Origin of the sequence: Undibacterium sp. Ji83W, from assembly GCF_049340385.1 — a bacterium.
Lineage (GTDB): Bacteria > Pseudomonadota > Gammaproteobacteria > Burkholderiales > Burkholderiaceae_D > Undibacterium.
The window spans coordinates 230,685-461,370 of record NZ_JBMPOZ010000002.1; the positions used below are offsets into that span (position 1 = coordinate 230,685).

The 230,686-nt window shown below is 50.0% G+C and carries 193 protein-coding genes and 1 pseudogene (2 of these 194 only partly in view); 87 read left to right on the top strand and 107 right to left on the bottom strand.

What is annotated here, in order from left to right; translation table 11 throughout:
* From ACO0LD_RS05230 to ACO0LD_RS05240, 3 genes are all read left to right on the top strand, one after another.
* Positions 1–1,011 carry the 3' portion of a phospholipase gene (locus ACO0LD_RS05230; RefSeq protein WP_423004441.1) on the top strand. Its footprint begins 12 nt before the window's first position, so 1,011 of the gene's 1,023 nt are visible here — the last part of the coding sequence; its start codon lies off the left edge, out of view; its stop codon occupies positions 1,009–1,011.
* 89 nt (positions 1,012–1,100) lie between these two features.
* Positions 1,101–2,408: a peptidylprolyl isomerase gene (locus ACO0LD_RS05235; RefSeq protein ID WP_423004443.1), complete on the top strand. Its 1,308-nt coding sequence runs from the start codon at positions 1,101–1,103 to the stop codon at positions 2,406–2,408.
* 37 nt (positions 2,409–2,445) lie between these two features.
* Positions 2,446–3,036 (top strand): hypothetical protein, encoded by a 591-nt coding sequence (locus ACO0LD_RS05240; protein WP_423004445.1) that lies wholly within the window; start codon positions 2,446–2,448, stop codon positions 3,034–3,036.
* A 650-nt stretch (positions 3,037–3,686) separates the two neighbouring features.
* Here the strand turns inward: ACO0LD_RS05240 and ACO0LD_RS05245 are convergent.
* From ACO0LD_RS05245 to ACO0LD_RS05255, 3 genes are all read right to left on the bottom strand, one after another.
* Entirely contained in the window at positions 3,687–4,133 is a 447-nt protein-coding gene (locus ACO0LD_RS05245) for a hypothetical protein (RefSeq protein ID WP_423004447.1), read from the bottom strand.
* 81 nt (positions 4,134–4,214) lie between these two features.
* Positions 4,215–4,487 carry a type II toxin-antitoxin system RelE/ParE family toxin gene (locus tag ACO0LD_RS05250; RefSeq protein WP_423004449.1) on the bottom strand — a complete coding sequence of 91 codons (273 nt, stop codon included), beginning with the start codon at positions 4,485–4,487 and terminating at the stop codon, positions 4,215–4,217.
* On the bottom strand, positions 4,477–4,659 hold the full coding sequence (locus ACO0LD_RS05255; protein WP_423004451.1) for an antitoxin: 183 nt from the start codon (positions 4,657–4,659) through the stop codon (positions 4,477–4,479). Before ACO0LD_RS05255 ends, ACO0LD_RS05250 begins: the two co-directional genes overlap by 11 nt.
* 172 nt (positions 4,660–4,831) lie before the next feature.
* Here ACO0LD_RS05255 and ACO0LD_RS05260 point away from each other — a divergent pair, with 172 nt between their 5' ends.
* Entirely contained in the window at positions 4,832–5,182 is a 351-nt protein-coding gene (locus tag ACO0LD_RS05260) for a hypothetical protein (RefSeq protein WP_423004453.1), read from the top strand.
* Between the two features lie 81 nt (positions 5,183–5,263).
* On the opposite strand, the gene ACO0LD_RS05265 is transcribed toward ACO0LD_RS05260, so the two are convergent.
* The 11 genes from ACO0LD_RS05265 to ACO0LD_RS05315 form a co-directional block, all read right to left on the bottom strand.
* The gene (locus ACO0LD_RS05265) at positions 5,264–6,505 is read right to left on the bottom strand and encodes a type II secretion system protein GspD (protein ID WP_423004455.1); all 1,242 of its coding nucleotides are present in this window, start codon (positions 6,503–6,505) and stop codon (positions 5,264–5,266) included.
* Positions 6,502–7,590, bottom strand: coding sequence for a zonular occludens toxin domain-containing protein (locus ACO0LD_RS05270; protein WP_423004457.1), 1,089 nt, complete (start codon positions 7,588–7,590; stop codon positions 6,502–6,504). The genes ACO0LD_RS05265 and ACO0LD_RS05270 overlap by 4 nt, the downstream gene beginning before the upstream one ends.
* Positions 7,591–7,593: 3 nt before the next feature.
* On the bottom strand, positions 7,594–7,890 hold the full coding sequence (locus ACO0LD_RS05275) for a DUF2523 family protein (RefSeq protein ID WP_423004459.1): 297 nt from the start codon (positions 7,888–7,890) through the stop codon (positions 7,594–7,596).
* 10 nt (positions 7,891–7,900) lie between these two features.
* Positions 7,901–9,253, bottom strand: coding sequence for a hypothetical protein (locus ACO0LD_RS05280; protein ID WP_423004461.1), 1,353 nt, complete (start codon positions 9,251–9,253; stop codon positions 7,901–7,903).
* Positions 9,254–9,332: 79 nt separating this feature from the next.
* Positions 9,333–9,614, bottom strand: a complete 282-nt coding sequence (locus ACO0LD_RS05285) for a hypothetical protein (protein ID WP_423004463.1) — start codon at positions 9,612–9,614, stop codon at positions 9,333–9,335.
* Between the two features lie 77 nt (positions 9,615–9,691).
* A complete protein-coding gene (locus ACO0LD_RS05290) occupies positions 9,692–9,922 on the bottom strand; it encodes a hypothetical protein (protein ID WP_423004465.1) in 231 nt (76 codons plus the stop codon).
* Positions 9,923–9,972: 50 nt separating this feature from the next.
* Positions 9,973–10,170, bottom strand: a complete 198-nt coding sequence (locus tag ACO0LD_RS05295; RefSeq protein ID WP_423004467.1) for a hypothetical protein — start codon at positions 10,168–10,170, stop codon at positions 9,973–9,975.
* A gap of 492 nt (positions 10,171–10,662) precedes the next feature.
* On the bottom strand, positions 10,663–10,959 hold the full coding sequence (locus tag ACO0LD_RS05300; protein ID WP_423004469.1) for a hypothetical protein: 297 nt from the start codon (positions 10,957–10,959) through the stop codon (positions 10,663–10,665).
* On the bottom strand, positions 10,956–12,224 hold the full coding sequence (locus ACO0LD_RS05305; protein ID WP_423004471.1) for a replication initiation factor domain-containing protein: 1,269 nt from the start codon (positions 12,222–12,224) through the stop codon (positions 10,956–10,958). Before ACO0LD_RS05305 ends, ACO0LD_RS05300 begins: the two co-directional genes overlap by 4 nt.
* A gap of 4 nt (positions 12,225–12,228) precedes the next feature.
* Positions 12,229–12,459: a hypothetical protein gene (locus tag ACO0LD_RS05310; RefSeq protein ID WP_423004473.1), complete on the bottom strand. Its 231-nt coding sequence runs from the start codon at positions 12,457–12,459 to the stop codon at positions 12,229–12,231.
* Between the two features lie 93 nt (positions 12,460–12,552).
* Positions 12,553–12,720, bottom strand: a complete 168-nt coding sequence (locus tag ACO0LD_RS05315; protein WP_423004475.1) for a hypothetical protein — start codon at positions 12,718–12,720, stop codon at positions 12,553–12,555.
* A gap of 121 nt (positions 12,721–12,841) precedes the next feature.
* Here ACO0LD_RS05315 and ACO0LD_RS05320 point away from each other — a divergent pair, with 121 nt between their 5' ends.
* Positions 12,842–13,228, top strand: coding sequence for a Cro/Cl family transcriptional regulator (locus tag ACO0LD_RS05320; RefSeq protein ID WP_423004477.1), 387 nt, complete (start codon positions 12,842–12,844; stop codon positions 13,226–13,228).
* Positions 13,229–13,500: 272 nt separating this feature from the next.
* Here ACO0LD_RS05320 and ACO0LD_RS05325 read toward each other — a convergent pair whose 3' ends face one another.
* Both ACO0LD_RS05325 and ACO0LD_RS05330 read right to left on the bottom strand, forming a co-directional pair.
* Entirely contained in the window at positions 13,501–13,908 is a 408-nt protein-coding gene (locus ACO0LD_RS05325; protein WP_423004479.1) for a hypothetical protein, read from the bottom strand.
* A gap of 684 nt (positions 13,909–14,592) precedes the next feature.
* A complete protein-coding gene (locus ACO0LD_RS05330) occupies positions 14,593–14,889 on the bottom strand; it encodes a triple tyrosine motif-containing protein (RefSeq protein WP_423004481.1) in 297 nt (98 codons plus the stop codon).
* A gap of 290 nt (positions 14,890–15,179) precedes the next feature.
* Here ACO0LD_RS05330 and ACO0LD_RS05335 point away from each other — a divergent pair, with 290 nt between their 5' ends.
* The gene (locus ACO0LD_RS05335; RefSeq protein WP_423004483.1) at positions 15,180–16,109 is read left to right on the top strand and encodes a hypothetical protein; all 930 of its coding nucleotides are present in this window, start codon (positions 15,180–15,182) and stop codon (positions 16,107–16,109) included.
* 64 nt (positions 16,110–16,173) lie between these two features.
* Here ACO0LD_RS05335 and ACO0LD_RS05340 read toward each other — a convergent pair whose 3' ends face one another.
* A complete protein-coding gene (locus ACO0LD_RS05340) occupies positions 16,174–16,680 on the bottom strand; it encodes a hypothetical protein (RefSeq protein WP_423004485.1) in 507 nt (168 codons plus the stop codon).
* Between the two features lie 610 nt (positions 16,681–17,290).
* A complete protein-coding gene (locus tag ACO0LD_RS05345) occupies positions 17,291–18,457 on the bottom strand; it encodes a 4-hydroxybenzoate 3-monooxygenase (RefSeq protein WP_423004487.1) in 1,167 nt (388 codons plus the stop codon).
* 126 nt (positions 18,458–18,583) lie between these two features.
* Here ACO0LD_RS05345 and ACO0LD_RS05350 point away from each other — a divergent pair, with 126 nt between their 5' ends.
* Positions 18,584–19,474, top strand: coding sequence for a helix-turn-helix domain-containing protein (locus ACO0LD_RS05350; RefSeq protein ID WP_423004489.1), 891 nt, complete (start codon positions 18,584–18,586; stop codon positions 19,472–19,474).
* Between the two features lie 45 nt (positions 19,475–19,519).
* On the opposite strand, the gene ACO0LD_RS05355 is transcribed toward ACO0LD_RS05350, so the two are convergent.
* Positions 19,520–20,293, bottom strand: a complete 774-nt coding sequence (locus tag ACO0LD_RS05355; protein ID WP_423004491.1) for an IclR family transcriptional regulator domain-containing protein — start codon at positions 20,291–20,293, stop codon at positions 19,520–19,522.
* 151 nt (positions 20,294–20,444) lie between these two features.
* On the opposite strand from ACO0LD_RS05355, the gene pcaH reads away from it, so the two are divergent.
* Genes pcaH through ACO0LD_RS05375 form a run of 4 tightly spaced genes read left to right on the top strand, consistent with a single transcriptional unit; the run spans position 20,445 to position 24,360 of the window.
* Complete coding sequence (gene pcaH, locus ACO0LD_RS05360) at positions 20,445–21,137, top strand: protocatechuate 3,4-dioxygenase subunit beta (RefSeq protein WP_423005029.1); 693 nt, start codon at positions 20,445–20,447, stop codon at positions 21,135–21,137.
* A gap of 11 nt (positions 21,138–21,148) precedes the next feature.
* Complete coding sequence (locus ACO0LD_RS05365; RefSeq protein WP_423004493.1) at positions 21,149–21,679, top strand: protocatechuate 3,4-dioxygenase; 531 nt, start codon at positions 21,149–21,151, stop codon at positions 21,677–21,679.
* 18 nt (positions 21,680–21,697) lie between these two features.
* Positions 21,698–23,101, top strand: a complete 1,404-nt coding sequence (locus ACO0LD_RS05370; protein ID WP_423004495.1) for a lyase family protein — start codon at positions 21,698–21,700, stop codon at positions 23,099–23,101.
* Positions 23,098–24,360 (top strand): alpha/beta fold hydrolase, encoded by a 1,263-nt coding sequence (locus ACO0LD_RS05375; RefSeq protein WP_423004497.1) that lies wholly within the window; start codon positions 23,098–23,100, stop codon positions 24,358–24,360. Before ACO0LD_RS05370 ends, ACO0LD_RS05375 begins: the two co-directional genes overlap by 4 nt.
* A 108-nt stretch (positions 24,361–24,468) precedes the next feature.
* Here ACO0LD_RS05375 and ACO0LD_RS05380 read toward each other — a convergent pair whose 3' ends face one another.
* Positions 24,469–25,221, bottom strand: a complete 753-nt coding sequence (locus ACO0LD_RS05380) for an SDR family oxidoreductase (RefSeq protein ID WP_423004499.1) — start codon at positions 25,219–25,221, stop codon at positions 24,469–24,471.
* 144 nt (positions 25,222–25,365) lie between these two features.
* On the opposite strand from ACO0LD_RS05380, the gene ACO0LD_RS05385 reads away from it, so the two are divergent.
* Positions 25,366–26,271, top strand: a complete 906-nt coding sequence (locus ACO0LD_RS05385; protein WP_423004501.1) for a LysR family transcriptional regulator — start codon at positions 25,366–25,368, stop codon at positions 26,269–26,271.
* Positions 26,272–26,498: 227 nt separating this feature from the next.
* Here the strand turns inward: ACO0LD_RS05385 and ACO0LD_RS05390 are convergent, their stop codons facing one another.
* From ACO0LD_RS05390 to ACO0LD_RS05400, 3 genes are all read right to left on the bottom strand, one after another.
* Complete coding sequence (locus ACO0LD_RS05390) at positions 26,499–26,696, bottom strand: hypothetical protein (protein WP_423004503.1); 198 nt, start codon at positions 26,694–26,696, stop codon at positions 26,499–26,501.
* On the bottom strand, positions 26,693–27,106 hold the full coding sequence (locus tag ACO0LD_RS05395; RefSeq protein ID WP_423004505.1) for an MmcQ/YjbR family DNA-binding protein: 414 nt from the start codon (positions 27,104–27,106) through the stop codon (positions 26,693–26,695). The genes ACO0LD_RS05390 and ACO0LD_RS05395 overlap by 4 nt, the downstream gene beginning before the upstream one ends.
* Positions 27,107–27,233: 127 nt before the next feature.
* Complete coding sequence (locus tag ACO0LD_RS05400) at positions 27,234–27,665, bottom strand: YybH family protein (protein ID WP_423004507.1); 432 nt, start codon at positions 27,663–27,665, stop codon at positions 27,234–27,236.
* A gap of 144 nt (positions 27,666–27,809) precedes the next feature.
* On the opposite strand from ACO0LD_RS05400, the gene ACO0LD_RS05405 reads away from it, so the two are divergent.
* Positions 27,810–28,775 (top strand): helix-turn-helix transcriptional regulator, encoded by a 966-nt coding sequence (locus tag ACO0LD_RS05405; protein WP_423004509.1) that lies wholly within the window; start codon positions 27,810–27,812, stop codon positions 28,773–28,775.
* Positions 28,776–29,309: 534 nt separating this feature from the next.
* Here the strand turns inward: ACO0LD_RS05405 and ACO0LD_RS05410 are convergent.
* Positions 29,310–30,275, bottom strand: coding sequence for a PDR/VanB family oxidoreductase (locus ACO0LD_RS05410; protein ID WP_423004511.1), 966 nt, complete (start codon positions 30,273–30,275; stop codon positions 29,310–29,312).
* Positions 30,272–31,303 (bottom strand): Rieske 2Fe-2S domain-containing protein, encoded by a 1,032-nt coding sequence (locus ACO0LD_RS05415; protein WP_423004513.1) that lies wholly within the window; start codon positions 31,301–31,303, stop codon positions 30,272–30,274. Before ACO0LD_RS05415 ends, ACO0LD_RS05410 begins: the two co-directional genes overlap by 4 nt.
* 132 nt (positions 31,304–31,435) lie before the next feature.
* Here ACO0LD_RS05415 and ACO0LD_RS05420 point away from each other — a divergent pair, with 132 nt between their 5' ends.
* The gene (locus tag ACO0LD_RS05420; protein WP_423004515.1) at positions 31,436–31,930 is read left to right on the top strand and encodes a MarR family winged helix-turn-helix transcriptional regulator; all 495 of its coding nucleotides are present in this window, start codon (positions 31,436–31,438) and stop codon (positions 31,928–31,930) included.
* 36 nt (positions 31,931–31,966) lie between these two features.
* Positions 31,967–32,212 (top strand): hypothetical protein, encoded by a 246-nt coding sequence (locus ACO0LD_RS05425; RefSeq protein WP_423004517.1) that lies wholly within the window; start codon positions 31,967–31,969, stop codon positions 32,210–32,212.
* Here the strand turns inward: ACO0LD_RS05425 and ACO0LD_RS05430 are convergent.
* The 7 genes from ACO0LD_RS05430 to ACO0LD_RS05460 all read right to left on the bottom strand — a co-directional run bounded on the left by ACO0LD_RS05430 (position 32,168) and on the right by ACO0LD_RS05460 (position 38,163).
* The gene (locus ACO0LD_RS05430; RefSeq protein WP_423004519.1) at positions 32,168–32,869 is read right to left on the bottom strand and encodes an ABC transporter ATP-binding protein; all 702 of its coding nucleotides are present in this window, start codon (positions 32,867–32,869) and stop codon (positions 32,168–32,170) included. The two genes, ACO0LD_RS05425 and ACO0LD_RS05430, sit on opposite strands and share 45 nt — an antisense overlap.
* Entirely contained in the window at positions 32,862–33,638 is a 777-nt protein-coding gene (locus tag ACO0LD_RS05435; protein WP_423004520.1) for an ABC transporter ATP-binding protein, read from the bottom strand. Before ACO0LD_RS05435 ends, ACO0LD_RS05430 begins: the two co-directional genes overlap by 8 nt.
* The gene (locus tag ACO0LD_RS05440) at positions 33,635–34,690 is read right to left on the bottom strand and encodes a branched-chain amino acid ABC transporter permease (RefSeq protein WP_423004522.1); all 1,056 of its coding nucleotides are present in this window, start codon (positions 34,688–34,690) and stop codon (positions 33,635–33,637) included. Before ACO0LD_RS05440 ends, ACO0LD_RS05435 begins: the two co-directional genes overlap by 4 nt.
* On the bottom strand, positions 34,687–35,553 hold the full coding sequence (locus ACO0LD_RS05445; RefSeq protein WP_423004524.1) for a branched-chain amino acid ABC transporter permease: 867 nt from the start codon (positions 35,551–35,553) through the stop codon (positions 34,687–34,689). Before ACO0LD_RS05445 ends, ACO0LD_RS05440 begins: the two co-directional genes overlap by 4 nt.
* Before the next feature lie 89 nt (positions 35,554–35,642).
* Positions 35,643–36,845, bottom strand: a complete 1,203-nt coding sequence (pcaF, locus tag ACO0LD_RS05450; protein ID WP_423004526.1) for a 3-oxoadipyl-CoA thiolase — start codon at positions 36,843–36,845, stop codon at positions 35,643–35,645.
* 11 nt (positions 36,846–36,856) lie between these two features.
* The gene (locus ACO0LD_RS05455) at positions 36,857–37,498 is read right to left on the bottom strand and encodes a CoA transferase subunit B (protein ID WP_423005031.1); all 642 of its coding nucleotides are present in this window, start codon (positions 37,496–37,498) and stop codon (positions 36,857–36,859) included.
* Positions 37,498–38,163 (bottom strand): 3-oxoacid CoA-transferase subunit A, encoded by a 666-nt coding sequence (locus ACO0LD_RS05460; protein ID WP_423004528.1) that lies wholly within the window; start codon positions 38,161–38,163, stop codon positions 37,498–37,500. Before ACO0LD_RS05460 ends, ACO0LD_RS05455 begins: the two co-directional genes overlap by 1 nt.
* 146 nt (positions 38,164–38,309) lie before the next feature.
* On the opposite strand from ACO0LD_RS05460, the gene ACO0LD_RS05465 reads away from it, so the two are divergent.
* Both ACO0LD_RS05465 and ACO0LD_RS05470 read left to right on the top strand, forming a co-directional pair.
* A complete protein-coding gene (locus ACO0LD_RS05465; protein WP_423004530.1) occupies positions 38,310–39,158 on the top strand; it encodes an IclR family transcriptional regulator domain-containing protein in 849 nt (282 codons plus the stop codon).
* Positions 39,159–39,448: 290 nt separating this feature from the next.
* Positions 39,449–40,590: pseudogene (locus ACO0LD_RS05470) on the top strand (ABC transporter substrate-binding protein).
* A gap of 91 nt (positions 40,591–40,681) precedes the next feature.
* Here ACO0LD_RS05470 and ACO0LD_RS05475 read toward each other — a convergent pair.
* On the bottom strand, positions 40,682–42,502 hold the full coding sequence (locus ACO0LD_RS05475; RefSeq protein WP_423004532.1) for a sigma 54-interacting transcriptional regulator: 1,821 nt from the start codon (positions 42,500–42,502) through the stop codon (positions 40,682–40,684).
* 291 nt (positions 42,503–42,793) lie between these two features.
* Between ACO0LD_RS05475 and ACO0LD_RS05480 the strand changes: the two genes are divergently transcribed.
* Genes ACO0LD_RS05480 through ACO0LD_RS05515 form a run of 8 tightly spaced genes read left to right on the top strand, consistent with a single transcriptional unit; the run spans position 42,794 to position 54,853 of the window.
* Complete coding sequence (locus tag ACO0LD_RS05480) at positions 42,794–44,263, top strand: benzaldehyde dehydrogenase (RefSeq protein ID WP_423004534.1); 1,470 nt, start codon at positions 42,794–42,796, stop codon at positions 44,261–44,263.
* Between the two features lie 31 nt (positions 44,264–44,294).
* A complete protein-coding gene (locus ACO0LD_RS05485) occupies positions 44,295–45,062 on the top strand; it encodes a coniferyl-alcohol dehydrogenase (RefSeq protein ID WP_423004536.1) in 768 nt (255 codons plus the stop codon).
* Positions 45,063–45,107: 45 nt separating this feature from the next.
* The gene (locus ACO0LD_RS05490; protein WP_423004538.1) at positions 45,108–46,832 is read left to right on the top strand and encodes a DUF1302 domain-containing protein; all 1,725 of its coding nucleotides are present in this window, start codon (positions 45,108–45,110) and stop codon (positions 46,830–46,832) included.
* Positions 46,833–46,845: 13 nt separating this feature from the next.
* Positions 46,846–48,204, top strand: a complete 1,359-nt coding sequence (locus ACO0LD_RS05495; RefSeq protein ID WP_423004540.1) for a DUF1329 domain-containing protein — start codon at positions 46,846–46,848, stop codon at positions 48,202–48,204.
* A 15-nt stretch (positions 48,205–48,219) separates the two neighbouring features.
* Entirely contained in the window at positions 48,220–49,323 is a 1,104-nt protein-coding gene (locus ACO0LD_RS05500; RefSeq protein ID WP_423004542.1) for a WD40/YVTN/BNR-like repeat-containing protein, read from the top strand.
* 40 nt (positions 49,324–49,363) lie between these two features.
* The gene (locus tag ACO0LD_RS05505; RefSeq protein ID WP_423004544.1) at positions 49,364–51,805 is read left to right on the top strand and encodes an efflux RND transporter permease subunit; all 2,442 of its coding nucleotides are present in this window, start codon (positions 49,364–49,366) and stop codon (positions 51,803–51,805) included.
* Positions 51,802–52,920 (top strand): ABC transporter substrate-binding protein, encoded by a 1,119-nt coding sequence (locus ACO0LD_RS05510; protein WP_423004546.1) that lies wholly within the window; start codon positions 51,802–51,804, stop codon positions 52,918–52,920. Before ACO0LD_RS05505 ends, ACO0LD_RS05510 begins: the two co-directional genes overlap by 4 nt.
* 52 nt (positions 52,921–52,972) lie before the next feature.
* The gene (locus ACO0LD_RS05515; protein ID WP_423004548.1) at positions 52,973–54,853 is read left to right on the top strand and encodes a carboxylesterase/lipase family protein; all 1,881 of its coding nucleotides are present in this window, start codon (positions 52,973–52,975) and stop codon (positions 54,851–54,853) included.
* A gap of 48 nt (positions 54,854–54,901) precedes the next feature.
* Here ACO0LD_RS05515 and ACO0LD_RS05520 read toward each other — a convergent pair whose 3' ends face one another.
* Entirely contained in the window at positions 54,902–55,360 is a 459-nt protein-coding gene (locus ACO0LD_RS05520) for a MarR family winged helix-turn-helix transcriptional regulator (RefSeq protein WP_423004550.1), read from the bottom strand.
* Positions 55,361–55,476: 116 nt separating this feature from the next.
* Here ACO0LD_RS05520 and ACO0LD_RS05525 point away from each other — a divergent pair, with 116 nt between their 5' ends.
* From ACO0LD_RS05525 to ACO0LD_RS05535, 3 genes are read left to right on the top strand one after another with little or no spacing between them, the layout of a single operon-like run.
* A complete protein-coding gene (locus tag ACO0LD_RS05525; protein ID WP_423004552.1) occupies positions 55,477–56,310 on the top strand; it encodes a p-hydroxycinnamoyl CoA hydratase/lyase in 834 nt (277 codons plus the stop codon).
* 37 nt (positions 56,311–56,347) lie between these two features.
* Positions 56,348–57,802, top strand: coding sequence for an aldehyde dehydrogenase (locus ACO0LD_RS05530; protein ID WP_423004554.1), 1,455 nt, complete (start codon positions 56,348–56,350; stop codon positions 57,800–57,802).
* Between the two features lie 13 nt (positions 57,803–57,815).
* Entirely contained in the window at positions 57,816–59,687 is a 1,872-nt protein-coding gene (locus tag ACO0LD_RS05535; RefSeq protein WP_423004556.1) for a feruloyl-CoA synthase, read from the top strand.
* 316 nt (positions 59,688–60,003) lie between these two features.
* On the opposite strand, the gene ACO0LD_RS05540 is transcribed toward ACO0LD_RS05535, so the two are convergent.
* Together ACO0LD_RS05540 and ACO0LD_RS05545 are read right to left on the bottom strand one after the other, a co-directional pair.
* Positions 60,004–60,336 carry a hypothetical protein gene (locus ACO0LD_RS05540; protein WP_423004558.1) on the bottom strand — a complete coding sequence of 111 codons (333 nt, stop codon included), beginning with the start codon at positions 60,334–60,336 and terminating at the stop codon, positions 60,004–60,006.
* 195 nt (positions 60,337–60,531) lie between these two features.
* Complete coding sequence (locus tag ACO0LD_RS05545) at positions 60,532–60,828, bottom strand: hypothetical protein (protein WP_423004560.1); 297 nt, start codon at positions 60,826–60,828, stop codon at positions 60,532–60,534.
* 570 nt (positions 60,829–61,398) lie between these two features.
* Here ACO0LD_RS05545 and ACO0LD_RS05550 point away from each other — a divergent pair.
* The 7 genes from ACO0LD_RS05550 to ACO0LD_RS05580 all read left to right on the top strand — a co-directional run bounded on the left by ACO0LD_RS05550 (position 61,399) and on the right by ACO0LD_RS05580 (position 76,504).
* Complete coding sequence (locus tag ACO0LD_RS05550) at positions 61,399–61,995, top strand: hypothetical protein (protein ID WP_423004562.1); 597 nt, start codon at positions 61,399–61,401, stop codon at positions 61,993–61,995.
* A gap of 102 nt (positions 61,996–62,097) precedes the next feature.
* Positions 62,098–66,048, top strand: coding sequence for a DUF6603 domain-containing protein (locus ACO0LD_RS05555; protein WP_423004564.1), 3,951 nt, complete (start codon positions 62,098–62,100; stop codon positions 66,046–66,048).
* Entirely contained in the window at positions 66,045–68,756 is a 2,712-nt protein-coding gene (locus ACO0LD_RS05560; protein WP_423004566.1) for a hypothetical protein, read from the top strand. Before ACO0LD_RS05555 ends, ACO0LD_RS05560 begins: the two co-directional genes overlap by 4 nt.
* Before the next feature lie 12 nt (positions 68,757–68,768).
* A complete protein-coding gene (locus ACO0LD_RS05565) occupies positions 68,769–72,572 on the top strand; it encodes a hypothetical protein (protein ID WP_423004568.1) in 3,804 nt (1,267 codons plus the stop codon).
* A gap of 18 nt (positions 72,573–72,590) precedes the next feature.
* Positions 72,591–74,756, top strand: coding sequence for a YncE family protein (locus ACO0LD_RS05570; RefSeq protein ID WP_423004570.1), 2,166 nt, complete (start codon positions 72,591–72,593; stop codon positions 74,754–74,756).
* 381 nt (positions 74,757–75,137) lie between these two features.
* A complete protein-coding gene (locus tag ACO0LD_RS05575) occupies positions 75,138–75,509 on the top strand; it encodes a transposase (RefSeq protein ID WP_423004572.1) in 372 nt (123 codons plus the stop codon).
* A 443-nt stretch (positions 75,510–75,952) separates the two neighbouring features.
* A complete protein-coding gene (locus ACO0LD_RS05580; protein ID WP_423004574.1) occupies positions 75,953–76,504 on the top strand; it encodes an exonuclease in 552 nt (183 codons plus the stop codon).
* 345 nt (positions 76,505–76,849) lie between these two features.
* On the opposite strand, the gene ACO0LD_RS05585 is transcribed toward ACO0LD_RS05580, so the two are convergent.
* The 7 genes from ACO0LD_RS05585 to ACO0LD_RS05615 form a co-directional block, all read right to left on the bottom strand.
* Positions 76,850–77,608, bottom strand: coding sequence for a DUF4304 domain-containing protein (locus ACO0LD_RS05585; protein WP_423004576.1), 759 nt, complete (start codon positions 77,606–77,608; stop codon positions 76,850–76,852).
* Positions 77,609–77,868: 260 nt separating this feature from the next.
* The gene (locus ACO0LD_RS05590; RefSeq protein ID WP_423004577.1) at positions 77,869–78,240 is read right to left on the bottom strand and encodes a hypothetical protein; all 372 of its coding nucleotides are present in this window, start codon (positions 78,238–78,240) and stop codon (positions 77,869–77,871) included.
* Between the two features lie 494 nt (positions 78,241–78,734).
* The gene (locus ACO0LD_RS05595; RefSeq protein ID WP_423004579.1) at positions 78,735–79,130 is read right to left on the bottom strand and encodes a hypothetical protein; all 396 of its coding nucleotides are present in this window, start codon (positions 79,128–79,130) and stop codon (positions 78,735–78,737) included.
* Between the two features lie 519 nt (positions 79,131–79,649).
* Positions 79,650–79,853, bottom strand: coding sequence for a hypothetical protein (locus ACO0LD_RS05600; RefSeq protein ID WP_423004581.1), 204 nt, complete (start codon positions 79,851–79,853; stop codon positions 79,650–79,652).
* A 119-nt stretch (positions 79,854–79,972) separates the two neighbouring features.
* Entirely contained in the window at positions 79,973–80,512 is a 540-nt protein-coding gene (locus tag ACO0LD_RS05605) for a hypothetical protein (RefSeq protein WP_423004583.1), read from the bottom strand.
* A 278-nt stretch (positions 80,513–80,790) separates the two neighbouring features.
* On the bottom strand, positions 80,791–82,311 hold the full coding sequence (locus tag ACO0LD_RS05610) for a tryptophan halogenase family protein (RefSeq protein WP_423004585.1): 1,521 nt from the start codon (positions 82,309–82,311) through the stop codon (positions 80,791–80,793).
* 114 nt (positions 82,312–82,425) lie between these two features.
* The gene (locus ACO0LD_RS05615; protein WP_423004587.1) at positions 82,426–85,548 is read right to left on the bottom strand and encodes a TonB-dependent receptor; all 3,123 of its coding nucleotides are present in this window, start codon (positions 85,546–85,548) and stop codon (positions 82,426–82,428) included.
* 903 nt (positions 85,549–86,451) lie between these two features.
* Here ACO0LD_RS05615 and ACO0LD_RS05620 point away from each other — a divergent pair.
* Together ACO0LD_RS05620 and ACO0LD_RS05625 are read left to right on the top strand one after the other, a co-directional pair.
* Complete coding sequence (locus ACO0LD_RS05620) at positions 86,452–88,356, top strand: beta-N-acetylhexosaminidase (protein WP_423004589.1); 1,905 nt, start codon at positions 86,452–86,454, stop codon at positions 88,354–88,356.
* A 73-nt stretch (positions 88,357–88,429) separates the two neighbouring features.
* Positions 88,430–91,102: a beta-mannosidase gene (locus ACO0LD_RS05625; RefSeq protein ID WP_423004591.1), complete on the top strand. Its 2,673-nt coding sequence runs from the start codon at positions 88,430–88,432 to the stop codon at positions 91,100–91,102.
* Between the two features lie 313 nt (positions 91,103–91,415).
* Here ACO0LD_RS05625 and ACO0LD_RS05630 read toward each other — a convergent pair whose 3' ends face one another.
* The 7 genes from ACO0LD_RS05630 to ACO0LD_RS05660 form a co-directional block, all read right to left on the bottom strand.
* Positions 91,416–93,866, bottom strand: coding sequence for a GH92 family glycosyl hydrolase (locus ACO0LD_RS05630; RefSeq protein WP_423004593.1), 2,451 nt, complete (start codon positions 93,864–93,866; stop codon positions 91,416–91,418).
* A 59-nt stretch (positions 93,867–93,925) separates the two neighbouring features.
* A complete protein-coding gene (locus ACO0LD_RS05635; RefSeq protein ID WP_423004595.1) occupies positions 93,926–95,302 on the bottom strand; it encodes a glycoside hydrolase family 47 protein in 1,377 nt (458 codons plus the stop codon).
* Between the two features lie 48 nt (positions 95,303–95,350).
* Positions 95,351–96,265, bottom strand: a complete 915-nt coding sequence (locus ACO0LD_RS05640) for a carbohydrate kinase family protein (protein ID WP_423004597.1) — start codon at positions 96,263–96,265, stop codon at positions 95,351–95,353.
* Complete coding sequence (locus ACO0LD_RS05645) at positions 96,255–97,484, bottom strand: AGE family epimerase/isomerase (protein WP_423004599.1); 1,230 nt, start codon at positions 97,482–97,484, stop codon at positions 96,255–96,257. Before ACO0LD_RS05645 ends, ACO0LD_RS05640 begins: the two co-directional genes overlap by 11 nt.
* Positions 97,485–97,553: 69 nt before the next feature.
* The gene (locus ACO0LD_RS05650; protein ID WP_423004601.1) at positions 97,554–98,537 is read right to left on the bottom strand and encodes a LacI family DNA-binding transcriptional regulator; all 984 of its coding nucleotides are present in this window, start codon (positions 98,535–98,537) and stop codon (positions 97,554–97,556) included.
* A 465-nt stretch (positions 98,538–99,002) separates the two neighbouring features.
* Entirely contained in the window at positions 99,003–100,439 is a 1,437-nt protein-coding gene (locus ACO0LD_RS05655; RefSeq protein ID WP_423004603.1) for an MFS transporter, read from the bottom strand.
* A 293-nt stretch (positions 100,440–100,732) separates the two neighbouring features.
* The gene (locus tag ACO0LD_RS05660) at positions 100,733–100,981 is read right to left on the bottom strand and encodes a hypothetical protein (protein WP_423005033.1); all 249 of its coding nucleotides are present in this window, start codon (positions 100,979–100,981) and stop codon (positions 100,733–100,735) included.
* A 200-nt stretch (positions 100,982–101,181) separates the two neighbouring features.
* Between ACO0LD_RS05660 and ACO0LD_RS05665 the strand changes: the two genes are divergently transcribed.
* On the top strand, positions 101,182–101,391 hold the full coding sequence (locus ACO0LD_RS05665; RefSeq protein ID WP_423004605.1) for a hypothetical protein: 210 nt from the start codon (positions 101,182–101,184) through the stop codon (positions 101,389–101,391).
* 384 nt (positions 101,392–101,775) lie between these two features.
* Complete coding sequence (locus tag ACO0LD_RS05670; RefSeq protein WP_423004607.1) at positions 101,776–102,834, top strand: DNA topoisomerase IB; 1,059 nt, start codon at positions 101,776–101,778, stop codon at positions 102,832–102,834.
* Between the two features lie 27 nt (positions 102,835–102,861).
* Here ACO0LD_RS05670 and ACO0LD_RS05675 read toward each other — a convergent pair whose 3' ends face one another.
* Positions 102,862–103,689, bottom strand: a complete 828-nt coding sequence (locus tag ACO0LD_RS05675; RefSeq protein ID WP_423004609.1) for a CheR family methyltransferase — start codon at positions 103,687–103,689, stop codon at positions 102,862–102,864.
* A 15-nt stretch (positions 103,690–103,704) separates the two neighbouring features.
* Positions 103,705–109,986, bottom strand: a complete 6,282-nt coding sequence (locus ACO0LD_RS05680) for a HAMP domain-containing protein (RefSeq protein ID WP_423004611.1) — start codon at positions 109,984–109,986, stop codon at positions 103,705–103,707.
* A 320-nt stretch (positions 109,987–110,306) separates the two neighbouring features.
* On the opposite strand from ACO0LD_RS05680, the gene ACO0LD_RS05685 reads away from it, so the two are divergent.
* Entirely contained in the window at positions 110,307–111,914 is a 1,608-nt protein-coding gene (locus ACO0LD_RS05685) for a response regulator (RefSeq protein ID WP_423004613.1), read from the top strand.
* A 169-nt stretch (positions 111,915–112,083) separates the two neighbouring features.
* Here ACO0LD_RS05685 and ACO0LD_RS05690 read toward each other — a convergent pair whose 3' ends face one another.
* The 4 genes from ACO0LD_RS05690 to ACO0LD_RS05705 all read right to left on the bottom strand — a co-directional run bounded on the left by ACO0LD_RS05690 (position 112,084) and on the right by ACO0LD_RS05705 (position 116,520).
* Positions 112,084–112,503: a response regulator gene (locus ACO0LD_RS05690; RefSeq protein ID WP_423004615.1), complete on the bottom strand. Its 420-nt coding sequence runs from the start codon at positions 112,501–112,503 to the stop codon at positions 112,084–112,086.
* Between the two features lie 359 nt (positions 112,504–112,862).
* Complete coding sequence (locus ACO0LD_RS05695; RefSeq protein ID WP_423004617.1) at positions 112,863–115,229, bottom strand: ATP-binding protein; 2,367 nt, start codon at positions 115,227–115,229, stop codon at positions 112,863–112,865.
* Positions 115,230–115,513: 284 nt separating this feature from the next.
* On the bottom strand, positions 115,514–116,032 hold the full coding sequence (locus ACO0LD_RS05700) for a hypothetical protein (protein WP_423004619.1): 519 nt from the start codon (positions 116,030–116,032) through the stop codon (positions 115,514–115,516).
* 71 nt (positions 116,033–116,103) lie between these two features.
* Positions 116,104–116,520, bottom strand: coding sequence for a BON domain-containing protein (locus ACO0LD_RS05705; RefSeq protein WP_423004621.1), 417 nt, complete (start codon positions 116,518–116,520; stop codon positions 116,104–116,106).
* Positions 116,521–116,975: 455 nt separating this feature from the next.
* Here ACO0LD_RS05705 and ACO0LD_RS05710 point away from each other — a divergent pair, with 455 nt between their 5' ends.
* The 3 genes from ACO0LD_RS05710 to ACO0LD_RS05720 all read left to right on the top strand — a co-directional run bounded on the left by ACO0LD_RS05710 (position 116,976) and on the right by ACO0LD_RS05720 (position 118,970).
* Positions 116,976–117,176, top strand: a complete 201-nt coding sequence (locus tag ACO0LD_RS05710; RefSeq protein WP_423004623.1) for a hypothetical protein — start codon at positions 116,976–116,978, stop codon at positions 117,174–117,176.
* A 173-nt stretch (positions 117,177–117,349) separates the two neighbouring features.
* Positions 117,350–117,529, top strand: a complete 180-nt coding sequence (locus ACO0LD_RS05715; RefSeq protein ID WP_423004625.1) for a hypothetical protein — start codon at positions 117,350–117,352, stop codon at positions 117,527–117,529.
* 277 nt (positions 117,530–117,806) lie between these two features.
* Positions 117,807–118,970, top strand: coding sequence for a sensor histidine kinase (locus tag ACO0LD_RS05720; protein ID WP_423004627.1), 1,164 nt, complete (start codon positions 117,807–117,809; stop codon positions 118,968–118,970).
* Positions 118,971–119,029: 59 nt separating this feature from the next.
* On the opposite strand, the gene ACO0LD_RS05725 is transcribed toward ACO0LD_RS05720, so the two are convergent.
* On the bottom strand, positions 119,030–121,000 hold the full coding sequence (locus tag ACO0LD_RS05725; protein ID WP_423004629.1) for a PAS domain S-box protein: 1,971 nt from the start codon (positions 120,998–121,000) through the stop codon (positions 119,030–119,032).
* Positions 121,001–121,412: 412 nt separating this feature from the next.
* Between ACO0LD_RS05725 and ACO0LD_RS05730 the strand changes: the two genes are divergently transcribed.
* Positions 121,413–121,874, top strand: coding sequence for a cache domain-containing protein (locus ACO0LD_RS05730; RefSeq protein ID WP_423004631.1), 462 nt, complete (start codon positions 121,413–121,415; stop codon positions 121,872–121,874).
* Between the two features lie 222 nt (positions 121,875–122,096).
* Here the strand turns inward: ACO0LD_RS05730 and ACO0LD_RS05735 are convergent, their stop codons facing one another.
* Complete coding sequence (locus tag ACO0LD_RS05735; protein WP_423004633.1) at positions 122,097–123,143, bottom strand: DNA-binding protein; 1,047 nt, start codon at positions 123,141–123,143, stop codon at positions 122,097–122,099.
* A 170-nt stretch (positions 123,144–123,313) separates the two neighbouring features.
* The gene (locus ACO0LD_RS05740; RefSeq protein ID WP_423004635.1) at positions 123,314–123,493 is read right to left on the bottom strand and encodes a hypothetical protein; all 180 of its coding nucleotides are present in this window, start codon (positions 123,491–123,493) and stop codon (positions 123,314–123,316) included.
* A 15-nt stretch (positions 123,494–123,508) separates the two neighbouring features.
* Here ACO0LD_RS05740 and ACO0LD_RS05745 point away from each other — a divergent pair, with 15 nt between their 5' ends.
* From ACO0LD_RS05745 to ACO0LD_RS05760, 4 genes are all read left to right on the top strand, one after another.
* Positions 123,509–124,315: a site-specific integrase gene (locus tag ACO0LD_RS05745; protein ID WP_423004637.1), complete on the top strand. Its 807-nt coding sequence runs from the start codon at positions 123,509–123,511 to the stop codon at positions 124,313–124,315.
* A gap of 242 nt (positions 124,316–124,557) precedes the next feature.
* The gene (locus ACO0LD_RS05750) at positions 124,558–127,293 is read left to right on the top strand and encodes a hypothetical protein (RefSeq protein ID WP_423004639.1); all 2,736 of its coding nucleotides are present in this window, start codon (positions 124,558–124,560) and stop codon (positions 127,291–127,293) included.
* On the top strand, positions 127,286–128,080 hold the full coding sequence (locus ACO0LD_RS05755; protein WP_423004641.1) for a hypothetical protein: 795 nt from the start codon (positions 127,286–127,288) through the stop codon (positions 128,078–128,080). Before ACO0LD_RS05750 ends, ACO0LD_RS05755 begins: the two co-directional genes overlap by 8 nt.
* Before the next feature lie 30 nt (positions 128,081–128,110).
* Positions 128,111–128,701 (top strand): DUF2726 domain-containing protein, encoded by a 591-nt coding sequence (locus ACO0LD_RS05760; RefSeq protein WP_423004643.1) that lies wholly within the window; start codon positions 128,111–128,113, stop codon positions 128,699–128,701.
* A 28-nt stretch (positions 128,702–128,729) separates the two neighbouring features.
* Here the strand turns inward: ACO0LD_RS05760 and ACO0LD_RS05765 are convergent, their stop codons facing one another.
* Together ACO0LD_RS05765 and ACO0LD_RS05770 are read right to left on the bottom strand one after the other, a co-directional pair.
* Complete coding sequence (locus tag ACO0LD_RS05765) at positions 128,730–129,212, bottom strand: Fur family transcriptional regulator (RefSeq protein WP_423004645.1); 483 nt, start codon at positions 129,210–129,212, stop codon at positions 128,730–128,732.
* A gap of 253 nt (positions 129,213–129,465) precedes the next feature.
* Entirely contained in the window at positions 129,466–130,416 is a 951-nt protein-coding gene (locus ACO0LD_RS05770; RefSeq protein WP_423004647.1) for an AraC family transcriptional regulator, read from the bottom strand.
* Positions 130,417–130,507: 91 nt separating this feature from the next.
* Between ACO0LD_RS05770 and ACO0LD_RS05775 the strand changes: the two genes are divergently transcribed.
* Together ACO0LD_RS05775 and ACO0LD_RS05780 are read left to right on the top strand one after the other, a co-directional pair.
* Entirely contained in the window at positions 130,508–130,951 is a 444-nt protein-coding gene (locus ACO0LD_RS05775) for a YybH family protein (RefSeq protein ID WP_423004649.1), read from the top strand.
* Positions 130,952–130,960: 9 nt separating this feature from the next.
* Positions 130,961–131,434 carry a nuclear transport factor 2 family protein gene (locus ACO0LD_RS05780; protein WP_423004651.1) on the top strand — a complete coding sequence of 158 codons (474 nt, stop codon included), beginning with the start codon at positions 130,961–130,963 and terminating at the stop codon, positions 131,432–131,434.
* 104 nt (positions 131,435–131,538) lie between these two features.
* Here the strand turns inward: ACO0LD_RS05780 and ACO0LD_RS05785 are convergent, their stop codons facing one another.
* The 5 genes from ACO0LD_RS05785 to gspK form a co-directional block, all read right to left on the bottom strand.
* The gene (locus ACO0LD_RS05785) at positions 131,539–133,869 is read right to left on the bottom strand and encodes a GH92 family glycosyl hydrolase (protein ID WP_423004653.1); all 2,331 of its coding nucleotides are present in this window, start codon (positions 133,867–133,869) and stop codon (positions 131,539–131,541) included.
* Positions 133,870–133,928: 59 nt separating this feature from the next.
* Positions 133,929–136,286 (bottom strand): GH92 family glycosyl hydrolase, encoded by a 2,358-nt coding sequence (locus tag ACO0LD_RS05790; RefSeq protein WP_423004655.1) that lies wholly within the window; start codon positions 136,284–136,286, stop codon positions 133,929–133,931.
* A gap of 54 nt (positions 136,287–136,340) precedes the next feature.
* Entirely contained in the window at positions 136,341–137,327 is a 987-nt protein-coding gene (locus ACO0LD_RS05795; RefSeq protein WP_423004657.1) for a LacI family DNA-binding transcriptional regulator, read from the bottom strand.
* A gap of 321 nt (positions 137,328–137,648) precedes the next feature.
* The gene (locus tag ACO0LD_RS05800) at positions 137,649–138,623 is read right to left on the bottom strand and encodes a hypothetical protein (RefSeq protein WP_423004659.1); all 975 of its coding nucleotides are present in this window, start codon (positions 138,621–138,623) and stop codon (positions 137,649–137,651) included.
* 9 nt (positions 138,624–138,632) lie between these two features.
* A complete protein-coding gene (gene gspK, locus ACO0LD_RS05805; protein WP_423004661.1) occupies positions 138,633–139,661 on the bottom strand; it encodes a type II secretion system minor pseudopilin GspK in 1,029 nt (342 codons plus the stop codon).
* Between the two features lie 510 nt (positions 139,662–140,171).
* On the opposite strand from gspK, the gene ACO0LD_RS05810 reads away from it, so the two are divergent.
* From ACO0LD_RS05810 to ACO0LD_RS05840, 7 genes are all read left to right on the top strand, one after another.
* Positions 140,172–141,212, top strand: coding sequence for a hypothetical protein (locus tag ACO0LD_RS05810; protein ID WP_423004663.1), 1,041 nt, complete (start codon positions 140,172–140,174; stop codon positions 141,210–141,212).
* Between the two features lie 338 nt (positions 141,213–141,550).
* The gene (locus tag ACO0LD_RS05815; RefSeq protein ID WP_423004665.1) at positions 141,551–142,714 is read left to right on the top strand and encodes a hypothetical protein; all 1,164 of its coding nucleotides are present in this window, start codon (positions 141,551–141,553) and stop codon (positions 142,712–142,714) included.
* A gap of 110 nt (positions 142,715–142,824) precedes the next feature.
* Complete coding sequence (locus ACO0LD_RS05820) at positions 142,825–144,882, top strand: AAA family ATPase (RefSeq protein WP_423004667.1); 2,058 nt, start codon at positions 142,825–142,827, stop codon at positions 144,880–144,882.
* Between the two features lie 67 nt (positions 144,883–144,949).
* The gene (locus ACO0LD_RS05825) at positions 144,950–145,339 is read left to right on the top strand and encodes a nuclear transport factor 2 family protein (protein ID WP_423004669.1); all 390 of its coding nucleotides are present in this window, start codon (positions 144,950–144,952) and stop codon (positions 145,337–145,339) included.
* 671 nt (positions 145,340–146,010) lie between these two features.
* Complete coding sequence (locus ACO0LD_RS05830; RefSeq protein WP_423004671.1) at positions 146,011–146,160, top strand: hypothetical protein; 150 nt, start codon at positions 146,011–146,013, stop codon at positions 146,158–146,160.
* 11 nt (positions 146,161–146,171) lie between these two features.
* Positions 146,172–146,807, top strand: a complete 636-nt coding sequence (locus ACO0LD_RS05835) for a DsbA family protein (RefSeq protein ID WP_423004673.1) — start codon at positions 146,172–146,174, stop codon at positions 146,805–146,807.
* Positions 146,808–146,985: 178 nt separating this feature from the next.
* On the top strand, positions 146,986–147,237 hold the full coding sequence (locus ACO0LD_RS05840; protein WP_423004675.1) for a hypothetical protein: 252 nt from the start codon (positions 146,986–146,988) through the stop codon (positions 147,235–147,237).
* 383 nt (positions 147,238–147,620) lie between these two features.
* Here ACO0LD_RS05840 and ACO0LD_RS05845 read toward each other — a convergent pair whose 3' ends face one another.
* The 12 genes from ACO0LD_RS05845 to ACO0LD_RS05900 form a co-directional block, all read right to left on the bottom strand.
* Entirely contained in the window at positions 147,621–149,783 is a 2,163-nt protein-coding gene (locus ACO0LD_RS05845) for a S46 family peptidase (RefSeq protein WP_423004678.1), read from the bottom strand.
* 343 nt (positions 149,784–150,126) lie between these two features.
* The gene (locus ACO0LD_RS05850) at positions 150,127–152,649 is read right to left on the bottom strand and encodes a response regulator (RefSeq protein ID WP_423004680.1); all 2,523 of its coding nucleotides are present in this window, start codon (positions 152,647–152,649) and stop codon (positions 150,127–150,129) included.
* 9 nt (positions 152,650–152,658) lie between these two features.
* Positions 152,659–153,699 (bottom strand): ABC transporter substrate-binding protein, encoded by a 1,041-nt coding sequence (locus ACO0LD_RS05855; RefSeq protein ID WP_423004682.1) that lies wholly within the window; start codon positions 153,697–153,699, stop codon positions 152,659–152,661.
* A 156-nt stretch (positions 153,700–153,855) separates the two neighbouring features.
* Positions 153,856–154,671 (bottom strand): arginase family protein, encoded by an 816-nt coding sequence (locus ACO0LD_RS05860; protein ID WP_423004684.1) that lies wholly within the window; start codon positions 154,669–154,671, stop codon positions 153,856–153,858.
* A complete protein-coding gene (locus tag ACO0LD_RS05865; protein ID WP_423004686.1) occupies positions 154,668–155,903 on the bottom strand; it encodes a sulfotransferase in 1,236 nt (411 codons plus the stop codon). The genes ACO0LD_RS05860 and ACO0LD_RS05865 overlap by 4 nt, the downstream gene beginning before the upstream one ends.
* 2 nt (positions 155,904–155,905) lie before the next feature.
* Positions 155,906–156,601 (bottom strand): 50S ribosomal protein L11 methyltransferase, encoded by a 696-nt coding sequence (locus tag ACO0LD_RS05870; RefSeq protein ID WP_423004688.1) that lies wholly within the window; start codon positions 156,599–156,601, stop codon positions 155,906–155,908.
* A gap of 65 nt (positions 156,602–156,666) precedes the next feature.
* Positions 156,667–158,304, bottom strand: coding sequence for a response regulator (locus ACO0LD_RS05875; RefSeq protein WP_423004690.1), 1,638 nt, complete (start codon positions 158,302–158,304; stop codon positions 156,667–156,669).
* Positions 158,305–158,562: 258 nt separating this feature from the next.
* Complete coding sequence (locus tag ACO0LD_RS05880) at positions 158,563–159,030, bottom strand: Rrf2 family transcriptional regulator (RefSeq protein ID WP_423004692.1); 468 nt, start codon at positions 159,028–159,030, stop codon at positions 158,563–158,565.
* Between the two features lie 118 nt (positions 159,031–159,148).
* Positions 159,149–160,366: an NO-inducible flavohemoprotein gene (hmpA, locus tag ACO0LD_RS05885; RefSeq protein ID WP_423004694.1), complete on the bottom strand. Its 1,218-nt coding sequence runs from the start codon at positions 160,364–160,366 to the stop codon at positions 159,149–159,151.
* Positions 160,367–160,620: 254 nt separating this feature from the next.
* The gene (locus ACO0LD_RS05890; RefSeq protein WP_423004696.1) at positions 160,621–161,181 is read right to left on the bottom strand and encodes an HNH endonuclease; all 561 of its coding nucleotides are present in this window, start codon (positions 161,179–161,181) and stop codon (positions 160,621–160,623) included.
* A gap of 180 nt (positions 161,182–161,361) precedes the next feature.
* Positions 161,362–161,589, bottom strand: coding sequence for a hypothetical protein (locus tag ACO0LD_RS05895; RefSeq protein WP_423004698.1), 228 nt, complete (start codon positions 161,587–161,589; stop codon positions 161,362–161,364).
* Between the two features lie 830 nt (positions 161,590–162,419).
* Positions 162,420–163,385, bottom strand: a complete 966-nt coding sequence (locus ACO0LD_RS05900) for a helix-turn-helix transcriptional regulator (protein WP_423004700.1) — start codon at positions 163,383–163,385, stop codon at positions 162,420–162,422.
* A gap of 99 nt (positions 163,386–163,484) precedes the next feature.
* Between ACO0LD_RS05900 and ACO0LD_RS05905 the strand changes: the two genes are divergently transcribed.
* Entirely contained in the window at positions 163,485–163,982 is a 498-nt protein-coding gene (locus ACO0LD_RS05905; RefSeq protein ID WP_423004702.1) for a DUF1579 domain-containing protein, read from the top strand.
* A 48-nt stretch (positions 163,983–164,030) separates the two neighbouring features.
* On the opposite strand, the gene ACO0LD_RS05910 is transcribed toward ACO0LD_RS05905, so the two are convergent.
* Positions 164,031–164,996 carry a bifunctional helix-turn-helix transcriptional regulator/GNAT family N-acetyltransferase gene (locus tag ACO0LD_RS05910; protein WP_423004704.1) on the bottom strand — a complete coding sequence of 322 codons (966 nt, stop codon included), beginning with the start codon at positions 164,994–164,996 and terminating at the stop codon, positions 164,031–164,033.
* 275 nt (positions 164,997–165,271) lie between these two features.
* On the opposite strand from ACO0LD_RS05910, the gene ACO0LD_RS05915 reads away from it, so the two are divergent.
* From ACO0LD_RS05915 to ACO0LD_RS05930, 4 genes are all read left to right on the top strand, one after another.
* Complete coding sequence (locus tag ACO0LD_RS05915; RefSeq protein WP_423004706.1) at positions 165,272–165,583, top strand: FeoA family protein; 312 nt, start codon at positions 165,272–165,274, stop codon at positions 165,581–165,583.
* Positions 165,583–167,472: a ferrous iron transporter B gene (feoB, locus tag ACO0LD_RS05920; RefSeq protein WP_423004708.1), complete on the top strand. Its 1,890-nt coding sequence runs from the start codon at positions 165,583–165,585 to the stop codon at positions 167,470–167,472. The genes ACO0LD_RS05915 and feoB overlap by 1 nt, the downstream gene beginning before the upstream one ends.
* A gap of 3 nt (positions 167,473–167,475) precedes the next feature.
* Positions 167,476–167,745, top strand: a complete 270-nt coding sequence (locus tag ACO0LD_RS05925; protein ID WP_423004710.1) for a hypothetical protein — start codon at positions 167,476–167,478, stop codon at positions 167,743–167,745.
* Positions 167,746–167,854: 109 nt separating this feature from the next.
* Positions 167,855–168,403: a hypothetical protein gene (locus ACO0LD_RS05930; RefSeq protein ID WP_423004712.1), complete on the top strand. Its 549-nt coding sequence runs from the start codon at positions 167,855–167,857 to the stop codon at positions 168,401–168,403.
* Positions 168,404–168,510: 107 nt separating this feature from the next.
* Here ACO0LD_RS05930 and ACO0LD_RS05935 read toward each other — a convergent pair whose 3' ends face one another.
* Positions 168,511–170,112: an ABC-F family ATPase gene (locus tag ACO0LD_RS05935; protein ID WP_423004714.1), complete on the bottom strand. Its 1,602-nt coding sequence runs from the start codon at positions 170,110–170,112 to the stop codon at positions 168,511–168,513.
* A 233-nt stretch (positions 170,113–170,345) separates the two neighbouring features.
* Complete coding sequence (locus ACO0LD_RS05940; protein ID WP_423004716.1) at positions 170,346–172,424, bottom strand: 3-hydroxyacyl-CoA dehydrogenase NAD-binding domain-containing protein; 2,079 nt, start codon at positions 172,422–172,424, stop codon at positions 170,346–170,348.
* 342 nt (positions 172,425–172,766) lie between these two features.
* Here ACO0LD_RS05940 and ACO0LD_RS05945 point away from each other — a divergent pair, with 342 nt between their 5' ends.
* A complete protein-coding gene (locus tag ACO0LD_RS05945) occupies positions 172,767–174,197 on the top strand; it encodes a diguanylate cyclase (protein WP_423004718.1) in 1,431 nt (476 codons plus the stop codon).
* A 118-nt stretch (positions 174,198–174,315) separates the two neighbouring features.
* Here the strand turns inward: ACO0LD_RS05945 and ACO0LD_RS05950 are convergent, their stop codons facing one another.
* From ACO0LD_RS05950 to mltG, 12 genes are all read right to left on the bottom strand, one after another.
* A complete protein-coding gene (locus ACO0LD_RS05950; RefSeq protein ID WP_423004720.1) occupies positions 174,316–175,026 on the bottom strand; it encodes an ABC transporter ATP-binding protein in 711 nt (236 codons plus the stop codon).
* Positions 175,023–175,787 (bottom strand): ABC transporter ATP-binding protein, encoded by a 765-nt coding sequence (locus ACO0LD_RS05955; protein ID WP_423004722.1) that lies wholly within the window; start codon positions 175,785–175,787, stop codon positions 175,023–175,025. The genes ACO0LD_RS05950 and ACO0LD_RS05955 overlap by 4 nt, the downstream gene beginning before the upstream one ends.
* Positions 175,784–177,070, bottom strand: a complete 1,287-nt coding sequence (locus tag ACO0LD_RS05960) for a branched-chain amino acid ABC transporter permease (protein WP_423004724.1) — start codon at positions 177,068–177,070, stop codon at positions 175,784–175,786. The genes ACO0LD_RS05955 and ACO0LD_RS05960 overlap by 4 nt, the downstream gene beginning before the upstream one ends.
* A 3-nt stretch (positions 177,071–177,073) precedes the next feature.
* On the bottom strand, positions 177,074–178,021 hold the full coding sequence (locus ACO0LD_RS05965; protein WP_423004726.1) for a branched-chain amino acid ABC transporter permease: 948 nt from the start codon (positions 178,019–178,021) through the stop codon (positions 177,074–177,076).
* Between the two features lie 94 nt (positions 178,022–178,115).
* Complete coding sequence (locus ACO0LD_RS05970; protein WP_423004728.1) at positions 178,116–179,351, bottom strand: branched-chain amino acid ABC transporter substrate-binding protein; 1,236 nt, start codon at positions 179,349–179,351, stop codon at positions 178,116–178,118.
* 104 nt (positions 179,352–179,455) lie between these two features.
* Positions 179,456–181,108, bottom strand: coding sequence for a 3-(methylthio)propionyl-CoA ligase (locus tag ACO0LD_RS05975; RefSeq protein WP_423004730.1), 1,653 nt, complete (start codon positions 181,106–181,108; stop codon positions 179,456–179,458).
* A gap of 265 nt (positions 181,109–181,373) precedes the next feature.
* Positions 181,374–182,279 carry a 23S rRNA (adenine(2030)-N(6))-methyltransferase RlmJ gene (locus ACO0LD_RS05980; RefSeq protein WP_423004732.1) on the bottom strand — a complete coding sequence of 302 codons (906 nt, stop codon included), beginning with the start codon at positions 182,277–182,279 and terminating at the stop codon, positions 181,374–181,376.
* Between the two features lie 95 nt (positions 182,280–182,374).
* On the bottom strand, positions 182,375–182,878 hold the full coding sequence (locus tag ACO0LD_RS05985; RefSeq protein WP_423005035.1) for a GNAT family N-acetyltransferase: 504 nt from the start codon (positions 182,876–182,878) through the stop codon (positions 182,375–182,377).
* A gap of 5 nt (positions 182,879–182,883) precedes the next feature.
* Positions 182,884–183,273 carry a PilZ domain-containing protein gene (locus ACO0LD_RS05990; protein WP_423004734.1) on the bottom strand — a complete coding sequence of 130 codons (390 nt, stop codon included), beginning with the start codon at positions 183,271–183,273 and terminating at the stop codon, positions 182,884–182,886.
* 24 nt (positions 183,274–183,297) lie between these two features.
* A complete protein-coding gene (gene holB, locus ACO0LD_RS05995; RefSeq protein ID WP_423004736.1) occupies positions 183,298–184,338 on the bottom strand; it encodes a DNA polymerase III subunit delta' in 1,041 nt (346 codons plus the stop codon).
* A complete protein-coding gene (gene tmk / locus ACO0LD_RS06000) occupies positions 184,335–184,982 on the bottom strand; it encodes a dTMP kinase (RefSeq protein WP_423004738.1) in 648 nt (215 codons plus the stop codon). The genes holB and tmk overlap by 4 nt, the downstream gene beginning before the upstream one ends.
* Before the next feature lie 33 nt (positions 184,983–185,015).
* A complete protein-coding gene (gene mltG / locus ACO0LD_RS06005) occupies positions 185,016–186,002 on the bottom strand; it encodes an endolytic transglycosylase MltG (protein WP_423004740.1) in 987 nt (328 codons plus the stop codon).
* A gap of 140 nt (positions 186,003–186,142) precedes the next feature.
* Here mltG and ACO0LD_RS06010 point away from each other — a divergent pair, with 140 nt between their 5' ends.
* Genes ACO0LD_RS06010 through ACO0LD_RS06020 form a run of 3 tightly spaced genes read left to right on the top strand, consistent with a single transcriptional unit; the run spans position 186,143 to position 188,237 of the window.
* Positions 186,143–187,183 (top strand): YgfZ/GcvT domain-containing protein, encoded by a 1,041-nt coding sequence (locus ACO0LD_RS06010; protein WP_423004742.1) that lies wholly within the window; start codon positions 186,143–186,145, stop codon positions 187,181–187,183.
* A 29-nt stretch (positions 187,184–187,212) separates the two neighbouring features.
* Entirely contained in the window at positions 187,213–187,500 is a 288-nt protein-coding gene (locus tag ACO0LD_RS06015; RefSeq protein ID WP_423004744.1) for a DUF4936 family protein, read from the top strand.
* The gene (locus tag ACO0LD_RS06020) at positions 187,491–188,237 is read left to right on the top strand and encodes an NRDE family protein (protein ID WP_423004746.1); all 747 of its coding nucleotides are present in this window, start codon (positions 187,491–187,493) and stop codon (positions 188,235–188,237) included. The genes ACO0LD_RS06015 and ACO0LD_RS06020 overlap by 10 nt, the downstream gene beginning before the upstream one ends.
* A gap of 47 nt (positions 188,238–188,284) precedes the next feature.
* Here the strand turns inward: ACO0LD_RS06020 and ACO0LD_RS06025 are convergent, their stop codons facing one another.
* From ACO0LD_RS06025 to ACO0LD_RS06035, 3 genes are all read right to left on the bottom strand, one after another.
* Positions 188,285–189,526: an MFS transporter gene (locus ACO0LD_RS06025; protein ID WP_423004748.1), complete on the bottom strand. Its 1,242-nt coding sequence runs from the start codon at positions 189,524–189,526 to the stop codon at positions 188,285–188,287.
* 84 nt (positions 189,527–189,610) lie between these two features.
* Entirely contained in the window at positions 189,611–190,921 is a 1,311-nt protein-coding gene (locus ACO0LD_RS06030) for a homoserine dehydrogenase (protein ID WP_423004750.1), read from the bottom strand.
* A gap of 135 nt (positions 190,922–191,056) precedes the next feature.
* The gene (locus ACO0LD_RS06035; protein WP_423005037.1) at positions 191,057–192,286 is read right to left on the bottom strand and encodes a pyridoxal phosphate-dependent aminotransferase; all 1,230 of its coding nucleotides are present in this window, start codon (positions 192,284–192,286) and stop codon (positions 191,057–191,059) included.
* 373 nt (positions 192,287–192,659) lie between these two features.
* Between ACO0LD_RS06035 and bla the strand changes: the two genes are divergently transcribed.
* From bla to ACO0LD_RS06090, 11 genes are all read left to right on the top strand, one after another.
* Positions 192,660–193,571 (top strand): class A beta-lactamase, encoded by a 912-nt coding sequence (gene bla / locus ACO0LD_RS06040; RefSeq protein ID WP_423004752.1) that lies wholly within the window; start codon positions 192,660–192,662, stop codon positions 193,569–193,571.
* 85 nt (positions 193,572–193,656) lie between these two features.
* Positions 193,657–194,034, top strand: a complete 378-nt coding sequence (locus ACO0LD_RS06045; RefSeq protein ID WP_423004754.1) for an Mth938-like domain-containing protein — start codon at positions 193,657–193,659, stop codon at positions 194,032–194,034.
* Entirely contained in the window at positions 194,031–195,722 is a 1,692-nt protein-coding gene (locus ACO0LD_RS06050) for a glycosyltransferase family 39 protein (protein WP_423004756.1), read from the top strand. Before ACO0LD_RS06045 ends, ACO0LD_RS06050 begins: the two co-directional genes overlap by 4 nt.
* Before the next feature lie 6 nt (positions 195,723–195,728).
* Complete coding sequence (locus ACO0LD_RS06055) at positions 195,729–196,100, top strand: EamA family transporter (RefSeq protein ID WP_423004758.1); 372 nt, start codon at positions 195,729–195,731, stop codon at positions 196,098–196,100.
* Positions 196,101–196,164: 64 nt separating this feature from the next.
* The gene (locus tag ACO0LD_RS06060) at positions 196,165–197,292 is read left to right on the top strand and encodes a DegT/DnrJ/EryC1/StrS family aminotransferase (RefSeq protein ID WP_423004760.1); all 1,128 of its coding nucleotides are present in this window, start codon (positions 196,165–196,167) and stop codon (positions 197,290–197,292) included.
* Between the two features lie 19 nt (positions 197,293–197,311).
* On the top strand, positions 197,312–198,277 hold the full coding sequence (locus ACO0LD_RS06065; RefSeq protein ID WP_423004762.1) for a glycosyltransferase: 966 nt from the start codon (positions 197,312–197,314) through the stop codon (positions 198,275–198,277).
* 10 nt (positions 198,278–198,287) lie between these two features.
* Positions 198,288–199,214 carry a formyltransferase gene (locus ACO0LD_RS06070; RefSeq protein ID WP_423004764.1) on the top strand — a complete coding sequence of 309 codons (927 nt, stop codon included), beginning with the start codon at positions 198,288–198,290 and terminating at the stop codon, positions 199,212–199,214.
* A 57-nt stretch (positions 199,215–199,271) separates the two neighbouring features.
* On the top strand, positions 199,272–200,312 hold the full coding sequence (locus ACO0LD_RS06075; RefSeq protein WP_423004765.1) for a bifunctional UDP-4-keto-pentose/UDP-xylose synthase: 1,041 nt from the start codon (positions 199,272–199,274) through the stop codon (positions 200,310–200,312).
* Positions 200,313–200,331: 19 nt separating this feature from the next.
* On the top strand, positions 200,332–201,267 hold the full coding sequence (locus ACO0LD_RS06080; RefSeq protein WP_423004767.1) for a polysaccharide deacetylase family protein: 936 nt from the start codon (positions 200,332–200,334) through the stop codon (positions 201,265–201,267).
* Positions 201,268–201,303: 36 nt separating this feature from the next.
* Complete coding sequence (locus tag ACO0LD_RS06085; protein WP_423004769.1) at positions 201,304–201,786, top strand: peroxiredoxin; 483 nt, start codon at positions 201,304–201,306, stop codon at positions 201,784–201,786.
* A 116-nt stretch (positions 201,787–201,902) separates the two neighbouring features.
* Positions 201,903–203,618 (top strand): PhoH family protein, encoded by a 1,716-nt coding sequence (locus ACO0LD_RS06090; RefSeq protein ID WP_423004771.1) that lies wholly within the window; start codon positions 201,903–201,905, stop codon positions 203,616–203,618.
* A 127-nt stretch (positions 203,619–203,745) separates the two neighbouring features.
* Here ACO0LD_RS06090 and ACO0LD_RS06095 read toward each other — a convergent pair whose 3' ends face one another.
* The 5 genes from ACO0LD_RS06095 to ACO0LD_RS06115 all read right to left on the bottom strand — a co-directional run bounded on the left by ACO0LD_RS06095 (position 203,746) and on the right by ACO0LD_RS06115 (position 209,823).
* A complete protein-coding gene (locus tag ACO0LD_RS06095) occupies positions 203,746–205,632 on the bottom strand; it encodes an MFS transporter (RefSeq protein WP_423004773.1) in 1,887 nt (628 codons plus the stop codon).
* Positions 205,633–205,721: 89 nt separating this feature from the next.
* Positions 205,722–206,453 carry a polysaccharide deacetylase family protein gene (locus ACO0LD_RS06100; protein ID WP_423004775.1) on the bottom strand — a complete coding sequence of 244 codons (732 nt, stop codon included), beginning with the start codon at positions 206,451–206,453 and terminating at the stop codon, positions 205,722–205,724.
* A 2-nt stretch (positions 206,454–206,455) separates the two neighbouring features.
* Positions 206,456–207,853 (bottom strand): hypothetical protein, encoded by a 1,398-nt coding sequence (locus tag ACO0LD_RS06105; protein ID WP_423004777.1) that lies wholly within the window; start codon positions 207,851–207,853, stop codon positions 206,456–206,458.
* 7 nt (positions 207,854–207,860) lie between these two features.
* Positions 207,861–208,574 carry a lipoprotein-releasing ABC transporter ATP-binding protein LolD gene (lolD, locus tag ACO0LD_RS06110; RefSeq protein ID WP_423004779.1) on the bottom strand — a complete coding sequence of 238 codons (714 nt, stop codon included), beginning with the start codon at positions 208,572–208,574 and terminating at the stop codon, positions 207,861–207,863.
* A complete protein-coding gene (locus ACO0LD_RS06115) occupies positions 208,567–209,823 on the bottom strand; it encodes a lipoprotein-releasing ABC transporter permease subunit (protein WP_423004781.1) in 1,257 nt (418 codons plus the stop codon). The genes lolD and ACO0LD_RS06115 overlap by 8 nt, the downstream gene beginning before the upstream one ends.
* A 65-nt stretch (positions 209,824–209,888) precedes the next feature.
* Here ACO0LD_RS06115 and ACO0LD_RS06120 point away from each other — a divergent pair, with 65 nt between their 5' ends.
* Positions 209,889–210,884: a hypothetical protein gene (locus tag ACO0LD_RS06120; RefSeq protein ID WP_423004783.1), complete on the top strand. Its 996-nt coding sequence runs from the start codon at positions 209,889–209,891 to the stop codon at positions 210,882–210,884.
* The gene (recJ, locus tag ACO0LD_RS06125; protein WP_423004785.1) at positions 210,881–212,569 is read left to right on the top strand and encodes a single-stranded-DNA-specific exonuclease RecJ; all 1,689 of its coding nucleotides are present in this window, start codon (positions 210,881–210,883) and stop codon (positions 212,567–212,569) included. The genes ACO0LD_RS06120 and recJ overlap by 4 nt, the downstream gene beginning before the upstream one ends.
* Positions 212,570–212,591: 22 nt before the next feature.
* Here the strand turns inward: recJ and ACO0LD_RS06130 are convergent, their stop codons facing one another.
* A complete protein-coding gene (locus ACO0LD_RS06130) occupies positions 212,592–213,305 on the bottom strand; it encodes a dienelactone hydrolase family protein (RefSeq protein WP_423004787.1) in 714 nt (237 codons plus the stop codon).
* Between the two features lie 348 nt (positions 213,306–213,653).
* Here ACO0LD_RS06130 and ACO0LD_RS06135 point away from each other — a divergent pair, with 348 nt between their 5' ends.
* The 7 genes from ACO0LD_RS06135 (at position 213,654) to ACO0LD_RS06165 (ending at position 224,017) form a co-directional block, all read left to right on the top strand.
* Positions 213,654–215,273, top strand: a complete 1,620-nt coding sequence (locus tag ACO0LD_RS06135) for an ABC transporter substrate-binding protein (RefSeq protein WP_423004789.1) — start codon at positions 213,654–213,656, stop codon at positions 215,271–215,273.
* Between the two features lie 132 nt (positions 215,274–215,405).
* Entirely contained in the window at positions 215,406–216,410 is a 1,005-nt protein-coding gene (locus ACO0LD_RS06140) for an ABC transporter permease subunit (protein ID WP_423004791.1), read from the top strand.
* Positions 216,411–216,466: 56 nt separating this feature from the next.
* Positions 216,467–217,402, top strand: a complete 936-nt coding sequence (locus tag ACO0LD_RS06145) for an ABC transporter permease subunit (RefSeq protein WP_423004793.1) — start codon at positions 216,467–216,469, stop codon at positions 217,400–217,402.
* Positions 217,403–217,415: 13 nt separating this feature from the next.
* Entirely contained in the window at positions 217,416–218,432 is a 1,017-nt protein-coding gene (gene dppD, locus ACO0LD_RS06150; RefSeq protein ID WP_423004795.1) for a dipeptide ABC transporter ATP-binding protein, read from the top strand.
* Positions 218,432–219,418, top strand: coding sequence for a peptide ABC transporter ATP-binding protein (locus ACO0LD_RS06155; protein ID WP_423005039.1), 987 nt, complete (start codon positions 218,432–218,434; stop codon positions 219,416–219,418). The genes dppD and ACO0LD_RS06155 overlap by 1 nt, the downstream gene beginning before the upstream one ends.
* A gap of 191 nt (positions 219,419–219,609) precedes the next feature.
* On the top strand, positions 219,610–221,640 hold the full coding sequence (locus ACO0LD_RS06160; protein WP_423005041.1) for a M13 family metallopeptidase: 2,031 nt from the start codon (positions 219,610–219,612) through the stop codon (positions 221,638–221,640).
* Positions 221,641–221,965: 325 nt separating this feature from the next.
* Positions 221,966–224,017, top strand: coding sequence for a M13 family metallopeptidase (locus ACO0LD_RS06165; RefSeq protein WP_423004797.1), 2,052 nt, complete (start codon positions 221,966–221,968; stop codon positions 224,015–224,017).
* Positions 224,018–224,104: 87 nt separating this feature from the next.
* On the opposite strand, the gene ACO0LD_RS06170 is transcribed toward ACO0LD_RS06165, so the two are convergent.
* Entirely contained in the window at positions 224,105–226,099 is a 1,995-nt protein-coding gene (locus ACO0LD_RS06170; RefSeq protein WP_423005043.1) for an ATP-dependent DNA helicase, read from the bottom strand.
* Positions 226,100–226,143: 44 nt separating this feature from the next.
* Positions 226,144–226,344 (bottom strand): YdcH family protein, encoded by a 201-nt coding sequence (locus ACO0LD_RS06175; protein ID WP_162041241.1) that lies wholly within the window; start codon positions 226,342–226,344, stop codon positions 226,144–226,146.
* 84 nt (positions 226,345–226,428) lie between these two features.
* Between ACO0LD_RS06175 and ACO0LD_RS06180 the strand changes: the two genes are divergently transcribed.
* Entirely contained in the window at positions 226,429–227,229 is an 801-nt protein-coding gene (locus ACO0LD_RS06180) for a PP2C family protein-serine/threonine phosphatase (RefSeq protein ID WP_423004799.1), read from the top strand.
* A 52-nt stretch (positions 227,230–227,281) separates the two neighbouring features.
* Here ACO0LD_RS06180 and ACO0LD_RS06185 read toward each other — a convergent pair whose 3' ends face one another.
* The 3 genes from ACO0LD_RS06185 to ACO0LD_RS06195 form a co-directional block, all read right to left on the bottom strand.
* Positions 227,282–227,929: a glutathione S-transferase gene (locus ACO0LD_RS06185; RefSeq protein ID WP_423004801.1), complete on the bottom strand. Its 648-nt coding sequence runs from the start codon at positions 227,927–227,929 to the stop codon at positions 227,282–227,284.
* A 92-nt stretch (positions 227,930–228,021) separates the two neighbouring features.
* Positions 228,022–229,806, bottom strand: a complete 1,785-nt coding sequence (locus ACO0LD_RS06190) for a type IV pilus assembly protein FimV (protein ID WP_423004803.1) — start codon at positions 229,804–229,806, stop codon at positions 228,022–228,024.
* A 534-nt stretch (positions 229,807–230,340) separates the two neighbouring features.
* A protein-coding gene (locus ACO0LD_RS06195) for an RNA methyltransferase (protein ID WP_423004805.1) crosses the window boundary here: on the bottom strand, positions 230,341–230,686 show its final stretch. It continues 413 nt past the right edge of the window; only the last 346 of its 759 coding nucleotides appear in the window; its start codon lies off the right edge, out of view; the stop codon is at positions 230,341–230,343.

The following is a 230,686-nucleotide window of genomic DNA, read 5'->3' on the forward strand; positions in this document are numbered from 1 at the left end:
CTCAAACTGGTGGCAGCAGCCACTTTGCTCTGTAGCTTTGCCCCTGCACATGCGTTCCTGCAAGAGACTCATCGCCGTATTGCCATCGATGCGGTTACTTTCATGAAAAACAACCCTGACAAGACCAATTACAAGGCACTCGCAAGCGGCCTGGCGAGGGCTGGGATTACCGTGGTCCAGTTCGCCACGGCCATGGGCCAGGGTGCCTACGATGTCGACGATTTTGCCGACACCTATATCTGCGGTGCAGTTACCGGTGACTGCCAGTTGGCACCAATCTGGGGTGCCGCACAAAGCATCGTCAAATACACTTCTTACTGGCATTTTCAAAACCATACCGCTGGCCCCGATGTACATGGCAACCCTTTTGGCGGCTATAACTATGCCAAGCTGACTGTGGCTGGCGATGTAGACAATCTGGCGGCGTCCTGGCTGGTCGGCGATTATCTTGATGACGGCCCTGGTGGTATGAAGGGCTGGTTTGGCGACGGTAGCAAGTACAACACCTATGGGGTGACTGAAGCGCATTACCGTCTGGGCGGCTATTCTACGCCCAGTCAATATGCAGATTTTGAAAAAATCCCCTTTCAGCCCATCGACAATCTGGCGCAGTACTGGTTCCAGCAGTTTCTGAGCAGCCCAAGCTTGCAAAGCCTGGGCTTTGTCATGCACTCCACGGATTTGCTGCAACCTCACCATACCTGGACCACATCGGCACGCAATCACTCAGGTTGGGAACAATGGGTCAACAGTTATTATGATAGTCAGAAGCTGAACGATCCAGCGCTGGTGGCAGCCGCGATGGCAGACTTTACGCCACTGGCACCCAATGCCACTGACATACGTCAATTGCTGACGCAGGGTGGTACCTATTCTTATCAAAATGGCGGTATCGTGCTCTCATCGACTGACCAGAATGATCGGGTCCGCACTGGTCGTCTGGTGGTGCCACACGCTATCGCCATGATGGTTCATGTATTGAACCGTGCAGCCAACCGCCTGAATAGCTGAGGTTTATCATGTACAGACCAGGCATCGGCTTGCAATTAAAAACGGGCGTGATTGGCACTATGGGGTGCCTGTCTGTACTGTGTTTTGGAATGTCTACTGCCGCAATGGCAGTGGACATTGCCCCAGCTGCGACGGCGAATCAACTTATACTTCAACCCGAACTCGCGGCGCGCATCAACACGGCTCCCGTCTATAAACTGACACTGGATGTACTAGCCAGTATGGCGCAGCTCGAGAAGCCTAAAACAGGACGGGCCGATATTCTTGACAGCATTGTCAGCAATCGCTTGCTTGCGGGTGACGTACGTGGCCGGTTTGCCGATGAAGAATTGCAGCAATCCCGGCGGGTAGCGTTTGAACCCGACGTGGTGCTTGATAATCAGTTGAGCGGCTATTTGAGAACCGTCTATCGCAAGGATCTGGAAACGGCCATCAGCAAGCTTCCTGGTGCCAGACTGGATACGCTGATTCAGGAGCAAGGTAAACTGGAAGAAGACGAACTGAACAACGTTTTCGGCCCGAAAAACAAAATCATGCTGGATTACACACTGAACCCGGCGCAGCAAGCTGCCGCTGCCCATGTACAGGTCTTTCGTTGTAACTTTGCATCTGCCACCAGCATCAGTCTGTATGACGTGTTTCGTCGCCAGAATGTGCAGGGAAGGGTGGAGTTCTTCAACCGTAACCGTGACTTCATTCGCCAGCAGGCTCAACTCTATCTGGCTAACCTGTATGTGCTTGACTGGGGACGCCAGCGTTTTGGCCAGTCGGCACTCAAGGATCTGAGGCAGGCTTTGGAAGAAAAAAATACTGTGCAGGCCGTCATGAGCCTCCATGGAATAGGTGCTGACACAGATTCGGAGAGCAAGCTCTTGAACAAACTAGCGGCTGAGATAAAGCCAAAAGAAGTGCGGGACTACTATCGTACTCATAAGGACGAGTTCAAGCGAATCGCTTCTGTGAAAGCGCGGCATATCCGTCTCGATAATGAAACGCAGGCCAGGCAAGTCGCCGATCTTGCGCGCAAGGGTGCCAATTTCGTCAACCTGGCACAACAATACTCCACCGCGCTTGATGCACAGCAGGGCGGTGATCTCGGTATCATAGCCCATAGAGGGCAATTGTCCTGGCTTGAGCAATTAGCTTACATGCAAGAACCCGGCAAGGCATCCCCACCTATCCGCGCTGCTGTCGCCCCGAATGAAAAAGCCTATTGGGAAATCGTGCTGGTCGAAAAACGCATTGAAGACTACCAAGACCCAGCATCAGAAACCGTGCGCTATCAAGCCAGTCAGGCGCTAGCGCAGGAAAAAGCCATTCGCCAGTTATCGACTTTACAGACGCAACTGCGCAAGAGCGCAAAAATTGAAATCAACCAGGCGGCATTGCTGAACTAATGAGTTGAAAGTTAACAACTAGTGAGCAAAGGCAATTATGAAAAGCATTTTCATCGCAGCAGCAATCACTGTAACGGCAGGGTTGATAGTCTGGCAATGCTGGCCGCAGCCAGAGGACGCCAAGACCCAGCAGCAAGCAATAGCTAATCCATCCGGCGCCATAGCATCTGGAAAACCTGAACGTGAGCGCACAGCCTCATGGCCGCCACCTTTTCCTGAGTCGACCGAAGAAAGAAAATTTGTACCATTGCTGCCAACAGGACCACAGCTTTCTGCCGCCCAAAGCCTGGTAGCCACCCGCGATGGCGATCCTCGAACGCCACCCATAGAGCATAACCAGACCACTCAGGAACTGCCCAGTGCAGCCGAACTGGCTGACCCCAAAGCCTACCAGCAATACGAAGCCCGACAAAGCACACGCCTGTATGCCGCCTATGTACAGGCCGCAGATGAAGAGCTCCCGCGCTTGCGCGAAGCAATCGCCCGCGCACGCGACATGGGCATCGCACCGGCAGATATTGCCAAAGGTGAAGAAAAATTGCGACGTATCACTGCCATGCAGGAACAGCTACTCAAAGATCATCCAGAATTGCAAACCGGTGGTGGGACGAGAACAGGCTTGAAATAATTTATTGACATGCAGTTCGGATATCAACCGCGAAAGCAGGACGTCGGCATAGAGCCCGATAAAATAGAAACCATTTGTTGCGGGTGCTGTTTTTATATTTTTCATAACCATCTACAATATCTATAATTTCGCATAATTTATATTATGTAAAATTGCTCATAGGATTCTGAAAGCAATTTCTCGCAAAATTGCGTCAATATTCAGCAGCACAGTAAATGCAGTTTCTACCCTTTTTGCACTTCAGCCGACAACAAGCTAAGTAATCCAAAATCTCCCTTTTTGAGACGCCTGCTAATCGCAGGCGTTTTTTTTCGGCCTCAATTCTTCGATAAGCTTTACGTCTCGAAGCATCGCCAAAACGCCATGTACGTGTGTTTCTGATGACCCAGTAATGACTTTTAATAATTCCTAAAATGTGTTGTTTTTGAGCTACGGACAAAGGTTCAAATGGGAAAAGCTCTAACTGCATTCGGTTGTATTTGATACATGTAAATTGCACATGATACAAGATATCAACCGTCGAGTTTGGCTTGCATGGCGCACAGTCGGCCATCAGTTGGCATACATCAAACTGCGGATTCGGCTAATTGTGATCGACCAGCCACCACAACATTCATGGGGTCTAAAGCGACCCCATACCCTGCAACTTTTTATGGCATGTACCTGTGAATCGCTCCCGCAGGAAAAAAAGACAAAGCCATTGAAAATAGCACCGGAAAGTACCAAATCGGATAGAAGTCAAAGGTGTGATGAATAATCGTGCGCGCCATCATCAAAGCGATATATATCCATGTGATATAAGCAAGCTTCCGACCGAATTCAATCTCCCTTCCTGGCGTATATGAAGTAGCCGCGAACCCAGAAATAGCACACCAAGCACAATGAACAATCACAGAGAGAATCAAGTAAAGATGATCAGTTGCGACATGTATTTCTATGTTCTTCGAGGAAAAATCCAATCCTTCAGAATATGCAAACAGAACTGCTAAGAGCAGTTGCAGGAAAAAACCAAATATGACAGATAAAACAGTCCCTACGAGAATGGCTTTAGCTGGCTGAACTTTTGGAGCAAGCGGAAAATAATCAGAGTTCTTCATATTGATCAAGTATCAAGATAATTATCTCTTTAACACTATCACAATAACAATAAAGAACCAAATACTTACGATTCAAACGACTTAGGGATATTCCTGACGGGTATGCAACACGCTCAATATCTGGATAGTTTCCAGTGATACGCGGTACACAATCAGGTAATTGGGATGCACCACTATCTCCCTTGTGCCTGCCACTCGGCCACGGCGGTACAGATAGGGATGCTCAGGCAAGCAAGACGTTGCGTGCTCAATTTCGTCAGCAAGCTGCAAGGAGGCGTATAAATTCTTATCCGCTATATAGCTCAAAATCTCAAATAAGGATTCTTGAGCTTCAGGACGCCATTCAACCAGCATTGCGCTTTGACTCTAGCAATTTGCGCATGTCAGCCATTACCTGATCATGCGGAATGCCGGGACGAGGGTCATCAATCGATTTTTGCACCTTGGCACGAAACCAAGCATCATAAGACGCCGCTTCTTCAGCAGTTGCAAATTCAGATTCTATGGGAGATAGGACGGTATTCATGCGCAGACTTTACCATATTTGAGACGAGAATACATCATTATGAAGTATTACATACATCTATGTATGTACATACCAAATCCAGATCTTGAGCGGCGCCGATTGCATGAAATTAGCCTTGAGGGTAAATTAAGACATTATCGGTATCTATCACAACTCAACCTTAGGATTTACCATGAGTGTAATAATTAGAACAAATTATCCAAAGCGGATATTGTCGGCATTTGACAAAGACGTTACGAGTCAGCGTGTAGATACGTGGATTAAAAATAGTAACGGCAGCTTTAGTCCCAAGGATCATCAGCACATGGAATTTGCAGGCTTTTATCCTACCGTTAATGCATATGACCTCACCTTTCAATTCAAACATACGCAACCAAAAGGTATTGGTATTATTGCTGGCGCTTCAGAAGATGAAAACCCTGATTTTACTTATGCCTATTATCATGGTCATTTGACTTCGACTCTTTTGTACCATTACAGCAAGGACATTGAAGGAGTACTTTCTACAGCATTGAAACGTTAATCGCTGCAAAAATTAGCCGTGTATTTATTCAAATTTCAAAATACACAGCTAACGTAAAAAAAGAGGAACCTAATTACTGCTCTAGAATTTTTGCAACTGGAGAACAAGCAGTATTTCGGTCTTGGTGTTCTCACCTGAGCGTGAGTGCAAAAAGGAAGGTAGGAACGACAGACCAGAGTGTGTGCCTGTTTGTTTTTCCTGTGTCAGGCCACCAAGCAAGACGACATCACCATCCTGCATAGACAAGCTTGTTTCAACCTCCCGTTTGTTGAGCGTCGGGCTGTTGTTCACGCCAGTTGTGGTCTGAACGAAATCGCTGATCTGCTGCTTTACCTTGACATCGATAGCGCCATCCATGACCTTAGGTTTGACCTCAAAAGAAACACCGCTGTTTCTGTAATCAACCTGTTGGACTGCCTGACCTGCGCCAGATGGATAAGACACAGCGCCGAGAACCGGCACTTCTTTTCCGCTGTGAAAGGTGCCTGTGTCACCTGACAGAACTCTGATACTTGGTTTGCTAACGACATTGAACCGGTTGTCAGATGACAGCGCAGAGAACACAGCATCAATGCTTCCTGTCTTGATCTTAAATGCTGTGTCCAGGGTAGCGCCTGCATTCAGGAAATTGAAGCGACCACCCAATATGCCCATAGCGAGAGTAAAGGCGGAGCCTTCCTTATCTCCAGTCTCCACTTCATACACAACGCCCCTGATCATTACTTGCCCTTTTGCGTCATCAATCTGTGGCAGCAACTTTTGCAACGTGGCTACTTCCTTGGCCGTGCCTGTGAACAGCAATACATCTGCACTCTGATCTATCATGGCCGAGGCTGAATTTTGCGGTACGTCGTGAGTGACCTTTGCACCTTCAGGCGCAGCAATAGCACGGTTATTTGCAAATGCCCCTTTGAACACAGGTGCAAGCACCCTGCTTATATAGCCTACGTCTCGATGCTTTGGCCGATAAACAAATGTCTCCAGTTCGGGTTGCTCGGTTTTCTCGATGTCCTTTTTCCTGCTAACATAATCAATACCATTGGTGGTGACGACCTTCAGGCCAAGCGAATCCAAAAAGCCAACAATGAAAGGGCGCATGTCACCGTTTTGCGCATCGTATCGGAATGAAACTGCCCGGGCATCTGCCAAGACTTCTGGGTCAATCACATAAGGCTGTTTTAATGCCTCAGCATAGATCAACTGTATAACCTGCCCCACTTGCAACATCTGGAAGTCAAATTTTAAAGGGGGGTTAGGTTGTCTAACTGGAGAGGCTTGCGCGAAACCACAAGCCAAAACCATGGCGATCAATATGCGTTTCATTTTTTGCTTTCGGTGACTGACTGAGCCTGTCTGGTTTCCTGACCTGTCCACACTGTGACCCGTTGATTATCGACGTAGCCCAGAGCTGTGTAATCCTTGTCTGTGAAAACTGAGGGGGATTCAACCCTGATACGCCCTTGCCCATCCACCACAATGGCGCGTAGCTGCCCTTCCCTGTTGGTGTACTGGCCTGCATAGCGCCATTTATCCGAAAATGCAGCAGAAGCCACCGTATTGCCCGCAGGAGCGTTCGAATTGACTTGGCCTGATGCATTTGCAGTCTGTGTGCCTTGCGTGCCCTGTGCCGCTTTTGCGTTGCCTGCTTTAATATGTGTTTCAGGTTTAAAAAACTGGCTGATTAGATAGCTTGAACCCGAAACGAGTACGATCAACAGCACAGCCAAGAACCACAGTGTTTTATTGTTGAGTATGTTCTGACGTGAATCTACTTGCACCTCTTTGCCCTGACCGCCAGAGTAACTGCTATACAACGGAAAAATATCCTTGTCGTAAGTCTTGTTACTCGTAGCAATCTTAGCCCGTTGAGACTGCTTATAGCCTTCCCACATTTCAACCCGGTAGACTTTATTCAGTCCCAAGCTCTTGATTTTAGTAGTACGGAAACTGACTTCTACAACGACTTTCAGAATTCGATGTAAATCATTAATATCCTGCACCATCAAGACCAGATCACAACTGACCTTTGTTTCCTCATTGACGTAGTGCCTATGTTCACGGAAAAAAATCTTATGCTCTGACAGGAGCTTACAGTCAGTCCCCCAGAATCGCCACGCCTCATCGATGACCACCATATCACCAGCCTTACAGAAGGTATCTACAGGCGTGCCATGCGGCAGGAAGTCTGGCTTGTGTACATCTTCATTCTTGCAGTGAACAACGTTACCTAGTGCCTGCAAATCGCGTCCCATGGTCTCTACACAGTAAGCGCGGATAGCATCTCCATCGATGCCATCAACATTGGTCACAACTGTACGGCCAGCAGCAATGGCAGGAATGATGACGGAGACGACGGATTCATACGACTTGCCAGAACCCATTAAACCTGTGTATGCATTGATAGGCATGTCTTATCCAATCAAAGGAATACGACGAATGATGAATCTGGTGAAGTAAGCAGAGACGATCATCGATATCCCCTGCGATACTGAGAACAAATCCATGAAATAAGCGACGCCGGGAGGGATACCCGATAGAACACCATTCAACGAGGATGCAGAGGGAAACAGGCCAGCAGCTTGCATCACCTGCAGGAATCCAGTCACTATGAAATACAGAGCAAAAAATGCCGCAAATTTCACCAATACCGATCTAAGAAGAAATGCCAGCACTGCATTGAAGGCTGACACCAAAATTCCGAACATCATAGCAATCCCCTTAAGCGCGCAGCACTATAAACAAGCTTGCAAGTGTAAAAGCCAACAGCATTGATATGCGTATTACTCCCTTATTCTGTTCCAAAATATCGCACTGTTTATCAATGGTGTAGGTGTTCTCAAATAGTTGAAATTGAGGCTTAGGACATTCACCACTAATCGCAGGTGCCGTGTAATTCTTTAGGTCGGGCATAAGGTTAAGAATAGGTCTCAAAATCATCTCAGCCGTTGGTGTATCTTCCAAATTTGGCGTACCAATGCCAGGGTCAGCACCAAGGTTTATTTGAGCCTGACTTGCAGCAGAGTTTGTACCTGTGTTGACCTGTGTATTGTCAACAGTCCCAACGGCAGTAGTAGTCAGAGGCAATTCAAAAGGATTTGTCCCAGTCAATGTGCGGGTAAAACTGTCGATAGTAGGAGCAAAGTTAGTGTTCTCGTCAGTCCATTTATTGACGTCTGTAACAGTGATTGGCCTAGTGTAATCGTAAGGTATCCCGTCATAGCCCGGCCTGCTCGCTGCATCAATCCACGCTTTGTTTGCTAATCCCGCTGTAATCGCAGGGTTTAAAGGCTGAGTCATATCCAAGCCTGGAATACCTGTTACGGCGTCAGCAACGGTGATAGGTAAGCCGTTCGAGCCTGTTTGAACAGGTGTCAATGCAACACACTTTCCATCTTTATCGACATAGCGTTGAGCGCCGCATGAGGTAGGAGCGCCAGTTACCGCGCCATTAACAGAGAATGAGGACTGTGTACCCCAGCGATTATTAACGGAATCCCATTGATAACCAGTGCACTGGTACGTAGTCGGACCACCTGAACAAGGTTCACGCATTCGATAACCTGGCCCCATCAAACTGACGAACTGTTGCGCGGTAGCCTGAGGGTCTGTAGAAGCAACCAAGACCTTACCGTTAGCGGATGCTGTGTATTGACCGCCACCCTGCACCATAGGCGGCGTATCAACAACGCTGGCCGGGGTAGAAACAGTGACCATTTTAGGATTGTTGTAATTCCACAGCCAAGTGGCGGCAGCTTCACCAGCATTTTTACCCAGATGCACCACACCTATACCAGCGCCAATGGCAGCACCAACACCCAACACGAATGCAGCAGATACAAACCCAACATAAGCGCCCTGAAGACCCCAGCGAGCCAACGTCAAACTGACAGCCCTGACAGTTGCATATACTCTAGGGTCAGTCGCAGCAAAACCACGACCGAGCATGTTACCTGTCAAGGAACCTGTCATAGCATTAGCAAAATTGTTCACTGGCACAGTAGTAGCGTATGCACACTGACAGTTAAGCGCTAAAAACCATGCGCAGAAAAATGATATAAATAATTTCTTCATGATATGCCCTTGATTAATGCCCACGCGCACACGATGCCGAAGGCAAACACGAACAGATACCAAAGCTGTGTGACCACGATTAGTACCCCTTAGATTTTTTCCACTGCTTATAGTCGCTGTGATGTTTTTCACGTTGATAACGCTTTGAAAAAATCTCATCCTGTGACGGCTCAGGCATGTTGTAACCACCAAAAAAACGGGTTCTCCCTTTTTGGTAATCACCTCGAATGATGTCAATGACGATCGTTGCAGACAGCATCACTATGAAAATCGTCAGCAATACGCCTGTTACCGCCAGCACTGCAATAATGATGTACGTACCATTGAAATTATTGACTATGCTCATCAGGTCTACTTGCATAAAAACCTCCTTTAATTTTGTCGAAAAAAAAGGGTGTAGCGCGTCCGCCCACCCTCTTCGCTTACGCGTCTATTTGATTAGCCGCCGCGAATCATGCTCAAAGCGATCTTGGCACCACGAATAACAACGTAGATAGTTGCCAACACACCAGCCACGGCTAACACGGCTGTAGTGATCACTGTTGCTGTGAACTGATTCGTCAGTGGCGACAAATCAACTGGAGCAGGATCAGCAGCCATGGCAGCAGCACCAACCATCAACAGAGCCGCACCAACACTGATTTTTTTTACGATAGACAGATATTTCATTTTTGAACCTCATTTAAAAAATGTCAGAACCCGCTGACCCGGTACTGCAATTAACGCTTGCGCAGCAACTGACTACGCAACAGTTTTTCTACTACTTCAGATTTGCTCTTGTCTTTGAACTTGAGCCACTCTTCAAATTCAGCGACAAGTGAAACAGGAAGCTGTACGCACAATGTCGCCAGTTCGTTACGTTCGCGATACGCTTTTTGTTTCTCTGCATCGCTTTCATATTTCCTTGGTCTAGGCATTTGCGTCTCTCATTTCGTAACATTTGACGATTCGAATACAGCGCTAAATACTTCTATCGACGCTTCATAAAATTCAAAACTTCACCAACAGCACGCGCAGCCAGAAAAAACGAAACTACTGGTACAAATCCCGCCCCAAAGCAAGCGGCAACAATTGCAGGGTCTAGTACTGGCATGTGTTCCTCTATCTCTATTGACCGCATGTTTTTAGACTGGCAACCGTAGTACACAGCATTGGTTCCACCTGTGACGTGATACGGTGGTTCTGCCTGTTCACAGGCTGTAATCCAGACAGTCATTGCATCAACCACACAGCGGTAATTCTGTAATTGCCACCGACCACCAAATGGGCTGTATCGTTAGCTTCTTCGACTGAGTTAAACGCGTCTGCCTCATGTAAGCAGGGCGTGAAACCCACATCACCATTCAATGCAAAAAGGAAGGTGTAAGAGTCAAGTTCCTGAACCACGTAACCGACCCGACCGGGAGCCATTACGCACCTTTTTTATCTATAGAAATGGGAGTCAAGCCAGTAACGATTGTTTTCATGGCGCGACCACTGGTGATCATTTCCGTTTCCATCTCTGCGATGAAGGGGAAAGTCAAATGCTTGAATTTGTCGTATTCAGAAGCCTCCCCAAAGTTATATTCAACGGTGGCGAAGCCCTTGGCGTTACCCTTGGAATCATCCAGCCGTGTTTGCACGTAGACCTTTGTAGAGTCATATGCTTGGCCTGATTCGAGAGTGCCTTTGCTTGCTTTCATACCTGTAACAGTGACTTTAGTCATGACAATAATCCTTCATAGTAGTTAGGCGCTTTGATATGCTTTTTCCTAGACGTAGCGCGAACGTCAGGAGCTTTGAAAGTGAAGTCTTCAGCATTAGGCTGAACATGTGTGTTGTGGATAAATTCACCACATGTATGTATCGTGGCTGTGACTGCTGCCAATCGTTTTGGGTATGCTTTATGATCGTCAGAGCTGACCTTATCCAGCCATTCCTTGTCGCCAAACAGTTGACGCAGGAAGCGGTTATATTTGCCGAACTGATGCTTAGTCACTCGGCAAGCTGCATCGACTGATATCTCAGCAGTTTTTTGTTTAAGCTCTAGCCGTTTCGGTGTATCTACCGTGGCGAATTCAGCGAAGCATGGATATGCACCAGCAAAATAATTTTCTGGTTCAAGAAGGATGTCCAGGGGGATGATTCTGTCGCTGGCTTTGAACTCAACTTCTGCCCTGCACCAGAGCGACTCAACTACACCGAGTTGCTTGCCTTTTTCATAGAAGCGGCAGAATTTGCCACTGGCACGTATACCGAAAGTAGCTGTTCTCCCCTGCCCTGTTGGTTCATGCCAATTGCCAACGGTTTCTATATTGCATCTACGTCCGCCCTTGGCACTGTTGAAGCCGCGTTCTTTCCATTTTTCGACCGCCCAATCCACGCTCAGATACGCGCCTTCCATGTCATCATGGGCAAGGTCTATCCGGCTGATCTGGCCGCGTACGACATCTTTACTCGATAGGAATTTATGCAACCGCTTTTCCCATCCGGGAAGGGCTTCAGAGCAGCCTGTACCGTTGAGGGTAATCAGCATTGTCTGGCTCTGGCCACCGAAGCAGACGAAGCCGAAGTTATCGCCGAGTACCCAACTCTCAGCATAGAAATTCATACCTTGATCACGTTTCGACGTGACCCCATACCCAAGGATTTTTTCAAGCTGGCGTGAGGCTTCAATCACGTATGCATCGTTATCGATTAGGACGTGTTTAGCTGTGCGGTTAAACGACATTTCGTGCACGGTGAAATTAACCCAATCGATGATGCACAGACGGTTATGCGCCTGACGTTTTGCGAGCGTGGTCAGGACACGACTCCCTTTTAAAACCAGTTCTTCGACCGTCTCGGCTACGTTTTCCCCCATGTTATTAATGGGGGCGTTACCCGGCTGTGCGCCTGTGGTGAAACCCCCGTGTTCTGCTGCGGCTGTGCGCCCTTCGGTACGCGCAGGCGCAGCAGAAGCACGGGTGTTTTTTTGAGTGTTTGTTGTCATAGTTTTATTTATGTGACGCGTCACGGAAATTCGCATCTGTTTCGATGGTCTGGCGAGTTCTGCGCAATGCTTGCAGGGAGTCGAGTGCTTGCCACAGGATGTGCAGTTGATCCGTCAGGTGCAAAAACTGTTCGCCATGTGCATCATCCATTGCGGCACCTTGCGAAATCATCAGGTCATAATCCGCTTGCAACTGTGCAATCACAGATGCCAGCTTGTCGTCAGTGAGTCTCATGGATTAGCCCTATGAAAAAGCGCTGTTACGACCCAACCAATCCACATGCAGAAACCAAGAATTGCCCACGAGGACAGCAGGTAACACACATCATCAAACGTCATTTTCTGCACCTCTTAAAAAGTCAAACTTCTTCTGCTTCTGCCTTGCGCGGTACTCTCTTGCCCTTTGCGCGGGTGTTTTGGCATTCGGGTCAGGCGGGCGACCGGGGCGAGGTGTATCAAATGCGTCACGGGTAAACTTGTCATTTGCCTGTTTCATGGTAGAGTCTCGGAAAGTTCACAGATGCAAACGTTCACAATCGAAAACTAAAGTTCACATGTGTAAAGTTTACAAAGGTGAACATTAGTTCACACATGTAAATCATGTCAAGAGGAAAATTATGAGAAGCGTAAAATTCTTAGAAAAATTGCAATACGAAAAGCGTATGAATGACACTGAAGTCGCTGCATATTTGAAAATCAGCAAATCAGCGGTGAGCCAGTACAAATCTGGAAATCGAATAATGGATGACGAAACATGCTTAGGAATCGCATTAGGACTAGGCATAAATCCCATGGAAATTGTGGGAGCAGCATGCATTGACCGTGCTGAAAAGACAGGTCAAAAATCGTTATGGGAAGTTTTTATGTCGAGGATGGCAGCAACCGCTAGTGCCCTCCTCTTGTGCTTCAGTGTCAATTTATTATTGACACTCGAAAAAGCGGAAGCCGCGCCAGTATTGGCTTACAGCCATGTTGTTGATGGCGAGAACTTTATATTATGTTAAATTACTGCTTGGGATGCTGGCTCAGAAAGTGCGCAAACGATAGACACTCGGCTACCCAGCAAACTGAGAACCAGACCGAAAGCTGATCTGTCAACACATCAGAGTTGATAACATAGGGCTGTTTCAGTGCCTCGGAATAAACCAGTTGGATGACCTGGTCAACATTGACCATGAGGAATTCAAACTTTAAAGGCGGGTTCACTGGTGCAACTGATGCGGCCTGCACTGTTTGGCAGAGCAGGTTTGACCACAACACTTTGCGGCGTGCCGCTTTAGCGATTTGTTGAGTGTCTTTTCATAAGCGCAGAGCAAAGTTGCTCTGAAAAGAGAATGATTTCCGGACTATCTTCTTTGAAAAAAATTACATATGCGTTGTCACGTGTAATCAATTTATGCATGAATCTATCTTCGGTAGTTGGCTTAGTATTACTAGATCTATATTCCGCAGTTATAACATCAAGAAATGTTTTTTTGCTTGCATGCGGATACGACTTCCTAAGTACGTTTAATATCTCAGTTGGTGTCACTTTGCCGCTTAATTGAGGAAACTGCTCATACATTTCCGTAAGCGGAACACAACCTTCCTCGCGATTTAGCGCAAGCCATTTTGTTTCTCCTGCATTCGCTCTATTCATTAACATTGTCAATGCAAACATTAGTCCAGGGAATAAACCACGCATTTAGGCACCAATTGAAAATCGAAAATTGTATAGATGATGAGACGTTTACACCAAACAATATTTTCATTGCCTTTTGAGTGCAGAAATGACAGACCGGAGTGTGAACCGGTTTGTTTGTCTTGGCTCAGACATGCCTCTTCGAGTACCGGACACGGCGACGTAAAACGATGAAGCGGAACTCGCTTCCAATAAAGTATTCGATCGAAGGGTACCAGGCCATGAATCAACGCCCTTCCCTTTTGGCTATTGACATAGCCCGCGCTGAGTCGCTCTATATCGAGGGAACAGACATAGAGTCCTGCTCCAGCGTTGTGACAGTATCGCGCGACTGGCGAGCTCGCTGCTGTAATCGGCGTGAAGGCATGACTGCAGGACATGTTTTTTGAAGGCTCGGAGTAAGATAATAAAGAATGAAGACATTTAGTCCCTAGGGAGACTCAGCCGTCTCAAGCAGAAATCTCTAAAATTCCGAATGGCCGTGCAGCCTCCAACCGTTAGCCATATGCCGCAGCTTGTCCGTGAAACACCTCCGGTTAAGTATTCCGGTCAACGGGTCCGAATAAGCCATCACTTCAAGCTGGTGCCGGCTGGCCTGCAATTCGGCAGTGCGCTGGTTTACCATTTCTTGCAGCTCGTGTTCGCGTCGCCGCAGGTAAGATGTCCGTATCTGGAACAGACAGCCCATCAGGGCGACCACGCGCCATCACGATTAGAGCCGCGCAATTGCGGCGTGTATTCGCCAGGAGAGAGGTTAGTGTAACTGACGCGGCGTAGCGACGAGTCTGTGCTAATCCATTCCTTGTCAAAACCGAGTAGACGGTAGGTGTAGCGGTTGCGCTCAGGTGCCGAAAAATCGAGAGCGGAAAACTCCACTGCGAAACCGCGCTCCTGGCCGTCAGGGGTCATCCCAATCACAGCGCGATGCTTGAGGTCAGTGACGTTTTCATTGAAAGGCTGGGCGAGCACCGGTTTGTCGTTCACAGATACGGCCGTAACGACCAACGGCGCCTCGTAGTTCCATGCAGTGATGTGTGGAATTTTATTTTTTTCCTTGCAATAAGCATATTTTCATCTACTATAAGGCAGAAAGTTATAAAATTGTACACTTATTCACCAGCAGTATTTGAAGCTGGCTAATCATTGCATTACTAACTTCTCGTTAGAATACCAACATGTTCCGACTGGGCAAGAAGTAATTGACACTATGCACTGACTCGTCAGCAATGATCCCGTGTGCTGTTTGCAATGCTCACCCATTGAAAGAGTAGTCTATGTCAACAATTTCCACCTTTCCAAATGGATCTGTCCGCATGATAACGCGGTCCCAGGTACCCAAAGCTCCACAGGATCTGCAGGCAGTAATTGCGGTCGGAGAACGAAGCGATGTAGTACAAATAGCTGCACCGCGCCATCTCTATCGACCGGCTTACCTGCGAAACGTCGACCAGGGAGACGCCGAACTAGTCACGCAGCCACTTGCTTCGCCAACCGGACCGGGCTCGGCTGCTGGCTTCCGGAATCGGGACGGAAGCCAGCTTGCACGTCCAGAAGTGATAAACATCTATCTCGGTCCGTTTTGGGGAGACCGTTCTTTCCTTGAGCAATTCAGCAAGGCCGTGGTTGAGTTCGGGTATCTACAACCGTTGAATGAGCTGGGTTATGGCACGGGTTCCGGTCGCTACGTTGGCGCAGTAGACGGACCGAAACTGAAGGCCGGTTCTGTCTTTGGGGACACCGACGCGCGCAACGTGATTACGGCACTTATATCAGCAGGAACGATCAAAGCCAACGTTAACAGTCTGTTTATGCTGATCCTACCATCGGGTGTTACATCCCGAATGGATGGCAGCGGTGCTGAATCCTGCTCCACCTATTGCGGCTACTACGACGCGTTTGTGCATGCGGGGTTTGAGGTCGCCTACGCCGTTATGCCCTCCCCAGTAGGATGTACTGGTTGCGGATCAGGTGATATGGGTGACTTCACCGCTGTGTACGCCCATGAATTAGCCGAGGCCGCCACGGACAAGGTTCCAGGAAGAGGCTGGGTTGCTGGCGACGGACAGGAAAATGGTGACTTGGAGGCCTGGATACTGTTTGGCTGGGGCCCGCCATCCGATCCCAAACGCTTTACTGTACAGGGTTACTACACCATTGAGCGAGGCAATACTTCGGGGGCATGGAGCGGGCCGGACGTGCTCTGAACTAGCATGCGGATTGGGACTTGAAATCGGTTGAGATGCGGCAGAATAGCTTGCGCCAAGGGTTCTATTTTCTCAAAAGAATCCTCAGCATTTCGGTAAACTCGGAATCTGGCCCAGGTGGAATATCCTCAAGTGGGAGCAACCAAGGTGCTTCACACCATGTTGCACACTCGCTGTCGAGGTCGATTTCATGAGGAAATAAAGGGTGGGCGCTGAAATAGGATTGCAGTATCGAGTCTGTCGATACAATTTCATTGTCTCGGGCACGACAGACTTCACAGTGATGGCGTGAAGTGATGAGTTTGAGCTTTGCGACATTTCGCTCATGCGCCGCTACAGCGGTCTCATAGGTTAATCGCAGGTTTCTTAAAACTCCACCTACCGCCGCAGCGTCGCATACTGGCAGCAATCTCTCCTGCCCTTCCCTATAAATCCGGTATTCTTTGTTACTGGCCATCCAGTAAGCGTCAGCAAGCGGGTGACCGCATAAATCAAGTTCGTCCGGGGATGGTACAAAGGTGAATTCCTTGAGACAAGGAATGATAATTTTTTGAAAATCACTTTCAGTCATGGTTATGCCAGTCCCGGCGATGGCCCTTACCGATTTGCATTCCAATAATATTCTTAATGAGTTCGACTATTAGAACAGGTTAGATCGTGATGTCAAACCTGAAAACAGTCCATGGACTAAAACTCGGTGTATATCACCAACCATTCGAATGTTAATGTTGGAGCCAATAAAATATCCAGCACTTCGAGGCTGTGCGCATTGATATCTTGAACCTCATTAATAGAGATTTCCTAAAAGAGACATTCTTGCAGCCATAAACGCATATTGCTTTAGCTGCTTCGGTGATACAGGAAGGCACTTTGATAGACTGGGCCGCATTGCTATATGCAGCGCACATTCGGCCCTCTCGCGACCCATCCACGTAGCGAGATCAGCTTTGCTGTCAGTAAGCCCAAGGGTGGCTCATAAGGTCATGTCATCATTGCAGTGGCACAGTTGCGATTCCAATGTAGGCTAATGAGCGCGATCGCCAATATGAATGTCCTTTGGCTGACTTTAAGTAATTTGTTTAACGGCTCAGTCAATTCCCCTTATCTTTTCCATCGTTATCGCGTAAAGCGGCAGCTGGTTTGTCTAAAGCGGTGCATAAAGCAAGGCAAGCCTTCCTTGATCAAAATGCACCGACGTAATTTTCTGCCAGCGCCGTTGCCATTGCGCGAGAGCTGACCACGCACTCCAGTTCCGCTCGCTGCATTTCACGCTGGAACGGACTGGCGTCAGCGAAGGTATGCAGCAGGCTGGTCATCCACCACGAAAAGTACTCGGCGCGCCAGATGCGCTTCAAGGCTGCTGCCGTGTAGCCATGCAGCCGGTCTTCTTGTCCCTTGTGGTAAAACTGTTCCAGCCCCTGCGCTACCAAATACACGTCTGACACTGCCAGGTTCATGCCCTTGGCACCAGTAGGTGGCACAATATGCGCGGCGTCGCCCGCCAGGAACAGCCTGCCTGCCTGCATGGGGGTAGACACGAAGCTGCGCATGCCGATGATGTTTTTTTGAAAGATACGTCCTTCATTGACCCGCCAGCCATCGTTATTTTCCAGGCGTGCATGTAATTCGGCCCAGATGCGGTCGTCCGACCAGTTATCGACGTGATCAGCGGGATCACATTGGAAGTACAGGCGTTGTACAGTAGATGTGCGCGTACTGACCAAGGCAAAGCCACGTTGGTGCTGCGCATAGATCAGCTCATTGGACGATGGTGCTGATTCCACCAGAATGCCGAACCAGCCGAAGCCATAGTTACGCTGGTAATCCTGGCGGTCTTGTGATGGCATCGCTGGCCGCGTGATGCCGTGGTAGCCGTCACAGCCGATGACAAAATCGGCTTCGATGTGTACTGCCCCGCCATGATAAGTAAAGCTGACCGATGGCGTGACAGTGTCAATGCCACGCAGTTCTACCCCGCTGACTTCGAACAGCAATTGTCCCTGTGCAGCCTGCCGGGCAGCCACCAGGTCTTTAATCACTTCGTGTTGCGGATAGACGGTGATGGCCTTGCCGGTAAGCTCGGTCAGGTCAATGCGACGGCGTTGTCCGTCGAAGGCCAGTTCTATTCCGTGGTGCAGCGCGCCTTCAGCCTGCATGCGCGCACCAACGCCAGCGTTCTTTAGAATATCCATGGTGCCTTGTTCCAGCACGCCAGCGCGTATCGTTGCTTCAATCTCGGCCTGACTGCGTGACTCCAGCACGATGGATTCAATGCCATTCAAATGCAGCAGATGGGATAGCAACAAGCCGGCAGGGCCGGCACCAATGATGGCTACTTGAGTACGCATGATGTCTCCGATATGGTTTTAATGTGCAGTCATCGTAGCGTCGGATCTGTCGAAAAAAAATGGATGAAACAACTTAAAACTTGTACTATTTCGACATTCAGTCATTTTTTACCAATACGATTATTCATGGCCCGCAACGCAAAATCGGCACCACCTGACATTCCACAGTTTGGCCTGTACGGTGAGTATGTACAGGGGGGGAATGCCGAATTTGTACACATTGAGCTAATCGAAACCCGCAGCCGGGTGCACCACTGGCATATCGAAAAGCACACTCACAGCGGTTTGTTTCAGGTACTTTTTCTCTTTGGTGGTGAAGTCCGCGCCAGCGTCAATGGTGCTGTCTGGGAGTGCAACGCGCCGACCGTCATCACCATCCATCCGTCTGTGGTACATGGCTTCGATTTTTCGGCGGAGGCGCATGGCTACGTGCTGACGGTGGACCAGAACGTGGTCTTCGCAGTGGCGGAAAATCATGGTGACTTGTACTCTTCACTGTTTGTAGAGCCACTGGCGATCGATCTGGCGGGTCATCCTGAGCTACGCGCGCGACTGGAATCGCTGTTGCAAAACTTGCTGGCAGAAGCAACCTGGCCGCAGTACGGCCACACGCTGATGCTGGAATGGTTGGCGCGCAGCACCTTGTTGCTACTGGTGCGGCTGAACGAGGAGCGGCGCTTTGTCGATCAGTCGGGGCGCCGCGACTTTGAATTATTTAGCCATTTCCGCGCCGAGGTAGAAAAGCATTACAGGGACCAATGGCAGCTTAGCCAGTATGCTACCGTGCTGCGTACCTCGCCAGTCAGCCTGAACCGGCTGTGTCTCAAACTATCCGGCAAATCGGCATTTGATATCACGCAGGATCGGCTGATACTGGAAGCCTGTCGCAAGCTGACTTATTTACCCGCCAGCATTGCCAGTATTGCCTATGAACTGGGGTTCCAGGACCCGGCCTACTTCAGCCGCCTGTTCAAAAAACGCATGGGTTTGACACCCAAGGAATTCCGCAGTAATTGAGGCGCAGTTAAGGTGTAGTGCGAAGGTCACCCATGGGTAGCAGTATTACAGCAAGGCATTCAACTCGACCTGGATCTTGATCAGTGCAGGCAGGCAGCGCTCCACCATTTGTTCGCGTGGCATGCGACCGGCATGCACGCTGATGTTCATTGCAGCCACCACCTCACTACGGAAGTTCTTTAGCGGGACGGCGATGGTGCGCAGTCCCAATTCCAGTTCCTGATCCACCATCGCATAACCTTGTGTGCGGGCATGCATGATTTCCTGCGCCAGGCGCTCCTTGTTGAGGATGGTGTATTCGGTGATTTGCTCTGGCTGGGCGCGCTCCAGAAAATTGTCGACCTGCTCCTGAGGCAGATGAGCCAGCAGTATCCGTCCGTTTGCAGTACAGTACGCGGGCACCCGGGTACCAGGCTGCAATGTGACTGACACCAGTTGCCCGGCGCTGGCAGCAGCTACGCATACCAGTTGATCGTGATCGAGTACACCGACCGATGCCGCTTCCCCCAATGAATAAGCGAGCCGGTACAACAAGGGCTGCGCAATGCGCGGCAAGCGCGCCGAATGCAGATAGGACTGTCCCAGGCGCAGGACCATAGGCGTCAACGCGAACAGTTTGTTTTCATGTCGCATGTAGCCAAGATGAGTCAGCGTGATTAGATAGCGGCGCGCTGCCGCCCGCGTCAAACCGGTGAGTTCGGCCACTTCAGCGATGGTCAGTCGGCTACGCTCCTGATCGAAGGCGGCAATCACCTGCAAGCCTTTTTCCAGTCCTGCCACCAGGTCGCGTTGGGCGGGAAGTTCTTGTTCTGGCACCATAAGACAGAAAATGAAAGGATTTTATAAATTTGTGCGATTGTCGCACATTTTGTGCGTATAGCGAATATCACCAGCATCTGATGTATTGTGATGCCAGTGCAGATTTCATACCATGCATCTCACACATAGTCTTAATAACAGGAGACCTGTCTTGAAATTCGATGCTATCGCGTCCGGCGTCTATCCGGAACTGATCTACCCACCTTACAAGTCCACGTTGAAGCGTGGCCCTACCCAGCCGCTGTTACGTATCCAGGCGGACCAGCCGGTGCTTGATAACCTGCGACCCTCGCCACGTATCCTGCTGCCAAACGACACCGACCTGACTGCGCATGGCTTGGGCGAGCCGCTTGGCGAAAAGATCGTCGTCACCGGCCGGGTAATCGACGAGGATGGCAAGCCAGTGCGCAATTCGCTGATCGAAGTCTGGCAATGCAATTCCGCCGGCCGCTATTGGCACAAACGTGACCAGCACCAGGCACCACTTGATCCAAACTTCTACGGCTTCGGCAAGATGATGACCGACGGCGACGGCCGCTATCGCTTCATCACCATCAAGCCTGGTCCTTACCCATGGGGTAATCACGACAAGGCATGGCGTCCGGCGCACATCCATTTTTCCCTGTTCGGCAATGTCTATGCGCAACGCCTGGTCACTCAGATGTATTTTCCCAGTGATCCGCTGTTCGACTATGACCCCATCTTCCAGAGCATCCCGGACCTGGCTGCACGCCTGCGCCTGATTTCGCGCTATAGTCTGGAGCACACTGACAGCGACAAGATGCTGGGCTATGAATTCGATATCGTACTGCGTGGCCGTGACGCTGCGCCCATGGGCATTTAATGGAGACCCGCATGAGCAATATCACGACATCACAAACCATTGGCCCCTTTTCGCATGAAGCCTGGCAATGGGCCGTAGATGCAACAGATGCCACTGCCGCCGCGCTACTGGAAACCACAGCAACCACCATCACTATCAGCGGTGCCATTTATGACGGTGATGGTCAACCTATCAATGATGCCCAGATCGAAGCCTGGCAACCAGCCGCGGCCGGCGCAGAAGCCGCACAAGCTCTGCCGGGTTTTCGTCGGGTGCCAAGTGACGATGCGGGCCGTTTCAGCTTGCGCCTTTCGCAAATTGAGTTACCCACCATGGGCATGCCGGCTACCTTCATCACCGTGTTCGCGCGTGGCCTTGTCAAGCACCAGTTCACCGCTATTTTTCTGGATGACGACAGCGGCCTGGCGCAATCTGCGATACTGCAGCAGGTGCCAGAAAACCGCCGCCCTACCCTGATCGCGCGCAAGACCGCGCCAGGCACCTATCACTGGGACATCTGGATGCAGACCGATAAAGAAACTGCATTTTTCGACTATGTGTGACCTTGTAGCGGGGTTCTCTTGAGTGTATCCATTTTCGATAGTTTCCTTACCACGCCGGACATGATCGCGGTCTTTGATGATGCCGCGATCGTGCAGGCCATGTTGCGCTTTGAAGCAGCGCTGGCACAAGCCCAGTCTGAGGAAGGTTTGCTTTCAGCAGCGACGGCGCGTGCCATTGCTGGTGTTTGCAATGCGCAGTTGTATGACATTCCGGCCATCGTCAATGCTGGTCGCCGCGCTGGCAGTCTGGCTATCCCGCTGGTGCATGAACTGATACGCACCGTGGCGCTGTACGATGCAGAGGCAGCGACGCGCGTCCATTGGGGTAGTACAAGCCAGGACGTGATCGATACTGCCATGGTGCTGGCAACGCGTGACGCGCTGCAGTTGCTGGACGATGGTTTGCATGACCTGACCGGACGGCTGCTGCAGCTGGCTGACCTGCACATCGCGACGCCGGTGCTGGCACGCACGCTGATGCAGCCGGCGCAAGTCAGCAGTTTTGGTTTTAAGGTAGCTGGCTGGCTGGCACCGCTGGTACGCGCACGCGCACGTCTGCGTGAGTGCGCGGCACGGGCATTGCAACTGCAGTTGGGCGGCGCAGTCGGGACCTTGGCCGTAATGGGTGAGCAAGGCACTGCCGTAGCGGCGCGCGTTGCTATCGGTTTGGGCCTGAAGGTGGCGGATGCCGCGTGGCACACGCAGCGCGACGAATGGGTGCGACTGGGGCTGGAAGTTGCTGTGCTGACAGGCAGTCTGGGCAAAATTGCCACCGATGTCAGCCTGATGGCGCAAGGCGAAATCGCTGAACTGGCGGAACCGTCTGGCTCAGGACGAGGAGGTTCTTCCGCCATGCCACACAAACGCAATCCAGTATCGTCCATGATCACGCTGGCCGCCGCCATCCGTACACCGCAGCACGCAGCGGTGCTACTGGTCAGCATGGGACAGCAACACGAGCGCGGACTTGGCAACTGGCAGGCCGAACTTGCCGAGTGGCCCGGCCTGTTTCTGAGCGCGCACGGCGCTCTACAGGCACTGAACGACGCCTTTGCAGGTCTGCAGGTTGATACCAGTCGCATGCTGCGCAATATCGACGCTTTGCAAGGGCTGATATTTGCCGAAGCTGCATCGGCAGCACTGGCAGCCAGCGTCGGTCGGCCGGAAGCTCATCGGTTGCTGGAGAAAATGAGCACAGAAGCACTGGCCAGCCGGCGTCATTTGGCCGAGGTGCTGGCTGATGCCGTACAAGCCGACGCCAGCTTGCGCCAACAGGTTGATCAGTCTGCCCTGGCCGCCCTATTCGATCCAGTCGCTGCTACCGCACCAGCACAGCGCCTGGCACGACAGCAGCTAGACTACTTGCGCATTGACATCGCAGCACAAAATGCCATTCACTTTTATCACAGGACTACCGCATGAGCTTCGATCCTATCGACCACGACTTCGAGCGTGGGTTGCACAATCGCCGCGCCATCCTTGGTGATGCCTGGGTGGAGCGCTCGCTGGCCGGTGCCAACAGTTTCAACGCCGAATTCCAGAACCTGATCACACGTTTTGCGTGGAATGAAATCTGGGGACGGCCAGGCCTGGAGCAGCAGACCCGGCGCGCCATAGTCCTTGCCATCACGATTGCGCTGGGCCGCTGGGAAGAATTCGATCTGCATGTGCGGGCCGCATTGTTGGGTAGCGACACAAACCGCCTGACACCGGATCAGTTGAAAGAGGTCTTGATACAGTCAGCCATCTATGCCGGTGTGCCCGCTGCCAATACCGCGTTTACCCATGCACAAGTGATCTTGCGCGAAGTGGGACCGCAGATCGGCTATGAGCTTGCACCATTGACACCGTACGCTACCTGGCACCCTGGCATCGGCCATGCCGCCCGTAGTGCTGGCCAACCCGCGCTGCACTACACTATCCGGGCACCCCGCAACGGCAAGGTGCCACGCCATACGGTGGTACTGAGCCATGCACTGGGTTGCGACCTGACCATGTGGGATGATCTGGCTAACCTGCTGGCTGAAGACTGCCGGGTGATTGCTTACGACCATCGTGGTCATGGCAGTTCCGAAGCGCCAGCGGGCATGTACAGCATGGCCGACCTGGCCAACGATGCCGCCGCCCTGCTGCGTGAGCTGGATACCGGGCCGGTGGTGTGGATAGGCTTGTCACTGGGTGGTATGGTGGGTCAGGAACTGGCGCTGCGCCATCCGTCACTGATACAGGCACTGGTGCTGGCCCATACGACTTCAGGCTACACCGAAACCGCTAGAGAGGCCTGGCGCCAGCGCATCGCTACCGTGCGTGAGGGTGGCATTGAAGCGATCGCCGACGCTGTAATGGGGCGTTATTTTCATGAGCAGTTCCGCATTGAACATGCAGCCACGGTCGCCCGTTTTCGCCGCCGCGTTGTCAGCACAGATGCCGCAGGCTATATTGCTTGCTGCCATGCGGTCGGCGCAATCGATACAACTGCCCGGCTGGGTGCCATTACAGCACCGACGCTGGTGATTGCTGGCGAGCTGGACCAGGGCACGCCGGTAGAGATGTCGCGTACGCTAGTGGACAACATCCCTTGTGCACAGTTAAAAATCCTGGCTCAAGCCTCTCACCTGGGCTATGTAGAACAACCGCAAGCCTTCACGCTCGCTGTCCGGGAATTTATCGGCGCATTGTGAAGCGATGCTGGCCATCAGAAGGTCGGTCGGGTCCGGATAGACGTTTAGGTCCAAGCGGCGCCAGGAAGAGGATTGGTCGCCAGCAGTGCTTTCAGGTGTCGTCTGCAATCAGCCGTTCAGCGTGCGGCCGCCGTCAACGATGATTTCGGAGCCGACAGTCCATCGGGACTCGTCGGAAGCGAGGTACATCACCGCCTTGGCTACTTCCTCGGGCGTGCCGAAGCGACCGAACGGAATGCTTGCAGCAATGTCCTTGTTGACCTGGTCACGGTAGGCATCAGGGATACCGAGCTTGTCGTACAGCGGCGTTTCAACCGGGCCAGGACTAACGGCATTGACGCGAATGCCGCGTCCGAGCAGTTCACTTGAAAGCGTTTTCGACATGTTCAAAAATGCTGCCTTGGTCGCGCCATATACCGACGAATGCGCAGCGCCGACGTGCGCGTTGACCGACGTATTGAGCACCACCGATGCCGGGTTTGCGAAGACAGGCAATAGCGCCTGGATCAGGAAGTACGGCCCCTTGACGTTGATGTCGAACGAGCGGTCGAACATTTCTTCCGTCCACGCTTCTATCGGCACCCAAACGGATACGCCAGCGTTGAGAAATGCGATATCGAGCTGACCATAGTGCGCCTGGACGGCTTGCGCCAACTCCTTCTGAGCGGCCACGTTGGCTGAATCGGCGCGCAATACCAGAACCTCGGTGCCAAGTTCTGCCTTGGCCTTTTCAATGGAATCCAGATTGACGCCGGTGACGATGACGCGTGCGCCTTCGGCGAGGAACTGCTTGGCTGTTTCGAGGCCAATGCCACTGGTGCCACCGGTGATGAGTGTACGTTTGCCTTGCAAGCGGGACATAAAAGTTCTCCTGTAGATGAGTCGTGATCAACCAGGCTTGGCTGACCTGCTGTGAGGAGAACTATGCGCTCATGCTTGAAATTCGATAAGATAGTGTTTTTGCATATCTTTCATGCTTGTAGTGCATGAATAGGAGATTTAACTTTGGACCTGTTTCTTGTGATGACATGCTTCGCGCGTGCGGTGGAGACGGGCAGCTTTTCCGCTGCCGGTCGCGACTTGGGCTTGGGGCAGCCGAACGTCAGTCGCTATGTGGCGGCGCTGGAAGAACATCTACAAACTCGACTGCTGCACCGGTCAACGCGCAAGCTTGTCCTCACGCCAGAGGGAGAACGCTACTATGCGGAAGTCCGGCGCATCCTTGACGCCGTGGACGAGTCAGAATCGTCCTTCAGGGAGAACGTCGATCCGTCCGGATTGCTGCGCGTCGCCTGCCCGACCGCTCTGGCTCATGCATTTGTGTTGCCGCATGTCCCCGCTTTCCTGGAACGCTATCCAGGGTTGGCGCTGGATCTACAGATCAATGATCGCTATGTGAGTCTGTTAGATGAGGGAGCTGAACTGGCGATTCGGATTGGACATTTGGAAGACAGTGCACTGCGCGCGCGGCGCATCGGTTTGTTCGAGCGCGTTTTCGTCGCCAGTAAGGGATATCTCGCTAAACGCGGCGTCCCCGTCACACCGGATGATCTGCGCGGGCACGATTGTGTGATCTACACCCTGCTGTCGACAGGTACCACATGGCGCTTCCGGGATACCCAAGTTCCGGTATCCGGCAGGCTTAGTGTCAACTCACCTGAGGCCGTACGTGAATCGGTCAATGCGGGACTAGGGATCGGACATGGACCGGAATGGCTTTTCGAGGAAGGGCTCAAGAACGGTAATTTGCAGTTGCTGCTGACGGAACACACTGCACCTCCGGTCCCGATTCAAATCATCTATGTTGCAAACAGGCTGCTGCCGACGCGGGCCGTCGTATTCATGGATTTCATTGCCGAAGTGTTTTCCCAGATTCCAGCTCTTAACGCCCTTCAGCTGCAAGTAACGTAATAATCCTATCGACAGGAAGTGGTTATCCGCCAACCCCTCTAGCCCCTTGGGCTGATGGCTGGGCGACAGTCGTTGCCGCCCCACCCCGACGCGATTCACAATTGCCGGGTCGAGTCGTTCTCACAGATTGACTTTGAGGTGGTTTGCTCGGCCCTTGGCCTGGAGGCTGTGCCATTGATGATCCTCGACGCCCAACAAAATAACGCTGAGTCGAGTTATTTGACGTCTCAGCAATCTGGGTGATAGCGCCAGTGGGCCTCCCCACCGAAAGGCGGCGGGTTAGTTTTACCCAACGTGATCTCGCCCAGTCCAATGGCGGTGAGCATCTGGAATCGAGTGCTCACCGAGATCGATACGCCAATGTTTTTCAGCTTGGCCACCTGGGCGTCACGCACCTCGGCAGCTTGGATCACCTCTTGGCTCACGTCCTGCTGTTCTTCGGCCTATCACGCACAGGCATGCTTTCGACGACCAACTGATAGGATGTATTGACCAGTTCAGTGAGCAACTGCGGGGTGATGCCGCGGCCCGCGCCGACGGAGATCCAGTGCCCCTTGTCCAGGTAACGTCCAAAAGTTACCGTTTGGAAGTGATCCCGCAGCGCACTCGCATGGTCTGGATCGGCTTTTAGTGTGATGATCCTCTCGTAGGGATCATCGGTGACGATCATGAAAAGTTTATCTCCGACCTTGTACACGTCCAGCTTTTCCACGAATGGGCGGCCATGGCTCACGCCTGGCAGCGATGTCGCTACTTCTCGAGCCAGCGTCTGAAGTCGGCGCTGCGAAAGGCTTCTTGTACCTGACCTCCAGTCGCCGGAATCGCGCACGTTCATATGAAAACCTGTCCCAATATGTCTGTAGGACTCGCGTGTTTTCGTCCTGGGAGCGCCTTGGCGCTGCTCCATGTGTCTTTTGCCACGAGGTTGCCTTGCAAGGAGCGAGGAGAGCAGCGTTCCTCGATCAGGAGGCCGAGGGAATTGTCATGGACTGCGTTATCGCCCAATTCGAGTGAACGATACGCCATGCGCCCGTGATCTTCCGGTAAACCTCTGTCGAGTTCCAGGCACGTAGCAATTCTTCTGTGCCGTTCGCATCCACGACGTAGCTACGCAGGTTATAGCTTAGGACGGCCAAGTCACCCGCCTCGCTGGTGATCACATGTGGATTGAGATACTCACTGCGCACGATATGCGGGTTCTTATACAGCTTCTGGATGTGCGCGACGACGGCGTCGCGTCCTACCAGCATGCTCTCTAGAGCAGGATCGAAGTAGCTGATGTCATCATGGAAGTTGTCGAGATAACCCCGGTTGTCTCCCGCGCTCCATCGCTCATTGATGGTGCGTTCCAACTCAAACACTTCCTGCTTGACCATTTCAAGATTGATGTTCATTGCTGATTCCCTTATTGTCTCTAAAAATGTTATTTTCTCTCACTGAGTGCAATCTATAAAGGCAGAAATTTGCATTTTTACGATACTTTTCGGACAATTTTTTTGTGATGGCTCGTGATCTCGCTGCTGGAAGGAGTCAATCAAATGATGGAAATATTAAGGAACCAGGTCCAGGAAATTCGTTATCGGCCCGAAGGTTTGTACCCCTATGGCCTGGAGGTGTTTCGTGTCTCAGATCTACGTCGAAGGACGAGCCGAGAAGGCATGCGCCGAACCTACGGCTATACGTTCTACATGCTGATACTCGTGACCGAGGGGCAGTGCAATCAAATATTGGATTTCCAGCCCATCTCAGACGTGGCTGGGAGCCTGATCATGGTTCGCCCTGGGCAGGCACATAACTTTGGAGAATGCGAAGCGTGGGATGGCTGGATACTGCTGGTGCGTCCGGATTTTCTTTGGCCCGTGTCCTCGCGTGAGAACCTTCGCTCTGGATTCGATATAGAACGCTTCCCAGTCGGCGTGCGCATTGATGCCAAGGATTTAGAGCGCGCAGAATACGCCATCCAATGGCTGAGGCATGACGCGGCGCGAAATGACGAAAGCAGCTCAGAGCGTGCGCGGCATGACATTGGGAAATCCAAGGAATTTATCGAGCACATGCAGTCTCATCTGCGATATGGCTTCTATGCGCTGGTTTCATGGATTGCCATTACCTACAGGGACAAGGGCTTGGACGATCTGCGCAGGCGACCGGCGTTAAGGCGTTTCCATCACTTCAAGGCATTGGTGGAGCAGCATTTTGTCGATTGGAGAAGCATCACTACTTACGCTAGTGAAATGGGGTGCACCGAGAGAAGCCTCACCCGTGCGGCCCTAGATGCCGAAGGCATTAGTGCCAAGGAGTATGTTTTAAGACGGCTTGGCCTAGAGGCGAAGCGTCTAATGGTACACACCGATTGGCCTGTCGGCGTCATTGCCGATCATCTTGGCTTCAAAGAGGCCACTCATTTTAGTAAATTCTTCCGGCGCATCACCGGATGCACGCCTCAGCAATTTCGATCCGCGAACGGGCATGGAGGAAGCGGGCGCTGTAGCGTGCCCGAATAGTGGTCGGCCAGGGAAATCGGGCGGAGGCGGCCAGCGGCCCGTCAGAGCAGGCGATTGCGCCATGGCAGGCGGCGCAGTTGGCCTGGAACAGCTCCGCTCTCTTCCTCATGTCGGGCAGGCGGGACGGCGACATGGGCTCAAGGTCAAGTAATTGTTCGAAGCTGTTAAATTGTTGCAAATTCTTCGATTAGTCGGAAGTCGCCTTGCTCGCCCTTGATGGCATATGCGCCATTATTTATTGACAGCAAAGCCACGTTTCTGGCACTGTCCACCTTACCAATTTGTTGCCTTGGAAACCGCCTTGAGTAGTGTGCACGAGACTGCCTGCCCGCGTCTGAACGCGGAGATGACTGAACAGGAACTCCTTAAAATTCAATCAATTAAGAACATTTCTGCGAAATTTTAAGGAATCCCGGCCGCCCCTCTAAATCGTGTGATTACAGAAGCATTTGGGTGTTTTTACACAAATCGCGGCCACTCCTCCATCAGGTCATTGTACTTACGGAGTATCTGATGGCCAACATGGCAGGCAAATTATAAATCCAGCAGCAAGGTGGCAGTTTTGGCGCGTGAGCAGCAAGGAGTGAACTGATTATTGGCAGCCTGTTCCGACTCGTCCAGATACAGGTCGCGGTGGTCGGGCACACCATCCAGCACGCGTGTCAGGCAGGTGCCGCACACGCCTTGCTCGCAGGAGGCAGGGATGAACACACCAGCAGCGCTCAGTACGCGTAGCACTGTGCTATCGGGTGGAATGACATACACCTTGCCGCTCGAAGCCAACTGTACTTCAAATGCCTGATTGCCAGCTTCGGCTGGAGCAGCAGCGGCACCGAAGTACTCCAGGTGCACCTGCTCTTGCGGCCAGTCGTGCGCTTTGGCTGTGGTCTTTACATGATCGATGAAACCGGCCGGACCGCACAGATAGATGTGGGTCTGGCGATCCAGTTGCATCAGCAGCGTGGGTAAATTCAGTTTTTGCTCGGCATTGCCAGTGTCGTAATGAAAATGCACTTGCGCCGAAAATCGCGATACTGCGATGCGCTGACTGAATGCGGTACGCTCGGGCGAACGCGTGCAATAGTGCATCTCGAATGCATCCCCCTGTTCCGACAGGGCTTCAGCCATGGCAAGAATCGGCGTGACGCCGATGCCGCCCGCCAGCAGCAAGCTGTGTTTGGCTTTGGTTAAGGGAAAATGATTCTTCGGTACGCTGATCTGCAAGATGTCGCCAGCTTTGATAGCTTCATGCATGGCTTGCGATCCGCCGCGTGAGGCCGGGTCGCGTAGCACACCTATCAGATAACTGTGACGTTCACCGGGTGGATTGCACAGCGAATATTGTCGCACCAGGCCAGTGCCGATATGCACGTCGATATGTGAGCCTGCAGTAAACGAGGGTAACTGCGCGCCGTCTGCGCGGACCAATTCGTAGCTGCAGATATCCTCTGCTTCGACGTGCTTGCGTTCTACCCGTACTTGTAGCAAACCGGCGCTCATATCGGCTGCTCCCGCTCCAGCCACTGATCCAGCACGCGGCGTGACTGCACGCCACCGGCATCGATATTCAACATCAGCAACTTGCGTTCAGGATGACGCAGGATATTGGCTTGCTGCCGTTCCAGCATCTCGCGGTCTTCGCCGAAGATCTTGCCCTGGCCTTCACGGATGGTGGCAGTCAGTTCCTTGTCGTCTGGCCTGAAATTGCGCGCCATGCCCCAAAAATACCAATGCGAGGTTTCCGTTTCTGGTGTAATGAAATCAACCACAATGCTCGACGCCTTGTGCTGCAGATCGGCGTCATAGCCACCCTTGCCTGCATGTGCGACGCCAACCTCGATCATGACGTGACTGGGTGGCGTGAAGCGGCAGATTTGCCAGCGGTCCACCGGCACGTCATCTGCCAGGCCGTTACCACGCAGGGCAGCGCGCCAGAACGGTGGTGCCATGATATTTTCCATAAAGCGACTGGTGATGACTTCTTCGCCCTCGACGCGGGTGTGGACAGGTGCCTCGTCAATCTCTTTCTGGCCAATGCTGGACGCATGCACATAGGTTTCGTGCGTCAGGTCCATCAGGTTATCGATCATCAACCGGTATTCGCAGTTGATGTGATACAGCCCGCCACCATATGCCCATTCTGGATTGACTGCCCATTCCAGGTGGTGGATTTTGGCCGGATCGGCCAGTTCACGCTCCCCTGTCCAGACCCAGATAAAACCATAGCGCTCCTCCACCGGGTAGCTGCGGATACAGGGGAAACCACGCACACGCTGCCCCGGCATGCTGATCGCCTTGCCATCGCAACCCATCTCCAGCCCATGATAGCCGCACACCAACTGGCCATCGCGCACAGAGCCCAGTGACAGTGGCGCACCGCGGTGCGGGCAAAAATCCTCCACTGCCGCAACCTTGCCTTCCGGCCCGCGATAGAACACTATCTGCTCACCGCAAATTTTACGGCCTAGCGGCTTGGCTTCGATTTCGTCCGGTGTACAAGCTACATACCAGGTATTTTTAGGGAACATCACAGTCTCCTTTTTTTAATTTCGAATTAATATTCAGTGCACTGAATGTAGTAGAGTATAGACTTAAATTTGGCGATGTAAACGTCGCACGTGATTTTTTTTACGTAGCGCCGCACCAGTTGAGAAAGCACTATGCGAAAAACAGAAAGCAAGCTGATTGACTTGTATGAACATCCGGGCCATTTGTTGCGCCGTGCGCAACAAATATCAGTGTCGATTTTTTACGACGAAATGGGTGACGAGCTAACGCCAGTGCAATATGCAATGCTGCGTAACCTTGAAAATCATGAAGGCATAGACCAGGTGTCGCTGTCTGCCATCAGTGGCATTGACACCTCGACCGGTGCCACCGTCTGCGCACGACTGGAGGAAAAGGGACTACTGGAACGCCGGGTCATCCCTACCAATCGCCGCCAGCGCGCACTGACCATCACCAGCGCTGGCGAGCAACTGTTGAACGATCTGGTTCCCGCTTCACAACGGTTGCGGCGTCGTTTGCTGGCACCGCTCACGGAGGTGGAACAGCAGCAATTCATGAAGCTGCTAAGCAAACTTGTGCAGGAAAACAACGAGCAAAGTCGTGCCCCACTCGCCGATAGCCTGCCAGCCACGCGCGAGGTAAACTGATGTAAAAATATCCGATTCATCATGTTAGGAGACATCATGAATCGTTACGCCATCGCCAGCTTGACCGCCCTGTTCCTTGCGCAGACCGCTGGCAAGGCCGACGCCATCGCTCTGGTTGATAAGGCGGTGGCAAATATCCAGAAAAAAGGTTTTGATGAAGCCTGCAAAGATTTCTCCGATACCAAGGGAGACTTTATTCAGGGCGACCTGTATGTGTTTGTCCAGGATGCCATGATATCAGGTGATGGCGACGAGGCGGTCGAGCTTTTCGCCATCGGCTAACAAGCTGGCACTGTCCGAATCGTGCACGATACACCCGCGATCAAGCACGATGGCGCGCTGGGTGAGTGACAGCGCCAAACGTGCATGCTGCTCAACCACAATCACCGACATGCCCTCATCCTGCACCAGCTTGCGTATCACGCGCAGCAGTTCCTGCACGATGATGGGTGCCAGGCCTTCCATAGGCTCGTCCAACAGCAAAATGCGTGGGTTGGTCATCAGTGCGCGTGCAATTGCCACCATCTGTTGCTCGCCCCCAGACAACTGGTTACCCATGTTGGAACGGCGCTCGAACAAGCGCGGGAATATCTGGTAAACCTTTTGCAGATTCCATGGACCGGGACGTGCCACCACCGTCAGATGTTCTTCCACCGTCAATGAGGGAAACATATGCCGTTCCTGCGGTACCCAGCCCAGGCCCGCACGTGCGCGCTGATGCGTGGACATGCGCCCGATGTCGTGCCCCGCCCAGCGTAAGACACCTTTGTGCAGTCGCGTCAATCCCATCAGCGTCATCAATAGACTGGTTTTGCCAACGCCGTTGCGACCGAGTAAGGCCAGACTGTCGCCTTCTTGCAGTACGAGCGACACGTCTTCCAGTACCACTGATTCTCCATAACCTGCGCAGACTTTATCAAGTGCCAACAACTCACGCATATTCTGCCTCGCCCAGATAGACTTCCCTTACACGCGGGTCCGCCGCAATTTCGGCCGGTGTGCCCTCGGTCAGCACCTTGCCAGCGACCAGGACTGTGATGCGGTCGGCGAAACGGAATACCAACCCCATATCATGCTCAATAAATAGCACCGTGACATCGTGCGGCAACTGGGACAGCACCTCAAACAGCTCCTTGCTTTCCGCCTGCGGGATGCCTGCTGCCGGTTCGTCCAATAGCAGGATGCGCGGCTTGGTGGCCAGTGCCAGCGCAATTTCTACCAATCGCTGTTTGCCATATGCCATGTTGCGTGTGATGCTATTGGCCTGGTCACTTAAATGAAGTGTCGCCAGCAGAGCCATCGCCTCGTCGACGACATCTGCTTGCCGGGCTACAGTCTGATGCCAGACAGACTGCAGCCCGCGCCGTTCGCAAATTGCCAGCACCACAGACTCTATTACCGTCATGCCAGCGAACAGGGTGCTGAGCTGGAAGGTGCGTGTCATGCCACGTTGCACACGACGGTGCTGTGGCAGATGCGTGATGTCTTCGCTGCCCAGATACACCTTGCCACTGCTAGGCATGAGACTGCCGGTCAGTAGATTGATAAAAGTGGTTTTGCCTGCGCCATTGGGGCCGATCAGCGCATGGCGCGCACCGGGTTCGAAGCTCAGGTTGATATCGCTATTAGCGACAAATGCGCCCCACTGTTTACTCAAGCCTTCGGTGCGCAATGTGATGTCTGCATTGTTGTTACTGACATGCTTCATGCTTGCTCCTTGCGCAGCCATGATTTAAGACGACAGGCCAGTACTTCCAATCCGCCCAAAATACCACCACGTGCAAACAGTACGATCACTACTAGTAGCAGGCCGATATAAAATTGCCAGTAAGCCGGATTCAGGCCGGACAGATAGTCTTGTGCCAGCATGAACACCGCCGCACCGATCAGTGCACCGTAGAGACGACCAGTACCGCCCAGCACCAGTATGATCAGCAACTCGGCTGAACGCGGAAAACCCAGCGAGTCCAGCCCGACAAACTGTGTGGTTTGTGCCAGCAACGCACCCGCCAGACCAGCCACTGTCGCAGCGACCGTGAACACGGCTACCAGGCGGCGATTGACATTGACACCCAGTGCAGGCATGCGACGCACGCCCTCGCGAATGCCAATCAGACTCAGGCCGAACGGCGACTTTACCAACCGGCGCAGCAACAAAAATACGATGAATAACACGGCCAGGCTGTAGCAATAAGCGACATTGCCATTAAGATCGAACTCGAAGACACCGAACAATTTGCCGACCACCATACCAGACAAACCATCCACGCCACCAGTGAGGAAAGAGGCCTTGTTGGCCGCTTCAAACAGCATCAGGCCAATACCCAGCGTGACCATCAGGCGCGTCAGATCCTGGCCTCGTACCACGAGCCAGGATGTTACGAAGCCAAACAGGCCAGCCACTGCAGCACCGGCCAGCAGACCGCTGAACGGTTCGCTCCAGCCGTGTACGGACAACAGGCCAGTCGTGTAGGCGCCCAGGCCGAAAAAAGCGGCGTGCCCCAGTGAGACGATGCCGGCATAACCCAGCATCAGGTCCAGCGACAGTGCGAACAGGCCGGTGATCATGATCTGGCTGATCAGCACCAGATAACCAGGAAAAGCAAAATACGCCGCTACCGGCAGCAGCCAGAAAGCGATTTCCAGTGGCGTCCAGCGGTCATGCGGCAAACGTGGTATCGGCGTGATCTGAGCCTGGTTGATGGTTGTAGTTGAGACGGCATCTGCAGCCTGGATGGCTGTTTCGGTGACAGCATTCATGCTTTCCTCCGCATCAGGCCAGCCGGAAACAATATCAGCAACAGTACCATCAGGCCGTAGATGACAAAAGCACCTACTTGAGGCACATAGTATTTTCCAGCGACGTCGAACACACCCAGGATCAGCGCTGCCAGCAGCGGCCCCTTGATCGTCCCGGCACCACCCACAGCAACCACCAACAGGAAATAAACCATATACTTGATCGGAAAAGTCGGATCCAGCCCCAGCACGTCAATACCCAAACCGCCACCCAAACCAGCCAGGCCCGAACCCAGCGCGAAGGTCAGGCTAAACACCAGGTTGACATTGATGCCCAGGCCAGCAGCGGCAGTCTGGTTATCGACAGATGCACGGATCTGTGCACCGAAACGGGTACGTTCGATCAGCAATCCCAGGGCCAGGGTAACCAGCACCACCACTCCAATCAGGAACAGGCGATAAACACCCACATCCAATCCCAGCAGCGATACCTGGCCACGCAGCCAGTCCGGCAACGTTACAGGCTGTTGTGTCGGGCCGAACAACCAGGTAGCGCCAGCCACTGACATAAAGGTCAGACCAATAGAGAACAGCACCTGGTCCAGGTGGCTAGCCTGGTAGAGACGACGATACAGCAGTCGCTCCAGCACCAGTCCGGTGAAGGCGGATACCAGAAAAGCCAGCGGCAGTGATGCCAGAAACGGCACCCCCAGGCGCGACAGCAGTGTGACGCTGACATATCCACCCAGCATGGCGAAAGCGCCATGTGCCAGGTTAATGAAGTTCATCATGCCCATTGTTACCGACAGGCCGACGCTGATCAGAAACAAGAGGCTGCCATAGGCGATGCCATCGAACAGCACACCGGCGAAATTGGTCAGCACAGCCGTCTCTCGTTTTGATTTTGTTTGTTCATTTTTGTCTCCGCTGCTTGTCTACATGCACTGAATTATATTTTCGGTCACTTTCTTTTTTACACTCTCTCAATAATCATAGCAATGCCCTGCCCCACGCCTATGCACATGGTACACAAGGCGTAACGCCCACCGCTGCGATGCAGCTGGTAGCTTGCTGTGGTAACCAGGCGTGCGCCGCTCATGCCTAGCGGATGGCCCAGCGCGATGGCACCACCGTTCGGGTTGACGCGTGGGTCGTCATCACGCAGACCTAACTGGCGTAATACTGCCAGGCCTTGTGCGGCGAAGGCTTCGTTCAGTTCTATCACATCTATTTGATCCAATGTCAGACCGGTCTGACGCAGCAACTTTTGCACAGCCGGTACCGGGCCGATACCCATGACACGTGGTGCCACGCCAGCAGTTGCCATGCCGACGATGCGGGCCAAGGGCTTTAATCCATACTGGTGTGCCGCGTCCGCACTGGCGATCAATAGTGCGCAGGCACCGTCATTGATGCCAGATGCGTTGCCAGCGGTAACGCTACCGTCTACTCTGACCACACCTTTTAGTTTTGCCAACGCTTCCAGCGTGGTGGCGCGCGGATGCTCATCCTGGCTGACGATGACAGGATCACCTTTCTTCTGCGGCAGCGATACCGGAACAATTTCACGCGTAAAAAAACCTTCGGCGATGGCGATAGCAGCCTTGTTCTGGCTTGCCAGCGCAAACGCATCCTGGTCGGCGCGATTGATGCCATAATCCTGGGCCACGTTTTCTGCCGTTTCCGGCATGGTCTCGACGCCGTAAGCTTCTTTCAACGTCTTGTTGATGAAGCGCCAGCCCATGGTGGTGTCTTGCAGAGATGCATTGCGCGCAAATGCCGAATCGGTTTTGCCCATGACGAAAGGTGCACGTGTCATTGACTCGACACCACCGGCGATCAACAGACTGGCATCGCCAGCCTGGATGGCGCGTGCTGCCGTACCGATAGCATCCATTCCTGAACCACACAGACGGTTGATGGTAGAGCCAGGCACTTCCTGCGGCAAGCCAGCCAGCAAGGCCGACATGCGCGCCACATTGCGATTGTCTTCACCGGCCTGGTTGGCACAGCCGTAGAACACATCATCAATCATCGCCCAATCCACACCCGGATTGCGGCGCATAAGTTCACGCATAGGCAGTGCGCCGAGATCGTCCGCACGCACATCCTTTAACGCACCGCCGTAGCGCCCTATCGGCGTCCGCACTGCATCACAGATATAAGCTTCGTTCATGTCATTCTCTCTTATTTCAACGGCAACAGTGGTGCGCCGGTGACAGCTTGCAGTTCTTCAAAACTCAGGCCGGGGGCCATCTCGCGTACGGCCAATCCTTGCAGTGTCACGTCCAGCACGGCCAGGTCGGTATAAATACGGTTGACACAGGCCATGCCAGTCAAGGGATAGCTGCAATGCGTGACGATCTTGCTTTCACCTGTCTTGGTCTGGTGGTCCATCATCACAAATACCTGCTTGGCACCGATCGCCAGGTCCATTGCTCCGCCCACGGCCGGTATGGCATCAGGCGCACCGGTGTGCCAGTTGGCCAGGTCGCCATTGGATGCTACCTGGAAAGCACCGAGCACGCAGATGTCCAGATGACCACCGCGCATCATTGCGAACGAATCACCATGGTGGCAGTAAGCACCGCCCGTCAGCAGCGTAACAGGCTGTTTACCGGCGTTGATCAGGTCTTCGTCCTCCTGGCCTGTCGCTGGTGCAGGCCCCATGCCCAGCAGACCATTTTCGCTGTGCAGAAACACTTCACGATCGGCTGGCAGATGGTCGGCCACCTTGGTTGGCAGGCCGATGCCCAGGTTTACATAGGCACCTTCAGGAATATCCTGGGCCACGCGGGCCGCCATCTGGTCGCGGGTAAATTTGTTCATCATGCCACCTCCTGCACCACGCGTTGGACAAAGATGCCGGGCGTGATGATCTCTTCAGGATCCAATTCGCCCAGTGCCACCACCTGTCGCACCTGCGCAATGGTAGTCCTGGCTGCCATTGCCATGATGGGGCCGAAGTTACGGGCCGTCTTGCGATACACCAAGTTGCCCCAGCGATCGCCGTGCAACGCTTTGATCAGCGCAAAGTCGGCGTGAATCGGCGCTTCCAGCACATAGTGGCGGCCATTGATAAAGCGTGTCTCTTTGCCCTCCGCCAACTGCGTGCCGTAGCCGGTTGGCGAAAAGAAGCCGCCGATGCCGGCACCGGCAGCACGGATACGTTCGGCCAGGTTGCCCTGAGGAGTCAGTTCCAGTTCAATTTCGCCAGCGCGGTATAGCGCGTCAAAATGATGGGAGTCGCTCTGACGCGGGAAGGAACAGATGATCTTGCGCACCCGCTTCATCTTGAGCAGCGCGGCAAGCCCGGCTTCACCATTGCCCGCGTTGTTGTTGACGATGGTGAGGTCGCGAGCACCCTGTGCGATCAGTGCGTCGATCAGCGCGGACGGCATGCCTGCATTGCCGAAGCCTCCAATCATGACCGTTGCGCCGTCGTGAATATCAGTCACGGCGCGCTCCAGCGATTCATAAATCTTATCAATCATATGTCTGCCCTTGTGATTCACTTTGCTATTCATATGTGCGATAATCGAACAAATGATTGTTTATCGCACATATAGTGTAACAACGTCGCATCCTCGAGGTCAACAAATAAAACTATTGAACTTAGCGACTGCATTAAAATCACGTCATGACCAAGACCACTAAAGCTACCAAGACCAAAACCACCGCTGCTGAAGCCGGGCAAGATCACGAACCAAGCATTTCGGAGCAGATCGATGCGATGACTGATCCCAGTTTCATGACCTCACTGGCACGTGGTCTGGCGGTAGTGCGCGCCTTCAGCGATTCTCGCAAACCTCAGACCATCGCCAATATCAGCCAGAAAACCGGGATTCCGCGTGCTGCAGTGCGGCGCTGCCTGCATACCTTGCGTGAGCTGGGTTATGTGGATGCAGAGTTGAACAATTTTTCTCTGCGCCCCAAGGTGCTGACGCTGGGATATTCCTACCTGTCATCAACACCGTTAACGGTGTCAGCCCAGCCTTACCTGAACAACATCAGCCGCAGCCTGAACGAATCGAGTTCACTGGCAGTGCTGGATGACGATGAAGTGTTGTATGTTGCACGCGCCGCCACTTCGCGTGTGATGTCGGTGGCGCTGAACACCGGTAGCCGCCTGCCCGCCTACTGCACCTCACTCGGCCGCGTGATGCTGGCACACCTGTCGCCAGATGAACTGGATAAGTACCTTGGGCGCACAAGGCTACGGCCAATGACGGAAAACACGATAGTTAATCAGAAACGACTGCGCGAAGTTCTGGTCGGCGTACGCCAGGCTGGCTATGCCATCAATGATGAGGAGCTGGAACTGGGTCTCCGTTCTATTGCCGTGCCAGTGCGGGGTGCATCTGGCACGGTGCTGGCAGCATTGAACGTTGGCGCACAAGCCTCCCGTGTCAGCGTAAAGCAACTGGAAAATGAATTTTTGCCGGTACTGTTGCGCGGCGCGCAAGAACTTTCGATATTGCTGCCCTAACAGCATGTTGCAGCAAGTATTCGGGCCGAATTCTGGCTGCATCCTTCATTCTGCCTCACTTTTGTTTTCATGATGAGCCATTTTAAAGTGTGCGATTAACGAACAATGGATTGTTAATCGCACACTCATTGGATACTATGCATGAAGTAATGAGTATCAACGAAAGCTACGTAGCAGAATTGATGTCTGTCGTTGCAGGCAAGCTCACCGCTAGCTTTATAAAGAAAACAGAACACAGAACGCATAGAACAATATAGGAGACCAGCATGACGATAAAAAGATTTGTATCAATGGTGACAATGGCAGCTGTCACATTGTTTGCACCACAACTGTCGTGGGCCGAAGACACCATCAAGATCGGCCTGATCGCCGCCTTTTCAGGCCCCTTCGCTGATTACGGCAAACAGATGGAGGCTGGCATCAAGACATGGATGGCGCAAAATGGCAGTACAGTGGCCGGCAAAAAAATCGAGATCATCGTTAAGGACACCACCGGCCCTTCGCCTGAAATCGCGAAGCGGCTGGCACAGGAACTGGTGGTACGCGACAAGGTAGACTTCCTGGCTGGCTTCAGCCTGACACCGGAAGCGCTGGCTGTCGCTCCCATCGCGGAGCAAGCGAAGAAGCCGATGATCATCATGAACGCAGCCACCTCTGCGATCACTGCCAAGTCCAATTACATCGTGCGGTTTTCGATGACACTAGCGCAGATTTCTGCACCCATGGCAACCTGGGCGGCAAAAAACAGCATCAAGAAGGTAGTGACGCTGGTGGCGGATTATGGATCCGGCATTGATGCCGAGACGGCGTTCAAGAATGAGTTTATCAAAGGTGGTGGCACGATAACTGAAGCGATCCGTGTTCCCCTGCGCAATCCTGAATTCGCACCCTATATTCAACGTGTCAAGGACGCCAAGCCAGATGCCGTGTTTATTTTTGTGCCAGCTGGCGAGCAAGGTGTGGCTTTCATGAAAGGCTACCGTGAGCGCGGCCTGGCTGCGGCGGGTATCAAGGTTATCGCCACCGGTGACCTGACCGATGACCACGTACTGCCTGCCATGGGTGATATCACATCAGGTGTGATCACCACCTTCCACTACTCGGCAGCACACAAGTCACCGGAGAACCTGGCTTTCCTGAAGAATTTTGCCGCTGCCAATCCAGGTGTGGGTCGTCCCAGCTTCATGGCGGTAGCGGCGTATGACAGCATGGCAGCAATCTATGAAGTAATAACGGCAAGATTGATGGAGACCAGGCCATGGCCATCCTGAAGAACATCCAGATCAACAGCCCACGCGGCCCAATCGCCATCGATCCACAAACCCGCGATATCGTGCAGACGGTTTATGTACGCAGGGTTGAAAAGGTCGGTGACGAATTCTATAACGTTGAATTCGACCAGTTCCTTAACCAAAAAGATCCTGGCAAATAAGGGGATGCATAAAGCGACGAAAGTCCTGCCGTCCATTTCCCTGAAAATTGTCTCCTCCTGTGTTCAGCTGGCGGAGACAAACAGGATCATGTCAGACCGGATCTGAGCCCTGCTGCAATTTTTTCATCCGGTATGACAACTGTGGACGCGTCAGGCCAAGCATGCGTGCTGCTGCGGACAGATTGCCATCGGCCCGTTCCACCGCCGCCAGTATCAAGGTACTTTCCAGATGGTCCAGCGACCAGCCCTGGTTCTGTTCCGACGCCTGTTGCAGCATGGCAGGCAACACATCCAGCAGCGCACCACTCGGTGGCGGTTCGGGCGCTGCGGCACCGTGGCCGGTCAGGCGGCCTGTCTGTGCTAACGAGAAATATGAGGTTTGTGATTCTTCTCCACTGGTAAACAGGTGGGGCAGATCGATAGGGCCATCTTCGTTGGCAAAGATGACGCCGCGCTCTACCAGGTTTTGCAGCTCGCGGATATTGCCTGGAAAGTGGTAGTTAAGCAAGGCATCGACCGCGCGCGCCGTAAAACCAGTCACACGACGCTGATGCTTTTGCCCATAGTGACGCATGAAGTAACCCATCAACAAAGGGATGTCGTCGCGCCGATCACGTAGCGGTGGCAAGTGGATGGGGAATACGTTCAGACGGAAGAACAGGTCTTCGCGAAAGCGTCCCTGCCGGATCTCTTCGCGCAGATCAACGTTGGTTGCTGCCACCAGCCGCACATCTACCTTTACGCTGCGCACACCCCCCACCCGTTCAATTTCGCCCTCTTGCAAGGCGCGCAGCAGCTTGCCCTGCGCGACCAGGCTGAGTGTTCCTATCTCATCAAGAAACAGGGTGCCGCCTGATGCGCGCTCGAAGCGGCCTGGCCGTGACTGGCTGGCACCAGTATAGGCACCACGCTCCACACCAAACAGTTCAGATTCGATGAGCGTCTCGGGGATTGCTGCGCAATTGACCGCCACAAAGGGCTGTCCCTTGCGGGCGCCAATCTGGTGCAGCATGTGAGCGAACAACTCTTTACCCACACCGGATTCGCCAGTGAACAACACCGTGGCTGCCGTTGGCGCGACTCGCTTGAGCATATGGCATGCCGCGTTGAAGGCAGACGATACACCCACCATTTCCTTCTCTCCGTAAGACCGCTCGTCATCGCCGGGCAACACTGCTGCCTGCTGATGTTGTCCAGGCCGGCCATAAGCAGTGGTACTGACAAAGGATTCCGCATTCAGAAAGCGCAAGTCTTCTTCAACGTTTTCCCATTCATCGGCTGGCTTGCCAATCAGGCGACAGTGCTTGTGGCCCATGGATGTACATTCAACCTCGCGGTAAATGGTCAGGCGCCCTATCATCGCGCTGGTGTAGCCGATGGCGTAGCCAGTCTGCATCCAGCAGGCAGGCTCGGTGCCAATGCCGAAATCGGCAGTGTGCACCTCGTCCTCACTGGAGTGATGCCACAGGAACTCGCCATGATAGGTGCCGCGTTCGACATCGAATTCAAAATGCAGCGGCTCGACCTTGACCGCACCTTCCAATGAGTGCATGCGTGGTCCTGCGGCAAACAGCGTGCCGGCATCGGCATCTGGCCAGCGCTCGCGCAGCAACTGGGCGTCGCGCGCACCGGCAGAGTAGCCGACTCGGGTCAACAAGCCGCGAGTACGCTCCGGGCCTATGCTCTCCAGCAGTTCGCGTCGAAGTGCACCAAGGGAGGTGGTATGCAACAACTGCATGCGCTGGCCGTTGAGCCAGATGCGTCCATCACCTGGCGAAAAGTGCAGGCTTTGCGTGAGATCTTCCAGCGTGGGTGCGGCACCCGCATGAAGCTGCGCACTATCGCCATGATTCAGCATCTTGCCGGTGGCGCGTGATACGTCAGACAGCGATACGCGATGGGGTTTGCTCATGTCTCCACTTTCATCGTCTTTTATCAAATCATACATCGGCAAATCTCCAGTTTGATCATTTCATCAATCGCATTCGCGATATCTTTTTTGTTGCGGTGCACTGCGCCAGACCCATCAACACCTTGGTAATACTCTGTACAGCAAGCACTTGGTGCACCGCAATAACATCGCCACACAAGGAGCTGGCACATAACTTGTAATAGCTAAGACAAAAGCGGCAAGCAGACTTTCATGCAACAAACATGCAAGCAGACTGACTTTCCCACCATTCCTCAATCAACAGGAGACAACATGACTGACGCAATCGCATTTTTACGCCCCGCGATCTGGCAAGACCGCATCTTCAACGGTGACTGGATTGCTGCCAAGGGCGGCAATCACACCTTCACTGAACCCGCCACAGGCGAGCAACTGGGTCGCATCGGTCTGGCGAATGCCGATGATGTGGCGTTGGCCGCCGTACAAGCACGCGCCGTACAAACTGCATGGGCCACCAGCGACTACAAGGAACGTGCCGCCATCTTTCGCAAGGCTGCCGCGCTGATCAACGAACACCACGACGAGTTGGCCGTATGGATCGTGCGCGAGACCGGCGCAATTCGCCCCAAAGCCGATCTGGAGTTGCGTGAAGCATGTGCACATCTGCAGGAAGCTGCAGCAATGCTGACCCAGCCCAAGGGGCAGCTACTGGCTTCGGGCAGCGGCCAGATGAGTATCGCCCGTCGTGTTCCGCACGGCGTGGTGGGTGTGATCTCGCCTTTCAATTTTCCACTTATCCTGTCAATCCGCTCGATCGCACCGGCACTCGCTACTGGCAATACGGTGGTGCACAAGCCAGACCTGCAAACACCGGTCAGTGGTGGTGTGCTGATCGCCCGTATCTTCGAAGCCGCTGGCTTGCCGAAAGGCGTGCTGCATGTGTTACCTGGTGCAGCCGAAGCCGGCCAGGCCATGTGCAGCCATCCCGACATCGCCATGATTGCCTTTACCGGATCAACGGCGGTGGGCCGCAGCATAGGAGAAGTAGCTGGCCGCAACCTGAAAAAGATGTCGCTGGAACTGGGTGGCAAAAACTCGTTGATTATCCTTGACGATGCTGATCCAGACATCGCCGCCGCCAACGTCGCCTGGGGTGCCTATTTGCATCAGGGCCAGATCTGCATGGCCTCTGGCCGCATCCTGCTCCAGCGTGGCATCGCCGATGCTGTCATAGAACGGGTGGTCACCAAGGCCCGTCATCTGCCGGTGGGTGATCCGATGAAAGGCCAGGTCGCACTGGGTCCGTTGATCAATGCGCGCCAGGTACAGCGTCTGCAAGGCATTGTCGAAGACAGTGTGGCCGCAGGTGCCACCCTGCTGGCAGGCGGCAGTTATGACCGGCAGTTCTACCAGCCTACCGTGCTGACCGATGTCCGGCCCGGCATGCGCTGCTTCGAGGAAGAACTGTTTGGTCCCGTCGCCTCGATCACCGTGTTCGACACTGACCAGGAAGCGATAGCCCTGGCCTCTGCCACCAGTGGCTGTCTGGCACTGGGTGTGATCACACCGACCCTGGCGCGCGGCATGTACATCGTGGATCGCGTACCGGCTGGCCACGTCCACATCAATGACCAGACCGTACTGGCCGAAGCGCACGCGCCATTTGGCGGCGGTGGCACCTCGGGTAACGGCGGCCGCCACGGTGGTGCGGTTGACTGGGATGAATTCACGCAATGGCAGTGGCTGACGATGAAAACCGAAGCGCCACGCTATCCCTTCTGACTCAACAACACAACATCAACCAGGAGACAACATGAAATTACGTAACAAGACCATCGTCGTTACCGGTGCCGCCTCAGGTATCGGTGCCGAGGTAGCACGTCTGGTGCGCTTTGAAGGCGCCACAGTGATCGGCATGGATCGCAACGAACCGGGACTGACACTGGACGGTTTCGTCACCGTTGACATGGGGCAGACAGCCAGCATAGATGCAGCTATCGCCAAGCTGCCGCAGCGCGTGGACGCATTGTGCAATATTGCTGGCGTGCCCGGCACTGCTGACCCGGCGTTGCTGGCGCGTGTCAATTACCTTGGCTTGCGCCATCTGACTGAAGGCATATTGCCGCGCATGCCGGCTGGCAGCTCGATTGTCAACGTTGCCTCCATCCTGGGCGCGGAATGGCCAGAGCGCACTGCCCTGCACAAAGAACTGGCTGCTACAAACGGCTTCGCAGCCGGGCTGGCCTGGCTGGAAGCACACCCAGTGGCGGCTGACACCTGCTACCAGTATTTCAAGGAGGCGCTGATTGTCTGGACCTATACGCAATCGCAGCCGTGGTTCCTGGAACATTCCGTGCGCATGAATTGCGTGGCGCCCGGCCCGGTCTTCACACCGATTTTGGGCGACTTCGTATCCATGCTGGGTGAAGAGCGCGTTCAGCGTGACGCCCACCGCATGAAACGACCAGCCTATGCAGACGAAGTGGCCGCCGCCATCAGTTTTCTTTGCAGTGACGACGCACGCTGGATCAGCGGCGTCAACCTGCCGGTGGACGGAGGACTGGTTTCGACTTTTATCTGATGCATCCCATCCGTCCGGCTGCGCGTCAGCGGCCACACAACTATAATGAGGAGACTATACATGCAAGCGAATAAACGCCTGAGTCCAACCCTGTTGGCACTGGCTGTGGCAGCCGCACTACCGACCACCCACGCCCACGCTTACGAGTTTGAGACCGACAATCCTGATCTTAAGATCAGCTGGAACAATACCTTTAAATACAGTAGCGCCTATCGTCTGAAAGATGCTGATACGCGTTTGCTGGCCAATGGTTATCCATCAGCCGGCCCGGGCGACTTTACCGGCTATAATCTCGACGACGGTAACCAGAACTTCCGCAACAAGGGCATCGTTTCAAACCGCATCGACTGGCTGTCCGAGTTCGACGCCGGCACCCGCAACTTCGGCATGCGCATCAGCGCTGCAGCCTGGTACGATACCGCCTACAACCGGAGTAACGACAACGCATCCTACGGTAGTAACGCTGCGACCTTGCTCGGTAACGCTGGCAACAGCTTCACTGACGGCACCCGTACGCTGCATGGTCGCAATGCGGAACTACTGGATGCCTTCGTCTTTGCCAAGGGTTCGTTAGGTGAGTTACCTGGCACTGTGCGTGTTGGTCGCCACACACTGCAGTATGGTGAAAGTCTGTTTTTCGGTGCCAACGGCATCGCCAATGCACAAGGACCGGTGGATCTGGTCAAACTGCTGAGCGTACCGGGTGCGCAGTTCAAGGAAATACTGCGTCCTGTCAACCAGATCTCGGGCCAATTGCAAGTGTTGCCGAATGTGTCGATTGGCGGCTACTACCAGTTTGAATGGCGGCCAACGCAGATTCCCGGTGTTGGCAGCTATCTCAGCTCCTACGATGCGGCAGGTGCAGGCAGCAGCGCTTTCCTGGTGGCACCGACCAACAGTGGCGCGCCAGCCTTCTATACCATTGCAGACATGAAGGCGAAGAACTCTGGCCAGGGCGGCCTGCAGATCAAGTTCACGCCTGCTGGTTCGGATGTCGAATATGGTCTGTACGCCGCGCGTTACCATGACAAGACGCCCTACTTCTACCTGCGATTTGCGCCTGCATTTCCACCCGGCGCACCGTCCGCCGTGCAGGCAGTGTATGCGGAAGGCATCAACACCTTCGGCGCCAGTGCCAGTACAGTTCTGTTGGGTGCAAACGTGGCTGCCGAAATCTCGGTACGTCGTAATACACCATTGGTCAGTGATCCCACGCCAAACTTTTTGTCCAGGGCCGGCACCGGCATTTCTGCCGATAATAGTGGCAACCCGGCCTACGCTGTCGGTAACACGGCGCACATCAATCTGTCGGCGATTTACGTCATGCCGACCACAGCGTTCTTTCAGGGGGCGTCACTGCTTGGCGAGTTGGCATGGAACCGCGCTACCAGCGTTACCTGGCAAGGTTCGCTCGACCCTAACACCACACGCGATGCCACTTCGGCGCGCATGATCTTCGAACCGTCCTATTATCAGGTGATCAATGGGCTTGATCTGTCGGTTCCGATCGGTATCGGCTACAACATCGACGGTCGCTCGCGGGCCGTATTTAACTTCAATGGCGGTAGCTCGCACGGCGGAGATTTTAATATTGGCATCAACGCCACTTACCGCCAGGACTGGAAGATAGGCATTAACTACGTGCGCTTCCTTGGCGCAGCAGGCACCTTCCTGAAGAATAATCCGGCCACCAAAACACCAATACTGAGCTACGCCCAGTCGCTGGCAGACCGTGATTACCTTTCCTTCACTATAAAACGCGCATTCTAAGGACAAAACCAAAATGAAGACGACTATCAAATTCGCTGCCGCAGCCCTGACCCTGGCGTTCACCCTGTCAGATGTCGGCGCAGCCGTCACCGCCGACGAAGCGGCCAAGCTGCAGACCACCCTGACGCCATTGGGCGCAGAAAAGGCAGGTAACAAGGACGGCACCATCCCGGCCTGGGAAGGTGTCTATACCAAGGTGCAACCCGGCTTCAAGCCAGGCGACTTCCGCGTTGATCCCTTCGCCAGTGAAAAGCCGACGCTTGCCATTACCGGCAAGAATGTTGATCAGTACGCGGCCAAGTTGTCGGCCGCTACCGTGGCCTTGCTGAAAAAGTATCCAGGCTACCGTTTAGACGTGTTCACCACTCACCGCACTGGCGGCGCGCCATCCTGGGTGTACGACAATACGTTCAAGAACGCCACCCGCGCCAAATCAATTGACGGCGGTTTTGGTGTGGAAGGTGCCTACGGTGGCATTCCTTTCCCGATTCCGAAAACTGGCTACGAAGCAATCATGAACCACCGTTTGGCCTGGACTGGCGAGACGATACAGTTACCTATCCGCACCATCATCGTCACGCCAGACGGTAAACGCGCCATGGCCACCGAAGCCGAACAGACACTGATGCGCCCTTACTATTTCAAGGAAGGCAGTCTGGAAAAATTCGATGGCATCACTCAGTATGGGCGTCTGATCACCCGGGCGCCGGCGTCCAAGGCAGGCGAAGGCATTCTGGCTTATGACGGCATCGACGAAGCCCACCCTCGCGCCATCTGGCAATACCTGGTTGGTCAGCGTCGTGTACGCCGTGCGCCATCGGTGTCCTACGATACACCGGACTCGGTCACGTCGGGTATTGGCCTGTTCGATGAAGCCTTCATGCTGTTCGGACCCATCGATCATCACGAACTGAAGCTGATAGGTAAAAAGGAGATGTACATCCCCTACAACAATAATCGTGCTGGTGCTGCCAAGATCGCCGACCTGGTTGGTCCGCAGTTTCTCAATCCAGATCTGGTGCGCTGGGAATTGCACCGTGTATGGGAAGTGGAAGCGAATCTGATCCCAGGCAAACGTCACGTCGTGGCCAAGCGCCGCTATTACCTGGACGAAGATACCTGGCAGATCATCATGATCGATGGCTATGATGCTCAGGGCCAGATCTGGCGTGGCAACTACACACTGACATTGTTGGCACCAGACCTGCCGGCTGTACTTGGCAATATCATGTGGGGTACCTACAACGTGCAGACCGGTGCCTATCTGCTGAACGAAGCTTCGAACGACATGCCCTCCCAGGTCAAAGCCATCCCTCGTCTTCCGAGCAGCTATTTCGGACCGGAAGAGCTGGCCAACCAAGGCTCGCGCTAAGTGAAGGAGCGAACGATGGCCAGATTGAACCCCGGCGTGCTGTCTGTCATGTTTATAGCTTGTGCCACACTGGTGGTGGCGACGACTGCGGTGGCGGATAGTACTCCCACCACACCAGTCGCGCTGAGCCAGCCTGCCCTGGTCACGCCCAAGGCCTTGGGCGCAGCCATGCTGGCTGTGACCAGCGCCGGCAAGCGACTGGTAGCGGCTGGTGAACGCGGCACCATCTTGTATTCGGACGATGCGGGCCGTAACTGGCAGCAAGCCAGGGTACCTGTCAGCGTCAGTCTGACGGCACTGAAGTTTGTCGATGACAGACAGGGTTGGGCCGTCGGCCATCAGGGCGTGGTGTTGCACAGTACCGACGGCGGTGTCACCTGGAGCAAGCAGCTGGACGGCATCCACGTAGCGGCGCTGGCAGTACGCGCCGCTGCTGCGATGACTGGCCCGGAACAGCAGCGTGCCCAGGCCGATGCCCAGCGGCTGGTAGATGATGGTCCGGACAAACCCTTTCTCGATCTGTACTTCGAGAATGCAAACAGCGGCTATGTGTTGGGTGCGTATAACCTGATGCTCAGGACCACAGATAGCGGCGCAACCTGGCAGCCTTGGCAAAGCCATGTCGCTAACCCCAAAGGCTTGCACCTGTATGGCATGCACGGCACTGGCAACGCCTTATATCTGGCTGGTGAACAGGGCTTGTTACTACGTTCTACTGACCAGGGAGTCAGTTTTGTCACGCTGGCTACACCTTACAAGGGCAGCTATTTCGGCCTGCTGGCTGCGCGTAATGGCGCATTGCTGGCCTATGGTTTACGTGGCAATGCATGGTGGTCCGGCGACCAGGGTGTCAGTTGGAGCAAGGTTGATACCGGCATTCAGGCCTCGCTGGCTGGTGGTGCCGAATTGGCCGACGGCACGCTGGTGCTGGTCAGTCAGGGAGGAGACATACTGCTCAGTCACGACCAGGGCCGTAGCTTCGTTGCGCAGACCGGTGGCGGCTTACCTCCGGCTTTGCCTCTGACTGCGATAGCACAAGCCAGCGATGGTGCGCTGGTGGTGGCTGGCTTGCGCGGCCTGCGCCGCGTAGTGATTGCGACATCATCGGCGCGGCAGTAATAAAACCGCCTCTTCCTCATATGAATACCGTTGGAACATCATGAATACAGACCAAGATTTGGAACAACAGCCGGTGGTACGGCGACTGCAGGATTTCGATACCAGCTCCGGCAATCTGGGCGAGCGTGCACTGTTCAACTACCGGCCACTGGTGATATTGCTGTGCCTGCTGGCGACCATCGTACTGGGCTACCAGGCTACGCGCATCAAGCTCAATGCCAGCTTTGAGAAGATGATTCCCAGTGCTCATCCCTATGTGCTTAATTACCTGGCCAACAAAACCGATTTGAATGGCCTGGGCAATTCGGTGCGAATTGCGGTTGAAGCGGTCAAAGCACGCGACGGAACGATCTATGACCGCGCTTATCTCGACACCCTGCAGCGCATGAACGATGAACTGTTCCTGTTGCCGGGTGTGGACCGTCCTTTCATGAAATCCCTGTGGACGCCCAGCACGCGATGGGCCTCTGTCACCGAGGACGGTCTGGACGGTGGCACCGTGATTCCGGACGGCTACGATGGCACGGCCTCCAGTCTGGCGCAGTTGCGTGCCAACGTCGCACGTTCTGGCGAGATTGGCCAGTTGGTAGCCGCAGACTTCAAGTCCAGCATCATCTTCGTACCGTTGCTGGAACAGAATCCACAGACCGGTCAGTCGCTCGATTATGGAGCCCTGTCTGAACGTCTGGAGCAAATCCGCAGCAAGTATGAGAAGGAAGGTGTGCGTATTCATATCACGGGTTTCGCCAAGATCGTCGGTGATCTGATCGAAGGGCTGCAACAGGTGCTGTTGTTCTTCGTGCTGGCCATCGGCATTGCAGGTTCTGTTCTGTTCTGGTACACACGCTGCTGGCGCAGCACCACACTGGTGGTGGTGTGCTCGCTGGTAGCGGTGCTGTGGCAATGCGGTTTGCTGGCCACGCTGCATTACGAACTTGATCCCTACTCCATTCTGGTACCTTTCCTGGTATTCGCCATCGGCATGAGTCACGGTGCGCAGAAAATGAACGGCATCATGCAGGATGTTGGCCGTGGTACGCACCGCGTGGTGGCCGCACGTTATACCTTTCGCCGCCTGTTCGCCGCTGGCCTGACGGCGCTGCTATGCGACGCTGTTGGCTTTGCCGTACTGGTCAGTATTCGCATCAAGGTGATCCAGGATCTGGCAATTATCGCTAGTATCGGCGTGGCAGTGCTGATCTTCACCAACCTGGTGCTGCTACCAGTGCTGCTGTCCTACACTGGTGTCAGTGCCAGGGCGGCTGTGCGCAGCCTGCAGGATGACAGCGCCACCCAACCATGGCTATGGACTTTCCTTGACCGTTTCACTCAGCGCCGCTGGGCTACTGTCACGGTCATCGCCAGCCTGCTGCTGGGTGGCCTGGGCTTCCTCTACAGCCTGAACCTGAAGGTGGGTGACCTTGATCCTGGCGCGCCAGAACTGCGGGCCGACTCGCGCTACAATCGCGACAACGGCTTCATGGTCACCAATTACGCGGCCAGCTCTGACATCCTGGTAGTTATGGTCAAGACGCCGCCCGACCAGTGTACGCAATATGGCACGCTGGCCAGTGTAGACGCGCTGGCCTGGCAACTGGAGCAACTTCCTGGTGTTGACTCAACCAACTCGATGGCAGCACTCAGCAAACTGGCCACCACCGGCTATAACGAAGGCAATTTCAAGTGGTACGACCTGATACCAAATGCCGGCGCACTGGGTGCCGTACAGACGCGCGCACCACGTGAACTGTTCAACCAGAGTTGCTCCTTGTTGTCATTGTATGTCTACCTGAAAGATCACAAGGCCGCCACACTGACCCGTGTAGTGGATGCAGTTGAGGCTTTCGCCGCAGTGCATAACACGCCGGATGTTCAGTTCCAACTGGCCGCTGGCAGCGCTGGCATTGAAGCTGCTACCAACATCGTCGTCAAGCAGGCCATGCATGACATGCTGTTCTGGGTTTATGGTGCCGTGATCCTGTTGTGCTATGCAACTTTCCGCAACTGGCGCGCAGTGGTGGTGGCGATCTTGCCGCTGGTGCTGACCTCTATTCTGTGTGAAGTGCTGATGGTGGTACTAGGCATGGGTGTGAAAGTCGCGACCCTGCCCGTCATCGCACTCGGAGTAGGCATTGGCGTCGATTATGCACTGTATGTGTTGAGTGTGATGCTAAGCCGTATGCGTGCAGGTGCCAACCTGTCCGAGGCTTATATGCATGCATTGCAATTTACTGGCCGGGTAGTGATATTGACTGGCGTGACGCTGGCAGTGGCGGTTGCCACCTGGCTCTTCTCGTCAATCAAGTTCCAGGCTGATATGGGCATACTACTGGCTTTCATGTTCCTGTGGAATATGATTGGTGCGCTGGTACTGGTGCCGGCGCTGGCGCATTTCCTGATGCCGCAGGCGGCGCAACAAGACGTATTGCCAGTACCCGCGACTGGATCAGGCCATATCCACCTGCGCGAGAATGTGCTGTGAACCTGCTGAACTTGCTCTTCTCATTTTGCTTGTTGATCAGTATTGCCAGCGGTGCCCACGCCGAAGCGCTTATCAATGATGGCACCGTGAATCTTGGCATGTCGTTGCCGTTGAGTGGGCCGCAAGCAATTAACGGCCTGGCGCTTAAGGGCGGCGTGGAATCCTATCTTCAATACGTCAACCAGAACGGGGGCATCTCTGGTCGCAAGATACAGCTGGTGGCACTTGATGATGCGGGGGATGTGGCGCGCACTGTGGAGAACACGAAAAAACTCCTGGAAGAATTCAGGGTACTGGCCCTGCTTGGCTATCATGGTACGGCAGCAGCAGAGGCAGTACTGCCTCTGCTGCCAGTTGCCGGCGCACCCCTGATCGGCCCGACCAGTGGTGCTGAATCCCTGCATGAACCGTTCAACCGCCACGTGTTCAACCTGTTCGCCAGTTACAAGGGAGAAACGGAAGCCATCCTCAATCAACTTGATTTCCAAACCTTGATTGAGGTCGCCGTGCTATATCAAAAAGATCGCTTCGGCCAAACGGGGCTGAGGGAAGCTGAAGCAGTGATGCTGAAGCTTTCGCTCAGAAAAAATTCGGTCGGCGATGTAGCGGTCAATTCCGGCGATGTCACCCAGGCTGTCAAAACCATCGCTGATGGCAAGCCGCAAGCAGTGCTCCTGATTTGCCCGGCCTACCCGGCTGCGGAATTCATTAAACAGATACACAAGGCTGGCCTGTTTCCGCAATTCATTGCGGCATCTTATATGGATGTTAGCGCACTGTTCAAGGAGTTGGGGCCAGAGGCGCGTGGAGTTGCCATTTCTCAGGTTGTGCCGTTTCCTTGGGGTAGCGATTTACCGCTGCTCAGACAGTACCAGGCAATAGCAAAACAACAGCCGATTTCGGTGTATGGCTTGCAGGGTTTCATGGCAGCCAAACTGACGGTAGAAGCGATGCAAAAAATTGGTAGAAACCTCTCGAGGGAAAAGTTAATCAGCGCACTGGAAACTGACTATGACCTGGGTGGCTACCGGCTTCGTTTCAGGCGCGACAATCACAGCGGTTCGAAGTACACCGAAATGACCGTGATTACGCGCGACGGCAAGCTGAGCCGGTAAGAATTTAAATTGTGCAAGTCCTGGTTATTTATAATAAAACAAGGAGATAAACATGTACTACTGGCTCATCATCCTGGCTGTCGTGGTCATCGCCACAGCGGTCTTGCTTTCAAAACGCAGCCGCAATACGCCATTGCCACCGCAGAAAACCACAGACCCTGCGTCACTACGCAATACTGCACTCGGTACCGTTGTCGGATTTGCCGACAAATACAACACCCACGCCTGGCTTGGACTTCCGTATGCACAACCACCAGTCGGTGCCTTACGCTGGAAAGCACCGCGTCCGCCGCAGCCGTGGCATGGCGTGCGCGAGGCGCTGGCCTGCGGTCATCCATCCGTCCAACTAGGCGGTGTTACGCTGGAACTACCGCCAGAGCAATGGGGCAAGCTGGCAGGATCAGAAGACTGCCTGACACTGAATATCTATGCGCCCCAGATGCAGCCGGACGACATACCGGCAACCGCCTTGCCGGTGATGTTCTGGATACACGGCGGTGCCAACACAGCAGGGGCGTCCGGCACCTACACTACCTTGCGCAATCTGGCAGGACAAGATCGTGTGGTCATGGTTTCAGCCAATTATCGTCTTGGCATTCTTGGCTGGTTCAGCCTGGAAGAACTCGCGCAAGAAGGTGACACCGCTGCCGACCGTTCCGGCAATTTTGGTACGCTAGACCTGATCGCAGCGCTGCAGTGGATACGGCAACATATCTCCAGTTTTGGCGGCGACCCCAATAATGTCACCGTGTTCGGCGAATCAGCGGGCGGCCTGAATACTTATACGGTGCTGGCCAGCCCACTGGCCAAGGGTTTGTTTCATCGTGCAATCCTGCAATCGCCGCTGATGGCTAGTTACACCATGGCGCAGGCACGCAATTACACGGACAGTGCGCAACCTGGCCATGCTGTCAGCTCTCGCGAGTTGCTCTGTCAATGGCTACAGCGCGATGGCCGTGCGGCCGACCGTCCCACAGCCAAAACGCTGATCGCATCCATGTCACCCGCCGACATAGCCAGCTTTGTACGCAGCCTGACCCCCGAGATGCTAATGGCCCCTATCACTCCCGGCGCCCTTAGCTTCTACGATGCGCCTTGCGTGTTACAAGATGGACACGTATTGCCAGCGATGCCGCTGCTACAGGTGTTTGCAGATCGCAGTCGCTACAATGCAGTGCCGGTCATCATCGGCACCAACCGCGATGAATACCGGCTATTCATGTCCAATAATCCAGCCTATGTACACATGCTGTTTGGCAGCATCCCGCTGATGCGCGACCGTGTCCGCTACTTGCGTCATGCAGCCTATATGTCATCATTGTGGCAGGTATCGAGTGCGCTGGAGCCAGCCAGCGCGATGGTGGCTTCCGGTCATCGCGATGTCTGGGTCTACCGCTTCGACTGGGATGAGCAACCGGCTGTTCCCCTGATCCAGCCTCGGTTGTTGCTGGGTGCCGCCCATGTACTGGATGTGGCCTTCGTGTTTCGTGACCTTGATGGTGAGTTCGATCCATTCCGCTCCTTTAATGCCGCCAATTTACTTGGTCGCAAAGAAGTTTCTGGTGCAATGGCAGGCTATTGGACTCACTTCGCTCGTCACGGACAGCCACGATGCGGTCCAGCCGCATCCTTACCGGAATGGACGCGCTGGAGCGCCGAAGTCAATCAACCGCGCTTAATGGTATTTGACACCAGCATTGATGGTGGCACCCGTATGGTGATCCACAGCTCCAGCATGGCCGAACTCAAGGCAACGCTGGCGCAAGACCCTGCATTGCACCACGATCCACGCGAACGCGCCGAGCTGTATGGCCGCATGTTCCTGTGGTCGATCCTTGGAGGTCAAGAGGCGCCACACATGCTGACCACCTTTGCCCAGACTCACGGTTACGTTGGCAACGTCGCCGATTTGCGTCCCAGCTACTGGCCATGACGATAAATGTCAGCAAAGACTTTTTCAATGCAACGCTGTGAGCTGTGGTCACAGCACTATAGCGCTCAGTGACCGCAGCAGCAAACGTAGTTGTGCATGCAGTTCACCGCGTTGGTCTGCGTCCAGTTCAGCCAACATGGAACATTCCAACTGCGCCACAGCAGCATTACCCTCGTGTAGTAAAGCACTACCTTCAGGAGTCAGACGCAGATGAATGATGCGGCCATGATTGGTATCCGGTTGACGGGAGATCCAACCGCGCGCCTCCATTGCCTTCACCATTTCATTGGCGGATTGCGGCGAAATCATGGATCGCTCCGCCAACTGCGCATTGGACAATTGCTGCTGGGTTTCCAGCACAGACAAAGCAGTGTATTGGGCCGCAGTCAACCCCAACAGACCGAGGCTGTCGCGCAGGCGGCGGCTCAGCACGTGGTCAAGTCGTCCGATCAGGTAGGCAATACCGCTAGGTTTGTCGTGTACAGCGATGGACTGTTTTTTTTTCATCTTCATCCAAAAATTCAAATAGTTCAAAAAAGCGCTTGCATTACAGTTCAGACAGAATATATTATAAGTCACATATCAGGCAACCTGATATTAACCTACCATAAAGTGAGGCCAGAATGAGTCAATATGAAAATCGTTGGAGTACAGTAAAAGTTGAAGTTGCCGCTGGCATCGCCTGGGTAACGTTGAACCGACCAGAAAAGCGCAATGCCATGAGCCCAACGCTGAATCGTGAAATGATTGATGTACTTGAAACCGTTGAACTGGATACTGAAGCGCAGGTATTGGTGTTAACCGGTGCCGGTGACAGTTGGACTGCGGGCATGGATCTGAAAGAGTACTTCCGCGAAACTGACGGTCAACCCGAGATCATGCAGGAGCGCATGCGTCGTGATTGCTCGCAATGGCAATGGAAGCTATTGCGTATGTACAGTAAGCCAACCATCGCCATGGTCAACGGCTGGTGCTTCGGCGGTGCATTCTCGCCCCTAGTGGCCTGCGACCTGGCAATCGCTGCCGATGAAGCGGTGTTCGGTCTGTCCGAAATCAATTGGGGCATCCCACCCGGTAACCTGGTCAGCAAGGCCGTGGCAGACACAATGGGCCACCGCGCCGCACTACACTACATCATGACGGGTGACACTTTCACTGGTCAGCAAGCCGCTGAAATGGGCCTGGTGAACAAGAGCGTGCCACGCGCCGAACTGCGCGCTGCAGTGCTTGAGCTGGCCGACAAGCTTTTGGCCAAGGCACCAGTGGTATTGCGCATCGCGAAGAATGGCTTCAAACGCTGCCGCGAGTTGAATTGGGACCAGAACGAAGACTACCTGTACGCCAAGGTCGACCAATCCAATTACCGCGATCCAGAAAAAGGCCGCGCCCAGGGGCTCAAACAATTCCTGGACGACAAAACGATCAAGCCCGGTCTACAAACTTACAAGCGCGCATAAGACGCGCCCCACCGCCCAATAACACAGGAGATACGTCATGTTTGAAACTCGTTTGCTGATTGGAGGCCTGGATCAGGCCGCGTCCACAGGCGCCACTTACCAGCGCCTCAACCCCGCCACTGGCGACACTGCTTCAGTTGCTGCAGCCGCCACCCTGACTGATGCTGATGCCGCTGTAGCAGCGGCACAGGCGGCCTTTCCCACTTGGTCCGCCACGGCACCGGGCGAACGCCGCCGTCTGCTGCTGAAAGCCGCTGATTGCCTGGAAGCACGCGCGCCCGAATTCATCGCCGCTGGTGTGGCCGAAGCTGGTGGCGTACCGGGGTGGTATGGTTTCAACGTGATGCTGGCAGCGGGTATGCTGCGTGAAGCGGCTTCCATGACCACCCAGATCGCTGGTGAAATCATCCCATCAGACGTGCCTGGCCTGATGGCAATGGGAGTGCGCCAGGCCTGTGGCGTGGTGTTGGGTATTGCGCCCTGGAATGCGCCGGTGATTCTAGGCACGCGCGCCATCGCCACTCCGCTGGCCTGTGGCAACACCGTAGTGCTAAAGTCGTCAGAAATATGCCCTGCCCTGCACCGATTGATCGGTAAAGTGTTCGAGGATGCCGGTTTTCCGGCTGGAGTGGTCAACGTCATCAGCAATGCACCGCAGGACGCCGCCAGCATCGTGGCTCATTTGATCGCCAATCCGGCCGTCAAGCGTGTCAACTTCACTGGCTCGACCAAGGTGGGACGCATCATTGCGAAGCAAGCGGCACAATATCTGAAACCAGTGGTACTGGAACTGGGTGGCAAGAATCCATTGCTGGTGCTGGACGACGCTGACCTGGATGAAGCGGTACAGGCTGCCGCCTTCGGGGCCTTCTTTAACCAGGGGCAGATTTGCATGTCAACTGACCGCATCATCGTCGACAGCAAGGTGGCGGACCAGTTCGTCGAAAAGCTGAAAGTAAAAACTTATAGTCTGCGCGCTGGCAAACCGGGCCAACAAGGCGCGGTACTGGGTGGCATGGTCGATGGCGCTGCCGCCAGCCGCGTAGCTGCCATGATCGACGATGCCTGTGCCAAAGGTGCCACACTGGTTTGTGGTAGCACCGAAACCGATGGCAATGTGCTGCAACCGGCCATCATCGACCACATCACATCTGTTATGGCGGTTTATCAGGAGGAATCCTTTGGCCCCATCGTCGCTATTATCCGTGTCGATGGTGACGAGGCAGCACTGGCTGAAGCCAACGCTGGTGAGTATGGCTTGTCGGCGGCAGTCTTCAGCCGCGACATTTCGCGTGCACTGGCGCTGGCGCGCCGCATCGAATCAGGCATTTGCCATATCAATAGCTCCACCGTGGCAGACGAGGCTCAAATGCCGTTTGGCGGCGTCAAAGCCAGTGGCTACGGGCGCTTCGGTGGCAAGGCCGGCGTCGCCGAATTTACCGATCTGCGCTGGATCACCATCCAGAGTGGACATCGTCACTATCCGGTTTGACGGAGTTAACACCATGACGCAACTCCCCTCCACTGAGGTGGGCACGCTGGATCTGTCGCGCTACCGTCCGGTGCGCGTCGGCAGTGCGTCGGTGCGGATAGACACCGATACACAGGGATGCTGGCATCTTGCATCGCTGGAATCACTGGATGCCTACCCGGACCGTATCACCGATTGCCTGATACGCGGCGCTGAACAGCATCCTGGGCGCACGCTGGTCGCGCAACGTGGCCCTGATGGCGCTTGGCAGCACATCAGCTACCGGGAAATGCTGGAGCAGGCGCGCGCCATCGGCCAGGCACTGCTGGACCGTGGCCTGTCCGCCGAGCGTCCACTGATGATTTTGTCCGGCAACGACCTGCAACATCTGCAGATGGCAATGGGGGCGCTGTATGCAGGCATCCCCTATTGTCCCGTGTCGCCTGCAGCCTCCACCATTGCCACTGACTACACCAAGTTGTCACACTTCGTGCGCCACCTGACGCCGGGTATGATCTATGCCACCGACGGCGGCACCTGTGCAGCGGCACTGGCAACTGCGGTGTCAACTGAAGTGGAAATCGTGATCAACCGTGGTAATGCAGGGCGCACCAGCACACAGTTGGCCGAATTGCTGGCAACGGTACCAGGCACGGTAGACGCAGCCAACACAGCCAGCGGCCCCGACACTATTGCCAAGTTTCTGTTCACGTCCGGCTCGACCAAGCTACCCAAGGCCGTGATCACCACGCAGCGTATGCTATGCGCCAACCAACAGATGCTGCTGCAAAGCTTCCCGGCTTTCGGCGACAAGGCACCGGTACTGCTGGACTGGTTACCCTGGAGTCACACATTCGGCGGCAGTCATAACGTCGGCATCGCACTATACAATGGTGGCAGTTACTACATTGACGATGGAAAACCAACTGCGCGTGACTTCGCTATTACGGTGCACAACCTGAAAGAAATCGCGCCGACTGTATTCTTCAACGTGCCCAAGGGTTGGGAACTGCTTACTGCTGCATTGCAGGATGACCCTGCACTTTGCCAACACTTCTTTTCTCAGATGGAACTGTTCTTTTTTGCAGGTGCAGGTTTGTCGCAAGCTGCGTGGGATGCTCTGGAGCAGGTCAGCGAAAACCAGTGTGGTCAACGGATTCGCATTATGGCAGGCCTGGGCATGACGGAGACAGCGCCGTCCTGCACCTTCACCACCGGACCGGTAATGATGGCAGGCTATGTCGGCTTGCCTGCACCCGCCTGCGAGGTCAAGCTGGTGCAGGTAGACGACAAATACGAAGCACGCTTTCGCGGCCCACACGTTATGCCGGGTTATTGGCGCGCACCGGAAGCCACCGCCACTGCCTTCGACAAAGAAGGTTATTACTGCAGTGGCGACGCGGTACGCTTCGTCGATCCGGCACGGCCTGAACTGGGATTGATGTTCGATGGCCGTATCGCCGAGGACTTCAAGCTTAGTAGTGGCACCTTCGTCAGTGTGGGTCCATTACGGGCACGGGTGATCAGTACCGGCGCGCCTTACATCCAGGACGTGGTGGTGGCCGGTCTCAATCGTGACAACATAGGCTTACTGATATTCCCTCGTCTGGATCAATGCCAGCTATTGTCCGGATTGGGGGCCAATGCAGATGCTGCCGCTATTCTGTGCAGCGCCCCTGTACGCCACCATTTCCAGCAATTGCTGGTGCAGTTGAACACCAAGGCGACGGGGTCTGCATCCCGCATCCAACGCATGATGCTGCTGGAAGAAGCACCGTCCGTGGTCGCTGGAGAGCAGACCGACAAAGGCTCAATCAATCAACGTATGGTGTTGACGCGGCGCGTGGAGCTGGTCGAGGCGATGTATGATGCTGCGAAAACTGGCGGGGCATTTATAGTAGAGTAAAAATGCAAACAATATAAATTTCTCCAAATGCGATCTCTTAATTGGGGGAAACCTGCGAACGGTAAATTTCCGCGACCTCGATACTCTGGTGGTGAACCGAACGTTGTTTGTAGGTAGACCATCAGTTTTGTTGCCTTGGTGCCGAATACAGACGGAATACTTGATGCCAACTGAAGGCTGGGTTAAATAGATTTTTGTCGTCAGAATTCATCAATATTTGTTTTTAAAGTGACATCGAGGGTTCGTTTTAATTAACCCATGCATGCGGCTGCAAATCAATAAGATGGTCTGCGCAGTCGTCTTGCTTAAGAATAATTTACTGCGGTTTCACATTCAAGAAAGTCTTAAATTCAGCCACCATTAGCTGCTGAGTATCAAGCTTGGCAACACACTTGGCCAACTCCAATTGCAAAGTGCTTATCTGCGTCTCCAGAGTCAAAGCCTCAGCATGCTGCTCCTGTAAGTCAGTGATCCGGGCAGTCTTTTCAATTAATTGAGTATCCATCTGCTCGGCACGCTGTGCGATAGCTCGTTGTGCATCTAACTCAGTCTGTGTCTTACGACTCTGATTTTTCTCTTCATATAGCGACTTCTGCGCCTGGGACAATTCTGCAATCAGCTTAGCCCCATCCTGGTTGAGTTGCGTCACTTCGTTCTGCTTGAGCACAAGGCTCTGTTGCAAATGACGCAACTCAGCCTGTAGTTGTTGAACTTGCTGTTCATGACGCCTGATATCCTGATCTCGTTACTCTTTGACGGAGGATCTGTAATGCTCCAGGGCGTCCCGTGCATGATTGTTTTTTTCATTGATTGCTGGTGTGTTTCATACTCCACCAAGCGATCCTTAAGATCCGTTACCTGCTGCGCCAAAGTATGCTTGGCGATGGATTCGCTCTGTAATGTTTCCCTTGTTTCCTCGTGGGAATGGATTTCTTGTTTGATCGCGGCTATGGGGGTAATCGTCCTTTTGGTGCAATTTAGTGCGGCTTGGGGTAATCGACCTTTCATTATCTCGACTGCGGTTACTAGCTGAATTAACCCGGTCATTTTCATCCACCTTCCACTTCTTGGCGAAAATAGCCACCTGATCATTTGAGCCTTCAAATCCCAGTTCTTTCAGATCCAGATGAAGCTGTTTCAAGCTGCGTCGTTGCTTCCGATTTTTACCTACTCGGTTTTAAGCCAGCTCGAAAGCTGCAATGCGTATTTGTCGATAGCACTGGTTGTTTGTCGCTCCGCATAGGCAGGCTCTGTGACTTCAGAGCGCAGATAGTGTCGCGCGGATAGCGCCGGACAGTGTTGCGAGAGATGCCCAGTCATCTGGCGATCTCCCGTAATGGAATCTGCTCACGAATGTGCCAGCGTCGAATAATACCTAGTAATGCCACGTCAATCACTCCTGTCTCCTACTCATCAAGATAAGTAGGATTGCGTGCTAAACGTGGGTCACAATAGATGCAAATTATCCAGCAAAATGGGTCAATTTTCAGTGCAAATCAACACACATTTCAGAAAAAGTTAACAGCTATATTGATAAATATGTCAACAGACCCTAGTCATAGAAAATAATTCTTTTATAATTAATGAAATATTGATAGCATTTATCGCAAAAAATCCTAGCAGCGAAGAGCAGCTTATTTCAATTTTGCTGGATGGGCGATGCCCATTGTTGTATTCCCTCTGCTAGAAGTGGGAATCGCTGGCGGAGACAGTGCGTTTCTTCGCTTTCAAAATTCATTCTGGCAAGTTTGCAGTTGGACTTAAGCCAAGCGCGGGAGCGAAGATGAGATCTGAGGCAGTTATTACTGCGATAAAGAAAATTACAGAGGTGAACTCTGGGATGATCGATACGATCATTAATAATTTTCGAGGCGGGTGGGAAGGGTGGCTACAAATTGAGACAATTGTAGAACTTAGCGATCAGCTTAAGCCTGGTCATGCAGCCGACCGTGAAGTACATTACCCAAATAGCACGCAAATAGCCGATGTTGTACTCTATCCTCGCATGGGAAACAACATATATCTTGAATTGAAAACTCAGAACAGACCGAATGACGACATATTAAATCGATTCCAGAACGATGTTACGAAAATAGAAAATCAACGTAGCGCAAATCCTGCCAATGTTTACATCGCCGTTGCTTTTATGAAAACTTTTGATCGTAATGGCTTATTTGAAATAGATCGCGCTTCTGGCACCAGTTTTGTAATCTGGCAATTTCAGAGGGATGGATGGAAGAATTACATAAATAATAGTTCCAGCATAAAAGAAAATGTCAACACTATTGCGGTAATAACATATACCTAGTAGAGATTTTCATATTACGCTTTTTTGTAGTTTGGGTTAATACCCAACCCAGCCGGGGTAATTTATGTATGCAGTGTCGATCTTCAAACAGGCGTTCGCTTCATGATCTCATCTTCTGAACTTAGCCCATCAACGCAGGCAGTGGGGCAGTTGATTGGCCTGCTACGAAAGCAGGCCGATGGCTTTGAACTAAACAGCGAATGGTTTTCAAACCCCGTTAGCGAGATGGAAAAAATGGGGACGCGGCTGGACCAGGTGGTGGACCTTCTGCATGGGGTGCTGGGAGTGGCAGCCTCTGAACCTCCGTCGGTATTTGAAGGCGCTAGCTGGCGGATGATTCAAAACACTTACACGGCTGGTCAGTCTCCCTATTATGTGGTGTTGCCGCCAAAAGGGGTCACGCAAGGGACAATTGGTGTCGGCACCATTCAAAGCATTCCCGATAAGGGTGGTTTGCAGGTGGAAGCTTATGTGTATCTGCCACTTTTCAGCTTTTCCCCTTCCGGGGCACATTTCTTGCTCGACAAATCCGATGAAGCGCTGCAACTGGGCCTGCATCTAACGGGGCCACGCGACACCCGTTTTCAAAGCGGGGCTGTCTCGTTTAGCGGCGCCCAACTGGATACAAAAATATTCCTCCATGCAACCGCGCCCACCATGCAGCTGAGATTTTTGGGGTTAGACGGCACGCAAGCACCCAATACCTATACATCCATACAAACCATCCTAAATGATCATCCAGAAGTGCAAACCTGGTTGACTGCAATTCTCGATCAATCGTCAGACTGGCTGATTGAGCCGATTGGCCTGACGCCGCTAAAAGTGGGCAGTTTGCTTCATGCAGTCGGTCTCGTTAAATCAACGGGAAATCCGCCCAAATATTCGCTAACCCTGAACGTATCCAAAAAGCCAGAAGCGATTGCGCTTGATTGCATTGCCTATCTATGCACCACCATTTTGGATGGTGGCTACTGCCGCGCCATTGTGACGCTACCCGGTGGCGGCATTTTTATTTCAACTCGTTACAACAGCGACGATGGCAGTGTTGATTATGGCATCCAAGTACGCATGGAGATGGGGCTCAATAGAGGCCGTGGCACATCGGGCAATGCCCCCGGCTTGGATATTAACCTGTGCCTTGGCGCATGGCTCAGCGGCGAACTAGATGGAGGTAACAATTGGATGCGACGCAGCCTGCCACCCGAAGCCAGCCTGCCGCTCGAAGGACTGACTCTCTGGCTGATGTCCAAAACCAACGACGAATATCGTTTTACACCGGGCTTCTCGCTTTCTAGCATTGGAGTGGATATTAAAGGCCGCGCCGGGAACCCGCTGGTTAATATTGATGGCTACAGCTTGCAAGGAGTTGAACTGCGTGCCACGCTCGATGCGCTGGTTATCACCGAACCATCCACTTGGACTTATGGTTTTGCGGTGAAACTTTATGAGCTTGGCGTTCCTCTGTTGCCTTCGGCCGGTGGCGGCAGTGGCAGCAACCCGGTGGCGCAAAGTCTGTTGCAGGCGGGCGGCACAAAGCAAACTGCGCAGGGCAATAACAATCCAGTCAACCCCAGCTTTGGTGTTGCGGCGGCGTGGTATCTGCATGGCACGTTTGATGTGCAGCTATACGACCAAAATGACGACCCCGCCGAAAAGGTGTTTATTCCCATCAGCCGCACGCTGGGGCCGCTTGAATGTGAACGCTTGGGCATTGGCTGGGTCAAAGAAAAAAGTCAGCTTTCAGTGCTTTTCGATGGCGGCGTTCGCGTTGGGGAATTAAGCGCTATGCTCACTGGCCTGACGGTGGGTATGCCTCTGCGCACGCCAGCAGATTTGCGCAAATACGAACTTGATCTCAGCGGCATGGGCATCACCTTCAAAGCTGGCCCCGTCAGCCTCGATGCGGCCTTTGTCAAAATTCCGCCAGCATTGCCAGAGCGGCCTTGTACCGAATATGGTGGCACAGCCACCATTGAAGTGGGCAGCTTTGCCATCTCGGCGCTGGGTTCTTATGCCTATTTGCCCGGTCAGGGTGGGCAGGATGGCAGCGCATCTATATTCATTTATGGTGTGATGCTCGCGCCACTCGGTGGGCCAGAATTCTTCTTTGTCACCGGGCTGGCCGCCGGTTTTGGCTACAACCGCGCCATTAAGCTGCCTGCGCTCAGTGGGGTCTCATCCTTTCCGTTTGTCGCCGCATTGAAAGACCCCGCAGAGCTTGGCGCAACACAAAGTCCCTCCGGCGCATGGACATTCCCCAACCCTGCTGTGGTTTTAGAAAAGATTGACGATGTAGTGCCGCCGCAGCGCGGTGAATACTGGTTGGCGGCGGGCATTCGCTTCACCAGCTTTGACCTGATCCACAGTTCGGCATTGGTCAGCGTGGAATTTGGCAACGAGCTGCAGATTGCCCTGTTGGGCGATTCGTGGATGAGTATGCCGCCCCCCTCTGGCCCTGAAGGTAAGCCACCCAGCACCCGCTTTGCTTATGTGGAGATGGGCGTGGAAATTGAAATTCTACCTTCGCAGGGAATCATCTCGGCGGCGGCTGTTCTGACCAATAATTCGTTTGTCATAGACCCAAACTGCCACCTCACTGGGGGCTTTGCTTTTTATGTCTGGTTTGGCGATCATCCACACGCTGGTGAATTTGTGCTGGCGATTGGCGGCTACCACCCGCATTTCAAACCGCCGACGTATTACCCACAAGTGCCGCGCCTGGGCTTCAACTGGCCCATCACCACTGAATTAACCATTTCTGGTGATGCCTATTTTGCCTTGACACCCAGTTGTATTATGGCAGGAGGTGGACTGCAGATTGTCTTTAGTTCGGGCAACCTGCGGGCCTGGTTTATTGCACACATGGATGCGCTCATTTCATGGGCACCCTTCCATTACAACCTCGATATTGGTGTCAGCATTGGGATATCTTACCGGCTGAACCTGTTGTTCGTCACCGTAACGTTAAAATTTGAACTGGGTGCTTCACTCACACTCTGGGGGCCGGGCATGGGCGGAGTGGTGCGTATCAACTTGTACATTATTTCGTTTTCAATTGGTTTTGGCGCAGATGAATCGTCGCTGCCTCCCAGCATTCCGTGGACAGATCAAAGCAATGGACAAGGTTTTGCACAAACCCTGTTACCGCAGAGCACTCCTTACGGGTCTGCCCCCAAATTGATGACGCATGATGTATCCACTTCAACACCATCTGCCAGTGTACTGACCCTAACTGCGGTGAGCGGTCTAGTTTCTACCCTAACAGATAAAGATGGTAATTCAGTTTGGCTGGTGAGCCCTGCCAATTTTTCGTTCTCTGCCGTCAGCAGTATTCCGCTGACCGAAATGGATGTTACTCCTGTGGATGGTGAAACAGCACAGACAAAATGGCAGGCCAGCGCACTTTGCCCCAATGGGGGCCAATATTTTGTCTGCATTCGCCCAATGCGCGCAACACTGGGCAGTTCAGTGCTGACGCTTACACTGACAGATGATAAGGCAAAGAAGCCTTCCAATCTCGCCGCTGATTTTGACTTTCAACCGAACATTGTACGCACCCAGGCCGCCAAATGGGGCAAACCGCTCCCCTTGAAACCGGGTGGCAAATCTGCAAATGCGCCGGAGATGAACGAGACGCTTGAAGGCAGGCTGTTTGGCTTTCAACGCATCACTCCCAAAGTTCCAATACTTACGCCAAGCGGGGACATGGCGTTGTCAATTGATATTACACAGGCTTTTACCCCTGATGTAGTTGACGATGAGTCTCCATACTACACACCTGCTCACCTACCATTAAATACTACAACCCTGCCATCGGGCCAAGTCCCACAGGAAAACACCAATACTTGGGATGCGATCAAAGAAAGTTTGACCAATACTAAAATAACAATTTCTCGCACCAATATTTACAATGCGCTGATAGAACAATTTCAATATGACCCCCAGACCAACGGAGACTATACATACTTTGCAAAAGACCCTGGTCGCTGGCTCAATGGTCAACCGCTCGTTTTACCTGCCACCCACCCCGTCGGCAATGGAGTTGCGCAATGAACAACGGAAAGCCACTTCCCAATGACGTCACCGTTAATTTTTACGATCATTACATCCCATCGCTGAAAGATGGCGAATTCACGCTCCAGTTGTCGCAAGCGCTCACAGTCGATACTGCTCAAACAACAAAAGATCAGGGAAATACCGATATTCCAGCGCAGCCACAGCCACCTATCACGCAAAAATTTATTGTGCAGGGTGCCCGCTTTAGTTTGCCGCCGGGCGATGTCAGCCAGGTTTTCCCGGCGGCAGGCAGTTCTGGCAGTTACGATGAATACCTGCCGCAGATTGTCTTCAAGCGCAAGTCTTTGCCCTGGGAACGCGATTTCATTTTGAACCAGAGCACCATCCCTTGGGTAGCGCTGCTCGTCTTTAGCGAAAGCGAATTGCCTGCGCCGCAAAACGCGCCAGCGGGCAGCCAGCAAAACCCGAATCACGTCACATCCATTCTATTGAAAGACCTGCTCAACCCACCTGTCGGCACCCTTGGACCAAACATCACGCTAGAAGATGGTGAGAATCAGAGCAAAACCTACTGCAACGTCATTGACATTCCGATTGCTACGTTTAATCTGCTACTCCCCAGTATTGCTGACCTACCTTTTCTGGCACACACGCGCCAAGTGAATGTTCAGAACAAAGCCGCAGCCAACGGGCAAATACACGATGGCTGGTATAGCGCCGTGATTGCCAACCGTTTTGCCGTGCCGCCCGCTGCCGATGTAGCGCAAATAGGCAATATCGTCCATCTCGTTTCGCTTGAAGGGTTTCAAGACAAGCTTAATCAAAACGCAGCACCAACTGTTAGCGGATATGACACCGTACGTATGGTCTCGCTATTTAGCTGGACGTACACATCGCAGCCCGACCCGGCAGAGAATTTTAAAACTCTCATGCTGAACCTCATTCAAGATAAGCCAGACCTGCAACTTCACTTGCCATTGCCAAAATCAGCAGCTGCCAAAACCGCAGATGATGCGGCACAACAAGTGAAAGCCCGCCTGAAAGATGGATATGTGCCACTCTCTTATAAAATGTCGAGCGGCGACCAAAGCTTTGCTTGGTATCGTGGCCCGCTCTCCCCTGTACGGGTAACTCGCTTTCTGAAAGATGCCGGGCCAGGGCAACCCCAAAACCCCACCGTCCCATTGACAACCAGCGCAGCCATGATCTTTGAAGAGGCAACAGGTATTTTTGACCAGTCGTATGCGGTTGCCTTCCAAACAGGACGTTCACTTGCGCTGGCTAGTGCGCCGTTCGCACAAAATCTAATGAATTGGCGCATTCACGCCCACAGCATTGTTGATTTGCTCCACGAACGCATCACCAGCCCGGTTTATTCAGAAAAAATAAAACAAAATGGTGTAGTGAATGCATTGGGCAATGAGTTTGCAACGACAAGCAGCATCCTAGACCTGACGAAATTACTCGATACCAACTTTGTTGCACAGGCTTTTCACCAAGCTTCATCGTTGGTTTTTTATCAAAAAGTTTTTCAAAAGGTCGGTCAAAAAGATCGCGTACCACTAACCCCGATCGCAACAGCTCAGACATTGCCAAGTGCAACAACCCCGGCCCAACTGTTCACTTTAATGCAGCATCAGCGGGTGGTGGCACTTTTGCAACATCTTTCAGGGTTAGATAACCTAGGGACGACGGCGTCGGCCTTGGCAACGGGTGCAACATCTATCAAACTAAACACCCATGGAACAAAAGAAGTCATTCCCAAGGGAACCGGTATCGTCCTTTCCAGCCCCGACGAAAAAACCCTTATGCCAGTCGTTCTATCAAGTGATGTGCCTGCAAAATCGCTCAGTATCCCAATTGAGCCTTATGCTGGCACCCCCATGCCAGTCGGTAGTGTGCTCTACGTTCAAGACCCCAACCAAGATGCCAGTCAAATTGTGGCGTGGTTGGCTTCCACGGCTTTACTCCACAACGTTCCATTCAATAATCTTGTGGCGCATCCCAGTTTGCTGCCACAGGATAGCATCCGTTTTTTCTATCTTGACCAAAATTGGGTAGATGCCTTGTTAGATGGCGCATTGAGCATTGGTCTGCAAACCGGGCGTGATGTACTCCTTCATCAATTGATGCGCGAGAAACTTCACCAAAAAATTCAGGGGCGAATGGCGCAAATGCGTAATACCCTACTTGGCCTGCCTATCCACGCTGCCCCAGTTGCGCCCCAACCTAGTGGATTTTTACTGCGTTCGCAAGGAGTGGCAGGCTGGCCAGGGCTTGAGATCAAAGCATTTACCGGGACGCAAGATGCGCCACAACCCATGCCCCCCCTACGCCTGGAACTGCTTGCCAGCGACACGCTTTTTGCTCTTTACCCCGATGTGCCGACCCAAATCACTTTTACCGAACCCAGCGAAGGGTTGGTTTTTGGCTCCGAAGATGCAGGGATTGAGATGCGCTATATTCCCGGTGTCCGACAGTTTTCCCCACAAAATATTGGCAAAGTGATTAAAAACGATAAAGGCGAAACAATCTATCTGCCTGCAGATGCCATGAAAACTGCCCGACGTGCTGGTGCAAATGCGCCTTTTAATTTTGCGGGCATCAACGGGCTTGTGAAACTTGTTGAAGCAACCATTCAAAACAACGTACCTGAGCAACCTACACTAACGCTCACCCCAGCATCCTTTGCCGTCCAAATGGTACGCGTGCCCGAACAAATGAAATTTACCCCTTTGGCCTGAGGAAAATGACGGATGACTCTCCCCCCAAATGACAAAGAAAGTCTGCTCGTACCCATGGCAATGGATGCGTGGGTTGTAAATAAGTCCACCCTCAACAATGAAGTGTTGGCATGGTATTACGCTGATTACGACAAGCTGAACTCCTTTGAAAGCCCCATCCCACAGCCGTTTGATACACAGTCTCACAGCGCCCCGCAACACGGAGTTCATCTCCACTGGGCTTTGCCAGATGCGCTTACACATTCCATTCAACAGGCCAATGGATCATTTAACTTCCCATTCGTACCCAACCGCTGGCTGGTAGTGCGGTTTAACACCGCAAATAATCAATGGGGCATGAAGGCTTGGGTTGTCCAAAGTGATTACCAGCAGAATGACAAAAATGCCGGCTCTAGCGCTTTTCTCAATCCGTCTCAGGCCTCGGGTATTTCTGATGATGGCCAAAAAATTACGGTCAACAGCGCCAAAATCGGCACAAATTTTACGGTTGAAACCTGGCAAACACAGGGCGACCCGGCTGGGACACTCTTCTTGCAGGCAGTTGGGCCGGGTAATGTGTCGTTTTCTGCCTACAAACCGTTTTCTGAAAACGTCTTTTCTTTTGTAGATAACGATCTGCCTCATGAAGAGCAAGGCGGTTCATACCACTATAGCTATACAGTGGTAGGTTGGTACTCCAACCCGGCAGGCGACCCGTTAAATGGGGTAACCACCTTTCCCCCGTCCATTTGGAAATCACAAGCCGATTGGCAAAAGCAGACCCCCTCCCAACGTTTCACCGCCATTTTGGCGGCCCTGCACTGGGGATTACCATCCACAACCGACGCGCCTGCCACACCGCCTTCGACATCCTTGTATCACAGCTTTGTGGCAGATATAAAATGGCCGGATGGTGGCCAAAGCCTGGGCAACAATGGCCTGAAAAATGTTGAAGTGGCAGTGGGTAATACCGGTGTCGATGCGCTTTCAGCGTTGATTCAGAACTATGCCACCGTTGAGAGTCAATCTGACCCGACAAATAAAACCGCTTGGTTAAGTGCAGGCAATACGCTTTCCAGCCTAATTCAGGCTGCCGCGTTGGAATTGCTTGCTGATTATGACAAACCCGGCGGTACAGCATTGGTGCAGCAACAAGTCGAAAAATCATGGTTCGGGTCTGCCCCAGGTGGCACGGTCTGGCAGGTAGTTGCAAGCACAGACAGCACCAAAGCATTTGACGTTACAGATAACACGCTTACCCCAGAGCAAGCTGCCAAACTGCTGGAACAACTCAACGCACTCAATCTGCAGCAAAAAGAATTTGATCTCAAACAATATACAATCGAAAGTCAGCAGGGTGAGTTATATCGATTGTGGCTCAAACTCAGCCAAGCATCTAACTTTGGATGGGGTGAAGAACCCACTACCACCCCTTCTTTTGATGTATTGCATCCACTACTAAAAGAAAAGCTGTACCCTAATCTGCTTGCCGCGGTATGGAATATGTGCTGCACCCAGGCAAATGCTCAAGCCGCCCTGCCCGACCCCACTGACCCCGTCAAAGCCAACACTTGGGCCAATCAACAATGGACTTTTCCGGGCAGCGTAACGCTTGCCGAGTTGGGACTTCAATTAAAAGCCACATTGGCAAAGCGTTACTGGCACACTACCGACCCGGTGGTGCTGATCTGTGGCGCAGGGCGTGCATACAAACACGGTGAAGACGGTCGTTTTAATATTGATGGAACACTCACTTGTCGGTTACCGGGGCAAACCATCAGCGGGTTGAACGTCATAGGACAGCCTATCATCACAGCGTCGGCGCTCACAGGGGTCAACTTCAACCAGCTTTCTAAATTTACCGCCATCCCATCCATCCCGGCGCTGCTGGTAGAAGCCTTCTTTAGCGACCCGCTCAATGCCACCATCATGGCAAATGCAGTTATCGGAACAAACAACAAGGCACTGGCTGACTCTATCACTGCGTTATTGGGGGCTGATACCAGCAAAGGGACTTGGCAAGGCATTGCGCCCAGCCCTTTATCGTATGCCCTTTGGCATCAAGCTTGGTCGCCATTGTTTTTGGAATGGATGGTTCATTATTATCCAACGGCTGACCAAACCGGAGATTTCAGCTTGCCCGCGTGGACGTTTGACGGCAGCAACTATCACTGGACAGGTACAGATGTTGACGCCAGCCGTCTTCTTTCGTTTAAAGGCCGCAGCATTCTGACGCCTTTTGCACAAAACGTGTTGTCCGATAAGCTCGCGAAATACCTGAAAGCTTCGCCCTCGGTCGATACTACCCAAATGGAACAACTCTTAAAACAGGTTATGGATTGGGACATCATCGGACAAACCCTGAGCGGTTTAACTGACCAATTAATTACCCTGCTTTCACAAGAAACCTTTCCCCCGCCAACCTCGCAATCATCGGTTCCGTTACCTTACAAACACGGTAGCCCCACCCCACCCGTTGGTGATATCGTTCAGGAGCAATATCACTGGATGCCGACATTGACTACCAGTGCCGCGTACAGTACCTTCTTCCCAGTACGTGGTGGACTTGTGACGTTCCCTGCACAATCTCAAAATGGAAACGGCGGAACAACTCCCGGAAACTTGCAAATTGTGGATGCTTTTGGTCAAACCTACGATCTTACCGCGCCCAATACGCCACATGGGTTCCAGCCATTCATTAGCCCATCATTGATGCCTCCTGCGGGTGTCACCATACCAGATACCATCAATGTGCCCTTTGTGCTTGGGCCGCGCATCGTCCAAAGTGCTCAGCTCGAAATGACCTGGCTGCTGAACGGCGATGGCGATTTGACGATTAACAACCCCATTTGCGGCTGGCTGCTGCCCAACCACCTTGATAACAGCCTCGCCATTTACGACAGCACCGGGATGCTACAGGGAGAACTGGCGGCAGACCACTGGCGGCCGCGTCCCGGCCCCGATAACGGCCAACCCACCCCGGCCACCCCAAAAGAAATTGCCAATTTGACCCTGCGGAATGTGACAACTGCCTTGGCTGCACAACCCGCCAACACCCTGAACGATTTTATGCAAGTGGTAGATGAAACGCTCTGGCTGGTAAGCCCACTTAGCGGACGCGCAGATGCCTTTCTCCCTACATTAATGGGACGACCACTGGCCGTAGCCCAAATGCAGTTGAACCTGCAACTGCGTGGCGACCCGGCCACCAACCAGATGTGGAATTCTATGCTAACGCCAGATTCCACCATTGAGCATTTTACCGGAGTACAAGATACGGGTCACATTACTGGCCTGCGCTTCCCCGTGCGGCTTGGCAGCCTTGAACTGCGTAACGATGGCCTGTTGGGTTACTTTTTAACCGGGCCAGGCGGCTATTCCACCTTTTACACGGTTCACAATGCACCCAACCCAAATGCTTTTCTCAAGCCGATCTTGAAAACTGACGACGGCAACCCAGTGTTTCAAGGTGATTTGACGATCTCTGTAAATACACCTGTTACCGTCACTCTGCTACTCGACCCACGTGGTTGTGCTTACGCTTACACCGGCATTTTGCCGGTCAACAACCTGTCGCTAGATGCCGCGCTGGTGCAAGATTTTATCCGCAAGCTGTTGGTTAATTTCCAGACCGGACCAATTTTGGCAGACCCCGGCAGCTTGCGTACGCCAAAGCCCGCTGAAAAACAAGGTGATTGGGCCTGGTTGCAAAACGTGAACCAACAATGGGAGCAAGATTCCATCATCAATGTAAATGACGCTGCGCTTTTCCCCGCCCATCCGCCAATTTTGCGCGAAGGATGGTTACAGCTTTCGAACCTGAGCAGGAAAAAATAAATTTTGGGAGATGTATCTATGAGCGAAACCCTGCTTGACTATGTTTTAGCCTCCACGCCAAATCCACTGCAAGCCAGCAGTATCGCTGTGCTGACATTCCTCGCCACCAACAACAGACCGACTGCGGTCACGCTTAAGGGGATTTCCATCAAAATCCCGATTGGGCCAGCCGCTTCCGAGCTTGCAACTGGTTCAGAGCAAATAACACAAGCGGCCCCAAACACTCAATGGAAGCATAATGAGCCGAAGCTTGAAACAGGATTTGTGTCCTTTGTCTTTGTGCCGGTTGCGCAAAAACCGTTTACGCTTCAACCCAAAGACGAACTCACCTTTGTCCTTGCCAACATCCCGGTCAATAACAAGCCTGGAAGTGCCGAAATTACTGTAACCGAGGGCAGCAACGAATCGAACCCAACAACAATCTTAGGAATTTCAAAATTTCCGCCTGGTTGGGGAACCGTGAGCTTTTCAGCAATCCCAGCCAACATTAATGCAGGTGGGAATGTTACCCTAAGCTGGAATGGCCCTGCTGGTGCAACCTACAGTATTCAGTATATTGATGAGCATGAAAAAATCGTCAGCATTCCTGTCGATGGACAGCCACCGCTTGGAAATCAGGGTTCCTATCCGGGGCCGGGCCAACCTGATCTCTCGCTTGCACATACGACTGCATTTACCTTGTCTGTAGCGTATACTGACCCGAATACAAAAAGTACATACCATACTCAACAGCAACAAATTGTAGCCGTGGCCTCCGCCGCGCCTGAAATCACCAGCTTCACCGCTGAAATGGACTATAGCTCAGGTGAACCCATCTTGCTGTTGGATTGGGAAGCAACAAACGCCAATTACGTTGAGGGGTCATGGACATCAGAACTATTGGCTGCCAACCCGGAAGTAAAAACCCCCATCCACCCGCCGTTTGCAGCAGCCTATACTATTACAGCTCTCTCAGGTGGAGTAAGAAGTCAACCCAAAGGCATTCAGCTTGACTGGCCTGAAATCAAAAGTTTTACAGTTGAACTTAAGGATGATGATACAGGGAAGCCTGTGTTGCAGTTAAACTGGCAAACAGACACAGAGAAAACCGAATATGTTGAAGGGTCGTGGACATCGCCTAATGCTCACTTGGATGCCAACCCGACCAAGCCGATACCCATACTACCGCCTTTTACAGCAACATCCTACACGATCACGGCAGTTGGCAAATATGGGCTAAGGATTGAAAAAACAATCGACATCAAGTTTTTTTGGAAAAAATTAGCTGATATTCAAGTCGGCGAGAATCCTGGAGCATTAGCTTGTTCATTGGATGGCGCTTATGTTTTTGTGTCAGACCGTGATGATGAGAAAAATACTTTATCGGTGATTGAAATCAAGACTCTTAAAAAGAAGAAGACTGTAACAATCGAAGGGGGAGCGTATTCTGAATACCTTTCTATGGCGCTCACACAAGATTATATCTTTCTGATAAATAATGGTTTCGATAACATGATGGTGATTAATATAAAGACAGATGAAAGCAGGTCTTTGGAGTTAGCAAGCAGCGCAAAATTTGGTAAAGGCATTGCGATCTCTCCCACAGGTTCCTATGGTATTGCAGCATGCCAGACAATTTTTGGTGTCGATAATTGGCACGATAACCTACAGGTGTTCGATGCCCAAAAGCCTGAATTCACCCACAGGATATCTTTACAATCCTATACTAACGGATTGTTTTCTCTTGGCATCTCACTAGGTAATTCTTTTGGATTGGTTGCAAATCATAATGGGACTGCCACAGTGGTTGATTGCGAAAAATGGAATGTGATCTCCACAAAAAACATGGGGGCTGTACTTTCATCAAGTGCCATCTCGCCAGATTCTTCTTATGCGCTTGTTGCAGACTGGAAGCGAAATAATGTTTCTATGATTAATATTCGGAGTTTGCAAGTGGATCATACGATAGATGTGGGCCAGAATCCTTGTGCGATTGTCATCTCGCCAAATAATTTTGATGCATTTGTTGTAAATGAAAGTGATAAGACCGTCTCAGTGATTGATATTAAGACTCGCACAATAACCCAAACAATACCAGTGGGCCTCAACCCCCAATCAATTGCCATTTCACCAAATGGATGTTTTGTCTTTGTGGCAAACTATGATGACAGCACCGTCTCGGTATTGCGAATGCAGGTTGACTAATAATTTTCTAATTCCGAAGTTCGGTCTGAGTTTTTGCGTAAATTTAAGGAAAGATATCCATGAGTGCCGCCCTGATTGAATATGTTCTAGCCCCCACGCCAAATCTGCTGCAAGCCAACAGTACAGCCGAGCTGACACTGCTTGCCATCTCTTTGGCTGTTTGATCCTCCTCAAGAAAATAGCGGCGGCATTGGGACAAAGCATTCATCATTGTACTTGCTGCACCAAACGCCCCAATACCAATAGACCGTGGCATGTAGGATGCTCCAATATGTGAGAGCAAATCGAAGGCAGGTGAGAACCGATATTGATTGTTCTCAACTCTGAGAAAACCATGGTTGCATAGATGATCGTGTCCACTTATTAAGTGGACACTTGTACATGATAGATGACGGAATCAATACGCCAAGACGGCGTCGGCGGCAGAGTACCGAATTCAAGGCTCAAGTAATTCAGGCCTGCAAACAACCAAGTGTTTCAATTGCTGTCACAGCTTTGCGTTACCAGTTGAACGCCAATCTGGTCCGGATTTGGATCAGAGCTCATGATCAATTGGCGATAAAGTCAACGCAAACCGCACCGGTGACCCCAGTTCCCGAATTCATTCCAATTCAGTTGCCCGCGCCGACGATGGTCTCCACTACACCAGACATCGTGATTGAGATTAGACCAGGGGCTGCCAACGTGACTGTGCGCTGGCCGCACGCTGCCGCTGCTGAATGTGCCAATTGGTTGCAGAATTGGTTACGATGATGATTCGCATTGATGCGATATGACTGGCAGACGATTGTGCATTGCTCGGAACATCGTCCGGTGCTAAACGTAACATTGATACAATGATGAAGCATTTCATCGATTACTTAGATGTGTTCAACTGACTAACTACATCATATGAGGTACGCATATAATGTCTTGCCTGATGGTGAATTTATCGCAGAGGTAAAAAAACGTGGGCTAGACTTGCGTATTCGACGACGCAATGCCATCGACGAGCATTTGATCTGCCCAGATCACTAATAAATTCAACTACCCCTCAAAAATAATTAAGACCAGCACATTCACTAAAGTATTTTTGTTTAATTTTTTCACTACAATTATGAGTTGCGTTGCCATTATTGGCCACCTGCATTCAGAAATTTGGAAACTAGTTTTTTCCCCACTTAAATTTGCCACAAAAAATATTGTAAGGGATTCAATTGCAAGAAATTTATATTAGTACTGATGTCGAATCAGATGGCCCAATTCCCGGCCCATACTCCATGCTTACTTTTGGCTCAGCCGCCTATACTGCAGATAAGAACTTGATTGGCACTTTCACCGCCAATTTGGAAACATTACCTTATGCCTCCGCAGATCCTACCACTGCAGCATGGTGGCTTACTCAACCAGAAGCCTGGGCGGCGTGCCGGTCAAACCTGGAAACGCCAGAAGTTGCAATGATCCGGTATGTGACCTGGATCAAATCATTGCCTGGTAAACCGATTTTCGTCGCCTTCCCTGCGGGCTTCGATTTCATGTTCGTCTATTGGTATTTGATTCGGTATGCTGGGGAGAGCCCATTCAGCCTTTCTGCTTTGGACATGAAGTCCTTTGCTATGGCACTCATGAAGTCAGATTTTAAGAAAAGCGCAAAAAAATATATGCCTAAAGCCTGGTTTGATGAATTTCCTCATACCCATATCGCGCTTGACGATGCAATTGAGCAAGGGGCATTGTTTTGCAATATGCTGAAAGAAAATAGTAAATAAGGCGCTAGGATTTATTCAGTGCAGCCTCAGAAAAGAACAAAACCCCAATGATGGGGCTTTGTTTATACACGAGTATCCCCAGCTTCAATACTATCAAGCCAGACAAACAATGATTCACGGATAGCTTCTGCTTCAAACTGTGCGGCACTATCAAGTACTGTGTTCAACCACGGTGTTCCTACCCATTCCATACAAAGCCACACCTGTTGTCCAATATATAAAAACCCTTCTGGAGAGACATTAGCTTTAGGGGTATATCCAACGAATCCCCAATTCAGCAACTGAAGAGCTTAGTGTTGATCAGGCTGGATATTTTGTCCCAGGCATGTCGGGCGTATTACTCAGTTATGTACCAGAAGGCAGAGGCTCAGTAGGTGAAACTGGAATACCAGACGGGTCGAAACCACTGTCTATTATCCATTTTCGAATCGCACTCGCCTTAGCTACAGGCAACTTCGCTCCAAGTTCGGCGATAACGCGGTTGCCGGCCTCCCGGTCGTTAGCCAATATCGCTGCCGCAATTCGATCGACAAAGGATGGGCCGATGAATGCTGAGTGGGTGCCATCGCGTAAAACCTTCAGGCTGCTCCTGAGTTCAAACCATGGAAATGCGTACGAGACGATAGCTTCGGACAACTGTAGTGCAACCATGTCCAGCGAAGTACCGCTCTTAATATTGATTTCGCGATGCTTTGCCAAGTCGGTCGCTACTATTTCGTTTTCAGAAAAGAATCCGCGGAATAGTTTTCTCGGTAAAACCCCTTCGAGGCGCTCTCGATACTGACCACTAGCCTCGTGCGGTTTTTCGGCGCAGTCGGCGATCCATTCATAGCTTTGAATTTTTGATACTTCGCGACAGACGCAAGGGAACTGCACTGACAGGTTAACAAAGAATGCGCCATAGGCCCCTTCGTTCCACTTGTTTCCTTGCAAGTTTATGATGAGCCAACTCATGTCGGGATCGTCACCAATGGCGGCAACCAAGTCTCGCCCTTTCCTAGCGTAGCCTTGAGGCGCCAATGATAGCCCCAATAACTTTGCGACGTAGTCGATCTTCTTGCCGATTTTATCATCGTCTTGCGGTGGAGATAGGACGCGGGCCATAGGAGCTGAAATGCAAAGATAATGACGTTTTATAGCATATTGATGGGTTGGAGTGGCCGCTTTTTGCGGTGTAGATCAGGCTGGATATTTTGCCCCTGCGTGGCCGCCAGTACTCATCAGAGAAAATTTCCGCGTGAGGAAATGCTTCCCGTAATGAACGTCAGTTTCTCGTGTTAGCAGGGTTCGTACTTCTGACCTCCCAAATATGTCGCGGCATCTTAGGGATTCTTGCGCCATCTGGTTGGATGGGTTAGGAGTTTTTAACATTGCAATCCAGATTCTTTGCTTCGTCTAAAAGACAGTATTGCGAAAAATAAAGATGCTGCGCCAAAAAGTAATAAAAACCAATCCGGCTGGCCCGTTTTAATGGTTTGAAAAATACCAAAACCACCAAATAATGCAGAAAATAGAAACCACATAATAACGCCGGTCGCCAATTTTTTAGGCGATCCTATACCGTACATTTTTTTACCACGTTGGTTCATTTCATGAACATCGGCTGCCTCTTTTTCACATGTATCTGAGCAAGTGATGAACACCCCTGCGTCTTTAGCACAGCTACGACATACGGCTTTTCCACACGTCTTGCAAACTCCAATAGCCTGCGAACCTGCATGAGTGAAACATTCCATGAACTTAACTCCTAACGCAAAAGTGATGTGCGCCGCTAGTTGCAGCAAGCACGAAAAACGAACAATATCACGGCGTCCTGATCGACCGCCATGTTATACGGAATGGTCATTTGGAGGACTTGCTGGCAATAATTGATCGGTTGTTTCGAAGCACCTGCCAGCAGGCCAGCGAATATCTAGTTCCCCATCGGTGAGTGAAAATGGTGGATCAACAATTTCGCCAATGCCTATCCCCCGCCCCCAGGAGTCAAAGTCGTTTGCAACCCATGTTTCAGGGTTTTTCTGAACATAATTGCCAATTCGAAAGGGGTTTTCGTTGGGGGGCATAGTGGCAACTTATAACATCGAGCTGATCGGGACTGCGCACAACGCACAGAAACCGAAGAACAAGTGACTACAAAAAAAACATGCTATTTAGATGCCAATACGCGCAGTGTCCGAGCCGAGCGTCATGTTAAGGATTGATCTTCTCATATTGGATAATCTTTTCGCTGTTATTTTTTCAAGAGGATCGCAAAACCGACTCCTGCAATCAATGCAGCAACTATCATATGAATTTTATGAATTGTCCGTAATGGTAACGAAGCTGTGACTTGATATACCCTTTTAGAATCCAGGGAGATTAAATATCGATTAAGTGGCATGACGGGAAGATAGAAAAAAGTGAAATAATAGGTCGCAATATATGAGGTCTTTTCCATATCAACGAAAGATTTTCCATAGAGGCGAAATCCTATTCCATTAAATGTAATTAATGGCGGAGCTGTCATTACTATCATCATCCCCTTGCTCCAATCTCCATGAAGAAGCGGAAGCTTGTCAGCGGCACTGCTTGCAGATAACGATAAATTAGATTTTGGAGGAGCATCGATATCTTTAGAGTCGGTCATAAAGTTTCTTTAAATGGAAGTCAATCTACACATCACCAAATGGCAAACTAAATATACATTTTAACGTCTGAATTCACTGGCAGCCAAATAGCATATGAGGCACGAGCGACGCTTTTTGGATTTACAGTGGAATGAAAAATTAGATGGTTACAACTCTTGAGCATGCCCATCTCAGTCGCCCCAAGTGATATCTTCGTAGTAGAATTTGATGCTTGATAGTGTCATTTCCATCAAAGGTTCACTTGTATTGTGTTCGTGCGCAAAAAATAAGAACTCCCGAGAGGCAGACTCAAACTGCAGAATAGCGCAGCCTAAATCGATAAAATAGAGTGATCCGCCCTGAGCCTGCCCATAGTCAGCACTTTGGTCAGCAAAATATAGATCTGAGCACACTACCATTTAGGAAACTTTTACTAATAAGGTGTGGATTATACTAAGGCGCTATCAAAGTGCCATTTAAAAAATCAGATAATGATTTATTTTGGATAGTGCCAACGGAATATTCAGTATTAAATCCCGTTAAAAAAATAGGCGTATAAATTCCATCATAGCGAGGCCGAGGCTATCAAGAAAATTGATCATGAACTGGAGTATGTCGCCCATTTGCGCCTCATAGCGGAGGGAAACAGAGTGGGCATCTGTCAACACATCCGGATTGATGACATAGGGCTGTTTCAGCCCCACAGAATAAAAAAGCTGTATGACCTGGCCGACATTTGCCATGTGGAATTCAAACTTTAAAGGCGGGGTAACTGTTTGGATGCGATCCAGCGCCCAAGAATGTTGCCCGTAGCCGAATGAAACCGATAAGTTGGTTTCTGAGAGTTATGTTCGGTATTTTTTTACTTAACTCGCTTCGACAGTGTTTGTTGGATCAATGTTTGTATCTGCCGATCATTCAACTCGCTCAACTCTTTATAGGCAGCATCGGTTAATGCTTTGCTCCCTGTACCTTCGCCTCGTAGTTGATAAGAGCCTCCTTGTTTGTAGAAGTAGAATATAAACGGCATTGCAGGGCTTCCGGAATCTGTCATTACGACAAGCGACTTATGATCAGTGCAGCTATATAGCAGCCAGGATGTGCCACCAAAAGTTTTCTTTAATGGGCCTACAGAACAATCAAGTTGAGCATCCGCAGCATGAACAAACTGTGGAATCGCACCCCACAGAATAACTGCCAAGGCGAAAATCTTGATAGGCACCAGCATCACTTGCCTAAATTGAAAAACGAATCCTTCAACATAAGCAAAAAAAACGTAGGCAAGAGGACGGCGCATACCTTTAGGAGGATAGATTCCAGATATTTGCTCCAATGATTTAATCTCATTAAGCAAATTTATGGGAACGATCGTCAACTCAATTACCGATTTGGAGCGATCCATTATTTTCTCTCTACGAATTTTAAAAATGCCCTAATTGAATATTAGACCTGGTTGCAAATTATTTGCAATTTTTTTCAGTTGCAGTACATGAAAAATCTAACTCTTAGTATCCGGCGAGCCAAAAGTACCGCCGACCTTAATTCATATCCGGTGTCTCGGGCAACACTGCCCTGCCCTATCTGCGCTCTGAAGTCGTTAGTCTAAGCGGAGCGACAAACAAGTTCACCTATAACGCATTACCGGCACCCTAATCATTGCCGCAACAACCCTTTGCCTGCTCATTGCGTCGGCACCTTCCAGTATCGGTCTATCCATTGCTGATGCGTCGGCATCGCGGCAGCAGCATGCAAGAGCGTCATGCGCATTCCCTTGACGTATTCGACCAGCTTGTCCTCGGGCATGTCATCGACGATTGGGTGGTAGCCTTGCGGCGTGATACGCTGGCCGAGCATGACCTGGACCCAGCTTGGTAGCGCGAAGAAATCTTCGCCGTTGCGGAAATAGCGTCCATCGTAGCGGAATAGTTCTATAGCCTCGCGCAAGCTGTCTGGTATCGCCATGGTGCGGCAGTGCTTCCAGAATGGGGTGTCTTCGCGTTCTGTCGCGTGGTAGTGCAGTATCAAGAAATCGCGGATACGTTCGTATTCGATCACGGATTCACGGTTGTAGCGTTCGGCCAGCAGCGGATTGAAATCACACTTGGGGAACAAGCTCAGTAAGCGAGTGATGCCGGACTGTGCCAGGTAAATACTGGTTGACTCCAGTGGTTCGAGGAAGCCACTGGCCAATCCCAATGCCACCACATTTTTGTTCCAGAACTTCTTGCGCATGCCCGTAGTGAAACGCAGCTGGCGCGGATCGGCTAGCGCCTTGCCATCCAGGTTGGCCAGCAGGGTTGCGGCAGCTTCGTCATCGCTGATATGCTCACTTGAATACACATAGCCATTACCAACCCGGTGCTGCAATGGTATGCGCCACTGCCAGCCTGCAGCACGTGCTGTGGCACGCGTGTAAGGGGTAATCGGATCGACACTTTCGCTGGGCACTGCCAGTGCACGGTCGCACGGTAACCAATGTGTCCAGTCAGCGTAGCCGGTCTTTAGTGTTTGCTCTATCAGCAGCGCGCGGAAACCTGAGCAATCGATAAACAATTCGCCGCCGACGACTGCACCGTTTTCCATCGTCACCGACTCGATAAAGCCATCGTTGTCGCGCTGCTTCACGCCGACGATTTTACCTTCGATGCGCTGTACGCCACGGTTTTCTGCCAGTTCACGCAAATAGCGTGCATACAGAGTAGCGTCGAAATGATAAGCATAGGCTATGTCGGCCAGCGGCGAATTGGGTGGCGCATTATGGTCTCCGGCGGCGAACTTGCCACGTGGTGCCATCACTGTCTGTGGGGAGTAGTCGCCGATCGGCGCAGCGCGGCCAGACAGAAACAGCTTGAGCCAGAACTGATGAAATGGCAGCGGTCCCAGTGAACGACCGATTGCGCCAAAGCCGTGGATATAGCTGTCGCCGATGCGGCCCCAGTCATTGAATTGAATGCCGAGCTTGATGGTGCCCTGTGTACGCTTGACGAACTCGGCTTCGTCTATGCCCAGCAATTGTCCGTTGAATAGTCTGATGTGCGGAACGCTGGCCTCACCTACACCGACGATGCCTATCTCTTCGGACTCAATCAGGCGTATCGTGGCCCCCTTCCCCAGATAGGTAGCAAGAGCTGCAGCAGCCATCCAGCCCGCGCTGCCGCCACCGACGATAGTGATATTGCTGATACGGTTGTTCGTAGTCATCGCGTCTCCAAAAAAAACGGCAGTGGCCACTTGGTCGACCACTGCCTTAAAGACTCCCTGGCCTTGCAGCGCGGGGAGTTTGCGGGTTGAAACTTATAGATGAGAGCTTGTAAACTAGAACTTATAATTCAAGCCTACGTAGATAACACGGCCGGCATAGCTGTTTGAGTAGAAACGGTCCTTGGTATCGTTGCCGAGGTGAGAACTCGACTCTGACTGGGTCAGGTTCAACACCGAGGCGGTCAGGCTAAGCTGCGCGTTAAAGTTATATGCAGCGTTCAGGTCCAGCTGGGTGTATGGATCCTGATAGACATTCAAGCCATTGACCAGGCCGCCCACTACTTCGCCGCGGCGGTTGTACGAAGCACGTACCAGGTATTGATCGGTGCTATAGAACACGGTAAGGTTGGTCTGGTTCCTGGCGCTGCCAACCAGTGGTGACTTGCCAATTTCCTTGCCGTCGGCGAGCGTGATCGCAGCCTGGTTGGTATTGTTGTAGGTGTAGTTGAACTGAAAACCAAGGCCAGAACTGAGTGTATGCTGCGCATACAATTCAATACCTTGGGAGACAGCATCACGACCACCAGCGCTGGTTGAGTAGTTTTGTACAGTCACCGTGTTGCCACCGACAACCATGGGCATGCTCAGCACGACCGGCACGGCGAAGTTACTGACGTTCTTGCGGAACACGCCCGCACCCAGCACTGAGCCGCGATGGAAATACCATTCCAGACCCAGGTCGAACTGGGTAGCCTTGTACGGTTCCAACGCTTTATTACTGCCTTGCCCGAACCAGCCCTGCTGGTCAGCACCGCCGATCAGGCGGCGGTCATTGACATATTCCTGACTGTAGTAATTCAAGCTGCCGGGAGAAGCGATGTCACCATAGCCTGGCCGTGCCACTACCTTGGAAGCGGCTGCGCGCAACACCAGCTTGTCACTCAGATCATAGGCCAGATTAAAGCTTGGCAGTACGTCGGTGTAGTTGCGATCAAGCGAGCTGACCACGAACGAGGATTTGCGTCCCGTGCTTTCTGGTAGCGTGGTGTAGCCGCTCACGCAACCAGAACCAGCCGGCGCACCAGCGGCAGGCAAGCCGCCCGCAAGGCATGGTGCAGGCGTGCCGTTGGCACCATTGAAGAAATAATCGTTGTAGTAATCTACCTGGTCCGTCGAATCGGCATGCTGCTTGGTTTGCACCAGTCGCAGACCGACATTCCCACGCAGGCGCTCAGTCTTGATGTTAGCCTGCAGATAAGCTGCTGTAATCTTCTCGCTGACGTTATAGACGAAGTTGTCTTCGTTACGCGTCCGCATCTGACCGTAAGTCTGATTCAGGTAAGCGATATAGGCAGGGAAATTGATTGCCGGGAATGCACTCGCGTTGAAGCCGCCTGCAATATTATCCAGCGAAGTCGGGTACAGGAAACCGGGCTGGAACCTGGAGGCGCTGGAGTCGCAGCCTGCCTGGTAGCGGTTGTCGTAGTTACTGCCATCGGTACCCTTGCAGGCCCAGTAATTGTTGCCAGTGCTGCGGTGGGTGCCACCGTCACGGTACTTGACACCGAACTGCAGGGAATCCAGCCAGTTGCCGTCGGTATGCCAGGTAAAGTCGGCCTGGGCATACTTTTGCTCGGTACTGTTTTTTGTCCATGACGACGAGGTTGAACCCAAGTCGATTTCGCCTATGCCTTTTTGCAGGTTCGACATGAGTTGCGGCGAGAATATCATCGTTGGCGTACCGACGGTACTCCAGGAACTGGCGTAATTACCCAGTGTCCAGCTGTTGTCAGCGTTTTGCATACGCGGTTTGATCGGCATGGTGAATTGCATCTCAGGGCCACCGCTGGCCCAGGTACGACCGCCCTTGAAGGTAGCGTCGATTGATGTGCCGCGCCATTCGGCTTCGAAGTCGGCAGTCTGCGACAAGGAGCGTTCGCGGTTGTAGCTGCCCGTGATCTGCGGCGTTGGTATGGTGCAGTCGTCCGGACCGAAGCCGCCGGTGTTTTTGATGCCACCTGCAGCCGCTGCATCGCCGCTGCAATAATAGGTCTTGCCGGGACGAGCGCTGTATTGCGCGCCAGTGACGATGGTGCCACTACGGTCAAAAGTCAGGCCATCAAGCATGCGGCCTCCGGGCCAGTTGCCATCACCGTCATAGCGAGCGAGGTTCCATTCTGGAATCTTTAAGGTATTGGTCTGTGAGTTTTGCGACAGATCAAAACGGAAGTAGTTGGCGGTCAGATTCAGGTTGCGCACTGGTTTGAATTGCAGCGTCAATTGCCCGCCTTTGCGTTCACGGTCCTCACTCTTGACATCAAGATTGACCGAGGTAGGCATCATGGAATTGGTATAGTACTTGCCACTCTGGTCGTAGAAACCAGACTGCCCCCACCATTTAGAGTTCAGGCCCGACGGCGCACCATTGACATCGACTGCGGGGTGGGTTTTGTAGTTGTCTGCATACCATTGCCAGTTTTCTGTACTGGCACCCATGGTGCGCGTGGTGCGCTTTTGCTGGGTATAACCAACCAGTACGCCCAGACGATTATCTTCATCATGCCAGGCATACTGGCCGGAGAACTGTCCATCGACTTTCTTGCTGGTATCGGCCCAGGTCCCTTCGGCTGAGACAAAGCCACTATTGGACTTGACCTCCAGCGGACGGCGCGTGCGCAGGATCACCGTGCCACCTATGCCGCCTTCGTCGAGGCGGGCTTCCGGTGTCTTGTACAACTCGGCACTTGAGAGCATGTTCGACGGCATCAGCATGTAGTTGAATGAGCGCGTAGGGTCACCATTGGATTCTGCCGTGGCGATGTAGTTGCCATTCAATTGGGTCAGTGTCAATTCAGAAGACAAGCCGCGAACGCTGACATTTTTACCCTCGCCACCGCTGCGGTTAACGATCACGCCAGGCACGCGCTGCAATGCGTCAGCCACGTTTTTATCAGGGAACTTGCCTACATCTTCAGCGGTGACTACTTCAACAATGGCGTTGGCAGAACGCTTTTGATCAAGACTTTTCTCGATAGCATAACGATAGCCGGTCACGACTACCGAAGCCGGCTGTTTCGCGTCAGCCAGAGTCTCGGCCGACTTCTCTGCCGTTTTTTCAGTTGGTGCAGTTTGCGCATGAGCAGTGGAAAGGGCCAGCAGAGCGGCCCCCACTGCCATTGCAATGGGTGTTGCTCGGTAACGGCGCTGCTGTGAAGCGAGATGTGTTCTGAAGCTCATGTATGTCTCCTGGTTGTGCCCGATCACGGGCTTTTTATATGGCGCTGGCAGGGTTCTCTTCATTCGTGGAGCAGGCGGTTACCTTCCGCATCTGCTCGCTTCCCCAGTGTGCGTACAGCGCAAACTGGTGAGAGTCCCGACGATTTACTAAACGACACAAAACTATCTGCGTGTCGTTGGGCATCGCATTACACCCAGAGATGTTTATACAAAAGAAAACTCAGCACTCAAACAAAATTTCAAAATTAGGATGAAGTTTAGTTTGATTAGTAAACGCTGGTCGGGAGATAGGTGTGGCGATTCTGCTACATTTACCAACTGCAGAAAGACCGATTCCTGTCGATCAACCTCCAGCGCATCGGCAGGCATCAAGCAGATGCACGCAATGCGTAAAATTGAGAAAAAAAATGGGCAAGCAACAGTGTCACAAGTGTTTTACTTGAACGTCCTGCTTAAGACAGGCGGATTTGGGCACGACAGGAACATGAAATTCGTACTCCAAACAAGTTTGCATTGCACCGCCAAAGATGCCTGCGAGTGAGTCCTCTATCGAAAGAGCAGCTCTTTTGTTTAGTGAACTTTATAAACAAGCACGCATTTTCTTGATTCATTTGAAGTAAATAATTCGACGCGATATAAATATCATCAAGAGAAAAACTTGATGCAAACACGAAAACAGCAAAAAAACAGAGCCTTTGCGTTTATTAAACCATGGCACAGAGATTATGAAGATGCAGCAGCACTATCTCGCTCACTTCATGTTGATGTGCGCTAGTACACCCGGTCCCCTCACATTTATTTGAGTATCATTCCTTGATGTGGTTTTGATATCGAGATGCCTAGTCTTTCAGCCAACCAGCACCCCTGCCCTGGCTTTCATTTCAGTTTGATTGGAGTCCCACAATGTCCTACCAGGTTTTGGCAGTTTTGACACTTTGCAGCGGTATCTTCTGCACAAACTCATTTGCGGGGCAAGTAGAAAAGCCTGCTGAAAAAACGGTCGAGTTGGCACTTATTCCCAAACCGGCACATCAACAATTGGGACAAGGCAGTTTTAGCCTTTCTGGGAAAACCCGGCTGTTCGTCAATGATGCGGCAGCATTGTCGAATGCGGGCCTCTTGAATGACAAACTGGAGCAGACGCTGGGTTTCAGATTGGCCGTGCTGCAAAGGCTGCCTGGCAAAGCCGATAGCAACTATCTGCTCTTAACGACCGAACCAGATGCGCTGAACAAGGTAGATCATAAGCAAAATCTGGATGAGGCTTATGCACTGGATATCAACCCACATTCCATAGAATTGAAAGGTGCAGCAGCCGGCCAATTCTATGGGATGCAAACCTTGCTGCAGATGATGCCAGCCAAGACTAGCCCTGTCGCCCATTTGCGCACCGTCAGCATTGCGGATACCCCACGCTTCTCCTGGCGTGGCATGCATCTGGATGTAGGGCGACATATGGTGTCGGTAGAGTTTATCAAGAAATTCCTCGATCAGATGGCTTTCTACAAAATGAATACCTTCCACTGGCATTTGACAGAAGACCAGGGATGGCGCATAGAAATAAAAGCCTATCCCAAACTGACAGAGGTGGGGGCCTGGCGCAAGGAAAGTACGCTAAAGCGACATGTAGAACCTTACATAGGTGATGGCAAACCATATGGCGGCTTTTATACCCAGGAACAGATCAAGGAAATCGTTGCCTATGCTACTGCCCGCCATATCACTGTGGTGCCAGAAATAGAATTGCCCGGTCATGCCCAGGCAGCTTTGGCAGCTTACCCTGAGCTGGCCTGTACACCAGGGCCGTTTGAGGTGGCAACCAACTGGGGCATATTTGAAGATATTTTTTGTCCAAGCGAAGCCACCTTCGGTTTCCTGGAAAACGTGTTAACCGAGATCATGGCTTTGTTCCCGGGCCAATACTTGCATATCGGTGGTGATGAAGTACCCAAAGTGCGCTGGAAGAAAAGCGCTCTCGCACAGGAAGTCATGCGCAGGGAAGGCTTGAAGAATGAAGAAGAATTGCAAAGCTGGTTCATTCGCCGCATAGAAAAATTCATCAACAGCAAAGGCAAGCGTCTAATAGGCTGGGATGAAATTCTGGAAGGTGGCCTGGCACCGGACGCCACTGTCATGTCCTGGCGTGGTGAGGACGGCGGCATTGCAGCAGCCAGGCAAGGCCATGATGTGATCATGAGCCCCACCAGTCATTGTTATTTCGATGCTGGCCAGGGGCCGAAAGAACAAGAGTCATGGGAACTGGGAGGTGAACTGTCGATAGAAAAAGTGTATGCCTACAATCCCGTACCTGCCGTGCTCAATGGCGAAGAGCAGCGCCATATCAAGGGAGTGCAAGCAAATATCTGGACTGAATACCTGAGCAAGCCAGAGATGATTGAATACATGGTCTATCCCCGTCTGCTGGCGATGGCAGAAGTGGCGTGGACTGCACAGCAAGGGAAAGAGTACACCAGCTTTGAAAAAAGGCTGGAGGCTCACTATCCCAGATTGCAACAAGCCAGGCTGGCATATCGCATTCCCCGCCCTAGCGGCCTGCCAGCACAAGTCAATACGACAGATAAAACTTATGCTCTGACCCTGCACTCGCCAGTGGCGGGCAGCAAGATGTATTACACCGTTGATGGCACTGTTCCTGACACCAGCTCGGCCCGGTATCTTCGCCCGCTGGTGCTTGCTGTCAAGCCAGGCCAGGATAGTGTCGTGCAAGTGTTGACGCTTAGTCCCGATGGCAGACATAGCGCCGTACAGCGCAGTGTCATCCGCAGCACTAGCGCTGGGCAGAAATAAGCCGAATTTGTCCTGCATTAGTAGTGACCGGGCCAACCTGCCTCTCCCTACTCCTTTCTTCATCGGATTCAATATGAACATGCCCCGGTATTCCTTCAGGCGAATTTTGCACAACACTTGCCTGGCCTTGCTTGCTGCCTCGTCCAACCTGCTCATGCTCACGTCTGCCGGCGCAGCCACCATCCTTGTTCAGGATTTACCCGGCACCTGGACTTTTCGCTTGCTACCCGACGACCCTGCCACTGCCAAATATGCCGAAGCCACGCAATGGCATACAGCACAAGTACCTGGTCATGTCCACACGGATTTGCTGGCTCATCAGTTGATTGTCGACCCTTATGTTGGCGATGCCGAAGCTGCCTTGCAATGGATAGGCAATGCAGCGTGGGAATACAAACTGGAATTTGATCTGGATGAAAAAAACCTGAAATCAAAACACCAGGACCTGGTGTTTGAGGGCATAGATACTTTTGCTGATATCTATTTGAATGGCAAGAAAATGGCAGCAACGGATAATGCTTTCCGGCGCTGGATCATTCCTGCAAAAACGCTACTGAAAAAACATCAGAATGAATTGAAAATCATCCTGCATTCGCCAATACAAAGGCTGCTGCCACAAGTGCAAGCCATGCCCATCAAATTGGCGGGCAACTATCCATCGCCGTTTGGTGATGAGCCACGTGACGCCATGACCGGCAATTTCGCCCGCAAGCCTGGCTATCATTATGGCTGGGACTGGGGCCCACGCTATGTAACTGCCGGTATCTGGCGTGCTGTAAAGATTGTCAGCTATGACGATATCCTTCTTCAGGATTTCCATATTCAGCAAGACAGGCTAAATGCACAAAGTGCAGACTTGCAAGCCAGGTTTGAAGTGCAAGCCGATAAAGATGGCCAGGTAGATCTGGAACTGCACGTCAGTGACCCGGATGGCAAGCAGATCATGTCCAGAAACTTGCATGCCAGCGTCAAGAAAGGCCGTAACCAGCTCTCGCTGCCACTACTGCTCAAGAATCCACGCCGCTGGTATCCGCATGGTATGGGTGAGCAAGCCTTGTACAGTTTTGAGCTCAGTCTGAAAAAGGGCAAGCAACTCATAGCCGAAGTAAAAAAGCGCACAGGCCTGCGCCAGGTTGAACTTCGCCGTGACAAGGACAAATGGGGACAGTCCTTTGGCTTTGTCATCAATGGTGTACCGGTATTTGCCAAGGGTGCCAATTTGATTCCTTTTGATATGTTCCCCAATCGCGTCAAACCTGAGCAAATGCGCGCTATTTTGCAGTCGGCCAAGGATGCCAACATGAACATGCTGCGACTATGGGGTGGCGGCTACTACGAAAGTGATGCCTTTTACGACATGGCAGATGAACTTGGCTTGATGCTCTGGCAAGATTTCATGTTTGGCGGTGGCGTGGTACCTGCCTATGATAAAAAATTCCGTGAGAATGTCATTGCCGAGGCCAGGGACCAGTTATTGCGCTTGCGCTTCCACCCCAGCATCGTGCTCTGGTGTGGCAATAATGAAGAAGAAACGGCCTGGAAGGATTGGGGAATAGGGAAAAAACTCACTGAAGAAAATCCGGTTTTTGCCGAGCATGTCTGGGCAGGCTATGTCGCCCTGTTTGGCAAGGACTTGCGTGAACAGGTTGCTCTTTATGGTGCAGGTGTGCCCTATTGGTCCAGCTCACCCAGCAATGATCTTGCGGACAAGGCGAACGATAGCAACAATGGTGACAAACATTACTGGGATGTATGGGCGGGTTCGCAAGCAGTCGAATCGTATTTGTCCGAGACACCCAGGTTCATGTCGGAATTTGGTTTGCAAGCCTGGCCGGTACAGAGTACGGTCGATGCCTTTGCGCCACGTAGTGAACAAAAGATAGATGGGCCGCTTATCCGCCCCCACCAAAAGTTTCTGGCCGGTGAAGGCAATCAACGCTTGCTGCTCTACATCCGCGCTAATTACCATGAGCCAAAAACCTTTGCTGACTTTATTTACCTCAGTCAGCTAATGCAGGCAGAAGGTATAGAGATGGCATCGCTACATCATCGCAGCAGCATGCCGCGCACCATGGGTTCGCTGTACTGGCAATTGAATGATGTATGGCCTGGTGCTTCATGGTCCAGCGTCGATTATTTTGGTCACTGGAAGGCTTTGCATTTCCATGCAAGACGGTTTTTCGCACCGCTGACCGTGGCCGCTTTGCATGACAAGGGAGTCACTCGCCTGAGTGCGATATCCGATTTGCAGCAAGAGCAAAACCTGGCATGGCGGCTACGCATCATGGACGTGCATGGCAAGGTCCTGCGTGATGAAACCCAAGCATTCAAACTGCCCGCCAACAGCGCAGTGGAACTGGCGCAGATCGAGGATGCAAATTTGCCAGCCGGAACAGATGCGAAAACAACCTATGTCGTGGTCGAGTTGATCAGGGAAGGTAAAAGTATAGCGCGCAGCATTGCCTATCTACAGCCATCCAAACTTATGCAATTGCCCGATCCTGGGCTGGAAGCGACTATTGCCATCGAGGCTGACCATTATCGTTTGGACTTGCGCGCGGACAAGCTGGCGCGCGCAGTCTGGCTGGATTTTGGCGAGCATCAAGCCCGTCTATCGGACAATGCCCTGACCTTGCTGCCTGGCGAAAGCATATCCCTGCGCCTGGACAGTGTGCAAAGCCTGACTAACCTGCGTGCCAGTCTGCATATTCGTCATCTGGCCCAGCTTCAAATTGCGTCACCTTAGAGGAATTGGCAAGTATCTCTTTGTACAGATGCGCCAAGTTGGATTTCTTGGCAAGGGAGTTAAAGAGTTGAGCTTGCCAAGCTTGTGTCGTGAGAAAAAAGAAAGCAGGACCGGGGGCTGTCCTGCTTGTAACCTTGCATTGTATGGTTGAAATTTGGTTGGCGCTGGTCAAACTAGTCACTCAATACACACTTTGTTGACCCTGTTTTTTATGAATAAGGCGGCATTTCCCCGTAATAGCGGCTTCCTTCAACACTTCATTCGTGGCTGCAGCCGCTCCTACAGCTTACGTCGACATCCTGGTCGCTAACTCTTACTTTTTATCCAGCGCACCTGGGGGCAATGCCTGCAAACTACTGCCCCAAGATTTGGCCTTATCATCACTACTTAAATCCAGGCTGAGTTTGCCACCGCCTTGTATCTGCTCCCAGGATAGCCATACCTGCGACAAAGGCTTGCCCTGCCACTGCGCCTGGCGGATATAGCGGATAGGTGTACGTGCCGCCGCTTTGCTGTCTATGCTGAGCGTCTTGCCATTTCCCAGATCAAGATCGACCTTGGAAAACTTGGGCGCATGCAGCAAGAACTGACCACTACCCGGCATCCAGGGGTAGATACCCAGGCTGCTGAAAATATACCAGGCGGACATGGTGCCCAGATCATCATTGCCGGTCACACCATTCGGGGCATTGCTGAACAGGGTTTCTGCAGCACGCAATACAGTGGTGGTTTTCCAGGGCTGGCCTGCCAGGGTATACATCCATGGCACATGCAAATCTGGTTCATTATTGGGGTTGTAGCGATACTGGTTGTAGTAACTGTATGGCCCCACGACCCAGTCCTTGCGTACTGCTTGGTAATCGTTTTTCTCGATTTCGTCAAAGGCAAAAAACGCATCCAGTCGCCTGGCTGCTGCCTCGCGTCCACCCATTTCGGCAAACAGGGCTTGTGCATCCTGTGGCACCAGCCATTGATACTGCCATGCCGTGCCTTCATGAAACCCATGCTCGGCACGCGGATTGTAATGTCCCTGCAGTTCTGCGTACCAACTACCATTTTCCAATCGTGGCCGAGGAAAGCCTTCGAAGCCCAGTTCTTTATCGACGGCGTCCTTGTCCCATAGCTTGCGCCAGTTCTGCCCACGTTGGCGCAATACGGCAGCGTCTGCCTTTTCACCGAGCGCCTCTGCCATGTAGGACAGGGCACCATCGGCTGCTGCATATTCCAGAGTTGCCGAGGCACCGTGATGCGGGTCTACGTCCATGCCTTTTGCCCTGAAGCCCTTGTCGTATTGGACAAAACCATCACGCAAGTATTGCGGATTACCTGCCCGCCCTTCTGAGCGCAGTTTGAAGCTGGGTACCTCAAAGGCATTCTGGCGCAATGCTGCATAGGCGGCTTTTTCCTTGCCAGCCAGCGCACCGTAGCGCCACAGATCAACCAGGAAAGGGGTGACCGGGTCACCCGTCATGACATTCGATTCAAAATTCGCATAACCCCAGCGCGGCAACCAGCCAGCCTGTTCTTGTATCTTCAAGACAGAGTCGGCAATATCCCGCGCCCTGGCTGGACGCAGCAATGCGATGAGCTGGTTCTGGGCGCGGTAAGTGTCCCATAGCGAAAAGAATTCGTAGTAATTGCCGTTATCGACTTTGTGGATGACATCGTCATAGCCACGGTAGCGCCCATCGGTGTCGTTGCCTGTCAGTGGCTGTAACAGTGCATGATAAAGCGCCGTATAGAAGACGGTGCGATCATCCTGGTTGGCAGCCTCTATGCGTATGCTTGACAATTCTTTGTTCCACTCGTCCCGGGCCTGCTTGCGCATATTGTCAAAGCTGCGCAGCTTGCCATTGGCCTTGCCTTCTGCCCGCAAATTTCGTCTTGCGCCTTCTGCATCGACATGTGAAATGGCGCTGATGGCCGTGACCGCTTTGTTCGATTTCAGGTCGAAACTGAACCAGGCCCCATGCGGCTTGCTGTCGCCTTGCTGGCTCAATTGCATGCTGGCTTCGGTGCCGCCGCTTTCATCCCAGATGCCATGGGCACGGAAAGCCTCATCAAACTCCATCCTGAACCAGGTCGTGTATTGCGCACCGCCACAGAAGCTGCGTGTGACTATCTTGCCCTCCAGTGTATAGTTGTCTACCACTTGCAGATGGCTGCCTACCACAGAGTGACGCTCATTTGCCTGACCGAGGTTGACCAGAATATGCCCCGTGTCAGTAGTTTCATGAAAAGTATAACGCTCGGCCCCGGCCCTGGTGAGTGCCGTAGTCTCGGCGGTAATGCCGCCATAATCTGTAAGCCTGACTTTGAAGTAGCCAGCATGGCCCACTTCACCATCGTGCGTGTAGTTAGAACCATAGACCTTATGGTCAAAACTGCCTGCCTTACTCGTATCAAAATTGCCGCCGGGCTTGATGCTGCCTGTCACGGGCAGGACCGAGAGTTGCCCGCCCTGCTCCCAACAACCAGCACCAGACAAAAACGAATGACCAAAGCCACGAATTTTCTGATCGGTATAACGCCAGCCTGAATAGTGTTCGCCGATGGGGCTGAGCTGTATCATGCCAAAGGGGGCGACCGCACCAGGAAAAGTATTGCCGTCATCCTGGGTGCCAATGAAGGTATTGACTGGAAAGTTCTTGTCTTTTGCAGTATCTGCATACGCAATGCTGGTAAAACTGCTAGCAGTGGTGCTGACCAGTATCGCCATTATGCTAGCGACAGACAAACGCCTGAAGGTAGATAGTGTATTCAATTTGTCTCCTATGTTTTTTCATGCTGCCGCCAATGAGGGGGCAGCTTATTTTTCTTTTTTTATTTCTTTTGATTCAGCTTTAATGGATGAGCTTCCGTATTGAAAGTGACCGCATCAAAATTGACGGTCTTCTTTGGTGCGAACAGCAAATAGAAATATTTGAAGGTTTCGGCAAACACAAAGCTTTCCATCGAGTCTTCCCGGCTGCCATTGCGGACATCCTTGAGCGCAGTAAATCCAGCCTCGCTACGGCAACGTTTGACAAAGTCGAGGAAAAATTCCTTGCCCATTGCGCGGTATTTGTTGTCACCTGTGTAGTGATACAGGTAATAGGCAGACTCGATAATCTCAGGGCGCAAGGCATATTCTGGCGATGTGACTTGCATGGTTTGATAATTCAGGGCTTCTGGTTCAATCCCGTGCAGACGCCACATTTTCAGATTGGAATCCTGCAGACGTTTTGCGCGGTCCACATCACCACCCAGCGCCAGCAAGGCTGGCATGAAGGCATCGAGGGCACCATATTGCGTGGTGGTACGTGTGCCTTTATCCATATCAGCATGGCCGTACCAGAGATCGCCGCGTACCTCGTCAGCCAAATACTGGTTGATGCCGGGGATGCTGTTGTCCCACATGGTTTTGCAATCCTGGTCGCCAAACAGCTTCCAGCATTTGTACAGATATTCATAGTAAGAATCGATGCCGCCGCCTATGTGGGCATCTTTGTTAACCCAGACGCCAGCTTCGACATCGATGGCTGATCCAACCAGGCCCAGCTTGGAGCGCAGCTCATAGGTTGCTACCAGCGCCCGTTTGGCTTTGTCATAAAAAACCGGGTTGCCAGTCAACTTGCTCAGCATGCCAAACTCCAGCAACAAGGTGCCAGTTTCAGCCGGATTACTGACCTTGCCACGTACCTTGCCAGTGCGCAGGTTGACATGGGTATATGGCATGCCGGTGGGAGATTCAAACACGGGCAGCAAACGCTGGCCCAGATCGGTTGCCAAGGCCAGCAATCTTGGGTCTTCGGTCATCTGGTAGGCGGACAGCAAACCACCCAGCAAGCGTATGGTGATTTCAAAATTCTGGACATCCATGTCCTGGTCGAAAGAGAGCTTGCTGGCAATCAGCTCACGTGCTTCATCAGCCTCTTTCTTCAAACCCATCAACAACAGAGTATCAAGCGCATCAACCGGGGTCATCAGCAATGACTGGGCGTACCAGTTATGTCCGGATTTACTCAGGGGTTTCAAAGCATCCTGGCCCCAGGCGTAGCGCTTGTAGGATTGCCATGCATGCTGGGTTTGGTTTTTTACTTGCTGGGCCAGATGGGCAGCTTCTTTTTCCGTGACGGCTTCTTGCTTGGCAGCGTGGCTCAGGTTAGCCATGCCCAAGGTGACCACCAGCAGTATGCCGGGCAATAATTTGATATGCATATTGTTCTCCTTAATCACTGATATTGATATTATTTTTTGTCAGGGCCACTATTCAATGCTACTGAACAAGGCCTCTATCTGTTGCAAGCTGGGCGCTTGTGCTCCCGCAGCCAGGCAAGCCGCAGCACCAGCGGCGAGAGCAAATCGCAGGTGGCTTGCCTGTTCTCTTTCTGGATGCATGGTCAAGCTGTAGAGCAAGCCTGCAATGCTGGCGTCACCTGCGCCTATGGTGTCGACAACCGACACCTTCACGGCATTGGCCTGCCACGCCAACTCTGCTGAATGCAGTGAAGCGCCTTGTTCACCTCTGGTGTACAAGACTGTGGCCGCAGGGTTAATGGCGCGCAATTGCGTGAATGCCAGATCAGCGTCCTGACAACGGAACAGCCCACGCAGATCATCATCGGAAACCTTGATCAGGTCTGCCAATTGCCCCATTTCATGCAGGATGGGGTCATAGTCGGCATTCATATTGTTACGGAAGTTGGGGTCATAACTGATCCGCACGCCTTGCGCCTTCAGCCGGCGCGCCAGACCCAGGAGTTTGCCTGCCAAGGGCTGGCGGGCCAGGCTGATGCCGCCAAAGTGCGCCCATTGCAGGCGTGAACTCCAGCCCGCCGGCAGTTGCTCGGGGTCAAAATGCAGGTCGGCACTATCACTGCCAATAAAGAAATAACTGGGTGGTGTGCTTTCGCCGACGATTGCCAATAAAGGTGGGTGATCGTATTGCTGTAGCAAGCGCAAATCCAGGCCCGCATCCGCACTGGCGTGCACCAGCTCCTGTCCAAACAAATCCTGACTGATTGCACCTGCAAAGCCAGTTGCCATGCCCAGCTTGGCCATGCTGCGTGCGACATTCCAGGTCGAGCCACCAACCACGCTGCGCCATTGGCCAGGGCCGCAAGCGATCATGTCGGTCAGGGCCTCACCAGCGCTAAGCATGATGGGGAATTCAGCTTCCATGTTGTTCCTCCTTCAAGACACGCAGAATTTCATAGCAGGCCCCCATGGTGTGATAATCCACTTTGCCAGCCGGGCTTTTTTCATCACTGAGCTTGTGATTTTCGCGTGACAAAATTCTGAACCAGGCGCCAAACTCATGATCTATCATGTGCTGCCAGCTGTATTGCCACAGATGTTCGTAACTGTCCCAGTAACTTTGTTTACCTGTGCGTTTCGCCAGTAAAGCGGCGGCTGCCATGGATTCTGCTTGCACCCAGAAATATTTATCACCGTCACATATGCTGCCATCGGGGGCAAAGCCATAGCAGATGCCGCCATATTGTTCATCCCAGGCAAATTGCAGGGCTTTCTGGAACAAGGCTTCGGCGGTGGGCAATAGCCATTCCTTGTCGGTTTGCAGATGCTGGGCATGGCTTTCCAGTTGCAGCAACAGCTTGGACCATTCGGTGAAATGACCAGGCTGGAATCCCCAGGGGCGGAACAGATTGGCCTTGTCGTCAAGGTTGTAGTTCCAGTCTATATTCCAGTTGGCATCGTAGTGCTCCCATATCATGCCGTTTGCCAGCGCGGCCTGGCGCTGGGTGATGTTGTGTGCCACGGTTTCTGCCCTGTGCAAAAAGTGCAGATCACCCGTTGCCTCATAGGCCGCCAGCAAGGCTTCGCAGGCATGCATATTGGCATTCTGGCCGCGATAGCTGTCCAAGTGTTGCCAGTCAGCACTGGCCTGGTCGGCATACAGCCCATGTTGCGGCTCCCAGAAACGACGTTCCATCAACTCCATGGTTTCATCGAGATAGCCGCGTGCTTCGGCAACGCCAGCCATCAGGGCATGGGCATAAGCCAGCATGACGAAAGCCAGGCCATAGCAGTGATTGTCGCCATCAGTGATGGTCTTGCCTGCGTTTTTCCAGCGCAATTGCCAGGCGTAACCGCCAGTAGCCGGGTCACGGTGCACTTGTCGCAAGAAATCCACACCATGTTTTACTTGCTCGAGATAGGATGGATTTTCAAAATGACGATAGGCCATGGCGTACACAAAGACAAAACGGGTGCTGCTGACCAGATGACGACTCTGACTATCATAAATGCTGCCATCGTCTTTGAAGTAGTGATAGAAGCCGCCACTGGCATCAACACTACGCGGATAGTAGAAATTCAGCGTGTCACTGATATGGTCAGTCAGGACAGAAATTGATTTGAAATCGGGAAAGGGATGCATACAGATATGGGTGGTGGTCAATAAGGGCCAAAAATTTTTACAGGCAGACGTTACAGCTAAGTGTTAAAGCTAATCGTCACAACTGCTTTCGCGCACGATCAGTTCAACGGCCAGGGTTTTTTCTACAATCTCATCAGTTTGTTTGCGTATCAGCAAATCCACACCGGAGGCACCGAGCGCTTCTTTGTTCACCCTGATACTGCTCAAGGGAGGGATCGATTTGGCTGCTGCACTGATGTCATCAAAGCCAACAATGGCAATGTCATGGGGCACTTTCATGCCTAGATCCAGGCAGTAATGCAGCGCTGTCAGAGCGGCGCTATCGTTGTAGCAAAATACAGCATCAGGGGGGCGAGTCAGGCTCAACAGTTCGCGCATGGCTTCACGCACGCCATTTTCAATATTACTTGGATCTGGAATGCTGACTTCCAGGCTAGGGTCTGCCAATGTCTTGGATTCATACAGGGCCTGACGGAAACCACGTGCCCGTTCTTGAATACTGAAATGTGCCAGCGGCCCTGAAATCATGGCAATACGTTTGCGGCCTGACTGTATCAGATGGCGGGTAGCAAGAAATCCACCCAGCCGGTTGTCGGGATTGATCGAGGTATATCCGCGCAAACGCATATCCACCAGCACGATAGGTTTGCTGGTGTGCAGCAGGGCTTGTAGTAGCTCGGGTTCAAAAAAACCGGCACACAAAATCGCATCAGGCTGGTGTAGGCGTATCTGCTCCATCACTGGTTCTGAGGGGCCAACCGCCACAAAAGAAAGTACTATCCCTTCCCTGCGGCAAGCTTCTTCGGCACCATGCAGTACTGGAGAATAAAAGGGGCTGCTTGCCAAGGTATTGTGCTGACGGTGCAGGAGAAAAACGATACGCCTGATCCGGCCCTGCTTGAGATTGCTAAAGTCATAGCCGAGCTCGCGCGCCACTTTACTGATACGCACACGAGTGGCTTCGGTCAGCCCACCCTGGTTCTTCAATGCGCGTGATACCGTACCAATCGACAGTCCGGTAGCCTGTGCAATATCGCGTATGGTCACACTCATGAAGTGAACTCCTTGCTGGTCATGTCAGTTTCAATATCTGGAAAGCGGGCATTCATCTTGATTGTTACGCTCATTACGCTCATTGCGCTTATTTCACTTTTTACGTTTATCAATATTGTTAAGCCTGCCACGCTTACCTGCTACACATGTATCGCTTAAGGCAGGTTTAATAAACGGGTCAGCTTTTTTAAAAAACCACAAATCACCAGGAAATGCTGTGTTTTACAGAGTAACTCTTTTATACAGGTGGCAAAATTGAGGGTCAATCAACTGCGGGAAAATTGTCTTAGTTTATTAATTTTAGTAAACAAGGTGGCGAAAATGAGTATGGCCCACATAATGCAATAGTCGCCTGGAGGACTCCATCAAGCCTTGTCTTGGCCTTGTCCTGACGAAAAAGCGCATGGCACCTAAAAAAAATGGCGCACCTTATACGGCGCGCCATTCAAGTCAAAGCAAACAATTCTAGTGTGCGGCAGTACTGGTTTTACCTAGCTTGATGCCTTGTGCATACAAGATGCCCTGCACTTTCCAGGCATAGAATGCGAGATAGGCAAAGCAGACTACGCCCACCAGGTAACTCATTTGTATGCCTATCTTGTCAGCCACAAATCCCTGCAACCAGCTGACTATGCCGCCACCCATGATCATCATGATCAGGTAATTACTGCCCTGACCTGTATGCTTACCCAGGCCACTGATCGCCAGCGTAAAAATGCAAGGCCACAGAGTGCTGCAGAACAAGCCTATGCTGGTGAAAGCATAGACGCTGACCATGCCTGTGGTACTCATGCCTATGACCAGGCCAGCAATCCCCAATAGGGAAAAAATACCCAGCATTTTGGCGGGGTTACCCTGGCTCTTTATGTCAGCAGCGATCAGTATCAGCACGATGGCGGCATACACATAGAAATGACTGAGTTCATGCTGGGCTATCGCATTCACCAGCAGAAACACGCTGAAAGCCAGATAAGGGGCGAGAAATTTAAGCAGCTTGCCCAGCCCGCCCTGCAGATCAAAGGCATCCACCGCACCTGTCCAGCGTCCTATCATCAGACTGGCCCAGTAAAGAGAAATAAACGGTGCCACATCCTTGGTTTGCAAGCCCAGCTTGGTTTCCATGTAGGCTGGCAGATTGCTGGCAGTGGACACCTCCACCCCAACATAGACAAAAATAGCCAGCATGCCCATGACTAGCTGCGGAAACTGCAAGGCCGACTGCTTGCCCGATGCATGCCCGGTATCTTCATTAGCCTGTATGGCTGGGCGGTCAGGCAGGGACGAGAACTTGAGCATGATGGCAACCAGCAAAAACGCTGCACCCAACATCAAATAAGGGAATTTGACACTTTCCATACTGAGCTGCCGACTCATACTCGTCGGTGCGCCAAATATCGCAAAACTGACGATGAGTGGCCCTATCGTGGTGCCAAAGTTGTTTACCCCACCCGCCAATGTCAGTCTTTGCGAACCTGTCTCGGATGAACCCAAAGCGATCGCCAGCGGATTTGCAGCGGTCTGTTGCAGTGAAAAACCCAGACCCACAATAAACAACCCCGACAACATCAAAGGGAAAGAGCCAGTATTGGCTGCCGGTAAGAACAGCAGAGTGCCTGCCGCAGAAATCAATAGTCCGAGCGCCAGCCCGTTCTTGTAACCCAGTTTATTGACCAGATCGACACCGATGACGCGTGAAACTGCCAAATAAATGAGCGAACCTACGGTATATGCTGCATAGAAAGCCAGGGACACGAGCTGACTTTGTTCCTGGCTAAGGTGGAAGGCCTCTTTAAAGACGGGGATGAGAATGTCATTGCTGGCAGCAACGAACCCCCAAAAGAAGAATACCGTCACCAGTGGTAAAAATTGTCCCCATTGTGTTTTTGTATTAGTCGCATGCATAGTGATATAAGTAGTTTAGGTTTGACTGCACATGTTGCTCTTGCCAAGTTTTCTTTGAATCTCTTTGAGCAGGTGGTTTTGTCATCGTGCAGCGATATACATCACTATCACCTGCGCTTTGATTAGGAAACTGCAGTTCCTATATATACTGCTCTATGGCCGGACATGCAATTTCAGTTTTATATTTGGATGATGTTTATAGTTTTTACTAAACTGACGCTTGCAAAAAGCTTTTGACAATAGAATAATTTTCTGCAGCGCCGTTTCCAGGGCGCGTACAACTGCGCGAAGTGTCACGCTGAGCTTAAAGTTATTACCACCCTGCCCCTCCCCTGTGCATGTTTAAACAAATAATCTGCAACCCTGACAAACGCTGCGCTTGTTGGCAGTTCGCCTGCCAACAGGGCTTCTGTCTGAGGCAAGCGCCATGGCTTATGGGCGACACCGTCAAGGGCAATACGAGCCTCATGCATGCTGCTATCGTCTGCGATATTGAGCGCAGCAGCATACCGCTCTCTATTACAATGGTCTTGAATACTTATTCTTGCACACGACTAACTTGCAAGGACATGAAGCTACACCATCAACAGATGGCTTACATCATCTGACATGCATAGAGCGCGTTCTCCTACGCTGGTCCTACTCCGCCTAAAAAGTATTGCCACTATGATGTCCTTACTGATTGCAAACGATCAGTGAAATGCGACCGCGGCACTCAGCGGAAAACTTTAAGGAGTTAAGTATGCCTAATCAAGCAAACAACAACCAACCTCAAAAATCTGGTAATACTCAAGGCGGCACTCACGAGCAACATGTGAAAGCCGGTCAGCAAAGCCACAAAAATGATGCTCAAGGCTCCGGCCAGGGCTCAAAATCTGTCAGCGGCAATAATAGTACTGGCAATTCCCAACGTAACGATTCCAAATCCGCTCCTGATTCCAAAAATCGTTAACTCCTTGTTGCTATTCAAACTGAATAGCTTGGTTATGTGATTGTGTGAGTAATTGCAATAACCGATAAGGAAAGAACAGGTTTGGAAATTTGAAGCTAAAGCAGACCTCACAGTCTGCGTCATGGTTTTATTATTTCCAAGCCTGTTAAAGCGTTTCGACATCTATCTTCATTCATGATATTTGCTGCACTGGCTTTATCCCATGCATTATCTGATTAGCCACTCTCCTACCCTGACATATCAAAAGGTCTGACAGATCACTGCGTGGTTCTGTTTTATCGTGGTACTCAATCTAAAAAAATAGCTTGAGACATGACATCCTCAACAATCGCAAACCGACGTCCTGCTGCAGACTCTGGCATCAAGAGGCAGCAAACTGTTTCCTTGATAAAAAGCGACGTGCAATTTGCTGCCAAAAAAGCAGGTTTGTCTTATGTCAGCGATCAAACGCCAGGAATACGACGCTACCCTGTCAACAGGCGTGGGAAAATAGCTTTCAGATACCTCACTCCGCAAGGCAAGCCCTTGAAGAACGAACAGGTATTAGCACGGATAAAGTCCCTGGCCATTCCTCCGGCGTGGACTGATGTGTGGATTTGTACGCAAGACGATGGGCATATCCAGGCCACCGCAAGGGATGCGCGGCTACGCAAACAATATCGTTACCACAAAGACTGGCGTAGCATCAGAGATGAGGCCAAGTACGGCAACATGCTGCCGTTTGCATCGGCTCTGCCGCTGATACGAAAACAGGTAAGCAAGGCACTGGCTATGAAGGGATTGCCGCGCGAGAAAGTCATCGCTACGGTAGTAGCCCTGATAGAAGATACCAGCATGCGCATAGGTAATGATGAATATGCGCGCACCAATCATTCTTATGGCATCACGACACTCAGAGGAAAACATGTGCACCTGAATGGCACCCATCTGCAGTTTGACTTCCGCGGCAAAAGTGGCGTGCAACATACTATCAACCTTCGTGCGCCAAAACTATGCCGTATCGTCAAGTCCATGCTAGATCTTCCTGGTCAGGTACTCTTTCAATATCTGGATGAGGATGGCCAGGCTCATGCTGTCAATTCTACAGAGGTCAATGATTACATACGCAGCGCTGCCAATGGTGACTTTACGGCCAAAGACTTCAGGACCTGGGCAGGAACAACATTCGCTGTGCAAGCCTTGCTGGAAATCGGCGATGCAGAAACACAGGTAATAGCCCGTAACAACCTGGCCGAAGCAGTCCGCCATGTTGCCAGGAAACTGGGTAATACGCAGGCAGTGTGCCGTAAGTGCTATATCCATCCACAAGTCGCCATTTCATATATGGAAGGGATATTGGCAGAGGAATGGCATGCCTGTGAGAGTGCGGCTAAAAAAGGGAAATCCACATTGAAAAAAGATGAAGCCATCATGCTAAGGCTTTTGCAAAAATGGCAGAAATAATTTATCACCGATAAAAACAGCTCTGCCTTAAGGATGATACCGGTACAAGCCATATTCATCTGAGATAGCCTGATAATGCCATGCCGTATTGATCTTGCTGCTGTAATGACTGGCTAAATCCGCATCCAGCAAGCCAAATGGAGTAAGACTGGCAGCGAACAGGCGTAATGCCCTGTGACGCAGGGCAACGCCAAAGTTGAGGAGCGCCCTGCGGCAACTGATCAGTTCAAATTCATTAAACGATGTGTCAGTGATCAGGCTGAATTGCGACCAGATGATGTTTTTTTGCAGATGATCAGTCAATATCAGATTGCCATCTTTTTCCTGAAAGTAGTTGGCCAGCTTACCGTGCCCACCACTTGAAAAATAATTTTTTTCATACTCAGCGAACTTCCCGACAGAGAACCCTGTATCCGCCATTTCCTGCAAAAGTGCGTCGTTTGAACAGGTTATGTAGATGGCCGCTTTTTCATACACTTGCTCTTCCTGGAGCAGGATAACGAGGGTGTAAATTTCTTCAATGCTGGAACAATCTGCCATCCATATCCGGGTATGCGAATGTGAACGAAGCCATGGGGATAATTGACTGCGCAAGAACTGCAGTCGTTGCGGTTCACCGAACAGGGGAGATGGGCACAAGAGGAAACTACGCAATAATGCATCCCACTGCGCGTTGTCATGCAATATGCTGCCTTGCAATGCTGAATAGGTTTTGATCGAATTTTGCTTCATCAAGGCATTGAGTTTTTCCATCAATACCAGACGATCAAAACTGCGGAAGTCATCACCGCGATAGCGGTAGATGGCTTCCAGCAGCATATCGAGTTCTATATCCTCGACTTTTAATGCGCTCATCAGATACCTGCCTGCTTATTCCGTCAGCCAGACACGCATCAGTGACAGCAACTGCGCGCTATCTACCGGCTTGGTAATATAATCTGATGCCCCCGCCTCAAAGCACTTGTCCCTGTCCCCCTTCATGGCCTTGGCGGTCAGGGTAATAATGGGCATGCTTTTGAACTTGGGTATTTTCCTGATGGCACGCATGGTGTCGTAGCCATCCATCTCCGGCATCATGATATCCATCAAGACAATCTCAATATCGGGGTCCTGTTCCAGAAGTTCTATGCCATCCCTGCCGTTTTCTGCAAAGACGACCTTCATGTCCTGCCTTTCCAATACAGTCGTCAGGGCAAAGATGTTACGCAAATCATCATCAACGACAAGTACTTTGCGCCCAGCCAGCGTGCCATCGGACGCATGCATGTCTTCCAGCATGCGCCTTTGCAATTCGGGCAAATCGGCCGGGGAGCGATGCAGGAACAGTGCCGTTTCATCAAGCAGGCGCTCCGGCGAACGGGCATCTTTGACGACGATGGTTTTGGCGACCTTGCGTATCTTGGTGACTTCCTTGCGCGACAATTCCTTGGCCGTATAAATAATCACAGGCAAGTCCCTGAGTTTTTTATCCTTGCTGATAGTTTCCAATAATTCAAAACCATCGATATCTGGCAAAGTCAGGTCCAGCACCATACAGTCAAAATGCGTACTTCTCAGTGCCTCCAGCGCTTTCTGGCCACTTTCTACGGCAGTAATCTGTACATCATGCTCCCCTATCAACTCTACAATGCGGGCACGTTGCAAGTCCTCATCTTCCACTACCAGCAAACTGCGTTTCCCTCTGATCAGGAATTGCTGTATGCGGTTAAATTCTTCTTCCAGCCTCTCGCGCTTGATTGGCTTGGTCAGATAAGAAATGGCACCATGTTGCAGACCGCGTTCGCGCTCATTCGAGTTGGACATGATATGCACAGGAATGTGCCGCGTGCCCGGGTCGCGTTTCAGGCGGTCAAGCACGGTAAAACCATCACAGTCTGGCAGATCTATATCGAGCAAGATAGCGGTCGGGCAGTAATCGCGAGCCAGCGTCAGCGCTGCATCACCGCTTTGGCTGACGATGCCCTTAAAGCCCTTTTCCCTCGCGAAAGTGAGCAAAATGGCGGAAAACCTGGCATCATCCTCGACAATCAGCAAGGAAGGATCACCACTGGCTATCATATTCCTGTCATCGAATGCAGCTTCACCCTCAGCATAGTTCAGGCTCATCGTCGCTGCTTCGCTCGGTATGGCGCGCGCCGATCCATCAGAAGTAATCATGGGTGCTTCCAGCACTCTGGTGAGTGTTGGGGGTGCTGAAGTTATATGTTGTTGCGGCATCTGGCTAATCAGCCCGCCGCCGCTATATGGCAAGAACAGTGTAAATGTACTGCCTTGTCCAACTATACTGGTCACACGGATTTCGCCTCCCAGCAAGCGCGCCAGTTCGCGGCTAATGGAAAGTCCCAGTCCTGTACCACCATATTTACGTGCGGTACTGCCATCAGCCTGCTGGAATGCTTCAAAAATCAATTGCAGCTTGTCGCTGGCAATCCCGACACCTGTATCAGCTACCGAGAATGCCAGCACAGCATCGGCATGACTTAACTGTGGCAGATCAGGCGTCCAGCCCGACTGTACGACACCAATACTAAGCCGCACTTCCCCACGCGAAGTAAATTTGAAGGCATTGGACAACAGGTTTTTGAGAATCTGCTGCAAGCGTGTAGTGTCGGTTTTAATCGCAGCAGGCAAACCTTGGTCGAGAGTGATGGAGAAATTGATATTCTTGGCTTCTGCCATGTGGCGGAAAGTACGCTCTACATAAGACGCCAGTATCGACAGGCGCGATTCACTGAGTTCCAGCGTGACGGTACCAGATTCTATCTTCGACAAATCCAGAATATCGTTAATCAGCGTCAGCAAATCACTGCCGGAGCCAAAAATTGTCTTGGCGTATTCCACCTGGTTGCCAGACAGATTACCCTGAGGATTGTCGCTCAGTTGCTGCGCAAGGATCAACAAGCTGTTCAGTGGTGTACGCAATTCATGCGACATATTAGCCAGGAATTCAGACTTGTATTTGGATGACAGAGCCAGCTGTGTTGCTTTTTCTTCCAGCGCCAGTTTGGCTTGTTCTACCTCGCGGTTCTTGCGTTCCACCTCTATATTCTGGTCGGACAGCAGGCTGGCTTTTTCCGCCAGCTCCTGGTTAGTCTGTTGCAGTTTTTGTGCCAGTGACTGTGATTGCGTCAACAGGCTTTCGGTACGGCTATTCGCTTCGATGGTATGTAACACCACGCCAATAGATTCCATCAACTGATCAAGGAAACCCATATGCGTTTGCGTGAACTTGTCGAGCGAAGCAATCTCGATCACCGCCTTGACCTGCTGTTCAAACAGGATAGGCAAGACCACGATATTGGTAGGCGGTGCAGAGCCCAGGCCGGACGACACCTTGATATAGTCGCGTGGCACATTGGTCAGCCACACCCGGCTTTTCTCCAGCGCGCATTGCCCTACCAGGCCTTCGCCCGGAAGGAAGGAAGTCGGCAACTTGCTGCTGGAACGGTAACCATAACTGGCAATCATTTCCAGCAAGGGTGCGTCGTTATTTGAGTCCATCATGTAGAACACCCCATGATGGGCAGATACCAGCGGTGCCAGTTCAGACAGGATCAGTTTGGTAACCGTACTCAAATCACGCTGACCTTGCAGCAAACGGGTAAAACGCGCCAGGTTAGTCTTGAGCCAATCCTGTTCAGCATTCTTTTGTGTCGTCTCTTTCAGGTTGCGGATCATCTCATTGATATTGTCCTTGAGATCTGACACCTCGCCACGTGCCTTGACCTGAATAGAACGGGACAAGTCACCGCGCGTGACCGCCGTTGCTACTTCTGCAATCGCACGTACCTGCGTACTCAGGTTGGCAGCAAGCTGGTTGACGTTTTCCGTCAAGTCTTTCCAAGTACCCGATGCGCCTGGCACACTGGCCTGGCCGCCAAGCTTACCTTCGACACCGACCTCACGTGCAACGGTTGTTACCTGGTCCGCAAACACGGCCAGCGTGTCCGTCATTTCATTAATGGTATTGGCCAGCGATGCAATTTCACCCTGCGCAGCCACGGTCAGTTTCTTTTTAAGATCACCGTTAGCCACGGCTGTTACCACGCCAGCTATACCACGCACCTGCGCTGTGAGATTGGCCGCCATGAAATTAACGTTTTCTGTCAAATCTTTCCAGGTACCACCAACACCTTTTACTTGCGCCTGCCCGCCGAGTTTGCCTTCAGTACCCACTTCACGTGCCACTCGCGTCACTTCCGACGCAAATGAGCTGAGTTGATCCACCATGACGTTGATGGTGTCTTTTAATTCCAGAATTTCGCCTTTGACGTCCACTGTGATTTTCTTGGACAAATCGCCATTCGCCACCGCCGTCGTTACATCGGCAATATTACGCACCTGGCCGGTGAGGTTGGATGCCATGAAGTTCACGTTATCAGTCAGATCTTTCCATGTACCAGAGGCGCCAGGCACATTAGCCTGGCCACCCAAACGCCCCTCAGTACCCACTTCACGTGCCACCCGCGTCACTTCAGAGGCAAAGGAATTGAGCTGATCAACCATGGTGTTAATGGTGTCTTTCAATTGCAAAATCTCGCCGCGTACGTCCACCGTGATTTTCTTGGACAAGTCACCATTCGCCACAGCCGTCGTCACGTCGGCAATATTACGCACCTGCGAAGTCAGGTTACCTGCCATTGAGTTCACAGAATCCGTCAAATCCTTCCATGTACCTGCCACACCGGGCACATTCGCCTGACCGCCGAGCTTACCTTCGGTACCGACTTCACGCGCAACGCGGGTTACTTCAGACGCGAACGAACTGAGCTGATCCACCATGACGTTGATGGTGTTTTTCAATTGCAGGATTTCGCCCTTGACGTCAGCCGTGATTTTCTTGGACAAATCACCATTCGCCACCGCCGTCGTTACCTCAGCGATGTTACGCACCTGGCCGGTCAGATTGGATGCCATGAAGTTGACGTTATCAGTCAAATCTTTCCAGGTACCACCCACTCCTTTCACAAACGCCTGACCACCGAGCTTGCCTTCAGTGCCCACTTCACGTGCCACCCGGGTTACTTCAGAAGCAAATGAGCTGAGTTGATCCACCATGACGTTTATAGTGTTCTTCAATTCCAGAATTTCGCCTTTAACGTCGACCGTGATTTTTTTCGACAAATCGCCTTTCGCCACCGCTGTCGTCACATCCGCGATGTTACGTACCTGCCCTGTCAAGTTGGATGCCATGAAGTTGACGTTATCGGTCAAATCCTTCCAGGTACCAGCAACGCCGGGCACATTAGCCTGGCCACCCAGCACGCCTTCGGTACCGACCTCACGTGCCACCCGTGTCACTTCAGACGCGAACGAGCTAAGCTGATCCACCATGACGTTGATGGTGTTTTTCAGTTCCAGAATCTCACCTTTGGCATCGGCGGTAATCTTTTTAGACAAGTCGCCGTTCGCCACCGCCGTCGTCACGTCAGCAATATTCCTTACCTGCCCCGTCAGATTACCTGCCATGGAGTTGACCGAGTCAGTCAGATCTTTCCAGGTACCGGCCACACCAGGTACATTTGCCTGCCCACCCAGTTCCCCCTCGGTACCGACCTCACGTGCAACACGAGTTACTTCAGACGCGAACGAGCTGAGCTGATCCACCATGACGTTGATGGTGTTTTTCAGTTCCAGAATCTCACCTTTGGCATCGGCGGTAATTTTTTTCGACAAGTCACCATTCGCCACCGCTGTCGTCACATCAGCAATATTCCTTACCTGTCCCGTCAAATTACCCGCCATGGAATTGACCGAGTCAGTCAGATCCTTCCAGGTACCGGCCACACCAGGCACGTTGGCCTGCCCACCCAGCTTGCCCTCGGTACCCACTTCACGGGCAACCCGGGTTACTTCCGATGCAAATGAGTTCAATTGATCCACCATCACGTTGATGGTGTTTTTCAGTTCCAGAATTTCACCTTTGACGTCTACCGTGATTTTCTTGGACAAGTCACCATTCGCCACCGCAGTTGTCACTTCGGCGATATTACGCACCTGTCCTGTCAGGTTACCCGCCATGGAGTTCACCGAATCAGTCAAGTCTTTCCAGGTACCGCCTACACCCTTCACCTGCGCCTGACCACCCAGTTTGCCTTCGGTACCAACCTCCCTTGCCACCCGTGTCACTTCTGAGGCAAACGAGCTCAATTGATCCACCATGACGTTAATGGTGTCTTTCAATTGCAAAATCTCGCCTTTGGCATCCGCCGCGATTTTCTTGGATAAGTCACCGTTTGCCACCGCTGTCGTTACTTCGGCAATGTTACGCACCTGCCCTGTCAGGTTGGACGCCATGAAATTGACGTTATCCGTCAAATCCTTCCACGTGCCACCTACACCCGGCACATAAGCCTGACCACCCAGCTTGCCCTCGGTACCGACTTCACGGGCAACCCGCGTTACCTCGGATGCAAAAGAGCGCAACTGATCGACCATGGTGTTGATAGTGTCTTTCAGTTGTAGTATCTCGCCACGGACGTCAACCGTGATTTTTTTGGACAAGTCACCGTTTGCCACGGCTGTGGTCACTTCGGCGATATTGCGCACCTGTGAGGTCAGATTACCGGCCATGGAGTTAACTGAGTCGGTCAGGTCTTTCCAGATACCTGCCACGCTAGGAACATTCGCCTGGCCACCGAGTTTGCCTTCGGTACCGACTTCACGCGCCACGCGGGTTACTTCTGACGCAAAAGAGCTAAGCTGGCTCACCATCGTGTTAGCTGTAGTCGCCGCGCTCAGAAATTGCCCTTGCAAGGCGCGACCGTCCACTTCCAGCGCCATGCTTTGAGAAAGATCACCTTTTGCCACAGCACCAATCACCCTTGCCATCTCAGTCGTGGGACGTACCAGATCGTCGATCAGGGAATTGACAGAATTGACGATGGTTCCCCAATCCCCTTCAGCCCGCACGGAAGACGCACGCTGCAATAAACGTCCTTCCTGCCCCACCAGTTGGCTGACATTCAGGATACCCTGCGTCATATGCGAGCTATTTTCGATAATCTCGTTCAAGGTATCAGCGATCTTGCCGTTGAGGCCAGTCAGGTCAGATGGCATTTTTACGGAGAAATCACCCTTCTTGAGCGCCGTGAGTGCAGCGAGCAAGAGCTTGGGATCGAGTGTTTCCGAGATGTCAGTGAGCGTGTTCATTCTGGCCTTTTAAGCGATGAAATTGATAGCAAATGTTGCAAAAACATTGTTTCGCTTTTTTTTTGCAAAAAGCATGACTGTGAGTGATCTGATGTTCATCAGGCTGTATCAAGATAAGGCATATATTTTGCGGTGCAATAAGAGTGAAGGCAGTATTAAAGCCCTGCAAACAACTTTCCAGCGAAATTCGAGTATTTTTTCTTTCCGTCAAATGGGATACGGTGACATAATTTACTTCAAATTTAAGGATCTGTGACAATTCAATATTTGTATAATGATCAAAGTGTCTCCAACTGGAAACGGTACAGGCGAGGAAACCAGTGCAAGCAAAATATAAACCCAAGATTCTGGTGGTCAACGACGATACGGCGAGCTTGTTTGCCTTAAGCGGGCTGCTCACTACCTGGGCAGATGAAAACCAATGTTCAGTGGTCACCGCTAAATCTGGCGAGGATGCGCTGCGTCATGTATTACAAGATGACTTTGCCGTGATACTCCTCGATGTCAACATGCCTGGCATGGATGGATTTGAAACCGCAGAAGCGATACATAAGCGCGCGCGCTCGTCTTCCATACCGATTATTTTTATTACAGCTTTCCTGGCCGACGACCTGAATAAATTGAGGGCTTACCAGCAAGGTGCCGTTGATTATCTTTTCACTCCCATCATTCCCCAGGTATTGCAAGCTAAGGTATCAGTGTTTGTTTCACTGGCAAAAAAAAACCTGGAATTGAAAGCGCAAACAGAGGCTCTTGGTCTGCGTACGCAGGATTTACAAGCGGTAAATGACAAACTTCAGCGCGAAATAAAAGAAAGAAAAATTGCTGTTGAACAGAATGAAGCGAAGGATAAATTCCTGGCCATGCTTGGTCATGAATTACGCAATCCCTTAAGTGCCATCACCAGTGCGGCATCCATCATAGGGTTTCCGGGCGCAAAAACAGACAGCGTAGAGCGCGCAAAGAAAATTCTCTCAAGACAATCACAACATTTGACACGCATAGTCGATGATTTGCTGGATCTGGGCAGAGTGATGTCAGGAAAAATCGTGCTCGATAAAACTGCGGTCAGTCTTGGTGAAGTTGTCATGTCCTGCCTGGATAGCTTGAGAGCCAGCCGCCCTGTTGACAGTTACCAATGGACTATTGATCCTATCGACACATGGATAGACGCAGACCCCACCCGCGCAGAACAAATCGTTACTAACTTGCTGGACAATGCCATCAAATATACTCCCGCTGGCGGGACCATTACCATCAGGAATGCCCACTCTGACGGCAAAGTAAGCCTGATGATCAGCGACTCTGGAATAGGTATTGCAAAAGACTTATTGCCACGCATTTTTAATGTTTTTGTCCAGGGAGAGCATTCACTGGATCGGGCTAAAGGTGGTCTGGGTATAGGCCTCGCTCTGGTTAAGCAATTAGTCGAATTGCACGGGGGCGATATCCTGGCTTATAGCGAAGGTGAAAATCTTGGCAGCACTTTTTCTATCGTATTACCCGAGGCCAGACAAGGCAAGCTTTCACCTGAACATAACGAGGTTCGCAAACTGGAAACGACCAGGAAGCTCCTGCTCATCGAAGACAATGAAGATGCCCGCGAAATGACCACACAGTTGCTCAAAGCCCACGGGTTTCAGGTTATTGAAGCGGCAACTGGTGCCGAGGGGATCATACTCGCGAAGAGTGAGAAACCCTGTATTGCCCTTATCGATATCGGCCTGCCAGGTATGGATGGTTATGAAGTGGCACGGCGCTTACGCAGCGACAAAGACACCCGCAGCATGTACCTCATCGCATTGACCGGTTATGGACTCAGGGAAGATCAAAGGCTGACTATGGAAGCTGGCTTTGATTCCCACTTCGTGAAACCTTTCAGACTCCAGCAACTCTTACTTACGATAGAGTCCCTGCAAGTTGCCTGAAACGAGCTGGTGTCCTGCATAAAGCAGTACACGCAATCAAGAAGCAAACCTCAGTCTGAACGTCAACACCAAATCGATGGCAAATTATTTGCTGTTTTCATTGGTCAATGTGCGTCACAAAATTAACCCGCGTATTCATCACCCACAATAGATGCTTTTTTCATTGCTATTACTTCGTAAATCCATTAAGTAGCTGCTGTATCTGGCTCAGCTCAAAAGGCTTGGTTAGCATATGACAAGGGAAATTCACGTAAGAATGTAGATGAGCACCATGCCCGGATGAAAAAACAATATGCATATCAGGTGCATCAAGTATTGCTTGCTTTCCTAACGCAATGCCGGACATTTTTGGTAGATTGATATCTGTCAGCAGTACATCAAAACGTTCTCGCTGAAGTAACTCCAAAGCACTTTCGCCACTTGCGGCAGGGGTGGGGAAATGACCTATCATATCCAGCATTTCACATAGCATCTCAAGCAAATCCTGATTGTCTTCAACAACCAGAATACGCAAGCCTGTACCTGCCTCACCACGTGGCTCATCGGCGAGGGAAGTTTCGTTCTCATTATTGGGAATAGCATTTACCATAGTTACCTATCTGGTCAAAAGACGGCCTCGCTTTAACAGCGTAGCGGATATGCATATAATTCATCGCGCACGAACGTAGTCTTTTCATTACTTTGATGAGCAAAAAATGAAGTTGTCTTCAAATTGGTCATCATCTGTGCTAAGTGTGTTCAAATGCTTTTAGCCAATTCCACACTTTGAAAAATGGATCAAAACATAGATCAAAACAATATACTTAGTATCCTAAATTCAAACAGCTTTAAACCCTAGCAGTTTAATCCCAAAATCACGTAAGGTAATTCCTACAAACAAATTGGTACATCTCAGTGTCGGTATTTTTTAATGAGTTTTATCGCTTATCCCATGTCTGCAGACCAGCCTTATCTTCCTTCAACTATAAGTTTCTGCAAATAGTCGAGCTCGACAGGTTTGATCATATGAACATTAAACCCTGCATTGTGGCTACGTTCCTTATCATGTTGTTGCCCATAACCTGTCAAGGCTATCAGGCGAATGCTGGCGCCACCCGGTAGATCTCGAATGGCTTTCGCGAGTTCATAACCATCCATGCCTGGCAAGCCAATATCAAGAATGGCAAGCTCAGGCATCAATTGCCGGACTTCTTTCAATGCCTGTGCCGGGTCATAGACTGTTTTAACATCATGCCCCAAACTTGAGAGGAATTCAGACAGTGAATCGGCAGCATCGCGATTATCATCCACGATGAGGATGCGGGTTTTCACACTGAAAGACATATGGACTTGTTCTTTTTGTTTTTCCGTCTCCACGACAGCCAGCTGATGCGGCAAGGTAATGGTAAAGCGACTTCCCAAGCCTTCGCCGGGGCTTTCTGCATGAACACTACCTTGGTGCAATTGAACCAAATTTGCCACCAGTGCCAGGCCTATACCCATACCGCCTTCCGACCTGTCTACACTTCGCCCGCCTTGTACGAAAAGATCAAAGATATTCGGCATCAGACTGGCCGGAATACCGACACCATTATCGCTGACACATATCTTGACCTGATCGTCTTCATGATAGCTCACCAGAGAAATTTCTCCGCCGTCGGGCGTATATTTCGCGGCATTCGTCAACAGGTTTGCGACCACCTGAGCCAGACGAGCGGGATCACCCACCCAGTTGATCGGTGTAACATCCACGATCAGATGATGATTTTTTTTCTCGAGCAGGTGACTGGCCATTTCCACTGCCTTACTCATCACATCGCTCAAATTGGCAGCGACTATCCTGAGCTGAACCTTGCCACTGGTTATCCTTGAGACATCCATGAGGTCGTCAACCAGACGTACCAGATGATCAACCTGGCGCTGGATAACTGCCTGTTCCCTGCTGATCGTGGGGTTGCGCATTTTCATCAACTCCAGGGCAGTCACTATGGGTGCAAGGGGATTGCGCAACTCATGCCCAAGCATGGCCAGAAAGTCGTCTTTTGCGCGGGAAGTGACATTCAGGTTGTCATTCAGGCGCTCAATCTCGGTTCGCGCCAAGACCTGCGTCGTGATATCAATGCCTATGGCCATCAAGCCATATACCTGTCCATCTACACGCCGTATCGGGGCCAGGTTATAAATATAATAGCGATCCTCCGGTTCGCCACCATGCAGGCTGAGACGTATCACGGTTTCGTCAGAAACAAAGGGCATGCCTTCCTGGTAAACCTGCCTGAACGTTGCGCGTACCGCTGAATCCAGCAATTCTGGGAAAACCTCGTCAAAGCTACGCCCCAGCACCTGACTTTCCAGCCGGCCTATCATTTTGCAATAGATGGGATTGGCCAATTGATAAACCAGATCCTCGCCCAGCATGATCGCGGTTCCTACCGGGGCATCAAGCAACAGGCGGTCTCTTTCTGCTGCAGCAAAGTCGCGCGCCAGCACACTTTCCAGATGGGTGAGTGCGCGGCAGACGACTGCGGTAAATTCATGCAGGAATTCCCTGTAAGCTGCATTAAACGGCAAGCGTTGCGAGATTTCGAATGTCAGTGAACAATCATGGTGAAAATGGAGTTCAACTGCATGGATACTAAAATGAGTATCTTTGTTCAGGCTGGGGGCATCTTCATGATTGACGGATACAGCCACAATATCTGCAGTATTGTCAGCAGCGACAGCACTGACGGTCATAAAGATTTCTTCCCGACTTTTACAAAGCATCAATCGCTGTGTCAGGGAAGACAAGGTGCCTTGCCTGCGCTCTGCCAGGATACGTGATGTTGTTTCGGTACACACCACCAGCGTGCCCGCGATGCGGTCGTCGTCACCAAAGACAGGTGTATAGGTATAAGTCCAGTACACATCTTCGATACGCGAATTTCGCCAGATGGGCACCAGATTATCTTCATACCAGTGGGCTGCACCACCGGTCATGACATGCTCTATCTGTGGCCAGATGACAGGCCAGGTTTCCTGCCAACATTCAGCACCCTCCTGACCTAGTGCCGCAGGATGTTTACCGACACCGAAACTGGGTACATAAGCATCGTTGTATATCTGAATCAGCTTTGGTCCCCACCATAGAAACATGGGGTGTACAGAATTCAGCACAATTCCAACGGTCGCCCTCAAGGCAAACGGCCAGCTATTGACCGGACCAAGCCCTGTTGCAGACCAGTCAAAATTCCTGACCGCGTCACGCATAGGTGTCCCGCTACCTATGAATGCCCATTCCTGCATGGGAGCCTGGACGGCTGATGCACTGGCATTATTGTTTTGTATCGGGGACATACTCGATCCTGAAAATGGGTAAGCAACATCACTATGTTGCATGGGTCAATTTACCGAATGATGCCACACCCAAATGGCAATAGCGGGCAAGCGCGTACGCTCAACATATTTTTGAATGCAAGGTTAACGCCAATTTGCGGGATTGGCAACAATTCAGGATGAATGAATTACGTGCATGTACGATAGTCTGAACACTATATAAAGGAATAAAGGAAAGCGGATTGCTCTAACAAATTGAGCAATCCGCTTTTAAGGCGTCTGTATTCTCTTACTAAGGTAAAGATCTAAGACACACTGGCTTCAGATGTTGACTTGATATCTTCTGCGCCAGCTTTTGTGTAAATGTCTTTTGCAATCCCAGCCTGATCAGAATTATCAGTATGGACCGAGATAAGGACATTGCCGCCGCGAATTTTTCCGTCATACAATTTTGCTTCATATTCAGGAATCCCCATGCCCACCAGGCCACCTATGATGCCACCGGCTGCGCCTACCAAGGCAGCACCACTCAATGCAGCCATGATAGGTCCAGCGGCAATAAACGGGCCAACACCAGGGATTGCCAGCGTGCCTATGCCTGTCAACCAGCCCAGTATTGCACCTACCCCCATACCAGCAGCGCCACCAGTGGCCGCCCCTTCAGGCAATTTGGTATTTTGTTCGTGTGCAAAATCCCGTGTACCAGTCTGGTCAGGAAACAAGACCGAGATGTCGCCACTTGGAAATCCTGCAAGCTTCAAGTTATCGACGATGGTTTCTGCCTGAACACGATTTGTTGCGATACAGTAGATTGCGGTTTTCATATGTACTCCTTTGGTGAATTAAATTGCCTGCATTATTTACGTGCTTATTTGCCTGTCATACTTGGCCAGGTTTAATTGGTTTTTACATCCAGTGAATTATTAATGGAGCTCACACCTTTGACAGCCTGTACAATTTTTTCGACTTTCAATTTTTCATCATCAGTTTTTACCGGGCCACGTAAAGTAACCTTGCCCGTATCCACCATGATTTTGATGTTATGCGCCATCACTGACAGTGATTTATCGTGGACGACTGAGCGTCTGACTGCGGCAAGAAGATTGCGATCTTCTTTTGTATTGAATTGATCTTCTGGCGTTACATTCCCGGCATACTTGTCACGGTTATTGATCGCAGTATTATCGACATTGGATGCACTCTTCCCCTCTGTAACAACGGGGGGAACCGGATCTGCAGCAAATCCTGTACCTGGCAATCCTGCAATGCACAGTAGTGAGGCAACACCAATCTGATTTAATATTCGTCGCATTTATCTCTCCTGATTAAGTCCGTTGCGGACAAGTAGCGTTAGATTAAAAGCATTAATCCACTACATCTGTACGGTAAGTCACACGCGATCAGAAACAGTCCACGAGAAATATCGAGTTAAACTGAAATGTCTCTTGTCGGGTCTACTAAGGCAGTTGGTATTATTTGATAGCAAAACGTATCTTGGCTAAGCGTTAATTTCAGCATTGCGCCTGGGCGAATTGAGATAATTTCAAGAGAAAATTTTAGATCGAGATGAAATTGTTCATAGATTGAGTGTCGGTACGTAGTAAGATTTTTCCTACAAATCAGGTCGCTGTTGTCCTGTATTTAATATGCGGGATACTCATTATCATGACGGTTCTATCGCAGTGCAGTTGTCATAAATCTCCGGCATTTCTTATGCTGATGCGCTAGAGCAAGTACAACGCCAACCCATTTTTCAGAGGAGTCGTCATGAGAAATTTTCTCGGTTTCCATTTTTTAACTAAAAATCAAAATCTTGCTGCGCTCAACGATCAACAAGTAGTTTCTGACATTACTACTGTAGAAAGCGCAAAAGAAACGAAAATTTTGACTCCCGCAAAGCAACATATGCATTTGAAGAAAATGGAAGAACGTAGTCGACATTTGCGAACCATGTATTTTTCCAGTTAAATTGGATCGTCCGATAAAATGCCTGGCAATGGCACTATGGATTCCAAAAATAGCAATTTCAATGGAGCACTTGAGACGAAAGAGCAGCGATAAAGTTGGAAAATATATTTTCTGCTCTTCTCTGCTCGTGAAAATCATCAATGCCAGGCTTATATTAATAGACAGGAATGATCATGACAAAAAAAGTCACCGAAAATTCAAATACGCCACACCATGGTTCAAGCTCAGATTTTAAAGATGATCTCGATAAATTGATCAGTCGTCTACCTTCAATGTCAGATATTGAAATAAGTGCTGCCAAGGATCAGTTTTTGCGAAAAATCGAAATTGCCATAGCCAGTCAGTCTACATAACACCAAAACTGCCTCGTTCTCAGTGTAAGTATGGGTAGTAGTCGTCATCTAAGTGCATGGAATGAGATTCGGCCTACCCCGTGGCTTTTTAATCTGTGTGCAGGCCCTTGCGCCTGCCTTGGCTATTGAAGATGTATGTGCTCTAGCGCACAGATTTATCGTGCACATGACTCCACTATCATGGCATACGTCTCGCCTTATTGACGTAAATCCCCATACCGGCACCTCTCGCCGCAGGCCTTCAATTGACAGGCGTGGGATACCTAAGAGGTTTACCATGATGCACGAGTTTTTGATCGCCCATCGCGCCGAACTTGAGCGCAGATGCCGCGAAAAAGTGTTAGCTCGGCCCGGCAGATCCCATAACAAGCAACAACTGGAGCAAGGTATTCCCATGTTCCTGGATCAGCTGATACGCACACTGCAGGCAGAACACCGGGGGATCATGACTGAAGCACTGGCAGTATCAGGGTCGCCACTAGGTGATCCTCATCAACACGCTGAACTGGGCGTAACAGCTGCAATTCATGGGGCAGATCTTCTGACTCTGGGCTACTCGATCAATGAGGTAGTTCATAATTATGGTGATCTTTGCCAAGCTGTGTCAGATCTGTCGATCGACCTCAACGAGAAATTTGAAGTCAGTGAATTCCGCACCCTCAATCGTTGTCTCGACAATGGTATAGCAGACGCGGTGACGGCGTTTAGTGAGCACCGCGACTTGGTAATCGCCGATGAACAGGCTTTGGAGGCGAACGAGCGCTTGGGATTTTTCGCCCATGAGCTTCGCAATTACTTGCACACGGCAATGCTCGCGCTAGCAGCTATCAAGTCGGGCAATGTTGGCCTGGTTGGCTCTACTGGCGGCGTACTGGATCGCAGCATGGTGGGACTGCGGGGACTGATTGACCGTTCCCTGGCTGAAGTTCGCATCGGTCCTGGCATGACGCTGCACCGTGCGGTTTTCAATCTTGCCAATTTTATTGGGGAAGTGCAATATTCCTCTTCGCTTGAAGCTGAGCTACTCAAATGCGACTTCAACGTTGAACCCACTCCTGAGATGCTGATGGTTGACGCAGACAAGGACTTGCTGTTCTCTGCGCTTGGCAATCTGCTGCAAAACGCCTTCAAATTTAGTGGCAAAGGTGGTGTTGTCACACTTAACGTTGACGCCACGGCTGACCGTATACGCATTAATGTCAAAGACAGCGGTCCAGGGCTCAGCAAAGAAGATGCCCGCGACATATTTCTGCCGTTCACACAAAGCGGCTCCAACAAAAGCGGCCTCGGCCTTGGGCTCTCCATTGCACGACGCAGTGTCGAAGCAAACGATGGCTTACTGACGGTAGAGAGCCAGCAGGGCCAAGGCTGCATGTTCACTATCGATTTGCCTCGCCAATCAATTCCAGCAGAAGCCGCGCTGACAGCAGCGGCTGCTTAGTGTCAATAAATCGGCCAATGGCTTCAAACCGCTTAGCCAACGCAAAAACATCCGGTCGATTATGAGCTTTTGTGATGATTGCCGTTAGCAATCACGGCCCTGACCTTACGTGCCAGCGCTTCGCGGCTATACGGCTTGCTTAATAATTCCACGCCTGCGTCAAGCCGCCCTCCATGCACGATGGCATTTTGTGTATAGCCCGAAGTAAACAATACTGCCAGGTCCGGCAAACGTTCGCGTGCTTTGCGCGCCAGTTCTGGGCTACGCAAGGGCCCAGGCATGACGACATCAGTAAATAGTAAGTCAATTTTGGCACCGGCTTCAATAATAGACAGTGCACTCTCTGCGTCAGCAGCATGTAATACGGTATACCCCAATGCGCTTAGTATCTCGATTGCAGTAGTACGAACTTGCTCATCGTCTTCTGCGACCAGAATAGTTTCACTCCCCCCAACAATCTCTTCCATCGTCTGCATCGCCAACCGGCCTTCCTGCTCTGTAGAACGGGGAAGATAGAGTTTAACGGTAGTGCCATAGCCAAGCTCACTGTATATATTGACGTGACCTCCTGACTGCTTGACAAAGCCATACACCATGGATAAACCCAATCCTGTTCCTTTGCCCTCGGCTTTGGTCGAGAAAAAAGGTTCAAATGCCTGGGTCACAACTTCTGGCGACATCCCTGAACCAACATCAGACACTGCCAGCATCACATATTCACCGGCGCTTACTTCTACATGAGTACGCGCATAATTTTCATCCAGAACAGTATTGCTAATTTCTATGGTGAGCTTGCCGACTGACTCCATGGCATCACGAGCATTGACTGCAAGGTTAAGTAAAGCATTTTCGACTTGAGCAACATCGACAAAAGTGTTCCACAAATCATCAGCCAAAATGGTCTCGACTTCGATAGTCTCACCCAGGCTGCGTTGCAGCATATCTTCCATATCAATCACAAAACGACCAATGTTGACGACTTTGGGATCAAGCGCCTGACGTCGTCCAAAAGACAATAAATAACTGGCCAGTTTGGCGCCGCGCCGGACACCAGCCAAGGCATTGGTAACGCGCCTCTCTGCATGCTGATTACCTGCAATCTCGGCGGACAGTAGCTGAAGATTGCCTGAAATGATCTGTAACAGGTTATTGAAATCATGGGCTATGCCCCCTGTCAATTTACCTATTGTTTCCATCTTCTGCGCTTGTTGCAAGGCTTGCTCGATTTTTTTCAGTGCGATTGCAGCTTCGTGTTTTTCGGTAATGTCCTTGGTAACCTTGGCATAACCAACAAATTCACTGAATGCATTGTAAATAGGATCAATCACGACATGGGCCCGGAATTGACTTCCATCCTTCCTCACACGCCAGCCTTCCTGTTCAAAACGACCTTCGGTCCTGGCGGTCAATAACGCACGCTGCGGCACCCCGCTATGCTGATCTTCCTGTGTATAGAAACGGGAAAAATGCGTACCGATAACCTCTTCCTGTCGATAGCCTTTAATACGTTGCGCACCGGCATTCCAGTTGCTGACATAACCGTCCTTGTCCAGCATATAGATCGCATAGTCAGTCACACCTTGCACCAGCAAACGGAATTGTTGTTCGCTCTGGCGCAGCGCTTCTTCCGCTTTCCTGCGGTCAGTGATGTCACGGGTAATTTTAGCAAAGCCAAGTAATCGGCCATCTTCCCGGATAGCGTCTATGATGACACTTGCCCAAAAATAAGATCCGTCCTTGCGTACGCGCCAGCCTTCAGTCTCATAGCGCCCCTCAGCTTCAGCAATCTGAAGTGCTAAAGCAGGAGTACCTGCTTTTTGGTCTTCAGGCGTAAGGAATTGGGAAAAATGCTGGCCAATGATCTCTTCCGAGGTATAGCCCTTGAATTTCTGCGCACCGGCGTTCCAACTCACCACGCGACCATCAAGGTCCAGCATATAGATTGCATAGTCAGTAATCGCGCTAACCAGCAGCTGAAAGCGCTGGAGGTCAATCAAATTTTTATCTACGGGTAAATTTCGGCTGGTCATCGCTTAATTCTACGGTAACAAAACTTTGTTAGCTAGTGCGCATCAACCGTATCTACCTACGACGGATAAGACATTGGATATGGTGCTTCCATGACGCGTTAAACCGGACAATATTTGATTGTGGCATTGTCGTCCGTATAATATTCTATTTTGAAGCTAATACAACTATAAGCCGAGGAGGCGACCTTACTTGTGCGGTAGCGTACAGAGAATATATTGTGAGCCAGTGAACGCAATGGGGTAGAAAATTACCGTGTAATTTCTTGCTTCAATTTTCCGATTTTCACTAACGAGTTACCAATCAAACTTATGCAAAAAAACAACGCGTAAAGCCATTCGTCGCTCGCCGCTAGTATGTCGGTTGAGCGCGATGTAAGCTGATATTGTCCCATTCAATTTGATAGGAGATGTCATGAAAGCTTACTTAATTGCCAGCCTGGCCACCATGTTGCTGGCCCCTGCTCTGCCTGTCTTCGCGCAGACCGCCAGCAAGGCTGAAGCCATTGCCTTGGTGGACAAGGCGGTAGCGACCATCCAGAAAAAAGGTATTGATGAGGCATGCAAGGACTTTGCTGATCCCAAGGGGGACTTTATCCATGGCGACCTGTATGTATTCGTCCAGGATGCGCAGATGATGATGGTCTGCCACGCCGTAACGCCCAAGATGAACGGCAAAGACATGTCGCAACTTAAGGATGCCAACGGGAAGGCCTTCGTGCAAGAAATGCGGGATGTGGCGCAGTCGAAGAAACCGGGCTGGGTAGATTATGTCTGGGTCAATCCTGCCACCAAGGCCCTGGAAAATAAAACATCCTATATCCGCCTGGCCGAAGGTAAGTACACGATCGGCGCGGGGATATACAAGCCGAAATAAGCTGGCACTTACGGGGCAGGCAATGGCGATGAGGCTTGCCAGCTTATCGCTACTCTCAACAGCCGCCGCTGCCTGAATTGTGGAAGATGCTCCTGGATCGAGTTGGCATTCTGCTGCCACTACGCAGACGTATCCGAACCTTAACGAGACACTTCAAGGTTGTTGACATGGACGGATATGTTGCCTGACTACACTTGGCTGCTAGTACAGTTGCCATCCATTTCAGGAGTTGGCGGGAATTCCTTTAGTTTCCGGTATCATCCTGTCGCTCAGCAAGCTTTTCAGTTCTGCCATCATTATTTGCTGCGCATCGATCTTGGCCTTTGCACCAGCCAACTCCAATTCCACTTCATGCATTTGCGCATTGGATCCGCTGTCCCTGAGCGAAGATTCCATCAAACGGGCTTTTAATTCTGTAATTAAATCGTCTTTTTGGGTCAGTTGCGGCTCTAACAATTTTGCGCGCTGTTCTACTACGCGTAATGCATCTATCTGGCTGTTTAGCTTGCGATAATTCGTTTGCTCTTCGTAGATCGTTTTTTTTGCTTGCGCTATTTCTGCCACCCAGCGAGCACCGTCCTGGTTGAGCCGCGTTATTTCATTCTGCTTGTTGATCAGGCCTTGCTGTAGTTGACGCAGTTCTGCCTGGAGTTGCTGAACTTGCTGCTCGTGGCGTCGGATGTCCTGATCACGTTGTTCTTTTACGGATGTGCGGTAGTGTTCGAGCGCATCCCGGGCATGCTGATGCTTTTCTTCCAGTGACTGCCGGTGAGCATCATTTTCTGCCAAGCGCTCCCTTAGATCGACGACTTGCTGGGCCAGGGTATGGTGCGCCATGGACTCATTTTGCAGAACCTCTTTTGTTTCTTCATGCGCTGCCATTTCTTGCTTGATGGCAGCTATTGTCAGATCAAGCTTTTCTTTTGTCTGCGTATTTTTTGTTGTGAACTCTTCAATTGCTACTGCATGTAAGCGCTCTTTTTCGCTGCATTGTGCTGCCATTTCAGCGATACGACTGTTTGCCTCAGTTTCCAGCTGTGCGGCTAGTTGCGCCACCAGGTTTTGCAATGCTTCACTAATGGAGGTTTTGCCATCTGTACGGCCACCGCCCTCCTCGTCCAGTTCTTTAAGGTATTTGTGTATGGTGGTCTTGGACCCCGTATTGCCCAGGGCAACTCTTACCGCATCCACTGACGGATGGCGTCCCTGAGCTATCAGGGTATTGCGCGCTTTTTCGACTTCAGACTTATACAAACCAGTTCTGGCCATGACTTACCTTTTTAAATATCATACTGTATTACGTACCATGTAATTACATACTATATAATAATTAATATCAAGTAGAAATATTCATTTATATAAAGCAGGATAAAATAATATTATCCTGTGTCAATTCAAATAACTGTTAAAATTAACACCATATTCGATATGGAACCAAATTAGACGATGGTAAAAACAGGTTCAGCGGCCTCATGAGCAAAATCGATCATTACCTGCATGCCGGAACGCGTGACAATACCCGCATCGCTTACCAAGCTGCAGTTCGGCACTATGAAATCGAATGGGGCGGATTCTTGCCCGCGACCAGTGAAAACATCGCACAATATCTGGTTGATCATGCAGAATCGCTGGCAATGAACACGCTACGCCAACGCCTTGCTGCATTGGCACAATGGCATGTAGAGCAAGGCTTCGCAGATCCCACCAAAGCGCCGCTCATCAAAAAAATACTTAAAGGCATACAGCGAGAACATCCTGCCGAGGAAAAACAGGCCAAACCATTTCAACTAGAGCACCTTGCTTTGGTTGATCGCTGGCTGGAAAAAACAATAGCGTCCGCAAATGCATCTGGCGACCGTGCTGCAGAATTAAGGCACACCAGAAACCGTGCATTGCTGCTACTTGGTTTTTGGAGAGGTTTTCGCGGCGATGAACTGACACGGCTACAGATTGAATACATAGAAATCAATCCGGGCCAGGGCATGAGTTTTTTCTTGCCTTATACAAAAAGTGACCGCCAAAATAAAGGAACAACTTTTAAGGCCCCGGCACTAAAGCAGTTCTGCCCGGTTACTGCTTACACTGCCTGGAAGGAATTGACCGGGCTTGTGTCCGGGCCGGTATTCAGGTCGGTAAATCGCTGGGGCCAAATTGGGGATGAAGGGCTACATATGGACAGCCTGATACCCCTGCTCCGCACAATCTTCCGGGATGCTGGTGTGATCAACGCCGATGATTACTCAGCACATTCACTCCGGCGGGGATTTGCCAACTGGGCAACGGGCAATGGCTGGGATTTAAAAACGTTGATGAGCTATGTAGGCTGGAAAAGTGTGCAAAGCGCGATGCGCTATGTAGATGCGGCTGATCCTTTCTCGCAGCACAGGATGGAATCAAGTTTAGCGCTATCGCAAGGTACAAGCAGAACAATTGAAAGCTAACTACACGCTAACTGCACGTCAATTCCACGCACTCATTTATCACCTTCAGATGAGCTTGACCAAACCCGGCTAATCTGCGACCCCAGCTCGTTCAATTACTGCAATGAGGAAATAATTAAAAATCTCATGGCGTGCAAAAATATAAATTTTCGTATTCAGTGATCATAAAAAGCGTGTCAATTTGAAAATTTGCAATAGAATCAATACCTCTGCATCTTAACCAATTGCGTATATTTAATGCTATGAATACACCTCCATTCTTCGCAGTACAAAAACAAACACTTAATGGCGTAAGTACGATACTTGCCGTTGAATATACTCTTGACCCTGCAGACCTTGATCCCACGACTGATCTGCATTTATATGTAGACACACTGACTGTGCCTGGTCAAACCTTTAGTCTTCCCGGCAAAAACATTGTTATCACAGCCCGCCAAATTAATTGTGCATCAGGTGCCGCATTTGACAGCAGTGGCAAAAGTTATGATCAACCTGTCGTCCCAATTAATCCGCCCAAGGCTGCCAGTGGCAGTGCATCTAATAAAGGTGGCGTTGATGGCGCCAGTGGCGGCGTAGCATCGGGTGCAGTTGCAAGTAAAGGCGACAGTGCAGGCAATATCACCATTATTGCAGCGAGCATCAACGGCCAATTGAGCCTGAGCGCCAAAGGCGGCAATGGCCAGCAAGGGCAAAATGGCCAGGCAGGTGGTGATGGTTTGACGGGTGACAATGGCAACGACGCTATCATTAACCGCGTGCAACATGATCCACGGCATCCTGATGGCTGGTCGGTCACGCAGGCCACCCCTGGCGGTAATGGCGGCCGTGCAGGTAACGGTGGCAATGCTGGTGCCAGTGGTAATGGTGGCGATGGCGGCCTTGTGACTGTACACACTATGAGTGCACTGGCGACTGGTCAAGTAACTGTCGCCAATGCTGGCGGCAATCCAGGTGCAGCGAGCAGTCCAGGTAAATGTGGTGGCTTTGGTGTTGCTGGCATTGGTGGGCGCATTGCCGTTGAGCATGAACAAGGTGGGCACTTCAATACTAAAGTGTGGGAATTGAGTGACGACCGCGCCGGCGGTGCGCAAGATGGCACCGCTGGCACGGATGGCAAGGCAGCAACACCTGCTGTAAAGGGCAAGGATGCCGCGACCGACCTCAGTCAACAACCTATTATCACTAAATTGTTCACGCCAGATTTGAGCACAGTAAACCTGGTCCAGTTAACCCTTGATTACGCGGAAGTTGCCTATCTTGGTAACAACCTGGCCCAGGCACTGAATTATTACCAATGGCTGGAGCAACTGACCAGCGGCGATAGCGGTGATGCGGGTTTGAATACCGAGTTGACCGGATTGAATCAGCGTTGCAAGATCTTGCAAAAACAAATCGGCCAAGGGCTGGATTATTTTAGTAACCCCATCAATTACGTACCAATAGTAACGCTGGATTTATATACGCAAATGCTGGATGGCATGTTGAGTACAGGTGGGCAAGTAGAAAGTACCTATAACCAGTACACCGCTTATCTGAACGGCCAAAGTCATGAGTTTGATGGCATGAACGACGCCATTGCCAATGCACAGACCGCCATCACTAACTATGTACAGGCACAAAAGGACTACTACACGAAAATCAATGCCACTGGTGCCACCATCATACAATTGACCGACGCCCTGGTAGCTCAGCACAATGTCTTGACCGCTGCTGATGAGAGCTTCAAAAAAGCAGTAGAAGCCAAAGGACAATCCTGCTCCTTCGCCAGCTTTTTAGCACTTCTTAAAACCATCCTCACTGTCGGTGTCGATGTCTACTCCGCCTTTAGCGACCCCACCGCACGCACTGTCAGCACAGCAGTCAAAGATTTTGCTGACATTGGCATCAGCATTGAAAATGGCAACCTGGTAACCAATCCAGTGCCAAGCAAGGCTGATCCGGCCAGTATCAGCAAGATATGGGAGCAAATCAGTACAGGTGGCAGTGACGTGGATGATTCCAGCAAGCTGATTGCAGAGCAAAATGACTTTGATAAAAGCTTGCAACCCTATCTGGATATGCCTGAAGCGCAGAACTATAAAAAGCAGGTGCATGACTATATAGGTATAGCACAAAGCCGCAACAGCAAATTACTTGAATACACCAACGACTGCATTCAATATATCGCGCTTACTGGCTTGATTAACCAAAAACAAGCAGAAGTGAACCGGATTAAAGCGCAGATAGCCAAAGAAAACGTGCCGGGACTGATTAGTTACCGCAATTTTCTGTTCACTCAATATCAGGACTACAAAAGGCTGTGCCTGAAATACCTCTATCAGGAAAATCGCGCCTATGATTATTGGAGCCAACAAGATAATCCTTTCACGATCAGCGATAACTCATTTGTTGGGCTGGGTATTTTTCATAATAATCTCAAGGCACAGATTATCAACAGCATCAATAATTACAGCCAGCCTAGTCAGCCATTGACCAATATTGAAATCCTGCTGGATCCAACAACCCGGCCCGAACAGTTCGCCAGTTTCCAACAAAATGGCTTGTTCAACTTTCAAATTACCCTGGATGAAAGCAGCTTCCTTGGGTGGTCTAATGTATTGCTCACGAATTTCAAAATTTACATTCAAGGTGTCACAGCGCCAGCGGGTGGAAATGTGTATGTACAATTTCTGCACCAGGGGCGTGTGGTCTTGATAGATCAGCATGGCGCAGCCACCAACTACACGCATAATCAAGTACTGAGTGTTTATGAATACACCCTGCAAAACGGGCAGCCGGTTACCATCGCTGGCGGCTCACTGGGTGGTGACGGCACAGGTGGCAACCAAAAACGCATTGCCTTGAGTCCTTACGCAAGCTTTGGTATTACGCTGCCAGCGAAGTTCAATCCTGGTGTCGACTTCTCCAAAGCTACTGGTATAGAAATACATTTTTCAGGCTATGCCGTTCCGCGTTTAAACATGAAGGTGCATGGCTGATCATGCGGCTCAATGGACGGTTACCCTGACAGTGACCGACCGGCCGCATTACCTACGTCAAACACTGGAACATTTGCGACAGGTACGCGGTATTGAGCAATGGCATTTGTTCATTGGCCTGGAGCCAGGTTGCGCCGAATGTGCCCAACTGTGCGAAGCCATAGACTTTATGCCTCGCACGATTTTACGTAACCAGGAGCAGCTTGGCATCAGAGGCAACCCTTTCCATACCATGCAGCATGCATTTGACCAGGGTAGTCAGGTCAATATCTATCTCGAAGATGATATTGTGCTGTCGCCTGATGTGGCTGAACTGGCCTTGTGGTACCAGCAAACCATAGAGACAGATCAATTGTTTGATGTGCGTATTATGCTACTCAATCTGTTTGTGACCAGCATACGCACTGAACCTGCCAGTGATCTGGGTATCAGCCAGTTCTTCTCGCCATGGGGCATGATCATCAACGCCTTTCAGTGGAAGCATTTTATTGCACCCGCCTGGTGGAATGATCAGCACCGTTATCCACATCAATATGACTGGACCTTAAGTCTGTCCGAAGTGATGAATCTCCAGGACAGGCTGTTTGTGCTGGCACCATTAGTTAGCCGCAGTACCAATATTGGCCGCGAAGGAGGACTTCACAGTCATCCTGAACGGTTTGATTTATTGATGAACGGCCTGCAGCACCACCAAAGCGAGCAAAAGATCGACTATAAGATTAATAACCGGGCTCAGATACATTGGCGGCGACTGGATTATGCGCTGATGACTGCGTACGACGAATAAACTGACATCGCCGATTTCTCAACGACAGATATGACAGATATAAGCACTCAGATCCTACGAGTTGTATTTTTGCCGTTCTTCAACATGGCAATGATTTTTATCATCGGGCTGTTACTGGTCGCCATGGCGGCTACTTATTGGCAGATACTCAGGCAAAGAAAAAATCCAGACAAGTACAGGACAGCGGAAGTTTTTGCGTCGCTACGGGCTGTCGGCATATCAACACGAAAAAGGCCTGTGCTCACCATGCGTGAACAGCCTATGTATGGGCAATTGGTAAAAGCATTTCCTGCGCATGTGGTACTTGCACAAGTGTCGTTCAGTGCTTTGCTTGACACGAATGATCAGTCGGTCAGGAACAGGTATTGCAGGAAATATGCAGATTTCGTTATCTGCACAAAGGCATTTGGAGCAATCGCCATCATCGAATATGACGACTCCAGCCACCATGGCCGGGAAAAGGAAGATGCGGCGCGGGATTCATTTTTGATAGCCGCGGGATACCCAGTTTTCAGATATACCACTATCCCTGATCTGCAAAAATTGAGGCAGGATATTACGCCTGAAGCACTGAAATTTGCTGATGTGTCCTCGCAAGTATCAACGGCAGAACCGATATAACAGATACAGGCAAGCGCTTGGTACGCCCTTATTTATGCCCGGTACTTTCAAGTTTTGATGCAGCGTTCACCCGTATCAATAAGGGGGACGAAGATGTTTCCATGCCATGTTGACGCGCTAACTGGTCTAATTTCGCCCTGAGTTCACTTTCATGAACGGTAATGCTGCGGCCAGATTGCTCGCAGACCAGACATATCTCTTCAGCTGCAATACTGGCATGCGTCAATCGATATTTTGCCTTGCCATCTACATCAAAAGAACGTTGCAGGAAATTGATAGAAGTCAGGTCTGCAAGCACTCTGTAGATAGTGGTGATACTGCCCAACCTGCCTTGCCTTAGCAATTCCCGCAAAATATCTTCCGGGTAATGATAGCCATCTCCAATCTGAATAATCGCAGCCAGCATCCCTACCCTGCCTACGGTTGGGCGCAGCCCCGCATGCTGTAACTGTTCGGCCAGACCCGGTATTTCCCCAGAATTCATCGAGTTGAGTCTAATTTTCTTTTCCATTTTTATCATTTGAACATGTTTGTAGAGTGTGCAACTGGCTCTGCTTTTAGGGCATGGCAGTGAGCATTACAACAAACAAATAATAATGATTCTCATTACCATTTGCAAGAGGAATGTTTATCATTTTATATTTCATGATGACTCAAGCTCCTCTGGCTACAATAGATCCGATGGGTTATATGGTTATGTGGTTATATGGGTCGCCTCAGAAAACGAAAAATAAAGCCCGCAAAGCCTGGCGCGGATGCTGCCTTCAGATGGAGTCTCGTTGTCGCCTTCGAAACTCTCCCGGAGTACAGCCGACTTCGCGTTTGAAGAATTTGCTAAAATTGGTGGGTTCGTCAAAACCCAGTTTCTCTGCGATGGTGACGACGGGCATGTCTGTATGCACTAGCAAGCGCTTCGCTTCCAGATTGATGCGTGCAGCGATGAAGGTTTTTGCTGTCATGCCCATTGCCGCTGCCACTGCGCGTGCCAGGCTCTTTTCCGTGTAGCAGAGTTCGCTGGCATAGTCGGCCACCTGGTGCCATTCAGCGAAGCGCTTGTCCACCAGTTGCTGAAACCGCTGGAAGCGTTGTGATGCAGGAGAGATCATCGGCTCCTGCGCTTGCCGTCTGCCTTGCAGAATACTCAGTCGAGTCAAGAGCGTATGTAGCTGATGGCGCAGCAAAGCGTGCAGGTCTTCTGGCGGAGCCTCAATCAGCGTGTCCTCGCGCATCTGCTGCAACAAGTCCGTCACCTTCCGCAGCTCTTGACTATTGAGAGTCATGTGTTCAGGCAGTCTCTCCAAATCGAGTGCGAGCTTGAGATCGTGAGACGTCGTCGAAACGGGTAAGACGAATTCAGGGCGGACCAAAACGTTCCAGCCGTCCCAATCTTCATCCTGTCCGTAGTTGTGGGCCTGTCCTGCCCGCAACACAAGCAGTGAGCCCGGCGCGCAAGAGATCGACTTGAAGTCAACCATCTGGGTACATCTTCCCCGCGTGACGCATACCAGGGTATGGAACTCGTACCTATGGGTTATTCGGATTTGATCCTTGCCCCTATGCCTCAGGTCGGCCACAGAAAAGACTTCCAGGTCGAGCTGGTAGCTTGCTTGAGGTCGATAACCCAGGCGCTGGATATCCGTATTCACCTTTATTCTTCCCGACGCGGACTGTGCCGCTTTGCCTGCCCAGTACTGGTTTTTAATAAAAATGTCCAAAAAGTATCAATCATAGTCCACAAAGTATCGTTTTAATTCATTCATTATGTCCAATAATAACCATATTCGAACTACTTTAAAAGAATACATAATGAAGGCAGCAGACGTCAGCAAGATCACCAAAATCATCCTCTCGTTGGAACTGGGGATCAACGAACGCTGGAACAAAGGCGACGTCAATGGCGCGCTGGAGATGTACAGCGAGGACGTGACCTATTTCGACCCTCTCACTGAGATGCGGCTGGAGGGCAGCAAGGCCGTGGGGGCGTACTTCCGCCAGTTCTTCGAGGGCAAGCTCAACATCCTGCGCAACGAGTTCCCCAATCCCCAGGTAATAGTCAGCGATGGCGGCGATCTCGCGGTGCTCCACTACAACCTGATCAACATAGTTTCTGACGGACAGGGTGGCGAGAAACAGGGCACCCTCTGGAATTCCACACAGGTGTATCGCCTCATCGATGGCCAGTGGCGTGTGGTGCATGTGAACTGGTCGTTCACGCGCAATATGGCCGCCTTGCAGGCCATGATGTCCTGAACTAACCCAATGACAACCACCAAGCTTGTCGACGGCATCGCCCCGGCATTGGCACAAACATCTTCCACAACCGCGTCAACACAGGAGCACACCATGAACAACATCGATATCGCCAAGACCTACATCAAGGCCGTACAAACGGGCGACCAGGCAACACTGGGCAGCATCATTTCTCCCGACGTCGTCTGGCACCAGCCAGGCAAGAACCAGTTTTCCGGCACGCATCGAGGCATGGCCGCTGTCGGCCAGATGCTGGGCACGATGATGGAAGTCTCCAAGGGGACATTCGCGATCACCCGTGCCGACCACTACATGGCCAACGGTGACTGGGTAGCCATTACCATAGAGTTTGCTGGCGAGGCCAATGGCAATAAGCTCAAGCAACCTGGTGTGGACCTGATCCGCATGGAAGGCGGCAAGATCGTCGAAGTCCGGCTGTTCTCAAGCGACCAGAATCAGGAAGACGAGTTCTGGGGGCAGTGACCCGTTGCGACGCATTGCATTGTCCGCGCCAAAACAATTGGCACGGCCAGGCATTTGTATGAGCTGTCTCAAATGCATATGCGCTCATTTTTTCATCATCGGCCTCATTGATATGGTGTTTGCGTATAAGGCCGTGCATCCTTGTGATTGCCCCACTTCTTGTTTGGCTCGGCCTGCATGACAAACACCAGCTCGCCACCAGCCATGATTTGTTCATGTCGCAGATAGTTTTGATCCAGCACTTTTCCATTCAAACTGACGCTTGCAACATAAGGGTGAGCATCGCTCAAATTCCGGGCTCGTATGATGAACTGTTTGCCATTCGGTAATTGCAATGTCGTTTTATCCAGGAACGGGCGACCGAGAATATATTCGTTGCTAACCGGGGCTACAGGGTAAAAACCAACGCTCGTAAAAACAAACCAGGCAGACATCTGACCAAGATCATCATTGCCAGACAGACCATCAGGCTTGGCCTGATACTGACTCTGCATGATTTGCTGCAAGCGTTGCTGGGTCTTCCACGGTGCGCCAAAGTAATTGTATAAATAAGCGACATGATGCGAAGGCTCATTGCCATGTGCGTAATGTCCTATCAGACCAGAAATATCTTCCATGTGCGCATAGACTTTGTGATCCACTTTTGCATCGAATACCTGGTCGATTTTGGAGATGGCAGCAGCGTCACCTCCCAGCATGCTGATCAGGCCGGCATTATCATGCGGCATATACCATGAATATTGCCATGCACTGCCCTCGGTATAATCACTGCCAAAATTGGAAACAGCAGGATCAAAAGGCACACGGAATTCACCATTCGATTTACGCGCACGGATGAAGCCGGTTTTGGTATCGAACACATTACGGAAATTCTGGGCACGGGCATAATATTTTTTCGCGATATCAGCCTTGCCCATCTTCTCGGCCATGCGCGCAATTGTCCAGTCATCAAAAGCATATTCCACGGTTTTGGATGCTGCTTCTGGTTCCAGATCGGTTGGCACATAACCCAGTTTCATATAATGTTTCAAGCCGCCATAAGGGCCATATTCGGCGCTGGCAATCATTGCATTCAATGCGGTATCTGCATCAAAACCAGGAATACTCTTCATGTAGGCATCAGCTATCACGGGCACTGCGTGATAACCTATCATGCACCAGGTCTCCAAACCATGGAATTGCCATACCGGCAGTATCCCGTCAGGACTATATTGCTGGGATGCCAGCAGCGACCGCACAAAATCAGCATTGCGCTGTGCTGGCTGTATCAAGGTTAATAAAGGATGGAGAGCGCGGTAAGTGTCCCATAAAGAAAAAGTGGAATGAAAACGGAAGCCTTCAGCCTGATGTACCTGATTATCCGGCCCACGGTAGCGGCCATCCACATCCATAAACAAACTGGGGCCCATCATGCTGTGGTACAAGGCAGTGTAAGCCTTGGTACGCATCTCAGGTTTTGCTTCAATGCTGACTGCTGACAGGGCATCGTCCCAAGCTTGCTTCGATTTGGCGCGCTGCGCTGTAAAATCCCAGTCCTGGATTTCAGCCAGGTTTGCAATTGCGCCATCTTCACTGACAGCCGAAATCGCCACTTTGACCATCAGAGTCTGATCGCTGGGAACACCAAAATCCAGCGCGGCAACCAGCGCCTTGCCTTCGACTTTGGCTTTATCCTGGGGGCCACTGCCTGGCCCGGCAAAGCCCTTGTATTCCACAGCATCTTCACGGTTATGGATTTCACGCGCCAATAATGGCAGTGAAAATTGCATGGCAAAATAAACCTGGCGGCCTGCCGCCCAGCCACGGGTTTCACGCATGCCGGTGATAATACCGTCCTTACGTACGCGCATGCTGGACCAAAGGTTTTTTGTTTTGTAATCGTAAATACTGCTACGCAAATCGACGATCAATTTGGCTGCCTCACCTTTGGCAAAACGATAGCGGTGCATGCCTACCCTTTCACTCGCCGTCAATTCGACATCAATCTCATGGTCCAGCAACTTGACTGCATAATAGCCAGGCTCGCCACGCTCTTCCTTGTGACTGAAACGTGAACGATAACCACTAAAAGGACGCTCTGGATAGCCTGGCTCAAGTTTGGTGTCGCCGCTATAGGGCATCAACAACACGTCACCCAGATCCGAATGACCAGTACCGGAAAAATGCGTATGCGAGAAGCCGAGTATGGAATCATCTTCATAACGGTAGCCAGCCGCCCAGGGATAACTCTGGCGGAAATGTCGCACCTGTGTATCGGGACTTAATTGCACCATGCCAAAAGGACGTGTCGCTCCCGGGAAGGTATGGCCATCGCCGCCAGTGCCTATGAATACATTAACGGCATCAACCGGACGTGAGCTACTGGCTGGCGCGGCATTAACACTGCTGGCGATGAATGCGCCCAGGAAAATTAGCCCGCAAATACGAAACATCATATGTACCTTTTCAGTGGATTCTTTTAAAGCGACGAATACAGCAACTGCCTGAATTAAATTTATTCAAATGATGGTGGCAATTCACCTGGCTTGATTGCCCACTTTTTATTGGCTTGCTTGCCAAGTTTAAAATCCAGGCTCAGATTGCCGTCCAAGGCAGTTTCATCGAGCCAGGATTTCGTCAATGATTTGCCGTTCAAGGTCAGGCTTTGCACATATTTGAATTGCGTGCCAGTCTGATCTGTATTGATGGTCAATGGTCCTTGCTTTCGTTGGACCACGATCTTCTTGAAAGTTGGGCTGGCAATCAGCAATTCCGCCCGGCCTGGGTATTGTGGATACAAGCCCATCGCTGCCCATACATACCAGGCCGACATCTGGCCCAGATCATCGTTACCGGGTATGCCATCTGGGCGATTGTGCCAAAGTTGCTGCAACACTTCGCCCACCACTTCCTGGGTTTTCCAGGGTTGTGCTGCATAAGAATATAGCCAGGCTGCGCCGATGGAGGGTTCATTATCCATTTCTGAATGTTGTGGGCCAGAGACAGTCAGTGTCCATGCGCCTTGCTCGTTCTTGAAAAACTTATCCAGTCGCTGCGTGGATTTTTCAACGCCACCCAGGGTCTTGATCAAGCCATCAGCGTTAAATGGCACCATCCAAAGATACTGCGCGCCACTGCCCTCTACCATGCCCTCGTCTGAAGCCGGATCAAACGCAGCGACGAACTGGCCATCCTGTTTGCGTTCCTGCAGATAGCCAGTAGCGGGATTGAAGTGATTTTTCCAGTTTTGCGCACGGGCCAGGAATTCTTTCTTTGCAGTCTGATCGCCCAATTTCCCAGCGAACGAGGCCAAGGCAAAGTCGGCACTTGCATATTCCAGTGCATCCGATACCATGCCCCAGCCTGGCGCTGATTGTGGCATATAGCCGTACTTTATCCATTGATCCAGGCCTGGTCTTTGCCCTACACACATGACAGGACAGCCATCCTTGGACAAATCCAACTTGGTCGGCGTGCGCGCCGCTTTAGCAAGTGAGGTAAAAGCCGTAGCCACATCAAAATCGCGCGCGCCAAATGCGTACATGCTGGCAACCGAGGCAGTAGCAGGATCACCGTTCATGACGCCAGTGGCACCATTGTTATGCGTCCACCTATCCCATACACCATTGTTTTGCTGGGCCTGGTTCAATAAGGATTGCGCAATGTCACTGGCGATTTTTGGCTCGATCAAAGCTATTAATTGCACTTGTGATCGGTAAATATCCCAGCCTGAAAAATTGGCATATTGCGCCAATTGGGGAGCCTTTACCTTATGTGTCTTTTGATCAAAACCTGCATACTCACAATTGATGTCACTAAAAAGATTAGGATGCAGCAAGGAGTGATACAAGGCAGTATAGAAAATCGTGCGCTGGTCTTTATCGCCACCAGTCACATCAATTTTAGCCAATTGCTGATTCCAGGCCTTGCGGCTATCGATTACAACCGTCTCCAGAGTTTTTTCTGCGGATATTTCTGCATTCAAGTTTTCCGCAGCATTTGCTACGTTGACATAGGAAATTCCAATCCGCGCCTCAACATTTCTGGCTTTACCAAAATCTATCCAGGCACCTGAACCTTTGTTGAGTTGCGGGAAGCCTTTATCATCCAACTCAGTCGCACCTTCTGCCGCAACACCATTGGGAATGATTTTCTCGTTTTGCCAGGTTGCGGTTGCCGCGAATTTCTGGTTAAAGCGGGCTACAAAATGAATCGTGTAATAAGGCCGACGTGTCACAGGATGGAGATACCCACAGAAATTACCGCTGCTGACCGAACCGCTGACGGTATTGTTCTCAGCATCAATTTTTAAATTGGCTGCAAAACTACCTAACTGCGAATCAGAATTGCGTATCAAAATGGCTGCCTTGCCCTCTGCCGGATAGACAAATCGCGCAATACCGGCACGCAGGCTGGCACTTAATTCAGTTTGTACGCCATTTTCCATGCGCACTTTGTAATAACCTGGTTGCACTGTTTCGTTTAAATGGGAATAGCGACTGGCGTAATGCTCGTCTTTACTGTCCAGAGAAGGTGATGTGCTCAGCTCTGTCGTGATTGGCATGAAAGGTATGTCACCACTGGCACCACGACAACCCGTACCTGACAAATGTGTCAGGCTGAAGCCACGTATTTTTCTGGCCTCGTACAAATAACCACCAGGAGCAGCGGCCTTGTTTTTTTCGCCTTTGCTGGTCTCAGGACTGAAGCTGAACATACCAAAAGGCATGACTGCCCCTGGAAAAGTATTGCCCAGGTTTGTTGTGCCTATCAGCGGATTAACCTCTGCTGCAAGATCAGTCCCGGCGTTTGCATGTAGTTGTGGCACACAAAGTACAGCAATCGAAGCAAACAAAATTGTCGAACAACGCATGGTTTTTCCAAAAGTTATATGGTGTTGATGGCTTAGTCTGACAATGTGCAGTCATTAAACAGGTTGCACGCTACTACTCCGCACAATCAATTGCACTGCAAGTGTTGTCTCCTGGCTTTCTTGTTGCGCGTTGCGTAATAGCATCGCCACCCCCTCTGCACCTAGCCCTTCCTTGTCAACGGCAATGCTGCTTAAAGGTGGATGGGCTTTCGCTGCTGCGCGGATATCATCAAAGCCAACAATGGCAATATCTTCAGGAACCTTCAATCCCTTATCGAGACATGTAGCCATCGCAGTCAGGGCAGTATTATCGTTGTAGCAGAATAGAGCGTCTGGCGGCTCAGACATGGACAGCAAATCGGTGACTGCCTGCCTCACCATTTTCTCCTCCTCAGCCTGATGCGGAATCGCAATTTCATATTCTGGATTGGCCAGTATTTTTGCGTCAAATAAGGCCTTGCGAAAACCATGAACACGTTCTTGTATACTGTAGTGTGCATGCGGGCCGCTTAACATGGCTATCCGTTTGCGCCCGGTGCTTATCAAATGCTGCGTGGCCAAATAGCCGCCCAGCCGATGATTCGGATTAATCGAGGTATAACCGGGCAAATGCATATCAATCAGCACCATGGGTTTTCCTGAAGTACGTATTGCTTGCAATAATTCTGTTTCGAAAAATCCCGCACATACAATGGCATCTGGCTGATGCACTCTGATTTGCTCCATCAACGGCTCAGCAGGGCCAACGGCGACAAATGACATAGCAATTCCAGCACGCCTGCAAGCTGCTTCTGCTCCATGCAAAACGATGGAATAAAATGGACTGCTCGACAAATTATTGTGCTGCCTGTGCAAGAGAAAAGCGATGCGACGTATCCGCCCATGCTTTAGCTTTGACAAGTCATAGCCCATTTCTTGCGCAGCATCAAATACCAGTGCACGAGTCGCTTCGGTCAAGCCAGTCTGGTTTTTCAGTGCCCGCGAGATCGTCCCCACTGAAAAACCTGTGGCTTCGGCCAAATCGCGTATTGTTACACCCATAATAAAAGGAAAAACAAAGTCACCATATTCTGCTAAACAAAATTAAGGATATGCTATAAAAACAGTATCTGATGGTAACTTTGTCTGAAAAAATCGGTCAACTGATGTCTGCTCTCGATTTTTAGTTTAGTACTTTTACTAAACAAAACTGATGGGTTTCAGCAACGAATTATTGGGAAGAGGCGTATTAAACAACCTCAGCGCAGTACTACACACTACACGCAATCCTATGATTAAAAACTATAGTCCTGCGCGGTGCCAAGAGAAATCCCCTAGACCCCGCGCATAAATTAACGTTTCCCCTGTTTCTCAGTAAACGTATCAGTAAACGCTGACCTGATAATTTTTATTGTAGAAGTGTCCGGAACCAGACTTCACTTCCGTTCCGGCCTCTACCATCATCACATAGTAGCTACTCTTAAATACGTCCGCCCTCCTTCGCGCTGCTTCTGCAAAAAAATACTTCAGGTTTTTGCTGAAATACCTGGCATTCACACGTTTTCGAAATTGCATGACGGGCCAACTATTACCATTCGAAGTCATGGTCGCTTGCCAGACATCCCAGGTTTCGCCATCCAGTACAAAGCTGTTGGCGTCTTTGCTGCCCCAGCCTGAAGTCTGCGAGTTGGCGGAGGACTCAGGAATGACCATGATTTCCCCCTTGAGATAACTCGTATTCCAAATATTGGATGAATGAAAAAAAACATCGATGGCGTGGTTATAGGTTCCTGTGATATTGCCCGTACCATCGTAACCGGCAGTGGTAAAGTTCCACAGTACATCAATGTTCTTTGTGTTACTGCCGAACAGATAAGGCAAACCAGACGTTGCCGGGTTGTTTTGACTATTGCTAGCGCCACGACGTATGCTTGGGTATGATTTAACGCTACTGGTATCGCCCCCAAATCCTGTCCATTTATAGCCAGCTCCATCCATCGTCGTTGTTGAATTGGTGAAAATGGTTTCGGACCAACTACTGCCAGCACCACTAACACCCCACAAGTTTGTGGAAAGATCATATTGATCAACATAAATATGCTTGTTGCTTGCGTCCGCAGGGCTGGCAGATGCGGATGCTGCATGTGCCGGATTGCATATCATCAGTCCCAATGCGAATCCTGCTGCAATCGCCTTCACTTTGCTTGCGTTAAAATTTTTTCTCTTAGTCATTTCGTCTCCATTATTTGATAGTTTTTTTAAGTTGATGAGCAAGATTTCCAGTGATAAGTGTACTGATGGTGGCCCTCGTGCACTGATGGTGCCAAAGTCCTGTTGGTTGATTTGGAAGTGAGACATAAATTCTTGTCAGCCCTTACGCATCCAGAGGACTGATGTAGGCAGTACTTCGTCCCGACCTTGCGTATCAGGTATGCGCCCTCCGGTTTTTCGATGAACCAGAGCCTGCGAGGACAATGCCATGTGACCAAGCATGATTTGCTGTTCAACCAGAAAGTAATCACTTTTGACGTCCAGGACGAAGGCTTTGTTTGTCAGTTCTTCATCCAAGCGCAAGGAAATATCAGTGCGGTCACGTAGCACTTGCCGTTGGCGACTCATCGCCAGTGTTGCGGCTTTTTGCTGTGATATACCAGTAATAGCTGACAGCAGGACTATTGGTGCTGTGTTGACATTCAATGAGGTGGGCTCGGGCAAGAACACCACAAACTCCCGTATTGCGGCGAGTATTTTTGGCGTGTATCCAGGGACTGTCATCAAGTCATCGATGTGAATGAACGCAAGCAGTTGTTTGTCCGGCCAGATACTTACTCCGGATGATATTCTGTCTGTAACCGACAACGGCGATTGGCTGCGTGCAATGGCGATTGCCGTTCGCTCAGCCAGATCGGGATCTATTCCCAATATGTGCAGCAAGCGCCGGTAGTTATTGACGTGACCGTCGTTGATCTGGCGATCAGTCGCGAGATTGGTCAAGTTGTAACGCGACTGTGCATCCACAATCCGTACAGTTAAAGCAAGCTCACTTTTTATATCCTGCCCAGTCAATTCCTCAAGCCGGATTACAGGGATAGGCTTGGCCCAGAGCCCATCCAAACTGGTCACATTGCCATTCTCCATAGTGTCCAGGCGCAAAATTTGGCGCATGTCGTCAAGTGTCCTCTTGAGTACCGTATTTGCCTGAAGATGTTGGAACTGGTTTTCAGATGCGCGTAACTGAACTTGTTGTGGCCAGAACAAGCTGGCAACTATCGTCACTGCAAGCGTGGTCAGCAGCAATGCGAGAATGATGGCCGCACCACGTTGATGTAGCACTTGCCGCTGCACGACCCGCATGTCAGGGCGAACCTGGCTTGCTATCCTTTTTTGAGTCTGCATACACAACATCGTTATTCCCTGCCTCAAGAATTCTTTTTATTTTAAGGACATGCGATAAATCATTTACTAGCATCAAACCCGTATGGTACCGCTACCACAATAAGAAAATGGTAGCGGTACCCGGAGAGGATGTCAACTCATTTTTTCTTTCAACATGGGCTAACCAACGAGCCCCTGCTTCTGTGCATTTCCAAAAAAATTCAAAACCAGCCCACACTTTTCATCCCGGAATCGCTTGACCGCTTTGATCCCGTCTCTGCTTTCTGGTGTAAAAAACCTGTTGGCGATCTATGGTTCACAATCTGGTTTATGCATACACAAAACCGCAATGCAGCATAAGAAGATGTGGACCAATAAGCTTGAGGCATATTGATTCATCTATAATCGGGTCTATCAATTGCGACATATGGCATCACTTTGCCTGTTGATGGATGAAACATCGGAGGAGCCTTAGTGAGACTAAGTAAGCGTTCTTTGAGGTATCTCTTCAGTATTGTCTTTGCGTGGCCAATGGCTTTTTGCTGCGCGCCCTCTTTTGCTGTTGACGCTATCAGCAATCCTGTCTTAAAAAAATCAGGATGGGATGGCCCTATCGACGGCCCGCCAAAGCAAACCGGGAAGAAAGTCACTTTTATTGCACAGGACTCCCGCAATGGTGGCATCTCATCTGCCTATAGAGGATTTTATCTGGCAGCTATAGAGCTGGGATGGTCTTTGAACGTGGTCGATGGCAAGAACGACAAATCATTAATACGTTCGTTATTTGTTGAAGCCTTAAACCAGCATCAGGATGCGATCATCCTTGGCGGCATTGATTTCGACGATGCTTATGACGACCTCAGCCTGCGTGCGAGGCAGGAAAAAGTCGTTTTGGTTGGCTGGCATGCAGCTGTAAAACCTGGTCCAACCAGGAATTTATTCGTCAATATCACCACGCCATATGAAGACGTAGGCAAAAAAGCTGTGGAGTTTGTTATCGGGAATAGCAAGGGTGAGATTGGCATTATTATCTTGAACGATGACCGCTTTGGTATAGCCAACGCCAAAACAGCGGTGATGATAGAAGCCATATCCCGCTGTAGTCGTTGCACCTTGCTTGCGGTAGAAAATATGCAAATCGGTAATGCCAATAAAGAGATACCAGACGCTGTCGTCAGATTGAATCAGCAATATGGAAAAAAATGGACGCATACATTGGCAATCAATGATGCTTACTTTGATGCGATCAATGTGCCACTGATAAGAGAAGGCCGCAAAGATATACAGAATGTGTCTGCAGGCGACGGCTCTTACATTGCATTGAGCCGCATCAAATCAGGTATTTCACAACAGGTAGCGACTGTTGCCGAACCCTTTGGCCTGCAAGGCTGGCAACTTGCTGATGAACTGAACCGTGCTTTTTCAGGAAGGCAGCCAAGCGGTTATATCACCAAACCTATTTTGATTACAACCCCATTCATGAATCAACTCAAAGGAGCGGAAATAGATTCAATTCTGAACTACAGAGAAAATTATTCAGCGATCTGGACAGGCAAAAATTACCTGAAATAGAGGCATGATTTGTATCAGCTTGTCTTACAATCCAAAACCATTTCGCAAGGATCAAATTTAATTTCCAATGGCGATTCGTAGAAATACATCTTCTCTAAAGCCCGGCAATTCAATTCGCATCTCCAAATCACCTGACAGAACGTCAAGCAGATGCCAGGACGACCTGACAGCATCAACATTACGGGCCATACTCCTCGCTGATAAAATGATGTTCGCACGTCAGCGCAGTGTCAAATTGAGCTGCACTGATAACGATCTACGACCAATAGCTTTATCCAGAAAACTACAACAGACTATCTATGCACTCAGATACATTTTCCCATTTGCTATCACAATATATGCGCCGCATTCGTGCCAGTGCAGCCGGGGTAGCAGCAGAAATTGGCTTGAGCCGGGAGTCAGTCAACAACTGGAGAAATGGAGCATCGCTGCCCAGTCCAAGATCACGTGACAGTCTGCACGCTTGTGCACGTTACCTTCGATTGACAGAAACGGAAACTAATCTTTTCTTTATAGCCGCTGGCCTTGCGCCTGAATTTCCTCTGCAAAGTGAAGTAGAAAGTGAAACGCCGTTTGCGGGATTCATGGATCAACTGTTTGTACGACTGGCTCAGTCTACCCCCTACCCCATCACTTTACTGCTATCCCAGGCACACTGGGGGCAACCACCATTCCGCGAAAAATTACTTGCTCGCGCACGCGCTCAGTATGGTGAGAAAGCCACACTACATATACAGCCACCGTATAGCATCAGTGCCGATAGTAGTGAATATTTTGCAGCGATAGGACGTCAATGCGGTTTTGCAGATGTCAATTCGGATTATGGCTTTGAAGCCGCTCTTGAACAAAGGCTGAACGATGGAGAAAGAGTATTTTGTCTGGTCAGCCGCTTTGAGCAAGGTACACCGGCCTTACGTGAATCATTGGCAGGCATCTTGCGCAGCCTTAGTGAAATGCATGGCGGTCGCCTGCACTTGTTGCTGTGCGGAGGTGAAATGCTGGCCGACCTTAAATACCGCAGTGGCGATCTGTCCTTGCTCAATATCGCACAAGTCAGTCATTGGCCAGACGCCAGTACAGAAGATTTGCATATTCTGGTTAAACAACGTTGGCCGGATCACGCCATTGTGCCATCCAAACTAAGCGCGCTGGCATCCATGTGCGGCGGTCACCCTGCGCTCTTCGAGGAAGCTATGCTGTGGCTGGTCGATAATCCTGATGCCAAGGAAAATAATTTTTTGACTTTACGTATGTATCTGACTCACAGTGCCCGCTTGTGGCAGACTTTTTTGCCATTGACGCAAAATCCGGCATCTCTGACACGTTTGCGTACTCTGTTAGCGTCCGATGATTTAGGACGGGCCCGCCCCTATCTTCAGGATGAAGACCTGCGGCATCTGTTTTGGGGAAATCTGATCCAGGTTCGTGGTCACGGGGATCAGGCACGCCTATGCTGGCGCTGCGACATTATTCGTGATGCAGGCCTGATGGTACTTGAATAATGTGGCAAAAAATATCGCGACTATTACCAGGAAAAATATCACGCGCTATATTCATAGTAGTACTGACATTATTTATTGCAAGTACTGTTCTGACGCCGAAACTGAATCCATTGACACGAGACGGTGTTCTTGCCGCTGAAAATATCGGTTCTGTCTGGAACGACGTAAACCAGTGGCGTATCGCCTTATCCGAGGCGCGTAACACCAGCGATGACTGGCCAAAAAATATTCAACAGTACGCGCCACAAACAATAAACTCTCATCTCAATGTCACGTCACCACGGCCTTATATATTGCAGGTGGATATTGCCAAGCTTGCTGAGTTGGGGTCATTGTCAGGTACACAGGTGATTTTTGAACTTAATCCGTCAAGCCATACCTGGCAATGCAAGGCTGGCACGCCACCTGTGCCCGCTAAATTCTTGCCCATGAATTGCGAAGGCATCACTTCAGGAGAAGTAAATTTCAACAGACTCAAAATGTTGCCATTACTATGTGCATGCATATTTGCAGTGATCGCCATTCTCCTATTCCTGCGCCACCCCTTGCTGGGGCCAACCCAACTTCGTCCGGACAAATTACGTCGCACACCGTATCGCGCTTTACCCAAACTGGATCGTCTGTTGCGGCTTGTTGGCAGACGGCAATCCACTCTGCAAGCGGCAGGTATATCAGCAGTCACCTGGCAGCGCGCCGTCAATTACGTCAACGATGGTGCGGATAAACAGCAAGCATACCTCGCTGCACGTTTGTCTGCGCAAAGCAAAACCAGCAAAGACTGGGCGCTTCCTGGTGAGGTCTTTGAATGGCAGTTCGCAAGTAATTTACCTGTTTCGCTGGATAGATGTCTGGTTTTCATTCCCCATGCAGATGTTACCGAGGACCTTCTGGTACCTGCTCTGATGACCGCACAACCCGGGTCAGATGTGATGTTAATACTTACCGGATCAGATACGGAAACTCAGCAAGCATCGTTGCAAGCATACTGCGATGATAAAGCCAATATGTTCGTCATGATAGATAGTGCCAGTCAGACAGAGTGCCTGCTCAGCAGGCAACCCGCTACTGTATTGCTGCGCTTACTTGCGGCACAATTGCGTGTGACCCGCATTTCGCCCTACCAAACCAGAGGTGCCATTACCAGTGCGGGTGCTTTTTTTGGGCGTGAACAATTGCTTGCCCGTGTCACAGGTCGTGAGCCATCCAATTATCTGGTTGTTGGTGGTCGCCAGTTGGGCAAAAGCAGTTTATTAAAAGCGGTTCAACGCAGTCTGCAAGGGCATCCGCACATAGTCTGTCATTATATTTCCCTGCGTGATCATCGCCTGGCACCACGCATGGCATTGCAGTTTGGACTTGATGCAACAACGCCTATAGAAAATATTATTTCTCATCTTGAAGCTAATTTTGTGGGCAAACGATTGTTTTTATTAATTGATGAAGCGGATCTTTTTTTTCGCGATGAATCTATCAATAATTACCCGCAATTATCTGCCCTGCGTGCACTAAGTGACGAAGGCCGTTGTTGGTTCATGCTGGCCGGTTTTTGGGATTTGTATGCAACAGCCGTGCTTGATTACCAGTCACCATTGCGTAATTTTGGTGAAGTATTAACCATAGGTGGTTTGGAACAAGAGGCCTGCAAAGAATTGGTCACAGTACCTTTATCACGTCTGCGTTTTGGCTTCACCAGCAACCAACTGGTGGATCAATTGGTGGAGGCCAGTGGCCAGAGAGCAAATTTGCTTGCTATTCTATGTCACGAATGTCTTGAGGTTTTGCAGCCTGGCGAACGTGCCGTAGAACCCCGTCATATCGCACAGGCGTTATCTTCACAAGCTGTACAGGACGCTTTGGCTGGTTGGGGGCGACTAAGCCACGATGAAGCTGCCTGTCGCCTTGACCGCATCGTGGTTTATCACACAGCCATCAATGGAAAAACCAGTTTATCCAAACTTGCTGCACTCTTTGCCGGCAGCGGCCTGAGCATCGAACCTGAAATCATGCGGCATGCTCTTTCGCGTCTGCAATTAGCCTATATACTCAAGCGCGATGGCCCTGAGTTTGCATTTGCCGTTCCATTACTGACAAAACAGTTTGAGCAAAGTGAACTAGCTCTGTTGCTTGGTCAGGAACTGATGTCTATGAAAGCCGTAGATACAATCTAGGTAATCTTGGCGAAGCCCCCGGATAAAGCCACAGATTTGTGGCAATATCAACTCAAAGGAGATCCCCATGTCTGAATACATTTCTATCCTGCAAACCTATATGCAAGCGCTGGGTGACGCTGACTACGATACCATCAAAGGCTTGTTCGCAAAAGATGGGAAAGTTCTTTCACCATTTCTTGGAGAAATGGATGCTGGCCCCTTTTTTGACAGATTGGCAGAAGCCTCCAGCCGCAACGTCATCACTCCAATTGACATCTTCGTCAGCGCCACAAAGAAACACCATGCGACAGCCTATTTTCAATACGACTGGACTGTGCGCGACGGAACTTTAATCAGCTTCAAGGTCATGGATCTGTTCAGCTTCGAGCCAGATAGCAACAAGGTCAAGTATCTGAATTTGATCTATGACACGCACCCTATACGTTCGACTGCAGGTAATAAGTATGAGCTTTGATTAATACTATGGCGACACAGCATGCGATTCCGTCTCGTTTTTGTGAGTATTTTGTTTGATGTGAAGCTATTCACGACCTAAGAACCCTTTTACGATCTGTAGCGAGCGTCAGCGGGGTCAGGACAATTTCAGGGCAACATTCAGAGCAAGCTAAGCGCAGCGCAAAAAGCGGAATGTACTCAAGTACATGAACATTTTGAGCAGCACATGAGCCCCGCGTGGACTCAGATTGCGTACGCGCAGTACTCGAAAAACAATTTGTGATTGATGGGTAAACGCCTCAGTCCAGGCAACACTCGATAATTGCGAGCCATTACATCAAAGCATTATCAGGGTTTTCTTGCGAATTCAGTAGTGTCATCGCTCCCTTCCGTTCTCCTGGCGCGTAACCATAGTCCACGCAGATCAAGCTCATCTGCTGTGCTGCAAACTGGTCGCCAATCAAGCTCTATAAATAAATCACAGAGCTAATTGATTCTTTATTTGCGCGATTTAGTAAACAATAATGTGCAGTTTTCGCTATTTATCTGCCTGATTTTGACAACTATAGTTCATTGTAACGCTGCAAGGCGTTCCGTTAAACCACATCGTTCCATGATCCCCATTGGACTGCTCTCGATAAAATCTATCGGATTAGCATTATCTTCTCACAAAATATTTTGATGAAATCTATGAAACGCACTTTGATGAACATGAGTCTTTTTGCACTGGCTCTCAGTAGTGGTAGCGCTTTTTCCCAAACAATTAACTACGGCACGCCCATCAGCCTGGAAGTTGCCAAAAAAGTCGCCAATGCCTGTGCTAAAAGCCTGTTACCCTAGGACATCACACTATGCCTACTATCCTTACTTATTTATTTGATCCCTTGTGCGGCTGGTGTTATGGCGCATCGCCCCTGATTCAGAAGCTGGGTCAGCAAAGCGACTTGACGCTGGAGCTTGCTCCCACTGGCTTGTTCGCGGGCAGCAACGGGCGCATCATGAACGCCGCATTTGCAGAATATGCATGGGCGAATGACGTCCGCATTGAAAAACTGACTGGCCAGCGCTTCACCGAAGAGTATCGTACGCAGGTACTGGGCAAGCATGGCAGCCCTTTCGACTCAGAGACAGTTACGCTGGCACTGACTGCTGTATCCATGACGGAACCACAACGCGAACTGGAAGCGCTAAAGGGCTTGCAAGAAGCACGTTATGTATATGCGCTGGACATCACGGCAACCAGCGTGGTGGAACAGCTATTGCGCGACATGGATTTGGTTGCTGCTGCAACCCGGCTGGCAACTGGAGATGCAGAACTGCGTCTGGCCACCGATGTACGCATACGCCGCGCACAGCAGCTGTTGCAAACGTATGGCATTACAGGTGTGCCTAACATGGTGGTGACAAAAGCTGGAAAAAGCAGGCTATTGCGCGGCGATGCACTGTTCGGTGGTGTTGAGAAGCTCCTGGATACATTGGGAAAATGATTCACTTCCAACTTCACTTCATGCGAAGGCAAGAACTCTATATGCCTGGCCAGTGTCGCGTTGAATATGGGAATGAGCAAAATATGCGTACAAGATATAAGCTATTGGAATCGGCGGCTTTGACCTTGTTCTGGAGGCTTAAATTGTTTAAGGTTGCCTCTATCACCAGGAGCTTTTCATGAACACACTTCATCAGGTCCTTGCCCATATGCGTGTGGGGCAATGGAACGAAGCACATGATCTGGTGCAGGGTGACGACACGCTGCTGGGGGCTTGGCTACACGGTATTTTGCACATACAAGAAGGTGATCTGGAAGATGCCGAATATTGGTATGGAAAAGCCAATCGAAATTTCCGTAGCCGCGGGACACTGAATGAAGAGTTGGAACGCTTCACGGCAGAATTGCTGAGTACTGACGGACAGGTATAGCCATTTTTTTGATCAGGGTATTTATCTGTATCAATCCCTACTCCGGTTCAGTAACTGGTAGCGATGGGCGGCTATGCGTGGCGATGGGTCGGGTTAGTTTGACGAACAAACCGGACAGTCCGGAGAAGACCGATTATTCCCCTGATGATCTTGGCGGGTCGCTGATGGAGTTGGCTTTCGGCGAGCTGGCAATGAGCAAATTCATTAAAATTTAACAGTAGTTAGCGCAGCGTACCGGCAGCAAGCTTCACATGATATACCCAAGCCGAGACAACATTTGCCGTTGGCGGCGTCAATATTTATTGAACTGGCGGTAGCAAAACAAATGCGGAGTATGCAGCCTAGTCTGCATACTCCGCAGGTCAAAACAAAAGACGCAATAATTACTCTGCGCCCATTTCTTTGAGCAAACGGTCAGCCTTGTCCACGTGTTTCATCTGCCACAGCATGTAGCGCAGATCCACCTGTATGGAGCGGGAATTGGCCTTGTTGTAATCCCAGTCAGAAATGATGGAATCCAGGGTGCCGTCAAATGCCAGGCCGATGAATTCACCTTTGGCATTCAATGCAGCAGAACCGGAATTGCCACCCGTGATATCCAGAGTCGCCAGATAGTTCACAGGGACTGTTTTTAATTGCGGATCAACATACTTGCCGAAGTCTTTGGCCTTGATTGCTGCCAATTGTGCGGCGGGGGCGTTGAATTCGCCAGTGCCGGTTGCCTTGGGCGGGATGCCATTTACCGTTGTGAAGGCGCTCCATGCCAGGCCATCAGACGTGCCATGGTCACGGCCAGTCACTTTGCCGAAGGTAACGCGCAAGGTGCTGTTAGCATCAGGGTAAACAGCCTGCCCTTTGCTCTTCATGTAGGCGATTTTTGCCTTCATGTAGTTGCCGTAGGCTTGCTGGATTTTTCCTGACAGTTCTTCATCTTCAGCTTCGCGCTTGAGGCCGCCTTCATACATGGCAACTGCTGCTTTCACAAAGCTGTCATTGCTAGCCTTGAAGTCTTCAGGCTTGGCGGTCAGCCATGCACTGCGAGCTGTTTTTTCACCCAGTTTACTACCAGCATACAAGGTATCGAGCAGGGATTTCAGGTCGGCTTCAGACATACCGTCCTTGATACCTACTGCAGCATCAAAATTGGCGCTACGGTCTGCCTTGGGTTGCGCAGCGTATTTGCTCAGGTTGTACAAGACCAAAGCTTTGTCGACTTTTTCATCGTAGTTGCGTTCGATTGCATCCACAGCCGCCTTGAAGCGAGGCAGATCACGCACCTGGTAACCAGCTTTACGCTCAGCATCAGTCTTGGTTGATTCATTCGACAGACGGTACAAGGTGCGTGCCGTAGTCAGGAAGCGTGGATAGGAACTGCCCAGGTAAAAGTCGCGCTTGCCTAAGCTATCTCGCTCTGCAATCAGCTTTTCAACCTGCTCAATATCGCTGGCGAATTCCTTGGCGCGTGCTGGGTTGCTGTTGATCCACGCTTTCAGCTCTTCATGTTCTTTGGTTTTGCGAGACAGGATATCGCTGCCAGCATAACTGTCGAGCATGCCTTGGCGGTTTTTGTAGTAGTTGTTGATACCTGCAACCTGACCAGCATACTTGAGTTTGGCATCTGGATTGCTGCTGGTTTCTTTGGCAATGATGCCCAGCATGTCGCCTGAGCTCTTCACAAATGTAGGGTAGTTCCAATCAAATGTATAAGCCACTTCTGATGGCAGGCGATGGCGGTTGGTACGACCTGGGTAACCCAGCACCATGATGAAATCGCCTTCTTTGAGATTATCTTTGGCCAGTTTCAAGAAATGTTTGGGCACATAAGGCACATTGTCTTTGCTATAGTCAGCCGATTTGCCATCTTTGCTTACATAGGCACGGTAGAAACCATAGTCACCAGTGTGGCGCGGCCACATCCAGTTATCGGTATCGCCGCCAAATTTGCCCACGCCTTCAGGCGGTGCATGAACCAGGCGTACGTCTTTGATTTCCAGCTGTTTGATGAGATAGAACTCAAGTCCACCATAGTAAGGGTAGACATTACAACGATGACCAACATCTTTTTCGCATTCCGCGATGATGACTTTGGAATTCTTTTCTATAGCATCAACGCGAGCTTTGCCATTCAGTTTGGCAGTGTTTTTGTCGATGATTTTGTTGCTGACATTATTGACTTCTTTAGTCACGAAAATGCGTGAGCCAGGAGATGCCGGTAATTCTTCTTCCAGGCTATTCGCCAGGAAACCATTGGCCAGCAAGTTACGCTCTGGTTTGGAATTATGGGCAACACTGTTGTAGACGCAATGGTGATTGGTCGCGACCAAACCTTGCGGGGACACAAAAGAGGCTGAGCAACCACCCAGGCTGACAATGGCACCCATAGGGAATTCCGTCAATTTGGTCAGCGTTGCCGGGTCCAGTTTCAAACCGTCTGCCTTCAGTTGCTTTGCGACTTGTGGCAATTGTTGCGGCATCCACATGCCCTCATCTGCGCTAGCGATCTGGCATAGGCTCATGACCGCCAGCGTGGTAAGTGTTTTTTTCATCATATTGTTATAAAAAGATGTGAAAATATAGAATAGTTATTCCCTCTTGGCACCCCGGAGTAAGCCTGAGGCGCGGACAGTTTAGTCCTAAAAAGCGGGGGAAAGTTCACTATTTTTCGCGAACTAGTGCCAATTACATGAATTTTGCCAGGCAACTGCTCAAAAGAAGCACCCTGCCTCAATAAACTGGCATGCGTTGTTACTTTTTCGTGGATTTTTTCTGTGCTGCAATCCGTGGTCAAGATTGCAAGATGCAATCTTGACAGGTATTTATTTTATGCGGATGCAATATCGTAAAACGGGGGTGATGCAAAAGATGGGCTGGCTTGACTAAGCTGTAATGTCAAAGAATTTTTCTTAGCGCCTCACGCAATTCCGACAGTTTTGGGGGTTTGCTAAGTACGCAATCCACATGCGAAGGGGAGTCCCCATCATCAACCAGACGCTGCCCCCAGCCAGTCAACATGATGATAGGGGTCATGGGCGACACTTGCTTGATGGAGCTGGCAAGCTTGCGGCCATCTATATATGGCATGCCAAGATCAGTAATGACGACAGCGAAAGGATCACCTTTTCCATGAGCGTCATTAAATGCATTGATACCAGCCTGACCGCCATCAGCCGAGAGTACGCTGTGACCATCAATTTCCAGTATGTCGCGCAATGATTTTAAAACCATGGGGTCATCATCGACGACCAGAATACGTCTGTGCGTGGGCACAGCTTCAGGCGCGGGCGTTCTGGCAATCGGACTAACTGTAGTGGGCACCAGAAAGCTCATGCGCATGGTGGTGCCCTTACCAACTTCCGTCAGAATATCAATGTGAGCACTATGTCTTTCTATCATGCCATACACCATGGCCAGCCCCAATCCCGTCCCCCGCTCGCCTTTGGTAGTGAAGAACGGTTCCAGGCAACGACGCCTGGTATCGTCAGACATGCCTATGCCTGAATCACAGACGTCAATATGAACTTGCTTCAAGATGACTTCTTTTGTTGATTCCAGCAAGTCTTGTACGACGCTGGTGCGCAAAGTGAGTACGCCACCGTCTGGCATGGCATCAACCGCATTGAAAATTAAATTTGTCAGTGCTTCCCTGATTTCGCCATGTACACCCATGATGTCTGGCAAATCAGGAGCAAGTTCAGTGTGCACGCTGATCACAATGCCGCGTTGCTGTGGCATATCACTCCACCTGGCGCGGGTAAGATCAATGACTTGTTGTACCAGGCTGTTCACATCGACAGGTGACAAAGCCAATTGTGGCGCACGCTGACGATAAAATTCCCGCATTCTGGCGACGGTGGCAGCGACATCATCTATCGCCCGGGAAATGACTTCGAGGTAATTTCTGCCTTTTACGCTCAGATTTTTTTCCGTTTCCAGTAAGGATTCTGTGTACAGAGCGACAGGAGAAATTGCATTATTGATGTCATGTGCTATGCCACTCGCCATCTGCCCCAAGGCACGCAAACGTTCTTGTTGCATGATGGATTGCTGGGTCTGGCGCAAGTCATCATAAGCTTGTTGTAATGCAGTATAGAGTTGCGCCTGATTAGCAGCCAAGGCCACATGCTCACTCAATTGCCTTAAAAATTCACATTCACCACTATTAAAACTATGCGCCTCGCGCTTGGCGACGACTAGCACGCCAAACACGGTGCTTTCTGCCCTTAATGGTGCCATTACCACGGCACTAAGCCCGCCCGCAGCCAGTCTTTGCGGGAAAGGAAAGTTGACTTTGCTGATGTCCGCCTCATAAACCAACTGACCACGCACGCACCGTGACAAACCATTTTCATCAATAGAAACCTGGGTATTTTGGGTCATGGACAATTTTTGTGCCAAAGATTCGCTGTGCAAACCTACGCTGGTGACCTGCAGTTGATTTTTTGCCTGGTCATAGAGACAAACACAGCTGAAGTCGACAGGAAGATGATCTTCCAGGCTGCGTATGACGACTTGAAAAATACTACGCAAATCCTGACGTTCACCGATGGAACGTGTGATTTGATGCAGCAGGTTCAAACGGGCAAGCTGTGCCTGCGCCTTTTTCTCGATTTGTTGACGCTCTATGATTTCTGCCTGCAAGGCTTCATTGATATCAACCAAGGCATCACGTGACACGGTGGTCAGTTTAAGCTTTTCCGTCATGCCATCAAATGCGCGGGCCAGGTCCCCTATTTCATCCTGACTATCAAATCGCAGGGAAAAGTCGAGATTGCCAGCACCGACGATCGCCGTTCCTTCGCGCAATTTTTCCAGAGGCCGGCTGACACTGCGCAGCGTGATGTAGATAGTAATGGTGACAACCAATACGACTATGCCACCAAACAGGATGACTGCATTAAATGCCCGTTGCTGTGCATTCAAGGCACCGATACGACTTTGTTCAGACAAACTTAAGGCATCAGAAATCATTGCCTGCGTTTTATTGGTAATCTGTCCCAGCAGTCGTGACTCTAATTCTTCGAGTATCTCGGCTTTGTCTTTCTCCTTCATCAACTCATGATGATTACTCACCAGCAGACTAAACAACTGCGCTATATTTTCATTGCCACTTCTTAATTCAGAAATGGCGTCTTTGTCAGCAAACTCAGTAAATTCTTCTGCCCCAGCCAGACGTTTGGAAAAAGAATTGCTACGCAACTGCCACTGCGCACGGGTGCGCTCATCATGACGAAGGGCATATTCCAGCGTCAGGTAGCGCAATGAAGTTACCGCCTGCAATAATTCCCCCGCAGCCTCGTTTTTTGAGATTTCTCTCTTCATTTGCAAAGTGGTGGACAATAAAATGACCACGATCATCGCCACGATGGCTAAAGATATTAATTCCGCAAATTTCAGACGAGTTGAAATTTTCACGTTGGAATCTCAATGTATGATGGTCACTGCCGATGGCTTGACTTTTTCCATGCCGTCCAGATAGATATAGTCAAGATAATTGGGTACTTCAGTTTTATTGGTCAGTTTATTTTTAATTGCCCATCTGGCCTGGTCTTCCAATGCCAGCAACAATCCCTGATCAAGCTCAATTTCAAAACGATATGTCGCCCAGGCAGCTCTCTGTTCTTTGGTATTTGTCTTTTTACCTGCCTCGTGCAGTACGCGGGCGGCGTCAGGCATTTCATTGCAGTAATTGCTACCTTGATCCAGTGCACGCAACACCTTGTTGATCGTTTCTGGCTCGGCAGAAATATAACTGCGCATGCCAACCACGTTATAAAGACTTTCGTATACATCTTTGCCGTAAAAAACTACCCCATTATCGCCAAGCCGCGTCATCATGGTATTCAAAAATGGCTCCCAGGACGCTACTGCATCAACCTCGCCACGCTCTATCGCATCAGCAAATTCTTCTGGTTTGTAGTTGATCATGGTCACATCTTTGACCGACAGTTTCTGGCGATTCAGAAAAGCGCTGAGTGTGAAATGACTTGAGGTACTGAGCGTGACACCGACACGCTTACCTTTAAGATCTGCAGGTTGCAGTATGCCGCGGTCTCTGCGTCCGACAATGCCGTGATCTTTGTCGGTTTTAAATATGGTGGCAATCGCTGCGACCGGCCTTTGGTCAAGTCCGGCAAACATGACAGGAATATCGGCCACAGTTCCCAAATGGGCCTGCCCCTGTACTACAGCCTCCATCGCAGCTTTACCACTCGAATGCGATTGAATAAGAACTACGATCCCTTCTTTGGCGAAGTATCCTTTTTCTCTGGCAGCTGTGATAGAACAGGTACCTACGTACTCTGTATTAGTCGCAATGATGACTTGTTCCAGCGGTGTCTTGGAAACTGGCGGGCGGATAAACCAGACATAAATCAAACTCAAAAACAAGCCGCCGAAAAACAGACAGGCAAGCCAGATGAGAATTGACTTGTAAGAAAATTGCCTGAGCCTTATACCTGTCATGCCGATTTCCTCTTCCCTGTTTTCTCAGCTCACTCTTTTGCACGGCGACAACAGTAAAAACATTGGCGAATGTTTCTGAACCTAAATAAGAAGGCTCCAAAATAGTTCAATCACTCAATAGTTACACCACGTCATGCAAGTATGAAACATTGTTTTTTATTCTAGTTCCTTGAGTAAATTTAAGCAAGCAATTGCGGTTTTATTATCCAGGTCTTCCTCTTCATGCCAGGCCGAAACAGACACTGCAATCAACTTGAATTGACGCAATACAGAAAAAAGCGTCAACATTTGCGCATGCGATGGCCCTTGTTTTACATGATATTTAAGCGCAGGCAATTCAGCCCGGTCGTCGATCACATCGGTATCAAAATGCAGGTAAATATTTTCATGTGGGGACAGATGCTTACTTATTTCATCGATTTTACAAGTGAGGATCTTTGAACTTTCCAGCGATTCTTTTTCTCCCGGATCCAGGTCGCGTGCATCGGACAGAATGATTTGCTCTTCCGGGTAAGCCTTGATGCCAACTTCATTTAAGAAAGCACCAATGGCATCACGCTCATTTTTGCGTCTGTCGCGCCTGCCGACCAGCATGGCCAAAGGCATGCCACCTAGATATTTGGTCAGCGTGGTTTCCCAGGTATGGAAATCCCCATGTGCGTCCAGCCACAATATGCGGTCAGGTTGCTTACCTGCTTTTTGCAGACCGGTCACCATACCCAAAGTAGAAAAACAATCTCCGGCAATACAAACAGGCCGGTCACCGTGCTCAGCGATTTGCTGAACTTTGCTGGCAAGATTTGCATAAATTTGCCCCATTCTGCGCAATTTCTCATTCGCGTCGGCAATTGATGTTTCTTTGAATTCAGGGATATTCAATATCTCCCACGGATGTGTGCTGACATCATTGACGCGCCCAAGACCATCCCGCCTTTGTCCTGTTAAAAATGGTATGAGTAAATGCTTGTTCATAACCAGGTTTCTGGATTCATTTGATAAGCTAAAGCATCCATCATTATTTGCACATCTTTTCTTTTTCCCATACGCAGTAAACTGTCTTCCCGTTTGTGCCAGCGTCTGATTTTAGGTGCCTCTGTTGCCATCGTGACTGGGAAAACTGGTAAGCTACTCATTTCCTGCAAACCTAAATAAGAGGTAATTTTTTTTATTGTTTCGGTGGGTTTTGATAAAAATTCTTCAAATGAAACGGGCATAGATGTCACTGGACTGTCGAATATGGCCTGGTGCGCTGACAACCACTGGTTCAGGCACACCTCTTCCAGATCGGCGTTGACATATTCTCTCCAGTTAGGTGGCAGGTCAAATTTCCACCAGCGCTTACCAAAGCCTACGGTATCTGAATATCCCCTGATCGACAAACTCACACCTATACGTTGCACGTCGCGTGAAAAGAAAGCGACTGGCGATAACCAACCATCCATCAGGCCATTGACTGATTGTGCATAACCCCTGGTCAGATGCAGATATTTGATTTGGGCATTTGGAAATAGTTGTTCATACATACCTATTCTATAAACATCAGGCGGCGTCTTGAAAAGCAAAATCTTTTCTTCAATATCATCAGATTTTAATTGCCGCCGATAATGGCGTGGAATGACGAAAGGTGGCTCTTCCAACTTAAACGCTTCATTAAAGCAATGACTTGCGGCAGGATTTTTTTTACCATCGTAATAGTCCAGCCGCCAGGTCTCGCTGTTAAAAACGCGTGACAAGATCAGATCTTGCAGCATGCCCTCGCCCTGAATTTTCTTTTCCTGCGCCACATGAAAGACTGCATCAAGATCATGCGTGAGTTGGAGGTAAGCCCGGTCATCAGTAAATAAAACAGGGAACTGTAATAGCAGGCGTTTTTTCCATCTGTTTTTTAGCAAAGAATAATCAGTATTACCTTCGGCAGGCAAAGTCAGGTCATCAAAAATATTGTCCAGCAGTGCTTCTTGATTTTCTAAAGCCTTGAGTGCATCACTATCTGCATTAAAAGAAAAACCATTTCTCGTCAGGGCAAGAAATGGCTCCATCTCACCGTCAAGTGAGGCGATATCAGGATGAGATGACAGCACACTTTTGAGCAGGCTGGAACCTGATCTGGGTGAAGTCAAAATAACAGCCACATTCTTAACACGCAAGGCAAGCTCAGTATGCGTCACCTGGCGCAGATTATTGACGGCATCGATAACGTCCATCACTACACCGATTTCTTTGCACGCCTCATTACAAAGGCATAGAATTTTTTCGTCTCTGCCTTGTCTGCGGTTGCGCTAGCCAGGGTTCGGACTGAAAAACCAGCGGCTTTTGCCAATACCTTGATCTGGTCAATCGCACCAAAATTGGATTGGGCAAAATAGATACGGCCTTCTGGTTTCAAATGCTTGCCAACTTCCGCAAAAAAAAGAGTGTTCGTCTTGAAATCAGTATCCCATTGTGAACAGGCGACCACATCATGCGCCGGCTTGTCACGAAATGGCAGATTGGCTGTAATCACATCAAACTGTTCATCTTTCAGTGCCTGAAAGAGATTCGATTTTTTGACTGTCATGAGCTTGTCAAAGCCATGCAGTTTGGCATTGTGTTTTGCGCTTTTAATAGCAGCAGGATTAATGTCGACTGCAGTGACCTTGCTTGCACCTCCATAACAGGCAAAAATGGCAATGACACCTGAACCTGTACCTACATCCAGCACACTATCACCAGGCTTTATTTTAAAACTCTTTACCAGTGGCTGGCTATCAGTGAACGGCCAAAATGTTTCTGGGAAAACTAAAAATTCTTTCCCCAGATATTTCACCACTTTTCCTTCGGGAGCGATGGATTTAAATGCCTTTTGCCTGTTCTTTTGCCACCGATCTATGTGAGCAAGGCTATTTGCTGATGTCTGTTCCATGGCCACCCTTTCAGATATTAAAAACACTACGGAAAAGTGTTCATCAGCATAACTGAGCTGATGCTTTAAATCGGTTTTTTACTTGCCGCGAACTCCAGAGCACTGTCCACGGCCAATGCAAACTGCTCAATATCGATAGGTTTGGTGATGTAAGCAAAAAAACCTGCCGCTTTTCCATTTTCAAGATCGGCAGGCATTGCATTCGCGGTAACTGCAATGACCGGGATATGGGCCGTCCTTGGGTCACTTAGCAAATACCGCCTTGTTTCTATTCCATCTATACCGGGTAAATTAATATCCATCAAAATGACATCCGGCAAATGCAATCGTGCCTGCTCTATACCAAGCAAGCCATCGGTTGCAGTCAACAAAACCAGGTCAGAACGCAAACGTATCAATTCAGCAACCAGTTTCAAATTGATGGGATTGTCTTCTACATACAGCAGATATTTCTGTGTACTTGATTTTTCGCCAGATGTAACTTCATAGACCATCGCTTTGGTTTCTGGCTGTTGGTACGGAATACCTGCCGCAGTCCCGGGAAATTTGACCCAAAACGTGCTGCCAACACCTACCTGACTATTGATACCTATACTGCCTTCCATGGCCTCAACCAGATGTTTGACCAATGACAGACCTATACCAGTTCCCTCTTCATTAAACACTTCTCGTCCCAGACGATTAAAGGGTTGGAAAATGGTTTCCAATTGAACCGAACTCAGCCCCACCCCGGTATCAATTACTTGGATGCAGATATGATTATCATCAGCCACATGCGCGGCAACACTGACCGTACCACTGTGGCGGTTATATTTGATAGCGTTAGACAACAGATTAATCAACACTTGCTTGAGGCGAATCCGGTCTGCACTGACATGCAAATTGGTATTTTCTGCAAAGCTGACATTGATTCCACGTTTTTGAGCCAGTGGATCTATCATCGTTTTGCATTCGGCAAATATCTCATCCAGAGTAATGGCTTCTATAGATAATTTCATTGCCCCGGATTCTACTTTTGCCAGATCAAGGATTTCGTTAATCAAGGTCAGTAAATGACTTCCGGCTTCTTCTATGTGTTTGGCAAATTCTTTTTTCTCATCAAGACTGGTTTGCAAGCTATCAGATGCCAGGATTTGGGCAAAACCAAGTATCGCATTCAGCGGAGTACGCAACTCATGACTCATATTCGACAGGAAAGTCGATTTTGCTCGATTGGCAATTTCTGCCTGCATCCTGGCTTGCTCCAGGTCTTGATTCAAGATCACCAGTTCGGCGGTGTGTTGACGCAGTTGCAGTTCCAGTTTGGCATTTGCCATGCGTAACTGACGCGTCTCCATTGCACGAACAAGTACCGGCAAGATGGCTGAAATTTTGAAGGGCTTGATGATGTAGTCGAGTGCACCGACTTTCATGGCCTTGACTGCTGATGTGATACTACCTTCACCCGTCATGACTATGCATGCCAGATCAGTATCAATTTTGCGGGCAGATTCCACCATGGCAATGCCATCCAAACCTGGCATCATCAAATCCGTCAGCAATAAATCAAATGTGTTATTGCGCAGATAAGCGAGTGCTTCGATTCCATTTGCAAAACCGGTAGTTTCATAGTTGTGGTCGCGCAACAAATCACACAATGCCTGCAAGTGTGCGGTTTCATCGTCAACTATCAAAATGCGTGCCTGCATTTGGGATGCTGTCATCTGAACTCCTGACGTTAGCTAAATGCTCATATCTATCGCTGACCTGGCAATATGTTATTTCTTGCTAAGAGATCATTGTTCTTGTAAAAAACATAGTGCCTAAATGCCACATGGTCTTATTACCTAGCCTTGTAAGCATATTAGCATTTTTTAAAAAACAATAATGAGGAATAAGCAATGCAAGATTAAAAGATGGAAAAGAGAATATATCGCTCTTGGGGAATTGATCGCCAGTAGTCAGCGTAGCCTGAATATAAATTAGAGGAGATGCCTGAATTTTGCATGATCAACGAAGCCAGATCGATGCAGCATGATGATGGCTTCCTGTGTATTGCCACCGACTGCATCTTGTAGCGTGTACTGATCCAGTGCCGTATAAAACACAGACAGTGCCTGATCAAGTACCGATTTGAGCTGGCAATTTCCCCGTAGTACACAAGGCGGAACGGCACAGTTAATCAATGCGTCCCCGCCTTCCAGTTCACGAATAATGCTACCCAGGCGATAAGTTTTTACATCTTGGGCCAGTGCCATACCACCACCTTTACCTCTGGTAGTGATGATCCAGTTTTTTTGCGCCAGAAAATGCACGACCTTGACGAGGTGATTGCGGGAAATAGCAAATTTAGTGGCAATTTCACTAATGGTCACTGGCTCTAGCCTGTCTTTGTGACTCAGATACATGAGTACGCGCAAACCAAGATCGGTAAAATGTGTTAATTGCATAAATAATTTTCTAATATTTCCCTATGGCTTGCCCATGTTAATACAATTAATACAGAACCGCAGCAAAGCAATACCATAGGTTTTTATTCATCGAACCTATGGCATCGTGATGAACTCATCAGTGCGCAAAGCCACCGCTGCCAAAAGCTTCCTTATGTATGCGTGAGGATGCAATGCCCAGACTTTGCAAACTGGCGATTTGCGCCTGCATGAATGGGCGCGGCCCGCAAACATAATAATCAGCATCAGGAAGTATGAAATCGGTCGCCACCGTTTTCATATCCAACCGGCCTTGCTGATCATAATCTACAGATCGCTGATCTTCAGCACGCGGCGCTTCATAATATGTCAGCGATTCGACTTGAGTATATTGCTCACTTAGTGCACGCACTTGCTGTTTGAAGGCATGCACCCCGCCGTGTCGGCAAGCGTGTACGAAACGAATTTTGCGTGTCGTCTTTTGTTTGAGCAAATGCTCAAGCATGGCCAACTTTGGCGTGACACCAACCCCTGCACTGATCAAGACCACAGGCGTGTCCCGGTCTTCATGCAAGATATAGTCACCCATGGGTGGTGCGACATCCAGTACAGAACCTTCATGAAAATCTCTGTGCAATACATTGGACACCAGACCTGCAGGTTTTTCTGCCAGTTCAGCTTCGCGTTTGACCGAGATACGCAAATACTCCTGGCCTGGGGCGCATGACAGGCTGTATTGACGTGGTTGCATCATACCCAGTTCAGGTACAAATACTTTGACCGAGATGTACTGGCCGGGTTTGTAGTCAGGCACTGAGCCGCCATCCGCAGGTCGTAAATAGAAAGAAGTAATCTCTTCGCTTTCAATTACTTTTTTGCTGATGATGAAACTGCGCCACCCTGTCCAGCCGCCGGGTGTCATGGCTGCCTTTGCATAAATCGCAGCTTCTTGCGCAATCAATACATCAGCGAGTTGCCCATACGCTGCGGCCCAGGCTGCCAGCAGTTCATCACTGGCCGCATCCCCCAGCACTTCTTTGATCGAAGCCAGCAAATGCATGCCTACGATAGGATAGTGCTCTGCCCTGATACCCACGCTGACATGCTTGTTCGCGACCAGGGTCAATACCGGCATCAGCACCATGGGGTTATCTATATGCTCGGCATAAGCCAGCACCGCCATAGCAAGTGCTTGTTGCTGGCTACCTGATTGCTGATTGCCCTGATTGAAAACAGGTTTCAGTTCCGGATTATGAGAAAACATGCGCGCATAAAAATGGCGTGTCAGTGTGACTCCATGTTCTTTCAATACTGGTACTGTGGCTTTTACTAGGTTTCTTGTATGAATGTCTAACATATTCAATCTTATAGATATAATTTAAATACATGTTTAAAGTCAAATTAAACGGTGAAAAACTTTAAACAACCGGGGAATTCAAAGCTGATGTATCGCCATCATATTCCACATAACATGTATTGTAAATACATTTTTAAAATCACTATATCTGACTATCAATAGCTCAATGAAATCCGGGACTTAAAAAGGGTATGAATCCATGTGATTACATTAAAATCACGGCAAGAGATTCATACCCATAGTTGTAGTGGTCACTACAGTAAGCGACTATGTCTGGGCAATTTTGCTGAAAGATACTCCAGTTGATCAGCGATCACATTTCTTCCACTTAAAATGAAATGCTCGAAACGGCAAGGCGCATACGGCACATATATCAAAGGTTTGAAGTCATGCACGAACTTGTTGCCTTTTGCATGATTACAATCTTTGCAGGCGGTCACACAATTTTCCCAGGCATCTTTTCCACCGCGTGAGGTTGGCAAAATATGATCACGTGACAGTTCCTGATACGGGAAGGTCTCACCACAATATGCGCAGATATGCCTGTCCCTGGCATACAGCAGCCTGTTGCCATCGCCCAAAGGGATTTGGTGACGGCTGTTTTTAGACATGCGTTCACTATTACGTATAGAGATAATAGGCTTGATGAAAATCCTGGATTGTTCACCATCCTTGTTATAGCCACCGCGCAGCATAAAGACTTGATCACCAATATCCCATGCCACTTTTTTTGCCGCGTACTGAGTCGCAGCATCGTTCTGACTTATCCAGTCATACGGCACTCCAGCTATATCCAAAACCAATATTTGTTGCATACATCACCTGTTTGTATGGGATGTTTTTCCAATTTGGGAAGACGGACTGATAAAACTCGCTGCACACGCCACCAGCATGCCACCAATAAAACGGCAATTTGCTCTTTCATTGTAGACACGAATTGCTGATGCTGTAAGGCATGATTGTTAAAATTCGCCAGAATGGACTTTCATCCATGTCTAGCGGCGTTTTTTCCAGGAATATTCTGGCCCGGCATCAGCAACACCTGCATGGCCGACTGAATCCGGGTTTTCACAAGACATGGTGATATGGCGAATCGCTGCGCCGTGACGCTGCTCTGCACGCAAAGACTCAGTAAATCGCAAGGCATCAGCCATGCATTCATTGGCAAACTCTTTTGAGCATGCCAGTTCTTGTCCATCAATACGAATGGACCAATAAATCATAAACATAATTTTCTATTTTTCTTGTTTTTATAAGATGACAAAGTACATACCGCAATCTGACATGGATATTGGCCTCCTCCTTGAGGAATATACCCATGTATAAAGTATCGGCCCCATCACAAAATGAAGCGCGCCAGCATGTTAGAAGTGACCTGATCTCAAGTCACTTTTAACATGCTGTAAATATCGCAGGATATTTACAGCATACCCCCTCCCCGCCATGTGTACAGAACACAGCAGAAGGGTTTATCAATACATCTTCCCGAATTGTTAAAGAATCCCGTGTTATCCGGCGTTTTCCGGCACGACCGCCAATCGGCGGGTTTTACTACTGGGTTTCTAAAGCGCACCTGTCAAAGCATGAATTTTAAAAACCATAAAAGGCAAAAAGCCCGGAGCTTTGCAGGCATCCGGGCTTTTCAGCTCTCATCTGGAAGCAGTTTCATCTGCTTTCCTGATTTCAAGGGTTGGCACCCCGAATGTCCATCATGATGGTCCTATAAAATGCGAGATCCCAGCCGCCATCCTGGCCGCTAAAGTGGGTGGCTGTTTCGCATGTCGTTGACCGGGCGGGAATTACCCCCGCAGCAAAATATTCAGCTTCGCTTATTTCCATCCACTTGCCCAATAGCCGCCCAGCTCGCGCCGCGAGGCTTGAGCTTGCTTGATCCAGCGATTGATGAGTGTTTTGGGTATTCATAGATTTGTTAATTGCCAAGCTTTTTTAATTTTCACCATGTTATCTTGTCATAGCTTTCTTTAATTAACAAGCCTTTTAAAGAATAATTTCTTCATTTAAAGAAGAAATTATATTTACTGTGACGTTTACGTCAGGATTTAGGTAAACAATCTCGTAATAAACGATTCGCTACCTCTTTGAGTTCAATTTGCAATTGTGCCGGTTTACGTATTTCAAAATCAAAAGGCAAAGCGGCCAATTGCCTTGCAAACCAAGTCAAATCTTCGGACTGGTTATACAGCAGCACTCCCTCCGTAGTCTGTTCCAACACGGCTATCGTGTCAGGCAAATGTCTGCGCGCTCTTTGCATATCTGTTTTCAACATCACTTCCACACTAAAGGCACGTGGGATAGTCGCCACAGCGCTACGCAAATAACTGAGTACACTGAAATGGACGGGGCTATCAAAATGCAGGGTCTGCAAATCTGCTTGTATCACCCTGTCCAGCCTGAAACTGCGTATGTCTTGTCGCAAATGACAAAAGCCAACGACATACCAACATGCTGCATGAAAGGCCAGGCCGTAAGCATCTACCATCCTCTCACTTTCCACATCATTTGCCCCTCGATATCGCAAGTGTATGGATTGTTTGTGTGCGACGGCATGACTTAGCCTGGCTAATATTTCTTTATCGGCCGGCACCACTGCAGATTGAAGATTGAGTTCTATCGCTGCATCTGCTGCCTTCAATCTTTGCCTGAGTTTGTCTGGCAGAATTCTTTGTAATTTTGCTTGTGCACTTTCTATCGATGATGCGGCATCAAGCAGTTTCATTTGACGTGCGACAGACAGGGCAATGGAGATGGCAAAGCCCTCCTCCTCATTAAACATCATGGGCGGCAATTTAAAGCCGGGCATGATGGAATAACCACCATGGCGCCCGCGCACCGTCATGATGGGTATCCCCATTTCTTCGAGGGTGACAATGTAGCGCCGCAAGCTGCGCCGGTCAATTTCCAGCATGCGCGCCAGATCTGCGCCGCTCACTTGGCCTTGATTTTGCAAGAGTTCCAGCAATGCCAGGACGCGGGTGGTTGGATGATAGCTTTGAGACATAAACCAAGTTTATTCATTTAATAGGATTAATTATCCCCTATATATTCTCTATCCTTTTATTTATTGCTTCTACCGAAGCATATTTACCAAGGAGAGAACATGAATTCAGCAGTCAATACTACTCAAGCCTCAGGCATCAACGACTTTGATTTTTTTATTGGTAACTGGCAGGTTAAGCATCGCCGCCTCAAGGAGCGACTTGCCAACTGCCAGGAATGGCTGGGGTTTGATGGCAATACGTCGGTCAGCAAAATCCTTGGTGGTGCTGGCAATATCGATGACAATTTGCTTGAAATGCCAGATAGTGCCTATCGTGCAGCAACCTTGCGTTCATATGATGCAGAAAAAGACCTGTGGTCTATTTGGTGGCTGGATGGCCGCTATCCCACACAACTTGACGTACCTATGCAGGGTCGGTTTATAAATAGCATAGGCGAGTTTTATGCGGATGACACATTTGCTGGCCAGGCAATACGCGTACGCTTTTTATGGAGCATGCCAGCCACAGATCAACCGCGTTGGGAACAGGCATTTTCAGTCGATGGTGGCATTAATTGGGAAACCAATTGGGTCATGGATTTTCAGAGAGTAGGCTAGGTCAGCACACCTGTCATCCATGCTTTCATGATCAATGCTGACGGTCGCTTACAAAGTTATTGGGTTTGGGCGGGAAAATCGTTGTTCTACGACCTCTTCCCCCCATTGGCGGCCAGGCAACTCTTCAAGCAGCACAAAACCTGCCTCTTCGTAAAGACGTCGTGCTGCATCCAGTCCTTTAAATGTCCACAGCTGTATTTCACTGAATTGCTGTTGATCACAGAATGAAATTGCCTCCTTGAGCAAGCGCCTGCCTATCCCGCTACCACGTAATTCGTCATCAACAATAAACCAGCGAAGGTGAGCAATATTGTTGCCGAAGTCTTCGCCATCGATCGCGACGGTAGCGACAATCTTGCCTTCACTAACTGCAAACCACAGTCGATTCATCGGATTATTCAGGCGACCAACAAACTCAGCCATGCCGCTGGCGACTTTGGCTTCGAAGAAATGCCCAAATCCGACTGTCCGTGCGTAATAGCGAGCATGCATTTCCACAGCACGACCGAGCACCCCGGGGTGATAACCGCATTGTATGCTTGCGTGTGGGAAGGTAGCAGGCGACACCCTCTTGCGACTAATCGCCAATGCGTCTGCATATATGGTCAATCCATCCACTACTTTGCCATGAATTGATATGGGAATATTTTCCAGCGCACTGCTGACCTGTATCTGGGCAAACTGGTTGATGGCAGCCAGGGTTTGCTTGCCTTTTGCTGTCAAAGCAAGTTGCTTTTCTCGTGCATCCTTTTGACTGCTGGTTTCTACCAGTTCGCCACTTTCTATCAGTTTGCGCACCATACGGCTAACACTGGATTTTTCCAGACACAGTATCTCGCAAAGCGCAGTTGCGCTATGCGCGTCATGTTCACCAATCTCAATTAAGGCATGTACGGCAGACGCAGGAAGACCGGTACCAGCCAATGTCGGTTTCATGAAACCAAGCTCACGCACCAGCCTGCGCGACGCATCTCGAATTCCCTGGACTGGGGGTGGAGAGATAGCAGCGCTCATAGTTGATCCATTTTTAGTTGCATATTGCAACTATATTCCTGAACGCAGCTTTCATGCAAGAGTTTATTGGGGCACACGCGATTGGAACACGCGCATGACGTGAAATTAATAAATTGGCAAATTTGTTACTAAAGGAAAAATAAAGCAATAAAGCTCTGAGGAATCGCAAAGCAAGTCACTCCCAGCATGCATAGCGATTGAAACATAATCGGTATTGATATATATTCTCATTATCATTTAGAGTTACATTTTTTCTTCGCCACAGGAATTTCGCCATGAGCAGTTTGCCATTACAGCAAGCAATTTCTACCACATTGAATCTGATGAAAGTCGGTGACTCTGGCGTCGTTGAAGATGTGCAAGAACAAGGCGATGCGAAAGACGACAGCCTGTTCAATATTACCCGCCGCCTGAAAGAGCTAGGCTTTGTCAAAGGCGAAGCGGTAAAGATATTACACAAAGGTTATTTTGGTGGAGAACCGCTGGCAGTCAGGGTAGGCCAGTCTACCTTTGCACTGCGAAATTTTGAAGCAGCCTTGATTGGTGTTATCCCAGGCGTTACTCACTCAGGAAAAGTAGGAACATAGTGAACGAATTGTTTTCTCCGCTCATCGCTCTTGTCGGTAACCCTAACTGCGGAAAAACTGCACTCTTCAATCGATTGACAGGTGCACGGCAAAAAGTAGCAAACTATGCAGGCGTCACGATAGAACGGAAAGAAGGTAAATTCCGTTCTAATGCAGGGCGTCAATGGCAGGTGCTGGACTTACCAGGCACCTATAGCCTGCATGCCATCACCCCTGATGAAAAAATTACCCAGGAAGTAGTCACCGGTCAGCGCACCGATGAAACCATGCCAGATGCTGTGGTCTGCGTAGTCGATGCCACCAATTTGAAACGCGGATTGCGGGTAGTATTTGAATTGCTGGCGCTAGGCCAACCATTGATACTGGCGGTGAACATGATGGATATCGCCAAGAAGCGCCATATCCATATTGATATTGCTGCATTGAGCCGCAAGCTGAATATCCCTGTGGTCGAGACCATTGCAGTTGACCCCAAAGGGATTGATGCCCTCCTGACTGAACTGGAGGCGCTGGCGCAAACGCTGCAACCAAATGGCAACGTCACACCGCATGCACTTTCTGCACAGAGCCCGGAGAGCTTGCAACAACAAGCCAACGCGGTGCTGGAAGCCTGTGTCACGCAAGATGTTGATGCAGTCAGCGAACGAGCTGCCAGTTTGAGTTATCGCATGGATAGCTGGATTTTGCATCCAGCTATAGGCCCCGTCATTTTTGCGACCCTGATGTTCCTGGTATTCCAGGCTGTGTTTGCCTGGGCACAGGCACCAATGGACTTGATCAAGTCAACTATCGATGCGGCTGGTACCGCAGTTGAATCAGCACTGGCGCCCGGAGTACTGCAAGGCTTGCTGGTGAAGGGCGTGATAGGCGGTGCTGGCAGTGTACTGGTATTTCTGCCGCAGATTGTCATCCTGTTCTTCTTCATTTTGATCATGGAAGATTCTGGCTATTTGCCACGTGCTGCCTTTTTGCTGGACAGAGTCATGGGCAAAGTCGGCCTGTCTGGTCGCGCCTTTATTCCACTGCTGTCGAGTTTCGCCTGTGCCATCCCCGGCATCATGGCAACGAGGACGATACAAAATCCGCGTGACCGCCTGGTGACCATCATGATTGCACCTTTGATGACTTGCTCAGCGCGCCTGCCAGTGTATGCCCTGATCATTGCCGCCTTCATCCCTGACCAGACCGTATTAGGCATATTGAATTTGCAGGGACTGGTGCTGTTTGTCTTATATCTTGGTGGCATAGTTTCCGCCATGCTGGTGGCCTACTTCTTTAAAAAGAAATGGGGCAGCGAAGTACATCAACAGGCTTTGATGCTTGAGTTGCCTGACTATCGCTGGCCAAATGTACGCAACCTGCTGCTGGGTTTGTGGGAAAGAATCAAGATTTTCACTACCCGCGTCGGCACCATTATCCTGTCGCTCATGATTTTGCTATGGTTCCTCAGCAGCTTCCCTGGCGCACCGGAGAATGCAACGCAGCCACCGATTTATTACAGTATTGCTGGCTATCTGGGTCGCGCGCTGGAAGTGATATTTGCGCCTATTGGTTTTAACTGGCAAATCTGTATTGCCCTGGTACCGGGATTGGCAGCGCGCGAAGTTGCTGTCGCCGCACTGGGTACGGTATATGCACTCTCACAATCCGGCGAAGAATTGAGTCGCTCACTGGAACCGCTGATCGCTCATTCATGGAGCATACCAACTGCCCTTTCCCTGCTGGCCTGGTATGTTTTTGCACCGCAATGCGTGGCGACCCTGAGCGTTGTCAAACGTGAGACCAATACCTTGCGTTATCCAGTCATCATGGCGGCTTATTTATTTGGTCTGGCTTATTGCGCCTCTTTCCTGACCTATCATATTTCCAGCTTTTTCCTGGGGAGATAAGACATGCAAAACCTCATCGCGGTTCTGTTGCTGACTCTGGCATCCGGGTATCTGTTATTGAAATGGATGCCTGCAGCGGCTAAGGAAAAAATCAGGGCATTCAGCGTCAGCCATGTCCCGGCACTTGCGCCTCTGTTCGCTAAACTGGTCCAGCAAACCGCAGGTTGTGGTTCTGGTTGCAGTAATTGCGCATCTTCATCAAGCGACACTTGTTCCACATCTTCCGAATTAAAACCTGTAAAACTGATCCGTAACGCATCCAATCAAAGATAAGAGCGGGCATATGCCTGCATTTCATTGGCAGTCACGCTGAATTGATGTATCCTCAAAAAAACAGAAACAATTTCTGACATATTGATACAAGCAAAGGCCGTAGCTGGATATGAACGCAAGCATCTACGACAAGACCGAAAAAGGCCGCGAAGAAATCACCACCAGAAAGTATCAACTGGCATCCAGATTGCGTACTTTACTGGTCATGATAGACGGCAAGCAAACTGCCACTGATATCATGAAAAAAGTGGCCGCTTTGGGTTTGACAGAACAAAATCTGCAGGAACTGCTGGAACAGGAATTCATTATTGAAATCGCTGTACAGGCCGAAACTTCTCCCACCGTTACAGATTCATCTCCAGCATCTGAATCAATAGCAACGACAACCAACATTGCAGCAAAATCGCCAGATCCTGTTGCACTGGAAATGACAGATGCCGAGCGTTTCCAGGCACTATACAACTTCTACAATGAGACTATCAAGAGTGCCATAGGCTTGCGTGGTTATGGGCTGCAACTCAAGGTAGAGCGTGCAGCAAATATCGATGATTTTCGTGCCCTGCGACAGACATATGTAGAGGCAGTTCAAAAAGCCAAGGGGCCAGAAATGGCACGCAGCCTGAGCGACAGGCTTGATTTACTTCTTGGTAAAGCTTGATTGAGTAAAAGCCTGGCCAAGTAAAATTTAAATAGTCAACAAATTGTGCACGTAAAAAAGCCAGGCGAACCTGGCTTTTGCTTTATTCATTACACGCTTATTCCCACTTATTCAATACCCTGGCTGCTCAGGTATTCCTCATACGTACCCTGGAAGTCGATGATTTTATTTTCCTTGATTTCCAATACACGTGTCGCCAGGGACGAAACGAATTCGCGGTCATGCGAAACGAAAATCAAAGTGCCGGCATATTTTTCCAGTGCGATATTCAACGACTCAATGGATTCCATATCCATATGGTTAGTTGGCTCATCCATCAGCAAAACATTATGGCGACCCAGCATCAGTTTGCCATACATCATGCGACCTTTTTCACCACCGGACAACACCTTGACTGATTTTTTGACGTCATCACCACCAAACAGCAAACGACCCAGGATAGAGCGTACGGCCTGGTCATCATCGCCCTCTTGTGTCCACTGACCTATCCAGTCCGTCAGGTTTTTATCAGATGCAAATTCTTCGGTAGGATCTTGCGGCATATAGCCAACATTGGCATTTTCTGCCCATTTGACAATGCCATAGTCAGCATGCATACCAGTGATGTCATCACCACCTATGCAACGCAACAGCGTGGTTTTACCAATACCATTGGCACCGATAATCGCGATTCTTTCACCCGCTTCAACCATCAAATCGACATTCTTGAACAATGGCTTATCGTAAGCCTTGCTCAGGGATTGCACTTCTACGGCCAGGCGATGCAATTTCTTTTCGCCATCGAAACGCACGAAAGGATTTTGACGACTGGATGGTTTGAAATCTTCAATCTTGATTTTATCAATCTGCTTGGCACGCGAAGTTGCCTGACGCGCTTTGGATTTATTGGCAGAGAAACGACGGACGAAGTCTTGCAGCTCAGCGACCTTTTCCTTGGCCTTGGCATTGTTCGCCATTTGCTGCGCACGTGCCTGTGACGATGCCAGCATGTAGTCATCGTAATTACCCGGATACACTTTCAGTGTACCGTAATCCATATCTGCCATGTGCGTACATACCTGATTCAGGAAATGGCGATCATGGGAAATGATGATCATGGTGGAATTGCGCTCGTTCAGAATATCTTCCAGCCAGCGTATGGTATTGATGTCCAGGTTATTGGTTGGTTCATCAAGCAGCAAAATATCCGGGTTGGAGAACAAGGCCTGTGCCAGCAAGACGCGCAGTTTCCAGCCTGGCGCAACCGCACTCATGACGCCCTGATGCTGATCAATTGGTATGCCTACGCCCAGCAACAATTCACCGGCGCGCGCTTCAGCGGTATAACCATCATATTCGGCGAACTTGGCTTCCAGGTCTGCGGCTTTCATGTAGTCGTCGTCAGTTGCTTCAGGATTGGCGTAAATCGCATCCCGTTCTGCCATCGCGGCCCACATCTCGGTATGACCCATCATGACCACTTCCAGCACACGCATTTCTTCAAACGCAAACTGATCCTGGCGCAATTTACCCAGGCGTTCATTCTGATCCAGCATGACCGTGCCTGAAGATTGCTCAAGGTCACCACCAAGAATCTTCATGAAGGTGGATTTGCCGCAGCCATTGGCACCGATCAGGCCATAACGGTTACCTTCGCCAAATTTGACAGAGATATTTTCAAACAGCGGCTTGGGGCCAAACTGCATGGTGATATTAGCGGTAGAAAGCACAGAAAACCTTTTGCAATAAAGATGGGGATTAACCGCGCATTATAGCATTGTGCTTTTGGTGACTTGCAGACAAGCCCATGATTTATAGAGAAATTATGGAATTTGGGAGGCGGATATCTGTAGCCTGGCAGTTTTTTGCTGGCGAGATTACTTCTTTACCAATAGGAAATGGCTTGCCTGCAGATCAATCCCTGCAGGCAAGCCATTTATTTTACTTCAACCAGGAAATTAACTTAATTGAAAGTTTTTCCTTCTGCAGCCAATTTTGCCAACAAAGGTGCCGGCTTCCAGGCGTCGCCATGGCGGCCTTTGGCATATTTCTCCATGGCCATGACCACATTCGGCAAGCCCACGGTATCTGCATAGAACATAGGGCCGCCAGTATGCAATGGGAAGCCATAGCCTGTCAGATACACCATATCGATATCAGAAGCACGAGTCGCTATGCCCTCTTCGAGGATGTAGGCAGCTTCATTTACCAAGGAGAATATCAGGCGTTCAACGATTTCCTGGTCGGAAATCTTGCGGCGCGTAATACCAAGGTCAGCAGAGTGCTGGATAATCATGTCATTCACGATAGATGAAGGATAGGCTTTGCGGTCGCCAGGTTTATAGTCATACCAGCCTGCACCGGTTTTTTGTCCAAAACGACCCAGCTCGCACAGCAAATCTGCTGTTTTGGAGTAAGTAATCTGTGGCTTTTCTACGTAACGGCGTTTGCGGATATACCAGCCAATATCATTACCAGCCAGATCACCCATGCGGAATGGACCCATGGCAAAGCCCATTTTCTCTACAGCTTTATCAACCTGCTCAGGTGTACAGCCCTCTTCCAGCAAGAAACCCGCCTGACGGCTGTATTGTTCTATCATGCGGTTGCCAATGAAGCCATCGCAAACGCCTGATACCACGCCAGTTTTCTTGATCTTTTTGGACAAACCCAACACAGTTGCCAGCACGTCTTTGGCAGTTTTCTTGCCGCGTACGATTTCCAGCAATTTCATGACATTTGCCGGGCTAAAAAAGTGGGTGCCGATGACATCTTCAGGACGTTTGGTGAAGTCAGCAATTTTGTCGACGTCCAGTGTGGATGTATTCGACGCCAGAATTGCGCCCTGCTTCATGACTTCATCGAGCTTCTTGAAGACTTGTTCCTTGACGCCCATATCTTCAAAAACGGCTTCAATGACGATGTCGGCCTGTGCAATCTCTTCATAAGACAGAGTGCCTGTGATCAGACCTACACGCTGATCAAATTTCTCTTGAGTCAACTTGCCTTTTTTAAGCGTGTTTTCATAATTCTTGCGTATCGTCGCCAAGCCCTTGTCCAGTGCTTCCTGCTTCATTTCCAGAATTTGCACGGGAATGCCCGCATTAGCAAAGTTCATCGCAATGCCACCGCCCATGGTGCCAGCACCGATAACGGCGACGGATTTGATAGGGCGAGTTGGCGTATCATCAGGCACATCCGGTAATTTGCTGGCCGCGCGCTCGCCAAAGAAGGCATGACGCAGGGCTTTGGATTCTGTGGTTTGCACCAGGTCAACAAACAATTCACGCTCAAACTTGATGCCATCATCAAATTTCTTGGTGACTGCGGCTGCCACTGCTTCCACGCATTTCAAAGGTGCTGGGAAAGGGCCAGCCATGGCGCGTACTGTATTACGTGAGAATTGCAGATACGCTTCGTAGTTCGGGTAATCGATCTTGATATCGCGCACTCGTGGCAAAGGGCGTACATCAGCAACCTTGGCCGCAAATGCGAGCGCCGCTTCCAGTACATCACCTTCCACCACCTCATTGAAGATCGCTGTCTTGGCCAGTTTTTCAGATGGTATCGCCGTACCGGAAACAATCATGTTCAGAGCCATTTCCAGGCCCAGCACACGCGGCAGGCGTTGGGTACCACCGGCACCAGGCAATATGCCCAATTTAACTTCAGGCAAGGCGATTTGCGCACCTTTGGATGCGACGCGGTAGTTACAACCCAGCGCCAACTCCAAACCACCGCCCATGCAAACAGTATGAATAGCAGCAATGACCGGCTTGTCAGATCCTTCGACCACATTGATCAACGTATGCAGGCTAGGCTCTGCAGACGCCTTGGGGGAATTGAATTCTTTGATATCCGCACCGCCGGAGAATGCCTTACCGGCACCTGTAATGACGATGGCTTTGACAGCATCATCGTTCAAGGCCTGTTTCATGCCATTCACTGCCGCAGTGCGGGTGGCGTGACCCAAGCCATTTACAGGCGGATTGTTCAGGGTAATTACGGCGATATTGCCATTCACTTGATATTCGGCGCTCATGTCTCTTCCTATAGGTGAAATACTGCTTGGATTTGCCAGTTCAGTGCTTTTAAAAATCTGGTGTAAGCTTATTTTTGCTTACTATACCGCAAAATAGTACGAGCGTATTATTTTATTTTAATTACGATGCAAGTGCGTATGAAAATATTTCCAGACTGCATTGAGTGTATCCTGTGCCGCCTGCGTGCTGCACTATCTGCTACAGTACTTTAGTCCATCAAGCGTCAGCATATTGGGAAATCTGGTCGTAAAAACCTTATTCAACCTATGATGGAATAAGAAGCAAATTTTTCTTTGCAAAGTCGATGGATAGCCGGAGTCTTTGAGCTAATGATGCACCCCATGCAAAACTGGACTGAGCAAATCAAAGCGGCAACCATCACTGGTGTCATTGTGCTTGCTGCATGCCTGCTAGGAATACTCAGCCGTCCCATGGGTCATCTTGCAGCACTATGGCCAGCTAACGCACTGCTGATTGGCCTATTTGTACGCTTTCCCACGTTAAACAATCCCTGTGGATGGCTAGGCGCAATATTGGCATACGTCGTGGCTTATGTTGCAGCTGACACAATGACAGGCAGTAACTGGTCAGTCAGTTTATTACTGACTGGCGGAAATCTCGTTTGCGTAGTCACAGGTGTTTTGCTTTTTTCATGGCTGGATGACGAACATCGGCACTTAAAACATCCACTTTCTGTACTTTACCTTGCTCTGGTAGCTTCGTGTTCCGCGGCGGCTGCCGGTGTGGTTGGCGTTATCGCCGATCCCATACTGTCCAATGCCAGTCCGCTCAAAGGCTGGGCATTTTGGTTCGTCACCGAATTGGTTAATCTGATGGCTGTGTTGCCTGTCATGCTCAGCCTGCCGGATTTGTCGGGATTCAGATTAAACCGTCGCCGCACTTTTAAGACCTATCATATTAATCCCGGCAAGATATTGCCCATATGTGCTCTCCTGATGTCTTTTGCCTTGGGCATTATCGTAGGCGGTCCTGGTGCACCTGTCTTCCCTATCCCCGCCTTGCTTTGGTGTGCATTGAGCTACGACATCTTCATCACCAGTGTGCTTACTTTGCTTTACAGCGGATGGGTATTAATTTCCATGTCGCTCGGCTACCTGCCTATTTCCATCGTCAACATGAATTCACGCCCCATGCTGTTGTCCATACGCATAGGTGTGAGCCTGCTGGCGCTGGCACCGCTTACTGTGGCATGCGTAATGGCGGCGCGTGAAGAACTCTTGCGCCAACTCAAGTACATTGCTGAGCATGACCAGCTAACTGGTCTGTTAAACCGACGCGCATTTAATGAACGCGCTTCAAGTCTGTTGATCAGGCTTGTTGAACAAAAAAGGCCGGTAGCAGTCTTGATGCTGGATATTGATAAATTCAAGGACGTGAATGATACCCATGGACATGCCGGTGGTGACCGCGTGCTGGTGGCCTTTGCACATATAGCCAGTGCTGGTCTGCGTGATGTCGACATGCTAGGCCGCATAGGCGGTGAAGAGTTCGCCGCAATATTGCCCGGCTGTGGGCGCAAGGAAGCTGAAATGATCGCTCATCGCGTACGTAGCAAGCTGGCCAATACCTCCATCGATATTGGCGATGGCCAGCACATCACCGTGACTGTCAGCATAGGTGCCGGTTATATCCATCAGGCTATGCTTGACATTGAAGCGCTATTATTAGTTGCGGACAAAGCACTTTACCGCGCCAAGGAAAACGGGCGGAATCGGGTAGAAAGTGATGATGTTGATGAAATAAAAAATTAAAACGAACAAGTTCGAATGATAGTCATGATAACTATCATTCGAACTTGATCACCCCAAGACCAGTGGACAGCACTACTCTGCTCTCAAACTACCTGTCACCTTGAAGTTGCGAACAGCCTTAAACCTCCAGCCACTCTTTACGGATGTTTTCATTCGCACGCAAATCTGCCGGCGTACCTTCAAAAACGATGCTGCCATGTCCCATGACATATACGCGCTGTGAAATTTCCAGGGCGATGGCAAGCTTTTGTTCCACCAGTAACACAGATATGCCGCGATTTTTAAGCTCTTTCAAATATTGGGCCACCAGTTCAACAATCTTCGGTGCCAGCCCCTCAGTCGGTTCGTCAATCATGATCAGGTCAGGGTCGCCCATCAAAGTACGGCACAAGGTCAGCATTTGTTGTTCACCACCTGACATCACGCCCGCCTGGGTATTCCTTCGTTCACGCAAGCGCGGGAACATCTGGTACATGTCTTCTATGCTCCAGCGCGGCTTACTGTCCTTGGGGCGGCCAGATTTTTCACCCAGCATCAAGTTTTGCTCTACTGTCAGACTAGGAAAAATATCGCGGTTTTCAGGCACATAGCCTAATCCCTTATGGGCAATCTGGAAGGCTTTCAGACCGATGATTTCTTCACCCTTGAACAAGATGGAGCCTGTCGCATTCACCTGCCCCATGGTTGCCTTGACCGTGGTAGAACGCCCCACGCCATTGCGTCCCAACAAGCTGACAATTTCACCCGCATTGACCTGCATGTCCACGCCGTGCAAGACATGGCTCTTGCCATAGTAGGCATTGAGATTTTTAATCGTTAGCAAGCTCATTCAACCTCCACCGGCGCATGACCACCCAGATAGGCGTCTTTGACTTTTTGATTATTGCGGATATTGGCAGGCGTGTCGCAAGCAATGACTTCACCATACACGACTACGGCAATTTTATCGGCCAGGCCGAAGACCACGCTCATGTCATGCTCCACCATTAACAGGGATTTGCCGACGGTGACCTTGCGTATCAATTCAACTGCAGCATCAGATTCTGAACGGCTCATCCCAGCTGTAGGTTCATCCAGCAAAATCACATCAGCACCACCAGCGATGGTGATGCCAATTTCCAGCGCACGCTGTTCTGCATAGGTCAACAAACCAGCCGTGACATTGCGCCGGCGCTTGAGGCCAATTTGCTCCAGCACTGCTTCTGCTCTTTCATGTGCATCCTTCAAGCCATTCAACCTGTGCCAGAACGAATATTTATATCCCAGCGACCACAAGACCGCGCAGCGCAGGTTTTCATACACGGACAGTCGATGAAAAATATTCGTGATCTGAAAACTGCGTGACAAGCCACGGCGATTGATTTCATACGGCTGTAAGTGGGTTATGCTCTCACCATTGAGCAGGATATCTCCGGAAGTAATAGGGAAGCGGCCAGAAATCAAATTAAACAGGGTGGACTTGCCAGCACCATTGGGGCCAATAATGGCAAAGCGCTCGCCTTTTGGCACCTGCAAATTGGCACCCTTAATGATTTCTGCACTGCCAAAGGACTTTCGTACGTCTTTTAGTTCAAGCGAAAAGCCTGTCATGCTTGCGCCCTCCGCATTTGTTCTTCGATTTCAGTATTGACTTCGCCCCAGTGCTCTGCAAAACCACCTTTGAGTTTGGCGCAGGCAAAAACACCTATGCCAATAACAATGATGGTCATTGCCCACCAACTGCTGCTGGCAGTGTCTACGGAAACACCAAACATTTCTATGACCGCGCTTTGGGTAGCTTCCAGTGTGCGTTGATACAGCATTTCCACCGCCAGGATGACGCCTGCTGTCGTTATTGCCGCTGCCAGCACCAGTTTCCACATGCTTGGCCACACCCTCTTGAAGAGGCCAAATTTAGCCACACGCAAATTCATCATGATGATACTGGCCATACCGCCTGGTGCGTACATGACGATGAGGATAAAGAAAACGCCCAGATATAATTGCCAGGCCTTGGTCAAATCTGACAACATCACAGTCAAGAACACGCCCAGTATTGCCCCTATCATGGGGCCGAAGAAAAAGCCTACGCCACCAATAAAGGTAAACAGCAACACTGCACCTGAACGTATGGCACTGACATTTTCTGCAGTCACGATTTCAAAGTTAATGGCCGACAAACCACCAGCAATACCCGCAAAAAAGGCAGACAAAATCAGTGTCAGGTAACGTACCCATTGGGTGTCATAACCTATGAACTCAACACGCTCCGGATTGTCCCTTACTGCATTGACGATGCGCCCCAAAGGAGTCTGCGTAAATGCGTACATGCCTATGGTACTGATGAATAGCCAAATGGCAATCAGGTAATACACCTGGATTTGCGGTCCATAAGTAATACCGAGGAAGGATTGGCCAATGACGCGATTGGTAGAAATACCACCTTCACCACCAAAAAAACTAGGGAACATCAGCGAACAGGCAAACACCAGTTCCACCATACCCAGGGTAATCATGGAAAAAGTTGTTCCTGATTTTTTGGTTGTGACGTAGCCAAATAAAACACCAAAGAACATGCCTGCAATACCACCGATTAAAGGAATCAGTGTAATCGGGAAAATCAGGCTGCCCGCAGTCACCAGGTTCATGGCATGAATGGCAAAGAATGCCCCCAGGCCAGAATATACCGCGTGACCGAATGACAGCATCCCCCCCTGCCCCAGCAACATATTGTAGGAAAGGCCAAAGATCATCAAAGTGCCCATTTGCGAGAGCAAAGACAATGATCCGCCGGTATTAAATATCATCGGCGCGAGGATAAGCAGGATGGCAAAGCTGCTCCAGATAATCCAGCGTGCCAGATTGATGGGTTTGAATACTAAAGGTTTGCTCATCTTTTATCCTTCACGTGTGCCGAGTAAACCTCTGGGCCTGAAAATCAGGATGAGTACCAATAAGAGATAAGGCAGGATAGGTGCAACCTGGGCAATCGTCAGGCTTAACATCGCATAGCCTGGCGCATTTGCTGTAATGACCATACCCAATTTGGCAAAAACAGTGACGAAGGAATAATCCAGTGCCACGGCAAATGTTTGCAATACCCCGATCAACAGCGATGCCACAAAAGCGCCCGCCAAAGATCCCATGCCACCTACCACCACTACGACGAAAATAATGCTGCCCAAGGTGGATGCCATACCAGGCTCGGTGACAAAGGCATTGCCACCGACAACACCGGCAAGACCCGCCAATGCACAACCACCGCCAAATACCAGCATGAAGACACGCGGGACATTGTGACCCAGTGCTTCCACCGTATCAGGATGAGTAAGAGCCGCCTGTATCACCAGACCGATGCGGGTACGCGTCAGCAACAGATAAATCGAAGCCAGCATCACCAGCGCCACCAGCATCATGAAACCGCGATAGATGGGGAAAGTCGTTGTGTACAGCGTAAACAAGGGGCCATCCAAAGATGCAGGAATGGGATACGGTACTGTTGACCTGCCCCAGATCAATTGCACCAACTCGACAATCACATAGGACAGGCCGAAGGTGAATAATAGTTCTGGTATATGCCCGTATTTATGCACGGAGCGCAGGCCATAACGTTCCACCATTGCGCCGAGTAAACCGACTAGCAGCGGAGCAAAAAACAAAGCCGGCCAAAAGCCAATCTTGACGCTGATGGCATAAGCGAAATAAGCACCCAACATATAGAAACTGGCGTGGGCGAAGTTGAGTACGCCCATCATGCTGAAAATCAATGTCAATCCGGATGAAAGCATGAACAACAGCAATCCGTAACTGACACCGTTCAGCAAAGTGATCAGTGTGAATTCCACAGCAAAGATCCTTTTCAGAAAATTCTTGAACGATCGTACTATTTATAGGTAAAAAAAGAGAGTACGCATAAAGCGACTCTCTTTTTTCATAGGATTAGCCTGGTCGTTTCATCTGGCAAGAAGATGGTTGCGATGCGACGAATGCATCTATCTTTTGATTGGTTTTCCAGCCCATGCCGGTATTTTCCTGATCAAACTTAACATCTTTGCCATTGGTTTTTACCCAGGTAGCGATATATAACGGCTGTTGAATCTGGTGATCAACCTTCCGCATATTGTCGTCACCGTTCAAGCTCTTGAAATTCAAACCTTCCAGAGCAAATGCAACCTTGACAGGATCAATGGACTTGGCTTGCTTGACAGCCTGGGACATGCCAGCCAGTACCGAATAAGTCGCCATGGAGTAATAGTCGTCTTTGTATTTGGTTTTGAATCCTTCGACGATGTCCTTGCCGGAGAAAGTCTCGTTATTCGCGTTCCAGTAACCTACATATTTAACGCGGTCTATACCTGAAGCGCCCATAGCAGTAGGGACGCCGGTCGTAGAGGCGTAATAAGTGTAAAAATTGGATTTCAGATCAGCATCTTTGGCGGATTTAATCAGCAAAGCCAGATCGGCACCCCAGTTACCAGTAATAACCGTATCTGCGCCGGAAGCCTTGATTTTAGCTACGTAAGGAGAAAAATCCTTTACCTGGCCAATTGGGTGAAGGTCATCACCAACGATTTGTATATCCGGACGCTTGCGTGCCAGATACTCTTTGGCAGCACGGGTTACCTGATGGCCAAAGGAGTAATTCTGACCGATGATATAGACCTTCTTGATATTCTTGTCAGCAGCCATGAAAGTCGTCAAGGCTTCCATTTTCATGTCTGAATTTGAATCAAAACGGAAGTGCCAGAAACTGCACTTGCTGTTGGTCATATCAGGATCAACAGCCGCATGGTTCAGATACACAATTTCTTTGCCTGGATTACGCTCATTGTGCTTGTTGACAGCATCCAGCAAAGCCAGGCCTACACCAGAGCCATTGCCTTGCGTGATATAGCGAAATCCTTTATCTATCACCGTTTTCAATACATTCAGTGACTCTTGTGGGCTGCCTTTATTATCAAAACCGACAACTTCGAATTTGTGTTCGCCAGCCCATTTTTCAGCATTGGCCTTATCAGCGATGTACTGATAGGAATTCAAAATATTTTGCCCAACTGGCGCAAAAGCACCTGACAGTGGATCGATGTAGGCGATCTTGATGGTATCAGCCATCACTGCGGGTACGGCAAAGGTTAAAGCGACTGCAGCAAGGCTGGCACGTAAAGGAAATTTCATTTGTCTCTCTCCGGTATTCTCATTGTTTGGAATCTAGATTTTTTTCGTTTTATCGCTACTTCCAGAACCTGGGCTATTCATATTCAGACCAGGTCCTGCTCTTCCTATGCAGTTGGTAGTTTATATTCCTTGAATTGCTCCCTCAGTTTATTTTTCAAAATTTTTCCTGTTGCCCCTAACGGCAGGCTTTCTATGAAAACGACGTCGTCAGGCAGCCACCATTTCGCAACCTTGCCATCAAAAAATTGCAGTAACTCTTCCCTCGTGACTTCTGCCCCTGGCTTCTTGACTGCCAGCAGCAAGGGCCGCTCATCCCATTTGGGATGAAAGACACCGATACAAGCCGCTTGCAAAATAGCAGGATGTGAGACCGCTACATTTTCCAGATCTATCGTGCCTATCCATTCACCGCCAGATTTGACAACATCCTTGCTGCGGTCAGTAATCTGCATGTAGCCATCAGTATCTATAGTAGCTACGTCACCGGTAGGGAACCAGCCATCTTCCAGGACATCGCCGCCTTCATTTTTGTAATAGCTACTGATGATCCAAGGGCCCTTGACCAGCAAATTACCGTAGGTTTTGCCATCCCATGGCAATTCCGTACCGGCATCGTCAACGATCTTCATGTCGACGCCGTACAAGACATGGCCTTGTTTCTGGAGTATGGCCTGCTTCTCTTCTTCTGCCAGATCAGTATGCTTGGCCATCAAAGTACCGGCAGTACCCAGTGGCGACATTTCTGTCATGCCCCAGGCATGTACCACTTCCACACCGTAGGTGTGACGCAAGGTTTTCATCATCGCTGGTGGGCAGGCAGAGCCACCAATCACTGTGCGTTTGAAAGTTGAGAATTTCAGGTTATTTTGCGCCACATAAGTCAACAAGCCTAGCCAGACAGTGGGCACACCTGCCGAGAAAGTGACTTTTTCCTGTTCAAATAATTCGTAGAGGGATTTGCCATCCAGATGCGGACCGGGGAAAACCAGTTTGGCACCATTCAAAGGAGCGGAATAAGGCAAGCCCCAGGCATTCACATGGAACATTGGAACCACTGGTAAAACAGAGTCACGTGCGGATACATTCAAGCCATCGGGCAAGGACGAGCCGTAAGAATGCAGGATGGTGGAACGATGGGAATACAAAGCACCTTTAGGGTTACCTGTCGTACCTGAGGTATAGCACAAGCTGGAGGCAGAGTTTTCATCAAAAACTGGCCAGACAAAATCATCGTTATTGGCTTCGATCAAATCTTCATACGCCATCAGATTGGGGATTTTGCCATCCGTTGGCAATTTATCCCGGTCGCACATCATGATATAGCCTTTGATACCTGGGCAATGCGCAACTATTGCGTGCACGATAGGCAGGAAAGTCATGTCAAACAGCAGGTATTGATCTTCTGCATGATTGGCAATGTAAGCAATCTGTTCAGGATGCAGTCTTGGGTTAATCGTATGCAAAACAGCACCAGAACCAGATACTGCATAGTAAGCTTCCAGATGGCGATAACCATTCCAGGCCAGGGTAGCAATACGGTCACCCAGTTGTACACCCAGTTTGGCAAAAGCATTCGCCAGTTGTTTTGAACGTTTGTGACATTCGCTATAGTTATAGCGATGTATATCCCCTTCCACCCGGCGAGAAACAATTTCATTCTTTCCAAAATAACGGTCAGCATGTTCGATGAGGCTGGAAATAAGCATGGGCTTGCTCATCATTTGCCCCATCATGGGGCTCTTCACATATGACGACATTTGTTCTCCTGAAATGTGCTGCTTTATTGATTACTTTGGTAATTGCTCAAATTGCTGAATATTATTCTTGGTCGATTTTTGTACGACCGTACTAATCCGTCAATCAGTATTTTTTCCGCAACGCACAAAGGACTCTCATTTCCTCACTCCAGTTTTAGTCGCTCTACAAACAAAAAATGCGGAAGAGAAGCTCTTCCGCATCGCAACAATCAACAAATTTACTTTGTGTCGAAAAGAGAGTCTTTTCTCTCTGTCCACAAACATCTTAACGTTTAGCGCTTGTTCCCGCCTCGCCCGACTCAAGCACAAAACCAGCACCAGCATCTTTACCCAATACTTTGACGAGGTAGGGCATCACTTCTTTCAGGGTTGCCAGCAAAGTCCATGGTGGATTGAGGATAAACATGCCACTGCTATGCAAACCAAATCCATCTGGTGACGGGCCACTGATGGACAGCGTGACATTCAGCCAGCTGTTCGCCTGCAAGCGCTTGAGTTTTTCTGGCAGTGAACGGGATTCCTGACGTTGCAGCACCGGATACCATACCGCAAAGGTGCCGGTAGGGAAACGCTTTATACCATCTTCCAGACATACCTTGACGCGCCTGTAGTCATCTTTAACTTCGTATGGCGGGTCAATGAGCACCATGCCACGGCGTGACGGCGGTGGCAGCAGGGCCTTCAGGCTTTCAAAGCCATCGCCAGCAGAAATAATAACGCGCTTACCTCTGACGGTCTGGCGCTTGCCCTGTTCTGCCGCATGGTTATCAAGCTTGCGGAAGTTTTCTGCGAGTATCTTGATTTCGCTGGGATGCAATTCAAACAAACGCAGGCGGTCTTGCTCACGCATGACGATATTGGCGCAATACGGCGAGCCTGGGTAATAGCGCATTTTGCCGCTGGGATTGAGACCTTTGATCAAATCCATATAGGCCGCGAAAGACGCCGGAATATCTTTTCGATCCCACAAAGGTGCGATACCGGTTTCAAATTCTGCATTTTTGCTTGCATAGCCGCTGTCAAGGGAATACAAACCAGCACCTGCATGCGTGTCTATATAGGTATAAGCAGTGTCTTTTTGCCCGAGATATTCAAGCAATTGAATCAGGACAAAGTGCTTCAGGACGTCGGCATGATTACCGGCATGAAAGCCGTGGCGGTAGCTCAGCATAATAAAATCTTTCAAAAATGAATAGGCGACCTGCCAATGGCAAGTCGCCCTAAAATGGTAGCAAACGGCAGGAGACTAGCTAATTTAGCTTGAACCTAACCTACCCGTTTGCCAAGTATGATCAAATCGCGCTCTATGCCATCCAGCGTTGCTACCCGCGGCATATTTGCCCAGGTCGCAAAGTCAAATGCAGCAAATAACTTCAAGCTCGGTACATTATGACCAAAAATGAAGCCCAGCAATGTGTGAACCTTGATTTCAGGAGCATGCGCAATAGCCTGAGTCAGGAAATAACGCCCCAAACCCTGACCACGTGCAGCTTCGTGCAAGTATATGGATAATTCAGCAGTACCTGAATAAGCAGGCCTGCCATAAAAATTCGAGAACGATAACCAGCCTATGACTTGACCGTTCTGTTCGCAGACCCAGAGTGGACGCGATTCAGGGTGATGCTCATGAAACCATGCATGGCGCGATTCTACCGTAATTGGCTCTGTATCGGCGGTAACCACACGTGAGGCAACTGTGGAATTATAAATTGCGACAATTTGCGGCAAATCTTCAAACTGCGCCAGTCTGTGCGTAAATTCTGCAGCCATCGTCATTAAATTGTATGGGTAGCCCGGGAAGAGCGTACTGCCGCGCCTAGCAATTCTTCTACACGCAAGCGTATGCGGGTGCCACTTTCATCTTCAGGGAAATGCACGCCTATGCCTTGCGATTTGTTATTGCCTGCACCTGCTGGTGTAATCCAGGCAACCTTGCCAGCGATAGGATATTTATTTGGATCATCCAATAAAGTCAAAATCAGATAAATCTCTTCACCCAGACGGTAAGTCTTATTGGTAGGCACGAAAATGCCGCCATTTTTTAAAAATGGCATATAGGCTGCAAACAAGGCAGCTTTTTCTTTAATCGCCAGCGACAACACTGAAGGACGATTCGGTGAAGGCATATTAAGCGGGGCACCGGGATCTGCTGGTAAATCTGACATGTTCTGGCTTTCGCAATTCTTTAATCAAATAGTGCCGAATAGTGCGGAATATTCAAGCAACATATCTTCCAAAAATAATTTGGCCGACAAAGGGTGACTGGCAATCGCCTGTCTTTCATTGCAATTCTTGATGAATTGCTGCAAAGCTGACTCATCAACTTGCATGGACAACGCCTTCAACTCCTTCTCATAGCGAGGATGATACCGGATTCTGCCACTTTGTTTATAGGAAAATATATCGTAGAGCCAACGTTGTAGCCAGCCGACGACGATAGGCATTTCCATTTTTTGCATCTTGTCGGCGGTTTTGAGGCTCAATTCTGTGCCTGGCTTACTCAAAAACCGTATAAATTCATCCAGATCAGCACGCAAGTCTGAATGTGCCATGTCAAATGCGGCCAAAGGCGCTCCACCTTGCTGCGCCAGCCAGACATCCGCATCCTTGATGCCTTGCTTATGCAACCATTCCAGCGCAATGCTGGCGTCCGGCAAGCCCAGGCCAAACTTGTGACAACGCGACAAAATGGTAGGCAACAATCTGTCTATACTATTCGATACCAGAATAAACACCGTATTGGCATTTGGCTCTTCCAGCGATTTCAACAGCGCATTTGCCGCAGGCACATTCAGTGCCTCTGCTGGATACAATACGATGATGCGCCTGCCACTGCGGTGAGTAGAAATATTCATGAAATCCGACAGTGCCCGGATTTGGTTGATGACGATTTCTTTGGAAGGTGCTTTGCTGGCCTTGCTGGTTTTGCTGGTGCTTTCTGCTTCATCACCGACTGGTGCATCTTCTTCGTCCAGCAATTCTGGCCTGACGCGGCGATAGTCGGGATGGCTATATTGCGCAAACCAGCCGCAGGAACCACATTGCTGACAAGCGTGCCCACCCTGCCCTGGGCTTTCGCACAGCAGGGATTGCGCCAGATGTTCAGCAAACACAGTTTTACCTATGCCTTGCGGCCCGTGCAATAAAAAGGCATGAGGCAGGCGCTGCCCCAACGCCTGTATTTGCTGCCAGGAGTCTTCTTGCCAGCTATATAAAGGATGCTGCGTCATATCGCGGGGTGAGCAGAACTCAGGAGATCATCAATCAATGCATCAAGTTGCAAACGTATAGCTTCTATACTTTGTGTGGAATCGATAATCCTGAAACGTTGAGGAAACTCTTTGGCACGGCGCAGGTATTCATTGCGGGTAGCAGCAAAAAAACCTACTTTTTCCTGTTCAAACTTATCCAGGTCACGTGTTGCATCAAGTCGTGCACGCGCCACTTCCAGAGGCACGTCGAACAATAAAGTCAGGTCCGGCTGCAAATCAGGGTGCACCCATTGTTCAAGCGCGTTGAGTTTATCCAGCGACAAGTTCCTGCCACCACCTTGATAAGCAAAGCTGGCATCAGTAAAGCGATCGGAGATAACCCAGTCGCCCCTGGCCAATGCTGGCTCTATGACCTGGGCAATGTGCTCGCGCCTGACGGCAAACATCAACAAGGCCTCTGTCTCCAGATGCATCTTTTGCTTTAATAGCAATTCGCGTAAGGTCTCGCCCAATGGCGTGCCACCAGGCTCACGGCTGCAAATCACCTTTACCTCACGCGCCTGCAGTGTGCTTTGCAAACGCTCTGCCACATAGGCGATATGGGTGGATTTACCCGCACCGTCTATGCCTTCAAAGCTGATAAATTTTCCTGTGGGCTTCATTCTTTAATTCTGTTGTTCTAATTAGCGTTCTTATTAGCGCTGGTACTTGTTCACAGCGCGATTATGGTCATTAAGATTATCTGAAAACTGACTGGTTCCATTACCACGTGCCACGAAGTATAAAGCATCACTATGCGCCGGATCCAAAGCTGCCGAAATGGATTCCATACCGGGCAAGGCAATCGGTGTGGGTGGTAAGCCTACTCGGGTATACGTGTTGTAGGGTGTATCAGTCAACAAGTCACGCTTGTATATCTTGCCCTGATAGCGCTCGCCCATACCATAAATAACGGTTGGATCGGTTTGCAGCAACATGCCCGTACGCAGGCGATTGACAAAAACCGAGGCTATCATGGGGCGTTCGGATTTTTGCCCGGTCTCTTTTTCTATGATGGAAGCCATGGTCAGGGCTTCGTAGCGGTTCTTGTAAGGCAAACCATCTGCGCGTTTTTTCCAGGCCTCATCCAGCTTCTTCAATAACTGGCTATGCGCCTGCTGATACAGCTGCACGTCTGTGCTGCCCTTGGCAAAACGATAGGTATCTGGAAAAAACAAGCCTTCTGCTTGTGGGAAGTCCGGTGTGATCTTGCGCATCAACTCGGCCTCACTCATGCCCTGGGTTTCATGCTTGATGGCAGGATGCGCATCCACCAGCTTGCGCATTTGCTGGAAAGTCCACCCTTCTATCACTGCCAGGCTGGCCATGGAGAAATCGCCATTGACAATCTTGTTCAGCAACTCAACCGGTGTTTTGCCAGCCTCAATCTCGAAAGACCCGGCCTTCAAGCGATTCGCTTTACCCATCAAACGCGCCAGAGCCTCAAACAACAGGGGTTGAATTGGTACTCCAGCCTCATAGACCTGACGGGCAGACGCACGCACACTACTGCCCGGCTTGATGGTAAATTCTTTGACCGCACCCTCTGTAAAAATGGCTTGTTGCATCCAGTAATAGAAGCCGCCACCTGCGGCCAGCGCAAGCAGAATCAATAGTACAAATAGTTTTTTTATGAAACCCATGTAGACAGCTTAATCAAAATTGAGGGAGTTCTGACGAGATTTTGCAGACGCTACTATAATTCGCCTGAACAGGTGCAGGCGGTATTGTAAAGCCAGCGCAGACATTAAGCGAATTAGCAAAGAAGAGTGAGTATAACAATATGACGTGGGAAGACTTTTTATCCAGCCAGGGCGCGACGGTGGAAAACCTGAATACTAGCGGTTTTACCCCACATTGGCAGTCAGATGCCCTGCAGACAGGATTTATTGCCCCCTTGACCGACCTTGGCCTGATCAGGGTTACAGGTGAAGACGCCCCGTCTTTTTTGCATAATCAATTGAGCAATGATGTAGAGCACTTGGGCGCTGGTGAGTTGCGCCGTGCAGCTTATTGCACCCCCAAAGGGCGTATGCTGGCCAGCTTTGTATATTGGAAAGATGGCCAGGATATTATCTTCCAGTTATCAAAAACCATACAAACCACTGTGCAAAAACGTCTGCAAATGTTTATTTTGCGGGAGAAGGCCAAATTACACGACATCAACGCTGAATACGTCGTTCTGGGATTGGGTGGCACTGCTGTCCCGGCAGCACTGCAAGAATGGTTCCCTGGATTGCCAGCACAAATTGACCAAAAACTGAGCAATGAATATGGCAGTTTGCTGCGCGTAGCCGATGCCAACAATGCACCGCGTTATCAATGGATAGCGCCGGTGGAAATTGCACAACAAGCCTGGCCCAAATTAAGCACCCAACTGCGAGTGGTAAACACCAATGCCTGGCGCGTGACTGAAATTCAGGCTGGCATTGCCATAGTCATCGCCAGCACGCAAGAAAAGTTTGTCCCGCAGATGATCAATTTTGAACTCATCGGTGGCGTGAACTTTAAAAAAGGCTGTTATCCCGGCCAGGAAATAGTCGCGCGCAGCCAATATCTGGGCAAACTCAAGCGCCGCATGGCAATAGCGCTGGTGCACGCGAAAGATGTAATAGCAGGAAGCGAAGTATTTCATAGCGATGATGTCAGCCAACCCTGCGGCATGATCGTTAACGCAGAACAACATCAGGAAGACTGTTCGCTGGTGTTAATGGAAATGAAGCTGGCTGATCAGGAGAGTGGTCAACTTACATTAGGCTCGGCAACTGGTGCAGCAATAGAACTACTGCCTCTGCCGTATGCAATAACAGATATCACGCAATAATCGCGCAATAAAGAATTAAAAGCAGGCATATGAATTGCTATATCTATTTTAAAGCCAGCGCTGGCAAAGAAGCGGAAGTACTGCAGCAGGAACAGTTGTTGCAAAACCTGATGCGTCAGGCTGATCAGCAAAGCCCGGGTTTGCAGAGACGTCCGGCAGAGCAAGACGGCATGCATACCTGGATGGAGATTTATCATCAGGTTACGTCTGGTTTTGAGCAGCGACTTGAGCTGGCTTACGCGCAAACCGGATTGCAGCAATTGCAGTCTGGTGAGCGACATATGGAATATTTCATGGATGTAAACTTATGTGCCTGATCGTCTTTGCCTGGAAATTGATACCCTGTACACCTATCGTGTTTGCAGGTAACCGCGACGAATTTTATGACCGCCCAGCAACTGCAGCTGACTGGTGGCAAGACAACCCCAGGATATATGCCGGGCGCGACTTGCAATCGGGCGGCACCTGGCTGGGCATGACTACGCTGGACGGTGCAGATAGCCTGACGAGCAAATTTGCCGCCATTACCAATATTCGCGCACCGTCGGAAAGACGTGAAGATGCACCATCGCGTGGAGAATTGGTTGCCAATTACCTCAAGAGTGACTTGAGCGCGCAAGGGTATATTGCCAGCATCCGCGATACTGTCGCGGACTATAATGGTTTCAATTTATTGATCGGTGATAAGGAGGACCTGATTTGGTTTTCCAACCGTAATCAGGATGATGTACGTAATGGTCAGCCCCTGCCTCCCGGCATTTATGGCATTTCCAATGCATCACTGGATACACCCTGGCCAAAAGTTGTCAGGACCAAGGCAGAATTTGCCAGCATGATATGCCAACGTGCGCCAGTGGATGCCTATTTCGAAGTATTGGCTAATACCAACCCCGCCCCCGATTGCCGATTGCCAGATACCGGCGTTTCATTTGAGATGGAGCGCTTGCTGTCCTCTCCATGCATAGTTTCACCCAACTATGGTACCAGGGTTACTACGGTAGTCAAAATCCATAAAGATTATCCAGCAGAATTCCATGAAAAACTATTGCGCTGAATAGCATGCAATATCTGGCCCGACCAATATGCATTGTTGATCGGGCTTCATACTTTTTCCAGCCTGGCTTTCCACAGCAAAGCCGCAGCCAGCAACTTCAATATGCAGGGTAAAGCGGCATAAGCCAAGGTCAGCGCTTGCAAGCCATTGTTGCTGGCCACTCCTGGCACATAACCCAGATATTCCAGCGTTGGCAATGCCAGACCTGCGGCCAAGGCCAGATTCATCTTGCTGGCCCAGTTCCAGACCCCAAAATAACTGGCCTCGTTTTTGTCACTATGCCCGGCTGCATGAATAACGCCAGCCAGCAAGGCTGGCGGCAAAGCCAGATCCGCTCCCAGGCTCATGCCTGAAAAAATGCAAATCACGGAAAAAGCCCATGCATCACCTGCATTCAACACCAGTACTCCGACAAAACTAAGCACCGACAAAAGCATCGCTAATAACCACGCTTTGACCTCCCCTTTTCTTTGCGCCAGACGAGTCCATAAAGGCATGGACAAAGCAGCCGCCAGAAAATACATCAGCAACAAAACACCGGACAAATGCTCCAGATGCAAACGGTCTTTGGTGAAAAACAGAAACAAGGTTGCCGGTATAGCAGCGGCAATACCATTAACAACGAATACCAGAAACAAGGCCCGGAAACTGCGATTGGCAAACAGATGACGCAAAGACAGCGGGACATGACCAGCTTCTGTCGCGCCCGACTTTCTTGGCGCATGGCCTATCAAAAACCATGCCGTTATCAGCAAGCTGACACTCAGCATGCCAGACAAGATTGTGACATTGCCAAATTGAATGATGATAGCTGTCGCGATCACGCCAGCCAAGCCACATGCCTCGCGCACACTGGTCAGCCTGACCCTTTGCCCCGGCTCCTGAGTCAGGGCTGCACCCCAGCTCTGGTAGGCAATACTGGCCAGGCTGAATCCAGCATACACGACCACCAGCGTAACAAAGAACCAGAGAAAGGCCGGATTGCCTGATAAATGAGGAGGATGGAACAGACCTATGAAACCGGCAATCAATAATGGCAATGCCAGAACTATATAGGGTGCGTAACTGCGGCTTTGCGGCCTGCGGTCTATCAATGCGCCGATAAAAGGATCAATGAATGCATCCATGACGCGGGTAAGTAACAATGCGGTACCTATCGCGGATAAAGACATACCCAGGCGGTCAGCATAAAACTGTGGCACATAGACATAAATGGGTAAAGCTACCATGGCCAGAGGAAAGCCAAACATGGCATAAGACAATAACTGCATTAGGGGGAGGCGCGGCATATCGTACTGTTCATCCTGTCTTCAGAAAATAAAAAGCGCGATCATTATTCCATGACCGCGCTTTTTGGTTTGAAGCCTGAAGATTTAGCTCAGTTCTTCCAGGCGCAACTTTGTCACTGCACCAAACACTGAATCGAGTTTTTCGATTTTTTCTATGGCTGCAACGATATTTTTTTCCTTGGTCTGATGTGTCAGGATGATGATATCTGTCTGCGTCTCGCCTTCTGCTGGTTCTTTTTGCAACATGGCATCGATGGAGATCGTCAAATCTGCCAGGATACGTGTGACATCCGCCAGAACGCCAGGTTTGTCTGCCACATGCATGCGCAGATAATAGCTGGTGACGATTTCTGCCATAGGCAAGACTGGCAAATCACTCAGGGAATCAGACTGGAAGGCCAGGTAAGGCACGCGATGCTCAGGATCAGCAGTCGCTAAACGAGTAATGTCGACCAGATCGGCAATTACTGCAGAAGCGGTAGGCTCAGAGCCCGCACCCTTGCCATAATACAGGGTCGCACCGACTGCATCGCCATGTACCAGCACCGCATTCATGGCACCTTCCACATTGGCAATCAGGCGTTTTTCAGGGATCAGGGTCGGATGTACACGCAGTTCTATACCAGCTTCAGTACGTTTGCTGATACCCAGCAGTTTGATGCGATAACCCAGTTCTTCTGCATAGCGGATATCACTGGCTTGCAAGTTGGTGATGCCTTCCACGTGGGCTTTATCAAACTGCATGGGAATGCCATAAGCGATTGCGGCCATGATGGTGGCTTTATGTGCAGCATCCACACCTTCGATATCGAAAGTAGGGTCTGCTTCTGCATAACCCAGCTCTTGCGCCTGCTTCAGCACGGTTGCAAAATCCAGGCCCTTGTCGCGCATTTCAGACAAGATAAAATTGGTGGTGCCATTGATGATGCCAGCAATCCACTGTATGCGATTGGCAGTCAGGCCTTCACGCAAAGCCTTGATGATGGGGATGCCACCAGCAACCGCTGCCTCAAATGCGACCATCACGCCTTTTTCCTCTGCGGCCTTGAATATTTCATTGCCGTGCGTCGCCAACAAAGCCTTATTGGCCGTAACAACATGCTTGCCATTGGCGATGGCTTTCATGACCAGGTCTTTGGCAATACCATAACCACCTATCAATTCGATGACGATATCGATATCCGGGTTAGTAACAACCAGATTGGCATCATTCACGACTTCACATTCACCATTGGTCAACTCACGTGCCCGCTCAACGTTCAGGTCTGCCACCATGGCAATCTCAATCGAGCGACCTGCGCGACGCGTAATCTCTAATTGATTGCGCTTCAAAACGTTGAAAGTGCCGGAGCCGACGGTGCCTATGCCTAACAGGCCTACTTTGATGGGTTTCATAAGTTTTCTAAACAGTAAAAAATGAAAATTTCAGGACTTTCGCAAAATCGTCCCAGCAAGGCATGACGACGAAGGCAGTACAAATTGTACGACTAGGAGTCATAACGCCGCTGGGGCGGTTTTGCGTAAGTACTGCTAATTGGTGCCGTGACGCTTTCGGTATAACTCTAAAAAGTTAGCTATACGTCCAAAAGCATCTGTCAAATCATCCGTATTGGGCAAGAACACCACACGGAAATGGTCAGGATTAATCCAGTTAAATCCCGTTCCCTGTACCAGCAACACGCGCTGCTCGGTCAGCAGTTCGTGGATAAACTCCTGGTCGTCCTTGATGGGATACATCAAGGGGTCCAGTTTGGGAAACATATACAGCGCAGCCTTGGGTTTGACGCAGGTCACACCAGGAATTGCCGTCAATAATTTGTGCGCCAGATCGCGTTGCTTGAGCAAACGGCCACCAGGCCCGACCAGATCATTAATGCTCTGATAGCCACCAAGCGCAGTCTGAATGGCGAACTGCCCCGGCGCATTTGCACACAAACGCATGGAGGCTAACATATTCAGGCCTTCAATATAATCCTTGGCATGACGTTTTTCACCGGATACCACCATCCAGCCAGCACGATAACCGCAAGAACGATAGTTTTTAGAAAGTCCATTCAGTGTCAGGAACAAGACATCATCGGCCAGCGAAGCAATGGAAGTATGCTCTTCGCCATCATACAAAGTCTTGTCGTAAATTTCATCTGCAAAAACGATGAGCTGATGCTGACGTGCCACTTCAACTATCTGCTGCAAGACCTCGACCGGGTACAAGGCACCAGTAGGGTTATTGGGATTAATGACGACGATGGCCTTGGTGTTAGGCGTGATCTTGCTCTTGATATCGTCGATATCTGGCATCCAGTCTGCGCTTTCATCACAGACATAATGCACAGGCTTGCCGCCAGACAGACTGACAGCGGCTGTCCACAATGGATAGTCAGGGGCAGGCACCAATACTTCGTCACCGCTATTGAGCAAGGCATTCATGCCCATGACGATCAGTTCTGAAGCACCGTTGCCGATGTAAATATCTTCTATGGTCACGCCATGAATATGCTTTTCCTGGGTGTAATGCATAATCGCTTTGCGCGGCGCAAACATGCCTTTGGAGTCGGTGTAACCGGCTGCATTTTGCATATTACGTATCATATCCTGCACAATTTCATCGGGCGGATCAAAATTGAAGACCGCCAGATTGCCGATGTTCAGTTTGATGATCTTGTGACCTTCCTCCTCCATCTGTTTGGCTTTTTCCATGACAGGGCCACGGATGTCATAACAAACGTCTGCTAGTTTTAGTGATTTTTGTATGGGTCGCACCGCTTGCAATCCTTGATAATATTCATGAGTTGGCTGCATCCAGCTTCCAAGTTAAGCTGAAATTGGATAAAAGCGCATGATAAGCTGCAATACAGAAATGCTGCACTGCCAAACGTTCCATTCTGCACAATGCGCCGAATTTTATCAATCAGAACTTAGCAAAAGCTGAATTCCAGAAGAGATTTGCCTGGATAGAGTCGCATCATGTATCGTAAATGATGGTTTTACAACCTAATGCACTTGGACAAATATATCTGCGAGAACAAAACGCGCATGTTGCGGTCTGAATATTAAATATTGAATGAATATTGAATATTGACTATCAGCCCCAAGCACACATATAGAGTATGTACTTAATCCATTAGAAGCCATCATGAAAAAACTGCTCTTATCCCTATTGTTCAGTATGGCCAGCGTGAATGCTGCCTTTGCGCAAAATGTGATCGAATCCATCGCCATGGACAGCGGTGGCAGGCTGAGCGCCAGTCTTTTGGTTTTGGAAACCGGACAAAGCTTGTGGATATTACCTGATACGCCAGCTCCCATGCAGGGTGTCAGTAAATTACCTATCGTCATGGCAGCATTGGCCGCAGTTGATAAAAACAAATTCCAGCTGGATCAAAAAGTCACTGTCAGCAAAGAGGATTTGATGGCGGCAGAACAAGCCAGCTCTCTGCGCGACCAACACCCGGACGGCAATTTCAAGATTACCGTCAAGGAATTGATGCATCACGCCATTGTCGATAGCGATGGCACAGCCAGCGATACCTTGCTGCGCTTGCTGGGCGGGCCAACTGCGGTCATGCAATATCTGGCGCAACTGGACATAAAAGATATCAAAGTCCTGGATACAGAAAAGGAAATGGCAAAATCCTGGAATATGCAATACCGCAATACGGCCACACCTAAAGCCATGATCAAATTGCTGCAAGCTTTGCAGCAAGGCAAAGCACTGAGTCCTAAAAGTCATGACTTGCTGGTGAAATGGATGACGGATACTGAAACTGGTACAAGCCCCAACTCCAGCGCCACGCCCGACCCCAACGCCGCCCGTATCAAGGCTTTGCTGCCTGCTGGCGCACCAGTGATCCATAAAGCTGGCAACTCACCCACTCATGGCAGCCTGACCGCTGCCCATAATGACGTAGGCATTATTACTTTGCCTAATGGTCATCATATGATAGTGGCCGTTTTTTTGACGGATAGCAAGGCGCCTCATGCGTCCCGTGATTTAACTATCGCCAAAATTACCAAGGTTGGCTGGGATGCATGGTCAAAAAAATAGACCCGTAGCTTTAAGCATCCCATGAAAGCGGATAAAAAAACGTTACAATGCGCCTCTTTACAGTCTTAACCCTTGAGCTACATCGATGAAGTTGCACTCTACTCCTACGCAGCAATACCAGACCATCACTGCTTATGAAAAAGACAGTGTAGAAATTAATGCAATTACTTATACCCACAGCCTGATCGTGCTGCCAGAAACCAAGCCGCGCCAATGGTCGGCCACCAGTTTTGAGCAATTGAGCAATGACGACTTTGCGCAAATCGAAGCTACAGTGCCCGATGTTGTCATTTTGGGTACAGGCAATAAACAGCGCTTTGTTCATCCCAAACTAACCGCTGCACTGGCTGCCAAACGCATAGGCGTGGAGTGCATGGACAATCAGGCTGCCTGCCGTACCTATAATATCCTGATGGCTGAAGGCCGTAAGGTTGCGCTGGCCCTGATTATGGAAACTGCATGAACAAGACCTCCCCTTACGATTCACCACGTACATTATGGGCGCTGACTATCGCCTTCTTGCTGGTCTGGTTTTATATGCTAGGCGCAAGAACCCTGGTGCCGACTGATGAAGGCCGCTACGCCGAAATGGGCCGCGAAATGCTGGCATCAGGTGACTGGATCACCTTGCGCCTGAATGGCATCAAGTATTTTGAAAAACCTCCCCTGCAAAACTGGATGAATGCCCTCACCTTTGCCGTCTTCGGCCTGGGTGACTGGCAGGCGCGTCTATGGACTGGCTTGAATGGCTTGCTTGGTGTTGCTGCCGTGGCTTATACCGGTAACAAGGTATTCAGCCGCCGCGTTGGCATCGTTGCAGCACTGGTATTGGGTTCAAGTTTTTGGTGGGCTGGCATGGGCCATGTCAACTCTCTGGACATGGGTTTGTCTGGCATGATGACTCTGGCCTTGTGTGGCTTGCTGGTCGCACAAATGGCAGGCGCCAATAGCAAGACTGAACGCAATGCCATGCTGGTTTGCTGGGCAGGCATGGCGCTGGCGACGATGTCAAAAGGCCTCATCGGTTTTGTATTGCCAGGAGGGGTATTGGTTGTTTATACCCTGGCGACACGTGACTGGGGTTTGTGGAAACGCCTGCATATGGGCAAGGGTTTACTCTTGTTTTTTGGTATCACAGCACCGTGGTTTATTTTGATAGCGATAAAAAATCCTGAGCATCCACATTTCTTTTTTATTCATGAACACTGGGACAGGTTTACAAGTGATGTACACAAACGCGGCGGCCCCTGGCATTACTTTATCCCCCTGCTTATCATAGGCATCGTTCCCTGGATAGGCGTCTTGCTTCAGGGCTTGTGGTCTGGAGTCAAAGATAAAACACCGGGTTTTCAACCGCAAAAAATGCTGCTCATTTGGGCCGTCTTCCTGTTTTTCTTTTTTAGTATTTCAGGTTCAAAATTGCCAAGCTACATTCTGCCTATCTTCCCTGCGCTCGCACTTCTTATCGCTTGCCATCTGGAGAAATCGGATAATCGTCCAGTGAAAACAGCGGGCATCCTGTTCATTATATTTGGCATGGCTATCGCGGTCGGCCTCACAATCTATCTGGGTAAATTGCATGAAGCAGACGCATTTGACCAAGCCTTGGCGATTGCATACAAACCCTGGATAATTTGCGTAGCCGTGTTGGCGATCATCGGCGGGGCCCTCACATGGCTGCTCGCACGTAAAGGCACAACAGGAAAAGACTGGGCGATTATTTGCCTTGCTGTCAGCGGTTATCTGGTAGGTCAAATTGGTTTTCTGGGACATAACCCTTGGGGTAAATACATTGCGGGCAGCGAATATATACCCGCAATCAAGGCAGAATTGACCTCAGCAACAACGCCTTTCTATGCAGTTGGCCGCTATGAACAGGCCCTGCCATTTTATCTTGAGCGCACTACGACACTGGTTGAGTTCCCTGATGAAATGCAGTTTGGCTTGAAATTACAGCCAGAATTGTGGATTGAGCAACGCGAAGATTTCGTCAAACAATGGCAGGCGCATCAGGATAAGGGCGAAGCTGCAGTTGCCATCTTGCGCAATGATATTTATGACGATCTGAAAAAAACTGATTTTCCCATGCGGATAATTGCCAAGGACCCGCGCCGGGTCATCGTCGCCAATCTGGTTAATAAAAACAAATAGAAAATTATGAATATCAATACCTTTGGCTTTATATTCACCGGAATTATGCTCAATGCAGTTGCCCAGCTTTTGCTGAAAGCCGGGACTAATGCAGTTGGGGCAATTCACCTGACTGCAGAGAACTGGTTTTCGATAGGCATCAAACTGGCGACCCAACTGCCCATTATTGGTGGCCTGACCTGCTATGTCATTTCAGTTGTAGTCTGGATCATCGGCTTGTCTCGCGTCGATGTCAGCATTGCCTATCCATTGCTGTCCTTAGGCTATATCGTCAACGCCATCGGTGCCTGGTATCTTTTGGGAGAAGTAATTTCCATACAAAGGATGGTGGCAATTGGCGTCATTATCATTGGCGTAGCCTTGCTGGTAAAAAGCTGAATTGCTTCATTTGGCTACATCTCATATTCCACAAGAATAGTTCTGTTTTATTGAAAGGTTCACCATGAGTGACACATCCAAATTCCTGCCATTCACCAAGCCAACTATCGATGAAGAAACCATCGCTGCCGTCACTGAAGTTCTGCGTTCTGGCTGGCTGACCAGCGGCCCCAAAGTGCAGGCACTGGAAGCACAATTGTCTGAATATTTTGGTGGCCGCCCTGTGCGCACTTTCAATTCCGGCACCTGCACCATGGAAATTGCCCTGCGCATTGCTGGCATAGGCGCGGGCGATGAAGTCATCACCACACCAAACTCTTGGGTGGCAACTGCCAATGTCATCATAGAAACAGGCGCAACCCCTGTCTTTGCGGACATTGACCCCAAAACACATAATATTGACCTCGACAAAGTCGAAGCGGTGATCACGCCACGTACCAAGGCGATCATTCCCGTGCACATGTGTGGCCTGCCTTGCGATATGGACAAGCTGTATGCGATTGCCGATAAATATAAACTGCGCGTCATAGAAGATGCGGCACAAGCCATAGGTTCCAACTGGAAAGGCAAGCGCATAGGCTCTTTCGGTGATTTCGCCTCATTCAGCTTCCAGGTCAACAAAAACATCATGACAGGCGAAGGTGGCTGCCTGGTTTTGAATAATGCAGAAGAAGTACGCCTGGCTGAAAAATACAGGCTGCAAGGCGTGACGCGCAGCGGACTCGACGGTATAGATGTTGATGTGCTGGGTGGCAAATACAATATGACCGATATTGCCGCTGCCATAGGTCTTGGGCAAATGAAACATCTGGCAGAGTTCAATGCCAAGCGTGCAGCCCTGGCAAAACATTACTTCACCAGCTTTGGGACTGACTTTGAACAAAAGACAGGTGCGGAATTGCCTGTTGCCGACTTTGAAAACAGTAACTGGCACATGTTCCACCTGGTCTTGCCAGAAAGCGTCAATCGCGCAGCCTTCATGCAGCAAATGCTGGACCAGCAAATTGGCTTGGGCTATCACTACCGCGCCATCCATCTGTTCAGTCTGTACCGCGAGCGCGGCTTTACTGATGGCATGTTCCCGATTGCAGAACGCATAGGCAAACAGATTGTTACTTTGCCATTATTCCCGGCAATGAACACAGAAGATGTCGAAAGAGTCGTGTCTGCGGTAAAATCCTGCCTTCTCTGAAATCGGCAGAACAATACCAATGAAACCCGAACTCTCTGTTGTCATACCTGTATATAACGAAGAAGCTGGCCTGGCCAAGCTGTTTGAACGTCTGTACCCAGCGCTTGATGCACTGGCAGCACGTGGCGTCAGCTATGAAGTTGTATTTGTCAACGATGGCAGCCGCGATAACACGCCTGCCTTGCTGGCTGACCAGTATCGCTTGCGCCCTGATGTTACACGCGTCGTGCTGTTCAACGGCAATTATGGCCAGCACATGGCTATTCTGGCTGGTTTTGAAGCCACACGCGGTGAGATCGTCGTCACCCTGGATGCCGATTTGCAAAATCCGCCAGAAGAAATCGGTGCCCTCGTCGATAAAATGCGCGAAGGCTATGATTATGTGGGGTCCATACGTCGCAAACGTCAGGATTCTGCATGGCGCACCTATGCCTCCAAGGCGATGAACCGCTTCCGCGAAAAGATCACTCGCATCAAGATCACGGATCAAGGCAATATGTTGCGCGCGTATGGCCGCAATGTAATTAACCTGATTAACCAGTGCAGCGAAGTGAATACCTTCGTCCCTGCCCTGGCGTATACCTTTGCGCGCAAACCGACAGAAATCATCGTTGAACATGAAGAAAGATCTGCAGGAGAATCAAAATATTCGATTTATAGCCTGATACGCCTGAATTTTGACTTGATGACCGGCTTTTCCATCATGCCCTTGCAATGGTTTTCCATGCTGGGTATGGTGCTCTCGATCTTGTCTGGTGGCCTGGTATTGTTGTTGCTGATACGCCGCTTTGTGCTGGGCGCAGAAGCTGAAGGTTTGTTCACGCTGTTTGCTATTGCATTCTTCCTGATGGGTGTCATCCTGTTTGGTATAGGTTTACTGGGTGAATATGTAGGGCGCATTTACCAGCAAGTACGCGGTCGTCCACGCTATGTGGTGCAAACCATACTTGAGCAGTCCACCCCGGATTTACCTGAAGTTAATTAAGAAAGCAGAGATGACTACATCAGCATCCCCTGCAACAGCAGTGGTTTTTGCCTATCACAACGTCGGTGTGCGTTGTATCAAGACTTTGCTGGCGCGTGGCATATCGGTCAAACTGGTCGTCAGCCATACTGACAATCCTGCAGAAACGATCTGGTTTGAATCAGTGGCCGATCTTTGTCGCGAGCAAGGCATACCTTGCATCACGCCTGACGATCCAAAATCAGCTGAGCTTAAAGAGCAGGTAGCTGCTATAGCACCAGATTTCATTTTCAGTTTTTATTACCGTCACATGCTACCGCTGGATGTACTGGCCCTCGCCAAGCGCGGTGCTTACAACCTGCATGGTTCTTTGCTGCCCAAATACCGTGGCCGTGTACCAGTCAACTGGGCAGTCTTGCATGGTGAAACTGAAACTGGTGCCACCCTGCATGAAATGGCCTTGAAACCTGATGCTGGTGATATCCTTGCTCAAGTATCAGCCCCCATCTTGCCGGATGACACAGCCTATGAAGTATTTGGCAAATTGACTGTGGCAGCGGAGCAATGTTTGTGGACTGCGCTGCCGGATTTGATAGCTGGCACAGCCAAACGCTTACCTAATGATTTATCAGCCGGCAGTTACTTCGGTGGCCGCAAACCGGAAGATGGACGTATCAACTGGCAACAAACTGCTCAGCAAGTGTATAACCTGCACAGAGCCGTTGCCCCGCCCTACCCTGGTGCGTTTACAGACCAGGCTGGCCAGCGTTTTATTATCGGAAAAGCACGTTTATCCAAAACTGATACGGCAAATTTGCCGACAGGCTTACATGTAGTAGATAATGTCGTCCTTGGCGTGTGTGGCGATGGCCATGCACTGCATATTATTGAATTGTTAATGGATGGCAAAATCGTGGGCGCGCAGGAATTGGCGCTCATATTGAAGCAAGCGGCATAAGCCTTTGTTTTGCGCATCTGAACTGGCAATCAACATTTACTTTAAAAAGAATTCATTATGAAAAAAGTCCTCATACTCGGCGTGAACGGTTTTATCGGTCACCATTTGTCCAAGCGCATTCTGGAAACCACAGACTGGGAAGTGTATGGCATGGACATGCAAACCGAGCGTCTGGGCGACATGATCAATCACCCGCGCATGCATTTCTTTGAAGGTGACATCACCATCAATAAAGAATGGGTTGAATACCATGTCAAGAAGTGCGATGTCATCCTGCCTCTGGTAGCGATTGCCACACCGTCGACTTATGTAAAACAGCCTTTGCGCGTGTTTGAGCTGGACTTTGAAGCCAACCTGCCTATCGTTCGCTCTGCCGCAAAATATGGCAAGCATCTGGTATTCCCATCCACGTCTGAAGTCTATGGCATGTGCCATGATGAAGAATTTGATCCGGAAGAATCTGAACTGATTTGCGGCCCTATCAATAAACCACGCTGGATTTATTCTTGCGCCAAGCAATTGATGGACCGCGTCATTTGGGGTTATGGCATGGAAGGCCTGAACTTCACCCTGTTCCGTCCATTCAACTGGATCGGTGCTGGGCTTGACAATATCCACACACCTAAAGAAGGCAGCTCACGCGTCGTGACACAATTCTTTGGTCACATCGTCCGTGGTGAAAACATCTCCCTGGTCGATGGCGGTGCGCAAAAACGTGCTTTCACCTATATCGACGACGGCATTGATGCCCTGATGCGCATTATTGATAACAAAAATGGCATAGCCAGCGGCAAGATCTACAACATCGGCAACCCGACAAATAATTTCTCCATCCGTGAACTGGCGCACATGATGCTGGATCTGGCAGCAGAATATCCAGAGTATTCTGAAACAGCCAAAAAAGTAGAACTGACAGAAACCACTTCTGCAGCCTACTACGGCAAAGGCTATCAGGACGTACAAAATCGTGTACCAAAAATCACCAACACCTGTGAAGAACTGGGCTGGAAGCCAGTGACGACCATGCCAGACACCATGCGCAATATTTTCGACGCTTACCGCAGCCAGGTAGCCGAAGCACGCGCCTTGATGGATTGATGGACTGATACTGGACTACATGCCTACCATCGTTCTCAAGATCGACGTCGATACCTATCGCGGCACTAAAGAAGGCGTACCGAATCTGGTGCGCATTCTTAAAAAACACAATGCAGGCGCAACTTTCCTGTTTTCTTTGGGCAAGGACCACACAGGCTGGGCCTTGCGCAGGGCATTTCGCCCTGGTTTTTTCCAAAAAGTGTCGCGTACATCGGTACTGGAACATTATGGTTTCAAGACACTGATGTATGGAGTGTTCTTGCCTGCACCAGATATAGGCAGCTGCACGACAGAAATGCAGGCAGTGCGTGATGCCGGTTTTGAGTGCGGCATCCATACCTGGGACCATGTGGTCTGGCAAGATAATGTGCGGGTGCGTGACCTGGATTGGACACGCAAGCAAATGCAGCTAGCCCACCAGCGCTTCCAGCAAATCTTTGGCGCGACACCAAAAACCCATGGTGCTGCTGGCTGGCAAATGAATGATCATGCTTTTACCCAGCTTGACCAGTTCGGCATGCAATACGCCTCAGACGGGCGCGCCATGCTCAATGAAGATGGTAGCCTGGCCAATGCAGATGCAGGCCCTTATCGCCTGCAAGTGGGCAATATGGCCATGTCTTGCATACAGATGCCAACTACCCTGCCGACTCTGGATGAGTTGCTGGGACGCGACATCGCAGGTAATGTCATTAGCGAGTCAAATATCGCTGCCAATATACTAAAACTGACTGCAAATCCAAAAGATCATGTATTTACTTTACATGCAGAGCTTGAAGGACAAAAACTCGCCCCCATATTCGAGGAATTGCTGACAGGCTGGCACAAGCAAGGTTATCGTTGTATTTCCATGGCGGACTACTATGCGTCCATCAAGAACAGTAACTTACCGACAAGTCCATTGTCATGGGCAAGCTTGCCAGGTCGTTCCGGAGAGCTGGTCGCCCTGATCTAGTCCGTCAGCAACATTTCTCCACCCCTAACCAAGGAGATGAAAGTGGCTGAGACCCCTTCCGCACTGCACTGCCAGGTACCAGAATTTTCCGCCGTCATGACTGGCGACAAAGCGTTTCAATTAAGTGATCATATTGGTAAAAATATTATTATTTATTTTTATCCAAAAGACAATACCCCAGGCTGTACGACGGAAAGTATCGCCTTCCGTGATTTACATCCACAATTCCAACAAGCCAATACCAAGGTTTTTGGTATCAGCCGTGACAGCCTGCGCTCTCATGAAGGCTTTAAAAGTAAATTAGACCTGCCTTTCGAACTGATTTCTGACCCTGATGAAACTTTGTGCCTGTTGTTCAATGTCATGAAAATGAAGAACATGTATGGCAAACAAGTGCGCGGCATAGAGCGCAGCACATTTGTGATTGACGGCAATGGTAAATTAGTGAAAGAATGGCGTGGAGTTAAAGTAGCAGGACACGTAGACGAAGTACTCGAATTTGTGAGCGCCCAAACTTAATTGAACTCTCCAGAATTACTCTTGATAAAAGCCGTGAAAGACACTGCCAGCAGCGATGTTGGTATGTCCTTAGCGGCTTTTAACTTTTCAGCTCTCACTTTTTGATTGAGGTTTTCATGCCATTGCCAAAAATGCCGACCAAGCCAGCAGCACTGCTTTCACCCAAGGATTATCCGAAGGCAGAAAAAGGCAAACCAGCCAAAACAATAAAATCCGCAACGCCAGAGAAAATCAAAGCCATTGATGTCGCCCCGGCACCACAAAGAAAGAAAGTCGCAACTGTTCCGGCAGTAGTCAGCAGACCTGTCGCAGAAAAAACGACACCGGCAGTCATTGCCAAAGCTTTGCCTGTCGTCGTTGCAAGCAAGGCCAAAACCCATGACAGCCGCGTCAAGTCTGGTACCAGCCGTGCCGCGGACAAATCTGGCACCACCAAGCTGTTTGTACTTGATACCAATGTCTTGATGCATGATCCTTCATCACTATTCCGTTTTGAAGAGCATGATGTCTACCTGCCCATGATCACCCTGGAAGAGCTGGATGATCATAAGAAAGGCATGTCCGAGGTCGCCCGTAATGCACGTCAGGTATCACGTTCGCTGGATGCGCTGGTAGGCGATATTGATCATCACGATATAGAAAAAGGTATCCTGTTATCCAAACTGGGCAACAAGGATGCCAAAGGTCATTTGTACTTCCAGACCAAGCTGCAAAGCGCTGACCTGCCAGTTGGCCTGCCTAAGGGCAAGGCAGATAACCAGATACTTGGCGTGGTCCGTGCACTGGAAACAGAAATGCCTGGCCGCCCTGTGGTGCTGGTGTCGAAAGACATCAATATGCGCATCAAGGCACGCGCCATGGGCTTGCCTGCAGAAGACTATTTCAATGACCATGTACTGGAAGATTCAGATCTTTTGTATTCAGGCATCGTACAATTACCCGATGACTTCTGGAACAAGCATGGCAAAGGTATAGAAACCTGGCAAGAAAACCGCAATGGCCTGAGCACGACTTTCTACCGCATTACTGGCCCGGTCATCCCTTCCCTGCTGGTGAATCAGTTTGTCTATCTCGAACCAAAGAATGGCGAAGCATCTTTCTATGGACAGGTAAGGCAGATCAACGGCAAGACTGCAGTGCTGCAAACTTTGCGTGATTATGGCCATGTCAAGCATAGCGTTTGGGGTATCACCTCACGCAACCGCGAGCAGAATTTTGCATTGAATCTGTTGATGGATCCAGAATGCGATTTTGTCACTCTGCTGGGTCAGGCCGGTACAGGCAAGACCTTGCTGGCCCTGGCCGCAGGTCTGGCGCAAGTGCTGGAAACCAAAACCTATAATGAAATCATCGTCACGCGCGTTACTGTGCCAGTCGGTGAAGACATTGGTTTCCTGCCAGGTACAGAGGAAGAGAAAATGTCACCATGGATGGGCGCATTTGACGACAACCTGGAAGTGCTCAACAAGTCTGACAATGATGCCGGTGACTGGGGTCGTGCCGCCACTCAGGATTTGATACGTTCGAAAATCAAGATCAAGTCGCTCAACTTCATGCGTGGCCGTACTTTCGTCAACAAATTCCTCATCATCGACGAAGCACAAAACTTGACACCTAAGCAGGTCAAGACTCTGGTAACTCGCGCTGGCCCAGGCACCAAGATCATCTGCCTGGGTAATATCGCCCAGATCGATACGCCATACCTGACTGAAGGCTCCAGTGGTTTGACTTATGTTGTAGACAGATTCAAAGGCTGGGCGCATAGCGGCCACGTCACCTTGGCACGCGGTGAACGTTCACGTCTGGCAGATCACGCGAGCGAGATTTTGTAATCGGACTCAGGTAGTAAAAAACGCAGCAAATAAAAATGGCGCATTCAATATTGAATGCGCCATTTTTTTACTTGAATAAGCTTAACGAAACTTAACCAAGCTTAGAGATTAAGCTGAGAGTTGAATTTTATTTCCACTCCCCGCGCAACTCGCTGACTTTTTCCTGCAAGACTTGAGGAGTAACATCCTGCGGCTGCATGACATCGCCCACCACCAGTTCCAGCTTGGAAAACGGCCCGCGACGGAATGCGCGTTCAAAAGTATTACTCTTGTCACGCGACAGGACACTACCCCACAAACCACGCAGGGCCAATGGATAGACCGGAACTGGGCTACGCTCCAGTATCTTCATGATGCCACCTTTGAATTCATTCAACTCACCTGTCGCAGTCAATTTACCCTCCGGAAAAATGCAGACCAGATCACCTTCATGCAAAGCCTGGGCAACATCAATAAAGGATTTCTCCATCAGCCATGGATCTTCTTTTGCTGGCGCAATAGGAATGGCTTTTGCGGTACGGAATACCCAGGACAGGAAAGGTATTTTAAATATCCTGTGGTCCATGACAAAGCGCACTGGCCTCGGGCTTGATGCCATGATGACGATGGCATCCATGTAGCTGACATGATTACAGACCAGTATGCCAGCACCTTCATCTGGTATGCGGTCAGTGTTGATGGTCTTGACCTTGTAGATGGTGTGTATCAGCAGCCAGGCAATAAAGCGCATCAGGAATTCTGGCACCAGGCTGAATATATAGATCGCCACGATGGCATTCAGGATGGCGGTTGCCATGAAGATTTGCGGTATCGTAAAACCTTTTTCCAGCATGGCCACTGCAGACAATGAGGCAACCACCATGAACAAGGCGTTCAGGATGTTCATGCCCGCTATCGTGCGTGACAGATGTTTGGGATCGCAACGTGTCTGTATCAAGGCAAACAAAGGCACGATGTATAAACCGCCGAAGACACCTATCATCGTGATATCAAACAAAATATGCAAACTGCCGGTCTGCTTGACAAACTCCATAGCACCCACGGTAGCGATATTGGTATAACTGATGCTGGCCAGATAGAGATCAAAACCAAATACAGACAAGCCTATGGCACCAAATGGCACCAGACCAATCTCCACTTTATGACCAGACAATTTTTCGCACAACAAGGAACCAGCGCCGATACCAAAAGAGAAAATCGTCAACAAGAGTACGAAGACACTATGATCGCCATGCAGATAATCCTTTGCGTACTGAGGAAATTGCGCCAGTACGATAGCACCATAAAACCAGAACCACGAGTTACCCAATAAAGACAAAAATACCGGGCGGTTTTGTTTACTGAAGCTGATATTCCTGATGGTTTCAGTTGCCGGGTTCCAGTTGATTTTCAATTCTGGTGAGGGCGCTGGCGAATCTGGGATACGCAATGCCGTCAGGTAGCCCATGATGGCAACAACTATCGCACCACCGGCCACCAGTTCAGTACCCCATGGCTTGTGCACAACCAGCATGGCACCCAGGATTTCACCAAGTAAAATGCCAACAAAGGTACCCATTTCTATCAGGCCATTACCGCCGACCAGTTCATCTGTCTTCAGATGTTGAGGCAGGTAAGCATATTTGACCGGGCCAAACAAAGTGGAATGTATACCCATGCCGCAAACGGCAGCAATCAAGAGCCACAAGTTATGTGTTTGCCAGCCGACAGCCGCTACCAGCATGATGCCAATTTCGAGCAACTTGACCTTGCGGGCCATGCTGCCTTTTTCAAATTTGTCAGCCAATTGCCCTGAAGTCGCAGAAAACAGCACGAAAGGCAAAATAAATAGGCCTGGTATCAAGTTATTGAGCAGCCCAACTTTCATGTCCGTCCAGGACAATGCGTCATACGTCAGTATGGTCAGCAAGGCTGTCTTGAACACATTGTCATTGAATGCACCAAGAAACTGGGTCCAAAAGAATGGAGCAAAGCGGCGCTGTGACAGCAGGGTAAACTGGCTATGTTGGCTCATGGATGTTGTCTGCTATCTAGAAATTAAGATTAAAACTGCAAGAATTGTAACTTACCCAAGTCTGAATTAAATAAAAACCATGTACACCGTCAGGAAAGAAAAAAATCAATTGCTTTGTGCACTGGCAATATCTGGCAACTTTCTTGTGTGGCCGTCTGCAAGGCACTTTCTAACAAAGCTGGGGTTGTCCCCCATGGGCCAGGTGATTCACTGACTTCATGGCTATATAAAATCAACCAGCCCCCCTCAGAAGCAGTATGCTTGATCAGTGCACCAATTTCATCTTCATTATTGTTAGCCGAATATAAAGCTTGCGCACGCAAGGCAGACAAATCAGCACGCCCTGTCTGGGTACCGCCTCCGGTAATGCGGTTATATGCGAATCGTTTGGAAGCCGCCAGTTTACTACCCAGGTCATAAGCACCAAAGGGAAAAGCGAAACCATGATTGGTGATGCCGTGCTGTTTGAAAAAAGCCTGATTGCGCTCCCAGTCCTCTAGCAAAAAATGGGAAGTAGCATTGGCGCAGTTGGTATGCGAATAGGTGTGGCAGCCAATTTCATGCTCATTTTCTATCAAGCGCTGTAAGTCTTGTACACTATGACAAGGCTGATTTTGCTCGACACCATCGGTCAGGCTGCCGCATATATAGAAAGTGCCGCGTGCCTGGTATAACTCCAGCAGCATGGCACCCTGATGGCAGGCACTGGCCGGCACATCATCAAAACTGAAACTGACTACTCCCCTGCCCTTATTCAATGGCAACCAGCGATTTGCTGAGTGGCGTGCCGCGAAGCGGCTTATTTTTTGTGTTAGCCCCATGATCAGCGCAAACTATCCGAGGCACTCAAGGAATGTTGGTAGCGTTTCAAACCCATACGCGAATTACTCCCCGGCAAATTTTCGTAGGTATATTCGAATCCCAGTTTAATCACGGCCTGCTTCAAATTCACGCCATCAGATTCACGCTGGACTTTTTCATAAAAACTATCAAGAACCAGGCGAAAACCTCGCTCAAACTCATAAGCACCGCCAAAACCTACGCGTATCAATTTTTCTTTGCGCGAGGTGCCGTCAGCCAGTGTCGCCAGACGCGGCACCAATACATTATCGCTATTTTGAAAAAGCGTGGAGAAATTCATTTGTGATTTGTCTGAATACTTCCACTGTGCATCGAAGCGCACTGCCTTGCTCAGCACATAGACCACGGTGCGGTCTACAATCGTAAAAGGCCGGTCCCATAGCTGCAAATCAAGGCGCACTTTAGGTGAGTAATGGTAGGTGCCACGCAGCAGAATATTCGACAAATTGGTATCGCGCTCTGTCAGCACATCATACTTGCGCCTGATCACACCCAGATGTGCACTGGTGACGGACTTGCTACTGTAGCGCCATTCAGCATCGAGAAATACTTCAGACTCTTTATATGCTTTATCGAGGTCAGCAATATCCTGCTCATTCCTGTCCGGAAAACTGGTTTCCGACAAACGAGTACCAATTTCGACACTGGAACCAGTCGGTGAATAATAACGCCCACTTAATTGTCTGCCACGTTCATCAAAGTTATATAACTGATTCAGAGGCAAATCGTAATTCAGTCCAGCTCTGTCCAGGCTGACGTTCAAAGACCATTCATCAGTCAGTTTAAAGTTGATATTGGCAGCGGCACGTTTTTGGTGCGAGATATCTTTATCTGTCAGGCTGCCGTTAATGTATTGGAATAATCGGTCTTCTTTACCGGCGGTGATTTGACCATTGACAATTTTTCCGGCTGCCCATTGAAGGGTGGCATCAGCAGCCTTCAAGTTGTGGTCAAGGTCCTTATAATTTTTATAGTGCCGCTTACCAAGTGAACCTGTCAAAATCAGACGGGTGCGGTCAGATAGAATGGGAATTATGGCACCCGCCCTTATATCGGTACCAGTAATGCTGTCACGGTCGCGAAACTGCTTATCGGGTGCAAGGACAGGTTGGTCAGGCTGATCGACTAGATCAGGCTGACCAGGTTTGGCTGTCTGTTCGTAAAACCGAAAGGGATTACTGTCACTGGTCAACGAAGTTTCCAGTTGCAAGACCAGCTCCACTGTATCTGCCGCATATACAGATGGAGTCAATACGAATAAAAAGCCAAACACCAGCCAGCCACCTGGTCTGGTAGAAAAATGAGCTGTGGAAGACGCACGATGACGTTTCCTGAAATTCATTTTGCTGGTTTTTTGCATGCCATTTCTATTGTAATTGCAGGCCACTATCAGTTAAACGGAAAACACGGTCACAGCGCCCGGCCAATTCTGCATCGTGGGTAACGATAACAAAAGCGGTACCCAGAGTACGAGACAATTCCAGCATCAGCGCAAATACCTGTTGTGCCGTACTGCCATCCAGATTACCGGTAGGCTCATCTGCCAATACACAAGCTGGCTGGGTGACCAGTGCGCGCGCCAGAGCCACGCGCTGCCGTTCACCACCGGATAACTCACCAGGCACATGCTTGAGCCTGTGACCAAGCCCGACTTTTTCCAAAATGGCTTGTGCTATTTTTTGCGCTTCCGTCCGTGCCATGCGACGGATGATGAGTGGCATGGCGACATTATCCAGTGCTGAAAACTCAGGCAGCAAATGATGGAACTGGTACACAAAACCAAGGGCATGATTACGCAAAGTACCGCGGGCTGCTTCGTTCAAACTGGCAAAATCCTTGCCTTGCAAGGTTACAGTGCCTTTGCTGGGAGTATCCAGGCCACCCAGCAAATGCAGCAAAGTGGATTTGCCGCAGCCAGAAGCGCCTATGATGGCAACCCGCTCACCCCGGAAGATACTGAGGTTGATTTCTTTCAGGACATTGACAGATTCCAGCCCTTGCGAAAATGTTTTACCCAGATCACTGCAAGACAAAACCGCTTCTTGCTTACTGTCTTGTTTGTTCAATACTTGATCACTCATAACGCAATGCCTCCGCAGGTTTCACGCGTGAAGCACGCCAACTAGGATAAATTGTGGCCAGCATGGCCAGGATCAGGGCAACACTGCCGATAGTCAGTACATCGGATAACTGTACATCCGATGGCAACTTGCTGATGACATATACTTCTTTGGAAAGCAGCTGTATACCCAGAATGCTTTCTATAAAAGGCACGATGACATCAATATTCAGGGAAATTAATAAACCCATGCCCACGCCTGAAAGTGTACCCAGGCAACCAACTATTGTCCCCTGTATTACAAATATTTTCATGATGGATGAGGGTGCCGCACCCAGGGTGCGCAAGATGGCAATATCAGCCTGCTTGTCCGTCACCGTCATGACCAGGGTAGAAACCAGATTAAAAGCCGCCACCGCAATGATTAGCGTCAGGATGATGAACATCATGGTTTTTTCTGCTTTTACCGCAGCAAAATACACTTTATTCTGTTGCGACCAGTCACGTATCAGCAAATCACCAGACAAGGTACGCGACAGATCAAGAGCAACTTGAGGGGCCTTGAGCATTTCCTTGATGCGCAAACGCAGACCAGATGGAGAATTCAAACGGAAGAATTTTTGCGCGTCTTCTATATGCATGAATGCCATGCCAGAGTCATATTCATAGTGACCAGCTTCAAATATACCAACCACATTGAACGCTTTCAAGCGGGGTACGACCCCTGCCGGCGTCATCTGCCCTTCTGGTGCGGCCAGAGTAATTTTTTCACCTATGCGCACCCGCAAGCTGCTTGCCAGTGCAGAACCCAGCACAATATTGAATTCACCCGGCTTGAGGTCTGCCCATTTGCCATACTTGATCTTGCTCGCTACATCCGAGACCTTGGGTTCTTCCTCCGGCAAGATGCCCCTGATGATGACGCCGCGCATGACATCTTCGCGAATGATCATAGCCTGACCATCAACGTAGGGGGCAGTACCGGTGACTGCAGGATTTTTTTGCACTTCCAGCGCAGTTGCACGCCAGTCAGGCAAGGCACCACTGGCATCAAAGACTTCAACGTGAGCCAGCACGGACAACATACGATCCCGCACTTCTTTCTGGAAACCATTCATGACTGAAATAACAACAATCATGGCTGCCACACCCAGCCCTATTCCCGCCATGGAGATCAGCGAGATAAAAGAAATAAAACCATTACGACCACTACGCCGTCCGGCACGCGTATAACGCAAGCCAACCAGCCATTCAAAGGAGAGATTTTTCACTGCATTTACACTTGTTATGAAGGCAGCCAGCAGTTTGCCATACGTTTGCCCTACAATACAGCACTATGAGCCATTTAGAATTGATAATCCCGTTCGGGATACCACCAGCAAACCTTGCCAAAGACCTGTTAAAAGAAATGCATACCCCGGCTTTGCTCAGGTTAATTGCCTGTGCAGGCAAAGCGCAGGTGCAGTCTGCAGACGATTTTTCGCGCGCACTGAGCTATGAATACTGGCTTGCTGACGGGTTTCCACCCAAAGAAAACGCAAATAGCCCATCCAGTGCCTGGAACCGCATGCAATCACATGGTCTGACACCTGAGGCCGGTCATTGGTTCATCTTGCAGCCAGTACACATCCATATTGCCCGTGATCATCTGGTGCTGACAGATCAGCGACGCCTGAATATCAGCGAAGCCGAATCTCACCCTTTGTTTGAACAGGCTAAAGCGAGTTGCGAAGAAATGGGGCTGCAACTCTTGTTCGGTGACGCGCAGACCTGGTTCTTGCGCGCTGACGACTGGGCAGACCTGCAAACAGCCACGGTAGATGCCGCTTGCGGCCATAATATTGACATCTGGATGCCTAAGGGCGAGTTTGAACGCCCATGGCGCAAGCTGCAAAATGAAATACAAATGCAGTGGTTTACCCATGACATCAATGCCCAGCGCGAGGTGCGCGGTGCAAAAGTCATCAATTCTGTCTGGATATCAGGAGGCGCGCAGAGTCTGAATCCGGACCTGAAGCAAGTTAGTCTGGCGGGTGACTACACGCAACATCTGTCTCAGTCACAAGCAGCGAATCAACAGATACCTGTTTTGCTCAGCAATCTATGTGAAGCTGCAATCAATAACGACTGGGCGTTATGGCTGGATAATATGCATGAACTGGAAAAAAACTGGTTTTCTCCTTTGCTGGCAGGTTTGCAGAATAAACAAATCACCGGTTTGAAACTGAACTTCAGCGATGCCCACAGAATAGCCAGCTTTGACCTGACACCCTGGTCTCTACGCAAATTCTGGGTCAAACCCTCATTACATCACTTATTTTCGATTTCATGACACGCATTACTGTACGCCCCTGCCCTTTCCGTGAATCTGAAATGTTGCGCCAAAGTGGCCTGCACCCTGTGCTGGCACGCCTGTATGCCTCCCGCGGTGCAACAGGAGAGAAAGAACTCAGCACTGAGTTGAATGCCATGTTGCCACCTGCCGGGCTCTTGCATATAGACCAGGCTGCAAAGTTTTTGGCAGATGCCATCGCGCAAAATAAAAAACTGGTCATCGTGGCCGATTATGACTGCGATGGTGCCACTGCCTGCGCAGTCGGCTTGCGTGGTTTGCGTATGCTGGGGGCAAATGTTGATTACATCGTGCCGAACCGCTTTGAATATGGCTATGGCCTGACGCCAGAAATTGTCGCATTGACGCAAAAAGAAAAATCGCCAGACGTCATTGTCACTGTCGATAATGGCATTGCCAGTGTGGATGGCGTGGCAGCGGCCAATGCCCAGGGCATTGCCGTGGTCGTCACCGATCACCACTTGCCGGGCGACCTTTTGCCGGACGCTGCCGTCATCGTCAATCCCAACCAGCCTGAATGCGGCTTCCCCAGCAAGAACCTGGCCGGGGTTGGTGTCATGTTCTACGTATTGCTGGCTTTGCGGGCAGAATTGCGTCAACGCGGCGTATTCGACCAGCAAAATCAACCCAAGCTGGATACTTTGCTGGATTTGGTTGCCTTAGGTACAGTTGCCGACGTAGTCAAACTGGACGCCAATAACCGCATCCTGGTAGCGCAAGGCCTGAAGCGTATGCGCGCTGGCCGCATGTGTGCAGGCATAGCTGCCTTGTTCCGCGTAGCTGGCCGTGAACCGCGCAACGCCAGCCCCTTTGACCTTGGTTTTGCCTTAGGCCCCAGGCTAAACGCTGCTGGCCGCCTGGCTGATATGGCACTCGGCATAGAATGTCTGACCACGGATGATGAAGGCCGTGCCTGGCAAATCGCCCAGGAACTAAACAGCATCAATGCGGACCGCAAAGACATAGAACGTGAAATGCAGGACGTCGCTCTGCTGCACCTTGATGATTTCCAGCCGCAGGACAGCAACACCATTACGGTGTTTGATGAAAGCTGGCATCAGGGTGTTATCGGTATAGTCGCCTCACGCCTGAAAGACAAGTTTTACCGTCCGACCATTACCTTTGCCCCCGGCGGTGAAGGATTGATCAAGGGTTCAGGCCGGTCCATACCAGGCTTCCATTTGCGCGATGCACTTGATCTGGTGTCCAAACACGCGCCCAGCCTGATACAAAAATTCGGCGGCCATGCGATGGCAGCTGGCCTGACTTTACGCGCTGAAGATTTCCCTGCATTCCAGCAGGCTTTTGAATCAGTAGGGAAAAGCTGGTTACAGACACACCAGCTTGAGCGTGTCGTAGAAACAGATGGTCCACTGGAAGATGCCTATTACACGACAGACTTTATCCGCCTGCTGGATACGCAGGTATGGGGGCAAGGCTTTCCACCCCCTATATTTTGTGATGACTTTAAACTGATCTCGCAAAGGATATTAAAAGAGCGCCATCTGAAGCTGGTGCTTGAAAAAAACAAACTCAGATATGATGCCATCTGGTTTGGCCATACCGACACCCTGCCGGAAAACGTCCATGTCGCTTTCAGACTGGACGCCAATGAATACAATGGAGTGACCAGGGTACAGTTAATGGTTGAGCATATAGACTAACCTTACTAGACGTGAAACTCCTTTATTCAAGCAAAAAACGCTCAACATGGTTGGCCAGCAATTGCAGATTACGGTCAAATTTGCTGGCTGCCATTGCCGCATCGGCATCAGGTACTTCCAGGCTGTGGTTGCCGTCCAGTACAACAATATTGAACTTGGCGGATGTGTTTGCAATCGATGTACTTGCTACAAACTGGTTCAGGGCTTCCAGCTCACAATGGGGATCGGCGTTTCCGGCAAGCATAAGGACGGGCCGGTTCTCATGTCCAGCATCCGGGTAATTTTCCCTGACGAGGTTTAGCTCATCCTCTCCTGACTTGTCCGCCATGCATAGTGGCGTCAGCAAGACACAGCTTTTCAATCCAGTCTCTTCCCTAAAGGCGCGCCAAGCTACAATGGAGCCAAAAGATTTGCCAGCGACAGATATTTGCTCCTGCTGTATGCGGTCATCATTTCTTGCCAGGTTCAATACCAATAGCATGTCTTGCAGTTCCGCAGCCAGATCATCCTCTGGTTGGCCACTGGCAGAATCCGCCGTATAAAAAGCCCAGTTAAACCGGAATACAGCAAAGCCTTGCGACAATAAATGACTGGCGATTTGCGCAATGACTGGCCTGTGCATGTCATAGCGCAAACCTGGTGCAAATATCAATGCCGGGAATGGCCCGGTTCCAGCAGGGAATTCTGCAAGAACTTCTACTATTTTGCGGTCAGGTTTGACGATTTTTTCAGTCATGGAATGCATGAATTTTTAAATTTGATTGATTTTCTGTTTTTGCTTATACGCTGAGCTTATATAAAACTTCGATACCGGAATATATTTCTTGCTTCCATGCAGACCAAGACAAAAGCCAATCACCGCAGTGCATCATATTTGCAACATCCGGCAAATCTTCTTTGCAAGTGAATCGGCTCAATAGCTTCATTCAGGTTTGGTCGTTTTATTTTCAAAATTTTCTTCGGGCTTGTAACAAAATAATACAAATCTTATCGAATTGCTGCACAATACAAAAATCTGTGCAGTCGGCTATGGCACAATCGTTTTGTCGTTTTTACTGGTACTTATTCACTGTGGAGAGTCTGGATGAAAAAAGGTAATTGGCTGTTGAAGACTGGTGCTTTGGTTGTCATTGGCGCATTTGCAGGTTTGCATGCTGGTGCAGCGATGGCTGCAAAGACTTTGGTATTTTGCTCTGAAGGTAGTCCAGAAGGTTTTAATCCGCAATTCTTTACCACTGGCACGACTGCAGATGCAGGTTCAGTACCCATGTATAACCGCCTGGTAGAAATGGAAACCGGTACCACCAATATCACCCCTGCCCTGGCAGAATCCTGGGATATTTCTGCTGATGGCCTGACCTACACCTTCAAGCTGCGCAAGGGCGTCAAGTTCCATACTAATGCCAAGTTCAAACCCAGCCGTGACCTGAATGCTGACGATATACTTTTCAGCTTTTACCGCATGGCGGATGAAAATCATCCCTTCCATAAAAATACACCTGGACAAACCTATGCCTACTTCCAGGATCTGGGCATTAACAAGATCGTTGATAAACTTGAAAAAGTCGATGACCTGACCGTACGCTTTAAACTCAAACGTCAGGAAGCACCTTTTCTCGCCACACTGACAATGGACTTCATGTCTGTTCATTCTGCTGAATATGCGCAGAAAATGAAGGCGGCAGGAACACCAGAACTGATCGATAAAGAAATCATAGGCACAGGCGCATTCCAGTTCGTCTCTTACCAAAAAGATGCCATCATCCGCTACAAGGCACATGATGGATATTGGGATGGGCGCCCGAAAATCGACAACCTGGTATATGCAATCACCCCGGATGCATCGGTACGTTATGCCAAACTCAAGGCGGGCGAATGCCATGTCATGGCTTTGCCAAAACCGGCAGATGTGGAATTGATGAAGAGCGATCCCAATATCAAACTGCTGTCACAACAAGGCTTGAATATTGGCTACGTCGGCTTTAATGTGGAGAAAAAACCTTTTGATAACAAGCTGGTGCGTCAGGCTTTGAATCTGGCTGTTGACCGTGCATCGATATTGAAATCTGTCTACGCAGGCACAGGACAAATCGCCAAGAACGTTATCCCTCCTACCATGTGGTCGTATAACGACAAGATCAAGGAATATCCTTACGATGTCGCCCAGGCCAAAGAATTGCTGGCAAAGGCAGGCTATGCGAATGGCCTGGAAGTTGAGCTCTGGTATTTGCCGGTGTCCCGCCCCTACAATCCAGACGGCAAGCGCATGGCTGAACTGATCCAGGCAGACTGGGCCAAAGTTGGTGTCAAAACCAAGCTGACCACTTACGAATGGACAGAGTATAAAAAACGCAGCAAAACTGGTGAGCAGCATGCCATGATGTTTGGCTGGTCTGGCGACAATGGTGACCCAGATAATTTCTTTGAACCAATTTTGGGCTGTGAAGCGGTCAAAGGCGGCGGCAATATCCCAAGGTGGTGCAATAAGGATTATGAAGATTTGATCCAAAAAGCCAAATTGACACCCAAACAAAGCGAAAGAGCCAAACTTTATGAAAAAGCCCAGGAAATAGTACGCGAGGAAGCGCCTTTGCTGCTACTGGCACACTCTTTGCGCTACACACCAGTGCGCAAGAATGTGATTGGCTTCAAAATGGATTCCACTGCACATCATTACTTTAAAAAAGTAGATTTGGATAAATAAGCATTTCCCAAGCGTGGCACTAATTTGCAAGTTTTTTGCAAATTAGTGCCACCGTTGTATCTGACGCGCTGTTTTCAGGTTATCTGAAACTGATTGTTGTCCTGATGGATTTTGTTTGAAAAAGGTTTTTCGATGCTGGGTTTTATTCTCCGACGCCTGGGTGTAGTCATCCCCACTTTCCTTGGCATCACGCTGCTGGTTTTTTCATTGATACACTTGATACCTGGTAATGTTGTAGAAGCCATGACGGGCGAGCGCGGTATGGATGCAGAGCGCTATGCCAGCCTTATGCACCTGTATGGACTCGATCAGCCTTTATACCAGCAGTATTTTTCTTATCTGGGCAAGGTCTTGCAGGGTGATCTGGGTCGATCCATCATCACGCAAGAACTGGTCAGCAAAGAATTTTTCACCCTGTTCCCGGCAACACTGGAATTGTCGCTATGCGCAATCATTTTTGCGGTTGTGCTTGGTCTGCCAGCGGGTATATTGGCCGCATTGAAGCGCAATACCTTTCTTGATTATTCTGTGATGGGCGCTTCCCTGACTGGTTATTCCATGCCTATTTTTTGGTGGGCGCTCTTGCTCATCCTGATGTTTTCTGTGACCCTGGGCTGGACACCGGTGTCTGGCCGTATCGATATTTTGTTTGATCTGCCGCATGTGACTGGATTGATGCTGGTCGATAGCCTGCTGTCAGGCGAAGAAGGTGCTTTCAAATCAGCCGTCATGCATCTGATCTTGCCTGCTATTGCACTTGGTACGATTCCACTGGCTGTCATTGCCCGCATGACCCGCTCTGCGATGCTGGAAGTATTAAAAGAAGATTATGTGCGCACGGCACGCGCCAAAGGCATGTCATGGATGCGGGTAGTCTGGGTGCATGCCTTGCGCAATGCCCTGATACCTGTCATCACCGTTATTGGTATGCAAGTCGGTACATTGCTGGCTGGTGCCATCCTGACTGAAACTATTTTCTCCTGGCCTGGCATAGGCAAATGGCTGATTGAAGCGATACAGAGGCGTGATTACCCAACCGTGCAAGGTGGAATATTACTGATCGCCACCATCGTCATCACCGTCAACCTGATTGTCGACGTGCTGTATGGTGTGATCAATCCACGCATACGCCATTAATACAATGCGGCCATACGTAATTTCACTCATCATTTAAAAGATTTGATCGCAGAATTATGAGCAATACCAATTTACCTGCCAATGCAGTAGCTGCTACCGCAAACTTGTCACCGCCTCACCCACTACTTGAATTTTGGCATTACTTTAAACAAAATCGCGGTGCCGTCATCGGCCTGGTGCTGGTTGGCATACTCTGTCTGTGTGCCTTGTTTGCTGAATGGATAGCTCCGCATTCTGCCATAGAACAATTTCGTGAATCTACGCTGGCCCCTCCTGCCTGGACAGCAACGGGTAGTAGTAAATTTATTTTGGGCACTGATCCGGTTGGCCGTGATATTTTGTCCCGCCTCATTCATGGCTCACGCCTGTCGCTGTTCATAGGCCTGGTATCGGTCACTCTATCCATGAGTGTCGGCGTGACCCTGGGCTTGATCGCAGGTTTTTCACGTAGCTGGACCGGGCGCTTCGCACGCATGCTGGAAACGATCATCGTGCGCTTCATGGATATCCTGCAAGCCCTGCCCAGCCTGTTACTGGCAATCGCAGTCGTAGCCATACTCGGCCCTGGCCTGATGAATGCCATGTATGCTATTGCCATCGTCCTCATGCCTTCATATGCCAGGCTGACGCGTGCAGCAGTCAGTGGTGAGTTGAACAAGGATTACGTTAACGCCTCACGCATTGCAGGCGCTGGCAATTTGCGCCTGATGTTCAATTGTGTATTACCGAACTGCGCAGCCCCCATTATCGTCCAGGCTACACTGGGATTTTCCACGGCGATACTGGATGCCGCAGCTCTGGGTTTCCTGGGCCTTGGTGCACAACCGCCCACACCTGAATGGGGCTCAATGCTCGCCAGTGCCATGGAATTCATACAAAGCGCCTGGTGGGTAGTCACTTTCCCTGGTCTGGCAATCCTGATTTCTGTACTTGCCTTTAACCTCATGGGTGATGGCTTGCGCGACGCACTCGACCCCAAGTTAAAACGCTGAACAAAGATTCAACATGAAACCATTATTGGATATTAAAAATTTACGCGTTGAATTTGGCTCGGAAGCTCAGCCATTCAAGGCAGTTGATGGTCTTGACTTGTTCATAGAACAAGGTGAAGTGGTTGGCATCGTCGGCGAATCGGGTTCAGGTAAAAGTGTGACCTCTTTGGCCTTGATGGGGCTGATTGATTTCCCTGGCCGTGTACGTGCAGACCAGATGGAATTCGATGGACGTGACCTGCTGAAAATGAAGGATAAGGAAAGAAGGCAATTGCTGGGCAAGGATATTGCCATGATCTTCCAGGACCCCATGACCAGCCTGAACCCTTGCTACACAGTGGCCTTCCAGTTGATGGAAACCCTGCGCCTGCATCAGGGTGGCAAGGAAAAAGACTTGCGCGCCAAGGCACTGGCTTTATTGAAGCAGGTCGATATACCCGACCCGGAAAGGCGCATGAATGCCTATCCGCATCAACTCTCAGGCGGCATGAGCCAACGCGTGATGGTGGCTATTGCCATCGCCTGCAACCCACGCCTGCTGATTGCAGATGAACCTACCACTGCACTGGACGTTACCGTACAAGCGCAAATGCTGGAATTATTACTGCAATTGCAGCGTGAACGTGGCATGGCCCTGATGCTGATCACCCATGACTTGGCCGTGGTTGCCCAAACTGCCAAGCGCGTTGTAGTCATGTATGCAGGCCAGGTACTGGAAACTGGCACAGTGCCAGAAATATTCGACGCACCAAAACACCCTTACACCCAGGCCTTGCTGGCAGCTTTACCAGAACATAATCTTGGCAAGGCTCGTCTGCAAACTATCCCTGGCGTGGTACCTGGCCTTTATGACAGACCTGCAGGCTGCCTGCTGGCACCACGCTGCAGTTATGCGACCGAACGCTGTCAATCTGAAAGACCGCAATTGCAGGGACAGGAAAATGCCCAGGTACGTTGTCACTTCCCTCTGGATGCACAAGGCGTACCAGGTAATGGATGGCAAGCAACACAAATTAATCAGGCCGCATGATGCAAAATACCACTACTACTCCTGTATTACTGGAAGCAAAAAATCTGGCCAAGCATTATCCGGTATCACAAGGCTTTCTCAAACCCAAAGCACTGGCCAAAGCGTTGGATGGCGTCTCATTCCAGCTAACTGCTGGTAAAACCCTGGCCGTGGTTGGTGAATCAGGTTGTGGTAAATCCACTCTCGCACGCCAGATCACCATGATAGAAACGCCGAGCAGCGGTGAGTTGTGGATGGGTGGCAAAAATATTGCCCATGCCGACAAGCTCACACTCAAACAAGTGAGGCCTCTGGTGCAAATGGTGTTCCAGAACCCTTATGCCAGTTTGAACCCTCGTAAAAAAGTCGGGGCCATGCTGGAAGAACCGCTAGTGATCAACACTCGCCTGTCATCAAAAGAACGGGAAGAAAAAGCACGTGCCATGATGACAAAAGTAGGCTTGCGACCTGAACATTATGGACGCTACCCGCATATGTTTTCAGGTGGACAGAGACAGCGTATTGCTATCGCCCGGGCACTCATGCTTGATCCTGAAGTCATCGTCGCCGATGAACCAGTCTCAGCCCTGGATGTGTCTATACAGGCACAAGTACTGAATTTATTAATGGATTTGCAACAACAAAACGGTGTTGCCTATCTGTTCATCTCCCATAATCTGTCGGTGGTTGAGCATATAGCTGACGATGTGCTGGTCATGTATCTTGGGAAAACCGTTGAGCATGGCGACAAGCAAAGCATATTCAAACGCCCTCTGCACCCTTATACCCGGGCATTGCTCGCATCAACACCTCGTATTGACCCTTCGCAACGTCAGCAGAAAATGATGCTGGACGGCGAATTGCCGTCCCCACTGGCACCACCACCTGGATGTGCCTTCAATAATCGCTGTCCATATGCCAATGAAAGATGCCGTCAAGAAATGCCGCTACTGCGTTCGTTTGACAACACCTTGGTCGCCTGCCACAGAGTGGAAGAAATTACCTGAAACTTTTACTAAATCTCGCGAACTTCGTTAAACTCTTGCAGTCTTAAGCAGACGAGGAATTGTTGCAAACGATTTATTTACTTTTGCAATAATTACCAAAGACAGCCTAAAAGGCTGTCTTATTTTTATTCCTACCTTCACTCTCAGGAGACCCCAAAGTGAAAGCACAAGTACTTAGCGCTATCGCGCTGATGATCGCCGGCACAGTTGGCAGTCAGCTAGCAATTGCCGCAGAACCAGCAAAAGCGGCATCGGCGACACCAGTTCTGTTGTCAGGTATAGAATCCATGCATAACGATGCCACAGTGCGTGCCCAGGACGATTTTTTTCGCCATGCGAATGGCCGCTGGTTAAAAAATACCAAAATCCCTGCCGACAAATCTTCAGCCGGTGCCTTCATGGACTTGCGCGAAGCGACCATCCCGCATTTGCACTCCATCATCGAAAGTTTGTCCAAAACAAAAAATGAACCAGGAACAGATGCGCAAAAAATTGCGGATATGTATGCCAGTTACATGGATACGGCACACATTGAATCCCTGGGCCTGAAGCCTTTGCAAGCTGAATTTGCCAAAGTAGATGGCATGACGGACAAAAAACAGATTTCTGGTCTGATGGCATGGCTAAACCGTGCCAGTATAGGTGCGCCCTATGATTTCCAGGTTCATCAGGACAACAAGGACTCCACCAAATACGTATTTGACGTAACCCAGGCTGGTTTGGGTTTGCCTGACCGTGAGTATTACCTCAACAATGATGATGCGAAATTAAAAGATTTCCGCGCGAAGTATCAGAAGCATATAGCAAAAATGCTGACGCTTGCTGGTGACAAAGAGGCAGTAAAACATGCGGCAGATGTACTCGCGCTCGAAACAGAACTCGCAAAAATACAATGGACCAAGGTTGAACTGCGAGATCCAGTCAAGGCTTACAATAAAATTGAAATAAACAAACTTGATGCCTTGACACCAGGCTATGACTGGAATGCTTATCTTGCCGAAATGGGCGTCAAAGGCAAGGTCGATTACATCATCGTCAGCCAGCCTAGTTACCTGACAGGCCTGAGCAAGATTTTGCAAGATACGTCCCTGGAAAATCTCAAAGTCTATTTCAAATGGCATATCCTGCGTTCTGCCGCAGGACAGTTGCCAACAAAATTCAGCGATGAAAGTTTTGCGTTTAACTCCACGGTATTGTCTGGCGTTCCAAAACAGGAAGCACGCTGGAAACGTGGCGTGCGACTGGCGGATTCTGCACTCGGCGAAAGCTTGGGGAAACTTTATGTAGCCAGACACTTCCCAGCGGAAAGCAAAGCAAGAATGGAGCAACTGGTCAGCAATTTACTGCTGGCCTATAAACAAAGTATAGATACGCTGGACTGGATGAGCCCGGAAACAAAGAAAGAAGCACAGGCAAAGCTGGCCACTTTCACGCCGAAGATTGGCTATCCAAACAAATGGCGCGACTATTCTGGCTTGAACATTACGAAAGGCGATGCAGTCGGCAACTTGCGCAACGCCCGCATGTATGCCGCGCAATTTGAACTGAACAAGCTTGGCAAACCAGTAGATCGTGATGAATGGGGTATGACGCCACAAACCGTCAACGCCTATTACAATCCCGAGCTCAATGAGATCGTCTTCCCGGCAGCGATACTGCAACCGCCATTTTTCAATGCCAAGGCTGACGATGCAGTCAACTATGGTGGCATAGGTGCCGTCATTGGTCATGAAATCAGCCATGGCTTTGATGATCAGGGTGCGCAATATGACGGCGTGGGCAATTTGCGCGACTGGTGGACGAAAGAAGATCATGACAAATTCGCTGCCAAAACTGCTGTCCTGGTCAAGCAGTATGGGGCTTTCAGCCCTATTCCTGGCTACAAGGTTAACGGCGAATTGACCTTGGGTGAAAATATTGCAGACAACTCCGGCCTGGCAATTGCCTACAAAGCCTACAAATTGTCACTTGGTGGCAAACCAGCACCGGTCATTGGCGGGCTGACTGGCGACCAGCGTTTCTTCATGGGTTTTGCACAGGTATGGCGTGGAAAAATGCGTGAAGCAACTATGATTACGCGCCTGAAGACAGATCCGCACTCCCCAGGAGAAATCCGCGCAAATGGCAGCCTGCGCAACATGCAGGGCTTCTATGATGCCTACAAACTCAAGGAAGGTGACAAGATGTTCCTGACACCTGCTGAGCGTGTCAGTATCTGGTAACGACTGTCATCGTCATAGACTCACAGTCTAGCAACTGCAAGGCAGGTAACTACGTAATTCATGTTACCTGCCTTATTATTTGTCTTTTTACTTCTCACAACTTTCAACTGCTTATGTCATCGTATGTTGACTGGCCTCAAACACTTTTGACGCAAGCATACAAAATCATCAGTAATGCATCGAGAACTTAGAGTGCATATTGGAGCGGCATCAAGGCAAGTATTTATCATTTCGTAATTTCATTGTCAGGCTCGATGCGAAAAAATGCGCTATACCTGCCCCCCTCAAATTTAAATCCACAACATAACTTGCTCTCCGACTTCAAGTGAAATTTAAAATCCATAAAACCTTTGCCCTGATAGTCACAAGCATAGGTATTAGCAGCCTTGCCTATGCGGCTGATTCCATTCAAACAGCATCGGTACAGTCGGGAATTGTCCTTGCTAACAATGATTTTTCGGTACGACCACAAGATGATTTTTTTCGTTACGTAAATGGAATATGGTTAAAAAATACAGACATTCCAATCGGTAAATCATCTGTCAGTGCCTACAGTGATTTAAATGAAGCCACATTTCCGGCTCTGCAATCGATCATTGAAGAGCTACTCAAATCAAAAAACAAAACAGATGCTGAGCGAAGAAAAATGATAGATCTGTATTCTGCTTTCATGGATACAGCTCAAATTGAAGCTACGGGAAACAAACCCTTGCAAGGTGAGTTTCTTAAAGTGGATGCTATGACTGATAAAAGCCAAATTCCGACATTGATTGCCTGGTTAAACAAAGCTCAGATAAGTGCGCCTTATGAATTCCAGATTCATTTAGACAGCAAGGACACAAGTAAATATGTAGTGGACTTAGGTCAATTTGGCTTGGGCTTGCCTGATCGTGATTATTACCTAAGACACGACGATGTAAAACTGCAAACCATACAAAAAAAATACGTACAGCATATTGAAAAAATGCTGACATTCGGCGGCGACAAGGAAGCGACAAAACATGCTAACGCCATCATGGCTTTAGAGACGGAGCTCGCTAAAATCCAATGGAGCAGGGTTGAAATGCGCAACCCCATCAAAGCCTATAACAGGGTCGAAATCCATCAATTGCATCAGCTGATGCCTGGATATAACTGGAATGTCTATTTTAAAAATCTGGGCGTCATAGACAAAATCGACTATGTCATTGTTAGCCAACCAAGTTACTTTGCCGCTCTGGATAAATTATTACAAAACACTTCTCTGGACGATTGGAAAACCTATTTCAAATGGCACATCCTTCGCTCTGCCGCAACTACATTACCGAAAGATATCAGTGATGAATACTTCACATTTAACTCCACCACATTGCGCGGCATAACTACGGAGGAGGCACGTTGGAAGCGAGGCACACGTCTGATTAATTTCGGCATGGGTGAAAGTCTAGGGAAAATGTATGTTGCCAAATATTTTTCTGTAGAAAATAAAACAAAAATAGAAAAAATAGTTGGCAATTTGCTGCTTGCATACAAGCAGAGTGTCACGACGCTCGATTGGATGGACGTTAAAACAAAAAAGGAAGCCCTGGCAAAACTGGACACCATCATGCCCAAAATAGCTTATCCAGAAAAATGGCGTGATTATTCCGGATTAGTTATAAAGAAAGGAGACCCACTTGGAAACCTGCGCAACATCCGTAATTTCGACTCACAATTTAATCTGAATAAATTGGGCTCATCAATTAACCGCGATGAATGGGGAATCACTCCGCAAACAGCAAATGCCTACTATAATCCAGAATTAAATGAGATCGTTGTTCCGGCAGCCATGTTGCACCAGCCATACTTTACTCCCGGCGTAGATGATGCTGTCAATTATGGTGCTATAGGTGCAATCATTGGGCGTCAGATCAGCTATGGCCTGGACGAGCAAGGCTCACAATACGACGCATCAGGAAAATTACGCGACTGGTGGACCAAGGAAACCCGTGACAAATTCGCGCTAAAAGCCCGTCCTCTTATTAAACAATATAACTCTTTCAGTCCAATCCCTGGTTACTGGGTTGATGGGGAATTGACTTTTAATGAGAATATTGCGGACAACGCAGGCCTGACTATCGCCTACAAAGCATACAAAATATCGCTCGCCGACCAAACCGCACCAACTATCGATGGCTTGACTGGCGATCAGCGTTTCTTCATGGGTTACGCCCAGGTTTGGCGTAGCAAAGTCTTGAAAAATTTAATGATCACGCAATTAAAGAGCGATTTCAGGGCACCAGCAGAAATACGTGCAAATGGCAGCTTGCGTAATATTTCCAGTTTTTATGATGCTTATCAAATCAAAGAAGGAGACCAGATGTATCTGGCTCCAACGGAGCGCGTCAGTATCTGGTGACGTCTGACCATTAAATGACGCAGATCAAATAAGACGGCAGAACGACGAACTGCCGTTTATTTAAAAAAACAACTTAAAACACTACCTCTAAGCAACAGGAGTCTGGATTTTCTTGAAAAAAGCCTGCACATCTGCCAGCTCCCTGGTGCGCGCGAAACTAGGTAAACTTTGCCAGATGCGCTTGCCATAGGGTTTTGAAATGAGCCGTGGGTCACAGATCATCAAGACCCCTTTGTCGCCTTCATCCCGGATCAGGCGACCGGCACCCTGCTTCAAATTGATGATGGCTTCAGGTAATTGATGATGAACAAAGCCGTTCAAGCCTTTTTTTTCCATCGCTGCGATGCGGGCGGACAATACCGGGTCATCGGGAGGAGCAAAAGGCAGTTTATCAATAATCACCAGTGATAAGGCATCGCCGCGCACATCTACTCCCTCCCAGAAACTTTGACTGCCGATGAGCACGCCATTGCCTGCTGCACGAAAGCGATCCAATAACTCTGTTCTGCCTGCGTCACCATGAACAAATAAAGGGAAGTTCAGGCCGCGCTTCTGGAATTCATCGCGCAAGCGTTCGGCGCTATGTTTCACTGCTTTTAAAGTCGTACACAGCAAAAATGTCTTGCCACCGGCCGCTTCTATGACTGGCAAAGCAGCGTCAATGACCGCATCCATGTATTCATAGGAGTTGGGCTGTGGCATGCCATTTGGCACATACAGGAAACCCTGCTCCTGATAGTTAAAAGGACTGGGCCAGGTACGTGCCGGTTGATCCCACAAGCCCATTTGCGAGACATAATGACTAAAGTCATTTTTTACCGCCATCGTGGCGGAAGTGAAAATCCAGGTACGTGGCACGCCTTCGCGTTGTTTGTTAAAAATAGGAGCTATCGACAAAGGCGTGCGATGCAATTGCAGAGAGGTGGAAAACGCCTCTACCCACAACACATAGTCGCCAGATTTACCATCGTCGGTGGCATTCCATTTTTCATATTGCTCAGCCAGCAAAATCGAGCGTGCCCGGCATTGCTCCAAAGTCTCTGCGCGTTCTGCCTGTTTCTCCAACACTGCAATCATGTCGTCCATACTGGATTTCAAGGTCTCCAGCGCCTCAAAGAAGGGGCTGGAAGGCGCGATCTGATCTATAGAGTAGCGCACTATGTCTTGCGGAAAGGCCAGCCGCAAATCACGGGCTGCCCGCTCAACTGGTGCCACCAGCTTGGCCCACTCTGCCCCATCACGCGCGTGCGACAAACCTTCGGCCAGTACATCGCGGCAAAGCTCAAGCACCTGTGAGGTCGATACCGTCTCACCAAAAAACAGGGTGGCTGTTTCTGGTAATTGATGGGCTTCATCGAAAATGACCGTATTTGCTGAAGGCAAAAGTTCAGCAATACCAGTATCTTTTAGAGCCACATCTGCAAAAAACAAATGGTGGTTCACCACGACCACGTCTGCCTGCTGTGCTTCCTTGCGCGCTTTCATGACAAAGCAGTCTTGGTAATACTGGCACTCGGACCCCATGCAGGTATCCTTGGTTGACGTCACCAGACCCCAGACCGAGGCATTTTCTGGCACGCGTGCCAGTTCTGCCTTGTCACCAGTCATTGTGGTTTTAATGAAACGGCTGATATCACGCAAATAACCAACATCTTCACGCGAGCTCAGACGTCCATTTTGTATGGTTCTTTCCAGATGATAATGGCAAAGATAGTTTGCCCTGCCCTTGAGCAAGGCAATCGATACCGGTGCCTTTAATACTTTGCGTATGGTAGGTATATCGCGCAAAAACAGTTGATCCTGGAGATTCTTAGTCCCTGTAGAGACAATAACCTTGCCGCCCCATAGCAATGCTGGTGTGAGGTATGCATAGGTTTTGCCGGTGCCAGTGCCCGCCTCTGCCAGCAAGGTTTTTTGCCCGGCAATGGCATCGGCAATGGCTTTTGCCATTTCTGTCTGCGCCTGCCGCGGGCGATAACCATTAATGGACGCACTTAATGGTCCAGTCAAGCCAAAAATATGTTCTACTTCTGTATCGTGAATGCCGTTTGCATTCGGTGTGGCAAGTGGTTCAGTCAAAATGAGGCAATCAGAAACTAACTATAAAGCTAAGGAAAAGTGGATAATCATGCAGGGACATCAGGTGTCAATTGCATTCTTAGTAATGTAATATGATCTTTCAACTGCAATTTGCGCTTTTTTAGGCGTCGCAGTTGTAATTCATCATGAGAGGGATCTTTAATCAGGGTCTCGATTACCACATCCAGGTCTCTATGTTCAACCTCGAGCTCGATAATGCGTTGTTGTATTTGTTCAGGGTGGCTCATAGTCTTCTGGTTGCAGTAAAATAAAGTTTAATTAAGGAAAGACCATTTTTGGGTTTATCCCGTTAGTTTAATCTACCAAGACGTATGAGCCAATATAAGATCGAAGCTGGAACCGGACAACATATCGGCGACAGGCAGGAACAACAAGACCGCACAGCACTTTTTGCGGCACCACATGCACCAGGTTATGTTATGGCCGTGGTGGCCGATGGCATGGGTGGCAAGAGCGGTGGCGCACTTGCTGCTGAGCAAGTCGTGCGTACAGCAAAACAATTATTTGATGAATTTTACCCAGGAAATAATGTTCGCAGCCTTTTGGAAAATATCGTCAACGAGGCGCATACCGTCATTAAATTGTCCGGTGTTTCATCTGAGAAAGAACCACATAGTACAGTAGTGGCATTAGTCATTACCCCACAACAAGAAGCTATCTGGGCATACGTTGGCGATTCTCGCCTGTACCGCTTTGATGGCCCCAACTACGCTGAAAAAACCAAGGATCACTCTTACGTAGAGAAATTGGTAGATGAAGGCAAAATTACTGCTGAAGAAGCCAAAACTCACAGACTGTCGAACATTCTGGTTAACGTCCTAGGTTCAAGCACAGCAACACCTTATATTACCTTTGGCGAGCATGCACCTTTGAAGGCACATGACAGTTTTTTGTTGTGCTCCGATGGTCTATGGCATTATTTTGAAAATCATGAATTATCAGCGGCAGTCGCGGCCAATAGCCCACGTCAGGCTTCAGAATTTTTAATCAGGAAAGCCAGGGACAGGGCAAGTGGTCGCGGCGATAATTGCACCTTTGCGATAGTTAAACTGGTAGAACCGCCAGCACAGGCTAAAACTTATACCGTACAAAAAATGCGCAGGGCAGTATAAATTCAACCAGACGGCGCTACAATAAACTCTGTAGCGCCATCGGCTTAATTCTTTACTTAGCTCGATTCGCCATCAACTCCTGATTTGCCTTGCGGTCTGCATTGACTTTTTGCATGGTTGGCCGCTCTGAAATTTGTTTCACATATTCACGCGTAGGCAACTCAGCCAAAAAATCCCTGCCATAAATGATCTTGGTTGCCATCGACACCAAGGGGAAATGCACGACAGCAGCGCAATCTGCCAGCGTGAATTCTTTGCCACCGACAAAGGGATCAAACTTTGCCAGAGTCGCAAATGCAGGAATATTGCGATTCAGTAGTTTCTCTATTTTGGCTTTCACTTCATCTGTAACCTTGCCACCGAAAAAGGCTTCTGCATATAACTCACGCGCAGGCAATTCCAGATGTAGTTCAATAAAGGTAATCAACTCACGCAGTTTTGCAGCGGCAAACGGGTCTGCAGGCATCAAGGGATGTTCAGGAAAACGACTCTCCAGATATTCAACAATCACTTGAGATTCACAGAGTGAACCATGCTCGGTTTCTATATAGGGAATTTTACCCAAAGGTGAATGTTGCAATAATTCAGGTGACTTCCCAGTCCAGACTAATTGCTCTTCAAAGGGGATCGCCTTTTCCAAAAGAGCCAATTTAACTTTATTATAATAATTACTGAGGGCAAAACCGCAAAGCTTGATCATATGTCTCCATCCTTTTTTATTGATACAGCAAAAGCTTACACTCAAATCAATAAAATTGGCTGTCTGCACATCGGCAAACTCAGATTTTTTGCTTATTCTTTTTCTTTGGGAAAATCGATCATCTCAAAATCGATCACATTCGAGTCTGGCTCCGCTTCTTTTTCCGAGTCAGCAATTTCATCCGGCGGTAAACCTGGCACATTTGCCCAGGCACGATTTCTTTCTGCGGCACCAAAAGAGCCCAGTTTCTCAAGCTCATTCGCAACTGAGATCAATAACAGGATGTCGCGGTAAACAGGTAATTCAAAACCCATACGCTTACCATCCCTGTCGTCTACCAGAAGACTCTCAAGGAAAGGCAACATATCGTTCGAATTCCACATATTGCAAATGCGGTTCATCAAATGTTCAAAATCATCCAGGTGCCTGCTGGGCAAGGTCGCCGGGTCGACTTCGAACTCAGGAACATTCGCATTAAAAAATACGATGAACCTGTCTCTTAATGTATCGTATTTTTCTTTGTTGGAAGTGACTCTATACAGGTCAATCAGATACAACCACGGTACTGGCGATTCAGGTTGTTCGACATCAGCCAGTGGCTCAAGAATTTCAATGGCCCTTTGTGGATCGTTGACAGAAATCCAGAATTCAGCCTCCTGCGTCACGTCAGAAATTTCTTCCACCTTGACCGATTGCCCTTTGGTGGAAAAGAAATTAAAGGTACTACTATTACTATCTTCCAGCGTCGGAACATAAGCCTTGCTAAATATAGAAGGCGTCTCCAGTTTGCCGAGATTAGTTTCTCCATTGGTTTTTCTCGACGGTGCTACCACCGGGCGACTGGAGCCAGGTTCATCTTCATCATCATGCACCTGATACAAAGAACTGGTTGTCGTTGGTCCATAAGAAGCCTGTATGCTATCGACAATTTCTTCTATATTCTTTTTAGGTTCAGGCTCAGAAGCAGGCTCTTTTTGCTGCCACCAACTAGCGTGTAGCCTTTTACGGATACGGCTAACGTAGAGCAAGAGTAAGGCTATGATGGCCAGGCCGGCGGCAATAAATACGCTCAGCCCCACTACCCAGTTATGTGAAAAACTGTTTTCGCGGGCTTCTTCCAATGCGGCCTTGTCTAACTGGCTCTGGCGCTTGAGTTGTTGAGCTTCTTGCTGCAGACTCAGAATTTTTTGCTGTTCATTCTTAAGCTTATCAACAGTAAGCTGCCCGGGTTTCTCATCGCGCAACATCGCAGCAAGTTGCGCCTGTGCGGCACGCAATTCTTCTATATTGGATTGCGGGGTGCCAGTAGATAAACGATCACTCAGACGCAAGCCTTGCGTAAAAATAGGCAAATCATCGGACAGTTTCAGAGTATCGCGGGGTTGACCAATTTGCTTGTCAGCGTTAACTTTATCCCCGCCTGGTTTGGATGACTTTTTTTTTGTTGCCGTCGCATTAGCAGGTGCACCAACAATTTCTGTCAATTCAGCAGCGGGTTTCTCTTTCCTGATACGAGGCTTGATTTGCACCTGAGGCAACTGCTCGCCTGTCGCGAGCTCCTTGCTATCATTTATAACAGGTGCAGACTTTGTTGTGACCCTGGCCGGATTGCTTGCAGGTGGTGTCAAAACAGGCGCAGACAATGGAGGATCCAGCAAGATCAGAAATTCCCTGTGCAACTGAATTTCGCAACCCATGTTCACCACTATCTTGACTGCTGGCTCAAGTACTGTGCTTCTGGTTACCAGCGTCAGGTAACGTGCACTCCCCTTTTGAACCAGCGTGACACTCACTGGTGCCAAAGCATAGCCGTCCGGACTTTCTATTTTGGCCTTGAAGCATGATTGATCAATTTCTGCTGCGTCATTCCCCGTCAATTCCAACTGAGCTCGTAATTGCTGTCCCAATGCGGATTGGACAGTTAAATTACTAAATCCCAAAGCATAAGCATTCCCTGTTGCTCCAGATGCCAAAGCACCCAGGCAAAGCAGGTATAGCGTAGATCGGCGGAATGGAACAAAAATAATAATGACCTCAGAAAGAAAGTGTTTACTTCAGAAAATCAATTGTTATTCCTGAATGTATATTAACTGCAATCTTACTGGCTTTATAACAATCCTTGAAGGCGTTACCAAATGTAAAACGCAAACAATGGTGAGAATGTTTGTTGATTTCAACATATTTATCAATTGCAACAACATTCGTACACTGCCGCTTCATTCAGTATAGAGGTAATTCTTAATGTGTTTTCGATACATTTGGAGGAAAACTACACATTAATGTCACGAATAAACCTAGGCTACCCATGTCCGCTGATTTGCTAAAAAGACACAAAATATTAATTTAGCTATTTCTGTGTCTCTTTCTTATTCCTTATTAAAACAGGAAATTTATTATTTTTCAGGCACCGTCTATTTTTTGCTGACATCCAGTATTTTTCTTGCAATACCTCGCAGGATATTCACTTCCTCCACCTCCAACTGCGTGCGAGATAACATGCGTTTCAGTCGAGGCATCAATTTTTTAGGGTTGTCGGGATGCAAAAATTCAATTGCGACAAGCGCCTGCTCCAGATGCTTGTACATACCATCGATTTCATCCACTGCCGCCAACTGCCCCTGGAAGCCGACATTCCCAGTCACTGTCACACCAGTATCAGTGGCCATGCGGCACTCGTAAGACAAAAGTTGTATGGCCTGCGCCAGATTCAGCGAAGAATAAGCGGGATTGGCAGGGATATTGATCAGGGCGTGGCAA

Coding starts and splice junctions, on each gene's coding strand:
- ACO0LD_RS06185 (WP_423004801.1), bottom strand. CDS start 227,929: ATGATCAAGCTTTGCGGTTTTGCCCTCAGTAATTATTATAATAAAGTT.
- ACO0LD_RS06020 (WP_423004746.1), top strand. CDS start 187,491: ATGTGCCTGATCGTCTTTGCCTGGAAATTGATACCCTGTACACCTATC.
- ACO0LD_RS05755 (WP_423004641.1), top strand. CDS start 127,286: ATGGCTGATCATGCGGCTCAATGGACGGTTACCCTGACAGTGACCGAC.
- ACO0LD_RS05870 (WP_423004688.1), bottom strand. CDS start 156,601: ATGGAACAGACATCAGCAAATAGCCTTGCTCACATAGATCGGTGGCAA.
- ACO0LD_RS05570 (WP_423004570.1), top strand. CDS start 72,591: ATGAGCGAAACCCTGCTTGACTATGTTTTAGCCTCCACGCCAAATCCA.
- ACO0LD_RS05625 (WP_423004591.1), top strand. CDS start 88,430: ATGAACATGCCCCGGTATTCCTTCAGGCGAATTTTGCACAACACTTGC.
- ACO0LD_RS05455 (WP_423005031.1), bottom strand. CDS start 37,498: ATGAACAAATTTACCCGCGACCAGATGGCGGCCCGCGTGGCCCAGGAT.
- ACO0LD_RS05235 (WP_423004443.1), top strand. CDS start 1,101: ATGTCTACTGCCGCAATGGCAGTGGACATTGCCCCAGCTGCGACGGCG.
- ACO0LD_RS05860 (WP_423004684.1), bottom strand. CDS start 154,671: ATGAACAAGCATTTACTCATACCATTTTTAACAGGACAAAGGCGGGAT.
- ACO0LD_RS05750 (WP_423004639.1), top strand. CDS start 124,558: ATGAATACACCTCCATTCTTCGCAGTACAAAAACAAACACTTAATGGC.
- ACO0LD_RS05985 (WP_423005035.1), bottom strand. CDS start 182,878: ATGGCTGCAGAATTTACGCACAGACTGGCGCAGTTTGAAGATTTGCCG.
- ACO0LD_RS05745 (WP_423004637.1), top strand. CDS start 123,509: ATGAACACGCTACGCCAACGCCTTGCTGCATTGGCACAATGGCATGTA.
- ACO0LD_RS06025 (WP_423004748.1), bottom strand. CDS start 189,526: ATGCCGCGCCTCCCCCTAATGCAGTTATTGTCTTATGCCATGTTTGGC.
- mltG (WP_423004740.1), bottom strand. CDS start 186,002: ATGGGTTTCATAAAAAAACTATTTGTACTATTGATTCTGCTTGCGCTG.
- ACO0LD_RS06140 (WP_423004791.1), top strand. CDS start 215,406: ATGCTGGGTTTTATTCTCCGACGCCTGGGTGTAGTCATCCCCACTTTC.
- ACO0LD_RS05565 (WP_423004568.1), top strand. CDS start 68,769: ATGACTCTCCCCCCAAATGACAAAGAAAGTCTGCTCGTACCCATGGCA.
- ACO0LD_RS05710 (WP_423004623.1), top strand. CDS start 116,976: ATGAGAAATTTTCTCGGTTTCCATTTTTTAACTAAAAATCAAAATCTT.
- ACO0LD_RS05890 (WP_423004696.1), bottom strand. CDS start 161,181: ATGCAACAAATATTGGTTTTGGATATAGCTGGAGTGCCGTATGACTGG.
- ACO0LD_RS05530 (WP_423004554.1), top strand. CDS start 56,348: ATGTTTGAAACTCGTTTGCTGATTGGAGGCCTGGATCAGGCCGCGTCC.
- ACO0LD_RS05940 (WP_423004716.1), bottom strand. CDS start 172,424: ATGAGCGCCGAATATCAAGTGAATGGCAATATCGCCGTAATTACCCTG.
- ACO0LD_RS05495 (WP_423004540.1), top strand. CDS start 46,846: ATGAAGACGACTATCAAATTCGCTGCCGCAGCCCTGACCCTGGCGTTC.
- ACO0LD_RS06080 (WP_423004767.1), top strand. CDS start 200,332: ATGCCTACCATCGTTCTCAAGATCGACGTCGATACCTATCGCGGCACT.
- ACO0LD_RS05430 (WP_423004519.1), bottom strand. CDS start 32,869: ATGCGTGAGTTGTTGGCACTTGATAAAGTCTGCGCAGGTTATGGAGAA.
- ACO0LD_RS05785 (WP_423004653.1), bottom strand. CDS start 133,869: ATGATGTTTCGTATTTGCGGGCTAATTTTCCTGGGCGCATTCATCGCC.
- ACO0LD_RS06060 (WP_423004760.1), top strand. CDS start 196,165: ATGAGTGACACATCCAAATTCCTGCCATTCACCAAGCCAACTATCGAT.
- dppD (WP_423004795.1), top strand. CDS start 217,416: ATGAAACCATTATTGGATATTAAAAATTTACGCGTTGAATTTGGCTCG.
- ACO0LD_RS05480 (WP_423004534.1), top strand. CDS start 42,794: ATGACTGACGCAATCGCATTTTTACGCCCCGCGATCTGGCAAGACCGC.
- ACO0LD_RS05735 (WP_423004633.1), bottom strand. CDS start 123,143: ATGGCCAGAACTGGTTTGTATAAGTCTGAAGTCGAAAAAGCGCGCAAT.
- ACO0LD_RS05440 (WP_423004522.1), bottom strand. CDS start 34,690: ATGAATGCTGTCACCGAAACAGCCATCCAGGCTGCAGATGCCGTCTCA.
- ACO0LD_RS06065 (WP_423004762.1), top strand. CDS start 197,312: ATGAAACCCGAACTCTCTGTTGTCATACCTGTATATAACGAAGAAGCT.
- ACO0LD_RS05245 (WP_423004447.1), bottom strand. CDS start 4,133: ATGAAGAACTCTGATTATTTTCCGCTTGCTCCAAAAGTTCAGCCAGCT.
- ACO0LD_RS05485 (WP_423004536.1), top strand. CDS start 44,295: ATGAAATTACGTAACAAGACCATCGTCGTTACCGGTGCCGCCTCAGGT.
- ACO0LD_RS05260 (WP_423004453.1), top strand. CDS start 4,832: ATGAGTGTAATAATTAGAACAAATTATCCAAAGCGGATATTGTCGGCA.
- ACO0LD_RS06075 (WP_423004765.1), top strand. CDS start 199,272: ATGAAAAAAGTCCTCATACTCGGCGTGAACGGTTTTATCGGTCACCAT.
- ACO0LD_RS05515 (WP_423004548.1), top strand. CDS start 52,973: ATGTACTACTGGCTCATCATCCTGGCTGTCGTGGTCATCGCCACAGCG.
- ACO0LD_RS05895 (WP_423004698.1), bottom strand. CDS start 161,589: ATGATTTATTGGTCCATTCGTATTGATGGACAAGAACTGGCATGCTCA.
- ACO0LD_RS05945 (WP_423004718.1), top strand. CDS start 172,767: ATGCAAAACTGGACTGAGCAAATCAAAGCGGCAACCATCACTGGTGTC.
- ACO0LD_RS05845 (WP_423004678.1), bottom strand. CDS start 149,783: ATGAAAAAAACACTTACCACGCTGGCGGTCATGAGCCTATGCCAGATC.
- ACO0LD_RS05275 (WP_423004459.1), bottom strand. CDS start 7,890: ATGATGTTCGGAATTTTGGTGTCAGCCTTCAATGCAGTGCTGGCATTT.
- ACO0LD_RS05505 (WP_423004544.1), top strand. CDS start 49,364: ATGAATACAGACCAAGATTTGGAACAACAGCCGGTGGTACGGCGACTG.
- ACO0LD_RS06130 (WP_423004787.1), bottom strand. CDS start 213,305: ATGACTGAAAAAATCGTCAAACCTGACCGCAAAATAGTAGAAGTTCTT.
- ACO0LD_RS05290 (WP_423004465.1), bottom strand. CDS start 9,922: ATGAAATATCTGTCTATCGTAAAAAAAATCAGTGTTGGTGCGGCTCTG.
- gspK (WP_423004661.1), bottom strand. CDS start 139,661: ATGCAGACTCAAAAAAGGATAGCAAGCCAGGTTCGCCCTGACATGCGG.
- ACO0LD_RS05925 (WP_423004710.1), top strand. CDS start 167,476: ATGCAAAACCTCATCGCGGTTCTGTTGCTGACTCTGGCATCCGGGTAT.
- ACO0LD_RS05340 (WP_423004485.1), bottom strand. CDS start 16,680: ATGACTGAAAGTGATTTTCAAAAAATTATCATTCCTTGTCTCAAGGAA.
- ACO0LD_RS05720 (WP_423004627.1), top strand. CDS start 117,807: ATGATGCACGAGTTTTTGATCGCCCATCGCGCCGAACTTGAGCGCAGA.
- ACO0LD_RS05825 (WP_423004669.1), top strand. CDS start 144,950: ATGTCTGAATACATTTCTATCCTGCAAACCTATATGCAAGCGCTGGGT.
- lolD (WP_423004779.1), bottom strand. CDS start 208,574: ATGAGTGATCAAGTATTGAACAAACAAGACAGTAAGCAAGAAGCGGTT.
- ACO0LD_RS05650 (WP_423004601.1), bottom strand. CDS start 98,537: ATGAGTGTGACCATACGCGATATTGCACAGGCTACCGGACTGTCGATT.
- ACO0LD_RS06145 (WP_423004793.1), top strand. CDS start 216,467: ATGAGCAATACCAATTTACCTGCCAATGCAGTAGCTGCTACCGCAAAC.
- ACO0LD_RS05555 (WP_423004564.1), top strand. CDS start 62,098: ATGATCTCATCTTCTGAACTTAGCCCATCAACGCAGGCAGTGGGGCAG.
- ACO0LD_RS05250 (WP_423004449.1), bottom strand. CDS start 4,487: ATGCTGGTTGAATGGCGTCCTGAAGCTCAAGAATCCTTATTTGAGATT.
- ACO0LD_RS05680 (WP_423004611.1), bottom strand. CDS start 109,986: ATGAACACGCTCACTGACATCTCGGAAACACTCGATCCCAAGCTCTTG.
- ACO0LD_RS05695 (WP_423004617.1), bottom strand. CDS start 115,229: ATGTCCCCGATACAAAACAATAATGCCAGTGCATCAGCCGTCCAGGCT.
- ACO0LD_RS05535 (WP_423004556.1), top strand. CDS start 57,816: ATGACGCAACTCCCCTCCACTGAGGTGGGCACGCTGGATCTGTCGCGC.
- ACO0LD_RS05980 (WP_423004732.1), bottom strand. CDS start 182,279: ATGCTGAGCTACCGCCACGGCTTTCATGCCGGTAATCATGCCGACGTC.
- ACO0LD_RS06100 (WP_423004775.1), bottom strand. CDS start 206,453: ATGGGGCTAACACAAAAAATAAGCCGCTTCGCGGCACGCCACTCAGCA.
- ACO0LD_RS06135 (WP_423004789.1), top strand. CDS start 213,654: ATGAAAAAAGGTAATTGGCTGTTGAAGACTGGTGCTTTGGTTGTCATT.
- ACO0LD_RS05725 (WP_423004629.1), bottom strand. CDS start 121,000: ATGACCAGCCGAAATTTACCCGTAGATAAAAATTTGATTGACCTCCAG.
- ACO0LD_RS05320 (WP_423004477.1), top strand. CDS start 12,842: ATGAGAAGCGTAAAATTCTTAGAAAAATTGCAATACGAAAAGCGTATG.
- ACO0LD_RS06105 (WP_423004777.1), bottom strand. CDS start 207,853: ATGCAAAAAACCAGCAAAATGAATTTCAGGAAACGTCATCGTGCGTCT.
- ACO0LD_RS05435 (WP_423004520.1), bottom strand. CDS start 33,638: ATGAAGCATGTCAGTAACAACAATGCAGACATCACATTGCGCACCGAA.
- ACO0LD_RS05240 (WP_423004445.1), top strand. CDS start 2,446: ATGAAAAGCATTTTCATCGCAGCAGCAATCACTGTAACGGCAGGGTTG.
- ACO0LD_RS06095 (WP_423004773.1), bottom strand. CDS start 205,632: ATGAGCCAACATAGCCAGTTTACCCTGCTGTCACAGCGCCGCTTTGCT.
- ACO0LD_RS05715 (WP_423004625.1), top strand. CDS start 117,350: ATGACAAAAAAAGTCACCGAAAATTCAAATACGCCACACCATGGTTCA.
- ACO0LD_RS05835 (WP_423004673.1), top strand. CDS start 146,172: ATGCCTACTATCCTTACTTATTTATTTGATCCCTTGTGCGGCTGGTGT.
- ACO0LD_RS05490 (WP_423004538.1), top strand. CDS start 45,108: ATGAGGAGACTATACATGCAAGCGAATAAACGCCTGAGTCCAACCCTG.
- ACO0LD_RS05645 (WP_423004599.1), bottom strand. CDS start 97,484: ATGCATCCCTTTCCCGATTTCAAATCAATTTCTGTCCTGACTGACCAT.
- ACO0LD_RS05700 (WP_423004619.1), bottom strand. CDS start 116,032: ATGAAAACCGCAATCTACTGTATCGCAACAAATCGTGTTCAGGCAGAA.
- ACO0LD_RS05365 (WP_423004493.1), top strand. CDS start 21,149: ATGAGCAATATCACGACATCACAAACCATTGGCCCCTTTTCGCATGAA.
- ACO0LD_RS05350 (WP_423004489.1), top strand. CDS start 18,584: ATGGCCCGCAACGCAAAATCGGCACCACCTGACATTCCACAGTTTGGC.
- ACO0LD_RS05315 (WP_423004475.1), bottom strand. CDS start 12,720: ATGAAACAGGCAAATGACAAGTTTACCCGTGACGCATTTGATACACCT.
- ACO0LD_RS05605 (WP_423004583.1), bottom strand. CDS start 80,512: ATGGATCGCTCCAAATCGGTAATTGAGTTGACGATCGTTCCCATAAAT.
- ACO0LD_RS05800 (WP_423004659.1), bottom strand. CDS start 138,623: ATGTCTCACTTCCAAATCAACCAACAGGACTTTGGCACCATCAGTGCA.
- ACO0LD_RS05640 (WP_423004597.1), bottom strand. CDS start 96,265: ATGGAAGCTGAATTCCCCATCATGCTTAGCGCTGGTGAGGCCCTGACC.
- ACO0LD_RS05425 (WP_423004517.1), top strand. CDS start 31,967: ATGAATCGTTACGCCATCGCCAGCTTGACCGCCCTGTTCCTTGCGCAG.
- ACO0LD_RS05635 (WP_423004595.1), bottom strand. CDS start 95,302: ATGCATATCAAATTATTGCCCGGCATACTGCTGGTGGTCACCTTGGGC.
- ACO0LD_RS05585 (WP_423004576.1), bottom strand. CDS start 77,608: ATGGCCCGCGTCCTATCTCCACCGCAAGACGATGATAAAATCGGCAAG.
- ACO0LD_RS05855 (WP_423004682.1), bottom strand. CDS start 153,699: ATGACAGGTATAAGGCTCAGGCAATTTTCTTACAAGTCAATTCTCATC.
- ACO0LD_RS05960 (WP_423004724.1), bottom strand. CDS start 177,070: ATGAGCAAACCTTTAGTATTCAAACCCATCAATCTGGCACGCTGGATT.
- ACO0LD_RS06050 (WP_423004756.1), top strand. CDS start 194,031: ATGAACAAGACCTCCCCTTACGATTCACCACGTACATTATGGGCGCTG.
- ACO0LD_RS05690 (WP_423004615.1), bottom strand. CDS start 112,503: ATGGTAAATGCTATTCCCAATAATGAGAACGAAACTTCCCTCGCCGAT.
- ACO0LD_RS05705 (WP_423004621.1), bottom strand. CDS start 116,520: ATGCGACGAATATTAAATCAGATTGGTGTTGCCTCACTACTGTGCATT.
- ACO0LD_RS06070 (WP_423004764.1), top strand. CDS start 198,288: ATGACTACATCAGCATCCCCTGCAACAGCAGTGGTTTTTGCCTATCAC.
- ACO0LD_RS05975 (WP_423004730.1), bottom strand. CDS start 181,108: ATGTCGTCATATGTGAAGAGCCCCATGATGGGGCAAATGATGAGCAAG.
- ACO0LD_RS05525 (WP_423004552.1), top strand. CDS start 55,477: ATGAGTCAATATGAAAATCGTTGGAGTACAGTAAAAGTTGAAGTTGCC.
- ACO0LD_RS05375 (WP_423004497.1), top strand. CDS start 23,098: ATGAGCTTCGATCCTATCGACCACGACTTCGAGCGTGGGTTGCACAAT.
- ACO0LD_RS05595 (WP_423004579.1), bottom strand. CDS start 79,130: ATGACCGACTCTAAAGATATCGATGCTCCTCCAAAATCTAATTTATCG.
- ACO0LD_RS05780 (WP_423004651.1), top strand. CDS start 130,961: ATGACAACCACCAAGCTTGTCGACGGCATCGCCCCGGCATTGGCACAA.
- bla (WP_423004752.1), top strand. CDS start 192,660: ATGAAAAAACTGCTCTTATCCCTATTGTTCAGTATGGCCAGCGTGAAT.
- ACO0LD_RS05810 (WP_423004663.1), top strand. CDS start 140,172: ATGGCTTTTTGCTGCGCGCCCTCTTTTGCTGTTGACGCTATCAGCAAT.
- ACO0LD_RS05970 (WP_423004728.1), bottom strand. CDS start 179,351: ATGAAATTTCCTTTACGTGCCAGCCTTGCTGCAGTCGCTTTAACCTTT.
- ACO0LD_RS06090 (WP_423004771.1), top strand. CDS start 201,903: ATGCCATTGCCAAAAATGCCGACCAAGCCAGCAGCACTGCTTTCACCC.
- ACO0LD_RS06160 (WP_423005041.1), top strand. CDS start 219,610: ATGATCGCCGGCACAGTTGGCAGTCAGCTAGCAATTGCCGCAGAACCA.
- ACO0LD_RS05930 (WP_423004712.1), top strand. CDS start 167,855: ATGAACGCAAGCATCTACGACAAGACCGAAAAAGGCCGCGAAGAAATC.
- ACO0LD_RS05280 (WP_423004461.1), bottom strand. CDS start 9,253: ATGAAGAAATTATTTATATCATTTTTCTGCGCATGGTTTTTAGCGCTT.
- ACO0LD_RS05305 (WP_423004471.1), bottom strand. CDS start 12,224: ATGACAACAAACACTCAAAAAAACACCCGTGCTTCTGCTGCGCCTGCG.
- ACO0LD_RS05255 (WP_423004451.1), bottom strand. CDS start 4,659: ATGAATACCGTCCTATCTCCCATAGAATCTGAATTTGCAACTGCTGAA.
- pcaF (WP_423004526.1), bottom strand. CDS start 36,845: ATGAACGAAGCTTATATCTGTGATGCAGTGCGGACGCCGATAGGGCGC.
- ACO0LD_RS05300 (WP_423004469.1), bottom strand. CDS start 10,959: ATGACTAAAGTCACTGTTACAGGTATGAAAGCAAGCAAAGGCACTCTC.
- ACO0LD_RS06180 (WP_423004799.1), top strand. CDS start 226,429: ATGAGCCAATATAAGATCGAAGCTGGAACCGGACAACATATCGGCGAC.
- ACO0LD_RS05380 (WP_423004499.1), bottom strand. CDS start 25,221: ATGTCCCGCTTGCAAGGCAAACGTACACTCATCACCGGTGGCACCAGT.
- ACO0LD_RS05460 (WP_423004528.1), bottom strand. CDS start 38,163: ATGATTGATAAGATTTATGAATCGCTGGAGCGCGCCGTGACTGATATT.
- holB (WP_423004736.1), bottom strand. CDS start 184,338: ATGACGCAGCATCCTTTATATAGCTGGCAAGAAGACTCCTGGCAGCAA.
- ACO0LD_RS06030 (WP_423004750.1), bottom strand. CDS start 190,921: ATGAAACCCATCAAAGTAGGCCTGTTAGGCATAGGCACCGTCGGCTCC.
- ACO0LD_RS05590 (WP_423004577.1), bottom strand. CDS start 78,240: ATGGAATGTTTCACTCATGCAGGTTCGCAGGCTATTGGAGTTTGCAAG.
- ACO0LD_RS05790 (WP_423004655.1), bottom strand. CDS start 136,286: ATGCGTTGTTCGACAATTTTGTTTGCTTCGATTGCTGTACTTTGTGTG.
- ACO0LD_RS05520 (WP_423004550.1), bottom strand. CDS start 55,360: ATGAAAAAAAAACAGTCCATCGCTGTACACGACAAACCTAGCGGTATT.
- ACO0LD_RS05420 (WP_423004515.1), top strand. CDS start 31,436: ATGCGAAAAACAGAAAGCAAGCTGATTGACTTGTATGAACATCCGGGC.
- ACO0LD_RS06055 (WP_423004758.1), top strand. CDS start 195,729: ATGAATATCAATACCTTTGGCTTTATATTCACCGGAATTATGCTCAAT.
- ACO0LD_RS05395 (WP_423004505.1), bottom strand. CDS start 27,106: ATGAACGTGCGCGATTCCGGCGACTGGAGGTCAGGTACAAGAAGCCTT.
- ACO0LD_RS06155 (WP_423005039.1), top strand. CDS start 218,432: ATGCAAAATACCACTACTACTCCTGTATTACTGGAAGCAAAAAATCTG.
- ACO0LD_RS06045 (WP_423004754.1), top strand. CDS start 193,657: ATGAAGTTGCACTCTACTCCTACGCAGCAATACCAGACCATCACTGCT.
- ACO0LD_RS05990 (WP_423004734.1), bottom strand. CDS start 183,273: ATGTCAGATTTACCAGCAGATCCCGGTGCCCCGCTTAATATGCCTTCA.
- ACO0LD_RS05295 (WP_423004467.1), bottom strand. CDS start 10,170: ATGCCTAGACCAAGGAAATATGAAAGCGATGCAGAGAAACAAAAAGCG.
- ACO0LD_RS05405 (WP_423004509.1), top strand. CDS start 27,810: ATGATGGAAATATTAAGGAACCAGGTCCAGGAAATTCGTTATCGGCCC.
- ACO0LD_RS05655 (WP_423004603.1), bottom strand. CDS start 100,439: ATGCATGCGACTAATACAAAAACACAATGGGGACAATTTTTACCACTG.
- ACO0LD_RS06015 (WP_423004744.1), top strand. CDS start 187,213: ATGAATTGCTATATCTATTTTAAAGCCAGCGCTGGCAAAGAAGCGGAA.
- ACO0LD_RS05335 (WP_423004483.1), top strand. CDS start 15,180: ATGTCAACAATTTCCACCTTTCCAAATGGATCTGTCCGCATGATAACG.
- ACO0LD_RS05765 (WP_423004645.1), bottom strand. CDS start 129,212: ATGGAAAAGAAAATTAGACTCAACTCGATGAATTCTGGGGAAATACCG.
- ACO0LD_RS05665 (WP_423004605.1), top strand. CDS start 101,182: ATGCCTAATCAAGCAAACAACAACCAACCTCAAAAATCTGGTAATACT.
- ACO0LD_RS05760 (WP_423004643.1), top strand. CDS start 128,111: ATGACAGATATAAGCACTCAGATCCTACGAGTTGTATTTTTGCCGTTC.
- ACO0LD_RS05325 (WP_423004479.1), bottom strand. CDS start 13,908: ATGCGTGGTTTATTCCCTGGACTAATGTTTGCATTGACAATGTTAATG.
- hmpA (WP_423004694.1), bottom strand. CDS start 160,366: ATGTTAGACATTCATACAAGAAACCTAGTAAAAGCCACAGTACCAGTA.
- ACO0LD_RS05910 (WP_423004704.1), bottom strand. CDS start 164,996: ATGAGCGCTGCTATCTCTCCACCCCCAGTCCAGGGAATTCGAGATGCG.
- ACO0LD_RS06120 (WP_423004783.1), top strand. CDS start 209,889: ATGAGCCATTTAGAATTGATAATCCCGTTCGGGATACCACCAGCAAAC.
- ACO0LD_RS05775 (WP_423004649.1), top strand. CDS start 130,508: ATGAAGGCAGCAGACGTCAGCAAGATCACCAAAATCATCCTCTCGTTG.
- ACO0LD_RS05815 (WP_423004665.1), top strand. CDS start 141,551: ATGCGCCGCATTCGTGCCAGTGCAGCCGGGGTAGCAGCAGAAATTGGC.
- ACO0LD_RS05905 (WP_423004702.1), top strand. CDS start 163,485: ATGAATTCAGCAGTCAATACTACTCAAGCCTCAGGCATCAACGACTTT.
- ACO0LD_RS05615 (WP_423004587.1), bottom strand. CDS start 85,548: ATGAGCTTCAGAACACATCTCGCTTCACAGCAGCGCCGTTACCGAGCA.
- ACO0LD_RS05400 (WP_423004507.1), bottom strand. CDS start 27,665: ATGAACATCAATCTTGAAATGGTCAAGCAGGAAGTGTTTGAGTTGGAA.
- ACO0LD_RS05285 (WP_423004463.1), bottom strand. CDS start 9,614: ATGCAAGTAGACCTGATGAGCATAGTCAATAATTTCAATGGTACGTAC.
- ACO0LD_RS05500 (WP_423004542.1), top strand. CDS start 48,220: ATGGCCAGATTGAACCCCGGCGTGCTGTCTGTCATGTTTATAGCTTGT.
- ACO0LD_RS05465 (WP_423004530.1), top strand. CDS start 38,310: ATGACCAAGACCACTAAAGCTACCAAGACCAAAACCACCGCTGCTGAA.
- ACO0LD_RS05730 (WP_423004631.1), top strand. CDS start 121,413: ATGAAAGCTTACTTAATTGCCAGCCTGGCCACCATGTTGCTGGCCCCT.
- ACO0LD_RS05675 (WP_423004609.1), bottom strand. CDS start 103,689: ATGAGCGCATTAAAAGTCGAGGATATAGAACTCGATATGCTGCTGGAA.
- ACO0LD_RS05830 (WP_423004671.1), top strand. CDS start 146,011: ATGAAACGCACTTTGATGAACATGAGTCTTTTTGCACTGGCTCTCAGT.
- ACO0LD_RS05265 (WP_423004455.1), bottom strand. CDS start 6,505: ATGAAACGCATATTGATCGCCATGGTTTTGGCTTGTGGTTTCGCGCAA.
- ACO0LD_RS05620 (WP_423004589.1), top strand. CDS start 86,452: ATGTCCTACCAGGTTTTGGCAGTTTTGACACTTTGCAGCGGTATCTTC.
- ACO0LD_RS06010 (WP_423004742.1), top strand. CDS start 186,143: ATGACGTGGGAAGACTTTTTATCCAGCCAGGGCGCGACGGTGGAAAAC.
- tmk (WP_423004738.1), bottom strand. CDS start 184,982: ATGAAGCCCACAGGAAAATTTATCAGCTTTGAAGGCATAGACGGTGCG.
- ACO0LD_RS05900 (WP_423004700.1), bottom strand. CDS start 163,385: ATGTCTCAAAGCTATCATCCAACCACCCGCGTCCTGGCATTGCTGGAA.
- ACO0LD_RS05560 (WP_423004566.1), top strand. CDS start 66,045: ATGAACAACGGAAAGCCACTTCCCAATGACGTCACCGTTAATTTTTAC.
- ACO0LD_RS05840 (WP_423004675.1), top strand. CDS start 146,986: ATGAACACACTTCATCAGGTCCTTGCCCATATGCGTGTGGGGCAATGG.
- ACO0LD_RS05795 (WP_423004657.1), bottom strand. CDS start 137,327: ATGGGTGTAACAATACGCGATTTGGCCGAAGCCACAGGTTTTTCAGTG.
- ACO0LD_RS05610 (WP_423004585.1), bottom strand. CDS start 82,311: ATGACTACGAACAACCGTATCAGCAATATCACTATCGTCGGTGGCGGC.
- ACO0LD_RS05345 (WP_423004487.1), bottom strand. CDS start 18,457: ATGCGTACTCAAGTAGCCATCATTGGTGCCGGCCCTGCCGGCTTGTTG.
- ACO0LD_RS05575 (WP_423004572.1), top strand. CDS start 75,138: ATGATAGATGACGGAATCAATACGCCAAGACGGCGTCGGCGGCAGAGT.
- recJ (WP_423004785.1), top strand. CDS start 210,881: ATGACACGCATTACTGTACGCCCCTGCCCTTTCCGTGAATCTGAAATG.
- ACO0LD_RS05410 (WP_423004511.1), bottom strand. CDS start 30,275: ATGAGCGCCGGTTTGCTACAAGTACGGGTAGAACGCAAGCACGTCGAA.
- ACO0LD_RS05950 (WP_423004720.1), bottom strand. CDS start 175,026: ATGAGCTTGCTAACGATTAAAAATCTCAATGCCTACTATGGCAAGAGC.
- ACO0LD_RS05355 (WP_423004491.1), bottom strand. CDS start 20,293: ATGGTGCCAGAACAAGAACTTCCCGCCCAACGCGACCTGGTGGCAGGA.
- ACO0LD_RS05865 (WP_423004686.1), bottom strand. CDS start 155,903: ATGGACGTTATCGATGCCGTCAATAATCTGCGCCAGGTGACGCATACT.
- ACO0LD_RS05880 (WP_423004692.1), bottom strand. CDS start 159,030: ATGCAATTAACACATTTTACCGATCTTGGTTTGCGCGTACTCATGTAT.
- ACO0LD_RS06175 (WP_162041241.1), bottom strand. CDS start 226,344: ATGAGCCACCCTGAACAAATACAACAACGCATTATCGAGCTCGAGGTT.
- ACO0LD_RS05600 (WP_423004581.1), bottom strand. CDS start 79,853: ATGGCAAATGTCGGCCAGGTCATACAGCTTTTTTATTCTGTGGGGCTG.
- ACO0LD_RS05955 (WP_423004722.1), bottom strand. CDS start 175,787: ATGACAGGCTTTTCGCTTGAACTAAAAGACGTACGAAAGTCCTTTGGC.
- ACO0LD_RS05740 (WP_423004635.1), bottom strand. CDS start 123,493: ATGATCAACCAGATATTGTGCGATGTTTTCACTGGTCGCGGGCAAGAA.
- ACO0LD_RS05415 (WP_423004513.1), bottom strand. CDS start 31,303: ATGTTCCCTAAAAATACCTGGTATGTAGCTTGTACACCGGACGAAATC.
- ACO0LD_RS05915 (WP_423004706.1), top strand. CDS start 165,272: ATGAGCAGTTTGCCATTACAGCAAGCAATTTCTACCACATTGAATCTG.
- ACO0LD_RS05310 (WP_423004473.1), bottom strand. CDS start 12,459: ATGAGACTCACTGACGACAAGCTGGCATCTGTGATTGCACAGTTGCAA.
- ACO0LD_RS05875 (WP_423004690.1), bottom strand. CDS start 158,304: ATGACAGCATCCCAAATGCAGGCACGCATTTTGATAGTTGACGATGAA.
- ACO0LD_RS05475 (WP_423004532.1), bottom strand. CDS start 42,502: ATGAGCAAACCCCATCGCGTATCGCTGTCTGACGTATCACGCGCCACC.
- ACO0LD_RS06085 (WP_423004769.1), top strand. CDS start 201,304: ATGAAAGTGGCTGAGACCCCTTCCGCACTGCACTGCCAGGTACCAGAA.
- ACO0LD_RS05270 (WP_423004457.1), bottom strand. CDS start 7,590: ATGCCTATCAATGCATACACAGGTTTAATGGGTTCTGGCAAGTCGTAT.